The 230,686-nt window shown below is 47.2% G+C and carries 176 protein-coding genes (2 of these 176 cut by a window edge); 73 read left to right on the forward strand and 103 right to left on the reverse strand.

The window, feature by feature from the left end; genetic code table 11:
- The 3 genes in view from DF182_RS29915 to DF182_RS29925 are tightly spaced (at most 10 nt apart) and all read left to right on the forward strand, a layout consistent with a single transcriptional unit that may run on beyond the window.
- A protein-coding gene (locus DF182_RS29915; RefSeq protein WP_161964316.1) for a DUF4280 domain-containing protein crosses the window boundary here: on the forward strand, positions 1 to 873 show its final stretch. The gene continues 1,641 nt to the left of window position 1, outside the view; the window shows 873 of its 2,514 coding nt (coding positions 1,642–2,514); the start codon falls outside the window, past its left edge; the stop codon is at positions 871 to 873.
- Positions 874 to 877: 4 nt separating this feature from the next.
- A complete protein-coding gene (locus DF182_RS29920; RefSeq protein ID WP_113619428.1) occupies positions 878 to 2,317 on the forward strand; it encodes a glycoside hydrolase family 19 protein in 1,440 nt (479 codons plus the stop codon).
- 10 nt (positions 2,318 to 2,327) lie between these two features.
- Positions 2,328 to 2,879, forward strand: coding sequence for a hypothetical protein (locus DF182_RS29925; RefSeq protein WP_147243593.1), 552 nt, complete (start codon positions 2,328 to 2,330; stop codon positions 2,877 to 2,879).
- Between the two features lie 67 nt (positions 2,880 to 2,946).
- On the opposite strand, the gene DF182_RS29930 is transcribed toward DF182_RS29925, so the two are convergent.
- The 3 genes from DF182_RS29930 to bla form a co-directional block, all read right to left on the reverse strand.
- Positions 2,947 to 3,849 (reverse strand): EthD domain-containing protein, encoded by a 903-nt coding sequence (locus DF182_RS29930; RefSeq protein WP_161964317.1) that lies wholly within the window; start codon positions 3,847 to 3,849, stop codon positions 2,947 to 2,949.
- Between the two features lie 68 nt (positions 3,850 to 3,917).
- Positions 3,918 to 4,835 carry a helix-turn-helix domain-containing protein gene (locus tag DF182_RS29935; protein WP_113619431.1) on the reverse strand — a complete coding sequence of 306 codons (918 nt, stop codon included), beginning with the start codon at positions 4,833 to 4,835 and terminating at the stop codon, positions 3,918 to 3,920.
- Entirely contained in the window at positions 4,835 to 5,590 is a 756-nt protein-coding gene (gene bla / locus DF182_RS29940; protein ID WP_211327245.1) for a subclass B1 metallo-beta-lactamase, read from the reverse strand. The genes DF182_RS29935 and bla overlap by 1 nt, the downstream gene beginning before the upstream one ends.
- A gap of 279 nt (positions 5,591 to 5,869) precedes the next feature.
- Between bla and DF182_RS29945 the strand changes: the two genes are divergently transcribed.
- Positions 5,870 to 6,553 carry an ankyrin repeat domain-containing protein gene (locus tag DF182_RS29945; protein WP_211327246.1) on the forward strand — a complete coding sequence of 228 codons (684 nt, stop codon included), beginning with the start codon at positions 5,870 to 5,872 and terminating at the stop codon, positions 6,551 to 6,553.
- 97 nt (positions 6,554 to 6,650) lie between these two features.
- Here DF182_RS29945 and DF182_RS29950 read toward each other — a convergent pair whose 3' ends face one another.
- Positions 6,651 to 7,163: a class I SAM-dependent methyltransferase gene (locus DF182_RS29950; RefSeq protein ID WP_113619432.1), complete on the reverse strand. Its 513-nt coding sequence runs from the start codon at positions 7,161 to 7,163 to the stop codon at positions 6,651 to 6,653.
- Positions 7,164 to 7,173: 10 nt separating this feature from the next.
- A complete protein-coding gene (locus DF182_RS29955; RefSeq protein WP_113619433.1) occupies positions 7,174 to 7,962 on the reverse strand; it encodes a helix-turn-helix transcriptional regulator in 789 nt (262 codons plus the stop codon).
- An 89-nt stretch (positions 7,963 to 8,051) separates the two neighbouring features.
- On the opposite strand from DF182_RS29955, the gene DF182_RS29960 reads away from it, so the two are divergent.
- From DF182_RS29960 to DF182_RS29975, 4 genes are all read left to right on the forward strand, one after another.
- Positions 8,052 to 9,353, forward strand: a complete 1,302-nt coding sequence (locus DF182_RS29960) for a TolC family protein (RefSeq protein ID WP_113619434.1) — start codon at positions 8,052 to 8,054, stop codon at positions 9,351 to 9,353.
- Positions 9,350 to 10,402: an HlyD family secretion protein gene (locus tag DF182_RS29965; RefSeq protein WP_113619435.1), complete on the forward strand. Its 1,053-nt coding sequence runs from the start codon at positions 9,350 to 9,352 to the stop codon at positions 10,400 to 10,402. The genes DF182_RS29960 and DF182_RS29965 overlap by 4 nt, the downstream gene beginning before the upstream one ends.
- A 3-nt stretch (positions 10,403 to 10,405) precedes the next feature.
- Positions 10,406 to 11,995, forward strand: coding sequence for an MFS transporter (locus DF182_RS29970; protein WP_113619436.1), 1,590 nt, complete (start codon positions 10,406 to 10,408; stop codon positions 11,993 to 11,995).
- A gap of 207 nt (positions 11,996 to 12,202) precedes the next feature.
- Positions 12,203 to 13,240 carry an LLM class flavin-dependent oxidoreductase gene (locus tag DF182_RS29975; RefSeq protein ID WP_113619776.1) on the forward strand — a complete coding sequence of 346 codons (1,038 nt, stop codon included), beginning with the start codon at positions 12,203 to 12,205 and terminating at the stop codon, positions 13,238 to 13,240.
- A gap of 30 nt (positions 13,241 to 13,270) precedes the next feature.
- On the opposite strand, the gene DF182_RS29980 is transcribed toward DF182_RS29975, so the two are convergent.
- The 3 genes from DF182_RS29980 to DF182_RS29990 form a co-directional block, all read right to left on the reverse strand.
- A complete protein-coding gene (locus tag DF182_RS29980) occupies positions 13,271 to 13,753 on the reverse strand; it encodes a hypothetical protein (RefSeq protein WP_113619437.1) in 483 nt (160 codons plus the stop codon).
- A gap of 32 nt (positions 13,754 to 13,785) precedes the next feature.
- Positions 13,786 to 14,772, reverse strand: coding sequence for a purple acid phosphatase family protein (locus DF182_RS29985; RefSeq protein ID WP_113619438.1), 987 nt, complete (start codon positions 14,770 to 14,772; stop codon positions 13,786 to 13,788).
- Between the two features lie 130 nt (positions 14,773 to 14,902).
- Positions 14,903 to 16,783, reverse strand: a complete 1,881-nt coding sequence (locus tag DF182_RS29990) for a glycoside hydrolase family 97 protein (RefSeq protein ID WP_113619439.1) — start codon at positions 16,781 to 16,783, stop codon at positions 14,903 to 14,905.
- A gap of 220 nt (positions 16,784 to 17,003) precedes the next feature.
- Between DF182_RS29990 and DF182_RS29995 the strand changes: the two genes are divergently transcribed.
- Positions 17,004 to 18,734: a peptide MFS transporter gene (locus tag DF182_RS29995; protein ID WP_113619440.1), complete on the forward strand. Its 1,731-nt coding sequence runs from the start codon at positions 17,004 to 17,006 to the stop codon at positions 18,732 to 18,734.
- Here DF182_RS29995 and DF182_RS30000 read toward each other — a convergent pair.
- On the reverse strand, positions 18,723 to 19,085 hold the full coding sequence (locus DF182_RS30000) for a DUF4180 domain-containing protein (protein WP_211327247.1): 363 nt from the start codon (positions 19,083 to 19,085) through the stop codon (positions 18,723 to 18,725). The genes DF182_RS29995 and DF182_RS30000 overlap by 12 nt on opposite strands.
- 94 nt (positions 19,086 to 19,179) lie before the next feature.
- On the opposite strand from DF182_RS30000, the gene DF182_RS30005 reads away from it, so the two are divergent.
- Entirely contained in the window at positions 19,180 to 23,535 is a 4,356-nt protein-coding gene (locus DF182_RS30005; protein ID WP_113619441.1) for a T9SS type B sorting domain-containing protein, read from the forward strand.
- Between the two features lie 23 nt (positions 23,536 to 23,558).
- Here DF182_RS30005 and DF182_RS30010 read toward each other — a convergent pair whose 3' ends face one another.
- A complete protein-coding gene (locus tag DF182_RS30010; protein WP_113619442.1) occupies positions 23,559 to 24,035 on the reverse strand; it encodes a DinB family protein in 477 nt (158 codons plus the stop codon).
- 106 nt (positions 24,036 to 24,141) lie between these two features.
- Between DF182_RS30010 and DF182_RS30015 the strand changes: the two genes are divergently transcribed.
- From DF182_RS30015 to DF182_RS30030, 4 genes are all read left to right on the forward strand, one after another.
- Entirely contained in the window at positions 24,142 to 25,158 is a 1,017-nt protein-coding gene (locus tag DF182_RS30015; RefSeq protein WP_113619443.1) for a DUF7638 domain-containing protein, read from the forward strand.
- A gap of 111 nt (positions 25,159 to 25,269) precedes the next feature.
- Entirely contained in the window at positions 25,270 to 25,860 is a 591-nt protein-coding gene (locus DF182_RS30020) for a TetR/AcrR family transcriptional regulator (RefSeq protein WP_113619444.1), read from the forward strand.
- Between the two features lie 69 nt (positions 25,861 to 25,929).
- Complete coding sequence (locus DF182_RS30025) at positions 25,930 to 26,388, forward strand: hypothetical protein (RefSeq protein ID WP_113619445.1); 459 nt, start codon at positions 25,930 to 25,932, stop codon at positions 26,386 to 26,388.
- 1 nt (position 26,389) lies between these two features.
- Positions 26,390 to 26,698: a DUF3817 domain-containing protein gene (locus tag DF182_RS30030; RefSeq protein WP_113619446.1), complete on the forward strand. Its 309-nt coding sequence runs from the start codon at positions 26,390 to 26,392 to the stop codon at positions 26,696 to 26,698.
- A 23-nt stretch (positions 26,699 to 26,721) separates the two neighbouring features.
- On the opposite strand, the gene DF182_RS30035 is transcribed toward DF182_RS30030, so the two are convergent.
- On the reverse strand, positions 26,722 to 27,291 hold the full coding sequence (locus tag DF182_RS30035) for a Crp/Fnr family transcriptional regulator (protein ID WP_113619778.1): 570 nt from the start codon (positions 27,289 to 27,291) through the stop codon (positions 26,722 to 26,724).
- Between the two features lie 16 nt (positions 27,292 to 27,307).
- The gene (locus tag DF182_RS30040; RefSeq protein WP_113619447.1) at positions 27,308 to 28,318 is read right to left on the reverse strand and encodes a D-cysteine desulfhydrase family protein; all 1,011 of its coding nucleotides are present in this window, start codon (positions 28,316 to 28,318) and stop codon (positions 27,308 to 27,310) included.
- 347 nt (positions 28,319 to 28,665) lie between these two features.
- On the opposite strand from DF182_RS30040, the gene DF182_RS30045 reads away from it, so the two are divergent.
- A complete protein-coding gene (locus DF182_RS30045; protein ID WP_113619448.1) occupies positions 28,666 to 29,679 on the forward strand; it encodes an EndoS/ChiA family endoglycosidase in 1,014 nt (337 codons plus the stop codon).
- A gap of 198 nt (positions 29,680 to 29,877) precedes the next feature.
- Here DF182_RS30045 and DF182_RS30050 read toward each other — a convergent pair whose 3' ends face one another.
- Positions 29,878 to 30,273: a hypothetical protein gene (locus DF182_RS30050; RefSeq protein WP_113619449.1), complete on the reverse strand. Its 396-nt coding sequence runs from the start codon at positions 30,271 to 30,273 to the stop codon at positions 29,878 to 29,880.
- A 664-nt stretch (positions 30,274 to 30,937) separates the two neighbouring features.
- Here DF182_RS30050 and DF182_RS30055 point away from each other — a divergent pair.
- Positions 30,938 to 31,756 carry a helix-turn-helix transcriptional regulator gene (locus tag DF182_RS30055; protein ID WP_113619450.1) on the forward strand — a complete coding sequence of 273 codons (819 nt, stop codon included), beginning with the start codon at positions 30,938 to 30,940 and terminating at the stop codon, positions 31,754 to 31,756.
- Between the two features lie 8 nt (positions 31,757 to 31,764).
- Here DF182_RS30055 and DF182_RS30060 read toward each other — a convergent pair whose 3' ends face one another.
- The 9 genes from DF182_RS30060 to DF182_RS30100 form a co-directional block, all read right to left on the reverse strand.
- Positions 31,765 to 32,211, reverse strand: a complete 447-nt coding sequence (locus DF182_RS30060; protein WP_211327248.1) for a Cif family virulence factor — start codon at positions 32,209 to 32,211, stop codon at positions 31,765 to 31,767.
- A 63-nt stretch (positions 32,212 to 32,274) separates the two neighbouring features.
- Complete coding sequence (locus DF182_RS30065) at positions 32,275 to 34,041, reverse strand: ABC transporter ATP-binding protein (protein ID WP_113619451.1); 1,767 nt, start codon at positions 34,039 to 34,041, stop codon at positions 32,275 to 32,277.
- Positions 34,042 to 34,077: 36 nt separating this feature from the next.
- Positions 34,078 to 35,367, reverse strand: coding sequence for a diaminobutyrate--2-oxoglutarate transaminase (gene ectB / locus DF182_RS30070; RefSeq protein WP_113619452.1), 1,290 nt, complete (start codon positions 35,365 to 35,367; stop codon positions 34,078 to 34,080).
- Between the two features lie 30 nt (positions 35,368 to 35,397).
- Positions 35,398 to 42,789 carry a non-ribosomal peptide synthetase gene (locus DF182_RS30075; protein ID WP_113619453.1) on the reverse strand — a complete coding sequence of 2,464 codons (7,392 nt, stop codon included), beginning with the start codon at positions 42,787 to 42,789 and terminating at the stop codon, positions 35,398 to 35,400.
- Positions 42,790 to 42,799: 10 nt separating this feature from the next.
- Complete coding sequence (locus tag DF182_RS30080) at positions 42,800 to 47,575, reverse strand: non-ribosomal peptide synthetase (protein WP_113619454.1); 4,776 nt, start codon at positions 47,573 to 47,575, stop codon at positions 42,800 to 42,802.
- A gap of 27 nt (positions 47,576 to 47,602) precedes the next feature.
- On the reverse strand, positions 47,603 to 67,897 hold the full coding sequence (locus DF182_RS30085) for a non-ribosomal peptide synthetase (protein WP_147243594.1): 20,295 nt from the start codon (positions 67,895 to 67,897) through the stop codon (positions 47,603 to 47,605).
- Between the two features lie 54 nt (positions 67,898 to 67,951).
- The gene (locus tag DF182_RS30090) at positions 67,952 to 68,923 is read right to left on the reverse strand and encodes a 2,3-diaminopropionate biosynthesis protein SbnB (protein WP_113619456.1); all 972 of its coding nucleotides are present in this window, start codon (positions 68,921 to 68,923) and stop codon (positions 67,952 to 67,954) included.
- A 23-nt stretch (positions 68,924 to 68,946) separates the two neighbouring features.
- Positions 68,947 to 69,918 carry a pyridoxal-phosphate dependent enzyme gene (locus DF182_RS30095; RefSeq protein WP_113619457.1) on the reverse strand — a complete coding sequence of 324 codons (972 nt, stop codon included), beginning with the start codon at positions 69,916 to 69,918 and terminating at the stop codon, positions 68,947 to 68,949.
- Positions 69,919 to 70,502: 584 nt separating this feature from the next.
- Positions 70,503 to 71,126, reverse strand: coding sequence for a response regulator transcription factor (locus DF182_RS30100; RefSeq protein WP_113619458.1), 624 nt, complete (start codon positions 71,124 to 71,126; stop codon positions 70,503 to 70,505).
- Positions 71,127 to 72,421: 1,295 nt separating this feature from the next.
- On the opposite strand from DF182_RS30100, the gene katG reads away from it, so the two are divergent.
- Positions 72,422 to 74,701, forward strand: coding sequence for a catalase/peroxidase HPI (gene katG, locus DF182_RS30105; protein WP_113619459.1), 2,280 nt, complete (start codon positions 72,422 to 72,424; stop codon positions 74,699 to 74,701).
- Between the two features lie 121 nt (positions 74,702 to 74,822).
- On the opposite strand, the gene DF182_RS30110 is transcribed toward katG, so the two are convergent.
- Together DF182_RS30110 and DF182_RS30115 are read right to left on the reverse strand one after the other, a co-directional pair.
- Entirely contained in the window at positions 74,823 to 76,037 is a 1,215-nt protein-coding gene (locus DF182_RS30110; RefSeq protein ID WP_113619460.1) for a family 16 glycosylhydrolase, read from the reverse strand.
- 110 nt (positions 76,038 to 76,147) lie between these two features.
- Entirely contained in the window at positions 76,148 to 76,714 is a 567-nt protein-coding gene (locus DF182_RS30115; protein ID WP_113619461.1) for a DUF4256 domain-containing protein, read from the reverse strand.
- Positions 76,715 to 77,023: 309 nt separating this feature from the next.
- Here DF182_RS30115 and DF182_RS30120 point away from each other — a divergent pair, with 309 nt between their 5' ends.
- Genes DF182_RS30120 through qhpG form a run of 4 tightly spaced genes read left to right on the forward strand, consistent with a single transcriptional unit; the run spans position 77,024 to position 83,797 of the window.
- Entirely contained in the window at positions 77,024 to 78,520 is a 1,497-nt protein-coding gene (locus DF182_RS30120) for a ferritin-like domain-containing protein (protein ID WP_113619462.1), read from the forward strand.
- A 24-nt stretch (positions 78,521 to 78,544) separates the two neighbouring features.
- Positions 78,545 to 80,944, forward strand: a complete 2,400-nt coding sequence (locus tag DF182_RS30125; RefSeq protein WP_211327249.1) for a hypothetical protein — start codon at positions 78,545 to 78,547, stop codon at positions 80,942 to 80,944.
- Positions 80,941 to 82,326 carry a radical SAM/SPASM domain-containing protein gene (locus DF182_RS30130; protein WP_245957605.1) on the forward strand — a complete coding sequence of 462 codons (1,386 nt, stop codon included), beginning with the start codon at positions 80,941 to 80,943 and terminating at the stop codon, positions 82,324 to 82,326. Before DF182_RS30125 ends, DF182_RS30130 begins: the two co-directional genes overlap by 4 nt.
- The gene (gene qhpG / locus DF182_RS30135) at positions 82,238 to 83,797 is read left to right on the forward strand and encodes a flavin-dependent monooxygenase QhpG (protein ID WP_161964318.1); all 1,560 of its coding nucleotides are present in this window, start codon (positions 82,238 to 82,240) and stop codon (positions 83,795 to 83,797) included. The genes DF182_RS30130 and qhpG overlap by 89 nt, the downstream gene beginning before the upstream one ends.
- 247 nt (positions 83,798 to 84,044) lie before the next feature.
- Here qhpG and DF182_RS30140 read toward each other — a convergent pair whose 3' ends face one another.
- Positions 84,045 to 85,589 (reverse strand): S8 family serine peptidase, encoded by a 1,545-nt coding sequence (locus DF182_RS30140; RefSeq protein ID WP_113619465.1) that lies wholly within the window; start codon positions 85,587 to 85,589, stop codon positions 84,045 to 84,047.
- Positions 85,590 to 86,119: 530 nt separating this feature from the next.
- On the opposite strand from DF182_RS30140, the gene DF182_RS30145 reads away from it, so the two are divergent.
- A complete protein-coding gene (locus DF182_RS30145; RefSeq protein ID WP_113619466.1) occupies positions 86,120 to 87,874 on the forward strand; it encodes an ABC transporter ATP-binding protein in 1,755 nt (584 codons plus the stop codon).
- 350 nt (positions 87,875 to 88,224) lie between these two features.
- Here DF182_RS30145 and ypfJ read toward each other — a convergent pair whose 3' ends face one another.
- A complete protein-coding gene (gene ypfJ, locus DF182_RS30155; RefSeq protein WP_113619468.1) occupies positions 88,225 to 89,076 on the reverse strand; it encodes a KPN_02809 family neutral zinc metallopeptidase in 852 nt (283 codons plus the stop codon).
- Positions 89,077 to 89,215: 139 nt separating this feature from the next.
- On the opposite strand from ypfJ, the gene DF182_RS30160 reads away from it, so the two are divergent.
- The 4 genes from DF182_RS30160 to DF182_RS30175 are packed head-to-tail and all read left to right on the forward strand — an operon-like array spanning position 89,216 to position 93,940.
- Complete coding sequence (locus DF182_RS30160; RefSeq protein ID WP_113619469.1) at positions 89,216 to 90,226, forward strand: NADP-dependent oxidoreductase; 1,011 nt, start codon at positions 89,216 to 89,218, stop codon at positions 90,224 to 90,226.
- A gap of 8 nt (positions 90,227 to 90,234) precedes the next feature.
- On the forward strand, positions 90,235 to 91,041 hold the full coding sequence (gene fdhD / locus DF182_RS30165) for a formate dehydrogenase accessory sulfurtransferase FdhD (RefSeq protein WP_113619470.1): 807 nt from the start codon (positions 90,235 to 90,237) through the stop codon (positions 91,039 to 91,041).
- Positions 91,042 to 91,100: 59 nt separating this feature from the next.
- Positions 91,101 to 93,395 (forward strand): FdhF/YdeP family oxidoreductase, encoded by a 2,295-nt coding sequence (locus DF182_RS30170; protein ID WP_113619471.1) that lies wholly within the window; start codon positions 91,101 to 91,103, stop codon positions 93,393 to 93,395.
- Positions 93,392 to 93,940 carry a putative glycolipid-binding domain-containing protein gene (locus tag DF182_RS30175; protein WP_113619472.1) on the forward strand — a complete coding sequence of 183 codons (549 nt, stop codon included), beginning with the start codon at positions 93,392 to 93,394 and terminating at the stop codon, positions 93,938 to 93,940. The genes DF182_RS30170 and DF182_RS30175 overlap by 4 nt, the downstream gene beginning before the upstream one ends.
- Before the next feature lie 13 nt (positions 93,941 to 93,953).
- Here DF182_RS30175 and DF182_RS30180 read toward each other — a convergent pair whose 3' ends face one another.
- Positions 93,954 to 95,006, reverse strand: a complete 1,053-nt coding sequence (locus tag DF182_RS30180; RefSeq protein ID WP_113619473.1) for an NAD(P)H-dependent flavin oxidoreductase — start codon at positions 95,004 to 95,006, stop codon at positions 93,954 to 93,956.
- Positions 95,007 to 95,033: 27 nt separating this feature from the next.
- Entirely contained in the window at positions 95,034 to 96,929 is a 1,896-nt protein-coding gene (locus DF182_RS30185) for a BamA/TamA family outer membrane protein (protein ID WP_113619474.1), read from the reverse strand.
- Positions 96,930 to 97,095: 166 nt separating this feature from the next.
- Here DF182_RS30185 and DF182_RS30190 point away from each other — a divergent pair, with 166 nt between their 5' ends.
- Complete coding sequence (locus DF182_RS30190) at positions 97,096 to 97,257, forward strand: DUF1328 domain-containing protein (protein WP_113619780.1); 162 nt, start codon at positions 97,096 to 97,098, stop codon at positions 97,255 to 97,257.
- A gap of 36 nt (positions 97,258 to 97,293) precedes the next feature.
- Here the strand turns inward: DF182_RS30190 and DF182_RS30195 are convergent, their stop codons facing one another.
- A complete protein-coding gene (locus tag DF182_RS30195; RefSeq protein ID WP_113619475.1) occupies positions 97,294 to 98,052 on the reverse strand; it encodes a DUF695 domain-containing protein in 759 nt (252 codons plus the stop codon).
- A 361-nt stretch (positions 98,053 to 98,413) separates the two neighbouring features.
- Between DF182_RS30195 and DF182_RS30200 the strand changes: the two genes are divergently transcribed.
- A complete protein-coding gene (locus DF182_RS30200; RefSeq protein ID WP_113619476.1) occupies positions 98,414 to 100,906 on the forward strand; it encodes a TonB-dependent receptor in 2,493 nt (830 codons plus the stop codon).
- A 122-nt stretch (positions 100,907 to 101,028) separates the two neighbouring features.
- Complete coding sequence (locus DF182_RS30205; RefSeq protein WP_113619477.1) at positions 101,029 to 101,502, forward strand: acyl-CoA thioesterase; 474 nt, start codon at positions 101,029 to 101,031, stop codon at positions 101,500 to 101,502.
- A 2-nt stretch (positions 101,503 to 101,504) separates the two neighbouring features.
- Here the strand turns inward: DF182_RS30205 and DF182_RS30210 are convergent, their stop codons facing one another.
- From DF182_RS30210 to DF182_RS32495, 3 genes are all read right to left on the reverse strand, one after another.
- Positions 101,505 to 103,283 carry an ABC transporter ATP-binding protein gene (locus tag DF182_RS30210; RefSeq protein WP_113619478.1) on the reverse strand — a complete coding sequence of 593 codons (1,779 nt, stop codon included), beginning with the start codon at positions 103,281 to 103,283 and terminating at the stop codon, positions 101,505 to 101,507.
- A gap of 116 nt (positions 103,284 to 103,399) precedes the next feature.
- The gene (locus DF182_RS30215) at positions 103,400 to 103,639 is read right to left on the reverse strand and encodes a hypothetical protein (protein ID WP_113619479.1); all 240 of its coding nucleotides are present in this window, start codon (positions 103,637 to 103,639) and stop codon (positions 103,400 to 103,402) included.
- A gap of 73 nt (positions 103,640 to 103,712) precedes the next feature.
- Entirely contained in the window at positions 103,713 to 103,910 is a 198-nt protein-coding gene (locus tag DF182_RS32495; RefSeq protein WP_161964319.1) for a DUF4348 domain-containing protein, read from the reverse strand.
- Positions 103,911 to 104,012: 102 nt separating this feature from the next.
- On the opposite strand from DF182_RS32495, the gene DF182_RS30220 reads away from it, so the two are divergent.
- From DF182_RS30220 to nfi, 3 genes are read left to right on the forward strand one after another with little or no spacing between them, the layout of a single operon-like run.
- Complete coding sequence (locus tag DF182_RS30220) at positions 104,013 to 104,678, forward strand: MgtC/SapB family protein (RefSeq protein ID WP_161964320.1); 666 nt, start codon at positions 104,013 to 104,015, stop codon at positions 104,676 to 104,678.
- Between the two features lie 7 nt (positions 104,679 to 104,685).
- Positions 104,686 to 105,885 carry a DUF763 domain-containing protein gene (locus DF182_RS30225; protein ID WP_113619481.1) on the forward strand — a complete coding sequence of 400 codons (1,200 nt, stop codon included), beginning with the start codon at positions 104,686 to 104,688 and terminating at the stop codon, positions 105,883 to 105,885.
- A gap of 17 nt (positions 105,886 to 105,902) precedes the next feature.
- Positions 105,903 to 106,592 carry a deoxyribonuclease V gene (gene nfi, locus DF182_RS30230; RefSeq protein WP_211327250.1) on the forward strand — a complete coding sequence of 230 codons (690 nt, stop codon included), beginning with the start codon at positions 105,903 to 105,905 and terminating at the stop codon, positions 106,590 to 106,592.
- Between the two features lie 6 nt (positions 106,593 to 106,598).
- On the opposite strand, the gene DF182_RS30235 is transcribed toward nfi, so the two are convergent.
- The 5 genes from DF182_RS30235 to DF182_RS32210 form a co-directional block, all read right to left on the reverse strand.
- Positions 106,599 to 108,227, reverse strand: a complete 1,629-nt coding sequence (locus DF182_RS30235; protein ID WP_113619482.1) for a hypothetical protein — start codon at positions 108,225 to 108,227, stop codon at positions 106,599 to 106,601.
- 207 nt (positions 108,228 to 108,434) lie between these two features.
- Positions 108,435 to 109,619 carry an efflux RND transporter periplasmic adaptor subunit gene (locus DF182_RS30240; protein WP_113619483.1) on the reverse strand — a complete coding sequence of 395 codons (1,185 nt, stop codon included), beginning with the start codon at positions 109,617 to 109,619 and terminating at the stop codon, positions 108,435 to 108,437.
- A gap of 12 nt (positions 109,620 to 109,631) precedes the next feature.
- The gene (locus DF182_RS32630; protein ID WP_211327251.1) at positions 109,632 to 110,867 is read right to left on the reverse strand and encodes a TolC family protein; all 1,236 of its coding nucleotides are present in this window, start codon (positions 110,865 to 110,867) and stop codon (positions 109,632 to 109,634) included.
- Positions 110,864 to 113,995: an efflux RND transporter permease subunit gene (locus DF182_RS30245; protein ID WP_211327252.1), complete on the reverse strand. Its 3,132-nt coding sequence runs from the start codon at positions 113,993 to 113,995 to the stop codon at positions 110,864 to 110,866. The genes DF182_RS32630 and DF182_RS30245 overlap by 4 nt, the downstream gene beginning before the upstream one ends.
- Before the next feature lie 98 nt (positions 113,996 to 114,093).
- Entirely contained in the window at positions 114,094 to 114,402 is a 309-nt protein-coding gene (locus tag DF182_RS32210) for a DUF6660 family protein (RefSeq protein ID WP_147243595.1), read from the reverse strand.
- Between the two features lie 103 nt (positions 114,403 to 114,505).
- Between DF182_RS32210 and DF182_RS30255 the strand changes: the two genes are divergently transcribed.
- The 3 genes from DF182_RS30255 to DF182_RS30265 all read left to right on the forward strand — a co-directional run bounded on the left by DF182_RS30255 (position 114,506) and on the right by DF182_RS30265 (position 117,891).
- A complete protein-coding gene (locus tag DF182_RS30255; protein ID WP_113619485.1) occupies positions 114,506 to 115,201 on the forward strand; it encodes a LytR/AlgR family response regulator transcription factor in 696 nt (231 codons plus the stop codon).
- A 123-nt stretch (positions 115,202 to 115,324) separates the two neighbouring features.
- Positions 115,325 to 117,520, forward strand: coding sequence for a response regulator (locus DF182_RS30260; RefSeq protein WP_147243596.1), 2,196 nt, complete (start codon positions 115,325 to 115,327; stop codon positions 117,518 to 117,520).
- A gap of 158 nt (positions 117,521 to 117,678) precedes the next feature.
- Entirely contained in the window at positions 117,679 to 117,891 is a 213-nt protein-coding gene (locus DF182_RS30265) for a hypothetical protein (protein WP_113619487.1), read from the forward strand.
- A 424-nt stretch (positions 117,892 to 118,315) separates the two neighbouring features.
- Here the strand turns inward: DF182_RS30265 and DF182_RS30270 are convergent, their stop codons facing one another.
- Both DF182_RS30270 and gyrA read right to left on the reverse strand, forming a co-directional pair.
- Positions 118,316 to 119,569 (reverse strand): tetratricopeptide repeat protein, encoded by a 1,254-nt coding sequence (locus DF182_RS30270; protein ID WP_113619488.1) that lies wholly within the window; start codon positions 119,567 to 119,569, stop codon positions 118,316 to 118,318.
- A 166-nt stretch (positions 119,570 to 119,735) separates the two neighbouring features.
- A complete protein-coding gene (gene gyrA, locus DF182_RS30275) occupies positions 119,736 to 122,318 on the reverse strand; it encodes a DNA gyrase subunit A (protein ID WP_113619489.1) in 2,583 nt (860 codons plus the stop codon).
- 421 nt (positions 122,319 to 122,739) lie between these two features.
- Between gyrA and DF182_RS30280 the strand changes: the two genes are divergently transcribed.
- Positions 122,740 to 124,068 (forward strand): saccharopine dehydrogenase C-terminal domain-containing protein, encoded by a 1,329-nt coding sequence (locus DF182_RS30280; protein WP_113619490.1) that lies wholly within the window; start codon positions 122,740 to 122,742, stop codon positions 124,066 to 124,068.
- A gap of 83 nt (positions 124,069 to 124,151) precedes the next feature.
- On the opposite strand, the gene DF182_RS30285 is transcribed toward DF182_RS30280, so the two are convergent.
- The 7 genes from DF182_RS30285 to pdhA all read right to left on the reverse strand — a co-directional run bounded on the left by DF182_RS30285 (position 124,152) and on the right by pdhA (position 129,455).
- Positions 124,152 to 124,829 (reverse strand): Sir2 family NAD-dependent protein deacetylase, encoded by a 678-nt coding sequence (locus DF182_RS30285; RefSeq protein WP_113619491.1) that lies wholly within the window; start codon positions 124,827 to 124,829, stop codon positions 124,152 to 124,154.
- A gap of 27 nt (positions 124,830 to 124,856) precedes the next feature.
- Positions 124,857 to 125,720, reverse strand: a complete 864-nt coding sequence (locus DF182_RS30290; protein ID WP_113619492.1) for a DUF4349 domain-containing protein — start codon at positions 125,718 to 125,720, stop codon at positions 124,857 to 124,859.
- 97 nt (positions 125,721 to 125,817) lie between these two features.
- Positions 125,818 to 126,228, reverse strand: a complete 411-nt coding sequence (locus DF182_RS30295; RefSeq protein ID WP_113619493.1) for an EVE domain-containing protein — start codon at positions 126,226 to 126,228, stop codon at positions 125,818 to 125,820.
- A gap of 18 nt (positions 126,229 to 126,246) precedes the next feature.
- Positions 126,247 to 126,966 carry a (Fe-S)-binding protein gene (locus DF182_RS30300; protein ID WP_113619494.1) on the reverse strand — a complete coding sequence of 240 codons (720 nt, stop codon included), beginning with the start codon at positions 126,964 to 126,966 and terminating at the stop codon, positions 126,247 to 126,249.
- A 90-nt stretch (positions 126,967 to 127,056) separates the two neighbouring features.
- Positions 127,057 to 127,560 carry a 6,7-dimethyl-8-ribityllumazine synthase gene (gene ribH / locus DF182_RS30305; protein ID WP_113619495.1) on the reverse strand — a complete coding sequence of 168 codons (504 nt, stop codon included), beginning with the start codon at positions 127,558 to 127,560 and terminating at the stop codon, positions 127,057 to 127,059.
- 76 nt (positions 127,561 to 127,636) lie between these two features.
- Positions 127,637 to 128,335, reverse strand: a complete 699-nt coding sequence (locus tag DF182_RS30310) for a tetratricopeptide repeat protein (protein ID WP_113619496.1) — start codon at positions 128,333 to 128,335, stop codon at positions 127,637 to 127,639.
- Positions 128,336 to 128,444: 109 nt separating this feature from the next.
- Positions 128,445 to 129,455 carry a pyruvate dehydrogenase (acetyl-transferring) E1 component subunit alpha gene (gene pdhA, locus DF182_RS30315; RefSeq protein ID WP_245957607.1) on the reverse strand — a complete coding sequence of 337 codons (1,011 nt, stop codon included), beginning with the start codon at positions 129,453 to 129,455 and terminating at the stop codon, positions 128,445 to 128,447.
- A gap of 210 nt (positions 129,456 to 129,665) precedes the next feature.
- Between pdhA and recF the strand changes: the two genes are divergently transcribed.
- Entirely contained in the window at positions 129,666 to 130,745 is a 1,080-nt protein-coding gene (gene recF / locus DF182_RS30320; protein WP_113619497.1) for a DNA replication/repair protein RecF, read from the forward strand.
- 117 nt (positions 130,746 to 130,862) lie between these two features.
- A complete protein-coding gene (locus DF182_RS30325) occupies positions 130,863 to 131,150 on the forward strand; it encodes a DUF721 domain-containing protein (RefSeq protein ID WP_113619498.1) in 288 nt (95 codons plus the stop codon).
- Positions 131,151 to 131,153: 3 nt separating this feature from the next.
- Here DF182_RS30325 and DF182_RS30330 read toward each other — a convergent pair whose 3' ends face one another.
- From DF182_RS30330 to DF182_RS30360, 7 genes are all read right to left on the reverse strand, one after another.
- On the reverse strand, positions 131,154 to 131,666 hold the full coding sequence (locus DF182_RS30330; protein ID WP_113619499.1) for a DUF4252 domain-containing protein: 513 nt from the start codon (positions 131,664 to 131,666) through the stop codon (positions 131,154 to 131,156).
- An 18-nt stretch (positions 131,667 to 131,684) separates the two neighbouring features.
- Positions 131,685 to 132,200 carry a DUF4252 domain-containing protein gene (locus tag DF182_RS30335; RefSeq protein WP_113619500.1) on the reverse strand — a complete coding sequence of 172 codons (516 nt, stop codon included), beginning with the start codon at positions 132,198 to 132,200 and terminating at the stop codon, positions 131,685 to 131,687.
- 40 nt (positions 132,201 to 132,240) lie between these two features.
- The gene (locus DF182_RS30340; RefSeq protein WP_113619501.1) at positions 132,241 to 132,753 is read right to left on the reverse strand and encodes a hypothetical protein; all 513 of its coding nucleotides are present in this window, start codon (positions 132,751 to 132,753) and stop codon (positions 132,241 to 132,243) included.
- Complete coding sequence (locus DF182_RS30345) at positions 132,743 to 133,249, reverse strand: RNA polymerase sigma factor (RefSeq protein ID WP_245957610.1); 507 nt, start codon at positions 133,247 to 133,249, stop codon at positions 132,743 to 132,745. The genes DF182_RS30340 and DF182_RS30345 overlap by 11 nt, the downstream gene beginning before the upstream one ends.
- Positions 133,250 to 133,526: 277 nt before the next feature.
- Positions 133,527 to 134,579, reverse strand: coding sequence for an ABC transporter permease (locus tag DF182_RS30350; protein WP_113619503.1), 1,053 nt, complete (start codon positions 134,577 to 134,579; stop codon positions 133,527 to 133,529).
- 6 nt (positions 134,580 to 134,585) lie between these two features.
- Positions 134,586 to 135,668, reverse strand: coding sequence for a BT_3928 family protein (locus DF182_RS30355; RefSeq protein WP_113619504.1), 1,083 nt, complete (start codon positions 135,666 to 135,668; stop codon positions 134,586 to 134,588).
- 47 nt (positions 135,669 to 135,715) lie between these two features.
- Positions 135,716 to 136,252, reverse strand: a complete 537-nt coding sequence (locus tag DF182_RS30360) for a DUF1599 domain-containing protein (RefSeq protein WP_113619505.1) — start codon at positions 136,250 to 136,252, stop codon at positions 135,716 to 135,718.
- A gap of 165 nt (positions 136,253 to 136,417) precedes the next feature.
- Here DF182_RS30360 and folP point away from each other — a divergent pair, with 165 nt between their 5' ends.
- From folP to DF182_RS30375, 3 genes are read left to right on the forward strand one after another with little or no spacing between them, the layout of a single operon-like run.
- The gene (gene folP / locus DF182_RS30365) at positions 136,418 to 137,281 is read left to right on the forward strand and encodes a dihydropteroate synthase (RefSeq protein WP_113619506.1); all 864 of its coding nucleotides are present in this window, start codon (positions 136,418 to 136,420) and stop codon (positions 137,279 to 137,281) included.
- A gap of 20 nt (positions 137,282 to 137,301) precedes the next feature.
- Positions 137,302 to 138,114, forward strand: a complete 813-nt coding sequence (locus DF182_RS30370) for a diadenylate cyclase (protein ID WP_113619507.1) — start codon at positions 137,302 to 137,304, stop codon at positions 138,112 to 138,114.
- A gap of 31 nt (positions 138,115 to 138,145) precedes the next feature.
- On the forward strand, positions 138,146 to 138,538 hold the full coding sequence (locus tag DF182_RS30375) for a thiol-disulfide oxidoreductase DCC family protein (RefSeq protein ID WP_113619508.1): 393 nt from the start codon (positions 138,146 to 138,148) through the stop codon (positions 138,536 to 138,538).
- A gap of 104 nt (positions 138,539 to 138,642) precedes the next feature.
- On the opposite strand, the gene DF182_RS30380 is transcribed toward DF182_RS30375, so the two are convergent.
- A complete protein-coding gene (locus DF182_RS30380; RefSeq protein ID WP_113619509.1) occupies positions 138,643 to 139,536 on the reverse strand; it encodes an FKBP-type peptidyl-prolyl cis-trans isomerase in 894 nt (297 codons plus the stop codon).
- A gap of 40 nt (positions 139,537 to 139,576) precedes the next feature.
- The gene (locus DF182_RS30385) at positions 139,577 to 140,581 is read right to left on the reverse strand and encodes a DHH family phosphoesterase (RefSeq protein WP_113619510.1); all 1,005 of its coding nucleotides are present in this window, start codon (positions 140,579 to 140,581) and stop codon (positions 139,577 to 139,579) included.
- A gap of 164 nt (positions 140,582 to 140,745) precedes the next feature.
- Here DF182_RS30385 and DF182_RS30390 point away from each other — a divergent pair, with 164 nt between their 5' ends.
- Complete coding sequence (locus DF182_RS30390) at positions 140,746 to 141,162, forward strand: nucleoside-diphosphate kinase (protein ID WP_113619511.1); 417 nt, start codon at positions 140,746 to 140,748, stop codon at positions 141,160 to 141,162.
- A 337-nt stretch (positions 141,163 to 141,499) separates the two neighbouring features.
- Here DF182_RS30390 and DF182_RS30395 read toward each other — a convergent pair whose 3' ends face one another.
- Positions 141,500 to 144,955, reverse strand: a complete 3,456-nt coding sequence (locus tag DF182_RS30395; RefSeq protein WP_113619512.1) for a pyruvate carboxylase — start codon at positions 144,953 to 144,955, stop codon at positions 141,500 to 141,502.
- A gap of 52 nt (positions 144,956 to 145,007) precedes the next feature.
- Here DF182_RS30395 and xerD point away from each other — a divergent pair, with 52 nt between their 5' ends.
- Positions 145,008 to 145,907, forward strand: coding sequence for a site-specific tyrosine recombinase XerD (gene xerD, locus DF182_RS30400; RefSeq protein ID WP_113619513.1), 900 nt, complete (start codon positions 145,008 to 145,010; stop codon positions 145,905 to 145,907).
- A 122-nt stretch (positions 145,908 to 146,029) separates the two neighbouring features.
- Here the strand turns inward: xerD and DF182_RS30405 are convergent, their stop codons facing one another.
- The gene (locus tag DF182_RS30405) at positions 146,030 to 146,923 is read right to left on the reverse strand and encodes a hypothetical protein (RefSeq protein WP_113619514.1); all 894 of its coding nucleotides are present in this window, start codon (positions 146,921 to 146,923) and stop codon (positions 146,030 to 146,032) included.
- Between the two features lie 382 nt (positions 146,924 to 147,305).
- On the opposite strand from DF182_RS30405, the gene DF182_RS32500 reads away from it, so the two are divergent.
- The 5 genes from DF182_RS32500 to DF182_RS30430 all read left to right on the forward strand — a co-directional run bounded on the left by DF182_RS32500 (position 147,306) and on the right by DF182_RS30430 (position 150,906).
- A complete protein-coding gene (locus DF182_RS32500; protein WP_161964321.1) occupies positions 147,306 to 147,737 on the forward strand; it encodes a hypothetical protein in 432 nt (143 codons plus the stop codon).
- A gap of 45 nt (positions 147,738 to 147,782) precedes the next feature.
- Positions 147,783 to 148,433, forward strand: coding sequence for a hypothetical protein (locus DF182_RS30415; protein WP_147243597.1), 651 nt, complete (start codon positions 147,783 to 147,785; stop codon positions 148,431 to 148,433).
- The gene (locus tag DF182_RS30420) at positions 148,420 to 149,229 is read left to right on the forward strand and encodes a sensor histidine kinase (protein ID WP_113619517.1); all 810 of its coding nucleotides are present in this window, start codon (positions 148,420 to 148,422) and stop codon (positions 149,227 to 149,229) included. The genes DF182_RS30415 and DF182_RS30420 overlap by 14 nt, the downstream gene beginning before the upstream one ends.
- A gap of 123 nt (positions 149,230 to 149,352) precedes the next feature.
- Positions 149,353 to 150,009, forward strand: a complete 657-nt coding sequence (locus DF182_RS30425; protein WP_113619518.1) for a response regulator transcription factor — start codon at positions 149,353 to 149,355, stop codon at positions 150,007 to 150,009.
- Between the two features lie 42 nt (positions 150,010 to 150,051).
- Positions 150,052 to 150,906, forward strand: coding sequence for a DUF2911 domain-containing protein (locus DF182_RS30430; RefSeq protein ID WP_113619519.1), 855 nt, complete (start codon positions 150,052 to 150,054; stop codon positions 150,904 to 150,906).
- A gap of 64 nt (positions 150,907 to 150,970) precedes the next feature.
- On the opposite strand, the gene DF182_RS30435 is transcribed toward DF182_RS30430, so the two are convergent.
- From DF182_RS30435 to DF182_RS32740, 13 genes are all read right to left on the reverse strand, one after another.
- Entirely contained in the window at positions 150,971 to 152,665 is a 1,695-nt protein-coding gene (locus DF182_RS30435) for a sodium:solute symporter (RefSeq protein WP_113619520.1), read from the reverse strand.
- On the reverse strand, positions 152,662 to 152,793 hold the full coding sequence (locus DF182_RS32795) for a hypothetical protein (RefSeq protein ID WP_262511114.1): 132 nt from the start codon (positions 152,791 to 152,793) through the stop codon (positions 152,662 to 152,664). Before DF182_RS32795 ends, DF182_RS30435 begins: the two co-directional genes overlap by 4 nt.
- 18 nt (positions 152,794 to 152,811) lie before the next feature.
- Positions 152,812 to 152,985, reverse strand: coding sequence for a hypothetical protein (locus DF182_RS32425; RefSeq protein ID WP_153260024.1), 174 nt, complete (start codon positions 152,983 to 152,985; stop codon positions 152,812 to 152,814).
- A 5-nt stretch (positions 152,986 to 152,990) separates the two neighbouring features.
- Positions 152,991 to 155,477 carry a PIG-L family deacetylase gene (locus DF182_RS30440; RefSeq protein ID WP_113619521.1) on the reverse strand — a complete coding sequence of 829 codons (2,487 nt, stop codon included), beginning with the start codon at positions 155,475 to 155,477 and terminating at the stop codon, positions 152,991 to 152,993.
- 168 nt (positions 155,478 to 155,645) lie between these two features.
- The gene (locus DF182_RS30445; protein WP_113619522.1) at positions 155,646 to 157,091 is read right to left on the reverse strand and encodes a RagB/SusD family nutrient uptake outer membrane protein; all 1,446 of its coding nucleotides are present in this window, start codon (positions 157,089 to 157,091) and stop codon (positions 155,646 to 155,648) included.
- Positions 157,092 to 157,099: 8 nt separating this feature from the next.
- Positions 157,100 to 160,177 carry a SusC/RagA family TonB-linked outer membrane protein gene (locus DF182_RS30450; RefSeq protein WP_161964322.1) on the reverse strand — a complete coding sequence of 1,026 codons (3,078 nt, stop codon included), beginning with the start codon at positions 160,175 to 160,177 and terminating at the stop codon, positions 157,100 to 157,102.
- Positions 160,178 to 160,564: 387 nt separating this feature from the next.
- On the reverse strand, positions 160,565 to 161,623 hold the full coding sequence (locus tag DF182_RS30455) for a FecR family protein (protein WP_113619524.1): 1,059 nt from the start codon (positions 161,621 to 161,623) through the stop codon (positions 160,565 to 160,567).
- Positions 161,624 to 161,706: 83 nt separating this feature from the next.
- Positions 161,707 to 162,273 carry an RNA polymerase sigma-70 factor gene (locus DF182_RS30460; RefSeq protein ID WP_245957612.1) on the reverse strand — a complete coding sequence of 189 codons (567 nt, stop codon included), beginning with the start codon at positions 162,271 to 162,273 and terminating at the stop codon, positions 161,707 to 161,709.
- A 149-nt stretch (positions 162,274 to 162,422) separates the two neighbouring features.
- On the reverse strand, positions 162,423 to 162,752 hold the full coding sequence (locus DF182_RS30465) for a DMT family protein (RefSeq protein WP_113619526.1): 330 nt from the start codon (positions 162,750 to 162,752) through the stop codon (positions 162,423 to 162,425).
- 20 nt (positions 162,753 to 162,772) lie between these two features.
- Positions 162,773 to 163,219: a hypothetical protein gene (locus DF182_RS30470; protein WP_113619527.1), complete on the reverse strand. Its 447-nt coding sequence runs from the start codon at positions 163,217 to 163,219 to the stop codon at positions 162,773 to 162,775.
- Between the two features lie 36 nt (positions 163,220 to 163,255).
- Complete coding sequence (locus DF182_RS30475) at positions 163,256 to 163,645, reverse strand: helix-turn-helix domain-containing protein (RefSeq protein ID WP_211327253.1); 390 nt, start codon at positions 163,643 to 163,645, stop codon at positions 163,256 to 163,258.
- Complete coding sequence (locus DF182_RS30480; protein ID WP_147243598.1) at positions 163,605 to 164,114, reverse strand: hypothetical protein; 510 nt, start codon at positions 164,112 to 164,114, stop codon at positions 163,605 to 163,607. The genes DF182_RS30475 and DF182_RS30480 overlap by 41 nt, the downstream gene beginning before the upstream one ends.
- A 493-nt stretch (positions 164,115 to 164,607) precedes the next feature.
- Positions 164,608 to 165,150 (reverse strand): peptidase associated/transthyretin-like domain-containing protein, encoded by a 543-nt coding sequence (locus tag DF182_RS32740; protein ID WP_245957614.1) that lies wholly within the window; start codon positions 165,148 to 165,150, stop codon positions 164,608 to 164,610.
- Positions 165,151 to 165,382: 232 nt separating this feature from the next.
- On the opposite strand from DF182_RS32740, the gene DF182_RS30490 reads away from it, so the two are divergent.
- The 3 genes from DF182_RS30490 (at position 165,383) to DF182_RS30500 (ending at position 170,404) form a co-directional block, all read left to right on the forward strand.
- On the forward strand, positions 165,383 to 165,925 hold the full coding sequence (locus DF182_RS30490) for an RNA polymerase sigma-70 factor (protein WP_113619529.1): 543 nt from the start codon (positions 165,383 to 165,385) through the stop codon (positions 165,923 to 165,925).
- Between the two features lie 69 nt (positions 165,926 to 165,994).
- A complete protein-coding gene (locus DF182_RS30495) occupies positions 165,995 to 166,987 on the forward strand; it encodes a FecR family protein (RefSeq protein ID WP_113619530.1) in 993 nt (330 codons plus the stop codon).
- A gap of 111 nt (positions 166,988 to 167,098) precedes the next feature.
- Entirely contained in the window at positions 167,099 to 170,404 is a 3,306-nt protein-coding gene (locus tag DF182_RS30500; protein WP_161964323.1) for a TonB-dependent receptor, read from the forward strand.
- Between the two features lie 190 nt (positions 170,405 to 170,594).
- On the opposite strand, the gene DF182_RS30505 is transcribed toward DF182_RS30500, so the two are convergent.
- The gene (locus DF182_RS30505; protein ID WP_113619532.1) at positions 170,595 to 171,527 is read right to left on the reverse strand and encodes an aspartate carbamoyltransferase catalytic subunit; all 933 of its coding nucleotides are present in this window, start codon (positions 171,525 to 171,527) and stop codon (positions 170,595 to 170,597) included.
- Between the two features lie 50 nt (positions 171,528 to 171,577).
- Positions 171,578 to 172,108: a bifunctional pyr operon transcriptional regulator/uracil phosphoribosyltransferase PyrR gene (gene pyrR, locus DF182_RS30510; protein ID WP_113619533.1), complete on the reverse strand. Its 531-nt coding sequence runs from the start codon at positions 172,106 to 172,108 to the stop codon at positions 171,578 to 171,580.
- A gap of 155 nt (positions 172,109 to 172,263) precedes the next feature.
- On the opposite strand from pyrR, the gene DF182_RS30515 reads away from it, so the two are divergent.
- Together DF182_RS30515 and DF182_RS30520 are read left to right on the forward strand one after the other, a co-directional pair.
- Positions 172,264 to 172,896 (forward strand): outer membrane beta-barrel protein, encoded by a 633-nt coding sequence (locus tag DF182_RS30515; protein ID WP_113619534.1) that lies wholly within the window; start codon positions 172,264 to 172,266, stop codon positions 172,894 to 172,896.
- A 67-nt stretch (positions 172,897 to 172,963) separates the two neighbouring features.
- On the forward strand, positions 172,964 to 173,479 hold the full coding sequence (locus DF182_RS30520; RefSeq protein ID WP_245957616.1) for a peroxiredoxin: 516 nt from the start codon (positions 172,964 to 172,966) through the stop codon (positions 173,477 to 173,479).
- A 152-nt stretch (positions 173,480 to 173,631) separates the two neighbouring features.
- On the opposite strand, the gene DF182_RS30525 is transcribed toward DF182_RS30520, so the two are convergent.
- From DF182_RS30525 to prfB, 3 genes are all read right to left on the reverse strand, one after another.
- Positions 173,632 to 174,021: a hypothetical protein gene (locus tag DF182_RS30525; protein WP_113619536.1), complete on the reverse strand. Its 390-nt coding sequence runs from the start codon at positions 174,019 to 174,021 to the stop codon at positions 173,632 to 173,634.
- 87 nt (positions 174,022 to 174,108) lie between these two features.
- Entirely contained in the window at positions 174,109 to 175,740 is a 1,632-nt protein-coding gene (gene pruA / locus DF182_RS30530) for an L-glutamate gamma-semialdehyde dehydrogenase (protein ID WP_113619537.1), read from the reverse strand.
- A gap of 116 nt (positions 175,741 to 175,856) precedes the next feature.
- Positions 175,857 to 176,952, reverse strand: a protein-coding gene (gene prfB, locus DF182_RS30535; protein WP_113619538.1) for a peptide chain release factor 2 whose coding sequence is annotated in 2 segments (ribosomal slippage) — positions 175,857 to 176,891 and positions 176,893 to 176,952 — 1,095 coding nt in all. Because the reading frame shifts where the segments join, the coding sequence is not laid out codon by codon here.
- Positions 176,953 to 177,115: 163 nt separating this feature from the next.
- Here prfB and DF182_RS30540 point away from each other — a divergent pair.
- On the forward strand, positions 177,116 to 177,922 hold the full coding sequence (locus tag DF182_RS30540) for a hypothetical protein (RefSeq protein ID WP_113619539.1): 807 nt from the start codon (positions 177,116 to 177,118) through the stop codon (positions 177,920 to 177,922).
- Positions 177,923 to 177,976: 54 nt separating this feature from the next.
- Positions 177,977 to 179,632, forward strand: a complete 1,656-nt coding sequence (gene pgi, locus DF182_RS30545; RefSeq protein ID WP_113619540.1) for a glucose-6-phosphate isomerase — start codon at positions 177,977 to 177,979, stop codon at positions 179,630 to 179,632.
- 119 nt (positions 179,633 to 179,751) lie between these two features.
- On the opposite strand, the gene DF182_RS30550 is transcribed toward pgi, so the two are convergent.
- The 5 genes from DF182_RS30550 to DF182_RS32910 all read right to left on the reverse strand — a co-directional run bounded on the left by DF182_RS30550 (position 179,752) and on the right by DF182_RS32910 (position 184,962).
- The gene (locus tag DF182_RS30550; protein WP_113619541.1) at positions 179,752 to 180,180 is read right to left on the reverse strand and encodes a DUF3276 family protein; all 429 of its coding nucleotides are present in this window, start codon (positions 180,178 to 180,180) and stop codon (positions 179,752 to 179,754) included.
- 157 nt (positions 180,181 to 180,337) lie between these two features.
- The gene (locus DF182_RS30555; protein WP_113619542.1) at positions 180,338 to 182,134 is read right to left on the reverse strand and encodes an ABC transporter ATP-binding protein; all 1,797 of its coding nucleotides are present in this window, start codon (positions 182,132 to 182,134) and stop codon (positions 180,338 to 180,340) included.
- A gap of 109 nt (positions 182,135 to 182,243) precedes the next feature.
- The gene (locus tag DF182_RS30560; RefSeq protein WP_113619543.1) at positions 182,244 to 183,173 is read right to left on the reverse strand and encodes a phosphoribosylaminoimidazolesuccinocarboxamide synthase; all 930 of its coding nucleotides are present in this window, start codon (positions 183,171 to 183,173) and stop codon (positions 182,244 to 182,246) included.
- A 152-nt stretch (positions 183,174 to 183,325) separates the two neighbouring features.
- On the reverse strand, positions 183,326 to 184,693 hold the full coding sequence (locus DF182_RS30565; RefSeq protein WP_113619544.1) for an exonuclease domain-containing protein: 1,368 nt from the start codon (positions 184,691 to 184,693) through the stop codon (positions 183,326 to 183,328).
- A gap of 89 nt (positions 184,694 to 184,782) precedes the next feature.
- Positions 184,783 to 184,962, reverse strand: coding sequence for an ABC transporter permease (locus DF182_RS32910; protein ID WP_113619545.1), 180 nt, complete (start codon positions 184,960 to 184,962; stop codon positions 184,783 to 184,785).
- Between the two features lie 262 nt (positions 184,963 to 185,224).
- Here DF182_RS32910 and DF182_RS30575 point away from each other — a divergent pair, with 262 nt between their 5' ends.
- From DF182_RS30575 to DF182_RS30600, 6 genes are all read left to right on the forward strand, one after another.
- Positions 185,225 to 185,758 (forward strand): YceI family protein, encoded by a 534-nt coding sequence (locus DF182_RS30575; RefSeq protein ID WP_113619546.1) that lies wholly within the window; start codon positions 185,225 to 185,227, stop codon positions 185,756 to 185,758.
- 97 nt (positions 185,759 to 185,855) lie between these two features.
- Positions 185,856 to 186,791, forward strand: coding sequence for a ring-cleaving dioxygenase (locus DF182_RS30580; RefSeq protein WP_113619785.1), 936 nt, complete (start codon positions 185,856 to 185,858; stop codon positions 186,789 to 186,791).
- A 1-nt stretch (position 186,792) separates the two neighbouring features.
- Positions 186,793 to 187,422, forward strand: coding sequence for an alpha/beta hydrolase (locus tag DF182_RS30585; RefSeq protein WP_113619547.1), 630 nt, complete (start codon positions 186,793 to 186,795; stop codon positions 187,420 to 187,422).
- Positions 187,423 to 187,435: 13 nt separating this feature from the next.
- A complete protein-coding gene (locus DF182_RS30590; RefSeq protein WP_113619548.1) occupies positions 187,436 to 187,837 on the forward strand; it encodes an OsmC family protein in 402 nt (133 codons plus the stop codon).
- A 1-nt stretch (position 187,838) separates the two neighbouring features.
- Positions 187,839 to 188,279 (forward strand): (4Fe-4S)-binding protein, encoded by a 441-nt coding sequence (locus tag DF182_RS30595; RefSeq protein ID WP_113619549.1) that lies wholly within the window; start codon positions 187,839 to 187,841, stop codon positions 188,277 to 188,279.
- Between the two features lie 3 nt (positions 188,280 to 188,282).
- A complete protein-coding gene (locus tag DF182_RS30600) occupies positions 188,283 to 188,555 on the forward strand; it encodes a GNAT family N-acetyltransferase (RefSeq protein WP_113619550.1) in 273 nt (90 codons plus the stop codon).
- A 63-nt stretch (positions 188,556 to 188,618) separates the two neighbouring features.
- Here DF182_RS30600 and DF182_RS30605 read toward each other — a convergent pair whose 3' ends face one another.
- From DF182_RS30605 to DF182_RS30645, 9 genes are all read right to left on the reverse strand, one after another.
- Positions 188,619 to 189,182 (reverse strand): DUF4142 domain-containing protein, encoded by a 564-nt coding sequence (locus DF182_RS30605; protein WP_161964324.1) that lies wholly within the window; start codon positions 189,180 to 189,182, stop codon positions 188,619 to 188,621.
- A 225-nt stretch (positions 189,183 to 189,407) separates the two neighbouring features.
- A complete protein-coding gene (locus DF182_RS30610; protein WP_113619552.1) occupies positions 189,408 to 190,538 on the reverse strand; it encodes a zinc finger domain-containing protein in 1,131 nt (376 codons plus the stop codon).
- Between the two features lie 94 nt (positions 190,539 to 190,632).
- Positions 190,633 to 191,754, reverse strand: a complete 1,122-nt coding sequence (locus DF182_RS30615; RefSeq protein ID WP_113619553.1) for an SPFH domain-containing protein — start codon at positions 191,752 to 191,754, stop codon at positions 190,633 to 190,635.
- Positions 191,755 to 191,825: 71 nt separating this feature from the next.
- Positions 191,826 to 193,943, reverse strand: a complete 2,118-nt coding sequence (locus DF182_RS30620) for a copper-translocating P-type ATPase (RefSeq protein ID WP_245957618.1) — start codon at positions 193,941 to 193,943, stop codon at positions 191,826 to 191,828.
- 109 nt (positions 193,944 to 194,052) lie between these two features.
- Positions 194,053 to 194,901: an alpha/beta hydrolase gene (locus DF182_RS30625; protein ID WP_113619554.1), complete on the reverse strand. Its 849-nt coding sequence runs from the start codon at positions 194,899 to 194,901 to the stop codon at positions 194,053 to 194,055.
- A gap of 167 nt (positions 194,902 to 195,068) precedes the next feature.
- Complete coding sequence (locus DF182_RS30630) at positions 195,069 to 195,824, reverse strand: SGNH/GDSL hydrolase family protein (RefSeq protein WP_113619555.1); 756 nt, start codon at positions 195,822 to 195,824, stop codon at positions 195,069 to 195,071.
- 75 nt (positions 195,825 to 195,899) lie between these two features.
- Positions 195,900 to 197,258, reverse strand: a complete 1,359-nt coding sequence (locus tag DF182_RS30635) for an acyl-CoA dehydrogenase family protein (protein ID WP_113619556.1) — start codon at positions 197,256 to 197,258, stop codon at positions 195,900 to 195,902.
- A gap of 103 nt (positions 197,259 to 197,361) precedes the next feature.
- Positions 197,362 to 198,837 (reverse strand): hypothetical protein, encoded by a 1,476-nt coding sequence (locus tag DF182_RS30640; protein ID WP_147243599.1) that lies wholly within the window; start codon positions 198,835 to 198,837, stop codon positions 197,362 to 197,364.
- A 141-nt stretch (positions 198,838 to 198,978) separates the two neighbouring features.
- Complete coding sequence (locus DF182_RS30645; protein ID WP_113619558.1) at positions 198,979 to 201,399, reverse strand: glycoside hydrolase family 3 C-terminal domain-containing protein; 2,421 nt, start codon at positions 201,397 to 201,399, stop codon at positions 198,979 to 198,981.
- A gap of 305 nt (positions 201,400 to 201,704) precedes the next feature.
- On the opposite strand from DF182_RS30645, the gene DF182_RS30650 reads away from it, so the two are divergent.
- From DF182_RS30650 to DF182_RS30675, 6 genes are all read left to right on the forward strand, one after another.
- Positions 201,705 to 202,265 (forward strand): RNA polymerase sigma-70 factor, encoded by a 561-nt coding sequence (locus DF182_RS30650; RefSeq protein WP_113619559.1) that lies wholly within the window; start codon positions 201,705 to 201,707, stop codon positions 202,263 to 202,265.
- A 54-nt stretch (positions 202,266 to 202,319) separates the two neighbouring features.
- The gene (locus tag DF182_RS30655; protein WP_113619560.1) at positions 202,320 to 203,285 is read left to right on the forward strand and encodes a FecR family protein; all 966 of its coding nucleotides are present in this window, start codon (positions 202,320 to 202,322) and stop codon (positions 203,283 to 203,285) included.
- 64 nt (positions 203,286 to 203,349) lie between these two features.
- On the forward strand, positions 203,350 to 205,923 hold the full coding sequence (locus DF182_RS30660) for a TonB-dependent receptor (RefSeq protein WP_161964325.1): 2,574 nt from the start codon (positions 203,350 to 203,352) through the stop codon (positions 205,921 to 205,923).
- Positions 205,924 to 205,925: 2 nt separating this feature from the next.
- On the forward strand, positions 205,926 to 206,954 hold the full coding sequence (locus DF182_RS30665) for a DUF4249 family protein (protein WP_113619562.1): 1,029 nt from the start codon (positions 205,926 to 205,928) through the stop codon (positions 206,952 to 206,954).
- A 118-nt stretch (positions 206,955 to 207,072) separates the two neighbouring features.
- Positions 207,073 to 208,311: an ornithine--oxo-acid transaminase gene (gene rocD, locus DF182_RS30670; protein WP_113619563.1), complete on the forward strand. Its 1,239-nt coding sequence runs from the start codon at positions 207,073 to 207,075 to the stop codon at positions 208,309 to 208,311.
- Positions 208,312 to 208,320: 9 nt separating this feature from the next.
- Entirely contained in the window at positions 208,321 to 208,962 is a 642-nt protein-coding gene (locus DF182_RS30675; protein ID WP_113619564.1) for a VIT1/CCC1 transporter family protein, read from the forward strand.
- On the opposite strand, the gene DF182_RS30680 is transcribed toward DF182_RS30675, so the two are convergent.
- On the reverse strand, positions 208,963 to 209,343 hold the full coding sequence (locus DF182_RS30680) for a hypothetical protein (protein ID WP_113619565.1): 381 nt from the start codon (positions 209,341 to 209,343) through the stop codon (positions 208,963 to 208,965).
- Positions 209,344 to 209,462: 119 nt separating this feature from the next.
- Entirely contained in the window at positions 209,463 to 211,643 is a 2,181-nt protein-coding gene (locus tag DF182_RS30685; protein ID WP_113619566.1) for a S9 family peptidase, read from the reverse strand.
- Between the two features lie 283 nt (positions 211,644 to 211,926).
- Between DF182_RS30685 and DF182_RS30690 the strand changes: the two genes are divergently transcribed.
- The 3 genes from DF182_RS30690 to DF182_RS30700 all read left to right on the forward strand — a co-directional run bounded on the left by DF182_RS30690 (position 211,927) and on the right by DF182_RS30700 (position 213,574).
- The gene (locus DF182_RS30690; RefSeq protein WP_147243600.1) at positions 211,927 to 212,184 is read left to right on the forward strand and encodes a hypothetical protein; all 258 of its coding nucleotides are present in this window, start codon (positions 211,927 to 211,929) and stop codon (positions 212,182 to 212,184) included.
- A gap of 64 nt (positions 212,185 to 212,248) precedes the next feature.
- On the forward strand, positions 212,249 to 212,863 hold the full coding sequence (locus DF182_RS30695) for a trimeric intracellular cation channel family protein (RefSeq protein ID WP_113619568.1): 615 nt from the start codon (positions 212,249 to 212,251) through the stop codon (positions 212,861 to 212,863).
- 66 nt (positions 212,864 to 212,929) lie between these two features.
- Positions 212,930 to 213,574, forward strand: a complete 645-nt coding sequence (locus DF182_RS30700) for a MarC family protein (RefSeq protein ID WP_211327254.1) — start codon at positions 212,930 to 212,932, stop codon at positions 213,572 to 213,574.
- A 426-nt stretch (positions 213,575 to 214,000) separates the two neighbouring features.
- Here DF182_RS30700 and DF182_RS30705 read toward each other — a convergent pair whose 3' ends face one another.
- From DF182_RS30705 to DF182_RS30720, 5 genes are all read right to left on the reverse strand, one after another.
- Complete coding sequence (locus tag DF182_RS30705; RefSeq protein WP_113619569.1) at positions 214,001 to 215,092, reverse strand: efflux RND transporter periplasmic adaptor subunit; 1,092 nt, start codon at positions 215,090 to 215,092, stop codon at positions 214,001 to 214,003.
- A gap of 21 nt (positions 215,093 to 215,113) precedes the next feature.
- Entirely contained in the window at positions 215,114 to 218,311 is a 3,198-nt protein-coding gene (locus DF182_RS30710) for an efflux RND transporter permease subunit (RefSeq protein ID WP_113619570.1), read from the reverse strand.
- Between the two features lie 31 nt (positions 218,312 to 218,342).
- Positions 218,343 to 219,737: a TolC family protein gene (locus tag DF182_RS30715; RefSeq protein ID WP_113619571.1), complete on the reverse strand. Its 1,395-nt coding sequence runs from the start codon at positions 219,735 to 219,737 to the stop codon at positions 218,343 to 218,345.
- Between the two features lie 48 nt (positions 219,738 to 219,785).
- Positions 219,786 to 220,127 (reverse strand): hypothetical protein, encoded by a 342-nt coding sequence (locus DF182_RS32215; RefSeq protein WP_147243601.1) that lies wholly within the window; start codon positions 220,125 to 220,127, stop codon positions 219,786 to 219,788.
- Positions 220,128 to 220,232: 105 nt separating this feature from the next.
- Complete coding sequence (locus tag DF182_RS30720) at positions 220,233 to 221,042, reverse strand: DUF6630 family protein (protein WP_113619572.1); 810 nt, start codon at positions 221,040 to 221,042, stop codon at positions 220,233 to 220,235.
- Between the two features lie 81 nt (positions 221,043 to 221,123).
- On the opposite strand from DF182_RS30720, the gene DF182_RS30725 reads away from it, so the two are divergent.
- On the forward strand, positions 221,124 to 222,074 hold the full coding sequence (locus tag DF182_RS30725; RefSeq protein WP_113619573.1) for an aldo/keto reductase: 951 nt from the start codon (positions 221,124 to 221,126) through the stop codon (positions 222,072 to 222,074).
- A gap of 136 nt (positions 222,075 to 222,210) precedes the next feature.
- Here the strand turns inward: DF182_RS30725 and DF182_RS30730 are convergent, their stop codons facing one another.
- The 3 genes from DF182_RS30730 to DF182_RS30740 form a co-directional block, all read right to left on the reverse strand.
- Entirely contained in the window at positions 222,211 to 223,227 is a 1,017-nt protein-coding gene (locus DF182_RS30730) for an outer membrane beta-barrel protein (RefSeq protein ID WP_147243602.1), read from the reverse strand.
- Positions 223,228 to 223,310: 83 nt separating this feature from the next.
- Positions 223,311 to 224,486 carry a BamA/TamA family outer membrane protein gene (locus DF182_RS30735; protein ID WP_113619575.1) on the reverse strand — a complete coding sequence of 392 codons (1,176 nt, stop codon included), beginning with the start codon at positions 224,484 to 224,486 and terminating at the stop codon, positions 223,311 to 223,313.
- 104 nt (positions 224,487 to 224,590) lie between these two features.
- Entirely contained in the window at positions 224,591 to 224,875 is a 285-nt protein-coding gene (locus DF182_RS30740) for a SelT/SelW/SelH family protein (protein ID WP_113619576.1), read from the reverse strand.
- 266 nt (positions 224,876 to 225,141) lie between these two features.
- Between DF182_RS30740 and DF182_RS30745 the strand changes: the two genes are divergently transcribed.
- Positions 225,142 to 227,145, forward strand: coding sequence for a tetratricopeptide repeat-containing sensor histidine kinase (locus tag DF182_RS30745; RefSeq protein ID WP_161964326.1), 2,004 nt, complete (start codon positions 225,142 to 225,144; stop codon positions 227,143 to 227,145).
- Here DF182_RS30745 and DF182_RS30750 read toward each other — a convergent pair whose 3' ends face one another.
- Positions 227,146 to 227,610, reverse strand: coding sequence for an Lrp/AsnC family transcriptional regulator (locus tag DF182_RS30750; RefSeq protein ID WP_113619578.1), 465 nt, complete (start codon positions 227,608 to 227,610; stop codon positions 227,146 to 227,148).
- Positions 227,611 to 227,778: 168 nt separating this feature from the next.
- On the opposite strand from DF182_RS30750, the gene DF182_RS30755 reads away from it, so the two are divergent.
- Entirely contained in the window at positions 227,779 to 228,909 is a 1,131-nt protein-coding gene (locus tag DF182_RS30755) for a histidine decarboxylase (protein WP_113619579.1), read from the forward strand.
- On the opposite strand, the gene DF182_RS30760 is transcribed toward DF182_RS30755, so the two are convergent.
- The 3 genes from DF182_RS30760 to DF182_RS32745 form a co-directional block, all read right to left on the reverse strand.
- Positions 228,906 to 229,787, reverse strand: coding sequence for a mechanosensitive ion channel family protein (locus DF182_RS30760; RefSeq protein ID WP_211327255.1), 882 nt, complete (start codon positions 229,785 to 229,787; stop codon positions 228,906 to 228,908). The two genes, DF182_RS30755 and DF182_RS30760, sit on opposite strands and share 4 nt — an antisense overlap.
- 77 nt (positions 229,788 to 229,864) lie before the next feature.
- The gene (locus DF182_RS30765; RefSeq protein WP_113619580.1) at positions 229,865 to 230,113 is read right to left on the reverse strand and encodes a hypothetical protein; all 249 of its coding nucleotides are present in this window, start codon (positions 230,111 to 230,113) and stop codon (positions 229,865 to 229,867) included.
- Positions 230,114 to 230,228: 115 nt separating this feature from the next.
- Positions 230,229 to 230,686, reverse strand: the 3' portion of a protein-coding gene (locus tag DF182_RS32745) for a DUF6496 domain-containing protein (protein ID WP_245957620.1). It continues 40 nt past the right edge of the window; 458 of the gene's 498 nt are visible here — the last part of the coding sequence; its start codon lies off the right edge, out of view; the stop codon is at positions 230,229 to 230,231.

The following is a 230,686-nucleotide window of genomic DNA, read 5'->3' on the forward strand; positions in this document are numbered from 1 at the left end:
CCAGTAACCGGTTACCGCTTGCAGTCTACCGATACCGCCAACGCCTGGATGAAAGCCATTGACAGCGGCGACAGTACGCAGGTGCTAAAACTGCTCTCCAAAGGCTACAATCCCAATACGGTCATCCTACCCGATACCAGCGTCCGCTATAGTGATCTGGGCAATCTGCCCATTCATATCAAACGGTATACTCCTTTTACCTACATCATCGACTACAACAAAAATCCCAACAATCATTTCTTCGATGATAGTAAAGGAGAAAACAGTTATGAAAGGATCAAACAAAAACAGGGACGGTATGCGCTGATGCTGATCCGCCATGGTTATCGCCCTGTTGCAGAAGACCTGGAGCTGCTGCTGCTGATAGCTCCGCCAGCAGACCAGTTCAAAGCTATCGTACAGCAAAGCCGTTTTAATATTGCTGCAGCCAAAGACAATCATTTTGCGGCGGCGGCCCTACGGGGCAACTGTCCGGCTGGTTTACTGAGTTACCTGTTGGAACAGGGAGCCGGTACCAACGGTGTCACAGATATCATCCGGCAGCAGTACGCGAAGAACTACACTATCTCCCTACGGCAACTGGAAATACTGGAAAAATATCATTACAAGCTATATCAACAGGCAGGCTTTAGCCTACTGCATTACAGCGCCTACCTCAACGATCCGGTTGCTGTAAAAAAACAGCTGGCTGCTGGTACTCCCGCCAATCAGCGTACCACCTGGTTTTATCAGGCCGATGATATGACAGATGGCGGCAAACCACAAAAACTAACAGCCCTCGAGATTGTACAGTCGAACCTTGTGGTTCGCCAATACAATAAAGCAGGCGCTGTCAACGCACAGGCTATCATTAAACTACTGCAAAAGAAATAACACCATGGCCCGTATTAACCCGCAACCGGACCCACAGCGCCCCCAGGATGCCCCGGAAGAGATTCCGAGTGCCATACCAGATGCCGATAAAGACGGCTATGATGCCGACTTCAACGGCCTGCACGACAAAGACGAAGATGGCAAAAAAAAGGATACTAAAGATCAGCAGTATGATGGTTCCGCTGTGAATGAAAAAGAAGAACCGGAAGATGATACCAAATGTCCCCATTGCAAAGAGGATATCACGCTGGACCAGATCAAGGCGATTACCACTATCGATGCAAAAAATGAAACATTGGTCAGCAAAATACTGGAATATCTCAACCTCTACAAAGCTGATCATAAGATCGACACCTGTGTGCGGAAAGCCCATTTTATAGCCCAGGCCCTTCATGAATCGGGCAGTTTCACGGTACTGGAGGAAGATCTTAACTACCGGCCTTCCAGCCTGTTGAGCTACTTCAAAAAAGATGAATACATTGCCCTCACAGACAGTAATCTCACCAAATACAAAGATTACTTTTCGGTAGCGCCACCCAAGGCTGCCAAAGGAGCCAAGGATACAAAGGACGCCAAACCAGCGGCCCCCGCTGCCGACCAATACAAAGACTACTCTTTGAATCCGGCCTATATTTACGGCAATACCAACAAAGAAACCCAAACAACCCTGACCAGCAGCGACGGAAAAAGCAAAATAGAGATCGATTTGAAAAAACACAAAGCGGATGAAAGAGTAGTTGGTAACAGGAAATATGGTGGCCGCGATGGTAACGACAAAAACAGTGACGACGGCTACAACTTCCGTGGACATGGTATTATCCAGCTTACGCATAAGCCGGCTTATGAATCGTTTACTGCTTTTGCCAAAAGCACTGGTTTCAACAAAGAAAAAAGCACCATCGATTTTACAGAAAGCAAGGACGAAAAAGGCGTTAAAACGTGTAACTCAGACCTATTGAGCGATAAAAAAGATCCCAAATATGCAGTACAAAGTGCTGTATGGCTCTGGAGTACTTATAAAATCAGCTCAAAACTGGAGGTAAAATCTGACGAGGAAAACTTTGCTGGCATCACCAATGTTATCAACGGAGGTAACACCGGCACCAAAGACCGTTATGATAAGCTTCTGAAAGGAAGGGAGCAACTGAAGGTATATGACCACTACAAGTATCTGCTGGAGAACCAGAAGGATGAAAAGAAAAAAACGAAGTTGAAAGCAGCGTTAAAACAAATGGCCTCGTCACAAACAGTTTACGCTTTTAACAGAAATACAAAGAAATTTGATGTAAATGGCATTACAGTAGACAGTGATCCCAAAGGCCAGGAGATATTGGATGAGTTCGGAGGAGATGCGGCAGGCGATAAAAAAACAGATAAACCAGCAGACAAAAAAACAGATGCCCCGGCCAAACCAGCTCCTGGCAAACCGGCGCCTAAAAAATAAAACCAGCAGCATGAAAAGACTGTTCTTTTTCCTGTCATTACTAAGCGGTGCAGCCGCCTGCGCGCAGCAACCGGCTTCCGGCAACGACATCAAAAAGTTTATTCCAGCCGGCTATGAAGTGCGGGACAGCGTTAGCGGCGACCTGAACGGAGACAATATCCCCGACCTGGTACTCGTTTTACAACAAAAGACGCCAGCCTCCGATACGGCAGACCGCCCGTTGCTGTTACTGCTGGGCGACAGCCATCACCACTGGGCACTGGCTGCACGCAATAAAGACCTGATCTATCCCGCTGATATCGGCGGCACTCAAGGTGATCCGTATGTACAAACGACGATCGATCATGGTTGCGTTACCATTGAACAATACTATGGCAGCCGGGAAAGGACCCGCTCTGTTGTCACTTTCTGTTATCAGCCTAAAATCAAAGACTGGATACTACAACAGGTGGCCATCACCCACGAAGATGCGCTTCATGCAGATGCTGCTAAAACAACCATAAAAAAAGGGAAACAACTAAAACCGATCAGTATCCGTCGTTATGCCGGAGAGTACGAATAAGCTGTCCTCCTTTCATCATAGTAAAAAGGCTGACCATCCGAGGTCAGCCTTTTTCACTTATTCCGTTTTACCCATGTAGTAATAAATTCCTTACATCTTCCCGGGTCTGATTAATCGCTCCTATCGTTTCTATCAATGCATCATTGGTGGCGCCACGCAGTCCCGCATTAGTAATTTGTCCGTCGTAAGCCATCGTATACCTGCCCGCACTTTCAAATACATGTACTGCCTTAAAACAAGCTGCCATCTCCGTTGTGAGCTGTTCAAATGCAGCTGTATGATACAGTTGCTTTACAGCAGCTACATTGCCGGCACAGATTTCCAATACATAACGGTGTTGTTTTTCCGGTGCCAGATAGTGGTTAACATCCGGCGCAGGCGGATTGGGCTTGGTATTGTCGTGGGGGGCCAGGATATGATAGCGCACCCGGCTGATCTGCTCATTGTCTGCAAAGGTTTTTACAAACGTTTCCAGGAAAAAATCATCTGCTTCTTTCAGTGAAACCGTATCAGCAGGACTGATAAAATAATAGAAAAATTTCCTGCCGTCTGAATAATTGGTCACCAGGCTTTGCTGCTGGTCTTTCAGCGTACGGGAGCTGTTGTCACAATAGTAGGCTACCGTGGTGTCAAAAACATTTCTTTCATCATCAAAGAGGATAGTGGTATGCGGCAGCCACTGCTCCAGTGCGGCGTTTGAAAAGAATCCTATTTCAGCAAAACCGTCCCAGTCGTTGGATGTATCTACTACCCTCTCTATGCCAGCGATGGCAGGGAACAGGTCCGGATTGGCTTTTTGCATATGATGCTGGATGTACACCCCCAGGTAGGGTAAGCGGGCACAAACCGGCCCGTGGATGTCTTTCCAGTAATCATTGAACTGTTTACTGGCAAGCCCTTTCCTTCTTATAACGGGTGTGATGGAGAGTGTGGTGATCCTGTTGTCTGTAAAGGATGTTATGCTTTGCATGGTTATTTGTTTTGTTTGCATGCAAAGCTATAGATCGATGTACGGCTGTTGTTGTACGGATTATTGTATTATTTGTACCGGAATTTTTCCCGGTAGGCCGATGGTGACAACTGCATATTTTTTCTGAACCATCTGGAGAAATGGGCCACATCGTAAAAACACAATCTGCCAGCTATTTCACCGATGGTAAGATCCGTGCCCAGGAGCAGGAACCGGGCTTCAGCAGACATTTTCTCCCGGATAATAGCAGATGCACTTTTACCAGTGACATCCCTACAGAGGATACCCAGATAGTTATCATCTATATTTAACAAAGCAGCATATGCTTTCACAGAAAACACATCAAAGTCGGCCACCTGCGTACTTTCCAGCTTCTCCTGCACCAGCAGCTGAAAATCCCTTACTATTTTTTCGCTTCGTGTATGCAGTACCGGTATATCGCCGGAATCTGTTTCCAGCATGGCTGTAATCAGTAAACGCAGGCAATGCCGCGCCATTTCAGGCTGATGCCGGTATTGATAAAGCGATGCAAAGGTTTGTTGAATAAAGGCATCATTGGGGCCGGTACTTTTATAATAAAAGTTACCTTCAAAGTTCAGCTTGTTATCAAGCCGGTACAGGGGCAACAGGCCCACATCGTAAAAATCGGCTGCAAACAACGTATAGAAGCCGGTTTGCGGCCCCTCATCCAACTGCCACTCCATGACCGCCTCCGGTCTGGAAACGATAACCATAGGCGGCTCCGAAGCGAAACGATGCCCATCTATCGTAAACGTGCCAGTACCACCGGAGATGAGGGATATCTTGTAAAAACCTCTGCGATGCAGGCTGGTATGCATCGCACAGCGGGTAGCATCCTCTTCCCTTCTGAAGATGGCAAATTGCCGGATGCTTTCTTCCTCCGTCACAAAATCATTCTCAGGATTCAGCTGCTGAATATAATCGTTCATGGCGAAGCTGAGTGCTCCTTTGTTGCTGCGCTTCATTATTTGTTTTTACCGGCGTTATAGGTCTGGATCAGCTCCAGTGTATGGTCACAGGCTTTATCCTTGTTGCTCATTTCCCCATGGCCAGGTACGGTGAAAGCAGGGTTCGGGAATTTTGCTTTCACGCGAAGCATGGAAGGTGTCCAGGCTTTGGGATCGGCGTCAGAGAGATTGCCCAGGTTGGTAGCGTCGGTGCTTTTAACAAAGCAGCCGCCGTACAGCACCTTGTCTTCCGGCACCCATACCACAATATTGTCGGGTGCATGTCCGGGGCCAGGATAAAACACCTGCAGTTGGCGGTCTCCCAGGCGGAAAGTGGTATCTTCCGGGATGATGTAACGGGCCTGTTCATTGTGATTGTCTTTACACAACTTCAGGGTATGAGCGGTAGAATAGGTTTTGATACCCCGGGCTGCGAGTGCGTCGAGTCCTGCGGTACGGTCGTCATGAAAATGGGTAGCGATGCAGGCGATAACAGCTTTACCATGTTGTTTTTTGATATGATCCAGTAAAGGCGCCAGTTGCGTAGTATCCCAGGGCACATCAATCATCACCACACCTTTTTGTGTAACCACGTACATACTGTTGGACGGATAACGGGAACCATCAGACAACTGCCCCGTCGTCGTATATACGTAACAGTTACCAGCCAGATGGCTGATTTTTAAAGGCGCTTCTTCTGATTTATGTTGAGCGTTGGCGGCCTGCATTCCCAGACACAGGGAAGCTCCGAGTATATATTTAAATATATTCATTTATACAGTAATTTATCGGGTGTAAGAACGATGCGGTTTTTCAGCTAATTATGTCCGCAATGATAGATAAGTTGTACGAATCTGCAAAACCGATTTTATAAGCTGCAGCAATTACATGTAACGAAAAGTACCACCATAGTAATAATCAGTACCTTTTTAAGGGGTATGATCTGTTTAATTTCGAACTGTGATGCTTGTGATGTAAAGTGATAATTGTGAACTATGATTTTTGTGATGTAGGATGATGAGGATGATAACAATAAACCAGGATTGTTGGTGATGAGTAAGATTCAATCTCAGTGGCCTGTGTGGCCGGCGATCCTGTTTATTTTAATGATGATGGTTATGAATGGAAATGCTCAGGACAAAAACAACAGCGCTTTATTGCTCAAGGCAGCGGCCGCCAATGACACTACAGCGGTGAAGCAGCTGCTGGCAGCACGTACCGACGTAAACGTACAGGACCATAAACAACGGACTGCGCTGATGATAGCCACCTATCAGCATCATACGCCGGTAGCCGCACTGCTGGTAGCTGCCGGAGCCGATGTGAACACGCAGGATGACATGCTCAACAGCCCTTTCCTCTATGCAGGAGCTGAGGGTTATCTCGATATTCTGCAGCTATGCCTGAAAGGGGCTAACTATAAAATATACAATCGTTACGGCGGTACCGCCCTGATACCAGCCTGTGAGCGGGGTCATATAGAAATAGTGCGAACGCTGCTGCAGGACAAGTCCTTCCCTATTGATCATGTAAATCGCCTGGGATGGACCGGATTGCTGGAAGCGATTATTCTCAGTAATGGTGGCCCTGCCCATGTACAAATAGTGCAGATGTTGGTAGACGCCGGCTGCAATGTGAATCTTGCAGACAAGGACGGCGTAACGCCACTTGCACATGCCCGCAGCAGAAGGTTCAAGGCCATTACTGCCATACTGGAAAAAGCCGGTGCCCGTTAAATAAATTTCCCTTAAAACAATCTGGTTGATAGATTGCCTGTTACACAACAACAAAGCATGGCCGTAATAGCCATGCTTTTGTTATTTTAAAATATCATCATCTGCCAATTGTTACTGCATACATCTTCCCTGCCCTGAAAACAGAATTTCTTTCTCCCAGTAATGTCACTTGTTGAAAATCTTCGACGGCAAACAAGCGCTTGAGTGCTGCAAGCCTGATAGGATAAGGTACCCAGGCATTAGCTGCATCCGTTTCATACTCTACAATGATAAATTTTCCCTGGGGAGATAAATGCCTGATGAGGCGGGACAACAATGCCGGTTTATCTTTCACATAATGTAGGGAGTTGGCCATCAGTATACCTTCCAGTTGAGTTGCCGGCAAGTCTTCCACCATAAAATCCAGCTGTTGCGGAATGATCCTGTTGTGTGCCGGATTGGGATGAGAAGCCAGGTGTACCGGTGATTTATCTATAGCATAGATAGTACTGCCAACAGGCAGCAGGTTGGCCAGTGCATAGGTGAACAGTCCGCTTCCGCAGCCCAGATCGGCCCAGGTTCCCGGCGAATATGTATGCTGAATCAACTGAATAGCATCCTGTAACTCCATGATGATCACTTTATTTGAGCTGCCGGAAATCGCTCGGCCGCATATTAATCATTTGCTGAAAAGTATTGCTGAAAGCGGTAAGGCCCGAATAGCCCACCTCATAGGCCACTTCGCTCACATTTTTATCTGTTTGTAACAACAGCTCCATCGCCCTTGTCATCTTCATCATTTTTACATACTGCAGGAAAGAAGTGTTCAGCGTTTGTTTGAACAGACGGGTAAGGCTTCTCACGCTGTAGCCGAAGCGGGCGGCTATATCCGGGAGCATTAATGTTTCACTCACATTATCATGGAGGTAGGACAGGATTTCCTGCATACGCATGTCATCAGTAGTAGGCAACAACAGGGTAAACGGCTGTTTGCTAATATGCGGCAAGATATGTTTTAACGTAGTGAGCAGCTCATATTCCCAGCTGCCGGAGTATACATTGCCCTGCCATGCTTCTGAAAGCTGCAATATTTCCTGAATCAGCCCTGTAACAGGATAGATGCTCAGCTGACCATAAAACGGATGATCCACATCTCCTTCATCCATAAAATAAATATTATGGATCACCATTGATGAACTGTTGAACTTGATATTATGCGCTACATGCGGAGGAATCCAGACAAAGTGCCGTGCAGGGATATAGTATTGTTTGTCATGCGTGTTCAGATAGGCAATCCCACCCTCTACCAGCAATATCTGGCTTTTGTGGTGCCAGTGCATGGGAAACCTGTTTTCCAGCGGTTCATTCAACACGTATATGGAAGCAGCATTCCCGTCTATCTCATCTTTAAATTTTTCAAACAGGTCCATACATGGCCAAAATTAGTAAACATTTGGCTAATTATACCAAATGAGACTTTTCAGGACACGTCAATTTTGCATCACAATTATTGACACCGATGAAGTACTATGTTTTAAGTCTGCTACTATTGGCCGCCATGGCTTATCCGCGGCCAAGCTCCGGGCAGCCCCGCTCCGACTCCATGACACTGGCCGACATATGGGAACTGGCAGCCATATTCAACCGGCAGATAAAGATGCAGCAACAACAACTCGATGGCAGTACCGAAAATGTACAAGCCGCCCTCGACAGCCGTCTGCCTGTGATTGAAGTGAACGGCGTGTATTCACGTTTATCGAATATGCCGCTGTATACAGAAGGCGTAATGCATGCCCCCACTCAATTTCCGATTACACATGAACATTACAGCGCCGGTAGTAACCTCTATCTCAATCTTTACAATGGTGGCAAAACCAACCGGGAAATTGCCATGGCGAGAATGGGAAAAATGATTTCCCAGGAACAACTACATCTTACTATCGCTGAGATCCGGTACAAAACAGCCGTGTATTTTCTTGAGCTGTATCGTCACCAACAGTTCAAATCCTTACTGGAACAGGATATCAGAGCCAGTGAGCATCAGCTGAACGAAATCCGCCAGCTGTATAAAAACGGTATCGTGTTAAAAAGTGATGTGCTCCGCGAAGAAGTTAAAATCTCCAACCAGCAGTTATCATTGACCGAGGCAGAAGATAACATCAGCATCTGTACCCGTAAACTGAATATCATGCTGGGAAGGCCGGATGGCCAGCATCTCTGTCCGCTGGTGGAACCTCCGGTTAATTTCTCACCAGCACCAGATACCAGCAGCAGTGAGGCTTATGAGTATAAGCTGGCGCTGAACCACAGCAACCTTGGTGCCATCAGGCTTAACCAGGCCAAGGCGGCCCCTTTGCCAACAATTGGTTTCTTTGCGGAGTACAACTACAGCTACCCGCAAACAGCCTACTATCCTTATTCTATCACACCCTATTCCTGGGGGCAGACAGGCGTTAAAATCGTTGTGCCTGTATCCTCGCTTTACATGAACCGGCATAAGACCCGGGAAGCCTATATAAGGCTCCAACAGCAACAAACTGCGGTAGCAGATATACAGGATAATATGCAACAGGAAATACAAACCGCGTGGCTGCATTACCAGGAGGCGATCCGGCAGACAGCAGTTGCCCGGCAGAATATCCTGCATGCCACTGAAAGTTTGCGTATCCTGAGAAACTCCTATTTCAACCAGCAGTCACTGCTGAGCGATCTGCTCGACGCAGAAAACCAATTGCTGCAGTCCAGGTTCAACCTCACCACGGCACAGGTCAAAGTACAACAACAACATTATCTCATACTCAGATTAACAGGAAAAATATGAACAGAAAAATTACACCAACAGACCGGCTGATCACGCTTAGCACAAAAATTATTGCTATACTGGCAGCAGCGGCGCTGCTATGCTGGGGAGCTATCTTCTGTACGGATCTGCTGCGTTATGAACAAACCAACGATGCCCAGGTAGAAGAATACATTAATCCTGTGAGTGCCAGGGTTTCCGGTTATATTCATCAAATACGTTTCGAAGAAAACCAACCTGTCAAAGCCGGCGACACCCTGGTCGTGATCGACAGCAGGGATTATCTGGCACAGGAAACCGAGGCCGCTGCAGCATTGGAAAATGCCCGTGCGCAGACAACTTTGCTGGAAAGTAAAATTAATACCTTAAAAAACGAAGCAGCCGTCAGCGCTTCCAGGATCGATGCCGCCAGGGCCAGACTGCAGCATCAGCAACAGGAGTATAAACGGTTTGAAAACCTGCTGGCAGCGGAGTCCACCACGCCGCAACAGTTTGACAATGCAAAGGCGGCCCTGGATATTGCCGCTTCTGAATATCAGACCATATTGCGGGCCCATGAATCAGCAGTGGCCAAAGTACAGGACGCGGCAGTACAGGCAGTATCCATCGGCGCAGAAATCAAACGCAGACAGGCCGTGCTGGACCAACATCAACTCAGTGTAGGCTATACCGTTATCCGTGCTCCCTACAACGGCCGCGTAGGCAGGAAACATATCCAGGAAGGACAGCTTATACAGGCAGGCCAGCCACTCACCTTTATCTCCAACGATGAAACACCTAAATGGATTGTTGCCAATTTCAAGGAGACACAGGTCAGACAATTCAGGCCGGGCCAGCCGGTAAGCATCACCATTGATGCTTTTCCCGGAGAAACCTTTCACGGAGAGATCACCTCCCTTTCCCCTGCCACAGGCTCCAGATATTCCCTGTTACCACCGGACAACTCCACTGGCAATTTTGTCAAGATCATTCAGCGGATCCCGGTACGTATCCGGATTACCGAAGGCCGGGCTATACTGGCACAACTGGTTGCCGGCATGAATGCCAATGTATCTGTCAGAAAACAATAACTTATGTCAGCAGTCACTTTACCCCTTTTTAAGCCATGGGTACCGGAATGGCTGATTCGTGCCACTATTTTCCTGGTGCTCCTGCCCGCACTGGGTATATTTGCCTTGTACTTCAGCAATAATGCGGAAACCACCGGCTATTACGGTATAGAGCCGGCAGATGTACAATATTCCGTGGTGCTTATGTACGCCACACTCGTCACCTTTCTTCCGCTGGACGACAGACTGGTGAAATATCTCAGGCCCCGGCAGTACTTCCTGGCAGGTGTGGTCCTGAATACGCTCACCTATTTCATTTGCGCCAACAGCCGTAATCTTGCCGTGTTTATGATCTGCCGTTTTATACAGGGCGCTGTGTGCGCGTTGTTTTGCAGCATCTGTCTCAACCTGGTATTTTCCCGGTTGCGCTCAGACAGAGCCAGAGTCATCGGATACACTGTCTTTTATGGCACCCTGCAGGTATCTATTCCGGTCTGTGCGCTTTTTTGCAGCTGGGTAGTACATTACTATGAATTCAGTTATCTTTTTTATTTTCTTATACTGCTGGAAATACCAGGTGTAATACTGCTGCTGCTGATCACCAACAATGTACGATTCAGGAAAAAATTTCCGCTGTACCAGCTGGATTGGCCCAGCTATATCCTTTACACGATACTGATGTGTGTGATGGGGTACATACTGGTATATGGACAGCAGCTCAACTGGTTGTCCAGTTACCGTATCCGGCTGCTTGCCGGGACTGGTCTTATAAGCGTTACCGTGTTTTGTATCCGGCAGTTCCACCTGAAACGCCCGCTGCTGGAGCTAAGGCTTTTCAGATATGCTCATTTCAGGAACGGTCTTTTGTTATTGATGGCCTATTATATTTTTAAAGGCACTACCGGCTTTACCTATGCCTACCTGCAGAGTGTGCTGAACGTAGACCCGGTGCATTTAACGCCATTGTGGCTGGTGAATATTGCTGGTATTACCATTGGGATGCTGGCAGCTTCGCGTTTTGTACTGAAGGGTACCCCGACGAAGATCATACTGGTTACGGGATTCTCTTTACTGTTGCTGTTTCATATCCAGTTGTATTTTCTTTTTTCCCGGACAGCGAGCACCTCACAGTTTCTGTTGCCACTATTAATACAGGGACTGGGCACAGGGGCGCTGTTTGTGCCTATTGTCATGTTTCTGGTATCGTCTGTACCTCCAACGATGGCGGGCGGTGTTTCGTTTATCGGGATAGCCGGGCGTTTCACCGGTTTTTGTACAGGGATTGCCTTCACCAACTATTTCCAGTTATATGCCAGAAGTGTTCACTACAACCGTTTCAGAGAACAATTTACGGATGTCAATCCTATGCGGGAAGATGTACTTACGCAATTGCAGCGGCATTTTTTGACGCAGGGAAAAGATATGGCCACGGCCAGACAGCTGTCAGCCGGCACTTTGCAGAAAATGCTGCAGGAGCAGGTAGGGCTGCGGGCCTCAATGGACTACTACTCTCTTATGATAATTGGGTTGGTGATACTGATTCTGACTATCCTTATTGCTCCTTCTATCAGGCGTAGCCTGGCCAGAACCGGTAAGAAATTTATACCCTATTAATTTTTCCGGCAAACACTATCATTGGGGCTGGCCTTTGGGGGTCGGCCCTTTTTGATTGGATGTGACCGATATCAACTTTTTGCATTGAAAGTAATGATGCATATTTGAGTTTTATTGTGCGCTACAAAATGAACCAGATAACAAAAACATTGTTCACATTCAGTAGTGTCTCTTTCAGTCAGAAAGAACATGCATAAAACAACAGCTATGGAAATAGGCATTGACAGCTTTATAGCCACCGGCGCATATACGGGGCCCTTAAACCCACAGGAAAACCTGTTAGCGATGGAAACCTTATTGGCAAAAATCGAATTTGCCGAGCAGGCCGGACTGCATGTGTTTGGTCTGGGCGAGCATCACCGGAAGGAGTTTCTGGATGCAGCACCAGCAGTCATACTAGCCGCAGCCGCGGCACGTACCCAGAAAATACGCCTGACAAGTGCTGTTACAGTATTAAGCGCAGCTGATCCGGTGAGAGTATTCCAGGAATATGCTACGCTCGATATTATATCCAAAGGTCGTGCGGAAATTGTGGCCGGCAGAGGTTCGTTTATTGATGCATTCCCTTTATTCGGGTATAATCTTAATGACTATGACGATCTGTTTGCAGAAAAGATAGAGCTGCTGCTTGCTATCCGCGACCATGAAACCTTGTCCTGGAAAGGCAGGTTCAGGCCAGCATTGAAGGAGCAATCCGTATATCCGCGTCCGTTACAGGACCCGCTCCCGCTATGGATAGGAGTAGGCGGCACCCCTCAATCGTTTGTACGTGCGGGTACGCTTGGACTGCCACTAATGGTGGCAGTCATTGGCGGAGAAACACATCATTTCCGGCCATTGATTGATTTGTACTATGAAGCCGGAAAAAAAGCCGGTCATGCCCGCGAGAAGCTTAAAGTAGGATTACATTCCCTGGGTTATGTGGCCGATACTACACAACAGGCAAGAGACGAATATTTTCCAGGATACCAGGAAATGTTTGGCAAAATTGGCAAAGAGCGGGGTTGGTCACCACCCACGCGCGCCTCGTTCGACGCACAGGCCGGGCCTACCGGTGCTTATCTGGTGGGCAGCCCTGAAGAGGTAGCCGAAAAGATCCTGCGTCACAGCGAAGCGCTGGGTGGTATCTCCAGACTTACTTTCCAGATGGATAATCCAGGACTTACCAAAGCGCAGGTTTATAAATCGATAGAGCTGATTGGTACCAAAGTAATCCCCCTGGTAAACGGATCGACAGGCCGATGAGGCACATACTACTTTAAACAAAGCGAGGCCTCACGGCCTCGCCCAATACTTTGCTCCCTGCGCATGCTCCAGCTTTATCAAAAATTCACATAACGAATCCGCAGCCCTGGGCCAATCACTCCGGGCATCCAAAGGCAAACATATATATACAGCGCCACTGGCATCCATCAGCAATAGATCATCATCTCCATAAAAGTGACCAAATACAATATCATTTACTGAAATCTCATCTCTTAGCTGTTGTTGCTTCAGTGTTAAGTTCCGGGTATCTTTCGGCGGAAGTATCACCATTCCCCATTGTCCATATGTTTCATCTATGAATAAATCTGCCCGTGCAGCGATCTGCCAGAAACGATTGAGTTCATCTGGAAAACTATTGATCTGTTCTTCAACAGGGACTGCAAATGTACATTTTAACGGGAAGGGACACACTTTTCCAAAATGAATGGCCCGGGCTGCAACAGACCAGTTCATTTTCATTTTGTCGATGATAGGTTTTAGTTCGTTCATCATACGCTTTAGCAGCCCGCCAAGGTAAACCTTATTTATTTCTTTACCAGTATTGTTTTCAATACCACTCCTCTGCGGTCGATGGCCTGCACCTGCACATTTTCCGGCAGGATAGAGAAAGTCATAAATCCTTGTATTGGTTCAAAAAAGTCGTAGTTGCCTCTTGGTTTCAGATTTTCATTGGCTTCAGAACCGGCGCCTGAAATGAAATGGTGGGTATGTTTACCAGCGGGATGATAATATTGCAGATGATGTTCATGACCACTGATGTACAGGTCAACCTTATATTTTTCCAGAACCGGTTCCAGTGAATAACGGATATAAGGTGTATTCAAAGCCCTGTTGCCAGCGGTATAACAGGGATGGTGTGCCACAACGATCTTCCAACGGATGTTGCTGCTGGTATCTGACAGGGTTTGTTCCAGCCAACGCTTTTGTGCAGCAGAATCCTGGGCCAGCAGCTCTTTGCCATATGCGGAGCGGTAGGCTTCGGGGTCCAGCGGATTGGTGTCCAGAAATACAAACAGCGCTTCAGCATTGCCGGATATCTTTCTTTTAAAAGCATAATAACGTGAAGGCATATGCCAACGCTGGCTCACTTTGGAATAGTCTATCTGTGCCTGTGCATTCCCGTGATAATCATGATTGCCCAATACGGCATACCAGGCGCGGTGCAGCGGATACTGAAAAAATACATTTTCGAATGAAAGGTTCCACAGTGGATCGTGTACACTCGCCACTCCATCAGGATAAATATTATCTCCGGTGGAAATAATGAAAGCAGCGTTGATACCGGTTACCGCTTCCGACAAGGTGTTGGCCACATCTTTCTGGAAGTATTCTCCACCTCTACCAAAATCTCCCAGCACAGCGAATTCCAGCGCATCTTCCCTGCTCACTTGCCCGGTGATAAATCCTCCCCGGTATCCTTTGTCATATTCTGCCAGATACTTCAGGGTCTGTGCTTTCAGACCCGTTGCTGCAAAATAAATACAGCATGCGATTAACAAAATCCTTTTCATGAAAAAAGTTTGAAGTGCGGTGTACAGCTTTATCACTAAAGGTACACCGGCACCATCAAACAGCTGTGTTAAATATTAACCATCATTTTCATGAACAGGGAACATTTTTTCAACTTGATAAAATCAGGTTTTAATTAATCGGTTTCATCCAAATAGCCTGCCCTCCGGACGGCAGCAGGTGACTGTCTAAAACGGAGGATGCATCAACTGTAACTTTTCGTATAGACACCCTTGTCCGTACAGGAGATGCCGGATCATCATAATAAATAGTGGCTTCATATTTCCTGCCCGGATCAAGGAAAGAACAATTAATGTGAAGATCCCTGGCATCATTATTCGTAATGCTTCCCACAAACCATTCATTATTGCTTTTGCGGGCCACCGTAACGTATTGTCCAATCTCTCCGTCCAGCACCTGTGTATCATCCCATACTGTTGGGACATGATCAAAAAAAGCCAGCTCCGGTTCATCTTGTGAGTCTTCCGGCTTATCATACCAGTACATAAACTGTAGCGGGCTGTAATACACAACAGATAAAGCCATCTGGTGCACCGAAGTTGTTTTGAGTATATTTTTATTCTGGGTTTCGGCGAGTCGTTTTTTCAGCTCCGGCCGGTGATAATAACAGATGGTGTAGTCTGCCGCTCCACACAGGAAACGGGTAAAGGGCAGCACCGTATTATGGGTAGCATCCGGCATTTCCTCATTACCCCTGATCCCTTCCTGGGTAAGGAGATTGGGGTATGTTCTGCTGAAACCGGTTGGCCGGTATTCATCATGAATATCTACCATTAGATGATGTTGCGCGCATTTTTTCACGGCATCATGCAGCCATTTGGTCCAGTGGTAGGAACCAACATTCACAAAACCAAACTTGATACCTGCTATGCCCCATTTTTCATACAATGGCAGCATTACATCGAGTTGTCTTTCCAGCGCTTTTTTGTTGACATACAAAAACACGCCGATGTTTTTCTTTCTGGCATAACGGACTATTTCCTGCAGATTCAGGTCATTTACCGGATTGCGAAGGGGATCTACATTGACGTGTGTGGCATCTGAGGCCGTATCTTCTTCGGCCCCATACCAGCCGGCATCAAAATGAATGTATTGCAGATGGCGCTTTTCGGCAAAGTCCACCAGTTTTTTTGCTCCGCTTGTTGACAATGAAATTTCCCGCATCACCTTACCTGGTTTAATCCATTCCGTGTGTTTGATAGCGCAGGGAGGATTAAGGTTCAGCAACAGATCACTATGCTGCAAAAGTTGTGTGGGTTTTGTTGCGAGCATAATCACTCTCCATGGAGTAGCAGATGGTACTGCAGAAAGTACCTTATCAAACATAGAACAGGCAATAGTATTGGGTTTGGCGGGATGCAAAACAAATTTTGTTCTGCAATAATCTACCACCTCCGCTTCTGCCAGTGCCACATAAGCACCGTTTTGTAATTGCAGGGTCAACGGCCGTTCAGCTTCTCCGGGCCATTTATCCAAAGACAATAACTGATAACTGCCCTGCGCGTGGTCCGTGAACCATGCCTTTGTGCCGGCCGGAAAAACAAATTCTGTCAGATCTTTACTGATGACAATGTCCTTTGGACCGGATGATGATTTGGGAAAAGTATAACGGAAAGCAATACCCTCATTATAGGCCCGGACTTCAATCTGCATAGATTGATGCGCTTTGGCATCTTTAACGAATGTGAAAAATGTTGCATGATACTGGTCACGTATACGATTTCGTTCTCCGTAAACCGGTTTCCAAAAATCATCCTTAGCCGCAGCACGTACCGATTCCAGGCTCAAACCATCCTGCCAGCCTTCAACTCCCAGAACGGATGCCTTAATAATTTCCTTTTGCTGATAAGAAACCTCATAGTGAATCGTTCCATCGGTGAGGGCTAAACGAAATTCAACATTACCATCCGGTGATTTTAATGAGGGAAGCGTTTGTCCAACTGTTTCAATCGTTGCTAATAATGAGATTAGAAGAAAAAAGAGTCTATACATTCTGAAATATATCTTCTGAAAGCTGTTATGGATTATCACGGTAAAGCTATATGCTGGCTTTTGGAAATTCCTCCAGCAGATTGACAATTATCACCGCTTTTTTGACCGATGCCAATAAACATGGTTAAAATGAAGGCATATTCTGTTAATTACTGCAAACATATATCTGCCAAAGAAGGTCATATTTGGTACATCACCACGTATTGAAAATAATATTGCTATGCCTGAAACGTCTCAACCTTTATCTCATCCCAAAGGTCTTTATATCCTGTTTGTCACTGAAATGTGGGAGCGGTTCAACTACTATGGAATGCGTGCAGTACTGATTCTTTTTATGACCAAGGCGTTGTTGTTTAGCAAAGTATTTGCAGCCAACCTGTACGGAAGTTATACTGGTCTTATTTATCTTACGCCATTGCTAGGTGGTTACATCGCAGATCGTTACTGGGGCAACAGGCGGTCTATCATTATTGGTGGCATCGTGATGGCTACCGGAGAGATGATCCTCTTCATAAGCGCTTCCTTATTTCATAGTTATTCTTCCACGTCATTACTATTGTTTTTTTGCGGCCTCGGCTGCATGATTGCCGGCAATGGTTTCTTTAAACCGAATATATCATCGCTGGTAGGGCAATTATATGTTGATGGAGATACAAGAAAAGACACTGCCTATACCATTTTTTACATGGGGATCAATACCGGTGGGGCATTAGGACCTATCATCTGCGGACTGATGGGCGATACCGGTAACCCCGCCGATTTTAAGTGGGCATTTTTGGCGGGTGGTGTCAGTATGATCATCAGTGTAATTGTACAACTGGCATTTCATCACCGGTATGTGACCGATCCCGGTGGTCAAGTGCTGGGGCTCACACCGAAACGGGTGCCGGCAAAACTACTGCAGCCATTCTTTATTATCCCCGGATTGGTACTCATCACCTTTCTAATGATTGGTATGTTATACGTGGACACAACAGTAGTTAATTACCTTTCCTATCTGTTGCTGGCGGCCGTAGGGTTGATTGCAATAATTATCCTTCGTGACAAATCGCTCACCCGTACAGAGAAACAACGGATTAAAGTAATTTTCATTATCTCTTTTTTTGTGATATTCTTTTGGGCCGCCTTCGAGCAGGCAGGTGCTTCGCTGACTTTTTTTGCAGATGAACAAACCGACAGAAAGTTGAACTGGAAAATACCCGTATGGAGCATTCTGCTGCTATCCGTTTTTTTAATGTATGGGTTATACAACTTGTTCAGGAAAACCCAAAAACAGCTATCATCCGCCGCAGATCAATTATTACGGCGTACCATATACGGATTATTATTTCTTTTTCTTCTGGGCATTGCAGGAGTGGATATATATCTGCTAATGCGTCGGGAAAATATGCTGTTGCTGGATGAAATACCACCCAGTCTCTTTCTTTCTCTGGGTTCTATCTACATCGTTATCTTCGCGCCTTTCTTTGCCTGGCTGTGGCCCAGGCTGGGAAGACATGAACCTTCAGCCCCTGTGAAGATGGCTATTGGCTTACTTTTGCTGTCATTGGGTTATTTGTGGATTGTGTTTGGAGTAAAGGAAATATCTCCCAGCACCAAAGTAAGCATTATCTGGATTACCGGGATGTACGCCCTGCATTCGTTTGGAGAGCTTTGTCTGTCGCCGATAGGGCTTTCCCTTGTCAATAAATTATCGCCGCTTAAATTCTCTTCTTTACTGATGGCCGTTTGGTTCCTGGCAACAGCTGCTGCCAACAAACTGGCGGGGGTATTAAGTACTTTATATCCGGACAAGGGCAAGACAATTATTTTCGGAGGGTACGCCATTCACAATGCCTACGACTTCTTCCTGCTTTTTGTGATCATGGTAGGCGTAGCCGCGGTGGTGTTATTGATGGTATCAAAACGGCTATCCACCATGATGGTGACCCCTGCAAGCTTATCTCGATAGTTTTTCAAGCGCCAGCTCAGTAGATTCCAGAAAATTGACCTGGCGCCCTTTATTGCTTTCGTAAATAAAATCCCTGATGCTCTTCCCAGGATATTTTGTGAACTCTCCAACAATGACCAATCTAATCCGGTAGTTGGTGAACTTCTGCAATATTTCTCCTGCCATACCATTTTTCAGGTCGAAGAAAGCCGGTGTTATATTCTTTTCATGAAGGATAACCCGCTCAACATCTTGATAATAAAGATCGCCCATTATTTGCAGTGCGTCTTCTGTATTATTGATCAATACTTCTGTTGCTGTTACTTCTGCGATGCTGATATCTCCTGTCTTATGTATTGTAATATCCATCATATTAATAGTTAATACCCACAAATATAGGTTAAATCGGATTGTCAGGTTTGTGCTGTGTTATTGAATAATTACATTTGCCGCAATTTGTCCCTATATGTCTATACCGTTGTCCCGTATTGCTGTAGTACTGTTTTTGTTATTATTTGTTTGTCAACGATCTGCCCATTCCCAACAGTGTTATCCTACTTTTTACAATCTGTTGTCTGTGAATGGCGATGCAGCAGGTAACGCTGTCGTGTATACGTCAACGGGAGCCATTGTTGTTGCCGGCAAAGCCGATCTGAACAGGAACAGTAAGTGGGATGGGCTGCTGCTGAAGACAGACGATCAGGGTAATGTGCTCTGGGCACGATCTGCAGGCGGGCCGGAGAATGATGTGCTGGTAAAGGTAAAAGAGACTGCTGACAAAGGTTTGGTAGCGGTGGGCCATAGTGAAGATGCCGGGATACCCCGGTTGTGGGTTATCAAAACCGATGCTGCCGGACAATTATCCTGGAGTAAAGTAATAGACATAGAAAACAAACCACTGGCCGGTAAGGATATCATTGAGCTTTCTACCGGTGGTTTTGCCCTGATAGGCAATGCCAATGACAGCACCGCACAATCTGATGGAATACTGGCCAGGCTGGATGCTTCAGGCAATCTTCTATGGTCGCAACTTTATGATGGTGGCGGTGCAGATGGTTTTAACAGTTTGCTGGAGGTAAACGGGGAGCTACTGGTGGCAGGTTATATTACCGGTGACCTGAAAGATGCAATCCTCTTGCGGGCTGACATGAGTGATGGCCATCCGCTGTCAACCCTTAAATACAGCCGTTATCAGGACTGTGAAGAACAAGGGCTCTCTCTTACGGCTATTCCCGGCGGTTATAGCTGGAGTATCAAAGTTTCCCAGCCTACTCCCAAATACAGGTATCCGGATGTATACCTGGTGAAAATAAAAGCATCTGCCAACGGCAATAATTATCTTGTACAAAAACATCTAATGTATCCCAGCGGAGGCAATGGTGTGGTAAATCTACAGGTATTGCCTTCTAAGGACAATAACGGATTCGTATATATCATGGATGGACCACCCAGAAACGGCTGGCCCCAGTTTGGCAAAACAGAATCGGAAGGTTCCCAGGAATGGAACAGGAGTTACAACTATCTCCCCGGTAATTTCTGTGGACTTGACTTTACCGGCAACTTCGGCTATGTTATTACTGGTAATGCCAACGATGTTGGTCAGGCTATCTGTCTGATCAAAACAGACCTGGCGGGTATTGGCGGCGGCTGTGGGTTTAATTCCTCTGGTGGCGCTGAGGGCGATTATGACGAAATCACAGGCACACCGTTCACCTGGTCTTCCAACCGGCAACCGGCTGCCACCGAACCGTTATTCTCCCCTGTAGTAACAGACGAGGTTGTCACTGTCAAAACACCCTGCAAGGCCCAGGTGTGTCCGCCATTACCTCCTACCGACAATGGCAATAGCTGCGCCACCTCCTTCATGACAGAAATCAGGGAGCCCTATTCTACCCAACTGATGGATGCCGCCCGCACCAGCGATGGCGATATTGTAACCATCGGCACCAGAAGTTATTACTGGTCCATCCGGCCGCAGATCATCAAACTCAAGCCAGGCGGCAATATCCGATGGAGCAAACAATTCCGGAGCTATCGCAAAGGAGAATCTGTTTTCCCCGATTACCGGAGAGTAATCAATACAAAAGACAACAACATCCTTGTTCTGGGCACCGAGGCCATCACCATCAATCACGGCACATCCGATTCAGGCGTAGTCATGAAACTAGACTACAACGGAAATATCCTCTGGTCGAAACGGATGGCCAAAAACTATGGTGAATACTTTTCCAATGTACAGGAAACGGAAGATGGTTCCTTTATCATCACTTCCACCCAAAACTATGGTTTCCCTCCCCTCGGTAATGCCATCCTGCGGCTTGATAAAAACGGGAACATCTTATGGCAGAAGTCTGTCACAGGCCACTTCATGGATAACCGCACCTTACGGGCCATGTACTATGACAACGGTAGTATCTATCTGGCCTTCGATTACTATATCAGTTATTCAGGCCCCAATGACATGCTTGTTTTTAAGCTGAATGCCAATAACGGAGACTATCTGTGGGGCAAACATATTAAAGGAGGAGCCGAAGAGATCAGTATAACAGGCATCACGAAAATAAAAGACACAGTATATGTAGGAATAGGTTTGGATAAATACATCTCCTGGGGCAACAACGAACTTACGGCTGCTGTCATTAAGTTGAAAGATGCTACCGGAGAACAAATGCAGGGCTTCCGCCTCAATAAGCCATGGATCATCAAACACAAGGATTATGTATGGATGTCTCAGAGGACCAATCTTACGTTTACCAAAAGTATCGATGATCAGCTGGTCGTTGCCCGCGAGAGTGCAGTCAATAAAGACACCACCATCCGTATTCACAAACTGGCCCTTGATGGCAGCATAACCTGGTCCAGAAATTTCACGCTGCTGAAAAAGCAGGTGGTGAGTACCATACGGCCTGACGGCAGTGGTTTTCTGGTTACAGGATTCAAATACGACACTCCGGTACTTTATGATCCGGTCAATGAAGGGTTTCTTATGAGGCTGAACAGCAATGGCGAAATCGAGAACAGTACAGGCGGCTGTGTGAGCCAGCTACAAAGCACAGGTCCTGGTGGCGCTTATACCACCCCTTTATTACTGACAGAAGAAACGGGCGAAGTATTTGGTACCGGGCCTTCCGGCGTAGTGGCCAAAGACTTCCGGCCATTGCCACTGGATAACCCTACCATGTCTTATCCTTCCTGTGCCAGTTTCTCCGCCTGTCAACCAGCTACCTTACAGGGGCCGGCCACCATCTGCGACCTCTCACGTACATGGACATACGACGCTTCGCGGCCGGGAGGATGTAACACGCCACTGCTGTGGCAAACAGATCCCGTTTACACCGATATCCTGTCACAAACAGAAAATCAACTGACAGTGAAGTTTAAAATGGGTGGCACTACCGCCATCAAAGCGGTGGTAGATGCAGGTTGCGGCCTACTGCCCACCACCGTAGATATAGAAATCCCCAAACCTGCCACCGCACTGGACCTTGGCCCCGATATCGAATTATGCAAAGACGCCACGTTGAAGCTGGATGCCGGAACCGGATTTGCCTCTTATAAATGGAATGATGGCAGCACCAACCCAACCCTTGAAATCAGCCAACCAGGCACCTATGCTATAACGGTAACGGATAAATGCAATAACCAGGCAAACGATCAGATTGTGATCGGTGATGGTAATAATTATCCCTTTAGTATCGGTCCTGATGTGCTGAAGTGTGCTGAGACCATTGTCACCAGAACACTGCCGGCAGGGTTTCAGAATTTTAAGTGGGATATCGATTACAACCGGAGAGACCTTCCCAATGAAATCATCTTTTTCCCGGAAAAAGATACTGCCTATATCCTGCAAGCCAACCGGGCTAATGGCTGTGTTTTTAAAGACACTTTGTATTTCAAGATCCGGCAGCCACTTGCCGTAGGCCTACCAGCTGATCAAACCGTATGTGAGGGCGACGCTGTGAAGCTCAATATAGACAACAACTTCAGCAACATCCGATGGAACGACGGGTATACCGGTAATACACTGATGGCCAAAACAGCCGGCAGATATACCGTACAATGTACTGACCTTAATGGCTGCAATACCGCCGACACTTTTAACCTCCGGCTCAACCCCGTGCCCCGCGTGGCATTGCCCAAAGAGCCATTCATCTGTAAAGGTGTCACTAAGACACTGGATGCCGGCAATGAAGGAACCAGCTACTTGTGGAGCACAGGAGACCGTTCCCGCAAAATAGCTGTCAGCAGCGCCGGTAAATGGTGGGTGCAGGTTACCGGAAGCAACGGCTGCAGCACAACAGACACCGCGTGGTACAGGGAAATATATGACGGCCCCAAAGGCTTTCTGGTACAGGATACTACAATGTGCCTCCGGGGAGAAATCACGATACCGGTAAAGGGGCAATTCAGCTCCTACCGATGGAGCAACGGCAGCACTTCCCCACAACTCATCACCAGAATACCCGGTACGTACTGGCTGGAAGTAACAGACCTTTCCGGTTGTCCGGGAAAAGCATCCGTCCAAATCAATACCAGGGACTGCGGATGGGGCGTGTATATGCCTACTGCCTTCTCCCCCAACAATGATGGTATGAATGACTATCTGCGACCGGTAATCCTGGGTCGTGTCAGCAAATATCTGTTTACGGTATACGACAGATGGGGCCGGATCGTATTTCAGTCCAATGAGGTCAACAAAGGCTGGGATGGGAAAGTCAAAAATGTAAATGCCGACATCGGGGCATATGTATGGGTTTGTATCTATCAGCTGGAGGGAGATCCGGAGAAAATAATGAAAGGAGCGGCTACGTTGGTGAGATAAATTTATCTCACCAACTATTACGCCTATACGATATTGGATGCACTCATCATTTTGCGGATCAGAGAAATCTGACCGAGGTGATAATGTGTATGCTCCGTCACGCCCATCAGGTTCCGATAATAGTTGCCATATTTAGCATCCGTAAAATCTTCAAACAGTTTTTTTTCATCCAGCGCTTCTATCAATGCTGCCAGTACTTCCGCTTCGGACAAAGCTTTATTGACCAGCTGTTGCCAATCGGCTTCCGAAGTAATCGGGGGTACATCAAAACTTAACTTATCGTGCCCATCCAGCGGCCCACCCTGCAGCACGCGGGTAATAACACCCACATAATAGTTGATATGAAACGTTAGTACCGCAATGGTATTCAAATCCTGTACTTTGGTGGTAGCCTGCTGCCAGTCTACATTTGCCAGGGTATCCTTCAGATTGACACAGGTCCAGTTACCCCCGAAATGAACGTCCCTGAAATGTTTCGCAATTTGTTTGATTAAAGCCATAGGTTTTATCTTGTAGATTGATGAACAGGAATAAGATACGTTTTTTTTCGAAGGATACGGTGTATAAAGAATTGTTTAACTTTCCGGCTAGATAACCGATCTGCATATGAAAGTAAGCGCTACAAGGGTATACCGGACGAAAATTATTGAAGGGCTGTCTGTTCCAGCTGTTATCCATAACGGCAGTTATTTTTTTACCGACCTGGATATCTATGAAGATGGCAGAGTAGAATACTGGGAGATAGAAGATTTTGAGCATTTTAAACAGAAAATGCGGGAGGGCTGGATTGTAACAGTCATCCCTGATGGCTCTTCCATCTCTATACATGGACTCGGCTCATGGCCGGTTACAGCTGGTTCCTGGCTCTTTAATAAAAAGAGTTTTGTATCTCATGCAGAGTCACTTATCCGAACCCTGAATCCCCGGATGGAAAATATTTACACCTACCGTAAAAAAACGCTGAACGGTATCGGTTTTGTAGAAAGTGGTAAAGGAACTGTTTACAAAGAAAACAAACGGGGACCTTATGATCTTTTCCCTGAAAAAATAAATGGCAACAGCGAAAACCTGTTCTATCAAACTACGGATGGATATTACCTGGTGCGCTTAGTGCTCTACCCCGATCATACCGTCTGTCTGGAAAGGCTGGAAACGCCTATCCAGCTGTCTATGCAGGAATTTGAATCATTGGTCAGTCAGGGTATATTGCTAAGTGAAATACCGTTGCATGCGAAAGTGCATATATATGGATTGGGCAGTTTCGTTGCCGGCGAGGCCGACTATAGTGTCGACATAGATGACAAGCTGGCTGAAATCAGGGACACTTTAAGGCAAATGAGCGGAGCGCCTTCTTCCATAGCCTTGTGCAAACAGGCGTATGAAGCCTATATTGCAGATCCCACTGCTGCTAATAAAACGTTACTCCAGCAGCACTATGAAGCTGTGCCCGAGCATCAGAGAATGTATGTGGGAGATATGGATACGAAAGATACCGCTGTCAGAATGATTATATACGGAGAAGATGAGATCAAGGGCTGGTCGCATTACCAGCTGGCATTACATCAGGGACTGCCCTTGCCTTCGATCGATATACCAACAATGAAGAAAGACGATGAAGTATAGACTTGCTTTCCGTGATAGTACTGACTGATCAGTATACAGCCCTGGGGAAGTGTTTGCCACTATCAAAAAAATCACTTCCTTTACATCAGCAATGCTAAATGGTAAAATTTCATGAAAAAGGCAGCAGCAACCAGGCTCAACATATTACAAAAAGCATTTGAATTAATATACGTTAAAGGCTATCGGACTACGAGCATAGACGATATTATTGCCACTACACAGGTAACGAAAGGAGCCTTCTACTATCATTTCAAAAACAAGGATGAAATGGGGCTGGCCATTATCCATGAAATAATGAAACCCTCGCTCACTGACAGTTTGATAATACCTTTTCAAAAAGAACCTGATCCACTTCAGGCTATCTACCAATCGATGCATCATTTGCTGCTGGAAGACAAACTCCTTAAGCCAGAATATGGCTGTCCTGCTTCCAATTTCACCCAGGAGATGAGTCCCTGGCACACTGATTTTAATAATGCACTGGATGAACTGGTTGATCAATGGAAGAAAACACTGATCAAAGCTATCAATGATGGTAAAAAAAATGGCTATGTCCGTAAGGATGCAAATGCAGTACAGGTAAGCTTATTCGTTATATCCGGTTACTGGGGTATACGAAACTTCGGTAAACTGGAAAACAGCCGGACAGTGTACCTTGCCTATTTAAAAGAACTCAAAAATTACCTGGATACGCTGAAATAATTTTTTCCCAAAAAACATACTAACTAGTATGTTTTTAATATACCTTTGTTTTGTTCAATAAAATGAAGGATGTATTCAACGCTTATTCTCCTACATTCGGCCATCAGATGGCTGGTGGTGGGCAGTCTCTCTTATGCCATATACAGGGCATTTACAGGTTACAGGAACGGCAGGCCATTCACGGAAACAGACAATGCTGTCCGGCATTGGACGGCCACCATTGCGCATATTCAGCTGGTGATCGGGATGATACTATACACACAGAGTCCTGTCATCCAATTCTTCTGGAAGTCTCCCGCAACGGAACCTCATTTATTTGAGCATTTGTTTTTTGCATTGATTCATCTGATATTGATGATCAGCGCCATTGCATTGCTAACAGCTGGCTCGGCCATCACCAAAAGGAAAAAGACAGACCCTGAAAAATTCCGGTCGATGCTCCTTTGGTTCACCGTTGCTTTCTTCATCCTTTTCATTGCCATCCCATGGCCGTTTTCGCCCTTATCTCACAGACCATATTTCAGATAACATGATACACTTACTTAAATCGAAAATCGGACGCCTCCGTATCATCGGCATATTGGAAGGCATTTCATTGCTGGTACTTATTTTTATTGCGGTACCTATGAAGTATTTACTGGGAAACCCGGAATGTTCCAGGATAATGGGCCCTGTTCACGGTGCTTTATTCCTGCTATTTGTATTCAATACCCTGAGTGTGGGAGTAGAATATGAATGGAAGTTCCGCACCACCACCTGGAAAGTATTACTGGGATGCGTGATTCCATTTGGCACCTTTTATATCGACAGAAAAGTATTGCGTAATATGGAAGCGTAAAGCTGATAATCCCGATCAATAAATCAGATCTCAGATTTCATTCTGCTAAGCGCTTCCTGGGTTATGTTCAGATAATTCGCTACCAGTTTATTGGGCAAGCGGAGAACTACTTCCGGGTTCTCCTCCAGCAACAAACGGTACCGCTCGCGGGCACTCAGGGTGATAAAATCCTCCAGGCGACGGGTATTGGTAACATAGGCGTATTCAAGACTGTGCCGGTAAAACAAATCCCAGCCAGGTACGGTATTTACCAGGTCATAAAAATCAAGGCGATCAATATACAACAGCTCTGATGGCTCCACGGCCTGCGTAGACTCTTTTAATAAAGTACCACCGATAAAAGAGGTCAGTGAAGAGGAAAATGAATTTTCGAAAGCAAAGCGTCGTGTAACTTCTCTCCCATCCGGTTTGATAAAATACACCCGCAGACATCCCTTGTTTACAAAAAACATACGCCTGGAAAGCTCTCCAGCCCTTGCCACCAGCGCATTTTTTTTCACCTGTAAAGGTTTAAATGCAGCAAGCACCAGCTGTAGGTCTTCGTCCTTTAATCGGCTACGGTCTGCAATATATTTAGTTAACTGTTCATACATGTTGAGAAAATCATTATCATCCAACCAAATCCTGATAGGCAAAGAGTCCGGCGGTACCGCCTGTCATTATAAACAGTATATTACTACCCTTGGGGAACTTTTGCTGTTCGATATCTCCCAGCATGCCAGCAAACGCTTTTCCGCTATATACCGGGTCCAGAAATATACCTTCCGTTTGGGCCAGTAATCTTAACGCGCTCCACATGGATGAGGTAGGAATACCATACCCTTCCCCCCGATAGGCATCATTAACAAACACTTCAGTATCATGAATCATCTCCGTGTAGCCCAGCAGGTTAGCGGTAGCGATTGTTTTCTCGAGGGTGGTTCTTTTCGTTTGTGCTTCGTCGGCTAATACGGCATAGGAGCGAATTTCAGGGCCCGCCTGCGCTGCAAACTTCTGACCAGCCAGCAGCCCTGCATGGGTACCACTACTGCCATTGGGCACCAGGATATGGGAGAATTCCATATTCATCTGCTGGCTCTGCTCCATGATCTCCAGATAACAATTGGCATATCCCAGACAACCTACGGGATTGGAGCCACCCATGGGCATGACATAGGGTTTCCTGCCCTGAGCAATCAGTTCTGCACATCTCGCATCGAGGAAGGTTTGCACAGTTGCGCCCTTGGGGATAATCTGCACCGTGACGCCCATGATTTGTTCTAATAAAATATTTCCATTGTTGTTGTAGTTCAGGGTATCAATCGGCACCGGTTGAGACAGCACCAGTTCACAATGCATGCCGGCGCGTGCCGCCGCCGCTGCCGTAAGCCGTGCATGGTTGGACTGTACCCCTCCTGTAGTCAGCAGCGTATCTGCTCCCTGGCTGATGGCATCCTGAATAAGGTACTCCAACTTCCGGAGTTTATTGCCTCCCAGGCCTATATCCATCACATCATCCCGTTTCAGATAAACCTGTACATCCTTTAATTGCCGGTTCAGGTTCGATAAAGCATGGATACCTGTTGGATTCCCGATCAGTGGGTAAGCCTGATATTTATGTTCTAAATAATTCTTTTTCAAGATATACTATTGATGAGGTTCCGAATAATACTCAAAAATACAGTTTGTTATTTTTCAGACATAAAAAATCGATGAACAATACACCGGTAAAATTGTAATTATCGATGTCGATATGATGGTCGCATCAACAACTTTTAGTAAATTCGAAAAATCATGAGCAACTGTGTAGCCAAATGCGCAGGTTAACCGGCACCCGGATTCCACGTTCAACCCGACAATCGGATAGTGAATAATGACAGACAACGATGGTTCCCCTTGCAGCCTTCATCTTTCAGATTTCAGAAAATGTATCTATCCTTTAAGGATACATACATCAAACATATTTTTTAAACCAAATCTGAACATCAATGAAAATTTCAAACCCTGTGCAAGCAGTAACTGCTACTGCATTACTGTTGTCATCTTTCTTTCTGATGAACGCCTGCACTAAAAACCTGGCTGACACCACCCTTTCGAAACAAGCTGCAGACGCGGCAAAACAAGTCGCCGTTACTACTGTGACCATTGCCGACAGCAACCTGCTCGCCTACAAAAAGAGCCCGCATGAAATCTATGCCGGCTTCTACCGCTTTCAGGGCCCATGTTATGGCGCCGCTCCCAATGGTTCCAATTTTTCACAGGTACCTGACAGCCTCGATGTGCTGATCCTATTCTGCTTCAGCCCCACTTCACCAATTGCAGACAGTGTTCCCCAATGGATCAACGCCTTACATGCCAAAGGAACCAAAGTGATTGTAACAGGCAACCTCGACCTGGCCCCCGGTGCCCCGGACAACAGTACCGGCTATACGATAACTGCCCAGCGGATCATGGACAGTATCGTTAACAGATATGGATTTGACGGCTATGATATTGACATTGAAAGTAACCCCACCGGCACTACGTTGACCAGAATGGCCGGGGTTTACACTGCCCTGTCAAAATTCCTGGGCCCCAAATCCGGCACCGGTAAACTGCTGACATTCGATACCAATCAGAGCGGCAGCAACAACCTGTTCAGACAAGTATACTCCCTGGTAGACTATGTATGGCTTCAGGCATATGGCCGCGGAGCCTCCACGCTGCAGTCAACCTGGAATACATTTTCTCAGTATATCAAGTCCACACAGTTTGTTCCCGGTTTCTCCTTCTACGAGGAAAGAGGATACCCCGGCAATGTATGGTATGATATAACCTATCCTGTAAACGGTACAGGCAGAGCTTTTGACTATGCAAGATGGGAACCTACCACCGGGAAAAAAGGCGGCGTATTCGGCTACGCGATAGACAGGGATGCACCACTGACCTCATCTACAGATAATACCCTTTATACGCCTACTTATATTGTGAGCAAGAAATTAATAAAAATTATGAATCCCTAGGGCTAAAGCCCTGGGCTATATTAGATGGGACACGATGGGGGATTTTAATAGACTGAAATCCTGAAACAAAATAGATTAGATACAAGACTGGACTAAATGGCTGAATCCATCATAGCCCAGGGCTTCAGCCCTGGAAAAAAATAAGGCTATCCAAATGGATAGCCTTAACTCAATCATTCCTATAAAATTGCAATGGGCTTACTTAACGACGTCTGCCCAATAAGTTCCATCAGCATCTTTGCCGATAGTCAGCTTTTTTCCGGCACTGATTTGCTTATCACACCATTTTGCAAATGCCAGTTTGTCTTTTGATGAATAGTCGTGTTTTACCTCGGCAAACAGTCCCTGGTCTCTTCTGGAAGAAACACCAACGATATAAATGCCTTTACCTGGCTCTAACGCCAATGTATACACATTTCCTTTTGACAACAAAGCATCATATTGATCCAGAAACTCTTCTGTATCCTGGAAATAAACTTGCTGTGGTACAGATACATAGGTTGGGCTAACAATCGGGTTTACTTTTACATTGGAAATAGCAACATTGCTAACTAAAACACCTCCTGCTACTAAGGAGAAAAACAGTTTTTTCATAAAGGGTAACATTTTGATAATCCTAAAAATAACAGGGACTACTGTTACAGAATTTGCATTCACTTTTATTACAGCCCGTAAATTGACTGCTCAATACAACAAACATTGTTAGCACTGTTTACCATATTGAGCAATCATCTTACCAACCGGTAATATCTGCAATGTCAAGCGCCCCCTGAAGTTATTGGGAACACCAGTGATAATGTTCTCTACTTCAAAGTAGGAACTGCAAATGTTTTTGATTCCCGGATATACCCCATCAGATAACCAAAATCTTCCGGGTTGCTGGTTTCAATGATTACAAAAATTAGAACCTTCAAATCCGACGGACCTGAAGGCTTTGCGGACTTTTCTTTTTCATACGGGTCGGTTGAGGGTTTATAAATGATGATATTACTACATGCGGTTTACAACGTATCAGCCCAGGAAATATAGTAATAAAAAAAGTAGACCGGCCCCACTCGTTCCGTGACAGATACTGATCTCATGGATACCTGTCTGGTCATAGGTCAGCCGCTTTGAAGACCGTATCTGCATGCGCATTGTTAAGATAAAAACGGATTGTTGCATTCAACAGCTTTCAAATATTATCTACATGATAAGAATAGAGCACTTCCATTAAAATGTTTACATTTATATCAGGAACATCACAAGCTGTTTTGAAATGCAACTCTTGCCGTCTGCCATCTTAGCGCCATATATCAAAAGCTATACTGTCATCACTATTGATAAAGATCTTGACAACGAGGTGTTTTATCCGAGTGGATTTGTTGATCTGGTGATCAATATATCCAGCGGTGCTGCCGCCACTATCATCAATGGCAGAAAAAAAGATACCCCGGCAATAGAGTTGCTGGGGCATCTTACATTGCCTACGAGACTAACTGTCAATAAAGGTACTGTTGTGCTGATTGCGCGGATCTATCCGCATGCCAGCGCTTTATTCTTTCCCAATCCCCTCTCGGATTTCACCAACTATGCCACTGATCTGTACGATGTTTTTTCGAAAGAGAGCAGTGAGCTGTATGAGAGACTCATGCAGGTTCCGCTCATCGAACAAAAGATCAGGGTGCTGGAACATTACTTTCTGCAACAATTGAGAAAGCATGAAAACAGACTGAAGAAGGTAACGGTTGTTCAACAGCTTTGCAGCCATCTGTTTTCCGGGGAAGGTAACTTTAACCTGCCCGCTCTCGCTCACTATTCGGGCTTGTCTGAAAGATATATCCAAAGGCTCTACCTAACGAATGTTGGGATAAACCCCGCCTCCTTTGTGGCGGTAGTCCGGTTCAACAAAGCTTTACAACTTGTGCTCAACACACAGGACTCCCTTACTGCCATTGCTTATGATTGTGGATACTATGACCAGGCGCATTTCATCAAGGAGTTCAGAAAGTTTACGGGCATTACACCGTCATCAGCAAGGCGTTCACTAACGAAAAACGGGCAGGAGTTTCAACAGGCCGTCAACATAGGATTTTAGCATATACGTTATTTTGAAGGATGATTGCTGCTAAACATGTCGCGGTGCATCTTCCAGCCATCTTTTGTTTTTTTCCAGATGACCACCACTTTACCGTCGTCAATTTTATTGCCTTTCATATCAGTCATTTCATAATAGCTTTCTTCTGTCACGAACGTTTGTCCGTCACCGTAAAGATGCTGTATTATGAATCTGGTATGGACCTTCGGTCCATCTTTGAAGAACCTGGCCATATTCTCTTTTCCGCAAACAGGTGCTGCATTGGGCGGAAACAAGCAGGCATCGTCGGTATATCTGGTGAGGATAGATCCATCGTTTTTATTAGCCAGATCGGCATAAATAGCATTACTGGCTTCAATGGCCTTCCTGGCCTCCTTCAGCCGCTGATCTGCAGATTGCGCGCTGGCCAGATATGTCACTTCCAATAACAGACTTACCATAAGAATTCTTTTCATTTGTATTTTTTATACAAATGACGCACTTCTGTTGATGGTGAAATTGTAAAATTGCGAACAAAATTATGACTGGACCTGCAGGGCATTCAAACTTCTGTATATCCCTCCTTCTTTATCGATCAGCTGATGATGAGTGCCTTCTTCCGCCACTTTCCCCTTGTCTATTACGATGATTCTGTCGGCTTCCCGGATGGTGGAAAGCCGGTGAGCAATGATAATGCTGGTACGACCCTGCATGAGATTATTCAATGCGCCCTGTACCAGTTGTTCAGACTCAGCATCCAGTGCTGAGGTGGCCTCATCCAGGATAAGGATGCGCGGATTCTTCAGCAAAGCCCTTGCAATGGCTATCCGTTGCCGCTGTCCGCCAGAAAGCTGTACACCTCTGTCTCCCACCATTGTCTCAATACCCTCAGGGAAATGCCGGATAAAATCCCATGCATTAGCTTGTTGAGCAGCGGTAAGGATCTCTTCGTCACTGGCGCCGGGATTGCCATAGGCAATGTTATCCCGGATGGAAGCGGCAAACAGGAATACTTCCTGTGGTACCAGCGCGATCTGGCTTCTAAGCTCAGAGTAAGGTACATGGCGGATGTTACGTCCACCGAAATAAATATTGCCGTTTGCCGGATCATAAAGTCTCAGCAACAAGGCTGCAATGGTGCTTTTACCGGCGCCGCTATGGCCTACCAGTGCCACCTTCTGATTGGCGTTCACTGAAAAAGACACATCATCCAGTACCTGCTGATCAGGCCGTGTCGGATAATTAAAAGAGACGTTCCTGAAAAGGATGGTACCATCCAGTATATGCTGAGGCACTATACCCGTAGTATCTGTTAGTGGCTCCGGTTCTTCATCCAGGATTTCAAACAGGTGCCTGGTGGCGCCCATACTCTTCTGCATCTGGGTATATACTTCCGCCAGTTCTGTAATAGATCCGCCGATAAATGCTGCATATACCACAAAAGAGATCAGGGCGCCGGCCGAGTTCATTTCGCCGGTAGCCACCAGCAGCGCGCCTTTCCAGATGACGGCTACGATGGCCCCGAAGCCACAGAGTAACAACATCGAGGTAAACACCCCTTTGAACTTCCCGTTCTTCATACCGATATCGGCTCCTTCCATCACTTTCCGACGGTAACGTTTCATCTCAAAAAACTCGTTGGCAAACGCTTTCACACTCAGTATCCCCTGCAAAGTTTCTTCCAGAATATTATTTGCTTCCGCCAGTTTCCCCTGCGCATCTCCGGCAAACTTCCGGATATACCTGCCAAACAACAGGCCGATGGCCAGGATCACCGGAAATACCAGCAGTACAAATAATGCCAGTTTCAGCGAAGTTGTGAGCAACAATACAAAGGCTCCTGCAAACGTAATCATGTTACGGATAAACTCAGCCAGCGTAGTGGCAAGGGTTTCCTGCAACAAAGATATGTCTGCCGAAATATGGCTGTTCAGTTCCCCGATCTTCCTTCTCATAAAAAAAGACATGGGCAATCTGATCAGATGATTATATACATCCTGTCTTAATGCTGACAACGTCTTTTCTGTGACATTAACGAAAAGGGTTACACGAAAAAAAGACAGTATCGCCTGTCCACACAGGACGGCCAGCAAAAGCAATCCTACCCGGTTAATAGCCTCCGGCAGATGATCTTTTGCACCATAATCCACGAGCTGCCCCAGCAGATAAGGAATGGTCAGCCCTGCCAGGCTTGACAGGACCAGGAATAACATTCCTGCAGCAAAGGATCCCCAATAGGGCTTTATATAACTATATAACCTGAACATCTGCCGGGGCTTTGATTTCAACGAAGTGTCTGTCTGCATCGGTTATGGTTGAAGATAAATACGGTGTGTTTTCGTTTATGCGTGTACTTTTTTAGCGGAAGCGCCGGATGAGATATTTGCAGTAATATGACGCTGCAGGATATTCAGTGCCTGGTCCAGTGTTTCCTGTTCAATAGTCAATGCGGGCAGTAGTTTGACTACTTTATCATGTCGGCCAACACATTCCACAATCAGTTTATCCTGGAAGCTCTGCTGCGCTACTTTCTTTGCCAGTAAAGGATCTTCGAAAGATGAAAGATCGATACCCCACATCAGGCCCCGGCCTCTGATAACGATACGTTCATCTGCGGCGGCCAGTTCTTCTTTCAGGAAACGTTCTATGTAAGAGGCTTTTTGTTTTACAGCGGCTTCCAGACCTGTATCCCGTCTGAATTCCAGGGCAGCTTTAGCACCGATAAAAGCCAGCTGATAACCTCTGAAAGTACCGTTATGCTCACCCGGCTGCCAGATGTCCAGTTCCGGTTTCAGCAACAGCATGGCCATTGGAAGTCCGTACCCACTCAGTGATTTGGAGAGCACCACGATATCCGGTTTAATACCTGCCTCTTCAAAAGAGAAGAAGTCACCAGACCTTCCACAGCCAATCTGTATATCGTCGGCGATAAAAAGGATGCCGTGTTTTTCGCAGATCTGTTTGAGCCCACGCAGCCATTCAGGGGAGGCAACATTCACGCCTCCTTCTGCCTGTACAGTTTCAAGGATAACAGCAGCTGGTTTTTCGATACCGGAATGTGTGTCTTCCAGCATCAATTCAAGATAGGCAAGGCTGTCAAATCCAGCAGGGCCATTGTTTTCGAAGGGCAGGAAGGTAACATTATGCAGACCAACACCGGCCACCTGACGGTGATATTGGTTGCTGGTGAGCGCCAGGCTGCCTTGTGACAGTCCATGATAAGCACCCATGAAAGCGATCACATTGGAGCGTTTGGTATAATTCCTGGCCAGTTTTAATGCGGCCTCAATAGCATTGGTGCCGGTAGGTCCGCAGAACTGGAACTTATACTCCAATCCTTTGGGCTTCAGCAGGAGATCATTGAACGCGGTGATAAATTCACTCTTGGCAACAGTGAACAAATCGAGGCCCTGCATGATGTTATCCTCCGCCATATAGGCCAGCAGCTGCTGTTTGATATATTCATTGTTGTGGCCATAGTTGAGCGCGCCCGCTCCCATCAGGAAGTCAATATATGCGTCTCCGTTAGCTGTGTACAGATGTGATCCTTTTGCTTTGTTAAAGAGGGCCGGAAAACTTCTGGAGTAGCTCCTTACATTTGATTCCAATGTTTCAAAAACCTGTGTTGACATATCCGTAGATTGATTTAAGAGGTTAAGAATTTATATAATAGGATTAGTGGTCAGACTGATATCATTCAGATATTTATTCAGTGTGCCGGCCAGTTTTACTGCATTATCATTTTTGATCATCGAAACGTGGTCCCCTGGAACTTCTGCAGCTCTTACTTCCTCAGCAAAGGGTTTCCAGCCCAGCCATTCGTCGAAGCCCAGCTGCGACCATTGCTGATCTGCAGCACGTACTATCAGCAACGGAGCGTTCACTTTACCTTCGATAGTATAACCGATGGAAGCATTGCTGGTCAACAGGCGGATGGTCCGTTGTGTCAGCTCCGGCAGGCCGCTGTGTGCTACATACTGTTGGTGGATGGCATGGAGCATAAAAGCACGCCTTTCTGTTACCGGCAATGATGCCAGTCTGGCTTTGAGGTCCTGCACCCATTGCGGATAAGGTTTTGCCAGCAGGCGATGTTCTTCGAGATACTGCAGCGCATCCTCTACCAGCATCTCCACATCTTCAAAGGATACGTGACGGGCGGCCGGTGCATCCAGTATGATGGCTTGCTCTACCTGCTCCTCCACAGCTTCCAGCTGTTTGATCATCTCATACAACACATAGGCTCCAAAAGAATGTGCCATCAGTCTGTAAGGACCTTCCGGCTGTAAATCCCTGATACGGCTGATATTCCATGCCGCCAGTTCTTCCACACTGTCCAGTGGTCGTTCTCCTTCCAGGAGACCAGGCATACTGATACCATACACCGGCCCGGTATCTTCCAGACGGGCTGCTACACCATCGTACCAGTCCACCACACCATCGCCGCCGGGTATAATGAACAGTGGCCTATTAGCGGTTTTACCACCCAGCACTACTACATGCTCTCCACCTGGAAGTGTTGTTGCAGCAGCGTTTCCTCCATTTGTGCGTTGATCCAGCAGGCTGGCCTGCGCAGCAATGGTTTTATGTAACATGAGATCATTCAACCGTATATCATAACCGGCTTTTCTGATATGTGAAAGCAAACGTACCGCTGCAAGGGAATGCCCTCCTGTTTCAAAAAAGTTATGGTGAATGCCCGGTTGTTTTACACCCAGCAACTCTTCCCAGATAGTGGCCAGTAGCTGTTCAGTGGTTGTCACCGGTGCTACATAGGGTGTTCCGGCAAGCAGGCTGGATTCGGGTTCCGGCAGGGCTTTGCGGTTTACTTTTCCGTTGGCCGTCAGCGGAATCTCTTTCAATTCCAGTATGGCAGCGGGAATCATATATTCAGGCAGCCGGTTTTTCAGCATCGCCAGTACCTGTTCGCGTGTAAAGTTTTCTCTTATGACGAGGTAGGCGGCCAGGTATTTGTTGCCGGTACTATCTTGACGAGGCATCACGATTCCCTGTATCACCATACCACTTTCCTGTAATACCCGTTCAATTTCACCCGGCTCTGTTCTATAGCCACGGATCTTCACCTGATCGTCGGTGCGACCCATGAAGAGGATGTTGCCGTTGGGTAGCCAGCGGGCCATATCGCCGGTTTTATACACCCTGGCGTCGGGGTCAGCGCTGAATGGGTCCTGTATAAATTTCTCCGCAGTCAGCTCCCACTGATTCCAATAGCCTCTTGCTACTCCGGCACCTCCAATCCATAATTCGCCGCCTACACCCTGTGGTACCAGGTTTCCGGCCCTGTCGATGATATAAGCTACTGCTCCAGCCATGGGTGTACCTATAGGTATGCCTGTACCGGTACTATGCACACCTGTTTTGTACATACACTTACCAATCGTTGTCTCCGTAGGTCCGTAATGGTTATATACCGAGATCTCAGGGCTAAAGCCCCTGGCAATATTATCCTGTATCATGGTAATGACATCCTGCTGAAGGGCTTCACCGCCGAAGATGAGCAGCTTCTCCGGTAGCAGCAGCCGGCCTTCGGTGCTCAATGCTTTCCAGTGGGAAGGCACTATTTTCAGACAGTCGATGCTGTTAGCCTGGAAATACTCCTGCAACAACTCTGCATCTGTAATCCTTTCTGCAGAAATGATATGTAACACCGCACCGGCAGCCAGGGCCCCGAAAAGCACAGTATTACCCAGGTCTGTGGCGATAGTGGGCACCAGTGCAAACGAACGGCATGCTTCTGAGTTGCTCCGCTGATGAAGGCCATACAGATAATCGGACAGCTGAGCATGTTCTATCATAACTCCTTTGGGCCTGCCGGTAGAGCCAGATGTATAGATCACATAAGCCAGATGATCCGCCTGGCTATAATCGGCTATCACGGCTGTTTCAGCGACAGCACTAATTTCCGGCCAGTCCTCACGGAGATCTATACACGTAGTAATATTATTTAGCTGCAGTTTAGGCTGCAGATGACGGTCTGCCAGCACTATCCTGCTGCCGGTATCTTCCAGTATATAAGCAATTCTGTCTTCAGGGAAAGCCGGATCCACCGGCACATAAGCGCCGCCGGCTTTCAGGATGCCGAGTATCGCGACCATCATCTCCAGGCTTCGTTCCATACATATTGGCACCAGCCTGTCGTGTCCTATTCCTTGCTTTTTGAGGAACTGCGCCAGTATGCCTGCACGTTCATTCAGTTCTCTATAGGTCAGCTGCTGGTCTTCATATACTACTGCGGGTGCATCAGGATGTTTGGCTACCTGGTCGATGAACTGCGCTACAATTGTTTTTCTGGTTCCGCCGCCGCTAAGGTGGGCTGACTGTCTGCAAAACTGATGCAGCAGTGTCTGCTCTTCTTCCGGCGCCAGCATATAAAGCGCCCCTACTTCCTGGGAAGGCAATGTAACGGCAGACCATAACAACTGTTCGAAATGTTTGGCCATACGCTCAATGGTGGCCGGTGCAAAAAGATCTTTACAATAAACGATGTTCAGATCAATACCTTCTTCTGTAGTAGACCACATGAAATTGAGGTCGAACTTGGAAGTGGTATATTCCAGTTGCCCTGGTGACACCAGCAGATCGCCCAGCCGGAACTCACCTTCTGCTACGTCTTCAGATACAAACATGGCCTGGAATAAGGGATTTCTGCTCATGTCACGGTCTTTCACCACCAGCTCCACCACTTTTTCGAATGGAAGGTACTGATGCTCATAACTCTCCAGCAGTGTGGCTTTCACCTGTTTCAACAGTGATGTAAAGGAAAGATTCCCTTTCACTTCGCTTCTCAGCGCAAACGTATTTACAAAGAAGCCTATGAGGTTTTCCGTTTCCTGTTGTTGTCTGCCTGCGGCTACTGTGCCTACGCAGATATCTTCCTGCCCGCTGTAGCGGAACAACAGCACTTTATAAGCAGCAAGCAGTGTCATATACAGCGTTACCCCCTCGGTAGTGCTAAGTTGTTGCAACTTGGCCGTCAGCAACGGATCTATACGAAGTGGAAAGATAGCACCGGCATTACTTTGCAGCAGTGGACGTTCGTAGTCTGTCTGCAACTGCAGTGGCTCTGTACCGGAGAGTTTTTCTGTCCAGTATGTTTGTTGTGATTGCAGGAAATCCCCTGTCACATTGGCCCGCTGCCAGATTGCAAAATCTGCATATTGTAATGGCAGGGCCGGTAAAGAGAATGGAATTGCTGCCACAGCCTGTTCATACAGGGCACTTAGCTCCTGTACCAATATCCCGGCAGACCAGCCATCTGATGCAATATGGTGCATCACCAGCACCAGCACAGTTTCTTCCTTCCCTATAACAGCTACGCCTGCACGCAGCATATAATCTGCTGACAGGTCGAATGGCTGATTGATAAAGGTGTTAATATTTTCGTCGAGGTTGTGGGGGGCAATATCCTGCAATGTCCACTGTTCATGCCCTCTGACTACCTGATAAGGAACACCCTCTTCAGCGATGATGGAAGTCCTCAGCACTTCATGGCGTTCTATGATAGCCCGCAGTGATTGTTCCAACGCCTCCCGGTGTAATTGTCCTTTCAAGCGGAGTACGGAAGGCATATGATAATGCAGACTTCCTTCCAGCTGATCGATAAACCACAAACGTTCCTGGCTATACGACAAGGGTATCTGTTGCGGGCGCTGAGAAGCTGTAACCGGCGGGAGTTTTGCATGGTGGCCTTTCTCGCGGAGATGGTCCGCCAGCGTTACGATGGTAGGAAAGTCAAATATAGTTTTGACTGACAACTCTACCCCTATCTCATCACGGATAGCAGCCACCAGTCTGATAGCCAGCAAGGAGTGACCACCCAGATCAAAGAAATTATTGTAAATACCAATGGGCTCCTGCTTCAGCAGCCGTTGCCAGATGAGCACCAGCTTTTCCTCCGTTTGATTACGGGGAGGGGCATACGAAGTATCCGTTTGATCATTGGTACTCGTAACCACCAACTTTTTCTTATCTACCTTACCATTGATTGTCCGTGGCAGCTGGTCTATCTCTACCAGTGTGCCTGGCACCATATAAGCAGGTACCTGTGCCCGCAGAGAGTCCAGTATAGCTTCCCTGTCAAATTCCGTCTCCGGTACAACCCAGGCCACCAGATTTTTCTGTCCGTAATCATCAGCAATGGCCAGCACCACGCATTGTTTTACCAGTGGGCATTTTTGCAGGGCAGCTTCTACTTCTCCCAGCTCTATACGGTATCCGCGAATCTTCACCTGATCATCTGCCCGGTTGAGATATTCTATATTTCCATCCGGAAGCCGGCGCGCAATATCACCGGTACGGTATAATTTTTCCTGAGGGTTGTCACTGAAAGGATGGGCAACAAATTTTTCCGCCGTCAGTTCCGGCTGGTTGAAATAACCTCTGGCAACACCAGCACCACCCACATACAGTTCCCCAAGAACACCGGCCGGAACCGGCTGCAACCGGCTATTTAGCACATAGGCAGTACGGTTATTAAGGGGTACACCTATCGGAACATTATCCTGCAGCGGATTTCCATTGATAAGATAACTGAGTGAGAAAGTTGTGTTCTCAGTTGGCCCGTAGGCATTGCTGATAGCAATATGCGGGTAATGATGATGGAATTTTTTTGCGTGTTGTGAAGACATCTTTTCTCCTCCCACCAATATGTGCTTCAATCCTTCAAACACAGTGATATCAACATCCACCAAATGATTGAACCAGGCGGCCGTCATAAACAGCTTGGTCACCCCGCCGTTTGTCAGTGTTTTTCTAAGCACAGGAATATCCACCAGGTTATTATCCTCACTGAGTACCAGCCTGCCGCCATTGAGCAATGCCCCCCAGTATTCAAAAGTAGTGGCATCAAAGGCAAGCGATCCTGCCGACAGTATTGCATCTTCAGGCTTAAATTCAATAAAACCGGCATCATATACCAGGGTGACTATATTACGATGTGTCACCAGCACCCCTTTGGGTTTTCCGGTAGATCCGGAAGTGTACATGATATATGCCAGCTGATCAGGATGTATAGATACTTCCGGCAATGGTGTTTCATTGGTAGTCAGCGCCGACAGATCTTCTTTACAGATGACTTCCTGAATGATAGCCAGTTCCTCTTTCATATTATCCCTGAAAGCCGCGTCCGTGATGATAATACGATTACCGGCATCTTCCAGCATAAAACGGATACGCTCCCATGGATATGCGGGATCGATGGGCACATAAGCACCTCCTGCTTTCAGAATGGCCAGGATCACCACCATCATCTCAAGGCTACGGTCCATACAAACGGGCACCAGTGTTTCATTCGTGACACCTTTTTTATGCAGATAATGCGCCAGCTTTCCTGACTGCTCATCCATAGATTTATAGGTAAGCTGCCGGGCGCCACAGATGGCGGCAATTGCATCCGGGCGCTGCTGCACCTGGCTGTTAAACAGTGTGCTTATATTTTCATGCTCCGGATAGGGCTTGGATGTTTGATTTACTTCATACACCAGGTGCATATGCTCTTGCTCCGTCAGCGGAGAAAGCTCCCCTATTTTGCTGTAACGGGATGACATCATCTGCAACAACACCTGCCTGAAATGACTTTCCAGCTGCGAAACATAAGCATCATCGAGGATGGCTGCATTGTATTTAAAAAGTACCTGTATCTGTGCGCCTGCGCCCACAATCACACTCAGCGGATAATTGGAGTGTTCCTTGATCTCCACATTATCTACCCGGAATGCTCCCGGTGCGATGGTTTCCTCTTCTGCCTGCGGATAGTTTTCGAATACGAAGATGCTGTCAAACATATCCCCGCTGATACCCGTCCATTGCTGGATGGTATTCAGTGACAGATAGCCGTGTTCGCGGCATTGTATCTGTCCCTGTTGCAGTTGCTGCAGCCATTCTACAATAGTTGTTTCAGCAGTAAGAGTGGTAAACAGCGGCAAGGTATTGATGTACATGCCTGCACGCTTTTCTACCGCCGGCAGTTGCTCCGGCCTGCCAGAAACGATAACGCCATAGGTAATGGCATCCTGGCTGGTATAGCTATGTAACAGGAACGCCCATACGCCTTGTATCAGTGTATTAACCGTAAGCCCGTGTGTTCTTGCAAATACTTCGGCCTGCCGGCTGTTCTCTTCATCGAATGAAAGTAATCGTTCATGATAATGCCCGATTCCTTTTGTACGATCGGCACTTGCCTGGATGAATGGCAACAGTGTTCCTTCTGTAATGCCGCTCATATATTGCCGCCAGTGCTGTTCCGCAGCGTTGGCATCCTGTGATGAGATAAAGCGGATGTAGTCTTCGAAGGCATCGGTGGTAGTATCCTCCACTGTTTTACCTGCGGCCAGCTGTTTGTAGTACTGCATGAATTCTTCCATCAGCACGGAGATAGACCACCCATCCAACAGGATATGATGAAAGGTCCAGACCATTAAATAATTGCGTTCGCCGGTCTGTAGCAGCGCGATACGCATCAGCGGCGGTGTTTTAAAATCAATACCCTTCGCCTTGTCTTCCGCCAGGAACGTGTCTATCGCGGCCTGTTGTACAGCTGCATCCGGATGACGGAGATCCTGTATCGTAAAAGGTAGCGTCACATCATTGTACACACATTGCACGGGTATCTCCAGTAATTTATGTTCAAACGCTGTTCGCAGAATGGTATGCTTCTGCATCAACAGCTGCCAGGTTTGTTTCAGCAGTTCAGGGTCGGCATTAAATACATGACTGGAAACCTGTTCCAGATATGCAGAGGTCTGCCCGTCGTACAACCCGTGGAACAACATGCCTTCCTGTAAGGGACTTAAACGGTACATCGAATCAATATTGCCGGCCCTTTTCTTTGCTACAGGCTGGGAAGCGGTCTTCAGGAAACTGATCAGCTCCTGTTTGTTAGCCTTGATAAATTCTATTACTTCTGTGTCTTTCCTGATAGCCGCTATCTGTTCATCAGTGAGCCGGCTTTTATCTCCTTTCAGGATCAGTTTTTCTCCTTCAACAGTCAGTGAGAAATGTGACTGTTGAAGCCTGTCAACAAACGCTTTAATGGTCATTTTTACAATTTTAAAAGCTTAGTATATCTTCGGACTGGTCTTCTTCGCTATTCAGGAACCGGTCCATTTTTTCAAAGGTCACTTCACCGGAAAGCCCATAATCTGCGGGCGTAAACACCTGTCCCTGTTTTCCCTGCTTCACGCAGTGGTTGATCAGTTCCTGCAGGTGGCTGATATAAACGGCTGCTAACGACTGTACAGTGGCATCTTCATAATGACGGCTGCTATAGTTCCAATGGCATGACAGCACACCGTCCTGTATCATACTATTGATGGAGATGAGGTCTCTTATAGGGAAATTTCCGCCTACTTCTTTTCCTGTATATTCTTCTGCTGTTGACAGCAGCCCTTCTTCACTGCTCATGTTGTCAAACTGCCCCAGGTAGTTAAACAGAATATTCCATGGCAGTACTCCTTGTAACCCAGGCTCCCGGCGGATATAACGCAGTACACCAAAGCCCATTCCTTTGTCGGGCACCTGCCGGAGCTGTTCCTTTATGCTGATGATCAGTGCAGCCTGACCGGTTGTTCCGGTCATATCCAACAACAGCGGGTACATAGAAGTGAACCAACCTGTAGTACGGCTGGTATCTGTTCCGGGAACTACATTTTCCCGTCCATGCCCTTCAAGGCCGATGGCTATCTGCTGATAGCCCGTCCAGTCATGGAGTGTGAGCGCCAGCGCCGACAATAGAATATCGTTGATCTCTGTATTATAAGCCTGTGGCACATCCTGCAGTAAGCGACGGGTGACTGTTTCATCGAGGTACAGGCTGAAGGAAGTGGTTTCCTTTGTAAGCGCAGCTGTTCCTTCATGACGGTCTGCAGGCAATGGGCGGGCCATCTTCATCACCCGCTCCCAGTAAGGCTGCTGAGCCAGCAGTGCAGAACTCTGACCGTATTGTTCCAATGCTGTATACCACTGACGATATGAATTGGTTTTATCTGTCAGGTTATCCTTCATGCCTTTCAGAAGCTGCTCCAGGTCTTCCAGCAGAATGCGCCAGGATACGCCGTCGATAGCAAGATGGTGAACAGCTATGAAGAGGCGGTTGTGTGAGGTGGTTTCTGGTGTGATGATATGTAATATGCTGAGCAGTTTTCCACTGGTGATATCCAAAGATTCCTGTCCCTGTGCACAGGCTTCACTGATGCGGGCTGTCAGCTCTGTCTCCGAAACAGCTGTCAGATCTATTGTTTCAGGCACACAGGGTGTTTCACCATATACCTGTTGCCATCCTGTTTCATTTTTTGAATAGACGAAACGCAGCGCATCATGATGCAGTAACAGCTGTTCCACTGCGTCCGACACCGCTGTTGGGCTGAGTTGTTTGTCGATACGCAGCAACATGCTTTGGTTAAAATGACTGAGGTCAGCCACTTCAGTGGGTCCTTCTTCAAAAAACCATTGTTGTATAGGAAGAAGCCCTGCAGGACCTTTTAGCATGCCCTGCTCTCCGGCCACCAAAAATGTTCCGCCACGATGTGTAGCCAGTGCAGCCAGCTGTGCAATCGTCTGGTGCAGAAATACATCCTTAGGCTGTAATTCGCATCCGGCGCGGCGTGCACGGCTTACCAGCTGAATACTGATAATAGAGTCACCTCCCAGCCGGAAAAAATTATCGTGAATACCAATGTTGTTTTTCCCTAACAGTTCCTGCCAGATGGCCACAAGTGCTATTTCTGTGGCATTACGGGGGGCCACATATTCCTGAGATGAGGTTTGCGCTTCTATCCTGGGTTCAGGCAGGGCACGGCGATCTATCTTACCATTAGCTGTCAGCGGCATCACCGTCATCTCTACATACCATGCCGGTACCATATAGGCCGGTAAATGGTCTTTCAGATATTCATCGAGGGTTGTTTCATCAAAAGTGCCTACGGGCACGATATAGGCGACCAACTGTTTATTGCCACGGGAATCGGGAGTGGCTGTCACCACAGCCTGATCGGCCAGTCCGCTCTGCAGCAATACATTCTCTATCTCTCCCAGCTCTATGCGGTGACCACGGATCTTTACCTGATCATCTTTCCGGCCCAGAAACTCGATGTTACCATCAGGCATCCAGCGCGCCAGGTCGCCGGTGCGGTACAGCCGCTCGCCGGCGAGGAATGGATGTGGTACAAATTTCTTTGCCGTTAGTTCAGGCTGGCCGAGATACCCTCTTGCAAGCTGGCTGCCGCTTACACACAACTCACCAGCCACGCCAACAGGCACCGGCCTTAATGATGGGTCCAGGATATAAATGCGTGTATTGCTCAGCGCCTTACCAATTAAGGGATGAGCGCTACCCTCCGTGGGGAGTGTATAACAGCTGGATACAACAGCGTTCTCTGTTGGACCGTAGTTGTTGACCAGGCGATAATTTACATCTGTCAGCGTTATTGCCGGCAAGCGGTCACCTCCGGTCAGCAGGTATTGCAGCGGCACCTGACGGCCATGCAGGGCCTGCATGATCTCTGGTACCAGCCCGGTAGCCATAAAGCTGTGTGTGATACCAGCTGAAACATAGAGCGACACTACTGTTTCCGGCGACAGCCTTGTATCATCATCCAGCAGCCAGATACAGGCGCCGGCACAGAGATAAGGCCACAGCTCCCATCCAAAGGCATCGAAACCAATACTGGCCATCGCCGTTGCACGGCTTTCAGCGCTCACTTCATAATAAGCCGCATGCCAGCGTACCAGGTTCACTACATTGCCATGTTCTATCATTACGCCTTTGGGCTGTCCTGTAGAACCAGATGTATAGATAACATAAGCCAGCTGTTTTTCGGATATATGATCCTTCAACTCTTCAACAGAACTGTTGTCAAATATATTTTCATCAGCCAGTATGATGTCCCCTTTAGCTTCACTCCATAATGAAGCATACTTTGAGGTGGTTAATACCAGTTCACTGCTGCTGTCCGCCAGCATATAGGTAATACGTTCACGGGGATAACCAGCATCCAGCGGAACATAAGCTGCGCCAGCCTTGAGGATACCCAACATACAGATTACCAGTAACGGGCTGCGGTCCATACACACTGCTACCAGGCTTTCTGCCTTCACACCACGGGACTGCAGGTAATGCGCCACCTGATTGGAACGTTCATCCAGTTCACGGTAAGTAAGTTCCACCGCTCCACCCACCAGTACCCGTTCATCTGCACGCAGCAAGGCTTGTTCCCTGAAAAGGGATACCAGGGTAGCAGGAGGCTGTGCTGCCAGTTGTAAAGGCGATGCCGGAAATGTTTCCAGCAACAGCTGTTCTTCTGCTGCTGTGAGGATGTTCACCGCCCCGATCAACTGCGCCGGTGCTTCAATAACCGATTGCAATAACCGCTCATAATGAGCGGCCATACGGGTGATCGTTTCTTCGTGAAAGAGGTCCGTACAATATTCTATATCCAACGTAAGCCCGGCGGGTGTTTCATCCAGCACAAAAGACATGTCAAATTTGGCGCTGGTATGTATAGCTTCTCCAACAGACAATACCATATCACCCAGTTTCACTTCTTCTTCCTCTGGTGTATTCTGCAGGGAGAACATCACCTGAAACAATGGTGTTCTGTCCAGCTCCCTTTCTGTCACCACGGCATCCACTACTTTTTCGAACGGTGTATCCTGGTGCTGATAAGCCTGCAGCAGGGTTTCTTTCAGTTGTTGAAGTAAGTCCCTGAAGGAAATATTGCTTTCCACGTTGCTGCGGATGGCCAGTGTATTGATAAAGTAGCCAACCACCGGTTCTGTTTCGCGCAGTTTTCTGCCAGCTACGGGAATGCCTACACTAATATCTTCCTGTCTGCTGTAACGATATAATAATACTTTGAATGCCGCCAGCAGCGTCATAAACAGGGTTACCCCTTCGCGTTGGCTGATTTGTTTCAGGGCAGCCGTGAGCATAGCGTTCAGTTTGAACACGGCCATAGCTCCACGGGTACTCTGTATGGCCGGCCTCGCATGATCCAGCGGCAAGTCCAGGGCAGTAACACCGGAAAGTTGTTTTTTCCAGTATTCCAGCTGATCGGCCAGTACCTTTCCGGCGATGTGGCTGCGTTGCCATACTGCAAAGTCGGCATAACGGAAAGGCAGCTCCTGCAGACGGGAAGCACGTTTTTCGATACGGGCAGCATAGAGTTCTGCCAGCTCTGAAATAATGATGGATTCAGACCATCCATCAGAGGAGATATGGTGGGTGACGATGACCAGCGTATGCTCTTCCGGCGCTATTGTGACAAGCGCCGCCCGCAGCATATAATCTGCAGAGAGATCGAAAGGCTTTTGTACAAAGGCATCCGTTTTCGCTGCATGGATATCCGCCAGCTTCCAGCCTGTAGCATCCAGTGTATGCTGCGAAGCTGCATCATCATCTGCCGACCAGACTATCACGGTCCTCAACGCCTCATGGCGATTAACAATATCACGAAGGGCAGCTTCCATGCTGTCACGGTCAAGGTGACCTTTCATGTGTACCACAGATGGAATGTGATAAGGGATACTGCCTTCCAGCTTGTCTACCAGCCACAACCGCTCCTGGCTGAAGGAGAGCGGGATACGCTCTCCATCGGGCACGCGCCGCAGGCCATAGTCTTTTACAGTGCCACCCTGCGGCCCGTTATCCTTCAGGTATTGCAACAGCCCATCCTTATTACTTTTCAGGGTGTCCCAGAAGTCATCGTCCACCTCATCTTCTTCATCCATTTCAATCACCAGCTGATCATCATCCAGTAATATCTCCACCCTCAGTGTTGCTGCTTTTTCCAGCAATGCTGCTATGTCTGTCATTTCAGAAGTTTTCATATACAATTATTTCAAGGGGTTATCTCTTTACAAGGCAATACGTTTACGTTTCCTGGATTCGCCCGACTTTCTCTCCGCATACACTGCCAATGCTTCAACAGTAGGCTGTTCAAAGAAGGTCTTTACCGGTATCTCTACCTGGAGAGCATCCAATACAGCAGCGGTAAACCGCATCACCATCAGGGAGTGCATACCCAGTTCGAAGAGGTTAACGTTGACGCTTATACGGTCTGCATTCAGCAGTTCCTGACAAATACCGGCCAGTATTTCTTCCGTTTTGTTGCGGGGGGCCGTATATGATCCGGACTGCAAGCCTGCATCCGGCTCTGGTAAAGCTTTCCGGTCTATCTTACCATTAGGAGTCAGCGGCATTTCGGCCAGTTCCACCAGCAGCGGTATCATATACTCGGGCAGTCTTTCCTTCAGATAGGCCAGCACATCCTCCTTCTTCAGCGGCTCTTTCGGTACGACATATCCTATCAGCTGGCTGATTCCCTGTGCATCCTTCCGGGCAATGACTACACATTGATGTATCAGTTCGTACTGCTGCAACACACTTTCTATTTCACCCAGCTCTATACGATTACCCCTGATCTTCACCTGGTGGTCTATCCTGCCGAGGTATTCGATATTGCCGTCCGGCAGCCAGCGGCCAAGGTCACCGGTACGGTAAGACCTTAGCCCACTGCCGGGAGTCAGGCACACGAATTTTTCTGCGGTAAGCGCTTCACGGTTCAGGTAACCACGGCCCACACCTATACCGGATACGATGATCTCTCCGGGTACCCCTATCGGACAAGGCTGATCCGTGAGGTCGAGGATCTGTATCTGCAGGTTCTGGATGGGTCTTCCCAGCGGAACGCTGCTCAGCTCCGGCGCTTCATGCATAAAGTAATGGGTGATATCATCAGATGCTTCTGTAGGACCATAAGCATTTACTACCGGAATATGTTGATAGTATGGATGGCTGAACCATTGTTTCAGGAGTGATGGTGTCACTGTTTCTCCGGTCACCAGCAGATAACGAAGCTGCTTCAATTCCACAGCAGCATGGTGTTGTAACAATATCGCCAGGTAAGAGGGCACCAACTCCAGGATATTCACCCTGTCTGCTGCCACCTTGTTGATCAGCGCTGCCGGATTCAGCACCGTATCAGTTGGGTAAATGATGGTACGTCCACCACAAACCAGCGCCGCAAACATCTGCCATACAGAAATATCAAATGTATAGGATGCTGTGAAAGCAATAGTGGTAGTGGCATCTACCGCCAGTTCATTTACTTTGGCATACAGGTGATTCACCATCCCTGCATGTTCTATCATCACCCCTTTAGGGCGTCCGGTAGAACCGGAAGTATAAATAACATAACAAAGATGATCTGTTGCGATGAGGTTGCCAGGTGTAGCCACAGGCTGGCGATCCAGCTGTTTGTCTACATCCAGATTGATGACCGTAATATTACTGTCGGCTGGTAATTGTGTACTGCATCGCTGATTAGTGAGTACCACAGTAGCTTTTACATCTTCCAGGATAAATCCTATACGGTCCTGCGGATAGCCTGGATCAACCGGAACATAAGCACCGCCGGCCTTCACGATACCGAGAATACCCAGGATCATTTCCAGACTTCTGTCTATGCAGATAGGCACCAGCACATTTTCTTTCACGCCCTTGCTTCTCAGGTAATGAGCCAGCTGATTGGCGCGTTCATTTAGTTCGCGGTAAGTGAAGGTAGATCCTTCAAACTCAATAGCTACGGCTTCCGGAAGTATAAGTGCCTGTTTTTCGAAGAGGCTTGCCAGTGTCTGATCTTCGGGCCATGGCACCACAGGTCCGGCAGATAATGCTTGCAGCACCTGTGTTTCTTCGTTGGTCAACAATGAAACTGCTCCCAATTGCTGCTGCCTGTCGTCCAGGAACTGTAACAATACACTTTCGAAATGTCCTGCCAGCTGACGCATGTACTGCTCTTCCAGCAATTCTGTATTATAATTGAAGGTAATCGAGGTCTTTTCTTTTGACAGCGCAATCAGAATATCCAGCGGGAAGTTGGTTTGCTCCAGCAGTTTTATACGTTCCGCTTTCAGGCTCCATTTATCTTCTCCCGCTTTCAATGCTTCGCTAACCGGATAGTTATCAAATACCAGCAGGCTGTCAAACAGATCGCCGGTGATGCCGGTAAGGGCCTGAATCCTGTTCAGCGATGTATATTCATATTCCCTGGACTGTACCTGGTTCTTCTGGATCTGTTGCAGCCAGTTGCTGATCGTTGTATCTTTTTCGAAGCGGGTATGCAGCGGCAGCGTATTGATGTAAAGGCCCGCACGATGTTCCACCCCTTGTAAACTGGCAGGACGGCCGGATACCGATACCCCATATACGATGTTCTGCAGACCGGTATACTTATGTAACAGTAACGCCCACACGCCCTGCATCAGGGTATTGACGGTGATACCGTAACGTTTTGCCGTTTCCGTTATCTGCTGTGTGATGCTTTCACCGAAGAACAGTTGTTGTTCCTGATACTGCCCCACTCCTTTGTTACGATTGCTGGTTGTTTTAATGAAAGGCAGCAGCGTAGCTGTTTCCAGGCCTTCCATGTAACGGTTCCAGTATTCCTGCTCTTTCCATTTGTTGCGGTCGCCGATGTAATGGATATACTCTCCATATTTATCTTCCGGCACCAACTTCTCTGCTCCTCCTTTTACTTCGTATTCATATTGCTGCAACAATTCTCCCAGTACAAGGGATACAGACCAGCCATCCAGCAGCAGGTGATGGAATGACCATAACATATGATAATCCCTTTCTCCTGTTTGTATCAGGATGATACGCATCAGCGGCGCTTCTTCATAGTTAAATCCTCTTTCACGGTCCTGGCGGATATATGCCTCAATAGCCGCTTCCAGCCCGTCTTCCGGAAGATCACGGTAATCTACCGTTTCAAAAGGCATCGTCAGCGTTTTGTATACATATTGTACCGGCACAGGCAGGTCTTCGTAACTAAAGCCGGTACGCAGGATCGTATGCCTGCTGAGCAGCTGATTCCAGCTTCGCTGCAGCGCCTGTACGTCCACACCCGGAAGATCACAGCTGAACTGTTCTATATAGGCAGCGGAATCTTTATCATACAGTCCATGGAAGAGCATCCCTTCCTGTAGTGGTGTCAACGTATATACTTCACTGATAGCCTGAAGGCGGCTGATACTGTTTGTGGCACTAACCGGTGACTCCAGGAATTTATCGAAGGCCTTGTAGCCAACAGTGGCGGGCAAGCCATATCCCCATGGTGTAGGTACAGACCCAAGCCGGCCCAACTGTACACAGTGATCTATCAGTAATTCCAGCTGGCGCAGGTATGAGGAAGACAAGGTAGCAATAGTAGCATCGCTGAAATGTCCGTTATTATAACTCCAGTTGATGTAGAGTTCTCCCTCTTTCACGAAGCAGTGAACGGATATCACCTGATGCCCATGGAATGGACTACCAGTGGTGCCATAATCACCTGTGCCGAATCTATCAGCATGCCCGGTGTAATTAAATACCAGCTGATATGGATTTTCCCGCTGTAATCCAGGGTCCTGTACCATATACTTCAGTATGCCAAAGCCAAGACCGTTATCAGGTACATGCAGTAACTGCTCTTTGACACTTCTGATCAAACGGCTGTCATCTGTACAATCCCTGGTGTTTAACAGTACCGGATATACGCTGGTGAAGCATCCAACGGTGCGGCTAATATCCAGGGCTTCATTCAGCATTTCACGGCCATGGCTTTCCAGTCCGATCACGATCTCCTGAGAGCCGTTCGGGCCGGCCAGTGTGCGGGTAAGCGCTGCCAGCAGGATATCGCTGACGGCTGTACGATAAGTAGCCTGCACCTCCTTCAACAACAACGAGGTCAGTGCTACATCCAGGTGGGTGCTGGTATTTTTCAGCGAACTTACCGGTGAAGCGGATGTGTGGCCAACCACTAGTGGCTCCCGCTGCTGCACGGCCTGTTGCCAGTAACGTTTCTGCGACAACAGCTGTTCGCTTTTTGTATATTTTGTCAACTGCTCATACCATTGACGGTAAGAAGCGGTTTTTTCTTTTGTTTCTTTTGAAGGATGATGGATCAATTGCTGCAGATCCTCTTGCAGTATACCCATGGCAACCCTGTCGGCCACGATAGGATGTACTGCCAGCAACAGCCGGTGATGGCTACTGTATGCAGGCATTTTTATCCATACAGCTTTCACAACATGGTTCAGATCGGGCTGGTACTGGCTACAGAAATCAGTCAGTTGTGTTCCCAGCGACTTTCTATCACCAGCCGACAGATTTTCTGTATGCAGAGTTACAAAGTGATCACTGTATTCCTGCACCCAACGGCCCTCTTCATGGTGGTAAACAAAACGGAGTGCATCATGTTGTTCCTGCAGCCTTCTGATGGCAGCCTCCAGTACTTCAGGGGCAATATCCTTATCGGTTTCCAGCAATATCACCTGATTAAGGCGATTAGTTGCATCCGTTACCTCATGGAGGTACTGTTGTTGTACAGGCAGTAAACCTGCAGTACCATTCAGCATTCCCTGCTCCGGCGTTATTCCGCCATCCTGGCGGCGATCAGCCAGTGCAGCAGACAGCTGCGCAATGGTCTGGTACTGGAAAACATCCTTTACCTGCAGATTGACGCCTGCCTGTCTGGCGCGGCTTGCCAGCTGTATACTGATAATGGAATCACCTCCGAGCCGGAAGAAATTATCATGGATACCAACATTACCGGTTCCCAACAACTCTTCCCATATCACGGCCAGTGCGGCTTCGGCAGCGTTACGCGGTGCGGCGTACAAGTAGCCGGACACCAGTTCTTCCTCTTCCGGTTCTGGTAATGCACGGCGGTCAATTTTTCCATTGGCCGTAAGCGGCAGCTCCGCCAGTGCCACATAACGTGATGGCAGCATGTATGCCGGCAGGCGGCCCTGTAAGAAGTTGTTCAATGCAGCCTCATCGAATACTGCTGAGGAAACGACGTAGGCGATCAAACGTTTGATACCACGGGCGTCTGGCGTGGCGGTCACGATTGTCTGGTTTACCAGTCCACTCTGCAACAACACATTTTCAATTTCTCCCAACTCAATACGGTAACCACGGATCTTCACCTGTTCATCTTTTCTGCCGAAGAACTCTATATTACCATCAGGCAGCCAGCGTGCGAGGTCACCGGTGCGGTAAAGGCGCTCGCCGGCGCGGAATGGATGCGCTACAAATTTCTCTGCTGTCAGCTCAGGCTGGCCGAGATAACCGCGTGAAAGCTGACTACCACTTACACAAAGCTCACCGGCTACACCCACGGGAACAGGACGTAGTGCCGTATCCGTTATATAGATACGTGTATTGCTTACGGCCCTGCCGATGGAAGGCTGTGTGCTACCATCTGCCGGCAGCACGTAACTGCTCGTTACCACCGTATTTTCCGTAGGTCCATAGTTATTCACCAGCTGGTAACGGGCATCAGACAGCGATACCGATGCCAGGCGGTCGCCACCTGTCAACAGGTATTGCAACGGCACCTCGCGGCCCCGTAACGCCTGCATAATCTCCGGCACCAGGCCGGTAGCCACAAAGCTGTGGGTAATGCCTGCTGAAGTATACAGCGACACCACCGTTTCCGGCGACAGGCGCGCATCGTCATCCAGCAGCCAGAGACCGGCTCCGGCACAGAGGTATGGCCACAGCTCCCAACCGAAGGCATCGAAGCCAATGCTGGCCATCGCAGTTGCACGGCTTGCCGCACTCACTTCATAATAAGCCGCATGCCAGCGTACCAGGTTCACCACGTTGTAATGCTCTATCATCACACCTTTGGGACGACCAGTAGAACCGGAGGTATAGATGACATAAGCCAGCTGTTTTTCAGTAATGATATCTTTCAATGGAGACACAGGACTGTCTTCCCATATGTTCTCATCAGTCAGTACAATGGTCGCTTCTGTATCACTGCACAGTGAAGCATATTTAGCGGTCGTCAACACCAGTTCGCTACCACTGTCAGCCAGCATGTAGGCAATACGTTCACGCGGATAGCCTGCATCCAGTGGAACATAGGCACCACCTGCCTTGAGAATACCCAGCATACAAACTACCAGCAACGGACTGCGGTCCATACATACGGCCACCAGGCTCTCTGTCTTTACCCCACGCGACTGCAGATAATGCGCCACCTGGTTGGAACGTTCATCCAGTTCATGGTAACTGAGTTTAAAATCACCACTTACCAACGCTACTTCTTCTCCACGCAGTGACACCTGTTCTCTGAAGAGTGATACCAGTGTGGCAGAAGGCTGTGCGGGCAGCTGTAAAGGAGATGCGGGGAATTTCTCCAGCACCAGCCTGTTCTCTTCCGGCGATAGTATATCCGTTGTCGTTACCGCCTCCTCATAATGTTCGAGATAAGCGTTTATTATTTTCCTGAAATAATAGACCAGGTCTTCCAGCTTCTTTCCAGCACTTAATTTTCTGCGTATAGAAAACTGAACAGTGAAGGTATCACCGGTAGTACTTACTGTACAATCCAGGAAAGTGTTGGTCAGCTCAAAATCACTGATAGCAGGTAGTTCGCTGGCATCTTCCGGTGTCATCGCAGACACGCCCCCCTTCAATCCATCATACACATGGAAGTTGATGAAGTTGAAGATCGTATCGAAGTAAGGGTTGTTGTTGGATGAATGTTCACCGGTGATCTTCGTGATTTCGAAGAGACTGGTACGGTCACGTTCTTTGAGTGACAATAATTTGGCCTCTACACCTTCGAAATAGGATTTCCAGGTATAGCTGCTGCCCATATTATATCTCAGCGGAATCGTATTAAGGAAGCAACCCAGCAGCAGGTCTGCATCTTCAACGAGCGGACGGGTGTTGGTCACCAGCCCCACCGTCAGGTCATCTTCATAGGTCAGCAGGCTGAGTGTATAGAGATAAGCACCCAGTGCCAGGCCTTTAATGGAGATATTATCCCACCTTGTCCGTTCCCTCAGCAACGCGGCATACCGCTCATCAAACTGGTAGTTGACCACCTCCAACACAGGTTCGTCGGTGAAGATGTCCAGTCGTTTATAATCCGCCAGCTCTGCTTCCCAGAAATTCCTGCTGTCATCTAATTTTTTAGTGACCAGTCTTTCGATGATATAGTCCTTATAGGATGCTCTCAGCGGGGCTGGCAGCTCCGTGGTTTTATTGCTCACCAGTGCGGTGCACAGGTTGTAAAGTTCCGTATTGAGTGATGCCACACTCCATCCATCGAGAATAGCATGATGGAACTGGAACACCAGGAGATTACAGTCTTTCAGGGAGAACAAGGAAGCCCGCCACAGTGGTGCATCTTCAATCACAAAAGGCCGGGTCCTTTCTTCTTCCAGATACTGTTCTACCGCTGCTTTTACTTCGGGGCCGCTGAGATGCCGGATATCAAATGTGGGCACCTGCACCGGTACGGATTTGTACACGATCTGTATATCCTGGTCATGGAGCCCCATTCTGAAACCTGTTCTCAATATGCTGTGCCGGGCAATCAGCAGCTCGTATGCCTGCCGGACGATGGTGGCATCAAATGTTCTCGGCAGTTTGCCAACAAACTGGTCATGGTACAGTGCTTCGGTGGGGTTCATCAGAGAGATGAACAACATACCCCGTTCGATATCACTAACTGGATACAGATCTTCGATGTTAGCGGTTTCTTTCAGTAAAGGCAGGAGGCTTTCCTTTTGGCGGTCGAGGGTTTCATTCACTTCCTGATAAACCGCTTCCCTGTATTCAGCGGTAGCGGCCTTGTTATCTACCACCCTGGCCAGTTCTCCGAGTGTGGCGGCCTGGTATACTTCAAATACTTTTACTTCTTTATGGAAGAGATGATATATTCTGCTGGCCACTTTGATCACACGGATCGAGTCGCCTCCCAGTTCGAAGAAGTTATCGTTGACACCTACCCTTTCTGCCCCCAGCAATTCCTGCCAGATGGCTGCCAGGGAAATTTCCGTTGTGGTACGTGGCGCTACGTAGGCAACATTCGCCAGCCTTGCAGCATCCGGTTCCGGCAATGCTTTCCTGTTTACTTTTCCGTTGGATGTAAGTGGTATATTCTCCATCACCACCCAAATGGAAGGTATCATATATTCCGGGAGCAGGTCTTTGAGATGGCTGACCACAGCTTCCTTGCTGTAATTATCTCCGGGCACCACATAGGCTACCAGCTGTTTGTCGCCGGTGCCTACTGTTTTTGCAAGCACCACACTATTGCCTACTACACCGCTACCCTGTATGGCGTTCTCTATTTCTCCCAGCTCTATCCTGAAGCCACGGATCTTTACCTGATCGTCTATACGTCCCTGGTATTCGATGTTACCATCGTGATACCAGCGGGCGAGGTCACCGGTACGGTACAACCGTTCGCCTTCCTGGAAAGGACTGGCCAGGAACCTGGCCGCTGTAAGCTCGGGGCGGTTGAGGTACCCGCGGGCCACGCCGGCCCCACCAATATACAGTTCACCGGTTACACCCACTGGCGATAGCTGCTGCTCACTGTCAAGGATATACGCATTTAAAGTGGGAATAGGTCTTCCGATGGCGCTGGCGCTGCTGTTTAGATGAGCCTCCTTCAGTTCGAGGAAAGTTACGTGTACCGTAGTTTCCGTAATACCGTACATGTTGATCAGGCGGGAAGCAGGGAAACGTTCCTTCCAGGGCCGGAGTTTGGCCGGGTTCAACGCTTCACCACCGAAGATCACATAACGCACAGCGATACTCTCCGGTCGTGTAGTCAGGTAATCCTGCAACACGTAGAATGCAGATGGTGTCTGGTTCAGCACCGTAACCTTTTCGCTGATCAGCAGTTCACCAAAGCGGATGACATCCCTGGCCACATCTTTTGGCACTATCACCAGACGGCCACCGTAGAACAATGCACCGTACATCTCCCATACGGAGAAGTCGAAGCTGAATGAATGGAACATCGTCCATACATCATGGGAATTAAAATCATATAACGGCGTCTCCGTTTCAAACAGGCGTACTACGTTGACATGCTCTATCAGCACGCCTTTCGGACGGCCGGTGGAACCGGAAGTATAAATCACATAAGCTACATTGCCAGGCTTCACCCCTGCATTCACGCGGGTGCGTGGCTGTGTGGCAATGGCAGGATCTGTATCTGTTTCTATCAGGGTGGCGATACCTGCTGCACGAAGCACTGCACTGTCTGCACTGGTGCTGATGGCCAGCTGGGCGCCGGTATCTTCCAGCATAAAATGTACACGATCTTCAGGATAATCAGGATCTACCGGTACATAAGCACCTCCGGCCTTAAGGATGGCCAGCATACTGATAATCATCTCCAGTCCTCTTCCCATACAAACAGGCACCAGTGTCTCTTCCTGCACGCCCTTACTTCTCAGGTAATGGGCCAGCTGGTTAGAACGTTCATCCAGCTCACGGTAGGTAAGCCTTTGGCTGTTATACACTACTGCCGTGAGTTCCGGCGTTCTGTCCACCTGCTCTTCAAAGAGGGTGACAATGGTTTTATCTTCAGGATAACCTACAGCAGGACCGTTGAACAACTTCAGCAACAGCTGTTCATCATTCGGTGTGAGCATATGGAGCAGGCTCAGTCTGGCCGCTGGTGTTGTAGTCACGGATTTCAACAGCTGCTCATAGTGTTTGGCCAGCTGTGTGGCGGTGGCAGCACTGAAGAGATCTGTACAATATTCCACATTCAGCAGCAGTCCGTCTTTCTTTTCTTCCAATACAAATATCAGATCGTATTTGGCTGTGGTGAGTGCTGTTTCTTCTTCAGTGAGTACAGCATCACCCAGTTTCAGTGCGGCTTCTTCAGGGGTGTTCTGCAATACCAGCATCACCTGGAACAGCGGACTTCTGCTGAGGTCCCTGTTTTTCACCACGGCATCGACTATCCTTTCAAAAGGCAGTTCCTGATGTTCGTAGGCTTCCAGCAGCGTGGTTTTCACCTGTTGCAAGTAAGTATCAAAAGGCAAGGCGCCATCAGGCTGACTGCGTAATGCCAGTGTATTGATAAAGAATCCTGCGAGGTTTTCAATTTCCTGTTGACTTCTTCCTGCTACCGGGGTACCTACGCAGATATCCTGTTGGCCTGTATAACGATATAATAATACTTTGAAAGTCGCCAGCAATGTCATGAAGAGCGTAACGCCCTGTTGCCTGCTGAGATCATTTAGTGCACCGGCGAGATTGTTCTCCAGATGGAAGGTGAGCATAGCCCCCTTTGTACTTTGTACCAGTGGTCTGGGGTAGTCTGTCGGCATATTCAGTGCGTCGATGCCGGACAACTGCTGTTTCCAGTATTGCAGCAATGTTTCCAGTACTGGTCCGTTGAGATAGGTGCGCTGCCAGATAGCATAGTCGCTATACTGTAATGCCAGCGGCTCCAGGGCTGCATTGCGTTTTTCAATATAGGCAGCATAGTATTCAGACAGCTCACGGATAACGATACCGGAAGACCATCCATCAAAGGCAATATGGTGCACTACCATCACCAGCACATGATCATTGGCGGAATGGCTGATCAGGGCTGCACGCAGCATATGGTCCCTGCTGAGATCAAAGGGCTTTGCGATGAAGGCCGCAGTGGCAGCTGTTTGGCTGAGGGTTGTGTCGATGTTCTCCATTTTCCAGCTATCTGCTGCGAGAACATGCTGGTAGCCGGTTCCATCTGCTTCACGGACTACAGTCCTCAACACTTCATGGCGGTTGATGACTTGTTGTAATGCCCATGCGATGCCATCGGCGCTGACAACACCTGTTAGTGTAAGGATGGAAGGATTGTGATAATGCGTACTACCTTCCAGTTTGTCAATAAACCAGAGTCTTTCCTGGCTGAAAGACAAGGGTATCAGTTCGGGCGCCGGCACTATTCTGGTTACCGGCGGCAGCAACGATGCTGTCGCTACATCGATGCCTGCCGCGAGAGAAGCGATGTCTGAGTGTATGAAAACATCCTTCACCTGTAGCTCTGCGCCGATCTCCTTACGGATAGCGGCGATGAGACGGATAACCAGCAGTGAGTGACCTCCCAGCTCAAAGAAATTATCGTATATACCTGCCTGTGGTATGCCCAGCAGCCGCTGCCAGATATCTGCCAGCTGACTTTCGAGCGTAGTGCGCGGAGCCACATAGTTGCTGATGGCGCCGGCCGCAGGGTCAGGCAATGCTTTTTTGTCTACTTTACCATTGGCTGTAAGCGGCAGTTTGTCCAGCACAACCAATACGGGTATCATGTATTCCGGCAGACGTTCCTTCAGATATCCTGTCAGCGTATCTTTATCCAGTTCGCCTTCGGGCACAAGATATCCTACCAGTCGTTTGATGCCTTTATCATCGGATTTTGCCACCACTACCGCCTGTGCGATCTGCGGATATTGCTGCAGGGCGTGTTCTATCTCACCCAGCTCTATACGGAAACCACGGATCTTAACCTGATCATCTGCACGACCGATATACTCCATATTGCCATCCGGCAGCCATCTTCCGAGGTCGCCGGTGCGATACATTCTTTCACCCGGACAGAAAGGATCTTCCACAAATTTCGCAGCTGTCAGTTCCGGACGGTTCAGATAACCCTGTGCTACTGCCAGACCGGCCACACATATTTCGCCCGGCACTCCCTGCGGACACAGTTGCAGGTTGTTGTCCAGCACATACATCCGCAGATTACGGATAGGTGTACCTACCGGCACCTGCACTACATCCGGTGCTTCACTCATGAAATAGAAGCTCACGTCATCAGACGCCTCCGTAGGTCCGTAAGCGTTAGCTACGGTAATATTTCCAAAACGTTCATGCGCAAACCACTGCTCCAGCAAGGAAACGGTGACGGCCTCCCCTGTTACCAGCAGGTAGTCCAGCGACTGCAAAGTTACATCCGGCTCTTCCTGCAATACAGAAGTAAGATAGGACGGCACCAGCTGTAACAGTGTCACACCCTGCTCTTCCACCGTTTGAATAAACAGGTCAGGACGATGGATCAGATCTTCTGTATAGATGACCGTTCTGCCTCCGCACACCAGTGCATTCACCATCTGCCATACAGAAATATCGAAGGTATAAGGAGCGGTAAAGGCCAATATAGTAGAAGGGTTCATGTCGAATTCCTCTATCATCGCCAGTAGGTGGTTCAGCAGACCTGCATGTTCTACCAGCACACCTTTAGGCTTTCCGGTAGAACCGGAAGTGTATAATACGTATGCAAGATGTTGCTGTGCGGCAACAGGTTGTAATGCAGTACGTGGCTGATTGCTTAATATATCTTCTTCATCTGCTGAAATAATGGCTGCTGTTATATCTGCAGGCAGTAACACACTACTACGCTGATTGGTGACCACCACCTGTGCGGCTGTCTCTTCCAGTATATATCGTACCCTCTCTTCCGGAAATTTGGGATCAATAGGCACATAAGCACCGCCAGCCTTCCAGATAGACAGCACCGCGATGATCATTTCAGGGCAGCGATCAAAAAACACCGGTACTTTGCTGTCGGCTCCAATCCCTTTACTACGCAGGAGATGCGCCAGTTGATTGGTACGTTCATGAAGTGTATGGTAAGTGATTTCCGTCTCTTCAAACTGAATAGCTACTGCATCGGGATATCGCTGCACCTGTTCTTCAAACAGCGTCACCACTGTCTGATCTGCCGGCAGGTCAATCACGGGGCCGGTAGCAAACGTCTGTAACGTTTGCGTTTCCGTAGCAGTCAGCATATTCAGTGTACTGATCTGCTGTGCAGGAGCAGCTGTTACTGAGCGTAACAACTGTTTATAATGTTCAGCCATACGTTCCACCGTATCCCTGCAAAACAGGTCTGTACAGTATTCCACGCCCAACAGCAATTCATCTTCTTTAGCCTGCAGGGTAAATATCAGGTCAAATTTAGCGGTGGTTTCTTCTACCTCTTCCATCTCTACAGCAAGGTCTCCCAGGCTGAAGGCAGGAATATCAGGTGTGTTATGCAACAAAAACATCACCTGGAACAGTGGATGGCGACTCAGATCCCTGGTCCTTACCACAGCGTCCACCACTTTCTCAAAAGGCATGTCCTGGTGCTCATAACCTTCGAGTAATGTATTTTTTACCTGCTGCAGGAAAGTATCGAATCCGGGATCGTTGCCCAGGTCACTCCTTACAGCCAGCGTATTGATAAAGAACCCTATCAGGGATTCTACTTCCTGTTGTTTTCTTCCTGCCAGCGGTGTACCTACACAGATATCATCCTGACCGCTATAGCGATAAAGCAGCACTTTGAAAGCTGCAAGCAGCGTCATAAACGGCGTTACTCCCTGCTGGCGTGAAAGCACGTTTATTTTATCTGTGAGCTCCCGGTCTATGTTGGTGATGAACAGCGCACCGTTATTGCGTTGCACTGCAGGCCGTGCATAATCAGTGTGCAGGTTCAGTGGCTCCAGGCCTGACATTTTTTTCAGCCAGTAGTCCTGCTGACTTTTCAGTACCTCGCCTGTGACATAGGTTTTCTGCCAGATGGCGTAGTCAGCGTATTGTATGGCCAGCGGCTTCAATACAGGCAGTCTTTCTGTAGTAAATGCAGCATACAATTCAGACAGTTCAGCAGCGAGTATAGATATTGACCAACCATCTGATGCAATATGATGCATGGTGATCATCAATTCATACGTTTCATTGCCGGACTGCACCAGTGCTGCGCGCATCATATAATCCGATGCAAGATTAAATGATTGATGACCGTATGCTATAAAATCTTCCGCCGATGACAGTTCCAGCAGATGCCAGTTATCGGCTGGCAATACCAGCTGATAAGCGACACCCTCGTTTTCCCTGAAAACCGTTCTCAGGGCTCCGTGGCGTTCCACGATATGATGAAGGGCATGCTGAAGGGCCAATATGTTCACCTTTCCTTTAAGTTTTAACAAAGTGGAAGTGTGATAGTGCATACTTCCTTCCAGCTTGTCGATAAACCAGAGCCTTTCCTGGCTAAACGACAATGGCATGTACGGAGGTTTGTTTTGTACGATGATTTCTGGCAATATTGTTTTTTCCTGTTGCTGGTCGATGAATGCAGCCAGTGTTTCGATGGTATTACGAGTAAATACATCCCTTACCGACAGCTCGGCATGCAGCTCCTTGCGGACCGCTGCAATAAGGCGGATCGCCATCAGTGAGTGGCCTCCCAGATGGAAGAAATGATCCTGTATACCGATCTGTTCTTTATCCAGCAGTTCCTGCCAGATTGATACCAGCACCTGTTCGGTAGCAGTACGGGCTGCCACATACAGACTGCGGGGCACTTCCGGCTCCGGCAGGGCCTTACGGTCTATCTTTCCACTGGGTGTTAAAGGAAACTGCTCCATGGTGATGAACAGCGCGGGGACCATGTATTCCGGCAGCCGCTGTTGCAGGTATTCCAATACGGCTGTTTTGTCAAAAGTATCCTGCGGCATCACATAGGCCACCAGCTGTTTCTGCTGGTCGCCGCCCCCGGCTTTCGCCAGTACTGCGGCCTGGCCTACCAACGGGTGTTCCAGCAATACGCTTTCAATCTCTCCCAGCTCTATACGATACCCTCTGATCTTCACCTGATCATCCATCCTGCCGATGTACTCAATATTTCCATCAGCCAGCCAGCGGCCCAGATCACCCGTACGATACAGGCGGCCACCCCATTCCTTACTGTAGGAATTAGCAATGAACTTCTCCTGGGTGAGGTCTGCACGATTCCAATATCCACGGGCCAGGTTAGCGCCTCCTATGCAGATTTCGCCGGTTACACCTACAGGACAGAGTGCCCCGCCGGCACCCAGGATGTAAACCTGTACATTGGCGATGGGCGTGCCTATTACAACTGTATTATCCTTGCGTATAGGCGTCTCAGTGAGTGTAGTGCAAACGGTATTCTCCGTAGGGCCGTAGGCGTTAACCACACGGATGCCTTTTGATTGCAGGTATTTACCGTCTTCCCGGTTCAGCGGCTCTCCGGCAGAAACAATCGTCTTAATAGTGCCGGTATGCTCCTTTATAATATGCTGGTATGAAGGTGGTAATGTTACCAGTTCGACTTCATGGGTATTGATCAGCGTGGTAAATCTCTCCTGAGAGAGCAGGTCTTCTTTCTCCGGTAACACCAATACACCACCACTTAACAGTGTGTTGAATATCTCATAACAGGACGCATCAAAACCGAAAGACGCAAACTGCAATGAACGGGTACCCTGATACAGACGCAAGGCTGTGGCCTGGCTCCGGGCCAGATTCACCACCCCTTTATGCTCCAGCATTACCCCTTTAGGTTTGCCGGTAGAACCGGAGGTATAGATGATATAGGCCAACTGACAAGGAGTGAGCGCTATACCCGGAGGTGTTACAGCAAACCGGTTAATACGTGGCGCTTCTTCATCCAGACAGATGACATTTACTCCCGGAACACCGGCCAGTTTATGGGCACAGGCACTGCTACTGATCACCATCACCGCTCCGGTATCTTCCAGTATATAGTTGATACGCTCTTCCGGATAATCAGGGTCGATGGGCACATATACCCCACCAGCCTTGAGTATACCCAGTATACCGATGATCATCTCAAAGGAACGTTCAATGCAGATAGGAATTCTTGTTTCCTTGTTTACGCCATGCTTGCGGAAATAGCGGGCCAGGCGGTTAGAGCGTTCATCCAGCTCGCGGTATGATAAGGTGTTATTTTTAAAGATCAGCGCAGTAGCTTCGGGGGCCAGGGCTACCTGTTCATCAAACAGGTCTATAATATGTTTATCCTGTGCATAGGGAACTGCCGAATCATTGAAAGCTTTCAGCAACTGCTGCTCTTCCGCCGGTGTGAGCATTTGCAGATGGCCGATAGATTGGGCAGGATTATTCACGATCGCTTGCAGGAGCTGTTCAAAATGCCCGGCCATACGGCTGGCGGTTTCCTCGCTAAACAGGTCTGTGCAGTATTCCAGTTCGAACGTCAGTTCATCCTGTTTCTCTGTGACAGCAACGGTGATATCAAATTTGGAAATAGTATGTTCAACCTCTCCCAATGATAGTGTGAGGCCATTCAGCTCTATGTCAGCAAAATCCGGCGCGTCCTGCAATACAAACATAGCCTGGAAAAGCGGGGTTCTGCTCAGGTCTCTGTTGTCGGTAACTGCCTCCACTATTTTTTCGAACGGAAGGTCCTGGTGTTCGTATCCTTCCAGCAGCACTTCTTTCTCCTGTTGTAATAAGGCATTGAAAGTAGTGTCTGCTTCCAGATGGCTATATAACGGCAAGGTATCTACGAAGAAACCGGCTATGCTCTCCAGCTCCTGTTGTGTTCTGCCTGCCACAGGTGTTCCCACGCAGATATCCTGTTGTCCGGTATACCGGAACAACAATACCTTAAAGGCTGACAAGAGGGTAACAAACAGGGTGGTATCCTGCTGTCTCCCCAACTGGTACAGCTTTTCAGCTATTTCCTTACCGATACTAAAATAGGTAACAGCGCCTTTCCTGCTTTGTATGGCTGGTCTTGGATAATCTGTGGAGAGATTCAGTGGTTCTATACCGGCGAGTTGTTTTTTCCAGTACTGCTGGCTGGTGGATAACACTTCTGATAAAGAAGCCCGTTGCCAGATAGCATAGTCAGTATACTGCAGCGGCAATTCCGGAAGCCCGGCAGCCTGTCCTGCAGCAGCTTCATTGTAGTAAGCCGCAAATTCCTTTATGATGAGCGCCATCGACCAGGCATCAGCAGCGATGTGATGCACGGTGATGACCAGCGTATGTTCGTCTTCAGCTTGTTTCAGGAGCGTTGCACGCAGCATATGATCTTTTGAGAGATCAAAAGGCCGGTAGATAAAATGGCTGATTGCCTGTTGCACATCACCTCCGTCTGCCGGTTCTTCCAGCTGCCAGCTGTCTTTCGCCAGCACCTGCTGATAACCGGTACCATCCTGTTCGTAAACCACCGTCCGCAGTACTTCATGGCGGTTGATCACTGACTGAAATGCAAATTGCAGCGCATGCCTGTCAACATGCCCTTTTAACGTCAGCACCACAGGAATATGATAATGTTCGCTACCCTCCATAGAGTCGATGAACCAGAGACGTTCCTGGCTAAACGACAGTGGCTTGGGCGTAATATGCGGCTGTGCGGTGATCTGCAGTCTGCTGTTGCCGCTTTGCTGCCGGATATAAGCTGCCAGCGTGGCAATCGTTGCATAACGGAACAAGGTCCTTACGGTCAGGGCGGCGTTGAATGTTCTGGAGATCACGGCAATCATCCGGATGCCCAGGAGCGAGTTACCACCCAGTTCAAAGAAATTATCGTGGATACCCACCTTTTCTATGCGCAGCAGGTCCTGCCATATATCGGCGAGTGTTTGTTCTGTTTTATTCCGCGGGGCCACAAATGCCTCTGCGATATGTGCCTCTGCAAGCGGATCTGGTAATGCCCGTTTATCCACTTTCCCGTTGGGCGTGAGCGGCATTTTCTCCAGCTCAACGATCACGGGGATCATATATTCGGGCAGTTTATCTTTCAGATGTAAAAGTGCGGTTTCCCTTTCGAAGCCGGAGGGCGCCACCACATAGGCTACCAGCTGTTTATGGCCTTTATCTTCCCTGGCTACCACCACCGCTTCATTCACAAAGGGCAGCTGATGCAGCACAGCTTCAATCTCACCCAGCTCTATACGGTATCCGCGGATCTTTACCTGATCGTCCATACGGCCCAGGTATTCGATGGTTCCGTCCCATGACCAGCGGCCAAGGTCGCCCGTTCTGTACATGCGCCTTGTTTCGCCTGTTGTAAACGGATCTGTAATAAATTTCTCTGCTGTCAGTTCCGGGCGGCCCAGGTATCCACGGGATACGCCTATGCCCGCCACACATATTTCTCCAGCTACACCGATAGGGCACAGCTCCATATCCTGGCTGACGATATAGATGTCCATATTCCGGACGGGCCGGCCCAGTGGCACATTAGCACTGGCAGGCGTTTCATACATAGTATGATGGGTGATATCATCAGAGGCTTCGGTAGGGCCATAGGCATTCACTACAGGAATACGGCCGTACAACGGATGCGTGAACCACTGCTGCAACAGGTGCTGGCTCACCGCCTCCCCTGTTACCATCAGGTACTCAAGCCTGCTCAGAGATACGGTTGTTTTTTCCTGCAACACAGCGGCCAGGTAGGATGGTACCAGTTCCAGGATAGTCACCTGATCTTCTTCCACAGCACTGATCAGGGCTGCAGGCTGATAAATATGATCATCATCGTATACAACAGTATGCCCGCCGCACATCAGTGCTGCGAACATCTGCCATACAGAAATATCAAAAGTATAGGAAGCAGTAAATGCCAGGATTGTTTCGGCATCTATCTGCAGGTCGCCGGTTTTGGCATAGAGGTGATTGAGCATACCACGATGCTCTACCATCACACCTTTGGGCTTGCCGGTAGAACCGGAGGTGTAGATCACATAGCTGAGGTCCTGCGGGGCAGGATTAAAGGCAGGCGCTACCTCAGGGCCAGCTGTAACTGCATCCGGGAGCTCATCAATGATCAGCGTTTCCACATGCTCACCAAAAAGATGACGGGTAGCGCGGCTGCATATTACCAATGAAGCGGTTGTATCTTCCAGCAAATAGGCAATCCTTTCTGCAGGATAGGTAGTATCTACCGGCACATAAGCACCGCCTGCTTTCCAGATAGCAAGGATGGCCACAAACATCTCCATAGATCGCTCCAGGCAAATGGGCACCAGCTTGTCTGTTTGAACCCCTTTGCTGCGCAGATAGTGGGAAAGCTTGTTGGACAACGCTTCCAGCTCACCGTAAGAAAATGCGGTATCGCGGTAAACCACGGCGGTACGCTGTGATGCGGCCCTGGCCTGTGCAGAGAACAATGCAGGCAATGTATCTTCCGCACCATAAGGATCGTGAGGTGCCGGGCTGCTAAAACCAGCAAGCAATACCTGCTCTTTAGCAGGCAGCAGGTTGACCTGCTCCACCAAAACATCCGGTGTTTCACGGAACTGATGCAGCACATACAGCAAACGATGCACCAGCGCCGAAATTTCTTCTTTATTAAAATAAGCTACCTGGTAGTCTACCCGTAATTGTAACGGCTGTTGTTTACCGTAATCATACCAGAACATTTCTATCGGAAAAGGCAGGTATCCGCTGGGAATATTGACCAGCACAGAAGACAGCCCTTCGCCCAGATCCAGGGTAAAGTCAACAGGCGCAAAGTTGACGGCGATCTCTATCAGTCCATCATCATGTCCTACTTTAAAATGCCTGCTCAGGTCACCGATCAGGTAATTCTGGTAACGGTAATCTTCACGCTGGGAAGAGATAACGGATTTGATAAGCTCTGATACGCGGGTACCGGCTTTATAACTTCCGGTAAACGGAATAACACCGGTAAACATACCGGCGATAGCGCGCAACAGCTTGTTCCTTCTGCGATGCAGCGGTATGCCGAAGATAAAGTCTTCCTGGCCGGAAGTTCTGGCATAATAAATCATCATCGCCGCAATCGTGAGCTGCTGGAGGTTGGCATTTGTATCTGCCTGCAATGCTTCCAGCAAAGCTCTTTCTTCTCCGGCAAACTCAAGAATGAAGGTATTACATTTGTTCTTCATCCCCTCCTCTTCCACAAACCGCTTCTGCAGCAGTTTTGAAGGCAGTGTCCCAATCTTCTGCTTCCAGTATTCCCCTTCCGCCGTGTATGCTTCGGAGGCACAAAATTCAGCTGCACGTTTTGCTTCTTCAATGTAGGATGGATAGTTAAAGGTAACCGGCTCGCCGGTTACCAGTGACTTATATTTTTTCGCGATATAATGCAGCATGCCTGAAACACCGTATCCATCCACTATCAGGTGATGATATCTGAAGTAATACCAATGCTCCTCCTCCGAAATACGGATGAGATAGTGGTCTGCCAGCATGATATCTTTCTCCACCCGGAAAGGTGTGGCCAGCTTTTCCCTTATCCATTGCTCCACTCGTTCCTTCTTATCTTCTCCCTCCGGAAACTCCATTTCCGTGAGCTCAAACACAGAATAGGTTTCATCCACATAAGCAACCGGCTCTTCATCACGGAGATCGAAACGCATTTTAAGGACATCGAATACTTCCGGTGCCGAGCGTACAGCTTCGATGAATTTTTCCTTGTTAAGACGGCCTATCAGTCTTAAATATCCTCCCATATTGTAATAGGGAGTGTCTGTATTAATCGCCTGGTCTAAATACACATCCTGTTGAGCCGGATGAAGAGATAAAGTCTGGAGTGTCATAAAATATATCTTGTGGGTTGTACGGAGGAGAAGAAAGATCAGCTGCAATTATTATCAGTCGGGCATTTCAGAACCTATTTTCCTCGCGGTGGCCTCTCTGAAATAATAGTATCCGGTAGCGATATCGAAGATGGCCATACCCATTGGGTTGAACATCACTACTTCCGGAGTTGTGTGTTGTTTCAGGGCATCGTTACAAACAATATCGGAGATGGAGAGCGTATCGTTTTTCTGCAATCCTTTCACCTTATGCATATTCTCGATGTCTGTGTTCTGGCGGCATACTTCGTCCCAGTCGTCTACCACGATCACATCTACCTGATCTTTCATATCCACTTTGTAGTCACGCAGGGAAACGTTGAGCTGAAGAGAGCCACTACGCGGCGTTTTATCGATATAGGGAGCAGCGGAAACGGTACAGGTCATGAAGATATCCGCATCACTGTAGGCTTCTTCCCAGGTGCCGGCTACTTCCACGAGGTGTTTGATTTCAGGGTCAACCTGTTCTTTATCAACGCCGGCAATATCGTGGAGGTAAATTTTTTCTATGTTATCTCCCAGAATAGCGGTCACCATTTTAAGGTGCATTTTTCCGATGGGGCCAAAGCCGTTGATGCCAACAGTCAGTTTCCTGTTGATGGTATTGGCTTCCAGGTATTTGACGATCATCAGGCCGGATACGGCGGCTGTTCTTACCGCGCTGATCAGCGAAGTGTTGATGATACAAAGTGGAATACCACTATCGTGTTCATTCAGGACGGTAACGGAGTTTGCCCGGAGTTTGTTTTTGTAGATGTTGTCCGGAAAACTGGCTATCCATTTGATTCCGGCCATGGGCTGGTTTCCGCCGAGATAGGCGGGCATAGCAATGATTCTGTTTTTCGGATCGCCATACCGCAGATAGGGTTTGATAGGCTGGGAATAATCGTTCTGGTGGAGGGCGGCCACGGATTCACTGATTACTTCTGTGAGTTTTTTCCAGTCAAATCCGACAGCCCTGATGTCATCAGCATTCAGATAAAGCATATATATTTCTTTAAATCATGAAATCATCCTTGTGCAGAAGTGGCGGGTTGCAGTTTTTCAGCCAGCTGGTCTACCCATTCCTTGTCGTAAATAGTATCCAGGTAGGTATGTCCTTTATCCGGGAAGATGAGCAGGGACTGGGGTCTGTCTGTATGCTCGCTATATTTCGCATAGTTTTTTGCGGCCAGATATACAGCGCCGGAAGAAGCACCTGCAAAGATGGCTTGTTCATTGAGCAGTTCGTGGCAGCCTTTGATGAGGTCGAGTTGTGAAACGATCACCACATCATCGATGAGGGCATTTTCGATGATGGGTGGTATTTTGCTGGCGCCGATGCCGGAGATATAGCGTTTGCTCCCTTCTTTGCGGAAGATCACGGAGCCTTCCACATCCACGCCAATGATTTTGATCTCTGGTCTTTTCTGTTTCACACTTCTGGAGATCCCTGTGATGGCGCCACTGGAGCTCACGGCGATGAAGATATAGTCTAGTTTATTGAAGGAAGTGATGATCTCGTGTCCGAGGCCGTAGTAGCCTTTGTAGTTGTTGGGGTCAGCGTACTGATCTGCGATGAAAGCGTTGTCCATACCGGCATACAATTCATTCACTGTATCTATTCTGGTGAGCAGGTAACCACCGGTATGATCTCTTTTGGTCACCTTCACTACTTTGTAGGAGGTGAGGTTGAGCAAAGCCTCGTATGCTTTATTGATATTGGGGTCGATGACCGGGATAAATTTCAGGTGTAATCTTTTACAGATGGAAGCCACGGCTATAGCGAGATTTCCGGAGCTGGAGGCGATGATGGTAGTACCTTCGTTGATGGCGCCGGATTTGATGCCATTGTAGATGATACTGAATGCTGCGCGGTCTTTTGAGCTGCCGGAGAAATTGTTGTACTCCAGTTTGGCGAAGAGATCGGCATGTTCATTTTCCAGGGAGATAAGGGGTGTCTGGCCAATAAAGGCGGCGAGTTTATTAAGTTCAGTTAACATTTATTCGGGATTTAGCGAATTGGAGATGAGAAAATTGAGGGTTTTAGAAATACGGATGACAGAGGCAATAAGATTCCCGTTTCCTGATACAGGAAGGACAGAATAACCGGATAGAATTTTGTTGTTAATGCAAAAGAATTCCCGTCGGGACAGCCAGTGATGCTGAAACCGTGAGCATGTTTCCAAATACGGCGATGACCTGCAGGAAGGGTTTATGCAATACTCTAAGCGCGTTGATTCATTGACATAAGAAATGTGTTTTGGATAGTTAATTATACGGGTTTTCTCACGCTATCACTATCATGGGCGGAGTAGACAATGATAAGGGTTCCTTAATTGTTCATATAATGGTCAAACCTGATGATAGTAATTGAGGCGTTTTGTTACTACCATGAGGCGTTTTGTTACTATCTTTTAAATACTGGGTTCTCTGTACCCATCCGGGATTATATTTTGTGACCGCTGTACCTTTACAATAAGGCTTAATAATTCAGGATCTAAAAACGATTACAAAAGTATACAAGCTAAGTATAAAGGACAATCCCCAAATCAGGTGTTTTTCACACCCCTGAAATTAGGGGGATCTACATCAGACTATTTTCAGTGGCAATTTTTATGACAGCCGCCATACTGTTGACTTTGAACTTCTCCATGATTTTCTTCCGGTGCCCGTCTACCGTATAAGTGCTGATAAACAGCTGCGAGGCGATTTCCTGTGAGGTATTCCCCTGTCCGATTAATGACAGTACCTCTTTCTCGCGGCGGGTGAGATGAGGCAGCTGCAGGGTCAGTTCAGGGCCTTTATTATTGAGCACCTTCTGGGTGCCGGTGCAGAAATAAATACCGCCACCATGTACTTTTCTGATAGCATCCGGTATCTCTTCCATAGGGGTATTTTTCAGTATATATCCACTGGCTCCATTCCCGACCGCAGACAATATGATATTTCTGTCGTTGCTGTTGCTCAGCACTACAATACTCACCTGGTTATACGTTTTTCTGATATCACCGCAGAGCACTATCCCGTTGATGTCTGGGAGATTAATATCGAGCAGGATTATATCCGGCTGAAATTCACGCAGGGCCTGTAAAGTATCTTTCCCGGATGAGACCTGTTTTTCCAGGACCACATCCGGTTCATTCAAGAGCAGGTTCTTCAAACCTTCCAGTACAATAGGATGATCATCGACAGTAATAATCCGAATCATAAATTTATCATATTAAACTTCCCTGGTTATATCCGTCCTTTTTTTTGCGGCAAAACGGATGGAGGCCATTATTTTAATTTACCAGGCAGTGAAAACTCCGGGTTAACATCAGTACTGCAGCATGGCTGCATTCAACATTATGTAGCGGGATATGTGTATAGCATGAGGTAACGGCAAACATCCATCACCTGAGGGTATTTCTCTTTTTTCTTCCAAATCAAACAATAGCATGTATTTCCACACATTGTCGAAGTTTTCATAGTAATAACAAAAGGGTTCTCTCAATTCCCCTCCGGCATTACCGGAGAGGTGTTTTATTTCAATTTACTATCGTGCCTTTAACCGTGTTAACACAGGAGCGTCCATGCTACTGCATTTCGTCCGCCGGAGGTAGATGATGGATGGGGAAAACGCTACTCCAGACTGGTTTCCACGGTACCAGAGATTATTAAACATCCCTGTCCAGGTCAACAATTTATGCTTCAGCAAAATACTACATTCATATTTTGCGGCCTAAAATTAGTAATTCTATTTCTTTTCAAGCCGCACCAGGACAAAAAATATTCATTTTTTTTTATATTCTGCATTACGTGCACTCATCACCGTTACCTACACAGCAGCCGCATGGGCTGAAATATAATGGACGCCCCTGCTACCATAATTCAGCAGAAATAAGTCACTACTGTTAAGTGAATATTATCACTGCAAAGTTTGCTATACTGCACCCATAAAAAACACCTGTTAGTTATGCAAACAATCATCAGATTAATAAAAAACGAATAGCAATAACACCTGATTATCGGTATCCTCACTGCGAAATACGCCTGCGTTTGATTAACCATCACTTAAAACAAATAGCAGCACATAAACCTGAACTTTTTAGTATATTGTGAACAGGAGACCCAAGGACCTGGAATTAAAACAGTAGTGCATGTGTGCGGAGAAGATTCCATCCTTCAATGATAGCAATGGGAGATCAGACTGGCCGTATTGGCCAGCCTGCTTCGATGCCCACAAATGAATATATCCTTCCAAAGTGGCTTACAAGCGTAATTTATTTCAGATAGAAACGGACAGGCTCAATGCTGTAATACCGGCTATATAAGATAACAACACCGCATCAATAGAACAATTTTCCCAGAATCGCGGCCAGGACGAATTACAACAAAATAGGTTTTGACTATAAAATTATAGAATCAATTGATTATGACTATATCTTCAATATCATAATTTTACGGCCTGCACAATACCAGGTGCAAAAGCATGAGTTCATTCCGTACCCAAAACTTTTAAAAATGGAAAAAGAATTAAAAGACATCAGTAAATGCCCGTTTCATAATGGCAGCATGAAGAACAATGTTGGCGGTGGCGGCACCAGAAACCCTGACTGGTGGCCCAATCAGTTAAAGCTCAGTATCCTGCGCCAAAACTCGTCTTTATCCAACCCGATGGGTGAAGATTTTAACTATGCCGAAGCTTTTAAAAGTCTAGATCTGGAAGCTGTAAAAAAAGATCTTCATGCGCTCATGACCGACTCACAGGACTGGTGGCCGGCCGACTTCGGGCATTATGGCCCCTTGTTTATCCGCATGGCATGGCATAGTGCGGGCACCTATCGAGTAGGTGATGGCCGCGGTGGCGCAGGCGCAGGCCAACAACGTTTTGCTCCGCTTAACAGCTGGCCGGATAACGTAAGCCTCGACAAAGCCCGCAGGCTACTCTGGCCCATCAAACAAAAATATGGACGTAAAATATCCTGGGCGGATCTGCTGATCCTCACCGGTAACGTAGCCCTGGAGTCTATGGGCTTCAAAACATTTGGCTTTGCCGGCGGACGTGAAGATGTATGGGAAGCGGATGAAGCAGTTTACTGGGGTGCAGAAACCACCTGGCTGGGCGGTGACCTGCGTTATGCCAATGGTTCGCCTGGTGTGGAAGAAAACCACGGTGTACTGGTATCAGACGAAAAAAATGATGGCAGCACCCACTCCCGCAACCTCGAAAAACCACTGGCTGCCGTACAGATGGGGCTTATCTATGTAAACCCTGAAGGCCCCGATGGCAACCCCGACCCTATCGCAGCCGCCAAGGACATCCGCGATACTTTTGGCCGCATGGCCATGAACGACGAAGAAACCGTCGCGCTGATAGCAGGCGGGCACAGCTTTGGTAAAACCCATGGCGCCGCACCAGCTACCAACGTCGGCAAAGAACCGGAAGCAGCCGGACTGGAAATGCAGGGCCTGGGCTGGCAAAACAGCTATGGTAGCGGCAAAGGCCCCGACACCATCACCAGCGGCCTGGAAGTAATATGGACCCAAACGCCTACTCAATGGAGCCACGCCTTCTTCGAAAATCTGTTCCGCTATGAATGGCAGCTTACCAAAAGCCCCGCCGGTGCACATCAATGGGTAGCCAAAGACGCAGAAAATATTATCCCTGATGCATATGATGGCGCTAAAAAACATTTGCCTACTATGCTCACCACCGATCTCTCTTTAAGACTGGATCCGGTTTATGAAAAAATATCCAGACGTTTTCTGGAACATCCTGATGAATTTGCAGATGCTTTTGCCCGGGCATGGTTCAAACTGACGCACCGCGATATGGGCCCGCGCGCCCGTTATCTGGGCCCGGATGTACCACAGGAAGAACTGCTCTGGCAGGACCCTATTCCGGCAGTGGACCATCAATTAGCAGATGAAAATGATATTGCTGCACTGAAAGCAAAAGTACTGGCCTCCGGATTGAGTGTATCTGAACTGGTATCTACCGCCTGGGCTTCTGCCTCCACCTTCCGCGGTTCCGATAAACGCGGTGGTGCCAATGGTGCCCGCATCCGCCTTGCGCCTCAGAAATTCTGGCAGGTAAACAATCCACCACAGTTGCAGAAAGTATTGGATAAACTGGAAAATATCCAGAAAGAATTTAATGCTGCGCAATCAAATGGTAAAAAGGTTTCGCTGGCGGATCTCATTGTACTGGCAGGTTCCGCAGGTATTGAAAAAGCAGCGAAAGACGGAGGTCATGCTATCACTGTTCCTTTTACACCTGGCCGTATGGACGCTTCACAGGAAAAAACCGATGTAGAATCTATCGGTTATCTGGAGCCGCTGGGTGATGGTTTCCGTAACTACCGTAAAGCAAAATACCCTGTATCCACCGAAGCGTTGCTGATAGACAAAGCGCAGCTGCTCACACTTACAGCACCTGAATTAACGGTACTGTTAGGTGGTATGCGTGTATTAAACACCAACTTTGACGGTTCTCAGCACGGAGTTTTCACCTCCCGTCCGGGCCAGCTCACCAACGATTTCTTCATCAACCTCCTCGACATGAACACTGCCTGGAAAGCCACTTCCGAAGACAGGGAACTGTATGAAGGCAGCGACCGCAATACCGGTAAAACAAAATGGACCGGTACCCGCGCTGATCTGCTGTTTGGCTCCAATGCAGAACTGAGAGCCCTTGCAGAAGTATATGGCAGTACAGATGCGCAGGACAAATTTGTGAAAGACTTTGTAGCAGCCTGGAATAAAGTGATGAACCTGGACAGGTTTGACCTGGCTAAATAATAATACTCAATTATAATCGCAGAAAGCCTCCGGTAACGGGGGCTTTTTTATGCTACCTGCTCCGTAAACAAAACAGCAGGTACCCGGAGATACCTGCTGCACATCACCCATGTCTTGAAAATCAGTAACGGAAGGCTTCCCAGCCAGATATGGCGGCCCTGTTGCAGGTCATGGGCTGTGTTCCGTTTTCACTGGAAACATAGAGCCCATTATTACCACGCAGGGAGATGGAACCATCCGTATTTACCACCCAGTCGAACTTCTCCCAGTCGCCCACACTGGTACGGTTACACGTAATCGGGTTCAGACCGTTTTCGGAGGACACATATTTACCCATGCTCTTCAGGGCTACTTTGCCACCGCCGGCATCTTCTATCGTAAATTGTTCCCAGGCCTGTGCAGCAGCACGGTTACAAGTCATAGCCTGGGTACCGTTTTCGCTGCTCACATAGGCGTTATTAAATCCTTTCAGAGAAATGGTAGAACCAATGGGAGCACTACCACCGCTACTGGACATGGAATACACCCTTACATAATCCACATACATACTGGCCGGCAGCTGGCTTTCATCGATGGTTTGTCCCGGAAAGTCACCGCCCACAGCGAGGTTGAGGATAATAAAGAAAGGATTGTGAAATGCGCCGGTATTATTGATACCATTGAGGATATTGGCAACATGGTACTGAGTACCATCCACAAACCAACGGATAGAACTGGCATCCCACTCTACCGCATATACGTGGTAATCAGTGATGCTGGTAGTTGTAGTGCCGCCGTAGGATGCATGGCCGTTGGAAAACCAGTGGATGGTTCCATAAATGGTGTTGCTGGTATTTACCTGTTCCATAATATCGATTTCACCACATTGGGGCCAGCCTACAGAGCCGATATTATTGCCCAGCATCCAGAAGGCGGGCCATAGCCCCTGCCCGGAAGCCAGCTTGATACGAGCCTCTATACGTCCGTATTTAGTGGTGAAGCGACCGGCCGTATTGAGCCGGGCCGAAGTGTACGGCCATCCGTTCACAGATTGTTTACGGGCCGTAATTACCAGATTACCATTGCTGACAGTGGCATTGGCAGCCTGGTAATACTCTTTTTCGTTGTTACTGGTGTTAGGTCCTGTTTCGAACTGCCACTTACTCCCATCTACACCGCTGCCGTTAAACTCATCAGACCAAACCAGCTGGTAGGATGCGGCGGCAGCCACCTGTGCAGTAGCAGCCTTGCTATCAAGGGGCTGCAAGGTGTTACTTTCTTTTACTTCTTTTTTGCAGGAGGATAATGCGGCTAACAAAAACGCGCCAACGTGGAATACTAAAAATTTTGCTTTCATGGAATTTGCAATTATTATGATGAATGAGGGGTGATGTCGTAGGGTGCTACATATATCCTCAATATCCGTAATAATTCCTGTAACTACTCCACAGTTGACGCCAGCATATATCAAACTTTCAGCAGACCACGAAAGCCCCTGACAGCATAATAGGAAGAGGCACCGTTGTGATATACAAAGACATGATTATAACGACGGTCGGCAAAGAGGGCACCATCCAGTTTTCTGATCTCCGCCGGTGTTTGTATCCAGCTCGATGTTTTCGTATCAAAACTGCCCAGTTGCTGTAACTCCCGGTACTGCTCTTCCGACAAAATGGTGATGCCCATGGCAGCTGCCATATCCATGGCACTGTTTTCCGGCTTATGGGTTTTCCTGGCATCCAGGGCTTCCCGGTCGAAACAAACATTCCGGCGGTCTTTAGGTGTTTCCACTGAACAATCACAAAAGATATATTCACCGGTCTTTTTATCGTAGCCAATAACATCCGGCTCTCCGCCTGTTCTTTCCATTTCATGGAGTGACCACAGCTTTCCGGCATTGGCTTCCAGCTTTTCCTGCACGGCAGCCCATTCAAGCCCTTTGTGGCGATTCATGTTTTTCTCAAAACGGGTTTTCAGGTTACTCATCAGCTCTTTTCCTTGCGCTGAAGACAACTTCATTTTAGGACTGTTCATGCTATCTGAATTTTATCGCTGTTAAACCTGATAAAGATAAAAATTACAATTCATTAAAGCCAACTTAACACATACACAAAATATACAATTAAACAAAAACTGTAAAGAATCCTAACTATAAAGCACACACAGACAAAATAATTTTTCTATCTAACAAAAAAGAACTTATTTTATCTGCAATGAATGTATCCAACAGGAATACATTTGTTATATTCACCCAGACACGCTCAAAATATCCTCTGAACAAGCACTCCCCCGGTAATTCCAATCATTTACCATAACCATCAATAAAAATTAACTCTCCACAACATGCAACGTAACTACGAACGTTTCCTTGGCCCGATTTTCAAACAGGCCCGCAGACTGGACCAGCGGGCAGTATTACCCAGACTCGAAAACATCATCGGAGGCAAAGAAGGTCTCCAGACATTCCTGCATGAAGAACCACCATCAGAAGACCAAACAATCGTTATTCCACCGGAGTTTAACGGGAAAGACTATGTGACCTTTCTCTTGCATATAGATGCAGAGATTGAACACGGACTCATGATCCAATACCTGTATGCAGCCTATAGTCTTGGTGGTCCGCAGGTTCCGACAGACCAGCGGGACACCGTCAGCAGATGGCAGGAAATCATATTGGGTATTGCAAAAGAAGAAATGGGACATTTTGTGTCTGTACAGAATGTACTGAAACTTATCGGGGCGCCCCTCCACTTCGAAAGGCAGGACTATCCATGGGATACCCCATTTTATCCTTTCCCTTTTAAACTGGAACCACTCACACTTAAATCCCTCGCCAAATACGTGTATGCGGAAGCTCCGGCCTCCTTCTTCGTGAACCCGGACCCCATCGCACAGGAGATCATTCATTCCGTTCAGCAGGATGATCCCCATGCCAATACAGTAGGTGCGTTGTTCCATGTATTGCTACAGCTGATACAGGACCCCACCGTTATCAGTGATGAGGTATTCCAGGCCAACACCTACCCTTTCCAGGCCAAGTTTGATGAATGGGGCCGGGGTTATGAGGGAGGTGCAAGAGGCAATGTCCGCCACGGCAGTCCTACCGGCAGCCCCGACGTACTGGTGATGCCGCTTGCCAGCAGAGACGATGCCTACAATGCACTCAATGCTATTGCCGAACAAGGGGAAGACACCACCAATTCAGGCGATGATCCGTCGCACTTTACCCGGTTTTATAACATCTATGTAGAGATGCGGGAATTACTCAAGGAGCACCCGGAGCTCGAGCCTTCCAGAAATGTAGCCATCAATCCATACATTGGCGATGATGTGCAGGACCCTGGCTCCTCTCCTTCCGAAGGGCAGAGCAGCGATGAAGAAAGGGATGTCATCAGCAATCCCACTGCACAGCAATGGGGACATCTCTTTAACCTCCGCTATCGTATGTTGCTCAATTTCCTCACGCATAGTTTTGTACTGGCAGATGGATTAAACATAGCAGGAGCAGTCACCCCCAGAGGTTTGATCATTAATTCCACCTTCGGTGAGATGTATAACCTGCGCAGCATTGCTTCCGAAATGGTGAAGCTGCCGCTTAAAACCGGTATCGGCAATAAACTGGCAGGACCTCCCTTCCTGATCCCCTACACGCTGGAGCTGCCTGTCGGTGAGCATAACCGCTGGCGCACCCATGCAGATCTGATTCAGGCCTCGGGCAAACTGATCACGGCCATGCTGTCGAACCCTGAAATAAGCCACCAGCGCTATCTTCACTCATTAAAAGAAGCAGATGACAAACTGTTTCAGATTATCCAGGACATGCTCGCTGTAAATGCATAATCTTTTACCTCAAAATTCTACAACATGAAAATCACCGCAATCAGAATACTACCTCCGTTTGCCATCTCCAGGCTGGGATCTGCGGCTGTTCCACAGGCACCGTATGATCTGAAAATACCTGCTGATCAGCCACTGGGATTCCGCGAAATGATCCCCGGGCCGGCTTATATGGTAGATCGTTCCACCGGCAAAATAAGCCTGGATGACACGAAGGAAATTATCTTCAAGGATGTCACAGACATCAATAACAAAAGTGGGAAAATACGCCCGGTAGCGCCCTTCCTGGATGTTTTTGCCATTACTGACCAGGACCCGAACATACTGCAGCCGTTGACCACCACACTGCTGGATCAGGCAGGCGTTTCGATAGATGGTATCTCCTGGCAAATCAGACTGGGCAACCTTAAAATCCAGCGCAGAACAGGTCATAATGATGATGCGATCTATGCAGAAGTAAAGATAAGCGGTCGTGATTTTGCACCTAAGCCGGTAGAAGGACGTTGTAATAATTTCATTTCGGGCAGGACACTACCGCTCGGCACCGTTCAATTCATTCAGCCTACCGCCGAATTCCCACAGATAAGGCTGCGTTACACGCCCGGACCAGGGAAGGTGTATGGCTGCTCCAGATACAGCATCAAAACAGAAGGACAGGCCGCTACCCTTGATCCCAATATTACTGATGACTCCCAGGTGATATACGATCCCACCAAGCCTTGGGCTACCTATAAAGAGGGACCAGCATTCAATCCCAACTACACCATGCCTGCACAGATATTCGCCGGTTATTCTGATAAAGATGGCAATCAGTGTAGCTGGGGATATATAGATGATGAATGTGATGGGCTGGTAAGGCTGGACATCGTGATCCCCGGCGGGTTTGTTGAATCGCAGGCTAAGATATGTGCCGGCCCTCCTGCTTTTGCGCCGGACATATTGCCAGTCCGTACCATCTCCGATGAACTGGAGCAGGTGCTGATGGGCAAAGACAGAGATGACAACGTACCCATTGATGAAGCGGAAGAAATTGTTCGTCGTGCGCTCGAATCCATCGTACTGATGAATACCAGTGTGATGAACGGAAACCCTATCAATGGCAGATGGAATGTGGCCAGCACCATGGTACGCCAGGACACCAATGATCTGGGACGGCTATACGAACCCATCATGGCCGATTCTCTGGTAGACAATCTCGCACTCCGCACCCTGCATGAAAGGGTGTTTAATGGCTTAAGCACCGGCATGGCAGCCTGGTTTGCCGATGCCTTGCGCAGACCGGATAAGATAGGTGACTTGTCTGATAAGGAAAGACGCAAAATGCCCGGACTCATGCGCGGCGCAGATGGACGTGCCCTCACGCTCACCTGGCGTATGATCAACACCGTTATCCAGGCTGCTGCCAATGCCCTGTTTTCAGATAATACCAGCGACCCCAAAGCGCCCTCTGGCAGCTCCATCAACAAGGATGATTTTCACGCGCAAATAAATTATCGTTCACCAGGCAATCCTTACAGCGTCATCCCACGGTCCGCGATATCCAACTGCTTCCCCGGACTGGAATCGGATTTCAGAAATATATGGATCAATATTTTCAGCGGTCTGGTGCTGAGTGAAAATGATAATTATGTTATCAGAGGAGCAACTCACGAAGGTAATATAGATGTCTCCGGGCGCCGGCTGGTAGGTATCAACGGAAAACCCACTATGGTAAAAGGAGAAGGTCCCGTATTTCCTGGTGGCGACAATGTGGCACTTGTTACTACCGACAATCCCAATGGCGCCGTATTCATGGAATGGTCAAACCTGATCGCCTCTCTTAACATAAAACAGGGAGATATTGTCAATCTTCAATTTACCCCGGAACCTGCCTGGTATCCTGTTCTGGTAACGGAAGACGAACTAAAGAAGGATACACAAAAGTACCCGGTATATACAGCCCAGATGGCTAAAGTCTTTACCGACCCCAAAGCGCAAGGTGCTGAAATCGATCCTTACCTCATCCTCAATCCGGGCGAACTTACCCGCGGTCTTTGTTCCCCCTGGCAAAACGACTACCGCGAATGCGCCTGTTACTACTGGGCTGCCACCCGTCCCGACTATGTGAATGTAGAACCAGGAGAGAACGGCCTCAGCAAAGGTGATATGTGGCTGGCTAAACGTCGTACAGGCGAATACGTGCCTGACAACCGGGTAGACACCAGGCTATTGTCGTATAATGATTTATTCCAGAACTGGGAAGGTGAACTCAACTTCATTGTCAAAGGGAAAGATGCGCTTACCAGTAGCGGAGCAACAGTGGTTGCCGGTCCCCCAATCTCAATGGACTTCGGTGTGGATGGAAAAATGGATGTAGGAACGATTGGGAAAGATGCAGTCATCGCCAGTGAAGCGACCACGATTAACAACCCTCAAAAGACCTTATGATGTCTGTCACTACTTCCATGTTAGACCATTCTTCTTTAAACACGATCGCCACTCAACTGGCGTCACAGATAGCCAGGCAGTCAATGCCTGGCTCTTCTCTGATACATATCATTTCCGGTGGTGACAAAACGCAGTTGCTGGTAACCAATGGCAGCCGCTTACATAAAATTACCACGGAAACGGAGCAACGTTTTAAACAGCTCATCGCACAGCAGGATGAAACAGCTATACAGCGGGAGCTGGTATCGATGGGCATTGATACCACACCGCTGATTGATGATGTACCCTTGAAAAGTCCGGATGTACATGCACTTTCACTGGCCATTGCTCAAAAGTGTAATATGGGCTGCACCTATTGTTATGCCGACCAGGGCGACTTTGGCGGGCCGGCCAAAAACATGCAGCTGGAAACAGCCCGACAATCCATCGATCTGTTGCTGAAAGATCGTGTGGCCGGAGATAAAGTTCAGGTCACCTTTCTGGGCGGCGAGCCACTGATCAACCGCAAGTCGCTGCGGGAAGCTACCGTTTATGCAGCGGAAACAGCTGCCAGGAAAAACGTACAAGTCAGCTTCTCCCTCACCACCAACGGCACCCTGCTCAAACCCGATGATGCCCTCTTCTTTGAAGAACATGGCTTTGCGGTAACGGTCAGTCTGGATGGTATTGGTGAGCAGCACGACAAACAACGTCCGATGAAAAACGGTACCGGCACCTACGCGCAGATCATAGAAAAGATACAGCCCTTGCTCACCCTCCAGAAGCGTATGCAGGTATCTGCCCGGGTAACGGTAACGCCTGCACAGCATCAGCTTCCGGACACCCTGATGGCATTCGTTAATATGGGTTTTCACAGCGTAGGGTTTTCTCCGCTGTTGCGCTCCTCCAACGGCCGCGATGAAATGACCGGAAGAGACCTGGAAAAGATGCTGGAAGAGATGATTGCCTGCGGACTGCTTTTTGAACAACACGTCATACAGGACAAACGTTTCCCCTTCCTCAATATGGTGAACGCTTTGAAGGAAATTGCCAAAGGCACTCACCGTCCCTATCCCTGCGGGGCCGGAGCCGGATATATGGGCGTATCCGCCGATGGAGGACTGTTTGCCTGTCACCGTTTTGTGAACGAGGAAGCCGGGAGCATGGGCAATATCCACGACGGTGTAGATGCAACACTGCAAAACAACTGGCTGGCATCAAGGCATGTACACCAGCAGTCACCCTGTAACAGCTGCTGGGCTAAATACCTGTGTGGCGGCGGCTGTCATCATGAGGTGCTGGAAAAAGGCCGGCATGCCTGCAACTATATACGGGGATGGTTACACTACACCATCCAGGCCCACGAAAGAATATCCCGGATGGCCCCGCAGTGGTATCGTTAAAAGCCATTTTACCTGCATGCACACCTACGACATACTCATTCTCGGCGCAGGTCCTGCGGGCACCTGCGCCGCTTTACGTTTGCTTTCCATGGGACATCGTGTAGCGATGATAGAACGTGAAACATTTCCCCGGCCGCAGATAGGGGAATCACTTTCTCCCGGCATCCGGAATATTTTTGATTACCTGGATGCCGCACCACTACTGCAACAGGACCACTGTTTACACCAGCTCCCTGCACAGGTTATCTGGAACAAACCGGAACCAGATATACAAGCCCGTGGCCATGGGTTGATGGTAGACCGTGGCCGCCTGGACAAAGCGCTGCTAGACCTTGCCGTAGCCCGGGGACTCATTTTATTTCAGCCCGCACGGTACGAAGGCAGTACCTACCAGGGAAATACCTGGCAGGTCACCATCCGGCATCTGAAGGGCGTACAAAATATTTCTGCACTATTCCTATTGGATGCCCGTGGTAGAAAAGGAATCCGGCTACAACAACGCCTGCTTACCGCTCCTCCTATGCTGGGCATGTGGGCCTATACCAGCGCTGATAGCATGCCCGCCGCCACCTGCGTGGAAGCAGTCCCCCATGGCTGGTTGTGGGGCTCTCCCCTGCATGACGGCCGTTATAGAATCCTGGCCTTTGCCGATCCGCAGTGGGTTCGGCAACAAACTGCTATACAGGCTTATCATCAGCTACTGGAGAAAGCCCAGCTGTTTCAACCAGCTCTTGATAAAGGCTTGCTATCATCCCTACAAACCTGTAACGTCTTCAGCTACATACACCAGCAGCCATGGCTGCATAACCGCATACAGCTCGGAGAAGCAGCCTTCGCCATCGATCCGCTTTCTTCTACCGGCGTGGAGAAAGCCATGCGCCTTTCTATGCAGGCAGCCATTGCCATCAATACCATTCTGAAAAAAGGAACCACCGAACTGGCACAGGAATTTTATGAAAGCCGGTTAATAACAGCAGCCGTTAATCATACCAGATGGACAACACAGTACTATGCGGAAGCATGGCCCGGCCCAACTTACCCCTTCTGGAAATCAAGAGCAGCCATGCCGGTTTTAAAGCAACCGCCCACCCACTTCGCCGCCCAACTGGAAACATCAATGACACAATACGATCATCGTCCATTATCATCTCCTGAACAAAAAACAGTTGTCCCGCAAGCGCTGGCCTATCTATGGCATAAAAAAATGCATCTCTCTTCAGCCATCTCCTATAAACAAACACCCTGCGTAATCGATAACTGTGTGGAACTAAAAACAGCCATACATCATCCCAATCTGGAGCAAGAAATTGCCTTCCTGGGTAATAATGACATACTACCGCTTATCCAGGTGGCAAAAGAGACCGATAATTTCGGGCAGCTGGTATTAAGATGGAAACAGATGGTCCCTCCCGAATTAGCTGCTCAAATGGTGATATTACTCTGGGAGAAACAGATTCTCTGCGAAGACTGAGGCCCTGGCAACTATCATTATTCTAATACATATATTTGTCATCATCGCCTGCGTTACTACCCCGCTGCGCTTTTCAAAATCAAAGGAACTATTTCACAAGATTGCACAATCATTCAAAACGGACTTACCTGCCCCAGGAAGATCTGCAAACGATAATAGCAGCCCAAACAGGCAAGGACGTACCCTTTACAGGTACGTCCTTTATTTACATGTTTATTTCCATCAACCAATAATCGGGAACCCGTGACTAGTTACCAACAGCCTGAGCAACATTCACATAACCCCATCCCAGTTTGGAATTTCTGTTAGGATAATTGCTGGCAGCACGTTTCATTCTCGCTACAATGCTGTCTTTCGGATAGCTGGGATATTTACTCCATACCAGTGCCGCAATACCTGCTGCGCTGGCAGTTGCCACAGAAGAGCCACCTACAGTGTTAGGATCATTACCGGTAGCAGTAGTCGTGAGTGGATTTCTGCGGGTGCCGTTTTTTTCCATGATAACGGTAAAGGCTACCTGTGAACCGGTGTGGCAGTCTTCACAAGCTGTAGTAATACTTTCCGTAACACCTGTCACCGCCAGTACGGAAGGCAGGTAAGCAGGATATACCACACCCAGCAAAGGACCGAAAAAGGAGTTGCTGGTACCAGCAGCACAGAACAGCAGTTTACCTTTGTTGCTGGCATAGTTCACGGCGTCTGTGATCTGGCCTGCTTCGAAGATGGTGCCCATGCTCATGCTGATGATCTTCACAGCAGCATTGTCACCGCCTAATACATAAGCGTCCGAAATACCCTGCGTTGATTCAGACGACAAAATCACCACATTTTCTGCTGCATGAACCGTCAGCAGGTTACAGTTGTAGGCAATACCTGCACTACTGCCATTCACTCCTCTGGGTGCCGCAATAACGCCTGCCATCTTGGTTCCGTGTCCACATACGTCTGCGGGTGTTCCTCCTGGATAGGTTGCAATTTTTTCTATGGTTCTACCGCTGGAAACACCCTGATTAAAAGCGCTGCCCAGGTTGGCCTGATCGGGGCTAACACCGGTATCTATCAACATCACTTTTACATTACTGCCGGTAGATTGGGTCCATGCCTGCGGAATACCTTGCAGTACATAGTTCCAGGACTGTTTGGCTCCAGGCGTAATATTAACATAGTCTGATCCCTCTACCAGAGAGGGTTTAGGCAGATTAGCATCACAACCAAAAGTAAGCAGATTGGATTCTGTGAACGGACCAGACCGCCCCTTCGCTAACTGGCCATCATTCATATATTTGGCATAGCTGGAAGGTTCGGCATAACGTACCAGTCCGGATGCACGCAATGCCTTTACAGTAGACAAATGGCTGGCTTTCACATAAAATACAGGCAGTTTGGAAGCCTCATAGGTAATGAGGGATTTGACACTCGCCCCCGTAGCTTTTTCATTATCCAGGATCAGGTTTAAAACGTTTTGTCTCGCAGTGGTCCAGGATTCGCTATGGATATCTATTTTGTCAATAGTTGCCTCCAGGTTGCTCACACCGGCTGCCTGGTAACCGACTGCTAAAACACTATCTCCCTGTACCAGGGCACTCCATAGTGCCTTATCGTCTACCATTTTCCAGTTGAAACGGCTATTCTGGCGGAGTTGTTCATTTACCAATGCATTGATGGCAGATTTTGGCATTACTTCTTTGGGGTTTTCCTGGACACGGCCCGGGTTCAAAGGCGCTTCCTGTCTGTTACAGGAAACAACGACAGCGACAAGAATACAGGCTGCAAAAAAGTTGGAGTTTTTCATGAATAAATTTTAAGGTAAACAAAGTTTTAAAATGGAATAATCAGAGGTTTTTCAATCATCGTGTTAATGGAAATATAAGAGATGCCTGGGTTACAACGTTGACATTATATAAGGATATGAAGTTCGTTGAGGGAATAATATCATCTGAATAAATACTCCTATATACCTTATAGTAGTTCTAATTTAGTAAACATATTTAATCCGAAAAAAAAATTAAGATTGACACAACATCAAAAGTAGTAATATCACTTACGGTCAGTGAAACGACAGCTCAGCAAGAACACCTGATACACAATACTGTCGGGTATTCGCACCTACAGCTCCATTCCTGTCAATTAATTTATTTCCGTTATCCATAAATTAATTTCAATGTGGAAATAAGGTAATTTTTATGGCAGAAAATAAAATTATAATTAATTTCCCGTCTGCTGCTAAACCTTATGCTGCAATGCTCTCCCCCATTTGATTCATTCAGCAACTTATTGACCGCAGCATCTCTGAAACCCTTTTACATCATCCAATCTTTATCAATGACCTTGCCCTCTTTAACCCATAACAAAAAAGACATCTCCAGATCACTGCGTTTGTTTAAATATCTGCAGCCTTACTGGGCTACCATCGCAGCAGGCCTGCTATTCCTGGTCACTTCAAGTCTGGCCGGACTGGCGTTCCCTGAGATGCTAGGACGCTTAATCGATGCCAGCAAACAGGACAATATGCGTTCTATCAATGTAACGGGCCTCATATTACTGGGATTGTTAACCATCCAATCTATCAGCTCTTTTTTCAGGACCTTTCTCTTTGTAAAAGCTGCGGAAAAGGCGCTGGCCACATTGCGGCAAACCATATACAATCACCTGATTCAGCTGCCCATGCATTTTTTCCTTACCCGGCGGGTGGGAGAACTGAACAGTAGAATATCTTCAGACATCACGCTGCTACAGGAAACATTCACCACCACCCTGGCCGAATTTATCCGTCAGCTGCTAACCATCGTCGGTGGGCTCATCTTTCTCATGCTCACTTCTATCAACCTTACTATATTCATGCTGGCCATACTGCCTGTGATGGTGATCGTTGCCGTAATCTTCGGACATTCTATCCGGCACTTCTCCAAAAAGGTGCAGGACCAGATAGCCGCTTCCAGTACGGTGGTAGAAGAAACACTGCAGGGTATTTTCAGTGTAAAGGCTTTTGCAAATGAATTCAGAGAGATGAGACGTTACCGGGAAAGGACCGATGAAGCAGCAAACATCGGCATTCAAAACGGGAAATACCGCGCTGCCTTATCCTCCTTTGTCATCATGGGTATTTTCGGCGCACTGGTGGCCGTCATCTGGAGAGGCGCCATCATCGGGCTGGATACCGGCAAACTATTCTCCTTTGTTTTATATTCTGTTTTCATCGGCAGCTCCATCGGCAGCCTGACAGAAATATATGCTTCCCTGCAAAAAAGCATCGGTGCTACCGAAAACCTTTTTGCTATACTTGATGAACCAGCCGAACCGCTGTTACCTGTCAGCAGCATCGCTCCCGAAGATATATTGCAGGGAAACATCAGTTTCAGGAATGTCTCCTTCAGTTATCCCGGCAGAGAGGATATACCCGTTCTAAAGAAGATGTCCCTTCATGTCAATGCCAACCAGAAAGTGGCGCTGGTAGGCCCCAGCGGGGCCGGCAAGAGTACGATCGTATCCTTACTGTTACGCCTGTACGATACTTCCGGAGGACATGTCTACTTTGACAACAAGGATAGTCATCAGTTCCCTTTGTCAGCGCTCCGCTCCCAAATGGCCACCGTACCACAGGATGTGTTTCTGTTTGGCGGCACCATCCTTGAAAATATAGCCTATGGCAAAGAAGACGCCACTGAAGATGAAATCATTGAAGCTGCAAAAAAAGCTAATGCCTGGGAGTTTATAGAACGCCTCCCTATGGGTCTCCATACCATAGTGGGTGAAAGAGGTATGCAGCTCTCCGGCGGGCAACGTCAGCGTATTGCCATCGCGCGTGCTGTATTGAAAGAACCACGTATACTCATTCTTGATGAAGCTACGTCCGCCCTCGACGCAGAGTCCGAAAAGCTCGTTCAGGACGCTCTGAATAAATTAATGGAAGGTCGCACCTCTATTGTAATTGCGCACCGGCTCGCCACTATCCGGCAGGCTGATAAAATCATCGTAATTGACAAAGGTACTATCGTAGAAGAAGGTACACATCACGAACTCGTCAACATCGACTATGGCCTGTATCGGAATTTGTGTGAAATGCAGTTCACGCAATAATCATATACGTTTCAAAACAAAAATTGATTGGCAGCTGCCTTGACAACGATCAGTGGTGTATTAATCTTTTCTTCAATTGTATAGTCTATGGATAACTCTTCCGGCCTACAGTTCGCCGGCAACTCCTTACCTGAGTTCATTCATAGGGTTACATCAGAAAGTTTCAAGTCTGTTTTGAAGTTCCACACCCAACCGCTGGAAGCCACGTTTGAAGGGTTTAAAAGAACTGGTTTGGTGATGCAGGCTTATGTAAGGCAGCAAAAGGAAACATTTTCCCAAAACAGCATTCCCCTTCAACAGCGAAGCCCCCGGTATATACACCAGGGGGCTTCTCTCTTATGACGGGGTCATTATTTCAATCCTATTCCGGTATCACCCTGTGACAGGTCTCCGGTATCGTAGCCTTTTTTAAACCAGAACATTCGTTGTTCAGAAGTACCATGTGTAAAGGCGTCCGGCACTACACGGCCCATACCGGCCTGTTGCAGTTTATCGTCACCCACTGCACTGGCGGCGTTCAGTCCGGATTCAATATCACCGGCCTCCAGGATGTTACGCATTTTCTGTGCGTGATTGGCCCAGAGTCCTGCGAGGAAGTCGGCCTGCAGTTCCAGTTTCACAGACAGCTTGTTGTACTCTTTTTCACTCAGCTGGCTGCGCATAGCCTGTACTTTACGGCTGATGCCCAGCAGATTTTGTACGTGGTGGCCTACTTCATGCGCAATCACATAGGCTTTGGCAAAGTCACCTTTCACGCCAAAACGCTGTTCCAGCTCTTTGAAGAAGGATACGTCCAGATATACCATTTTATCTGCAGGACAATAAAACGGCCCCATCGCCGATTCAGCAGCACCACAGCCTGAAGTGGTAGCATCGGTAAACAATGCCATTTTAGGTGGCACATACCGCATATTCATACTTTTGAATTCTTCCTGCCATACATCTTCTGTGCTGGCCAGTATTTTAGAAGAAAACAATTCAATAGCAGAGGCATTTTCCTTGGTCAGTTTTTCAGCCTGCTCGGTCTGACCGGGGCCTTGTACCTGCTGGAGTACCTGATTTACCTGATTAGGGTCCTGTTTAAACAACAGTGCCAGCACGATTACAATGACGCCGCCGATACCGCCGCCAATCAGTGTACGCGTTCCGCCACCGGAACGCTTCTCGACATTGTCACTTAATCTTTCATCATCCAAACGCATAGACAGTTAGGGTTTAGTGGTTTTAATTGTAACCCGAAAATACATTTTTACGGGATAATTCCTAGCATAGACAACAGGAAGAGCCCACTGTTAAACAAAAGTTGATTTTGCCCGTTTAAAAGAATAAACCACTTTCATCATGAAAATACAACAGATACTACTCAACGACAGACCGAAAGGGATGCCCTCCTCTGATACATTTAAGACAGTAAGCGCTGAGCTCCCTGCGCCCGTCGAAGGGGAAGTACTGGTAAAGCCCGTATACTTTTCCGTAGATCCTTATTTGCGCGGCAGGATGCAGGATGAAAAATCCTATATACCGCCTTTTAAAATACAGGAACCGATAGAAAGCGGCGGAGTAGCCGCAGTAGTCGAAAGTAAAGATACCCGCTTCCGGGAAGGCGACCTGGTAATGCCTTCCAATGGTAAGAACTTCTTCCCTTGGGCAACGGCTTGTATCTTCTCTGGTGATCATCTGCGTAAAATTGATAGTAGCATCCCACCCACCTACTACCTGGGCGTGATGGGTATGCCCGGCCTGACCGCGTATTTTGGACTGATGGACATAGGCAAGCCCAAAGCCGGCGAAACAGTGGTGATATCCGGTGCTGCCGGCGCTGTTGGTCTGGTAACCGGGCAGATAGCCAAAATACAGGGTTGTCGCGTGGTGGGCATCGCCGGCGGTGCGGAGAAGGTACAAATGCTAACCGACGAATTTAATTTCGATGCTGCCATCGACTACAAAAACAATCCGGACATGACAGCCGCTATTGGTGCCGCCTGTCCCAACGGTGTAGACATCTATTACGATAATGTAGGCGGAGAGATCTCCGATGCAGTGATGTATCACCTGAACCCTTTTGCCCGTATACCGGTATGTGGACAAATAGCGCTTTACAACAGCACTGAAATACCCATGGGACCGCGTGTACAGCCTACACTTATCAAGTTCAGCGTTTTAATGCAGGGCTTTACCATCGGCAACTATGCAGCCCGCTATCAGGAAGGCATCAAACAACTGGGTGAATGGGTAAAAACTGGAAAAATAAAATTCACCGAAACGATCGTAGAAGGTTTTGATCAGCTGCCTACTGCCCTGCTGGGATTATTTTCCGGCAAAAACAGTGGTAAGATGATTGTGAAAGTGTAAATTTAGGTATGACAAAAGCTGTTGTTCACACACGTATAAAAAAAGTAACGGCAGCCGGTGTTACAAACACCGAAGATATACTGGCTGCCGAAGAGCCACTGGAGATAAGACTGATACATGGCCCTACCCATAACCGCCGTCAGCAGAACATTGCTGTTACTATGCGCACACCTGGCCAGGATAAGGAACTGGCCACTGGTTTCCTGTTCACAGAAGGTATCATCCCACAGGTCGCCGACATACATCAAATCACCTTGTCGGATACTACCAACGGAAGCGTAGCTACTGTTTTCCTGAAGGAACAGGCCATCCCTTCTCTCGACCATAGTCAGCGTAATTTTCAGGCCACCGCCGCCTGCGGCGTATGTGGTAAATCTTCCATCACGGATATTCATACAGGCGTACCCGTTAACAGCGGTAAAACCCGGCCTCATTTTCCGGCCGAACTCCTTTATCCGCTACCACAGCAACTGAGAGAGCAACAAGCGATATTCAGGCATACCGGCGGACTGCACGCTGCGGCCCTTGTTAACCAGGAAGGACAAATCGTTTTGTTGCATGAAGATATTGGCCGGCACAATGCTGTCGATAAAATCATCGGCGCCGCCCTGGAACAACGGTTACCCCTGCACGAAAGCCTGCTCTTATTGAGTGGCCGGGCCGGTTTTGAACTTATCCAGAAAGCTGCCATGGCCGCCATTCCAGTAATTGCTGCTATCGGCGCCCCCTCCGGCATGGCCGTAAAAATGGCCGCTGCCTGGAACATAACCCTGATAGGTTTTTTAAAGGAAGAGCGGTTTAATATTTATACTTAAAAACCGACCTTCGCACATCAGGAGAGTCAGTAAAATCAAATAAATCAGCGGTTGCGGTTATGGAAGAAAATCCGGTAAAATTCACAGGGCTTAAGTTAACCAAGCCTCCTACAGTAGCGGCAGGTATTCCAGCCGTATGGTCCAGTATGAAACATATCCTGGAGGCGATGAATGCCTTCCGGGGTACAAAAGCTTTACTGCAGTTAAACCAGAAACATGGTTTTGACTGTCCGGGCTGTGCCTGGCCGGATCCTGACGATGAGCGCTCTCCAATTGCTGAATACTGTGAAAACGGTGCCAAGGCCATCGCTGAAGAAGCCACCACACGGAAACTGGGCCCGGCCTTCTTTGCGGCCAACAGCGTGGCTTCCCTGGGAGAGCTGACAGATTATGAAATCGGTAAAAAAGGAAGGATTGCCCAACCCATGTATCTGGCCCCGGGCGCAACACATTATACTGCTGTTTCGTGGAAAGACGCCTATGGTAAAATTGCCGATCATCTCAGGCAGCTGGAATCTCCGGACCAGGCAGTCTTTTACACATCAGGCCGTACCAGCAACGAAGCAGCATTCCTTTATCAGCTGATGGTACGGGAATATGGAACCAACAATCTGCCTGACTGCTCCAATATGTGCCATGAGTCCAGCGGCGTAGCCCTCGGAGAGGCCGTAGGCATAGGCAAAGGCTCTGTGACCCTCGAAGATATCCATCAGGCTGAGGTGATTATCATTCTTGGACAAAATCCAGGGACTAATCATCCGCGGATGCTTACAGCACTGCAGAAAGCCAAAGAAAACGGCGCTACTATTATCGCAGTCAACCCACTAATGGAAACGGGTCTGCTCAACTTCCTCAATCCGCAAACGGTGAAAGGCATGTTGCAGATGAAAGCCCCGCTTACCGATATATTCCTGCAAGTAAAGATCAATGGGGATATGGCCCTGTTGAAAGCCATTACACTGCTATTGCTGGAAGAAGAAGAAAAAAATCCGGGGACAGTATTCGACAACGCTTTCATCGCCGAGCAAACTACCGGATACGATACATATATCTCCCATCTGCGGCAACATCGGCTGGCCGATCTGGCGCAGGCCTGCGGCATTTCACCTGAGCAGATCCGTGAAGCCGCCGCGGCCCTGCTGCACAAAACTAAAATCGTTGCCTGCTGGGCAATGGGACTCACACAACATAAAAACGCCGTAGATACGATCCGCGAGATTGTCAACCTATTGCTGCTCAAAGGCAGTATCGGCAAACCAGGCGCCGGCACCTGCCCGGTGCGCGGTCATAGTAATGTTCAGGGCGACAGAACTATGGGTATCTATGAAAAACCAGCGCCTGCCTTCCTCCAAAAACTGGAAACAGTATATGGCTTTAAACCTCCGCAGCATCATGGTTATGATGTAGTGAATGCCATCCATGCCATGTATAAGGGAGATGCCAAAGTATTTATTGCCATGGGGGGCAATTTCCTGTCAGCGACTCCTGATACCACCTATACGGCAAAAGCGCTGCGCAATTGCGACCTTACCGTACACGTCTCTACGAAGCTCAACCGCAGCCACATTGTCCATGGCCGCGAAGCATTAATCCTTCCCTGCCTCGGCCGAAGCGACAAAGATATCCAGCAGCAGGAAACCCAGTTTGTGACCTGCGAAAACTCCATGGGTGTAGTACAGATGTCAAAAGGTAGTCTTCAGCCAATATCCGACCATCTGAAAAGCGAACCCCTGATCGTTTGCGAACTGGCACAAGCATTGCTAGGATCTCAAAGTAAAGTACCCTGGCAACAGTACGCTTTGCATTACGACTATATCCGGAATGCTATCGAACAGGTGATTCCAGGCTTTGAGAATTATAACAAACGCGTAAGAAATCCGGGAGGCTTTTATCTCCCCAACGGGTCCAGAGTGGGTAAGTTTAATACCAATACCGGCAAAGCTAATTTTAATGTGGCCGATGTGCCGGAAAACCCACTTGGGCCGGACGAATTCATGATGATGACCATACGCAGCCATGATCAGTTCAATACAACTATCTATGGCCTGGACGATCGTTATAGAGGAGTACGCAGCGAACGCAGGGTGATCTTTATGAATCCGGAGGATATACGCAGCAGTGGATTCTCTGCCGGGCAAACGGTAGACCTCTATAACTACCACGGGCAAACGGAAAGAGCAGCTTATGGTTTCATTATCGTGGCCTATAATATACCTGAAAGGTGCACGGCCACCTATTTTCCCGAAACCAATGTACTGGTGCCGGTAAACACAGTAGCCGATAAGAGCAATACGCCGGTATCCAAGGGAGTCATTATCAAAATAAAATCATCTACCATCAACAACAAAATATGAGACCAGTAGTATGGCAAGCCGCCAAATGGCCTGCAACGGAATTTCTGTCAGTAAAACATCATGAGCACAACAGGCAGGCAAACGGCACCATCAATGGCTGCCTCGACGGACAGCCATTCAGCATTCAGTACGAAATCGAAATCACTACTGACTGGAAAGTATCGTCCTTTTTTATCCGGCGCAATGGTATAGAATCCACAGAATTAAAGCTGACATCCGATCTTAACGGCCATTGGTTTGATAAAGACGGAAATCATGTAGATGCTTTTGACAACTGTATAGATATCGATATATCTCTCACTCCTTTTACCAATACATTACCTGTTCGCCGGCTGAATTTTGAAAAAGGTGAGAAAAAGACGCTCCATATGCTTTACATTAAATTGCCGGAGTTTGAGTTGCAGAAATTAACACAGTACTATACCAAACTGGACAACCGTTTGTACCTGTACGAAAACCCGGTCAGTGGCTTCCGCGCAGAGCTTCCGCTCGATGAGCATGGTATTGTAAAGGATTATCCTGGTATTTTTACCCGCATTTACTAATCGTTTCCAGACATTATAACGGAATACCGGCGACCAGCTCTTCTATGATCACGGCTGCCGGTAATTCTCTGGCCATTTGTGCGGCTTGTCCGGCATACATCACAATAAAATCCGAGTTATCCTGTTCTTTGGCCAGCTTGCGCGCTGGTTGTGTCAGTGCATCCTGAACAGGATAGGAATTTATTTCCAGCCCCGATGCTTCTATACTATCCATCAACACATTCGGGATCCCCCTCGCCCATCGGCCGGAGAACGCTCTGGTCAGACGTGTGCCGGTATCAGCAATACCAGACAACATCGCCTTATGATGAGGAGTAGCCGCACTCTCTTGACATTTCAGAAACACACTACCACATTGCACACCTGCTGCCCCCAGACTAAACGCCGCGGCGATACTGCGCGGATCGGATATCCCACCTGCCGCTATAACGGGCAGGCTTATACGATCAGCCATCTGTGGTACCAGTGCCATAGTACCTACCTGGGGCAAAGGGCCTTCCAGGAAACTACCACGATGACCACCCGCTTCGATCCCCTGCGCTACAATCACATCTACTCCTGCTTTCTCCAATATCTGTGCTTCCGCAACAGAGGTGGCAGTACCTATCAGCTTACAATGATGCGCTTTTAACGTAGCGATACCCGCGGCATCAGGTACTCCAAAAGTGAAGCTCACCAGAGAAACCCCTTCCGCCAGCAAGGCTGGCAGTTGCTCCCGGTACGAATAGATCCTGATATCTTCATACACAACAGGGGCTGTTATCAAATGATGGGACTTGTATAAAGTAAGCAGCCACTGCTGCATCTTCTGAAAAGCAGTCGGATTGTCCAATGCAGGTTCCTCGTAGGTAAACAGGTTCACTGCAAATGGTTTGGAGGTCATTGTTTTCACTTCCCGTATAAGTGCCGTCACTCTTTCGGGAGGCAATCCACCCACAGGAAGCGATCCCAGCCCGCCTGCATTACTTACCGCGGCTACCATTGCAGGTGTGGTGATCCCCAGCATAGGAGCCTGTACAAAGGGATAACGGATATTAAGCAGTGTTGTAAGTCTGTTTGATTCCATATGTAATGTTTTTCCGTTTAACAATTATCAGAAGAAACTCAGGAAAGCCGGCGCTCTTAATGCTGATACATCAAACCTGAAATCTACCACCGTCGTGATTTCCAGCAATCCTTTTTTCATGGGGGCCGGCGCATTAGGGAAATAATACCCTGACACCTTGATGGTATTCAACGACAGGTTTTCATTTTTTATACGGAAACCACCACCCACACCAAGATAGATGGGATTCGTCAGCAGATTATCGTTTTTGGCTGTAAGCATCGAAGCCTCCAGCGAAGCAAAGAAGTTGAATTTAAAACCGAGAAACCTGAGCGGACTGTAATATACTGTTTCAGAGCCCATGTTTAAGCGCTGGTATCCATTCAGTTTGGTGTTCCGGTAGCCCCAGATACCATTGTCCATATTAATGTTCAGTCTCTTGTAGAAAAACGGATTGGGACTTTCCAGGAAATCTATGTTCAGGAACTGACGGAAGCGGGCTTTCCTGACAGTAAAAAGACGGCTGTAGTATTCCACACGGCCATGTATAACTGCGTCTTCCAGAGATCCGCCCTGCCAGAAGGTACTCGCACCTACCGTCGTATTAAAAAGGCCTTGCCTTCTGGTGGTCCAGTATTTCTGGGCTTCCAGACCGCTATATAACCGGCGCCGGTCTTTCCAGGTTTCCCAACCCGTGGTGGCATTTAAGGTATACCCCAGCGGAATATCCTCTGTTCTGCCAAAGCCGAAGAACTGGTGCGCTTTAAAGTAATCCACCCGGTACACCTGGAGCTGCAACAGGTAGTAACGATGGTCATTATATACCGGGTCCTCCTTAAAACGTTCCTGTTCCGGCATCCTGGAAAAATTGAGGTTATAGTGCCGGAACAGCACCGCAAAGTTGGGCTTATTGCCAATAGTGCCGTTAAGCGTGTAGTTATTGATAAAGTTGTATCCTATCCAGCCATCGAAGACGGTATAACGGTAATCCCTGTAAAGACTGTCTTCTGCCTGTGGTTCAGCTCCGTGTATATTGATAGACCAGTTGTTGGCCAGGGTAAGACCACCTACCCATTTGGCTGCATTACGGTACAGTGGCCTGTTCAGGCTTAGGAACATCGTTCCCTCATACACATTGGTATCCAGTGGTGTAGTATTATTGAGGGTTGAATATCCTACATTCAGATCGATAAAGGTACCCAGTAGATTGTATTTGGTATAACGTGCTTCCGTGTTCCAGGTTGGAGTATAGTCACTGCGCCACTGGAAGCCTGCCTGCAGTCCCTGTCCGGCTCCCAGCAGGTCGTTATTGGAGACCCTGGCTTTGATATTCGTTGCACTAAACTGAGACAGGTCTACCCCGTATTCGAATACATCCTTGGTAATAACCTCTACATCTACTGAATCTGAAGTAGGATCGGAAACCCTCACATGTATACGGGCATCGGAAATAAAAGGGCGGTTACGCAGATAACGTTCATTGTCGGCCATTTCGAAGGGATCCAGCCGGGTGCCCTCCCGGAAAAAAAGAGACTGGCGGATCACCCATTCCTTAGAGTCGAAATGCAGACGATTCGCCAGATGTATCAGTTTCATGCTGGTGGTAAAAGTGGTATCGTTGATATTACGGGGACCAAATACTTTTACTTTCCGATAGTAGATACTCCGGATCACTTTTCCCACAAAAGGGGTAAAATATGCCTCACTTTTGATGATAGCGCTGTCGGAATCCTCGATCTTCTGCTCAACATCCTGTTTGGTGATGCGCCTGATAAAGGATTGACGATATTCCTTGTTACGGAGGGAATCCCGGTATTCCCCGATCTTTTTCATCAGGCCATTCCCTTTTTTAGGGACGGTATCGGCAACGGGTTTGTCCTGAAAGCTGGCCATACTGGCAAATACGGCCTGGTGCCAGCACAGTAGCCAGCAGGTAACAGCCATAGTAGTTAATATTTTCAAGTCCGTCTTCAATGTTCGCCACTGGTGGCAAGTATATTAAAAAAAAACCGTATTGCCTGTAATGCAATTATTGTACAGACCGGGAATAATAATTGTAATGAAGACGCTGGATAAGGAAGATTGTTACAATCTCTTTAAAACTCTTTTTATGTTGCGTTGGGCATTAATATTCTTTATCGTGGCCATTGTGGCAGCCATCTTCGGGTTTGGTGGTATTGCTGAGGACGCGGCATCCATTGCCAAGATACTTTTCTTTATTTTCCTTGTTCTCTTTATCCTCTCCTTCATCACAGGGATGCTGAGGAAATAAAACAAAAAAGCAGGGATGATACCATCCCTGCTTTTTTTATTTTACAATGCTGGTTTCCCAGCCGTCATATTCTGCATTTACTTGATGGGCCAGTTCCCAGAGGCTCATGACCACACTATCGATAGTGGCCTCACTGGCTTTATCGGAGCGGGATATACATAACCTGAAGGGGAATTCCGGATTGTCCGCTTTAAGGTCATGGGCTATGACAAAACCATTCTCCCTGATATGTTCCCAGTAGGCCGTTTTGTCTTCTTCCGTCCTGAAATGTATCCAGTGTTCGATAGGACGCTCCCGCTCAGACATATCTCCATGCTGACGCAGCATACGCAACACTTTCCTGTTCTGTATCCGCTGGAACTCATATACGTCCGGGAAGAGGAAATCGAAGTAGAGTTCCCAGTTATTGTCCTCTTTTACCCCGTAGTCATAACGATAGTCCGGGTAATTGATCATTGCATCGGCAATGAATTTATCATGCAGCAATGTATTGCCTGTATAAAAATAGAAATCACGTACACCATTTGAAAAGGTACGGCCCACAAAATGCGCATCCAGTTTGGTTGTTAGCTGTTCCACCAGGCTGTCCTCTATTTCTCCCATGATGGCAAATTCATCATTCTGTGGAAATCCGTCTTCTCGCGGATTATTCAGATACACCGTAATATATATAGCATTCGGCTTCTCCTTCAATGGTGCAAATCGTCTCAGATCCAGGTCAAGGCCTATTACTGCTGGACTTTCTTCAATATGGCACGTGTAAATATCCCAGTCCGGTCGGTAATCCTTATGCATATAAAAAAATTAAAATAACGCAACAGCTGGCTGTAAAGATACGACCCTATCCGTTACCATTGAAATGATAAACAAATTATCTGGGCTTTTTTATCCCCAAAAATTAACGTATGATTTTCTCCGTTAGCCCGTTTATCTAATCCTATCCCAGCAGTGGCTTAACACTATTTAACACTCGTGGATTTCCAGGCACACTTTCTCCCAAACCCTTGCCTACAAACAATTCTGCGAAATTCTGAAGTTGAAACATGTTACTGTAAAGGATTTCATCACGCCTTTCATCCTAAAAAAATGATTTTCTATCCTCATAAAAAGTAAATTTACCGCCGCTATAAATAGTTGGACGCTAGTAACAGAAATTATGAGAAAAGTTGTATTACTCCTGACAGGATGGATGGTTTTGTTTAACCTAACATTGATGGCCCAGCAACCCGGCGGAAAAAATCCCGTGGCCAATACCGGATCGATCTATGGCAAACTACAGGACGCACAAACCGGCAAACCCGTTGAATACGCCTCTGTAGCAATTTTACGCCCAGACTCTTCCGTGCTCACCGGTATGCTCTCCAAACCTAACGGGGATTTTAACTTTGATAATCTTACCATCGGAAAATATATACTGAAGATTAACTTCATCGGTTATGAAGTGTTTTTCAAGCCCGTACAGCTCAGTGGTAAAACCACAACCATGGATGCCGGCAATATCAAACTGCATCCCAATGTAAAATCGCTTGCAGCCGTTAATGTAGTAGGCGAGAAACCCGCCTTTACCATGGCAATCGATAAAAGAGTGTTTAACGTAGAGAAGAACCTCGCCAGCATAGGCGGTACTGCTACTGATGTACTCAAACAGGTGCCTTCCGTGAGTGTTGACATCGATGGCAACGTGAGCGTACGAAACGGCGCCCCTACCATCTTTGTAGATGGCCGGCCTACCACGCTTACACTCGACCAGATTCCCGCTGATGCCATCGCTAATATTGAAGTGGTGACTAACCCTTCCGCCAAATATGATGCAGAAGGCATGAGTGGCATCCTCAATATCGTCCTGAAAAAAAATAAAAAAGCAGGTATCAACGGTCAGCTTAGTGCAGGCGTTACCTCCCTCGGTAGCACCAATACCGGTATTGACTTTAACCTCAGACAAGAGAAGTTCAACTTCTTCATCAACTATGGTACGCGCAACCGCAAATCTCCCATGACCAGCCGTACCTTTAGAAAAAATATCGGCAGAGATACCACCAACTACACCGAACAACTGCAGGACGGCGATTTCTACCGTAACTTCCAGACCGGCCGCATCGGCTTCGACTGGTTCGTCGACAACCGTAATACCATTACCATTTCCGAAGGCATCACCGGCGGTAACTTCAACCGCTACAATGATCAGACACAAAACGAACTGGACATCAACCGCGAACTGGTACGGTATGGCACCGGCATTAACAATAGCAAAAACGGCTTCCGCAACTATACCACCCAGCTGGGGTACAAACATACTTTCGCCCGCGAAGGTGAAGAGCTGACCGCCGACTTCACCTACAACTACGCAACCAGTGATAACAGTTCCGAATATTCCCTTCAGTATTTTAACCTGAAAGGTGACAGCATCTTCAGTCCGATTAAGCCGCAGAACCGCTATGGTAGCGGTGATGGTAAAACAACTTATATCACCGGGCAGCTCGACTATATAAGACCACTTACCGAAAAGTCCAAAATAGAGATGGGATTACGTACCAACACCCGCAGATTCGATAACTTCACCAATACTTTCGGACAGAACTATCCCAGTGGCAATTTTACGATAGACTCTGCGCTGTCCAACAACTACCACTACCAGGAACAGATCAACGCCGGTTATGTAAGTTACACAGGGGCCCATTCCAACTTCGGCTACCAGGTAGGCTTAAGGGCCGAACAGTCCAACTACTCCGGCGAAACCCGCTTCGGACAAAAGGATTCCTACAAGATCAATTATCCGATCAGCCTGTTCCCTAGTATATTCCTGTCTCAGAAACTGAAAGGCGATCATGAGTTCCAGCTCAACTACAGCCGTCGCATCCGCCGGCCCTGGTTCAGAGATCTCCTGCCTACTATCGACTACTCCGGACAGAATGCCAGCCGTGGTAATCCCGACCTCCGTCCCGAGTTCACCAACTCCTTTGAATTGTCCTACCTGAAAGACTTTGCCCATAAGCACAATATCCTGGTGTCATTGTATTATCGTAACACCGACAACGCCATCACAGATTTTTATGTAGATACCACCCTTAACCTGAACGGACAAACGCAAAGGGTGCTGCTGTCTTATCCGATCAATGCCAGCACACGCAATTCCTATGGTGCAGAGTTTACGATCCGCAGCCAGATCACCAAAGCCTGGGACCTGACAGCCAACTTCAACCTGGCCCAGACTAAGATCACAGCCAGCAACCAGGGTGATAATCTGACCAATCAGGGCTTTACCTGGTTTGGTAAACTGAACAGTAATACCAAACTACCATGGAATCTTACCCTGCAGATTACAGGTGAGTATGAGTCCCGTCAGATCCTTCCCCAGGGCGAAAGGAAACCTCAATACTCCATTGATGCAGGCATCAAAAAGGATATGCTGAAAAACAAAGCACTGTCTGTATCGCTGACATTGAATGATATCTTTAATTCAGACCGTAACCTCAGTTACACTACCACTGCGTTTTCAGAACAGGAAAACTATCGCAAGCGTCTTACCCGCGAGCTGCGCCTCAACGCCACCTGGCGCTTCGGTAAGATGGACTACAATCTGTTTAAACGGAAAAACAACAAGTCCGGAAAAGAAAGCGGTAATGATATGGGCGGTGGTGAAAGAGAATAATCGTACATCATTCTTTATAATACAAGGGCGCAAGGGTTCAAAAAACCTTTGCGCCTTTGTCGTTTTTATCTTTGCATAAGATCCGCGAACTTTTTCTACATTCGTCTTCACAAACCAACTTCATGGACTCTATTTATCATACTATTACCCTGCGTTTTCTGGCAGAACCGTCAGATGTTAATTTCGGCGGCAAGGTGCATGGCGGCTCCGTTATGAAATGGATTGACCAGGCAGGATATACCTGTGCAGCCAACTGGAGCGGACAATATGCAGTAACCGTGTACGTGGGCGGTATACGTTTCTTCAAACCTATCGCTATCGGCGACCTCGTGGAAATCAACGCATCTATTATCTATACCGGCAATACCAGTATGCACATCTCTATTGATGTTTTCGCCGGCAATCCGCGTCAGCAGCAAAAGCAGAAGACCACTCACTGTGTGATGGTTTTTGCAGCAGTAGATGATCAGGGTAAAACGGTAGCGGTGCCCAAGTGGACACCGCGTACCGAAAATGAGATTAAAATGGAGACCTATGCTAAAAAACTGATGGACCTCCGTAAAGATATTGACGAAGAGATGAAACCTTATATGTAGAACTAGTGAGTGAACTGCATTTCACTCAGCATCCGGTAAAGACCACCATCTACACCGATCAGTTCAGCATGCGTACCTTCCTCCACAATACGGCCTTTATCCAGCACAATGATTTTATCTGCCTGCCGGATAGTGGCCAGGCGGTGGGCGATGACGATGGAAGTACGACCTTCCATTAATTTGTCTAATGCGTCCTGCACGAGCCTTTCAGACTCTGAATCCAATGCAGAAGTAGCTTCATCCAGGATAAGAATACGTGGATTTTTTAATACCGCTCTCGCAATAGCAATACGCTGGCGTTGTCCACCGGAGAGCTGTATACCTCTCTCCCCTACAATAGTATCAAGCCCCAGTGGGAAATGCCGGATAAACTCCCAGGCATTGGCCTTCCGGGCAGCTGCTTCCAGCTCTTCATCCGTAGCCTCGGTTTTACCATAAGCGATATTTTCGCGGATAGTGCCGCCAAACAGGAACACGTCCTGTGGTACTACAGCCATCTGTGAGCGAAGCACCGACAACGGGATCGATGTTCCCGGCTTGCCATCAAAAGTGATACGACCATGTTCCGGATCATACAGCCGCAGCAGTAAAGACACGACTGTGCTTTTACCCGCGCCGCTGGGACCCACCAGTGCCACCTTCTGATCCTGTTTCACACTAAAGGAAATACCATGCAGGATAGTAAGATCAGGGCGGGAAGGATAATGAAACGAAACATCCCGGAAACTGATCTGACCTCCCAACTGGTCGGCCAGTGAAATCTGCTCTACCTGTGTGATAGCCTCTTCGGGCTCATCCAGTATTTCAAGCAGGTTTTCGGTAGCACCGATACTTTTTTGTAAGCTGGTATATACTTCAGCCAGACCGGCAATGGAGCCACCGATAAACACGGAATAAAGGATAAACGACATCAGCTCAGGGCTGGTCATGCCCATGGAAACGCCCCGCCAGATAACCGCTACGAGGGCTCCGAAGATACCCAGGATGATAAAGGAAGAGAAGGCCCCTCTGAATTTACCGCTTTTCATACCAATACGGGCTGCTTCATTGGTACGCTGACGATACCGGGCTATTTCAAAATATTCGTTGGCAAAAGCCTTTACGTTAAGGATACCTTGCAGGGTTTCTTCCACTACGGTATTAGCGGCAGCTACCTGCGCCTGCACCTGCTTGGCAAAACGCCTGATAAATTTGCCGAAAAATACAGATATCACCATCATCAACGGCAGAATGGCCATCATAAAGGCGGTCAACTCCCAGGAGGTAACCAGCAGGATAATAACACCACCAACGATGATGATCATCTGCCGGATAAACTCAGCCAGGGTAGTGGTCAGGGTATCCTGTAAAAGGGATATGTCAGACGAAATACGGCTGGTCAGTTCCCCTACCCTCCTCTCCAGAAAAAACTTCATGGGCAGTTTGATCATATGGGCGTAAACATGCTGCCGCAGGGCTGCCAGCGTTTTCTCTGTAACATTAACAAACAAAACAGTACGGAAAAACGAAAACGCCGCCTGTGCAACCAGTACCACTACCAGCAACAGACCGGCCTTGTTAAAACCATGCAACAGGTCCGTAACGCTTTTAGGGTTTACCAAATCACCCAGCAAACGGGGAAAAGCCAACCCAGCCAGGCTGGAGATCAGCAGAAAAAACATACCCAGGGAAAACTCAACCCAGTAGGGCTTTACATAACGAAACAGGCGAAAGGTCTTTTTAAGGGACTTCCATTTCAGACTTGGTTTGGGTGCTGGTGTTGCACTGGTTTCATTTTGCATTAGGATATAATCTTTGTTATTGGGGACGGATATGGGTACAAAGATATTGTATAAAAAATTGCCTTACTGCGGAAGAAATAATTTATTCCGTAGTAAGGCAAAACCAGTGACAATAGCTACTGATGTTTGTGTGTCGGATTTTTCGAAGAATCACCGGCATGGGCAGGATCTTCACCCGGATTGATTCCTCCCGGAGGCGTTTCTTCCGCAGCGGTATCCGGAAGGATGGCTGCTGTGTCAGCAGCGGCATTGTTGTCCATTTTCATTGAATCCTGGTTGGGTTGTGCACCATTTCCACAGGAGGTCAGCATAATGGCCGATATGCCGGCAGCGAGCAAAAGACAGGTTACTTTCATGATATGGTCTTTTTTTTAAAGGTGAAGAAAAACAGTTTTAGGTATAATCGTCTTCACCTGCTGAAAGCCCCCTTTAACGATGGGAAGTGTCTGGTTTGGTGATCATGGTGTCTACCGGCACTACACGGGTGCTATCCACGCTTGGTACAGCCACTGCCAGAGAATCTACCGTTGTGGTAGTTTCTTTGCTGCTGTTGCAGGCAAAGAGCAGAATACACAACATTCCGGTGATACAGGCCACGATAAAAAATTTGTATATAAAAGGCTGCATATGGTTGGTATTAGAAACAAATATGTTATCAGATCATTTTTTTATATTAAACGAAAGAATTGTGCCAACCCTTACATTTGTAAGAAGATATTTCCCCTTAACATGAAACACGTCTTACAGATTATACAGGAAGACCAGGTATTAAAAGTTTGTATAGCCTTGCTGGTTGGCACCATCCTGGGGCTGGAACGGGAATACAAACGCAAGGCTGCAGGTATGCGTACTATGACGCTCATCTGTGTAAGCAGTGCTATCTTTACCATCCTATCTGCCGAACTGGGTTTCCCCGGCAGCCCGGATCGTGTGGCCTCCAATATCCTGACAGGCGTGGGTTTCATTGGTGCGGGTGTTATCTTCAAAAACGAATATACCATCGATGGCATCACCACGGCCGCTTCTATCTGGATAGCCGCCGCTCTGGGGATGGCAATTGGTATGAGCCAGTACGTACTGGCAGCCACCGGGCTCATTGGCGCATTGATTGTACTTATACTGATGGAGTTCACAGAAAAAAGTATCTCAGAAGTCAACGACAAACGTTACTACATTATCTTCTTCCATGAAGATAAACTTCCGCAGTTGAACATAGAACATATCCTCAACACTTTCGGACTGAAATATAAAAGGATGCTCATCATGCGTAAGGGAGACCAGATAGAAGTAAATTACACAGTCCGTGGAAATCGTAGCAAAATGGAACGATTAGATGATTTTTTGCTACAGAACGAACATATATCTCAATTTCAGGTACAACTAAATCCATTATAAACAACAGATGCCTTCATATGCAGATATGCCTTTACATTACGGCCACGTGCCTGTCTGGCTGGCCAGGCGGATGTCGCTCCTGGGCGGCGCTATTGTAGAGGCGATAGTGACAGATTACGGTAAAAGTGAAGTAATAAGGCGACTCAGCGACCCATGCTGGTTTCAGGCCCTCGGCTGCGTACTGGGCATGGACTGGCACTCTTCCGGTATCACCACCAGTGTGATGGGCGCGCTGAAAAAAGCAGTCAATCCGCGCTCACAGGAACTCGGGATTTATATCTGTGGCGGTAAAGGACGTTTCAGCCGGGAAACACCCGCAGAACTGATGCGCATCGCTGAGAAAACAGGGCTGCCCGGTGAACAGCTGGTACATAGCAGCAAACTAACAGCTAAAGTAGATAATACAGCCATACAGGATGGCTTTCAGCTATACCTGCATTCTTTTATTCTTTCTGAAGATGGGGAATGGGCCGTAGTGCAACAAGGCATGAACGATGCCAGCAGCATGGCACGCCGCTACCACTGGCACTCTTCGGCGTTCAGCTCCTATACCGAAGCACCACATACCTTTATCTACGGCCGCAACCAGGGCATGATACTCAATCTTACCGATACGGCAGCAGCATCTACTAAAACAGGTATCCTCCAGCTGCTGAAGGAAAAGCCCGCCCAGCTGCTACCGGAAATACGCAACCTGGTAATGCCCACCCATCATGATGTACGAGCCGAAAACGTGAACCTTAAACGGTTAGGTAGTGTACTCGCCCTGGCTCATGAGGTACATCCTTCCGATTTCGAATCCCTGCTCATGCTGGAAGGCGTAGGCCCGCGGACCTTACAGTCGCTGACCCTGGTCAGTGAAGTCATCCACGGTACACCTTCCCGCTTTGAAGATCCGGCCCGCTTTTCTTTTGCCCATGGCGGCAAAGACGGCCACCCTTTCCCGGTACCCACACGCATATACGACGAAACCATCGATACACTCCGGGATGCACTCAACAAAGCCAAAATAGGACATACCGATAAACAGGACGCCATCCGGAAACTCTCTGTCCTCTCTCAACAACTGGAAAAGGACTTTGAACCCAATGCCAACTTCGATAAAGTGGTGGCACAGGAAAGACGGGATTCCTGGAAATATGGCGGCAGGACTGTGTTTGGGAAAACAAGCAAACCCAAAGACGGAGATCAGTTATCTTTATTCTGACAGCAACAGCGGAAACTATGATAAACTACAATGAACTCAGCATACCGGAAGCTACCCGGCTACAGCAGGAACTACGTAAAGAAGTCATTACAACACCCTTCAAGGGTAAAGTGCAGTATGTGGCAGGAGCAGATATTTCTTTCAATAAATTTAGTACAACGGTATACGCCGGCATTGTACTGCTGCATTTCCCCAGCCTTCAGCCGGTAGGATACAGTCTTGTAAAGAAGGAGGTGACTTTTCCCTATGTGCCGGGTTTCCTGGCCTTCCGTGAAGTGCCCGCCCTCCTGGATGCATGGCAGCAGCTGCCACAAAAACCTGATGTACTCGTTGTGGATGGACACGGTATCGCGCATCCCCGCAGAATGGGCATTGCCTCCCACTTCGGCGTGCTGGCCAACCAGGTAACCATCGGCAGCGCCAAGAAAAAACTGTTTGGCCTATACGAAGAACCAGGGCCCGCAAAAGGTAATCATTCACCCCTTACCGACAAACAGGGAGAAGTGATCGGTACAGTATATCGCAGCAAACAAAATGTAAAACCTATCTTCATCTCTCCCGGCCATCTCATTGATGTTGCCGGAAGCCTGGACCTTGTCAGCCAGTGCGTACAGCGCTACCGGTTACCAGAACCTACACGGCTCGCCCACAATGCAGTAAACCAATTCAGGCTGGGCACACTCCCACAGGGTTATACACCCGCATAGCCATGGTTAAAACTGAACCCAGGCCACACAGGCTTTTTTTTCAGTACCCTTACGGCTGATCATCACGGTAGCGTATACACGCTTTGCATTGTCGTAGTCCGCCGCGCCCATCATACAATAATACCCTTTGGTGACTTCAGGATTGCCGAACAGAAAAAGCCGTTCCATCTTTCCATTATAAAACCGGTAACAAACGAAGTTAGCGTCATTGATATATTTCAGCGGCTTCTTCACTTTATCCTGACCGCCGGTATCAAGGTATTGCAGGTAATCATTAAACAATACAAAAGAAGCATTGGGGATGCGCACAAAATCATAAGACAGATAAGTGTTGGTATTCAAGGCTGCGATCTTATTACGGAATACCCATTCGCTCTTGGCCCTGCGATGCTGATAAAAAGGTTCGCAGATACCGGTGATAGACTGATATTTGGTTACTGCCAGTGTTTCATCTTCGCGGCCGGCAGTATCCAGCAGAGCAATGCCGACGTCTCCCATATTGGTATGCAGCTTATTGATCTGATTGTTGCCTTGCTTAAAACGGGTCAGCGTTTCCATCAGCAATGTACATTTACCATCCGGTTCCATCAGCACGCGCTGTGGCGCCCCTTTGTACGGCTCGTCTTTATAACCCAGGTTGATCTGTGCGTTTCTGGACAACTCAGGAAACGATAACTGCACGTGTTTGCGCAACTTACCCGAAGCCAGCAGGGTATTCATGAAAATACCGCTGCTACCGTCAGAGCGCTGGCCTGGCACATTCAGCAGCATCCGTATTTCATCCCTTAATGGTACATATTGCAGGTAGCCACTCACATCTCCATAGTTAGCGGTATAGTCCAATTCACGATGCGCAAAGGTGGCCGAATCGGGGGACAAGGCGGAAAAAATCACTTTAGACCAAGGCTCACTCCCTTTACGTTTGGTATTAAATCCCACCGTACCCATATATACCTTTTCTTTTCCCTGCACCGACATATGGATATAACTGAAATAGCTATACGATGAATCAGGCAGATAATAAAAGCCGGTATGAATCAACTCATGCGACGGAGAGAAATGTAGCACCCGGATACGCTCACGGACACTGTCATTGCGCTGTATTTCCGTACCGTTGAAAAAAGCCACTGCGTAATAATCGCTGTTGGGATCTTTCTCTACATAACAATCGTGTGTAGCCAGGTTTTCCTGGACATATACACTACGATGCTGCACCGATGGTAATTCCCCCAATCTGTCTTCTCTGATCAGCTTGCCGCTTTGCGGGTCCAGCACCAGCCTGAAAAACACCGGGATATATTTCACCAGCTGCTGCAGGAAAACCACCGGCTGCCCGTTTATCTCATAGATACCGTCTATCTCCGTTGATTCAATATCAGTAGCGTTCCATAAACTGCTAACTACCGAGTCTGTAGCTATCAACTCCCGCTTATGATCATATACAGATACACGCAGTCCTTCTTTTTTGGAAAAGTGTAGCCAGCAGGTATTACCGTTTTTTAACTGCATCAGTTTGTCCCATCCGTCCAGCGGCTCTTCAACGGCAGGTCCCAACGTCACGATAGGCACCTGCGCAAGGCAGGCTGCCGGACAGATAAAAAAGAAAAACAAAACAACTGATTTGATATAATTCATTTCCACTAATTATTAATATCAAATATATATAATTATTTATAATTATTATGCATCCCAGGACTAAAGTCCTGGGCTAAATTGTAGGCAGTGACGACGGAGGTATTGAATCAGACTTCGGAGACAAGATATTGGAGATGGGGGGATGGCAAAAAAAAAGGTGTATCAATACCTGATACACCTTTTTTCAATTGGTAATTCGTAATTGTTTTAATGTCCGTGTTCTTCGCCGCTGTTCTTCATTTTGGCAAGCAGGTCGTATGCTCCTTTGATTACAATTTCCTGAGGGATGTTTCCCTGAGGGAAGTTTACTTCCGTATAGCCTTGTTCGTTACTGCCTGGCTGAACTTCCAGCATTTTAAAATGATGGGTACTATCTTTACCGGGAGTGTCTTTTACGAACACGTAGGCCTTATTTTCGAAATTCACAACGGCGGCTTCCGGTAATGCCTGTACGTTGCCCGCGCCGGCTTCGATCATTGCCTGCAAATAAGTACCAGGCAATAATTGAGTATCTTCTTCATCCAGATGGCAATGTACCCTGACAGTACGTTCCGGACTGATTTCCCGTCCAATCAGATGCACGGTGGCTTTACGCTGCTTTGTTTCATTAGCCAGGGTAAAACGTACCGGTTGGCCAATCTTCAGCCGGGGAATATCCTTTTCAAACACCGTCAGCTCTGCATGCAGGTGCTCGGTATTCACTATCCGGAAAAGGATATCTGCCGGATTCACAAACTGTCCCAGGTTAATATTCACCTGGGTTACATAACCACTGATAGGTGCGTATACGTTTACACTCCGCTGTATATTACCTTTTTCCAGCCCTGCAATATTGATATTGATGAGAGATAGCTTTTCCCGTAGACCTTTCACCTTTGCCTGCAGCGATTCGAAGGTAGCCTTTGCCTGTTGTACGGTTTTCAAGGCATTCACATTTTCGCGGGAAAGCTCCTGTTGACGGTTATATTCCGTAACAGCGTATTCCAGCTGGCTGCGGGCATCCAGGTAATCCTGTTGCAACTGGATGTAATCAATGTTTTCCAGCGTAGCCAGTACCTGACCTTTTTTGACAGGCATTCCCTGCAGCATAGTGGTTTGCCGGATAAAACCACCCATTGGTACAGACACGCTTACTGTCTGCTGCGGAGGTACATCCAGTAAACCATTCACCTTTACAGCACTGCTGATTTCCCGTTGTTCCGGAGCACCCAAAACAATACCTACAGTTTGGAACTGTTCATTCGTCAGCGTTACAGTATTGGGAGCTTCTTCGTGTTCATGTTCCTCCGTTGGTTTTTCTGCAGTTGTTTTTTTGTTCCCGCAGGAAGCCAGCACCAGACCGGACAACAGCATGATAACGGTAGCGTATATACGATATTTATTGCGTTTCATATGAGGGTAGTTTTAACGTTGATGCCCACTGAGGTAGGTAATATATAATTCAGACTGTTTGATGTCATGTCGTGTTTGCAGATATCCCTGCCGTACCGACATAACCTTTTCCAGGTTCAGAAAATATTCAGCATAGCCGATATCCCCCAGGGTAAAGGATTTGACGGTCTGCTGCTGTAACTGGTCGGCATTGGGCAAAGCCGTGGCCGAATAATAATCCAGGCTGTTCTTCAATTTTACGAACTCCTGCACAGCTTGCCGGTATTGACTTTTCAGCTGTATAACACTATTGTCATAAAACAAACCTGCTGCCTGTTGCTGTTTTTCCTCCGCCTTCACCCTGGCCTTCATAGGTCCCAGCCACAGCGGCAATGCCAGCCCTATCTGGACGCCCTGAAAGCGGTTGCTGCCAGTGGCCACTGGCGCTCCGGATGCATTCAGTGGAGTCCCAATCAACGACTGATTAAAATAACCGACTGTCAGGTCCGGCAATATACCAGCACTGATTACCTTTTTCTGTTTGCCGGCAATATCAATATCCTGCTTCGCAAAATGCAGTTGCGGATTGTCGGCCACGGCCGTGGAATCCTCCAATACATTCACGGCAGCAGCCGGAATACTCGCATCAGCAATGCTCACCGGTGTTGTACTCCCCAACAGCGCCTGTAAGCGCGCCAGAAAGATCTGTTCGTCTGCTTCATTCTGCCGCAACAGATTACGCACTTCCTGCAACCTTACTTCCGCCGCTGTTTTTTCAATCAAACGGCTCTCTCCTGTTTTATATCGCAGCGCCGCACTGCGGGAGAAACTTGTAAACAGGCTGTCCTGGCTTGTCAGCAGTACCCGCTGCTCCCGGAGATATAATAACTGAACATACACCTGTTTTACCTGAAAGATCAGATCATTTTGTGTGGCCGTTTTCTGCCAAACGGCCTTTTCCGTCTGTGCTTCATTCAACTGCTTTTTGGCTGTAAACAGCGTGGGGAAAGGAATAGTTTGTGATACACTAAAATTATTGTCATTTGCAACATAGCTGTTGTTCTGCCCATATTGCATAGACAACTGTGTTTTCGGTATCTCTGCATTGGTACGGGCCATATCTTTATAAAAAGCAACAGTAGCTGAGGTAGACTGTAGCCCTTTATTCTGTGCCAGCGCCAGTTGTACCGCCTGTTCCATCGTCAGTGGCTGCGATTGGGAAAATACCGTTATCGGAAATAACAGGTATATAATTATCCGGAAATTCATGAATTACGTTTTTTGAATAATTTTTCAGAATAGATGTACAGACAGGGCAATACCAGCAGTGTAAGCAGTGTAGATGTTACCAATCCTCCTATCACCACAGTAGCCAGCGGACGCTGTACTTCCGCTCCTGCGCTGGTGGCCAGTGCCATCGGCAAAAAGCCCAACGAAGCCACCATGGCCGTCATCAATACAGGCCGTAAACGGGTGGCCGTTCCTTTCAATACAATATTATTGAGGTCTGTAAGACCATCGTTTTTCAACCGGTTAAACTCTCCTATCAAAACAATACCATTGAGCACAGCCACCCCGAATAAGGCGATGAAACCCACACCAGCAGAGATACTGAAAGGCATACCTCTCAACATCAGCGCAAATACGCCACCAATGGCCGCCATAGGGATAGCAGTGAAAATAAGCAGGGATTGTTTGACTGAACTGAAAGTAAAATACAGCAAGGCAAAGATGAGCAACAAGGCTGCCGGGACTGCAAGTGATAAACGATCATTGGCTTCTTTAAGATTCTCAAACTGCCCGCCATAGCGGATAAAGTACCCCGTAGGTAGTTTCACTTCTTTTTCGATAGCAGCTTCTATATCCTTAACTACGCTGGCGATATCACGACCTCTCACGTTGAAGCCAACAATGATACGACGTTTGGCATCTTCACGCTGTACCTGGTTGGGACCGGTAGCCATCTGTACGGTAGCGAGTTGCTGCAAAGGCACCTGATTTCCGGAGGGAGTAGTGATATAAAGCTCCTGCACGTCCCGGATATCTTTACGGCTTTGCCGATCCAGTCTTACTACGAGGTCAAAACGTTTTTCGCCTTCATATACCAGACCAGCACTTTGTCCGGCGAAAGCAGTATTGATAGCCTGATTCACAGTCGCCACATCCAGCCCGTATTGTGCAATACGGTTACGGTCAATAGACACTACAATCTGCTGCAGCCCGCCGATCTGCTCTACATAAAGGTCCCGGGCTCCTTCGGTATGGTTAACAATACCACCTACCTTCTGCGCCAGAGAAGCCAGTATAGACAAGTCTTCTCCGAAAATCTTAATGCCTACATCCTGGCGTACCCCAGAGATCAGTTCATTGAAACGAAGCTGTATCGGTTGAGAGAAGCCAAAAGCTACACCAGGTATTGCTTCCAGGGCTTCCTGCATTTTATTGGCCAACTCTTCACGATTAGAAGCGCTGGTCCATTCTTTCTTGGGTTTTAGTAAGATGGTAAGGTCACAGGCTTCCATAGGCATTGGGTCTGTAGGAATTTCAGCAGCGCCTATTTTACCAATTACTTCTTTTACCTCCGGGAATTTTTTCAGCAGGATATCAGAAGCTTTGCTCACTTTGTCTATAGTCTCCGACAGGGAACTACCGGTGAGAAGCCTTGTTTCCACGGCAAAGTCACCTTCTTCCAATGTAGGAATAAACTCTCCGCCCATACGGCCAAACAGTATCAGCGCCGTTACAAAAAGCAGCAATGCAGCTCCCGCTACCATGCCTTTCACCTTCAGCGCACCTTTAATAACGGGATCGTATATACGATGAAAGAATGACATAATACGGTCCGCAATGGTAGGCTTTCCGGATATCTTACGGCTCAGGAAAAGCGCAGACATCATCGGCACATAGGTCAGTGACAGGATAAAGGCGCCCAGAATAGCGAAGGAAACAGTTTGTGCCATTGGCCGGAACATCTTGCCTTCTATGCCCACCAACGCCAGAATAGGCAGATAAACAATCAGGATGATGATCTCTCCGAATGCGGCTGAGCTACGGATACGGATAGCGGAGGTGTATACCTCCTCATCCATTTCCTCACGACTGAGCCTTACAGTATTATTGCCCGTCACTCTTGTGCCCAGATGGTGCAAGGTGGCTTCCACAATGATCACCGCCCCGTCCACGATCAGGCCGAAGTCTATTGCCCCCAGACTCATCAGGTTGCCGGATACACCAAACAGATGCATCATGGCAATAGCAAACAACATGGCCAGTGGTATCACAGAAGCCACAATAAGGCCGGCTCTTATGTTGCCCAGGAAAAGCACCAGCACAAAGATCACGATCAACGCCCCCTCTATAAGATTTTTTTCCACCGTGCCGATCGCTCTGCCTACAAACTCGCTCCGATCCAGAAATGGCTCTATCACCACTCCTTCCGGTAAGGTCTTACGGATCTGATCTATCCTGACTTTCACTGCCTTTACAACTTCGTTGGAGTTTTTGCCCTTCAGCATCATCACAATGCCACCAACTGCTTCGCCATCGGCGTTGCGGGTAAGGGCTCCATATCTGTTGGCGCTGCCGATCTGCACGGTGGCAATATCGCGCATCAATACCGGCATTCCGTTCGGAATGTTCCTGACCACAATACGCTCTATATCCGCGATGGTACCAATCAACCCTTCACTTCTGATAAAATAAGCGTTCGGTTTTTTGTCGATGTAAGCACCACCGGTATTTTCATTATTCTTCTGCAGTGCATTAAACACATCTGCAATACTGAGGTTGTAGCTGCGCAACTTATCAGGATTGAGCGCCACTTCGTATTGTTTAAGCTGACCGCCGAAACTGTTTACCTCTGCTATTCCCGGGGTGCCAAGCAGCTGCCGCCGCACGTACCAGTCCTGTATTGTACGTAGTTCCCTGGCATCATATTTTTGTTCATATCCTTTGGCTGGGTGTACTACGTATTGATAAATTTCACCCAGGCCACTGGAGATAGGCGACATCTCCGGTGTGCCTATTCCCGGTGGTATATTGGTTTTAGCCTCGCCCAGCTTCTCGTTAACCTGCTGGCGGGCCCAGTAAATATCTACATCATCATGAAAAACAATAGTGACCACAGACAATCCAAAGCGGGAAATAGAGCGTACTTCCTTCAACTCCGGAATAACAGCCATGGTCTGTTCTATGGGGAAGGTAATCAGCCTTTCCACCTCCTGTGCAGCCAGAGAAGGCGACAGCGTTATCACCTGCACCTGGTTATTTGTAATATCGGGCACCGCATCTACGGGTAGCCGTGTCAGTGAGAAGATACCCCAAACGGTCAGTGCGAGCGTGAGTATCCCGATAATAAGCTTGTTTCTGATAGAGAAACGAATGATCTTATCAAGCATAATGGGTTGGTATGAAATAAAAAGAGGTCCTTAAGCTGTAGTTATACCTGGAAAGGGCATAACCTCAACTCATAGCAAAAACACCTGTAAAAAGAGGATTACAACCGGGGTGGCTGCCAGATGGTGTTGGACGATAAAGGAAGGGGTGTCACCGGTAAAACAGGGAAAATTACCTGTACCTGATGCATATGGTAGGGAAGGATGACCGAAGTAGCTGGCGTGACCTGTACGTTGCAACAACTGCATACGCATAAAGGGGAACAAAAATCCACCTGCGTTTCGTGGTTATGTTCGTGGGTCGCTGTAACTTCGGTATGGTTGTACATGGCCACAGCCTGAGTGTCGTTGCAGGGGATGCAGGACAACACCAGGATATAGAGGCTCATTATGTAAATCAACCATTTCATGTCTGCAAATGTAAAAATTAAAAAATAAAATGGTACAGGAAAAACTGCATCTCCGTTGCGAGTGTGATGTTTGTATATTATGATTTGTTATTAAATTAGCTGCATGAATTGCCTGATCGTAGATGATAATAAACTGGCACGCAGTGCCATGAAACAGCTGGCCAGCCATGTAGAGCAGCTGCAAGTGACCGGTGAATGCGCCAGCGCCATGGAAGCCTATAACCTTCTCCAGAAAGAAAAAATCGATATCCTGCTGCTGGATATCGAGATGCCGGGTATGAGCGGCCTCGAGCTGACACGCAACCTGGGCAAAAAAAGACCGGTCATCATTTTTACGACGGTCAACAAAGACTATGCTGTAGAAGCTTTTGAACTGAATGTGGCCGATTATCTGATCAAGCCGGTTACCCCTGCCCGCTTTATCCAGGCTATCGAAAAAGCCCGTGAAATCATTGACAGCAATAGCCGGGAGCTCCAGGTGTCTGATACTGAATTTGTCTTTATCCGCGATAATGGTGTTCTCAAAAGAATCAGAACTGAAGATATCCTCTTTATGGAAGCAATGGGTGATTATGTAAAACTCTATACCTCCCAGAAGTTCCATGCCATACACACCACACTGAAAGCCCTGGAAGAAAAACTACCATCCAGCAGGTTCATGCGGGTACATCGCTCCTACATCGTGGCTCTCGACAAAATAGAAGCCATAGAAGACGGCAATATCATCATACAAAAAAATGCTATACCAGTGGCCGATACGTATAAAGCCGCTCTTAACAATAAATTAAATCTTCTTTAACAGACTTAACGACCATTTCTCCGTTTTGACCGATACCTATCGCCCGTTTAACAATAATTTATACCCACTGACCTTTATTATCGTATTTTGAACCGCCTTTCCTTCATCAGCGTTAATAATGTCATGCAGCCGAAAAGAATAAAATATTATCTGCTTGGCCTGTTCATTACAGGTATGATCCTGTTCGTCGTGCTGCAGTTTAACTCCGCTAAAAATATCCGCAAACTTATTTCCGGTAACGAGCAACTGTTACAGGAGCTCAACGTAAAGAATGAAATACAGAAGCTGCAAACTTCGCTGGCAAAGACAGACAGCAAAGTACGGGGTGCTGTGATTTCTCAGGACACCAACCATGTCACTGGCATTGAAGTGGAGATTGCCATCATCAAATCTGATCTGAAGGAGATCAATAAAATTGTCAAAAACGACAGTACTGAAAAACTGCTTACCCAACTCAATTACCTGGTAGATGAGAAAAACAGCTACAATCTGCTGGTATTGGACACCTTCTACAGCAGTGGTAAAAGTGCCGCGGAGAAGATGATCAACAATCAGCGGGGAAAACGGCTGGGAGAAGCTATCACCAACATATTACATCAGCTGGACACCACACGGCAGACAGAAGTAAACAGGACCACCCGCCTCATTGATACCAGCGGACAAAAGGCTCAGAGCTGGGGCACCGTGCTGGTATTGTTTGCATGCCTTACCAGCCTGCTGGCATTTCTGTATATCACCAGCCGTATCCATCGCCAGGAACAGCTCATAGAAGCCCTGGACGAATCCCAGCGGCAGGAAAAAAATCTCGCTGCCGTAAAAGACCAGTTTCTCGCTAACATGAGCCACGAAATACGGACACCCATGAATGCCGTACTCGGTTTTACGCACCTGCTGCAAGCCCAGCCTCTCAACGAAAAATCCAAAGAATATGTTAACGCCATTGCCGGCGCTGGCCGTAATCTGCTGGAAATTATCAACGACATACTTGATCTTTCGAAAATAGAATCCGGTATGATGCGCATTGAAGCAACCTCCTTCAGTTTGCGCGGCGTACTGCATTCCATTGATACCCTATTCAGAGCCAAAGCAGAAGAAAAACACCTGCACTTCAGCATACAAGCCGATGAAGAAGTATCCGACCTTCTCTACGGCGATGTAATGCGGTTGACACAAATACTCGTCAATCTTACCAGCAATGCCATCAAATTCACGCCGGAAGGGGAAGTCAATATACAAGTGGCCAGGATATGGGCTGAAGAAAAAAATGTTCGTTTATTGTTCACCGTTAGAGATACCGGTATCGGTATAGAAGCAGAACAACTGGACAGTATCTTCGATCGCTTTAACCAGGCAGAAGTCTCCACCACCCGCAAATACGGAGGTACAGGCCTGGGGCTTACCATTGTAAAACAACTCATAGAACTGCAAAACGGCTTCATCTCTGTAGAAAGCAAAACCGGCCAGGGGTCTACTTTTAAGGTCGAACTTCCTTACACGCTGGGAGAAATGATGCCGGAAGATACGGATAACTTATATGCTGAAAACGACCTTCCTATTCATCCCAATATCAGGTTGCTGGTGGCAGAAGACAACCGCATGAACCAGAACCTGCTGCGTCATTTGCTCAGCAGCTGGCAACTGCAATACCGGGTTGTCAATAATGGTCGGGAAGCCCTGCAGGCACTCGAAAAACAAGTATTTGACCTGGTGCTGATGGATATCCAGATGCCGGAGATGGACGGATATACTACCGTTACCAAAATCAGGAAGGAATTACATTCCAATATCCCGGTGATTGCAATGACGGCTTACGCGATGGAAGGAGAAAGGGAGAAATGCCTGCAGATGGGCATGAATGATTATATTTCCAAACCCATCGATGAGAATATGCTCTATCGCATGGTACAGGTATATACCGGCAAATCTGCCGCCAGGGAAGTAACGCCACCGCCAGTATATAATGGCGAAAATGGTCATACTCACCTGCTCAATATGCAATACATCCGCGAGCTGTCCAAAGGTGATAAAGCCTTCGAAAAAAGTATGCTGGAGCAGTTTGTTACGCAGCTGCCCGAAGACCTTTCCATGCTTAAAAATGCCATCATGATCAACGATCCTGTAAGCATTCGGGCCACGGCCCATAATCTCAAAACAACCGTGTCATTTACCGGGCTGGAAACCCATCTCTACCCTATCCTCGAACAGCTGGAACAGATAGATGAAAACACCTACAACGCCACCACTGTGCAGGAGTTGTTCTATACACTGAAACAGCTGTGTTTACAGGCTATCCAGGAAGCTATCGATATCACGATCTGACAGTGCGGTCTGATTGCATGACCGTCTATTTTTCCTTTTTCAACGACACTAATAACCAGTTCACCGAAACCTCCCCGGATCACTGCACAACCCGTCTTATTTTTACATCACAATACTGAACAACATCTTTAATTAATCATTTTTAAAAGACAATCATCATGAAAAAAATCATCGCTGCTGCCCTGGTACTGAGCATTTCTGCTGCTTCTTTCGCTCAAGCTCCTGCTGCTAAACCAGCTAAGAAAGAAAAAGCTAAAACTGAAACTAAAGCAGAAGCTAAACCAGCCGCTAAACCAGCTGCTGACACAACTAAAAAAGCTCCTGCTCACAAAAAAGCTGAAGCTAAACCAGCTGCTAAAAAAGCCGCATAATTCGCAATTATACAGCGTTTGAGTTAAAATAGCTCCGGGATTCCCGGAGCTATTTTTTTTCCCATAATCCCAGGGCTAAAGCCCTGGGCTATGTTTGTGGCCTCTGATTTGATCGTAGCCTTGCGGAATTGGATACGGTTATCAAATACTCTTGTACAAGCAAAAATTACTTACCCAACAAGCCCAGTACACTAGTTCCAGGTTATATTTTTCCTGCAGCCTTACAGAACTTAAGCACTCCAATACAAGCAAGCCACCTCATGTCTAAGCCTATCTTATTCCTTACACTCTTTACGAAATTTTAAGCACTCTAATATACGCAAGCCCCCTCAAACAAGCATAGCCCAGGGCTTCAGCCCTGGGAGCAAAAAAAAATCCGCTACTAACGAGCGGATTTTTTTCAATTATAATATTTAGCTATTAACTATTTCAGTGCGTCCAGTTTCTTTTTCACTTCTTCTACTTTCGCAGTCTGGTTTTTGATAGCATAGATTTTCTGCAGTGCGTACAGGCAGCTTTCATAAGTCTGTTTGTCGCTGGCATCGAGGCTGCTGGCTTTAGCGGTGAAGCTGGCATCAGCTTTCTCGAAGAAAGGCAACGCCTGGTTCATCAGACCTTCTACTTTACCCTGCAGTTCTTTTGCTTTGGAAGAAGTCTGTTGTTTGCTGTCCAGATCGTTCAGTTGTTTGTTGAACACAACGGCCTTGTTGAAGTACAGGGCACCGAGCTGGAAGTTAGCAGTAGCATCGCTAGCGTTTAAAGTCAGTACTTTTTTGTAAGCACCTTCTGCTTTGCCGATCAGTTCTTCGTAGTTAGCTGGTTTAGGAGCGTCGTTACCTTTTTCGTCGCGGGGATTAGCCAGGTTATCTACGCGGATAGCGTAATCCAGGATGGCTGCTTCGTCATTTGGATTATCAGCCATTTTCTTTTCCAGCATAGACAGTAACTCGTTGGTTTTACCGGTTTTGCTGTAGAAGGCCATTTCCATATCGTTGAAGCGTTTATCCTTAGGGAATAAAGCTTTACCTTGTTCGATGGTTTTGAGCCAGTTGGCCTGGTCACCTTTTTCTTCATACAGCTGACCCAGTACAACGTACAGTGCAGGTTCGCCTTTGAACTGCAGGTCGGCAGCTTTTTTCAGGAAGGTTAATGCATCATCTTTTTTATTGGCCATGTTTGCAGCATAACCGGTGTAAAAAGTGAGTGCTGTATCTGTAGGGATGGTAGTACCCAGGTTTTTGCTGTTATAGTAGTCAGCAATTTCGAAGGCATGTTTGAAATCTACTACTGAAGAATCCCATTTCTGTTCATTCAGGAAACCGTAACCAGCGTTGGCTATAGTAGCGTATACGTTGAACATAGGTCCGCTCATTTCAAGAATGGCTTCTTTCATTTTAGGATCTATCTCCAATGCTTTTTTGAAGGAGGTATAAGCTTCGAGGGCGAGTGCTGCACTCTTTTGTTTGGTGCCCATCGCTTCGAGGATTTTACCATTTACCAGCCAGGTCTTTGCATCGTTCTTTGTTTTTTCGTTCTGTAACGCTGCATCGATATCCGCTTTGGCTTTCTCCAGATCTTGTTTTTTCAGGTTCTCATCTGCGCTGCTAACTTTTGCCCTTTGGGCCATCACCGACGCGCTGGCCGTACAAAAGAGAAGAGATACCAATAATTTTTTCATGTCTCTAGTTTTTAGTTGCTGATTACAATAAGAGTATGGTGCTCCCAATAGTCAAATACAATCAGGCTCATCGTTACCACTAAAGCCGGCTGTAATTTTTTTATTGGCACAGGAGACCCTTTGGAGGCCTCCTGTTAAAAGCAGTTATTTTTCAGGTTTGTTGTGACTATTCCTGCGGAGCATCAGGACCTTCTGCTACAGTTTCCTGGTCTGCTGCACTTTCTGTGCTTTCATTTGCTTCAGTACCGGTTTCGCCTTCCATTCCTTCTACAATTTCTTCTTCTTCCTGTTCATCGAGGCGGGCTACAGCTGCAATTTCATCTGCATCGTCGAGGCGGATCAGGCGTACCCCCTGGGTAGCACGACCAGCTTCACGAATATCGGATACCGCCATACGAATGGTGATACCAGACTTACAGGTGATCATCAGGTCATGTTTCTCTGTTACGTCCAGGATGGCGATGAGGCTACCGGTTTTTTCTGTGATATTGATGGTTTTCACCCCTTTACCACCTCTGTTGGTGATACGGTATTCTTCAATATTTGTTCTTTTACCGAAACCTTTTTCAGATACCACCAGCACTGTCCGTGATTCGTCGTCTTTGTTAACACAAATCATACCAACCACTTCATCTTTCTCGCTGTCAACTTCGATACCTCTTACACCGATAGCACCACGACCGGTGTCACGCACGGTAGCTTCCGGGAAACGGATAGCACGGCCGCTCTGGATAGCCATCATGATCTGGCTGTCGCCGGTGGTGAGTTTTGCTTCCAGCAGCTGATCACCTTCGTTGATGGTAATAGCGTTTACACCGTTCTGACGAGGACGGGAGAACTCTTCCAACAGTGTTTTTTTGATGATACCTTTTTTGGTGCAGAGTATGATATAGTGATTGTTGATAAAATCCTTGTCGCCCAGATCCTTGATATCGATGATCGCACGGATCTTATCATCGGCCGGCAGCTGGATCATATTCTGTATAGCACGTCCTTTACCGCTTTTCTCACCTTCAGGGATCTCATATACTTTGAGCCAGTAGCAACGTCCTTTTTCGGTGAAGAACAGCATGGTGTGGTGGGTAGAGGCAACGAACAGATGTTCAATATAGTCCTCATCACGGGTCTTGCCGCCGATGGCGCCGCGGCCGCCGCGTTTCTGCTGACGATAGTCGTAGGCAGAAGTACGTTTGATATATCCCAGGTGGGAGATGGTGATTACCACGTCTTCTTCTGCGATGATATCTTCGATCCTCATTTCGCTGGCCAGGTACTGGATTTCGGTTTTACGTTCGTCACCGAATTTCTTTTTCACTTCCAGCAGTTCTTCCTTGATGATATTCATTCGCAGTGCCTCATCATTCAGTACATCTTTCAGGTAAGCGATCAGTTTCATGATCTCGTCGTACTCAGCGCGGATCTTATCGCGTTCCATGCCGGTAAGACGTTGCAGACGAAGTTCCAGGATGGCTTTAGCCTGGATCTCGGAAAGACCAAACTGGGTCATGAGTCCGTCTCTGGCCACATCTGGTGTATTAGAGGCACGGATCAGGGCAATCACTTGATCGAGGTGGTCCAGTGCGATGAGGTAACCTGCGAGGATATGTGCTTTTTCTTCTGCTTTACGGAGATCGAAGCGGGTCCTTCTCACCACTACTTCATGACGGAAGTCGATGAACTCGGCCAGCATATCCTTCAGATTGAGGATACGTGGACGACCTTTTACCAGCGCAACGTTGTTGATACCGTAGGAAGTCTGGAGTTCAGAATATTTAAACAACTGGTTGATGATCACGTTGGAAATAGCTTCCTTTTTGAGATCGATTACCAGGCGCATTCCTTCGCGGTCACTTTCGTCGCGCACATCGGTGATGCCTTCGATGATTTTATCATTGACCAGCTGAGCGATCTTCTGGTGCAGTACAGCTTTATTGATCTGGTAAGGCAGTTCATAGATCACCAGTCTTTCGCGGCCGTTTTTAGCCGTTTCAGCGTTGATCTTACCTCTTACCACTACTCTTCCTCTTCCGGTTTCAAAGCCTTGTTTAACGCCTTCAAAACCATATATCACCCCTCCTGTAGGGAAGTCGGGGGCTTTGATGTATTTGATGAGTTCTTCAATGGTAATGTCTCTGTTGTCGATATAGGCTACGGCACCATCTACCACCTCGCTGAGGTTATGAGGCATGATGTTGGTGGCCATCCCTACCGCGATACCGGAGGCACCGTTTACAAGAAGGTTGGGAATACGGGTAGGTAATACGGTAGGTTCTTCGAGGGTGTCATCGAAGTTGTTGGTGAAATCTACCGTTTCTTTTTCGATGTCCTCCAGCATAGCTTCTGCAATACGCTGAAGACGGATCTCGGTGTAACGCATCGCAGCGGGCATATCGCCGTCTACCGATCCGAAGTTACCCTGACCGTCCACCATGGGGTAACGCATGCTCCAGGGCTGGGCCAGCCTAACAATGGTGTCGTAGATAGAGGCGTCACCATGCGGGTGGTACTTACCCATTACCTCACCCACAATACGCGCTGACTTCTTGTATGGCTTGCTGCTGGTGTTGCCCAGCTCATTCATACCGAATAAAACGCGGCGGTGTACAGGCTTTAAACCATCTCTCACATCGGGCAAGGCACGACCTACGATTACTGACATGGAGTAATCGATATAAGCCGTCTTCATTTGTTCCTCGATGTTTATCTGAACAATCCTCCCTTCCTGCTGATTTTCCGTGTGCTCTGTCATTTTGTGTGTTGATTTACAGTTTTTTCTGCTGAAAACAGATAGAGGCAAATATAGCCATTTCAGCCCTTATTACGGCCGAAAATTGCAGAAATGTGAATAAAAACATCATTGTTTAAATCAATTATATAGCGCTATCGATATATGACTGATTTTTTTTATAACCAACAACCATTTTTTGCTTTTCTGCGTTAATACGTGTAATGGTTTAATTTTACTTTATCTAAAATATGTATAAATAGGGAAATATATCAGAATTTAAATATTGGCAAAGAATTTGTTTTTAATTGACTGATAATCAATCCATCGAATCACCTGAAGTTACAGATTGGGCGGGATATGCACCGAATTTTACTATCAGTTCGAACATAAGTATCTAAAATGCTGTTATTCCCCTGATTCTTAACCTTTTCTAAAGAAGACTATGAAGAATATACTGTTGTTTGGGGCCGGAAAATCGGCGACCAGCCTGATCGATTATCTGCTGGCCAATGCCCCTAGACAAAAATGGCATCTCACTGTCGCAGACCACGACCTGATGCTAATCAAATCAAAAACCGGCAAGTCGTATTACGCCACCCCGGCAGCTATCGATATCAAAGACCAGGCTGCAAGGCAGCAACTGATACAGGAAACAGACCTCGTTATCTCCCTGCTCCCTCCCCATCTGCACATCATCGTAGCAAAAGATTGTCTCCATTTCAAAAAAAACCTCCTCACCGCTTCCTATATAGACCCTGAAGTACGCAAACTCGAAAAAGACATCGAAAAAGCAGGCCTCCTGTTCATGTATGAAATGGGCCTCGACCCCGGCATCGATCATATGTCTGCCATGAAACTCATTCATTCCATTGAGAAAAAAGGCGGACAGATATTTTCCTTTAAATCCTACTGCGGCGGCCTTATCTCCCCCGACAGTATCGATAATCCATGGCAGTACAAAATCTCCTGGAACGCCCGCAACGTAGTGCTGGCCGGCAGCTCCGGCGCCGTCTACCGTGAAAAAGGCAAAACAAGGGAAGTTTCCTACGAACAACTCTTTGACCATAATAAAACCATCCCGGTACCGGGACTAGGCAAACTAGCCTATTATCCCAACCGCGACTCCCTGGGATATATGGAATCCTACAAACTGGAAAATATTGCGACCTTTATGCGGGCAACACTCCGCTTTCCGGATTTCTGTGAAGGCTGGAATGCACTCATCAAATTAGGCCTTACCAACGATACCAATAAACTACAAACCGACCATCTCACCTACTTTGACTGGGCCGCCCAACATATCGAAGGTGCCGACAAACAGGCCGGACACGAGGAAGTGATGGCCAGATTCCTGGGCGTCAGCAGCAAAGCAAAGGTGATCCGCCAGCTGCGTTTCCTCGGATTGCTCAACGGTGATACCATCAACCTGGGCGAACAAACCAATGCAGGCATTCTGCAACATCTGGTAGAAGATAAACTGAAGATGGAGCCGTCTGATAAAGACATGATTGTGATGATGCACGAAATTGAATTCGAACGCCGTAATATGGCCACACGCATACACAGCTATATGATCGCGCAGGGAGAAGACAACATACGTACTGCCATGGCCAAAACTGTCGGCCTGCCACTTGGCATCATGGCCAAACTACTGCTACAGGAGAAAATTACGCTCACTGGCCTGCAGATACCAGTGATGCCTGAAGTATATAATCCGGTATTAAAGGAACTCGAAGAACACGATATCCGCTTTGAGGAAAGTTTTGAGTAGAAGTTATTGTTTCCTATGATGAACTCTCACGGAGAAGAAGGACTTGTGACAAGCTCCCCGTCAACGGGGAGCTTTTTTTATAATTATAATAATGATAAGAGTTCTGCCACACCTGAGGTAGCGGGCTTTTCGATACGCACCACCCGGCCTCTGGTTTCTACTTCCGGGATCTTTTTATCGATCACATAAATGGGCACATATGGCTTCACATAGTCCAGCAGACTTGCTGCCGGATATACCTGCAGCGAAGTCCCGATTACCACAAAGATGTCTGCCCACAACACTTCCATCACCGCCTGTTTCATCATCGTTACATCCTCGCCAAACCACACGATGTGCGGGCGCAACTGCCCTCCATCCGCTGCCACATCTCCCAGCCGGATGTCTTCGTGGATGTCGTACACCAGCTGTTCATTGGTAACACTACGCATCTTGAAAATCTCGCCATGCAAATGCAGTACCCGGGAAGAACCACCTCTTTCATGCAGATCATCTATGTTTTGTGTGATAATACGCACGTCATACTTTTCTTCCAGTTTTGCCAGCCCGATATGGGCTTCATTGGGCATAGCCGCCTTCACGTCCTGGCGGCGGACATTGTAAAAATCCAGTACCAGGCCGGGATTCTTTACCCAGCCTTTGGGGGAAGCTACTTCATATACGTCATACCCTTCCCATAAGCCATCTGAGTCACGAAATGTCCGGAGGCCACTTTCTGCACTGATGCCGGCTCCGGTCAGCACCACTAATCTTGGTTTCATATGTATAGTTTTAATAACCAGGCGCTGTCAGGACGTTATCGCTTGTTTCCTGTTTCTTTTCAGCCGCCTTTTTATAAATATAAAAATAAAAATGATAATCAGCACAAACGGCCACAGGCCCAATGCTTCTATAGCGAGGCCCAGAAGGCTATTCCAGCCCTCACGGACCGAGAGCCAGGACCGCTGCAGGAAACCGGGACCTTCCGGCGCAGACAGCGCCAAAGTCTGGTAATAATCAAGATAGATAATACTATAGCTCACCTGATGATCGATATACTGCAGACGCCCCTTAGCCGCTTCAATCTCCTCCCGGATTGTTTTCAGCTGCACTTCCACTTCCAGTATTTCCTTTACGTTGCGGGCTTGTTTCAAGATATCAAGATAACGTTGTTCGGTAGCTATCCTTGTTTTCATGCGGGCATCGAGGTCAACATATTCTGCTGTTACATCCTGGGAAGTGATGTTTTTCTGGTCCAGCCGGGAAACGCCGCTGGTAAGACTTCCCACACAACTATCAAATGCTGCGGCAGGTACTTTTATCTCCAGATGATTACGCCACTCTGTACTGCCGCGGCTCTCTACTTCTGATGACAGATAGCCGCCGGTCTTACTAACGATATCGGCTATACGTTTTTTTGCAGCTGCAAAATCGTCTACGGCAAAACTGATCCTTGCTGTTTTAATAATTTTCTGGGATGCCGGCTCGGCGGGTGTAGGCGGGGTATTGTCTTTCTTGACTTCCTTTTCTGCAAAAGCGTGACGTTCTGCTGCCACTGCAGCTACCGTTTCGTTTTGAGCAATTGCTGAGGCCTGATTGGCGATACTTGGGGAAGATGTTTTACCACAGGAAAACAGGAAGCATACGACGATGAGATGGACTATGTACTTCATGGGAATCGGAATTTTCCGGTAGGATGCAGCCAGGCGAAAAATTCCATAATAGATTACCGGGCTGTTCCAAAAAAATCAACAGCCCGGTAAACAAGTATTATTCCATGCCTCCCATTTCCATAATTACGTCAAACTGTTCTTTCGTGACGTCGCATACAGACAGGCGGCCTTGTCTGATCAGGGAGAGCTCTGCAAGCCTTTTCTCTGTCTTCATTTGTGCCAGGGTTACTGGTACTTTAAACGCTTTGACAGGCTTCAGATCTACCACAACCCAGTTCGGGTCTGGCGTGGTAGGATCCTGGTAATGTTCTTTCGCTACGGTAGCCAGACCTACAACGGCGAGGCCTTCGTTGCTGTGGTAAAACAATACCTTGTCTCCTTTTTTCATCGCCTTGAGGTTGTTGCGTGCCTGGTAATTACGCACACCATCCCAGAAGGTCACTTTATCTTTCACAAACTGGTCCCAGGAATACTTGAAGGGTTCCGATTTGACAAGCCAATAGTTCATTTGTAACGTTTTTGGATTTTACCAGCCACTCGCCAGTACATCGGCGATATGCATCACTTTAATATTGGTACCATGCTTACGGATGTAGCCATCCAGGTGCATCAGGCAGGAAAGGTCTGTGGAGATGAGATAGTCGGCTCCGCTGTTGACAGCGTTGTGGACTTTTTGTTCGCCCATACCCATAGAGATGGGTTCAAACTTCACGGAGAAGGTACCGCCAAAACCGCAACACACTTCACAGTCATTCATCTCTTTTAATTCCAGGCCTTTTACTTTCTCCAGCAGTTTCCGGGGGCCTTCCTTGATGCCACATTCACGCAGAGCTCCGCAGGCATCGTGGTAAGTACCTACCCCGTTGAGGGTGGCGCCCAGATCTGTCACATGTAATACTTCCGTCAGAAATTCCGTGAATTCGTAGAGGTTTTTGCGCAACAGTTTCACATCGTTATGTGCTGCTGAATTATCAAACAGTTTATTATAGTAATTACGAACGAAACCGGTGCAGGAGCCACTGGGGGCAACAATGTAGTCGAAAGTTTTGAAGTCCTTCACAAATTTGGTAGCAACGGTCCTGCATTCGTCCTGATAGCCGGCATTGTAAGCTGGCTGGCCGCAGCAGGTTTGCTCCGGATTATACATCACGTTACACCCTAGTTTCTCCAGCACTTTCACCATATTAAAGGCCGTTTCAGGAAACAGCTGGTCTACGAAACACGGTATAAATAACTGTACATTCATCTGAATAATATTTAGCGGTTGACCTTTAGTTGTTCAGCGGCAAACTCTTTGACAACGGGACCGGCAGGGCTGACAACCATTGGTCTGGTGCTAAAGTCCTCTCGCCAGGTCTCTTTGTAATGAAATCATCTTCAATGCGGTGATAGCAGCTTCTTCGCCTTTATGGCCATGAGCGCCACCCAGTCTGTCAAGGGCCTGCTGTTCATTATCTACCGTCAATATGCCGAATATAACGGGAACGGGTAATTGAAGGTTCAGTTGCAGGATACCTTCTGTGACAGCCTTACACACGTAATCAAAGTGAGGTGTTTCTCCGCGGATCACACAACCGAACGCAATAATAGCGCCAGGCTGGTTGCCGGTACCTTTGGTGTTCTCCCAGTATTGCTTGCAGGCGTAAGGGATTTCAAAAGCGCCGGGTACAATGATCTTATTGGATTTGGCCACCTTATATTGTTCCAGGGACCTTTCACATCCGGCTACCAGTTCATTCACAATGGTATCATTCCATTCGGTATATACCATAACAACACTGGCATCCTCCAGGTTGAGAATGCCAGTATCATTTAACAAGCTTTTATTGTGCTCAGACATACATTCAATTTATAATTACGAAGAACGGATTACGGCGGATGTTAATCTCACACGTAATCCGTTATTCATAAATAGATTAGTTATTCGCGTCTCCCAGTCTCGCCAAATATTTGTCCATTTCACGACCTTCGTTTGTGAGAGGGAATTTCTTTTTAATTTCTTTATAGATAGTGATGGCTTCTGCTGGTTTACCTGCTTTTTCCAGGGCCATGCCTGCGCGGAACAGATAAACAGGGGAAGTCAGCTCATTATCATTGTAGTGACCTGCTTTTTTGTAAGCCTCGATACCTTCAGAAGTTTTGTTGAGTTCCATATAAGCGTCGCCGATCAGACCCAGTGCAGTAGGCTGCAGGAGCAGATCGTCAGAGCTGAAGGAATTCAGCATGTCAATACCTTTCTGGTATTCACCCAGACGGATGTAACATACGCCAGCACTGTATTTTGCGAGGTTACCAGCTTTAGTGCCGCCGTATTTGTTTACCACCTGTAAGAAACCATAGTTATTGCCATCACCGTTCAAAGCCAGTTTAAAGGAGTCCACAGCAAAGTAGTTCTGTGCGTGGAAAATCATTTCCTGTGCTTTGTTCTCGTTGGGCTGTTTAACAAAATGGTTATAGGCGAAGAAACCGCCTACGCCCACTACTACTGCGAGCAATGCAATAGTAATGACGTTTTTGTTTTTAATGAAAAAGTCTTCCGCTTTGTGCATGGACTTCTCCAGGTCAAAATTTGTTGCAGGTTGCGGTGTGGTGGCTTTATCTTTAGTTTCTGCCATTTTAAAAGGTAATTGTGATTGCTTGGTTATTTAATAGGTATCAATGAACAACAGTTAGCTTCCGCCTTTTGGTCAAAGGTAAAAGCTAACTGTTGCGGTCTATTAAGCTTTAGTCAACGATGAACGGATAATCTTCCTGAACATAAACGTCTTTCAGGAGCTCATCATCAGAAGGCCATGGAGACTCTTCAGCAAACTGCACAGATTCTTCCACCTCCAGTTTAACGCGTTCATGGATCGCTTCAATTTCTGCTTCAGTAGCCCATTTGTTCTTCTGAATGGTTCTCAGTACCTCGCTGATCGGATCTTTTTCTTTATACTCTTCCAGTTCTTCCTTCGTACGGTATTTAGCCGGATCACTCATAGAGTGGCCACGGTAGCGGTATGTTTTGATTTCCAGCAGGGTTGGACCACCATTTTCGCGTGCGCGTTTTACGGCTCTTTCCACACCTTCATGTACCGCTTCGCAGCTCATACCGTCGATAGAATCGGCCGGCATTTCGTAAGCGTCAGCGAGCTTATAGATATCCAATACGTTGGAAGTACGTTCTACAGAAGTACCCATTGCATACATATTGTTTTCGCAAATGAAAACAACAGGCAGCTTCCAGGTCATTGCCATGTTAAAGGTTTCATGGAGCATACCCTGACGGGCAGCACCATCACCAAAGAAGCACAGCACAGCGTTGTCAGTGCCCTGGTATTGTTCTGCCAGTGCCAGGCCCGCGCCAGTGCCGATCTGTGCACCTACGATACCATGACCACCAAAGAAGTTGTGTTCTTTGGAGAAGAAGTGCATACTACCTCCCTTACCTTTTGAACATCCCGTTGCTTTACCAAACATCTCAGCCATACAAGCCTTAGCAGAAATACCCTTAGCTATAGCCAAAGCGTGGTCGCGGTACGCGGTGATGAATTTATCTTCCGGCTTCGTCGCAGTGATCGCACCAGCAGCAATTGCCTCCTGTCCGATGTACAGGTGACAAAAACCACGAATTTTCTGCATTCCGTACAATTGGCCTGTCTTTTCTTCAAAGCGGCGCAACAAAAGCATCAATTCATACCAGTACAGATATGTCTCTTTGGTGAATTTCGTCTTCACGTCTGTTTTAGTTTGCACTCTTTCTAAATTTGTTGGCAAATATAACAGGAAAATCCTAAAATGTAAATATCAAATCCAATTACTATTAAATTATGCAAATTCATCAATTTCAAACAGTTTTGCATTTAATTGCAGTTTCCCGAGTGAGAAGGCCCACCGGACAGGGATCTTTATCACTTATAGATATTGCAGAATTTGCATATTATTAATTACACATAACTTTTTTCTTTGCTGCATATACAGACAATATCACTCGTACAGTTCAAAAACTACACCCGGCAGGACTTCCGCTTTCAACAACGGATCGTTGGTATCACCGGCAGAAATGGTTCCGGTAAAACCAACCTGCTCGACGCCATCTATTATCTCTGCTTTACCCGTAGCTATTTTACCAGCAGCGAAAGCCAGAACACCCAGTACCATACCAATGGCTTCCGCATAGAAGGCCTCCTCGAAAAACAGGGCCAGGAAGAAAAAATCGTTTGCACCGTTAAAGACGGGAAAAAGGAAGTATCCCTCAACGATGAAAAATACGACCGCTTTTCCCGGCACATAGGCCAGTTCCCAGCCGTCATGATAGCCCCCGACGACGCCGAAATCATCCTTGGCGGCAGCGAAGAACGCCGCAAATGGCTGGACACTCTCCTGTCTCAGCTCTACCCTGACTATCTCGAGCATCTCATCGTATACCAGAAAATACTGCTGCAGCGTAACAGCCTGCTTAAAAATATCGCTGCGACCGGACAACACCAGGATAGCCTCCTGGACGTCTTCGACCAGCAACTGGTACAACATGGCATTCCCGTATTTGAACAAAGGAAGGCCTTCCTCACCGCTTTCATTCCGCAGGTACAACAACTATACGATTTTATCTCCGGCACCCATGAAATCGTCAATATCCGCTATCAGTGCACCCTGCAGGAAGAAGACTACGCCACTCAGCTGAATACTGCCCGGTACAAGGACCTGCAACTGCAACGCACTACTGCCGGCATTCATCGTGATGACCTCCTCTTCCTCCTCAATGAACACCCCATGAAAAACAGTGCCTCCCAGGGACAACGTAAGAGCTTCCTCTTCGCCCTGAAGCTGGCCCAGTTTGAAGTCATCAGACAGCATAAACAATTTGCTCCCCTCCTTCTTCTCGACGATGTGTTCGAAAAACTTGACCAGGAAAGGGTGATGCGGCTCATCTCCCTCGTGGCAAGTGATTCCTATGGCCAGGTGTTTATTACAGATACACATGCCGAAAGACTTCAACATAGTTTTGAGGCTACCGGACAAACCATTCAACTCCTCAAAATTTAGGGATTTTTTGATTGGGGAATTTTGGGATGGCGGGATTTGAAAAACACAATCCCTCAGTGATAAAATCCCTAAATAACCAAATCAAAATATCCCTAAATATTTCATAGCTTCGCCCCCATGCGCCACGGAACTACCAGTATAGGAGATGCCCTTCGGGAATTTATGAACAAAAGCAGGCTCAAACCCCGTCTTACTGAAGTCAGAATTCAGGAAAACTGGGAAAAAATAATGGGTAAAACCATTGCGCGCTACACACAAAGCATCCAGCTGATAGACCATAAGCTTATCATAACCACTACTGTAGCACCCTTAAAACAGGAATTAACTTACTCTAAAGACAAGATCATCAAACTGGTGAATGAAACGCTGGGGGAGAATATTGTCAAGGAAGTGATGATCAGATAATAATCAGTTGGAAGCGAACTGACGGATAAGACGGTTGATATCTTCTATTTTGAGATTAGTTTGCAGGTTTACCATCAGGAATTCATTTTCTTCCTGAACCAGCATTACCACATGGCCCAGCTCATCATCCTTTCCTTTATTGAGCACATGTACCATATTTCCTTTTTCCCTTACTTCCATCAGGGTCTCAAAATGATCTTTGGTCTGCAACTTTTGTTTTAATGCTTCTACATCACTGTTGGTAATGTTGAGGCCCTCGGGGTTTTCGATAGTATGCAGTTTTACTTTACGGACGCCTCTGAGCAGCTGACGTACCTGCTTTACATCTTCATCGCCGGCTTCACCAAATTTCAGCACCCAGGCTGAGAAACGCAACGGAATGGAGCCTACACTGATGCTATGTACTTCTGCCTTACCCCGGTAGTTTTTACGAAACTCACGTAGTGATTTGTCTTGCGCCATGGTCACTGAAGTGCCGGCAATCATCAGACAACAACCAAACAATAATGATTTCATGGGTTCTGGATTTAAGGATTATTTCTTTTTCAGATTTTTCAGTTTGTCCATACCCTGAATATTGACAGAGCTGGCAATCTGTGATATTTCGTTGAGATCAATGTCCCCAACAAGACTCATGGCCAGAAACTCATTGTTGCCGCCTACGAGCATAATCAGCTCGTTGATGCTGCCACGACTGTTTTCTTTCACCATAAATTTCAGGTCGCTGTCTTTATCCCTCACCGTCATCAGTTCTTCAAAATCTGAAGTCAGGAAAACGGCGGCTTCCTTATACAGACGCTGCCCATCTCTGGTGTTCTCCTTAGCCAGGATACGCAGCCCTTTGAGTTTCTGTATCACCCTCATCAGGTTTTTGGAATCCGGATCGTTAAGATCCAGTTTGGAAAACATGGAGAACATTTTAGGAGTGATACTGACCAGTGTAAAGTTCCGGTCGTTTTCATACTTCTGGAAAAAGCGGTCTATACTACTCTGCGCTGAGAGGTGCAGACTGGCAAAAACCGCTACCAGCAATAAAAGTGAACGTTTCATTGTTTTAAAATTTATATCAGGTTTTAAAATAGGCCTTTGATTAATTAGAACTTTCTATAAAACCGGCGGCTTCATTGAAATAGGCCAGCTTCTGCATTTTGTCTGTTCCCTTATTCAGGTTTTTGGCCAGCAGCTGCAAGGCTTTTTTGGTTTCCATATAGGCTAACCGGGCTTCTTCCTCCATCTTCAGCTGTTGTGCAGCCACAATACGGGCTTTCATTTCCTGCCGCTGATGCTGCTTCATCGCATATCCCATGCCCACCGCCATCAACAGCACGGCTGCATATTTCATCCAGTGCCGGAAAGGCGACAACTGCACCACTTTAGCGGTAGTCGCAACAGGTATCGGCACCTGTTCCGGCTTTTCAGGCATTACATACTCCCGTTCTATTTCTTCCTGGAAATAACTAAATAAAGGGGCTGCTTCCTGTAAAGCCTCCGGCATGTCAGGATGTGGCTCGCTGAAAAACCGGCGTAGCAGCGCTTCCTCCTCCAGAGAGGTTTCTCCTTCCCAATACCTTTCCAGTAGTACGATGATTTCGTTATAATCCATATACCTGTATGTTTTGCAGTTTCTCCCGCACCGCTTTGCGTGCCCTGTGCAGGTTAACCTTTACCTCATTCATATCCAGCTCCAGGATATCCGCAATTTCCTGGTAGGAATAACCGTCCATATCCCTTAATTGGATGATGGTCCTGTATTTCTCCGGTAATTCACTGATTACCTGTCTTACTTTGATCATTACATCGTTTTTTTCCGCTATGGCATGCGGACTATGCTGTGTAGCCGGCACTTCACCAGCCCTGTCCAGTTCGTCGGCCAGGCGATACTTCTTCGATTTGATCTTGTCCAGCGCCAGGTTACGCGTAATCCGCATACACCAGGCTTCCATGTTCTGCAGTTCAGTCATTTTCTCCTGCTGGCTCCAGACCTTCATCAGCACATCCTGGGTCACATCCTGTGCATCCTCCTCATTACCCAGCAGGCGGTAGGCAAAGCGATAAAGCTTTTGCCTGACGGGAACTACCTGCGTAAGAAATAAGTCCATTGACATGCGGAATATTGCGTTTTGTAATAAGAAGACGACTCAGCAAATACGATGTTACAACAATCTTAAAAAAAAATTCCCAGGGCTGAAGCCCTGGGCTAAAATTGGTTTTACAGCTGTTGGAGGAAATAAATTTTTTCTATTAATTATATTTTTATATTATATATAATCAACTTACAATAAGTATAATATTTAATAGTGGCTTCGCAATTCTTCTAAAAGCACCGTCATTTCCCTCAAAAAATAGCCCAGGGCTTCAGCCCTGGGATCTAAATAATTATAATTTAATACGAGGATCAATCACGGAGTAAAGCATATCAGCCAGGATATTGACTAATACAAAAATTCCGGCGGTAAACAGGATCGCGCCCATCACTACCGGGAAGTCGAATTTGTCCAGCGCATCCACGGTAACTTTTCCGATTCCTTTCCAGCCAAAGATGTACTCTACGAAGAAAGCACCTGCCAGCAGTTCGGCAAACCAGCCGGTGATCGCGGTAACAACCGGATTGAGTGCATTGCGGAGTGCATGATGCCAGATCACCCGGGAACGGGAAAGTCCTTTGGCGTAAGCCGTACGGATATAATCCTGGTGCAGTACGTCCAGCATGGCACTGCGCGTCAGCTGCACGATGATGGCCAACGGTCGTATACCCAATGTGATCGCAGGCAGTATCAGATTGCGCAGGTTGAGCACCCTCCCCTTAAATGGATCTACATCGAAGAGACTGCCCGTCATATGCAGACCGGTATAATCGCTCCACACAAAACCCAGCAAATAAGCAAGCACAATGCCGGCAAAGAAAGACGGTGCTGATATACCGATCACACTGGCAAAAACAGCACTGGTGTCCATCCAGGTATTTTGTTTCACCGCAGACAGTACCCCTAAGCCTATTCCTACCACCGTAGCAAAGAGCATCGCTGCAGTGGCCAGCAATAAAGTACCAGGCAATGCTTCGGTAAGGATCTCCCATACCGGCTTTTTTCCCTGATAGGAACGACGCAGATAGGGAGTTTTTAATACCAGTATTTTTCCGGCTGACAGATGAGCCAGCGTCACATAGTGCAGATTTTCTGCAGCATCGGCCTGTTCATGCACCCCTACAGGTGAAAGATCGTTGAGATAGAGCAGGAACTGCACCCCCACCGGCTGGTCGAGGTGCAATTCTTTACGGACATTTTCCAGCGAAGATACGTCGGCACGCTGTCCGAGAGTAAGCCGGGCCGGATCACCAGGCAATACATTAAACAGGAAGAACACCAACACCACCACACCCAGCAATACCAACAGGCCATATCCTGTTTTCCGGAGAAGAAAACGTAACATAGAAGCTTACGGAATATCGTTATAATGCCATTTACCTTTGATTGTGCCTTTGTCCAGCAGCATCAGACATGGATTGCTGCGACCGGCAGTTTTAATGGCCACACCGTCCATCTGCACAAAGGGGAATTCCAGTCCGTGCTGTTTTTCGAAGGCAGCGATCTGGTCTTTGGTAGAGGCAGACACACCATATATCAGGACTTCACCGTTTTTCCATTTTTGCTGCAGGACTTTCATTTTATCATCCCATCCTTTTCCTGCTTTTTCAACATTCTGTACCAGGAAGAGATATACTGGTTTGGTTTCACTCAGGATGGCCTCTGTTTGGTTAACGCCGTCGAGGTCAGTCAGAATAAAGTCCTTCACAGCTGGTTCGGCATTACCTTTTTTGATCAGTTTGTCTTTACGGTCCACAAACTTCCAGGTGCTGTCTGACCAGGGATAGTTATCGGCAGTAAATTCCTTTTTCTCGCCATTCTTCTCATAGATAAATATCATCTCATATACGTCAGGAGTAGCGCCCGGGGGCAGTTTCATTTTTTCCGGGATATTGTTGCCTACTTTATAAGGGAGACAATCGATAAACGGCAAGTGTTTGAGGGTATACCATTGTACGCCAAATGAAAACACCGCAGCGATGAATAATACGATGCCTGCTCCTTTGAATAATGGTTGTATACGGCCACGGAAAAAGTAGATTACCAGTATCATCACCAGCAGGGCCACATCTTTCCAGAATGTTTCCACTGCAGTCAGTTTGATACAGTCTCCGAAACAACCACATTCCCGGATGGTGCCACTGAACAGGGCATAACCTGTAAGGAAAGTGAAGAAGATGATCAGCAACAGCAGCAGTACGGAGAATATACGCATACGATAGCCCACCAGTACTGCTACACCGGCAATAATTTCGAAGGCATTCATGATGATAGAAAATGCCAGGGAATAGGGTGACAGAAAAGTGAGATGCAGCACCTCAAAAAACTCATCCATCTTATAGCTGAGGCCCAGCGGATCATTGGCTTTGATCAGGCCCGAAAAAATAAACAATACTCCAACAATAATCCGCAATAGGTTCAGGATAACTTTCATAAAATAGTTTAATGGTTAAGTGATGAATTAGCCCATAACTTCATTTGTTATGCTTCGCTGATCTTGATCAGCGCAAACAGTGCATAGTTTACAATATCCACATAGTTGGCATCTATTCCTTCTGATATCAGTGTTTGTCCCTGGTTACGCAGGATCTGTTTTATGCGCAGCAATTTGGTCAGGATGAGGTCTACAAAAGACTCCTGGCTCATATCACGCCAGGCTTCTCCATAGTCGTGGTTTTTGGCCTCCATGACCGTTTTGATCTCATAAATATAATGATTATAGAGATTCTCTACTTCTTCTACAGGCAAATCCGTATAGGGGTTACCGTGCTGCTCCATCTGGATTAATCCGATAACGCCATAGTTTACGATGCCTTTGAATTCTCCTTCAATATTGTCTTCTACTTTTTGTGCGCCGATCTCCTGTATATTACGAATACGCTGGGCTTTGATAAAAATCTGGTCTACCACTGAAATGGGACGTAACACCCGCCAGGAAGTGCCGTAATCTTTTGTTTTTTTCAGGAAGATGTCTTTGCAGCCAGCGATAGCGGCTTCGTATTGTGCTAATGTACTCATGATCCTATTGACAGGGAATCGTGCATATCAGGGAGAGGAAGGCATATAAAGTCCTTGTCAAACTTTGTCTTCTTTGTTCCTTTGCATGCGTAATTCCTTTATTTTGCATTACTTAAATTTGTGAACAGCGATTCAGGTGGCAAAATAAAGAATAAAAACCATTAAATGAGATCACACCATATCAATACCCTAACGGAACCTGCTATTAACTGCCGGGGGCAACTACTTTCACTTGCCAGGCCGGTAGTAATGGGCATCATCAATGTAACAGAAGATTCCTTTTATGAAGGCAGCAGAATGCATGAGTTGCATCAGGTGGTAGAGAAAGCCGGACAACATCTGCAGGAAGGAGCTGCGATCCTTGACCTTGGCGCACAGAGCACCAGACCCGGCGCTACCCTGATAGGACCGGAAGAAGAGCTGGAACGGTTGTTACCAGCTATTCATGCTATTTTAAACCGTTACCCGCAGGCTATCATCTCTATAGATACCTGGTATGCCGCAGTAGCGGAAAAAACCATACACGCCGGCGCCGCCATCATCAACGATATCAGCGCAGGTGACCTGGATAAAGACATGATACCCGTAGCCGGCCGACTGAAGGTCCCTTACATTGCCATGCACATGCAGGGTAAACCCGCTACCATGCAACAGAAGCCTCATTATGAAAATGTGGTGCAGGATGTACTCGACTATATGGCAAAAAAACTGGCCGAATGCCGGGCAGCCGGGATCCGCGATTTTATTGCCGACCCCGGATTCGGATTCGGGAAAACACTGGAACATAACTATGCACTGATGAAAGATCTTTCGCTCTTTCATCAGATACTGGGGACGCCAGTACTTACTGGCATTTCCCGCAAATCAATGATTCACAAGTTTTTAAATATTAGTCCTTCTGAAGCATTAAATGGGACAACAGTACTCAACACCATTGCGTTGCTACATGGTACCCACATACTGAGGGTGCATGATGTAAAAGCAGCGGTGGAAGCAGTCAGGATTACAGAGAAAATGAAAGGCAATTAAATCTTACTATTTTTACAATTATGAAGGAAGTAATACAATTATATGGATATGAGTTTCGCTGGCTGAACGTACTGGACCTGCTGATAGTCGTTTTTTTAATCATTCAACTGTATCGTTTATTAAAAGGTAGCCTGGCCTTCAATATTTTTGTCGGGCTTCTGATGGTATATGCTGTTTTTTTTCTGGTCAGGGCTCTGCAGATGCCTATTCTCACCAGCATCCTCCAGAACTTTATTAATGTGGGCATCATCGCCATCATTATTATCTTTCAGCCGGAGATCCGCAAATTCCTGCTGGTACTTGGCAAGAAGACCCCTTTAAGCAAAGACAGTTTTCTGACCAAACTGTTCCTGCCCGACAAATTTAAAAGCTATAAGGACGAAGAAAATATTATTAATGAGGTGATAGTAGCTGTGAGCCACATGCAGGCCACCTATACCGGTGCCCTGATCGTAATTGCCACCACCTACCGTCTGAAGTTTGACACCGCTTCCAGCATTCCCATTGATGGTAACGTTAGTTCCAAACTGATCGAGAGTATATTCGAAAAACACAGTCCCCTGCACGACGGTGCCCTGATCATTGTAGGCAATAAAATACTGGCAGCTAAAGTAATCCTGCCCGTTTCGGAAAATCCCAATCTGCCTACAAGAGTAGGTCTGCGCCACCGCTCTGCAGTAGGTATCACTGAGCACAGTGACAACCTGGCCATCATCGTTTCGGAAGAAAGAGGTACCATTTCCTACGCGCAGGACGGTAATCTGGTGACCGAGGTTTCACTCGAAGACCTTAAAGTAAAACTGTATGAAGTGTTGATTGATGGTTATGCATGAGCATATAACGTGAACGCCACAATGACAACCGATGGACATTATCTTATTTGACGGGGTTTGTAATTTCTGTAATGCCAGCATCAATTTCGTGATCCGTCATGACCGGCAAGGGCGCTTTCGTTTTGCCCCTTTACAATCAGAAACTGCTGTGGCATTAGGTACATCTCTCCATTTCGACACCAGCCGGCTGGAGACGTTTGTACTGGTACAAAACGGAAAAGTGTATACGAAAAGTACGGCAGCCCTCCGGGTAGCCAGGCAACTCCCCTTTCCCTGGAGAGGAATGTATGCCTTCATTATAATACCCCGCTTTATCCGCGATGCTGTTTATTCTCTTGTTGCGCGTAACCGTTACCGTTGGTTCGGAAAAAAAGACAGTTGTATGATACCTACCCCTGAAATCAGGGGTAGGTTTCTGCAATAATTTCCAGGCAGGCCTTTCGGAAAACGCCAAACTAAAAGCCTCATTATTAAACATCAACAGTTTAATAATGAGGCTTTATAATTTATCTGCCGGAGGCAGGGTAATTACTTCTTCTTAGCAGGAGCTGGAGCAGGAGTAGCTGCTACCGGAGCTGCTGGTTCTGGTGCACCAGGTTTGATATCAACCAGCTGAACGTCGAACACCAGGATAGAGTTACCAGGAATTGCCGGAGGGCTACCTTGTAAACCGTAAGCCAGTGTAGAAGGAATCAGCAGGGTAGCTTTGGAACCTTTTTTCAGTCCGCTCAGACCAGAATCCCAGCCTTTGATTACGAAACCACGGCCAATTGGGAATTTGATAGGTTCTAAAGGCATACCAGGACGCAGAGTAGAATCCAGGCTGGAGTCAAATACTTTACCGGAAGTCAGTTTACCAGTATAGTGTACTACTACGGTGTCACCTGCGTTAGGTGTGCTGCCGGTACCTTCCTGGGTAACAGCGATGTATACACCATCAGGGTTTTTAGTAGCGTTGATTTTGTTTTTCTCCATGTATTCCTTGATCGCTTTCTCATCTTTCTCTTTCTGGCTTGCAGCAGAGAATTTATTTTCAACTGCGAAAGTGATTTTCAGCTTGTCGCCTTTTTTACCGAACGGAGGACGCTCGTTAGCTGGTAATGAATCCCAGGGAATTACAAAAGTAGCACTGTCACCTTCGTGCAGGAGGGCCAGACCTTCCATCAGGTCGTACTTGTTCTGAGGTTTGGAAATCAGTACGGGAATAGCAGCTCCCACGATTTTACGGGATTCACCCAGGATAGAGTCGTTAATGCGCTGAGTCACATTCATCAGGGCGGTATCTCCCAGCTTCAGTTGTGCTCCGCTGCCGGATTTGTGAACGATATATTCAATACCGCCTGGTGTTTTTTTAACACCTGTTCCGCAGCTGGCTATCAATAAGCCTAACGCTGCAACTAATAACTGATTGTTTCTTTTCATTTGATTGTATTAGTAGTTGATATACTTAGTAACAGTTATACTATTGCAAAAGTGTTTCGTTTTCTTCTACTGCCTTAATAAATCGGTTCACTGTTTTCTCCAAAGAATCGGTACTTCTGCCGCCAGAGGCGTTGAAATGTCCTCCTCCGTCGAAGTATTTCCGGGCAAAAGTGTTTACATCAAAGTTGCCTTTGGAGCGGAAAGACAATTTCACTTCTGAGTTACGGTCAATGATCAACGCAGCCATCTTAATGCCCTGGATAGAAAGCAGGAAATTTACCAGTCCTTCTGTATCACCGGTTTGAAGGTCAAACCGTTTCAGGTCGGAATAAGGGATGGCGAGCATAGCCGTATTAAACTCATAGAATACTTCCATCCGGTTCAGGAGGCTGTGGCCCAGGAAGCGGAGGCGGTTTTCCAGGAAGTTATCATATATTTCCTGATGGATCAGTTCATGCTTCAATCCTCTGTCCATCAGGTCTGCTACCATCCGGTGAACGCGGGCAGTAGTAGAGGCAAAACGGAAGGATCCGGTATCGGTTACCGTTCCGGCGTAGATGCACTCGGCAATGTTCAGATTGATAAACCGCTCGTCTCCCAGCTTGTAGATGGTTTCATAAACCAACTGTGCTGTGGAACTGGCGGAAGTATCGCTGACACCGTAATCAAAACTGGGATGAGGCTCCAGGTGATGATCAATCAGTATTTTGATACAGTTGAGATTTTCCAGGTGGGGCGCCAGATTTTTGGTGCGGTACAATGCATTGAAGTCCAGACAGAATAGCAGTTCAATACCTTTCAGTGCTTCCAGTGCTTTGTCGGTAGAAGACTCAAAATCAATCACACTGTCCGCTCCGGGCATCCATTTTAAAAAATCCGGAAAATTGGTAGGAGATATTACCGTCACCTGGTGGCCTTTTTGTACCAGATAGTGGTATAATGCCAGTGAAGATCCCATTGCGTCCGCATCAGGTTTCTGATGCATCGTTATTACCACTTTCTTAGGATTTTCCAGTAAAGGTTTAATTTCCTCGATCGACTTCATTCAAAAACTGTAATGTTAAGAGTAATTTCTGGTCACAACCAATAAATTGCAACAGAAAACGAAGTGCGAAGATCTTTATTTGATGCAGAATTTCAAAATTTTTTACCACTAAAGAAAATGTAATTACTTTTGCGGCCTAATCTGTAATTCGGAATAAAACATATATGAGCAACAGAACATTTACAATGATTAAGCCTGATGCGGTAGCAAACGGGCATATTGGTGGCATCCTGAACATGATCAATGCCGCAGGTTTCCGTATCGTAGCCATGAAAATGACCCATCTGTCATCAGCGAAAGCAGGCGAATTCTACGCAGTACACAAAGAAAGACCTTTCTACGGTGAACTGGTTGAATTCATGAGCAGCGGGCACATTGTAGCAGCTATCCTGGAGAAAGAAAATGCAGTAGAAGATTTTCGTACCCTGATCGGAGCTACCAACCCTGCCAATGCAGAAGAAGGTACTATCCGTAAAAAATACGCTGAGTCTATCGGTCGTAACGCTGTTCACGGTTCCGACTCTAACGAGAATGCACTGATCGAAGGTGATTTCTTCTTCAGCGCCCTGGAAAAATTCTAATCTGCCGGTGACTTTTATAGTCACTTGAAAGCATAAATAACCTGATTTCAAACCATGACGGACATTTGGTTCCGCTTGTAAGAAATCAGGTTATTTTTTTGTTCTAAAAAACTGATTCCAAGCAACTTATACAAGTATACTTAAAGCACCATAGCAGATAGCCAGACATTTGGCACATTTTAATCGGCAAAACAGATTCAGAGCTTGATTTTCAAGCTATAAATTCCAGCTTTTGTTACAAAATAGCAGGTTTAAAAGCTACAAAATGTAATATTACAAACAATTGATTTTCAATAAAAATACGCAATCCACCTAATCTACTACTTCAAAAAAATTACTATTTTTCAATTTCAATCACCAAATCATCCTGTTGCACCATACTGCCCTCCCCTAACAGCACCTCTTTCACCTTTCCTTCACGAGTAGCCGTTACCGTTGTTTCCATCTTCATTGCTTCAATTATAAACAATGGCATATTCGGTGTAATCACATCACCTGACCGCACCAATACCTTCGACAATTTCCCCGGCAAAGGTGCCCCTATCTCCACCGCAGAATTGGTTACCTTTTTATTCTCCGCCACCACACTTTTCACTGAATGGTCTCTTACCTGCACCTTACGTGCATAGCCATTCAGCTCGAACACCACCGTACGCATACCATGCTCATCTGCCGGTAATATATACAACAGCTTGACAATAATCGTCTTACCCTTACTAAGCGTAATCAGGATTTCCTCCCCCTGTTTCAGTCCGTAGAAAAAAGCAGGCGTAGGGATCGCCTCTACATTACCAAACACCATCGCATGCTGATAGTACTCATCAAACACCTTGGGGAACATATGGTAACTCAGGTAGTCCAGAAACTCTGTGTGCGGATACTTTTCCCGGAAAGCACCAAAATCCGCCTCAAAATCCACCGGCGCCAGGTGCTCATTAGGCTTGCCCGCCAAAGGTCGCTCCCCTCTCAACACTATCTGTTGCAGCTTCGGAGGGAACCCGCCATATGGCACACCCAACTCTCCCCGGAAAAAACCTTTTACCGAGGCAGGAAATGCCAGGTTACGGGTTTCATCCAATACATCTTCCGCAGTCAGCTGGTTACTGGTCATAAACAAGGCCATATCACCTACTACCTTGGAACTGGGGGTTACCTTGACGATGTCACCAAAAAGTTGGTTTACAGCAGCATAGTTTTGTTTGATTTCTTCCAGCTTGTCACCCAGTCCCAACGACTCCGCCTGCTGACGCAGGTTGGAATACTGCCCGCCGGGGATTTCATTTTCATAGATCTGTGCCGTACCCGCTTTCATATCTGACTCAAAAGGATAGTAATATTCCCGCACATCCTCCCAGTAGTTGCTATGCTCATTCAGGGAAGCCAGGTTCATCCGGCTGCCGCGGGCATGCGTATCCATCACAGCTGCCATGGAATTAAGATTGGGCTGGGAAGTGAGGCCACTAAGAGAGGCTATGGCTGTATCCACCACACTCACACCCGCTTCTATAGCTTTGAGATAGGTGGCCGCCTGTACTCCGGCCGTATCATGTGTATGTAACACTACCGGCAACTTCACAGCGTCGCGGAGTGTTCCGATCAACACAGTGGCCGCCTCAGGTTTCAGCAGGCCGGCCATATCCTTGACAGCCAGCATATGTGCACCGGCATCTTCCAGTTTCCGGGCCAGGTCTGTATAGTACTGCAACGTATATTTATTATTGGCCGGCCTCAATACATCGCCGGTATAACTAATGGCTGCCTGGGCAAGAGCGTTGGTGCGTTCCCGTACAAACCGGATGCTGGGCGCCATCGCTTCCACCCAGTTCAGAGAGTCGAAGATGCGGAATATATCGATCCCGTTCTCTGCCGCCTTTTCTATGAAAGTCGCTATCAGGTTTTCAGGATATGCCGAGTAGCCGACAGCGTTAGATCCCCGGAACAACATCTGTAACAGGATGTTAGGCATCGCTTTGCGTAACAGCTGCAGTCGCCGCCAGGGGCATTCATGCAGAAAACGCATGGCCACATCGAAGGTAGCCCCACCCCATACCTCCATGGAAAATATCTCCGGATTGTTTTTGGCATAACTCTCTGCTACCGCCAGCATATCCCTGGTACGCACCCGTGTGGCCAGTAAACTCTGATGCGCATCCCGGAAGGTGGTATCTGTATAATAGACCGGCGTCTCCTGTCGCAGCCATTGTACAAAAGCCTCCCGTCCCATTTCTTCCAGACGGTTTTTCATACCGGCCGGATAAGGCTTCAGTGGTTCATAGGAAGGAATGACGGGCGTACGGAAGGTCCTGCTCTCCGGCCTCCCTTTTATATCGGGATGACCATTGACCGTCACATCGGCCAGGTACATCAGTGTTTTGGTACCCCGGTCCCGTATCTGCGATAGTTTAAACAGCTCCGGATGCTGGTCTATAAAAGCCACGGTACAATTCCCCTTCCGGAAAACATCATTGGTGATCACATTTTCCAGGAAGCGGATATTAGTCTTTACCCCTCTGATACGGAATTCCCGTAAAGTCCGGTGCAGCCTGCCTGCAGCACCAGATAATGTGCGGCCCCAGGCTGTCACCTTTACCAGCATGGAATCAAAAAACGGCGAGATTTTCACACCTGAATAGGTGCTACCCTCATCCAGCCGTATCCCGAAGCCGCCGGCATTGCGATAAGCGATGACGGTGCCATAGTCGGGTTTAAAATTATTCTCAGGGTCTTCAGTGGTGATACGGCACTGAATGGCAAATCCATTGAGTTGTACATCATCCTGCCCCCGGAGGAATATTTCCGGGTCAGACAGCCGGTGCCCCTGCGCTATCAGTATCTGGGAACGAACAATATCGATCCCGGTCACTTCTTCGGTTACTGTATGTTCTACCTGTATACGTGGGTTCACCTCTATAAAATAGATGTGGTGAGCCTTGTCTACCAGAAACTCCACCGTGCCCACATTATTAAAATCCACCCGGTGTGCCAGGCGGAGGGCGTATTCATATAGTTTATCACGGGTGTGCTGGGGTAGATTAGGTGAGGGAGCGATTTCCACGACTTTCTGGAAACGGCGCTGAACGGAGCAATCCCGCTCATAGAGATGTATAATATTACCGTAATGGTCTCCCATCAGCTGCACCTCTATATGTTTGGGTTCTTCTATAAATTTTTCTATGAAGATGGTATCATCACCGAAAGCCTTGGCCGCCTCGCTGCGGGCTTCCAGGAAAGCCCTTTCCAGGGCTGCTTCGCCAGGCACCATCCGCATCCCCCGCCCGCCTCCGCCGGCCGCCGCTTTCAACATCACCGGAAAGCCTATACGACGAGCCTCCTGCAAAGCAGTGGCCACATCATCCAGTGGAAGTCTGCTGTCCTCTATCAGTGGCACTTCCGCTTCACGGGCCAACGCTTTGGCAGCTACCTTATCTCCCAGCCGGGCCATGATCTCCGGTGACGGACCTACGAAAATAATACCTTCTTCCTGGCAGCGACGGGCAAAGTGTACATTCTCACTCAGAAAACCATAACCGGGATGGATAGCATCCACCTGTTGGCTTTTAGCCAGGTTGATAAGTCCTTCAATATCGAGGTAGGGCTTCAGTGGCTCGTCATCACGCCCTATCTGGTATGCCTCGTCGGCCTTATAACGATGGAGGGAATATCTGTCTTCATAAGTAAAAACAGCGATCGTCCTGATGCGCAGCTCGGCGGCGGCCCTGAGTACACGTACCGCGATTTCGCCACGGTTGGCCACCAGCAATTTGGATATTTTTTTGAAGGAAGGGGTAGACATATCATGGAGTTATGATTTAAAAATAGGGGAAAACTTTTAACTTGCCCACAATATGTGGCCATCATTCCGTAAACTGTTTAAAGGATATATGAAATTGGAGCGGTCTCTGTCAGACAATTCGATAGAGGCTTATTTGCGGGACGTTGAGAAGCTGGAGCAGTACCTCCAGGCCCATGGCGGTGAAAAACTCCGTCCGCAGGATGTTACGCTGGCAGACCTGCAAGGCTGCGTACAGTGGGTCAGTAAACTGGGGATGACACCGGCATCACAGGCCCGTACCATTTCGGGCATTAAGGCTTTTTATAAATTCCTGCTGTTGGAAGACATGACTCAGGAAGACCCTACCCAGTTGCTGGAAGCTCCCAAGCTGCAACGTAAGCTGCCGGATGTACTCAGTTTTGAAGAAATCGAAAAAATCATCGCCCAGATAAAGCTGGATACACCGGAAGGGCATCGCAACAAGGCTATCCTGGAAACGATGTACAGCTGTGGCCTGCGTGTAAGTGAGGTCATTAACCTGCAGATCACGCAGTTGCATATGGATGTAGGATTTATCCGGGTGGTAGGCAAGGGCAACAAACAACGGCTGGTACCTATCGGCCGGGACGCCATGCGGCACATCGATACTTACCGTCGCCATGTTCGTGTAAACCTGCCCGTTAAATACGGAGAAGAAGATACCCTGTTCCTCAACCGCCGTGGCGGACCACTGAGCCGGGTTATGATTTTCCTGGTCATTAAAGAGCTAACGGAGCTGGCCGGCATCCAGAAAAATGTGTCCCCCCATACCTTCCGGCATTCTTTCGCCACACATCTGGTGGAGGGCGGGGCTGATCTCAGAGCGGTACAGCAGATGCTGGGACATGAAAGCATTGCCACTACAGAAATTTATACACATCTCGACAGGGAATACCTGCGGGATACCCTCTCCCGTTATCATCCACGGTTTTAAAAAAAAGACAGCCGCCATTACGGGGCAGCTGTCAGACCATGGAAGGGTTTCAAACAAGGGGACTTGTTGAAATTACTTCAGAGGCATTCTAAACAATGACTTCTTACAACAAACGTATCCGGTTAAAGAAGGGCATTGGTGAGCCGCAACTGTTCCCGTTTCTTTTTACTTCTGCCACCGGAGAGGGTGATCACATCGTTGATCCATCCCTGTATATGTCCGGAGGCCCATTTGACTACTGAAGGCCGGTAGCGGAGATTCACGCAACTACAGGGCGCAAGGTCCTGGCGTTCCGGTGCAGCGGCCTGCTCTTCATTTTCAGACAACACCAACCGGTCCTGCTGGTAAATCCGGAAATACACATCGGGCCCCATATGGCAACGCCCCTGCTTTACAGGCTGTAGTGTACCATTATACAGGTCTTTCCTGGAAAAACGCAAGGTATATCGGCCATATTCGTTCGTATAGGCATGGCCGATCATTTTACCGGAGATGGCATTATAAGCTTCCACTCTGAGGATGGGCTGTTGGGTGACGGGCCGGTGCCGCTTTATGGTACCGGTGATTACCCATGCCCCTGCATCACCACATATTTTGCTCCACATGGCGGAAGGCACCACATAAGCGTAGGCTCCGATATAACCATCTGCTCCGCGCTTCCAGTGTAAGACGGCGCTGCAGAGATGAAAGTTGCGGGGCTGTATAGAACCGGTACCTCCGGGAAGGGTATCCAGACAAAGGTCCAGTTCAAGTGGTTCGGTGAAAAGGTGTACTTCCTGCCAGGCCAGGGTAAAGTTTCCCTGATCATCCAGTGTAGTTTCTGCCAGCAAACGATCAGCCTTCATCAATACATCTTTGGCAGATAATGGCTGCAGGTCATTAAAAATACCTTTCGGCTGGCATGTAGCTGGATACCGTGTATCCGGCAGGTATACGCGTATCCGTGCGTTTGCCAGGGGCTCTATGCAATCGTCACAAATAAGCGCAGAGATGTTTCCAATTAACAGGTAACTCATGGTTTTAAATTTATGAAAGGGGGTAATGAGTAAAACCCTCTGCATACTAAATAAAAAACAAACATGGTAGAAAGGCCTGGTAGTATCTACAGATCCAATGTATCTTTAAAAAATAACACGGTTGTTCCCACAAAGATTAATAACAATCTGTAAGGTGTCAAGCGTTGGAAACCTGAAATGTAAGAATGCGTATTTCTACGTATTTTACAGTGAGTGTTACGTTATTTCAGTAACTCTCCATAACCTCTATGTATATACAATTCCCTGTCAGTAAGACTTTGCCTGAAAGGGACTTTTCCAGGACTGTATCAGCCATAATATATTCAATATTGTAATAGTGTAATATTGTGATAATTTTACCCCAAACCTTAAACTACCCACTATGAGTGATTCTACACAAAGACCTATTCCTGCAGATGCAGGTGGCTTTATTTCCAGGGAGGAAATGGAAATACTGACCAAAAACCATGATGACGAGCATGCACAGCAAAAAGCGCTGGGTGGACATGTTAAAGCTATGTGCTTTGGTAAAGACAAAGTAATGGAACTGCTGGACCATCCCGATTGCACAGCGCTGAGAATTTACTACGGCCTGAAAATCGATACAGATGGTGATGGCATTAAAGAAAAGAAAATGGTACTGGTAGCTGTAGACAGCGATGGCAACGACATTCTGCCTCCGGCAGGTGATCCGGCCACCGGTTCTGTAGCCAAAAGTATGGTATCTGCCAAAATACTCGACCAGGGACTTCCTTGTCCGCAATACTGCTCTGGAGGAGGAGGAGGCACAACTAAACCACCTACACAACCCTAAAATCACATCGTGAATCTGAATATATTTCTTGGTATATTTTACACTATGACGGGGATCGAAGTTTTAATTTTGATCCCCTTCCTATTAAGATATAAAACATTGGATGTTCCCGGTAAATGGGCCTGCTTTTATATCGTCAGCAGTGTGTTTTTTGCAGCAGGATCTGCTGCCCTTTCCCAGGCGGGCCTAAACAATATGTGGTTTTTCAGCCTGATGAATTTTGTTCAGTTTATTATCCTGTCTTTTTTCTATCTCAGAATTATCAAGCATCCTACTATCAAACAGGCAATCACCCTGCTTCCCATACTGGTGTTCGGCCTATGTGTGGCAGATGCCGGGATGATTGAAGGCCTCCAATCTTATAACTCCATTAGTGCAGGCCTCAAATCAGGTATTATCATTGCTTATGGTATCATCTTTTTCCTTCAGTTAATGACTGATAAAGAACTTATTGAAAAAGCCATCTACATCAATACCCTTCCTGTATTCTGGTACAATGCTGCCATCTTTATATATTTCTGCAGCTCCTTTCTGTTTTCCATCAGTTATAACCTCATCCAGAACACTAATCAGAACAATGCCCAGGCAATGATTCTTACTTTATTAAGTATTAACTATGTAGTTGCTATGATTACCATGTTTCTGCTGTATATTGGGCTCTCAAAAAACAAAAGGTTCGGGTATGCAGACAATTGATATTATTGTAATTGGTACTACAGTAATGTTAATCCTTGGAGTCATCGTGATTCTGCTGGTGATGTTTCAGCAAAAACAGGTTATTCAACACAAATTGCTTATCAGAGATAAAGATCTTCAACTGCAAAGGGAAAGATTGATAGCAGTATTGCAAGGACAGGAACAGGAAAGAAAAAGAATTGCTGAAGACCTTCATGATGAAGTAGGTGCCCAACTATCTGTACTCAAGCTAAGCCTGGGCGGCCTCTTACCATTACTCAAAACCGGCAATGGTGAAGCTGAACGGCTGAAGGAAACCAAAGACTTCACCGACATTATAATACAACAACTCCGGTTCATCTCTCAGAGCCTGCATCCACAGGCCCTGGAAAATCTTGGACTGGCCCATGCACTAGACTCTTTCTGTAGCCTGATGAACAAAAACAAACAGGTTAAAATCAACTTTGAAGTAGCTGGTAATGGCCAGTCGGTAGACAAAGAGAAAGCACTAAACGTTTACCGCGTTGTGCAGGAACTAATCAACAATATTCTTAAACATGCCCAGGCCTCGGAGGTAACCATCACCTACCAGACCACCCCTTCCCTGCTTACCATCTCCGTTGCGGATGATGGAAACGGCCAGCTGCTGCCCTCTCTGGAAAGCAGTAAAAAGAAAAACGGTAGCCTGGGCCTCAAAAACATCGAAAGCCGGCTTAATATCATTGGCGGAGATATCCAATTCACTTCTGGTGCTCCGAAAGGTACTGTTGCTACCATCCATGTAGAAAATTATCAAGTGCCGGCACAGAATAGTTGATGTATATGTTGTTTTATTACTAAATTGCCATCCGGTTTTGTTGTACACCTATGTAACAACATGACTTACAGCTATTTATTAACAATAAAATAATTATAATTACCTCTCTATAAACTGTTCACTATGGCGCACATCAAAGTGGCCATTGCGGATGATCACAAGATTTTCCGCAGTGGAGTGATCAACACGCTGATTCCGTACGAAAATATCCGCTTTATCTTTGAGGCAGATGATGGCCTTCACCTGCTGCAAATCATGGAACAACAGCAACCGGACGTTATCCTGATGGACCTGAAAATGCCTAATATGGATGGCATAGAAGCCACCATCAAAGTAAAGGAGAAATACCCGGACGTAAAGATTATCATCCTTACCATGTATGAAGACGACAACTTTATCGTTCATCTGGTAGAAAACGGCGCCAACGCCTACCTCCTGAAAAACGCTGATCCGGAAGAAATATATGAAGCCATCTGCACTACCTATGAGAAAGGCTTTTATTTTAATGAAAACGTAAATCTGGCACTATTAAAGAAAGTTCTACACAAGAATAAACAACAATTCAAGCCTACGCTTAAGAATGAAATACAACTCAACGACCGGGAGCAGGAAGTATTAAAGCTTATCTGCAACGAATACACGACACAGGAAATTTCTGAGAAGATATACCTGAGCCCCCGTACCGTGGAAGGTATCCGGCAAAAACTGCTGGAAAAGCTGAACGTGAAAAACAGCGTAGGACTGGTGTTATACGCATTCCGTAATGGATTAATCGAATAACATCCCTCTTCCCTTCATTGCCACCAATTAATACAACCTAATATGAAAACTGTTAAAAATTTCACAGCATCTGCCGCAGCCATGCTGCTGTTATACGCTGGAGCTTCCGTAGCGCAGGGAATCAAAATGCCAGCTCCCAGCCCGGGCCAGACTGTAAAACAGGACTTTGCTCTTTCCAATGTAGAGCTCAGCTACTCCCGTCCGGTAACAAAAGGCAGGGTGATCATGGGTGACGTAGTTCCCTACAACAAAGTATGGAGAACCGGCGCCAATTCCCCTACCGTTATTACCTTCGGTGAAGATGTGAAATTCGGCGGTGTACCTGTGAAAGCCGGCAAATACGGACTGCTCACGATCCCCGGTGCCAAAGAATGGACCGTGATCCTCTCCAGCAGCCTCGATGTTAGCAGCCCTTCCATGTACAAAAAGGAAAATGACGTTGCCCGTGTTAACGTAAAGCCAGTAGCACTTCCTGCATCTCAGGAAAGCTTCACCATCGGTTTTGAAGATGTGCTGGAATCCTCTATGACATTAGCTATCAGCTGGGAAAAAGTTAAAGTACCGGTAAAAATCACTGCCGACATCAACGACAAGATAGTAGGACAGATAGAAGAAGCCATGGCTGCTCCCGGCGACAAAAAACCATACTTCCAGGCTGCATTTTATTACCTGGAACACAACCTGGACATCAACAAAGCAAAAACATGGATAGACCAGGCCGCTGCTCAGAGCCCGGACGCATTCTGGGTTTTCTATCAGAAAGCCAGAATCTATGCGAAAGCAAAAGATGTGAAAGGCGCCAAAGAAGCTGCTCTGAAATCCATCGAGCTGGCGAAAGCTGCTAAAAATGATGACTATGTAGCTCTCAACAACAAGCTGCTGGCCACATTGAAATAATTCTCCTGAATTAAATACAAACAGCGGGATTTAAAATATCATTATTTTAAATCCCGCTGTCATTTTATGAAAGTGCCGGTTTCTTTATGAAAGGCTGCAGGATCATTGCAAAAACAATTACCAGTATACACCCGATAGCATTGAGCCATAGGAAAGACACCTGCTCCAACCCGTACATCGCCAGCACCACTGCTTCAGCGGCAATGGCGGCCCAGAAGGTAGCCGTACCTCCTACCCGCTTCAGGTAAAATGCTACCATAAAAATTCCCAGTGTAACGCCATAAAACCAGGAACCCAATATATTCACCACTTCAATCAAACTGCCCAGCCCACTGGCAAACTGCGCTACCACAATACAAAATACGCCCCATATCAAAGTCCATAATTTGGAGATCCGCATATAATGCTCCGGAGTGCCGTGACCGTTATACAAACGCTGATATACATCTATCACCGTTGTGGATGCCAGCGAATTGAGCGCAGCAGCAATACTACCCCATGCTGCCAGGAAAATGATAGCGACCAGCAAGCCCACCAATCCCTTAGGGAGACTGTTGACTACAAAATGCAGAAAGATGTAATTCGTATCATTGGTATCGGCAGTAGGATCAGCCTTCTTCATCAGCGTAAGTGCCTCTTTCCTGATAGCCAGTGCCTGTTCATCCGTTTGCAGCAATGCTTTTTTGGCGACAGCAGTACTGGCGGCATCTTTTGTTTCCAGGGCTGCGGCCAGGTCTTTCACCTGTTGTTGTTTACGTGTACTCAGCGAATTATACTTGTTTTCCAGCTGTTGTAAGGCAGGCCCCTGGGAGGTGTTACGCACACGGGCCAACTGAGATTCGTTGAAAAAAATAGGTGCGCGGAAATAGAGGTAAAACACAAACACCATAGCACCGATCAACAGAATCAGGAACTGCATCGGAACTTTTACCAGGCCATTCATCAGCAAGCCCATACGGCTTTCTTTTATGGAACGGGCTGTCAGATAACGTCCTACCTGCGACTGGTCAGTCCCGAAATAGGACAGTGCCAGGAAAAAACCACCTATCAAGCCGCTCCAGATATTGTACTTATCGTTCCAGTCAAATTTGGTTACAATCACATTCAGTTTGTCCATTTTGCCCGACACCTGCAATGCCTGTTTAAAGCCAATATCCGCCGGCAGCAAATGCACTACCATCCAGCCTGCCAGGAACATACCTCCAAAAATGATGGCCAGTTGTAAAGTCTGTGTATAGGCAACGGCCCGTGTACCGCCAGCCACCGTATAGATGATCAGCATACCGCCCATGATCATATTGGTCCAGTAAAGATTCCAGCCCAACAGTGATGATAAAATAATGGAGGGCGCACAGATACTGATACCAGTAGAAAGGCCCCGCTGTACCAGAAACAGGAAAGACGCCAGCGTACGGGTTTTCAGGTCGAATCTCTTCTCTAAAAACTCATAAGCTGTATATACTTTCAGTTTATGAAAGATGGGAACAAAAGTGATACAAAGCACTACCATGGCCAGTGGCAGTCCGAAATAGTATTGTACAAACCGCATCCCGTCCGTATAGGCCTGACCGGGAGCTGATATAAAAGTAATAGCGCTGGCCTGGGTGCCTATAATAGACAACAGGACAATATACCATGGCATAGCCTGGTTGCCAAGGAAATAACTTTCCATGTTCTGTTTTCCCCGGCTTTTCCAGATGCCATATAGTATGATAATCGTAAGGGTAGAAATGAGTACTACCCAGTCTAAAGAACTCATGAATATGTTTTGGTGAATAAATAGAAGAACATGATCAACATCCCCAGCCAGCCAATCACCAGTACGTACCAGTAACTCCAAGCCGGGAACAGTGGTGGTTTCTCTTCCTGCAGGTCTTTTTCTGTCATGCTTCAGTATTTATACATTCAATCATCTGTGCTTTTGGACCACATGCTGCCAGTCAGTAGTCCCAGTGCAATTCCAATTAGTAGTCCGATATGGACCCTTTTGATTTCAAATCCGATAAACAGCCCCAGGAGGATGCAGAGTATTGCTGCAATCCTCAGCCTGGGGCGGTTCTGTACATGTTTTTTTGCCATCTCGCCTAGTGCTGTTTAGCAGAAATCAGGTTCACAAATAAACGATAGGCACCGGGCACACCGGCTGGCAGTTCACGGAAAAACGCCAGGCCTGTATACACATACCTGCCTTTGCCATACTGCGCCACAATGGTAGAACCATCCAGTGGTGATTCTCCCTTATCGTTCATTGAAAACAGTTTCTGATATGCTTTGTCAATATTAACAGGGAAATACAATCCTCTCTCCTGTACCCAGTCATTAAAATCAGCAGCGCTGATTTCATTGGGATAATGCAGTACAGGACTATCCGGCTGCAGGAAGGTCACCGCGGCCTTTTCATCTGTTACCCGGTCACGGGAAAGGCTAAACGGATATGGTCCCAGATCCTGCGTTACCAGCGGATTGTTTACATTGTATTGTACCAGCAGGGTTCCACCTTTGCTGACATAGTCCATCAGGTGGTTTTGCCAGTACTTCATGCGGGGATTGGTATTATATGCCCGTACGCCAACAATGATGGCATCGTATTGGGCCAGCTGGTCACCCATGATTTCTTTTTCACCCAGTTCAGTTACATCATAGCCTACCTGTCTGAGGGAAGCAGCCACGAGATCACCGGCACCGGGAATATATCCCAGTTTGTTGCCGTTGTGTTTCAGGTCAACGGTTACCAGTCTCGCGGAGGCTTCAGGGAAAAGGGTGATCAGCGGGATATGATCGTAGCGGATATGCTGTATACTTTGCGTATAGGCTTTACCGTTACAGTCCATCACTACAGTAAACGTGTCTACCTGATTGGTAGTAGCTGCAGCTTTCGGTTGAATGCTGAAGCGCAGTTCCAGTTCATCGCCTTTTTTCTCCAGTTTGAAGGGCAGGCTGCTTTCCTTTACAGCAAAGCCCGCGGGCAGTTTAAGGTGCACGTTGCCTGCAACCCCATCAGCCATAGCGGAGATCTTTACAGGCACTGTTTGTGGTTGATTGCTGGTAAAGATGTATACCTGGTTATTCAGGTTGGCCACTACAGGAGGTGCTATTACGAGTGGTTCGTATAATTCTCCTTTTACCGGGTCGGTGTATTTGTACTGGAGCGGACGTTGTAACAGGAACTCCTGCCCTCCTATTTCCAGGTGTATTCCGGCAACGAGTGGCGGAACATTTTCCGGATTGCCTACCTGTAAGGGATCAGGGATTTCGTAGGTACCCAGCGGATGTGGCTCAGACAACCAGTAAGGCTGTGAGATTTTGGTATCTGCCGGTACTGTGAGCGTATGGGAGATGCTGTTGAATTTATTGTACGCCAGTTCGCGAGCGCCGATGGCGTCCGGCTTACCGGGCAGGTCTACTTTGCGAAGATTAACAGGGACATGTCCGCGGTTGATCAACTGTACAGTCGCTTCCATGCTGTATCCTGGCACTACGCTCGGGGAGGTGCTGTAAGCCTCGGCCCAGAGGCCGGCGCAGGCATAGATGAGCTGTTCAGTTTCTTTCAGCTTCTGATTGCGCCAATAGCCGTCAGGCAGAGCCTGGATGGCTTTGCGTATTTCCAGCAGCACAGGTACTGAAGCACCTGGATCTTCCATACTGTAAGACTGGATAACCTTGTCTACCATTTTGCCAATGGCAGTGCCACCGGCAACACGGGACCAACTGGTATTTATATCGTCCAGTAGTTCATGACGGGGTGCATCTCCCTTGATAGTCTGAAAATATTCCATACTGGAACCTCTGCCTGCAGGAACGCCAAAACCCTGGCTTTTATGCTGGGAGCGGCTTTCAGCAGCAATTTCTCCATAACCTTTTCCCAGGAGGCTATTGTAAATACCTACGTCTACTTTGAACTGGTCTTCCGAAATGGTATTGGCACCACCGAAATTGAAGGTATTCCATAACAGCCTCTTTGTTTTCCAGGGCTGTACGTATTTGAGTTGTTCGGGATATTGTTTGGGATCAGCGGCAGCGGTGAAGGCTTCTGCCGCCAGCATAGCGGAGGCGGTATGATGGCCGTGGCCAGCGCGACTGTCGGCCGGGAAACGGCATATGATTACATCCGGCTGGAATTTGCGGATCATCCATACTACATCACCCAGGATTTTTTTCTTATCCCAGATGGTAAATGTCTCTGCGGGATTTTTGGAGAACCCGAAGTCCTGTGCCCGGGTGAAGAACTGCTCTGCTCCATCAACACGACGGGCTGCCAGCAGTTCCTGGGTACGGATCAATCCCAGTAGTTCGGATTGTTCGTTGCCAACCAGATTTTGACCACCATCACCACGGGTGAGTGATAGGTAGCCGGTACGATAGAGTTTTTCTTTGGCCAGGAAAGCCAGCAAACGGGTGTTTTCATCATCAGGATGGGCAGCCAGATACAATACGCTTCCCAGCGTATCCAGCTTTTTCAGCTGCAGTTTTATGTCAGCGGCGTTCCATACGGGTGATGGTTGTGCCAGTGCAGGTATACTGGCAATCAGGAGGATCAGGAAAGCCAGTGCAGTGCGGATTCTTAAAAACATGAATAGAACGTGATTTTACAGAGTCGCCAAAAATAGGAATAAATTCATGTGAAGGAAGAGAATTGGGTTGAACGGCGATAAAATAAAAGGTCCCGGTGTGTTACCGGGACCCTACAAGCAAAAACCAACCAGCTCGCAAAAACCAATTATTAACAAAGGCGGTTCAGATTAGTTGTATCCTTCGTTTTGCTGGTGGCGTATATTAGGATTGGCATCCAGCTCTTTTTGGGGAATGGGTAAGATTATCTTAGGTCCGGGCAAAGCCACGGAAATAGTTTTGTTGTTGGCGAGATACTTTACAAATGGTGCTCCGGTGCGGCCCAGATCAAAAAGACGATGTCCTTCAAAGGCCAGCTCCTTGCGCCTCTCCAGTGCAATAGCATCCAACAGGGCCTGGCCTGTGGCCACCACTGGCGCTGCACCAGGATTAGCCCTTTTTACAATATCATTCAGTGCTTGTTGCGCATCTGTATCTCTTCCCAGGTGAGCCAGCGCTTCTGCCCGGATAAGATACAGCTCTGCCAGCCGCATCACCTTAATACTTTCTGCAAATGTGGCCACATCTCTGTATTTGGTGATGATATTGGCCGGATTTTCACCTCCGGTCCCCGCACGTTTGTCTCTCTTTATAAATCCCAGTCGTGCATCTTTTTCATTATATATTTTCCATATATCATCAGTAGCTAATACATCTCCGTAGCCCATCTGGCTAAACATATAACTCAGCGCATCGGTGCTACGATTATCTGTTGCTGTATTGATGATTTCAAAAATTGTTTCACTGTTGCCTGTCTGGCTAAAATCGCTCACCAGCTTGTCCCCTGGCAATAATGTATACTTGCCGGAGCTGATTACCAAGCTGGCAGCAGCTTCTGCCCCTACCCAGTCTCCTTTATACAGTAATACTCTTGCCAGCAGGGCCTTTACACTCAGGATATTGAGCCTGCCGGAAGAGAAGGCCGGACTTTTGCTTTCCTGGAAAAGACTGATTGCCTTATTCAGATCACTGATGATCTGTATATAAGTGTCTTTTACAGAACTGCGGGAAGGCGACTGTACCTCTTCTATATTGGTAGTAGTGGCGAGGGGAATTCCCATGTGCGAGGCATCCGGTGTATAGTTGTAAGCCTGTGCATACAATCGTACCAGGTCAAAAAACACCAGTCCTCTCACGGCATAGGCTTCCGCCACAATCTGTCTGGCTTCGATGCTGTCTGCAGTAAAAGGCAGCAGTGATACGGAAGGGCCTTTCTGTATCACCATATTAGCATTGGCCACCACGCTGTAAAGCAGGTTCCATGCATCGGTGATATAGACATCGTTCGCTGTTACGATGTACTGATCCAGATTACGGTACCTGTTACTGTTGACGACACTGATATACTCATTGTCTGCCCGAAGGTCCGGCAACAGTAACATGGTACGACCGTAATAGTTTTCATTTTGCATTAGTGAATACACCCCGTTAATGGCTGCTTGCAGCCCTGCCAGATCTTTAATGGTATGTCGTGTTTCTGTAGCCGACTGAGGGTCCTGGTTAAGAAAATCCTTACTACAACTGGCAATCAGTGTAGCTATTAATATCCAGGCAATATATTTATATCGTTGCAACATGAACTGTATTAAAAATTGACGTCTACCCCGACGAGGAATGTTTTGAATATGGGTGGTCGCTGATCATAGTCACCAGTCACCGGCACTTCCGGGTCCATGGTTAGTTGAGCATCTTTTACATATGTCCAGAGGTTGTTCCCTCTCAGATAGATCCGGGCTTCACTCAATCCTGTTCGGGTCAGCCATGATCTGGGCATGTTATAGGCCAGCATCAGATCTCTCAGGCGAATAAAGCTGCCATCATAGAGGAATCTGGAAGAAGCCTGATTGCTAAGTCCTGTCTGTGTGCCGCCAAACACCACTTTCGGGATATCGGTGATATCACCGGGTTTCTGCCAGCGGTTTTCGTAAATACGCCTGGACATTTTGTAGGTAGCACCGAATCCGCCGCTGCCGTCGGATTCCGTGAAAGAACCCCAGTTGTCATATACTTTGCTGCCCCAGTTGTAATAAACCTGAAAGCTGAGCTCAAAGCCTTTATAACTAAAATAATTCGTCAGACTTCCATAAAACTTCGGGAGAGCGCTGCCCTGATTGAAGCGCTGCGCTTCCCCGAAGACACGAGTGGTAGTGGTCTTGTCGGCATTGGTATACCAGCGTGCTTCTCCCGTTTGCGGATCAGCGCCAGCATACCCCACGAGGTAAAACTGATAGAAATCGCCGCCTACTTCCCTCTTATAAATAGTACTGGTCATTGGATTGTCCAGCCTGGTAATGGTATTCTTTAAGGTAGATATATTAAAGTCCGAGCGCCATGACAATGCCTGCGGATTATGCGCCACGATGTTACGCGTGCTGAGTGATAACTCCCAGCCGGTATTACGCATCTCACCGTTATTGCGGAATACCGTGGTAATTCCGTTGGTGGATGATACCGGCACATTCAGTAACAACCGGGAGGTGACCCTGTTATAATATTCTACGGTACCGGATATACGATTTTTAAGTATGGCAAAATCGATACCGGCATTGAAGGGTTTATTTTGTTCCCAGGTAAGATAGGGATTGGGGTATTGACTCAAAACATACCCCGGTTTCCCATCATAATCATTTGCCGGATTGTACAATGACAACGAGGCGTAATTGTCAATAGCCTGGTTCCCGTTGCTGCCGTAGCTAGCACGTAATTTTAATTCGTTAATACCGGGAATATCCTGCATAAAAGCTTCTTTGTAGATATTCCAGGCAACTCCGAGTGACCAGAAGTTGGCACCTCTTTTTTCCTTGCCAAACCTGGAGGAAGCGTCCCTTCTGATGGAGCCGGAGACATAATATTTTTGCTGATAGTCATATCCTGTATTGAGGAATACACCTGTCAGGGAGTTGGCAACATTAACAGAACTAATGGTTTCCGGTTTGGATGCATCGGCAAGTTCGTTTTTGCCGGGCAGGAAGTTGGTGGCAGAAGCAGAGTTGCCGGTATTACCGGTACGTTGCGCCTCAAATCCTGCGAATGTACTCAGTCCATGATAACCCCAACGGTGATTATATCGCAGGATACTGGTGGATACCCAGTTGTTCCACAGGTTGTTATTGACATAAGCCCGTCCGTTGGTATTTCTGCCGTCTCCGAATCCCGGAGGGTAGAATGAATTGCTACGGGCATAGTTCAGGTCTAGACTAATCCTCGTTTCCAGCGATAGGTCCTCTTTCAATTTGTATTTGGCGCCGACCCCACCCAGCAGGCCATAAATGGAACCAATGCGGGTTACCTCGTCGAGCACGGCTACCGGATTAAATGTGGTGTTATAACTGAAGTCGTAGGAACCGTCTGCATTATAGACTTTCAGCCATGGCTGCATACGGGCCAGCGACCTTACCGGATTGGCCAGCAATCCTACATCTCCTACAGCGTTGGCTTTCTGATAGACCAGCGAAAGATTGACATTAAAAGAAAGTTTATCAGTAGCATTATTGCTAAGATTCAGCTTCCCTGTCATTCGCTGGTAGTCCACACCTCTCAGCGCAGATTTGCAATCATAATACCCGCCGGACACATAGAATTTTGTTTTCTCATTACCACCGGCTGCAGAAAGATTAGCCTGTGTGTAGCTGCCAGAGCGGGTAAGCAAATCCATCCAGTTGGTATTAATGGTGGTATCGATGCCACGGGCCTGTAATTCTTTCTGGAATCCGGCTTCTCCGCTGCCATCTCCTTTGTTGTACCATCCCTCTCTGAGCAGTTCTATCATTTCGCTGGTATTGAGCGGGTAGTTGCTTTTGGGGATGGTGAGTTTATTGACGCCCTGTTGTACGTTGACACCAATACGGGTACTGCCTGGTCTGCCTGTTTTAGTTGTGATCAGGATCACGCCATTGGCGGCGCGGGAACCATAGATGGAAGCGGAAGCGGCGTCTTTTAATACAGAGATGGAAGCAATGTCGGCACTGTTGATACCGGCCAATGAATTCACATTAAAATCTGTCAGGTCATCTGTCACTACCGGTACGCCGTCCACTACATAGAGCGGGGTACTGCCGGCAGTAATAGAGCCTATACCACGGATACGGATACTGGGTACCGATCCGGGTTGACCGGAACCATTCATAGATTGAAGTCCCGGGACATTTCCTTGTAAGCTTTCCTGGAAGCTGCTACGGGGAGCTTTATCAAATAAAGCCGTGTTAACCATAACAGCTGAACCTGTCAAAGAGCCTTTTGTTTGAACGCCATAAGCTACCACTACTATTTCATTCAATCCTCTGGCGTCGTCTTTCAGCACAATATCTAATGCGGATCTGTTGTTGATCCCGATTTTCTGTTCTTCGTATCCGATGAAAGAGCATATCAGTGTTGCCGTTGAAGGTGCCTTTACCCGGAAAACTCCTTCCATGTTGGTGGTGGCGCCTTTATTGATGCCGGCAATGCGGATGCTTACCCCTGGTAGCGGATGACCTGTGATATCAGTTACACGGCCATTGACCAGGATATCGGTAGTTACAATCGTTGTATCCGGAATAATGGCGATCAGGCCATCAGACAATGTTTTAAAGGTGAGACCGGTATTATGTAAAACCCGTTTCATCACTTCTTCCATCGGTTCCTGATGCAGGTCTACCGTTACCCGTGTATACGCGGGTATCATGTCGCTCCGATATACGAAACGATTGTGACTTTTTTTCTCAATCAATTTTAACAGGCGTGTGAGGGGCATTTGATCCGCTTTCACCGATATCTGTTCACTTTGTCCGAACACATGACCCGTTATATGTAAAGAGGTAATCAGAATTATAAAGGACACCAGTTTCATTAGCTGTACAACTTTTCCTTCAGTTTTGTGTGCAAAAGGATGACAAAATGTATGATTTTTTTACATACATTTAGGTTGTTAAAGGTCAATAAAACGACGACAGTACTACATTGCAAGTGAAGCATTCTGCCGTTGGATCTGAACAAAAGGGTAAATGTTTCCAGCATTTGCCCTTTTTTTATGCCAATGGTATCTTTTCTTTTTTGTCAGACATATAAACTTCTACTGGTTGATAAATACCTCGTTGCCCTTTATCTGGCAACGGAATGATGATGTAACCTTCAGCGCTTCCAATATCTGTGGAAGTGATTCATTTTTAAAGGTGCCCGTAAACCGGTATGCCTTCAGCTTTTTATCCGTAAGATGTATTTTTACGCCAAACCAGCGTTCCATTTTCAACGCCACGGCAGCAAAACTTTCATTGTCAAACACCAGGAAGTTGTCGCACCAGGCCGTTTCATGGATCATATCATCCTGATCGTCTATTTTCACTTGTTCCATACTATAACCCAGTCCAGGTTTGGGATTGCCATCCTGTGTATGGGAGATGACCATCTTCTGGTGAGGTATCAGCTTCACTTTGCGGGCCGGATCATCTGCCAGCATCACTTCCACGGCCCCTGTGATCAGGGATGTCTCTGACTGATCTTCGTTGGGGTATGCTTTAACGTTAAAAGAAGTCCCCAGTACATTGACCACCATATGATTGGTACGGACAATAAACGGATTGTCTGCGTCCTTTGCTACTTTAAAGAATGCCTCACCGGAAAGCAATACTTCCCTTTTCTGCTGGTTATTCATATCCCGCTGGTAGGTGATGCGGCTTCCGCCGTTCAGCCAGACCTCTGTTCCGTCCGGCAGTGTAGCGCGGGACCGGGAACCGTTGCGGGTCTGTATTTCAGCCATTTCAGCTGCAGCCTCTCTTTTGGTTTTACTATTGAGCAAAAAGGCACAAAAACCAGCCAGCAATATGACCAACACTGATAAGGCTGCCAGCAATCCAGCCCTTTTTCCTTTTCTGATCGTAGCGGGTTGTTCCTGCTCCTGGCCATCTGCAACAAAATCACGCTCCATTCTGGCCATATGCCTTTGCCAGGCGTTTTCCGTTTTTGATTCCCATGCTTCCTGCATCAGAGACACGGGCCAGTTGCTCAGCACCGAAAATTTATACCTTAGCTCCGGATATTGCACCAATAGCTCTTCCAGCTCGCGCAGTTCAGCCATCGTGGCTTCGCCCGATACCTTTCTTCCAAGCAATAACCAAATTCTTTCCTGTTCCATGTCAATATTGCAAAAGCATGATTGTAATAGTAGGACAAGCAGATTGGAGTAATCTACTACTCTATCACAAAAAAAATTTTAAACTATTTTGATTGGGTAAAATTGAGGTTGATCACCTCACTGATTTTTTTTAGCGCCTGGGCCATGTGTACATCGATGGTGTTCACGGAAATGTCCAGTATCTGCGCTACTTCTTTGTATTTCAACCCGTCTTCCCGGATAAGTTTGAAGATCATTTTTCTTTTAGGAGGAAGCTGGTTGACTGCGGCCTCAATGCGTTTTACCATTTCCCCGGAGATAAAGATCTGTTCCGGTGTGGCATAACCGGTACTGAAATCCACTTCCAGCTCATCCAAACTGAAATGCTGTGTTCTCGATGCACGGGTCAAATAGTTGAGCGCAATATTTTTGGTGGACACATACAGGTATACCTTCAGATTCTGTACCTGGAGCAGTCTTTCACGATGTTTCCAGATGTTCACAAACACATCGGACGCCACCTCTTCTGCTGACTCCCAGGATTTCACGATAGAATAGGCAAACTGGCTAAGTGGTTTGTAGAAAAGCCGGAACAGCGCTTTATAAGCCTGTTCATCGCCCAGCGATGCAATGCGTTCCGCCAGCAGTTGTATATTCACGTCCTCCCTCAATGAATAGCCGGTTATTTGGTTGGGTTGAAATAAAGTGGCTAAAGATAATCAGGAATAACCGTATTTTAACAAATCAGTCAGAAAACATTTGCATAAAAAGAGGAAAAAAAATTCCAGGAATTTACAGACAGCCATTTTCCAGCCACACTTTATTTCTTAAACATAAAGTATACTGCCCCGATCAGAAACATGAATGATACAAGATAATTCCAACGTAAGGGCTCCTTCAGAAAAAATACGGCAAACACACTGAATACGGTAAGGGTAATCACTTCCTGGATTGTTTTGAGTTGAAACCCGGTGAATCCTTCCATCGCTCCAAAACGGTTGGCCGGTACCATAAAGCAGTATTCAAAAAAAGCGATACCCCAGCTGATCAGGATTACTTTCCACAGTGCAACATCCTGGTGTTTGAGGTGTCCGTACCAGGCAAAGGTCATAAAGGTATTGGAGATGGTCAGCAGAATGACTGTGCGCATACATTGAATAGTTAAGATGGCTATTTTTTGTCTTCTGTAACAGCACCGGGTGCGATCAGTGGCAGTACAGCATGATGAAGGAAGGTCCCTCTGAAAGTGGCAAACATGACACCTCTGGCGGTAGACAGGGCAGTGCTGTGCAGATGCTCCACCAGGTCATCCGGCATGTCCGGCTGGCCCGCTGCATTAAGTCTTACCACTTCTGCAAAGTTACTCATGGTAAAAACACAGTTAACAGCAAGGCTTCCCAGTTGCTGATGGATATTTTCATTATGTACGGCAATTTTTACGGTAACCAGCACCAGGTTCTTTTCATCATCAGCTTTGCTGGTAATATGTATATTATAATGAAAGCTGCTGAAAGGAGGATGTTCCCCGGGATAATGAAGGGAACTCTCAAGCAGGTCTATGCTCTGGAGCGCAAGCTGCTGTGGCGTTGGTTTGGTCTGTGGTGATCGTTTAGTCATGAGCGTGAATAAGCAATGATTTCAGTTAAGTAGTCATTAAATATGATAGACCGGATAGAATGATGAACTATTGGAAGAAATATTTTCGGAGCTGACTGTCAATTGTACGTCCTGGATAACTTTGGGTTGAGAAGGTATAAAAAACTCCATAACAGGCACTTCCAGCGCGATAGCTATTTCCGATAGCGTATCGATGGTGAAGTTGTGGGTACCGCTCAGCCATCGGGAAATCTCCGACGGGTTTTTCCCCATTCTGGCGGCCAGTTCCTTATTGCTCAGTCTCTGGGAGTCCATAATACCGGCGATACGGCCTGCCAGTACAAACCTCGTTTCTACCTGCAGGCTTTCCAGCGGTGTAATACTGGCCATAACATCAGCAATAAATTCACTGCTGTATTTCCGGGCCCCCTGATGATTGTTTTCCATCTACTGTAAATATTAAATTTCCTGATAATCGGGCTTCCTTTTCCGACCAGTAGATATCCCCTGTCCGGATCTTGCTGCTAATATCCCGGGAGATACTCGCCAGCAACTTTTCAGGCAGCCCTGCCGCTCCCTTTTTCCCGGGCCTGGTAGTTCCTCCTCCGATGATCAGCGCCACCGTCCCTACCCGGTAACAATATAACCGGAGTTTTTGCTCCGGGTGGTCGAACAAGGCGCACACACTGTCGGCCTTTCTCCCCCGCTTCACATTAAAAAATCTGTTCTGCATTCCATAACGGTTGCCAATATAAGAAAGATACTGGGTAATGCTTCTTATTTCCATGGCGTGCTCTCCGATATGGTCCTTCACAAAATGCTCAAACAAGCTCAGATTGTCGTTAGCGATCATGACAGAATAAATTCCAGCTTTCCTTCCGGATAGCTGCTGCATCTCAATAATTTCGTAATTCACGTAAACTGCTTGGGTTTAACTGTACAGAAAATAAAACTCTTGACAGAACTGTATCTGGATACAAATAATGACAGTAATGAATACTGGTTAACTTACCAGAGATGATGGTTGAAAGACAAACGTCAACAAATAGCTTAAAAGTAAATTATAAACATCCCAAAAATTGAAGAACAATTAAAGAAAGAGCCGTTTCCGGCTCTTTCGGGTTTTTACAAACTGACATGGATGAAATAAAAATTTACTTAAACATCAATACGATCACTAAAGTAAGAAAGTTTTTCAAACTGAAAAAATATTTATTGCATTATAAATCAATTTTTCAATAAAATATTTTCTTTTAAATTCAATTTATGCGCTTATAAGTAAAAAAATTATGCCTGTAACGTTGAGTTACAGGCATAAAAAAAGGGGGGCCGAGAAAGCTCCCCTGAGATCAAACCAAAATGGGATCCCCATTTCAGGATGCTATTGAATTGTTGGATGCTATACGATCTTATTGTTCCAGCTTGATTTCGCCGAGGTCGGTAGCCTTACCATCTTCTACTTTTACATCCTTGATAACGGCGTTTTTAAAAGGCGCCTTACCATGGATAGTGATGGTGTAGGTACCAGCTTTGGCAGCCGGAATTGCGAAAGAACCGCTGGAAACGGCACCTTTCAGTTTTTCACTACCGTTATCGGCTTCTACTGCAATAGCGCCTTCGGCAGGTGTAACTTTACCAGTGATAGAACCACCTTCCACTGCGCGGAGGGAGTCCATACCCTTAACAGAATCCAGGCCTGTAAAGCCACGGGAAAGAGAGTCCATACGGGAAATGGAATCTACACTGGTGAACGAATCAATACGCGCCGCTGAATCCAGTCCTGCCAGGGAAAGAGATCCAAAGCGGGCTAATGAATCTGCTGCAGACAGAGAATCAATTTTGATTGAAGCACTATCCAAAGACCTGACAGTCGTTGCATCCGCGCTTCTGAACGAAGACATTCCTACTACCATTGCAGCTAAAGCGAACATTCCTGTGATTGTTTTTTTCATGGCATTCAATTTTTTGTATGGTTAAAATTTATGATTACTATCTTGTAACCAGTTGATTGTGCATGGTTTTTGTTATAAGGCAAGCATTATTCAACCGCCGTATAATAACAATACATCTGACAATGCACTTACCATTAGTGAAAGAAATGTTAAAGACAAAAAAATCAAGAATTACTAAGTGCAAAGGGGATTAAAATCTATCTTCGCACTGGCGGAAACAAAAGATCAAAGCATGTTGCAACTAAGTAACGACGAAATAGTTAAAGGCATCAGAAGCAGGGACAAGGAGGTCTTTGAAGCTGTTTTTAAACAGTTCGCCCCTTCTATGTATAATATTGCCTATCGTTATGTAAAAGATGAAGATGACGCAAACGATATGGTGCAAGACGTATTCCTCAATTTGTGGAAAGGTGCGGAAAATCTGGATGAGCGCGCTCCTATTAATCACTATCTGGCCCGCGCCACTGTGAATACCTGTTTGAACCGTATTAAAAAAGAACAACGGAAAGAAGTATATACAAAAGAACAAATGCTGACAGCCTCTCCTGCTGATAACTCCCATTCCCTGCTGGAACATAAGGAACTGGAAGCACAGTACCGATCTGCCCTCGATAAATTACCGGAACAATGCCGCCGTGTGTTTGAAATGAGCCGTCTTAAAGGCCTGTCCCCGGCTGAAATAGCAGAACAACTGAATATCTCTATTAATACTGTATACGCGCATCTTACCACCGCCCTGAAAAAACTGCGAGTTGTTTTAATTAACAAAGAGTAAGTTGCCGGATTTTTTTTCGAGCCCGCTTAATGGTAAACCCTTTTCCGATTGTATAGTTAATAAGTAGCCATGAATAAGAATACAGACATAGATATAGTGATCCGTTATCTGGAAGATCCGGACAATGAGCAGCTCAAAAGGCAGCTCAACGACTGGATTCAGGAGGATACCGCAAATCTGGATATCTTTCTGGACATGAAGGCTATGTGGCAGGGTGATCCCCTTCCAGCCGCATCAGCTTTTGATACACAGGGCCAGTGGCTACAACTGAATACCGCCCTCGAAACCCTGCCAGCTGAAACTACGGCCACGGCTACACGAACCACTTCCCGTAAATCCCGCGTGATCCAAATGAAATCACGCTACTGGTGGGCAGCAGCCGCAGTACTCGCTGCAGGCCTCACCTGGACATGGTTCGGACCCGGCAGCTATAAAACCATCACTACCGCACAAAACCTTGACAGCCTTCACCTCCCGGACGGCTCCATGGTATATATAAATGCACACAGTACGATCCGCTATTCCCGCTCTTTTGGCAAGAATAACCGGCAGGTAAAAATCGATAAAGGAGAAGCTTTCTTTGACGTAGTACAAAATGATGCTCTTCCCTTTAAAGTAGATGCGCCGGATGTGGAAGTACAGGTACTGGGTACCGCCTTTAATGTAAAAGCCGCCAAAGCCGGTGTCAAAGTATTTGTTCAATCCGGCAAAGTAAGCGCCGCCTATAAAGGAACAGAAAAGAAAGTAATCCTGACACCTGGTCAGGAAGCTTCCCTTCTGCACAACGGCAACAGCATCGATACCCGGTTGCATAAAGAAAAGAACAACATCCTGGCCTGGAAAACAAGATGCCTCACCTTCGATGATGCTCCGCTCACCGAAGTAGCTGCTGCATTATCTGATTTCTACAATGTACAGGTTATCATCAGCAACCAGCAACTGGCTGATAAAAAACTGCTGGCCACCTTCCCCAATATGCCGCTGGAGGAAGTGCTGGACATCATGCGGAAAACACTTCAAATCAACATCACCTATAAAAACAACCTGGTAGAAATCCACTAACCGGCGCCCGACCTCCCGCTTATGCTGCAGCATACGATGCAACAGGCGCCGCGTCCTCACACCAGGTCCAGGTGCGTGCCTGTATATTTTTTTTTCATTGTTATCCTGGTTTTGGCCGGCACATTAGTAGCCGCCCAGACGCCTGATGCCCTCTCCAAAAAGGTGTCCCTCCAATATGTCAGTGTCAGCCTCAAAACCGTGATCCGGGACATCGAAAAACAAACCAAATACACTTTTGCTATTTCGAGTGATGAACTGGAGACCCGCAGGGGCGTTAGTATCCATGTACATCATGCCCCCCTGACTGACGTATTACGGCAGCTGTTCCCTCCTGCACGCTACCGCGTAGAGATCAGAGACGGCCAGATCATCGTCATACCACAAAACTCAGCTCCCACTGACCTCTCCCGTAATCCGGCTGATAGAGTCGTCAGTCCCAACCGCTGGCTGCTTACAGGCACCATCACCGACGGACTGGTCCCCCTCAGCGGCGTATCCCTCCGGGAACAAGGGACATCCAACGGCACCGCGACCAATGAAAACGGCAACTTCAAACTGGAACTAGCCTCCGGACAGGCTGTCCTTACCGTATCCCTGATAGGCTTTGAAACCAGGGAAATATCCGTAAGAGACCGACACAATATCAGCATCACCTTGCAACCAGACCTGAAAAAACTTAATGAACTGGTAGTGCTGGGTTATGGCCTGCAGAAACGCGCCAACATCACCGGCGCCATCGCACAGATAGACGGCGCCAGACTCAAAAGCAGGCCCGTACCCAACGTCATCGCTGCCCTGCAAGGAACCGCTACCGGACTGGTGGTCACCCGAAGCAATGGCCAACCTGGCAAGGAAGGCTTTAATATACAGGTACGTGGCGTAAACTCCGGCAACAACAATACTCCTGTTATCGTAGACGGAGTGCCCGGTTCACTCGCCGTACTCAATCCAGACGACATCGAATCCGTATCTATTCTTAAAGACGCTTCTGCAGCCTCCATTTATGGCGCCCGGGGAGCTAGCGGCGTGGTGCTTGTCACCACCCGCAGTGGCAAACCCGGTAAGTTGTCTATCGACTTCAATACGCTCGCCGGTTTTGAAAGCCCTATCCGTGTGCCCAAACGGCTGCCCTCCTATGTGCAGGCTTCCATGGAAAATGAAGCAGCGGAAAACGCAGGTAGTCCTGCTCCCTGGCAGCCCTATGAAATTGAGCTGATGAAAACGGGCAACCACTATGCACTGGACTATGCTCATCCCGGATACTATAAATACTATTATAATTTTAATCAGCTGCCGCTGCTCACCAAAACAAAAACCGGCGTAGAGAACTACAATCTCTCTGTAAAAGGAGGAGACTCCCTCACCCAGTTTTCTGCTTCTCTCGGATACTTCGGCAGGCAAGGCATTTTCGCAGTAGGGCCCGACCGGACCCATCGCGTCAATGCACGTGTCAATCTCAACAACCGCTTCAGTAAACACTTCAGCCTGGAAACCCGCCTTTCTTATGCTCAAACCAATACCCTGTCTCCTTCACAGCCGGTAGAAGGTCCGCAAGGGCTGCTGGCAGGGCTTTACCGCGGTCCGGGCAACGTACCCATTTTTGTACCGGGTACAGAACATTATGCATTCGGTGGTGCCCCCACTTATGCTATCCTCCATGATGGCGGCACCCGTGAAGAAAAAAACAATTACATAGATGCCGTGTTTACCCTGCGGGTAGACAGCCTTGCCAAAGACCTTACACTACGGCTGATCTATAGTCCGCAGAAACATACCCTGCACGATAACCTCGGACGCAATACGATTGAGCTCTGGAATCAGATCGCACCAGTAGACGCGGTACAAAACAACAATCTGCTGCAGAAAAGCAGACTACAAGCCAAAGGCGGTAATCTGCAACTGCTGGCCGACTACGATACCAAAATCAATAAACATAATATACATCTCCTTGGTGGCTATACGCAAGAGACCTATAACACAGACCAGTATACTGCTGCCTCCTACAATATCACCAAAGTAGAAGTGGACGCATACCGGTTTGGCAACCCTCCGCAATACAATATGACACAACTGGCCAGTGGTACGCTGATGTCTATGTTCGGAAAATTCAATTACAACTATGACAACCGTTACCTGCTGGAAGCAAACCTGATCGGCGCCCGTTTATCACAATACAGCAGTGCATTTGCACCTGTGGAGCAATGGCAGGTATTCCCTTCTTTCTCCGCCGGATGGCGGCTCAACAACGAAGAATGGTTTAACCACGCACTGCACTTTTTCAACGAGTTCAAGCTGCGTTGGTCCTGGGGCAGACTTGGCAATGTCAACAGCTGGAACACGATTGATAATGATGAAAGACTCAGTACTTTTACTTTCGGCTTCAATAACCCGTTCTCTCCTTTTGTTTATAAGAACCCTATTCCACAGGCTTCCGGCTGGGAAAACATTTCTACCAACAACTACGGCTGGGATGCCACGCTGTTCCGGGGCAGACTGACCCTTTCAGCAGACTACTTCGTGAAACACAACCGCGATATGCGTATACCGGTACAGCTACCTTCTACAGCAGGTGCATGGCCTCTCCGCTTTAATACCGGTGAGATGAGATCATGGGGCTGGGAACTGAATGCCGGCTGGAGAAGCAGTCATGGACCTTTTACCTGGTACCTCAACGCCAACCTGTTTAACAACCAGACAAAAGTATTGCGCAATGATGGCGTAAATCCTCAACCAGGCTGGAATCTGGGCATACCGGGTTACCCATATTCCTCTCTGTTTGGATACGTAGCCGACGGCTATTTCCAAACAACAGCCGAAGTACAGCAACACGCCTTCCAGAGCAATAATACAGGACCTGGCGACCTCCGCTACCGCGACATCAATGGTGATAAACGAATTGATAACAAGGATCTCGTTTACCTCGGCAGCACGGATCCTCAGCTGGCTTACGGCATAGACGCGGGTTTCTCCTGGAAAGGTATAGAAGTCTCTGTCTTCTTCCAGGGTGTCAGCAACCGGAAAGTAATGCCGGATCCCCGTTATAATATTCCATTCACCAGCGGCTGGCAACAACCCTGGGATATCAACCTGGACCACTGGACACCGGATCATCCCGATGCATTATTTCCCCGTCTTTACCTACGGGATGTACAGAACACAGTTCCATCCAGCCATTGGGCCATGAACGGTGCTTACATTCGTCTTAAAAATCTACAGATAGGCTATAGCCTTCCAGCCGCCTGGCTCAAAAGAATCAGTGTCAGAAATTTACGCCTCTATTTCTCTGGTCAGGATCTCTGGGAAACTACTAAAATGAAGATCAGATATTACGACCCCGAACAAGCAGGAGGATATATCGGTAACGCCTATCCGTTTTTCAGGTCGTATACAATTGGACTTAACATAACAGTGATGTAACTGTGATGTAGTTTGATGCTGCTGATGTTCCTGATGAGCGGAGATTTATGTGAATATTAATGGGAAGAATAATAGCTTAAAATAAAACAGGGTGTATCGATGATACACCCTGTTTTATTTTATAAAATGTTTTAATTGAAAATCTGTGCAAATCTACGCTCATCAGGAACATCAGCAGCATCAAACTACATCACAGTTCCCCTTTCTTACCTGCCAGCAGATACAATGCAGCCATTCTTACCGCTACACCGTTTTCTACCTGGTCGAGAATGATGGACTGACCGGAGTCCGCTACATCTGAGTCTACTTCCACACCGCGGTTGATAGGGCCTGGGTGCATGATCACGACTTCCTTGTTCAGGCTGTCGAGCAGCTGGCGGTTGACGCCGTAGGCCAGGGAATATTCACGCAGGGAAGAGAACAGTGGTGTGTTCTGCCTTTCGAGCTGTATACGTAGTATATTGGCCACATCGCACCATTGCAGGGCTTCGCGGATATTATAACTAACATTAACGCCCAGCGCTGCTGCCATGTATTTTGGAATCAGTGTGGGAGGACCTACGACTGTTACTTCAGCACCCAGTTTTTTCAGGCAGTAGATATTGGAAAGGGCCACACGGGAGTGCATGATATCACCACAGATGGCTACTTTTTTACCTTCCACGCTGCCCAGTTTTTCCCGGATAGAGAAAGCGTCCAGCAGGGCCTGGGTAGGATGCTCGTTTATACCGTCGCCGGCATTGAGAATGGGCACGTTGATATGTTTGGCCAGGAAGTGTGGCGCACCGCTGGCAGAATGGCGCATCACCACCACGTCCACCTTCATGGACAGGATGTTGTTGACCGTATCGATCAGCGTTTCTCCTTTGGAAACGGACGAGCCGGAAGCAGAAAAGTTAATGGTATCTGCACCCAGTCGTTTTTCCGCCAGCTCAAAAGAGATACGGGTACGTGTTGAGTTCTCAAAAAATAAATTTACAATAGTAGTATCGCGCAGCGTGGGAACTTTTTTAATCGGCCTTTGTAAAACCTCCTTAAACTGGTCGGCTGTTTGAAAAATAAGTTCTATATCCTGGCGCTGCAGATCGCGAATTCCGAGTAAGTGTTTTACAGAAAGTGACATTAATGTGCAAATATAAAGGGTGAAATCTGAATTGTGAAATCCGGTTTATGTTAATCAACCAGAATTACTTCATCTTTACCGTCTCTTTGCTCCCACAATACCCTTACTTTCTGGGAAATAAAGGCATCGATGGTGCGCCCGGTATAATCGGGCTGAATGGGCAGCTGACGGCTGAAACGCCGGTCTATCAAGGCCAGCAGTTCCACCGACGCAGGCCGGCCGAAGTCGAGCATTGCATCCAGCGCCGAACGAATGGTTCGCCCCGTATACAATACATCATCTATCAACACCACCTTCTTGTTTTCAATGGAAAAATTTATGTTGGTTTCACTGGGTACATGCAGGGTTTTACCCTTGTTGTAATCATCCCTGTAAAAAGTAATATCTAGCTTTCCGTAATGGATAGTAGCATCCGGCAGCAATTTTTTTAATGTTTCATAGATTCTGTCGCTCAGGTAGATGCCCCGCGGCTGCAGTCCTATCAGCACCGTGTTTTCAAACTGCAAATGATTCTCTATCAGCTGATGGCAAAGCCTGTCTATTGTGATAGCCAGCTGCTTACCGTTTAGTATGGTTTTCAAAACACAACGTTTTTAGACGCCAAAAATAATGATTAATGCCACACATAAAAAGATGAATATCATAAAACTACTGGATAAGCTTCCCCTTCTTTTATTTTTTACTGCCATGGAATTGATATAAATAGCGAAGAAATTATATAAAATATCGCCATTTTATGAAACGAATCCTTTTATCTGTACTGGCTTTAAGTGCCTTCCTGTACTCGCATACCCTGCAGGCCCAACAAAAAAAGAACTTCATCAGTGTTGGATTTAATTATTACGACTCCAATACCAAAACACCGGAATGGGTGAGCCATCCCGGAAATGTACACTCATCCGGTTTTAGTGTAGCCCCTGCCTATGGCTATTATCTAAATGAGCATTGGGCACTGGGTATTCAACTCTCCTATTCCAGCAGCAAACAAGGAATGTCGCAGTACAGAACAAATTTCTGGACTATCAGCCCTTTTGTACGGTACGAACAATCCATCTGGAATAAATTATCAGTATATGCGGACGGTTCACTAGGCACTACTTTTGGTTCCATAGAAGGGCATTCCGATTGGCCGAATAGCACTAGCTACTATCCCAAAACCCAAGAGACAAATTTTGGTCTGAACATCACACCCGGACTGCTTTTTCATATAACGCCGGCCTTTTCTGCGACCATGAATCTGGGACCTGTTTTCAGCGCCAACCGGACTACGATCGATAAAGAGGGCAATAAAGACAATTTCACGAATGTAGGACTCTTCAAAAGCTTCGGTATTAACAATATACAGTTTGGGGTCAATTTTCACTTCTGATATCGGGGAAATTAGTTGTCCTGATTTACCCGCATCTGTCGTACTTTAGTCGTAGCAAATAGAAGCTATGAAAACGTTAAAGCTAATCATTACTATGGCCGCTTTCTTACAGTTCTGGGGTACCTCCTCCCAGGGACAAATAAAAACCGGAGACAAAGTGCCTGTGTTCAGTTTGCAGGACCAGAATGGTAAAACCTTCGATCTCAGCACTGTGCTGGGCAAACAGCCTTTGGTGATTTATTTTTACCCGAAAGATGAAACCAGTGTTTGTACGAAAGAAGCCTGTTCTTTCCGGGACTCATACCAGGATTTTCAGAAATACGGTGCGATGGTGATCGGTATCAGTGCAGACAACGTGGCTTCCCACCGAAGTTTTGCAACGCATCACAATTTGCCTTTTACGCTGCTGAGTGATCCGAAAAACGAAGTCCGGAAATTATTTGGGGTGCCCAAAACCTTTGTGATCCCGGGCCGCGTGACTTATGTGGTGGACAAAAATGGTATTGTAGTGCATGAATTCAACAGTCTCCGTGATGGAGAAAAACACGTCACGGAAGCACTGGATGCATTAAAGAAAATGTAATGTTTTTTATTGGGTAATCCAGCCGTCCCGTTGCAGGTGGTAAACTTCCATAGTACTGTCCGGCAGCGGGACGTCGTTACCTTGTCCATAGTGCAGGGTGATTGTATTCAGTGTAGTGTCATCCTGCCGGCGATCATACACGCAATAGCAGCCTACAGTTTGCGCAGATCTCTGAAAGAAACAATCTCTTCTCTCAGCTGAAACAGTTTCAGCAATCCGATCAGCCCCATCACCAGCGCAAACGCAGTAAGAGCCAGAAATCCGGACACCGCCGCTATGTTACCAATCTTGTTGCTCATCACTAATATTCTAATCAGAAATACGGCGGCCAATCCCAGGTAAACCAATACCCTGACACCATCTTTCCTTTTCTTCGCTTTGAAAAAATTTTCAAAAGCCATAAATGCGTGGCGGCTGGCTTCCTGTGGCTGGTAACCCTTAGCTATCAGGCGCTGCTCAAGATCCCCTACCCGCCATATTTTGTGGCGTTCTTCAAAATATCCCTTCACGATGGTTACTATATCTTCCTTTGGAGCCTCCATATCGTCATATTGTTTTCGCTTACAAAATAAGTAAAAGGCGGTGAATATGCATTCACCGCCTTTATATCAAGTCATGAATATTATATATTAAGCTTCTTTCAGGAACGGATAACGGTAATCAGTAGCCGGAACGAAAGTTTCCTTGATGCTTCTTGCACTCAGCCAACGGTAGAGGTTCAGCATAGAACCTGCTTTATCGTTGGTACCGGAAGCACGGGCACCGCCAAAAGGCTGCTGGCCTACAACTGCACCGGTTGGCTTGTCGTTGATGTAGAAGTTACCTGCACTGTTCACCAGTCTTCTGGTAGCCAGTTCTACGGCATAACGGTCCTGAGCAATTATAGCACCGGTGAGCGCGTATTCAGAAGTAGTATCAACGGTAGTCAGTAAATCTTCAAATTTATCTGCTTCGTAAACATAGATCGTTAATACGGGTCCGAAGATTTCTTCGCACATGGTCACGTATCTAGGATCAGCAGCCTCGATCACAGTTGGCTCGATGAAGTAACCTTCTGTTTTGTTGTAATTACCGCCGGCAATGATTTTAGCCTTAGGATCGTTTTTAGCGTTGTCGATGTATTGAGCGATCTTATCAAAAGATCTTTCATCGATCACGGCATTGATGAAGTTGCTGAAATCTTCGGTGGTACCCATTTTCATGGTATTAATTTCAGCGACCAGTTTTGATTTTATTTCGTCTGCAAGATTGCTTGGTATATAAGCGCGGGAAGCGGCAGAGCATTTCTGGCCCTGGTATTCGAAAGCGCCACGGGCGAGTGCGGTCACAGCGATGTCCACGTCAGCGGATTTGTGTATAACCACAAAGTCCTTACCACCGGTTTCACCTACGATGCGGGGATAGGATTTGTATTTGTGGATGTTTTCGCCGATGGTTTTCCACATGGTCTGAAACACACCAGTAGAGCCGGTGAAGTGGATACCTGCGAAATGCGGATCAGCGAAGCAGATATCACCGATCAGCGGGCCGCCGGCGTATACGAGGTTGATAACACCTTCAGGCAGACCGGCTTCGATCAGGATCTTCATGATCATATTCGCCGCAAATACCTGTGTGTTGGCAGGTTTCCATACTACTACGTTACCACACATGGCAGCGGAAGTAGGCAGGTTGCCGGCAATAGCGCTGAAGTTGAATGGTGTTACAGCCAGTACAAAACCTTCCAGCGGACGGTATTCCATTCTGTTGTGGATGCCGGGAGCGCTTACAGGCTGTTGACGGTAGATTTCGCTCAGGAAGTGAACATTATAACGGAGGAAGTCGATCAGTTCGCAGGCGCTGTCGATCTCTGCCTGGAAGGCATTTTTACTTTGACCGAGCATAGTGGCCCCGTTCATGTGGAAACGGTATTTGGTAGCGATCAGATCTGCTGCACGCAGGAAGATGCCGGCACGTTGTTCCCAGTCCATGTTCGCCCATTTTTCGCGGGCTTCCAGTGCAGCAGCGATAGCGGCTTTTACATGGGAAGCATCGCCCTGGTGGAAATGGCCCAACTTATGTTTGATTTCATGCGGCGGACGGAGATCCACAGTATTACCGGTACGAACTTCCTTACCACCGATATACATCGGAATATCTGCCACTTCAGCTTTAAAGGCTGCCAATTGCTTCTTCAGCGCAGCCCTTTCCGGAGAGCCCGGTGCATAACTCAGTACTGGCTCATTCGCAGGTGCTGCATATTCAAAATATCCTGTATTCATTTCCTCAGATTTTGTTGGTATATCAATTAAGAATCAACTAATAACAAAAAAAGTTTCCGCTGCAAATTTACAAAGCAATTTGCAGCAGAAACCTATTCATTATTTACCTATTGTTATCAATTATTGTCCTCTTCCTTCTGCATCATCAGGTAAGCCTTGATAAAACCATTCAGCTCACCGTCCATCACGGGACCCACGTTACCTACTTCATAGTCGGTGCGGTGGTCTTTGATCATTTTATAGGGGTGGAATACGTAAGATCTGATCTGCGAGCCCCATTCGATTTTACGTTTGTTGGCGTTGGCAGCGTTTTTCAGTTCTTCGCGTTTGCGCAGTTCTTCTTCATACAAACGGGATTTCAGCATGGTGAGCGCTTTTTCACGGTTCTCACCCTGTGTACGTGCCTGCTGGCATTCGATAATGATGCCGGAAGGAACGTGCTTCAATCGCACAGCTGTCTCCACCTTGTTTACGTTTTGTCCGCCTTTACCACCGGAACGGTAAAACTCCCATTCCAGGTCGGCAGGATTGACAGCGATCTCAATCGTGTCGTTCACTAACGGATACACATATACGGAAGCGAAGGAAGTGTGTCTACGTGCATTGGAATCAAACGGAGAAATACGTACCAGGCGATGTACACCGCTTTCTGCTTTCAGATGTCCATAGGCGAAGTCTCCATCGAACTCGAGGGTTGCTGATTTAATACCGGCGCCATCCCCGTATTGGGTATCGATTTCAGAAACTTTCCAGCCTTGTTTTTCACCATACATCCGATACATACGCAGCAGCATCTCAGCCCAATCCTGGCTTTCGGTACCACCCGCGCCAGAGTTGATCGTCAGTACTGCCGGCATTTCATCTTCCGGCTGGTTCAAGGTGGATTTGAATTCCAGGTCTTCCAAAGCAGACAATGCGTTGCCATAAGCCTGCGCTACTTCTTCTTCCGTTGCTTCTCCTTCTTTGAAGAAATCATTGAGTACGCTGCTGTCTTCGATAGCAGTTTGTACCTGATCATAAAGGTCAACCCAATATTTGTTTACCTTGATTTCCTTCAGGATAGCGGTAGCTCTGGCATTATCATCCCAAAAACCGGGGGCCAGGCTTAGTTGTTTGTCGTTTTCTATTTTAGCTAATCGGTCAGGGACGTTAAAGAAAACCTCCCAGGACATAAAGACGGTCCCTCATAGCTTTAAGTTGCTCTATTGTCATAGCGGGCAAATGTAAGGAAAAATGTACAATTCTGCTAATGTCAACACAATTCTACTGGTTGATACTGCTATCATTTAACACAGCTTTAGCATAATTTTTGCTGAATCAGCTGTAACCATATCCATAATATCAAAAAACTTAATATAAAAAAAGTTTCTGCTACATGATGGTATCCCATGAAACCCTCCACTATAAAAACAAATCCGTTTTTAATACCTTGGCTTTTATCATCATGCTTGCCGCTAATGCACTGGCGTGGCTGCTTCCTATCAACGGCAAAAAAATAAAGGAGGTTTCCGATGAATACCCCACCCTCTTTACACCCCCCTCTTTCACCTTCTACATCTGGGGACTGATCTATTTGTCGTTGTTATGTTTTATAGTATATCAGTTATGGCTGGCCTTCTCCGGCAAACAACCCCGGCTGCTCGCACATGTGATGAGCTGTCTGAAAGAATGGTTTCTGATCAGTTGTGTGACCAACACTACCTGGATCTTCGCCTGGCATTATGAACTGATACCTGTAACTGTTGGGCTTATACTGATTCTGCTGGCAACTCTTTTTATCATTCACATCAATTTCGGAATTGCCCGTGAACCGGCTCCCCTGCCTGAAAAATTATTCGTCTATTTTCCTCTCAGTCTCTACCTCGGCTGGGTAAATATTGCTACGCTTGCAAACATCAGCACTATGCTGACATACACCGGATGGGCCGGCGGCAGTGGGTTTCAGGTTGGATGGACTGTCAGCATGATATCACTCGGCACGCTGATCAGCATCTTCATGGTACTGCGCAGAAACAATATCATTCATGCACTGGTAGCAGTATGGGCTTTTTACGGCATACTCATCAAAAGAGGAGCTACAGGCATGATGGAACAACAACCCATCATCCATGCCTGCATCATTGCCATCGGTATTATTGCGATCGCTATTTCCTGGCAATTGTACAGGAAACCGCGATCATAACGCAATCATAAAAAGTAAAAGATTATTTTTGAGGCGCAATTAATAACAGAAATTATGTTTCCTACTATCAGTCCTGTAGCCACGAAATCGTGGCAGGCATTGCAAAAGCATGCCGATGAAATGAAAAAGGTACAGATGCGTACCTTGTTTATGGAAGACAGAGAACGTTTTGCTACGTTTTCCCTTCAGCTGGAGGACACCCTGTTTGACTATTCCAAGAACCTGATAACCGAAGAAACCCGCAGCATGCTGCTGGCACTGGCAGAAGAGAGCGGCGTGAGCAACGCCATCAAAGCCATGTTCCAGGCAGAAAAAATCAACGTCACAGAAAACCGTGCCGTACTGCATACCGCACTGCGCAACTTCTCCGGCAAACCCGTACTGCTCGATGGTCGTGATGTTATGCCAGACGTACTGGGCGTACTGAATAAAATGGATCATATCTGCCGGCAGATACATTCCGGTGAATGGAAAGGATATACGGGCAAGCCTATACGTTATATCGTCAACATTGGTATCGGTGGCTCCGACCTCGGCCCGGTAATGGTAACCGAAGCCCTGAAACCTTACTGGAAACCAGGCATCCAGCCTTTCTTCGTTTCCAACGTTGACGGCACACACATTGCGGAAACACTGAAGCATGTCACTCCTGATGAAACGCTCTTCCTCATTGCTTCCAAAACGTTTACCACGCAGGAAACCATGACCAACGCACATACTGCGCGCAACTGGTTCCTCGAACACGCCAAAGACGAAAAATTCGTTGCCAAACATTTTGCAGCTTTATCTACCAACGAAAAAGCAGTGACAGCCTTCGGCATCGATCCTAATAACATGTTTGAATTCTGGGACTGGGTTGGCGGCCGTTATTCCCTGTGGTCCGCCATTGGTCTGTCTATCGCACTGACGATCGGTTACGAAAACTTCATCGAACTGCTCAATGGTGCGCATGCAGCCGACAACCACTTCACACAAACACCCCTGGCCGAAAACATACCTGCTATCATGGCACTGGCAGGCATCTGGAACTGCAACTTCCTGGGCGCAGCCACCGAAGCCATCCTTCCTTATGATCAATACATGCACCGTTTTCCTGCCTACTTCCAGCAAGGTAATATGGAGAGCAACGGTAAACATGTAGACCGCAATGGCCAGCCTGTACATTATGAAACAGGTCCTATCGTTTGGGGCGAACCAGGCACCAATGGTCAACATGCATTTTACCAATTGATACATCAGGGCACCCGCCTGGTTCCCTGTGACTTCATTGCACCGGCCATCAGCCACAATCCTATCGGCGACCACCATGTGAAACTGCTCTCTAACTTCTTCGCACAAACGGAAGCCCTTATGAACGGTAAAACCGAAGAAGAAGTACTGGCAGAACTGAAGCAGGCTAACACTTCAGAAGAAGAAATCAAACGGGTACTGCCTTACAAGGTATTTACCGGCAACCGCCCGTCCAACTCCTTCCTGCTGAAAAAAATCACACCCCGCTCCCTCGGTATGCTGATTGCCTTCTACGAACATAAAATATTTGTACAGGGTGTTATCTGGAATATCTACAGCTTCGACCAATGGGGCGTAGAACTGGGTAAACAACTCGCTGGTAAAATCCTGCCTGAACTGCAGAACGAAGAGGTTGTTACCAACCATGACGCCAGTACGAACGGATTAATCAATGCATTCAAGAAGTTAAGAAAACAATAGCACTCAATAAAAAAGCGAATCGCCCATTGATATGTATCAATGGGCGATTCGCTTTATAAGCTTAAAGAAAACCTATGATTTTTCTTGTTGGTTTCAGAAGGGCATCATAGGCATCACCGTTACCATTTATCTACCTCGTCAGCGCTATGTGAAGCGGGGGCGGATGCCGTAATCGGCGCGGAAACAGCTACATCTGCGGTACGGGATACCTCATTGTCGCCGTCTGTTTCGTCCTGGTCTTCCTGCACATAATCGTGATTGTAGGCATCAAAATCGAAATCGGGCATCAACTCTGTTTTTACATAGTTGATAGTTTCGGTTAATGCATTCAGGAACTTGTTGAAGTCCTCCTTGTACAGGAATACCTTGTGCCTGTCATAACCGTTGTCATTAAAACGTTTCTTACTCTCCGTAATAGTAAGAAAGTAATCATTTCCCCGAGTGGTCTTTACATCAAAGAAGTACGTCCTTCTTTTGCCCGCTTTCAATCGTTTAGAAAAGATGCTATCATTGTTTCTTTCCTGTTGATTGTTGTTTTCGTACGCCACAGTTGATAGATTTAAGTGTTAACGAATCAAATCCTGTTACAATAAGGAACAAATATACTATTGTTTTACAAATATCAAAATATTTTTAAATGATTTTGAAAAAACATAAAACTTCCCTGTAACGGGCTATGGCCGGGCTTATACAAGAATATGATTGTTACTCAGTTACACTTTCGTCTTCACCGGATTGCTGTCTTGCGTACAGCTCTGCGTAGTAACCATTCAATGATAATAATTCCTCATGTGTTCCTTCTTCCACTATCTTTCCTTCATCCAATACAATGATCTTATCAAACTCAAAAAGTGAAAAGATACGATGGGTAATGATCAGCGCGGTTTTATCCTTCAGATAGGCATAGAGGTTACCGATGATTTCTTTTTCCGTACGGGCATCTACGGCAGAGAGGCAGTCGTCAAAGATCATGATACCTGGGTCCTTGATGAGGGCACGGGCGATGGATATACGTTGTTTCTGGCCACCACTGAGGGTTACACCCCGCTCTCCTATCTCTGTATCGAAACCTTCATTAAAGCCAAGGATATCTTTCTCCACAGAAGCCTGCCGGGCAGCTTGCTGGACTGCCTGCAGATTAGCTGCAGGATCACCGAAGCGGATGTTGTTGGCAATAGAATCAGAGAACAGAAACACGTCCTGTGGCACATAACTGATCCGGGAACGTAGCTGTTCCAGATGCAGATAACGTACATCGTGGTTATCCAGCATCACCTTACCTTCCTGTGGATCAAACATACGGATCAACAGCTGCGCCAACGTACTCTTCCCTGAACCAGTGCGGCCTATGATCGCCACTTTCTGACCTGGTTCTATGCGCAGATTGACATCTTTCAACGCTGTGATACCAGTATGACTGTACGTAAATGTTACATGATCAAACCGGATGGCTCCATTGAGATCCACCAACCGGGCGCCGGACTCATCTTTAATACTCGGCTCAATCCGCAGAAATTCGTTTATTCGTTGCTGTGAGGCGGCAGCACGCTGTATCATCGTTGCCACCAGCCCGATAGATAAAAACGGGAACATCAGCATATTCACATAAATCACAAACTCCGCCAGGTTCCCCACGGTGATATTACCGGCGATCACCTGTATACCGCCAATAAAAATAGTGATGATAACGCTTAGCCCTATCATCAGCGCCATGGCCGGTTGAAACAGGGCATCCGTTTTAGCCAGACTAATGGAGCTGATCTTATAGGCTTCACTCGCACTTTCAAAATGGCTGCCGCTGGCTTCTTCCTGCACATAGGATTTGATCACGCGTATGCCGGAGTAGGATTCCTGCGCAATAGAAGTGATATTGGACAGTTCTGCCTGTATCTTTTCACTTTTGCGATGGATGATCCGGTTCACATAATAAATCATGAGGGCCAGAAAAGGCAGCGGCGACAGGGTATACAGTGTCAGTAACGGGTTTACCTTCAGCATCAGGTACACAACAATCACAATCAGCAAAAGGGTACGGGAAGCATACATAATAGCAGGCCCTGCATACATCCGCACCCGGGAAACATCCTCCGTGATACGGCTCATGAGGTCGCCGGTACGGTGCATTTTAAAGAAGTTGAGGTCAAGCCGCTGGTAATGCTGATAAATTTCGTTCTTCAGGTCATATTCAATATGACGGCTCATCACAATGAGTGTTTGCCTTTGCAGAAACAGAAAGAAACCGCTCAGCAGCGCAAAGATCAGAATGCTGACGCCGTAAAATGCCAGGATATGGGAGAAGTCGGACCGGAAGGCGCCTTTAAGTCCGGTATCACTGAGCATACGGTACTCATCCAGGTTATGCGACAGCAGGTCAAAGATCTGCCGGACCATGATGGGCTGAAAAACGCTGAATACGATAGATATGGCGGTAAATAACAGTCCCAGGATGAGGCGCCATTTTTGGGCTATGAAGTATTTATTGAGTGCGGTTAAATGTTTCAATCGGATATCTTTCTTGCAAAAATAAGTCAATCGAATTATGCATCAAAGAAAAGACCCGGCGCATGGAGATCATGCCCGGGTCTTTAATTTATTTTGCGTCAATGACAGCTTAGAATTGTTTCAGCGTTGCGATGATTTTCGCTTCTGCTTCTTCCCCTGTCACATCTTCTTTCACAAATTTCTGACCGGTGATATTCTCAAACAGCTCGATATAACGCTCGCTCACGCTGTTAACGAAAGCGTCGGTCATTTCAGGTATCTGCTGACCGTCTTTACCCTGGAAGCCGTTTTCCATCAGCCATTCACGAACAAATTCCTTGCTCAGCTGACGTTGTTGTTTACCAGCTTGCTGATTTTCTTCGTAACCTTCAGCGTAGAAGTAACGGGAAGAATCCGGTGTGTGGATTTCATCGATCACGTAGATGGTGTCACCGATTTTACCGAATTCATATTTGGTATCTACCAGGATCAGACCACGTTTTGCAGCCATCTCCTTACCTCTTGCAAACAGCGCGAGGGTGTATTTTTCCAGCTGTTCGTAATCTTCTTTGCTCACCAGACCCTGGGCAATGATTTCTTCACGGGAGATGTCTTCATCGTGACCTTCATGTGCTTTGGTAGTTGGCGTGATGATTGGCGTTGGGAAAAAGTCATTTTCCTTCAGGCCTTCCGGCATAGTAACGCCACAGAGTACACGCTGTCCGGTTTTATAAGTTCTCCACGCATGACCGGTGAGGTTTCCGCGAACTACCATTTCTACCGGGAAGGTTTCGCATTTCAAACCTATGGTTACGTTAGGCAGCGGGGTACTTTTTACCCAGTTAGGTACGATGTCCTTGGTCGCTTCCAGCATGATGGCCGCCACCTGGTTCAGTACCTGTCCTTTGTAAGGAATAGGGCGGGGCAATACCACATCAAACGCGGAGATACGGTCACTAACGGCCATTACCATGAGTCTGTCCTCAATGGTGTATACATCACGTACTTTCCCTTTGTAGAAGGCGGTCTGACCCGGGAATTTGAAATTTGATTCTAACATGAACTATTAATTAAGGATTGAATATCATAATTAGGAGGTACAACAATAACCATTTCAATTCCACAATGATACGATTGTAACCGGGTGCAAAAGTAACCATGATTTGCATGATTCAAACGAATTCTTCTGTTTTTTTTACCCTTTGCTGATTTTTATTGAGGAGATGATAATTGTTTGCTGTTTGTGGCGTAAGGCCGCAGCAAACTAATGATCACTTCATTTTCCGGGTATTGAGTGAGATGTGGTCTGAGCGTTTCAGCGTCGGTGGTCCGGATATGTGCCGGCACATATCCCATACCGTAGAACCGGCCTTTCTCCAGCAGGATACAACTTTGTTCATCGCTGTTGCGGCCTTTGTCCATGATCACTACAGATGGTTGTTGCTCCTGAAGAAAAGCAATAGCCGCTTTTACCCGTTGATTATAGGTTTCAGGGGCTTCCTGTTTGTCACATGCCCCATGGCAGGTGGCAGCCGTTACACCGGCACAGGTGCCATCACCCTTTTGCAGGAAACATAATTTAGGGCAGAGCTCAAATTGTTTGATCAGGGCACGCAGCAGCCGGTGTCCGTCTACCAGCATGTTAAAAGCATGTACCGGTGCGCTGAACTTCCGTCTTTTCTCGATTGCCAGCCGGAGGTACCCTTCCTGGTCTTCAAAGAGGTAGAAGCCGTAGCGGAACTCTACCCTTTTCTGTGCACGGTTGAAGGCCGGCCAGAGCCGCTTTATCTCCACAGACTCCAGGATACAGGCCATCAGTTCTGTACCGGTTTCCTGATAAGTAATATTAACGATTGTCCGGAGGAAATTCTGTCGCTGCCTGCTGGCGCTATGACCGGAGAAATGGCTGTTAACTCGTTTACGTATATCCTTGGCTTTTCCTACATATACCACTTTGCCTTTCACATCATGAAAATAATAGACACCTGGTACTTCCGGAAGCTGCTTCACCACCGCCGGCTCCAGGTTGGGAGGCAGGAACTGCTCTTTGGACCCTACTTTGAGCGCGGCTGCTATGGCCTTTTCCGTGTCATGCTGCAGCATCAGAGCAAACAGTTTGGCGGTAGCTTCCGCATCGCCGCCGGCACGGTGGCGGCCGTTGACCGGAATATTCATATGCCGGCAGAAGTTACCCAGACTATACGAAGGCAGGCCCGGAAAGATCTTGCGGCCCAGCCTTACGGTACAAAGTTTTTTGCATTGCAGCTCAAAGCCTGCTGCCGCCAGATGATGCTTTACAAAGGAATAATCAAAGTTGACATTATGCGCCACAAAAATCCGGTCCTGTAACAGCTCATGTATCATCGGGGCCACCGCTTCAAAGGGCGGAGCTTCAGCCACCATACTGTTGGTGATGCCCGTCAGTGACTCTATGTAATAAGGAATGGGCACACCCGGATTAATCAGCGTCTGATAATGCTGGGTGACTTCCCGGCCATCAGACAGGTAGATGGCGATCTCGGTAATTCCGTTGGCGCTGGCATGGCCGCCTGTGGTTTCTATATCTACTATTGCGTACACCTTACAAAGATAAAGGTTGTTGCTTTTTGTTCAACCTTCTTAATCCCCTTAATGCCAGCAAAAGATAAAAAATCCACAACAGCAGCAGGTTATACTTTTACAAAAGGTGTCAGTGGCAGCAGCGAAGACAGCCACTGTAAAGGTTTCGGCATCGATTCAAATGGCCACGCGTACCCACACATGAGAAAAAAGGGGAGCTGCTTTCCACTCTCCTGCCCCGCAGCAAACATCGCTGGCAGTAAGCGTGTTAATAACAGGAAATGTCTCATAAAATATCATTTCATCCCGATAATCCTGAGTATCAACACAATTGAACAATTTTTCATGCATAATGTTTATATTATTTAAAAAAAATCAAACATTAGCTAATACTGAATACTTCCTTACTAAAAGCGTTATATTTAATGAGCTCAGGAAAAATTTGTACATCATTAAGTTTATTTTATCCATTTCTATACCCTGTACTTTAACTGAAATTTGCAGTGTCAATAAGACAAACTATTTAATCATCAATAAAACATCTCATCAATTATGGCAAAACTAAAATGGGTTTCCGACGCCGATCACAGCGAACTCTCTTTCAAGATCAGACACCTGATGATTACAAATGTCACCGGCAGGTTTACCAACTTCCGGGTAGAAGCTGAAACAGAAGGAGAAGACTTTCTGAACGCCAAAGCTACTGCTACGGTTGATGTAGATTCAATCACCACAGCCAATACACAGCGTGATGAGCACCTCCGTTCTCCGGACTTCTTTGATGTCAACAAATTCCGGAACATCAATTTTACAGCCACCAAAATTGAAAGCGTGGACAATGACGGCTCATATGTACTACATGGTGATCTGACCATCCGTGATGTCACTAAAAACGTGAAGCTGGATGTTGAATTCGGCGGCGTTGTAAAAGATCCCTGGGGCAATACCAAAGCCGGTTTTACGATCAATGGCAAAATCAACCGCAAGGATTTCGGGTTGACATGGAATGCCGCCACAGAAGCCGGTGGCGTAATGGTCAGCGATGAAGTAAAGATACAATGTGAAGTACAACTGCTGAAACAGTAATAATACCGACGACTGATTCTTTGATTTTCGGTTTTTTGAGATGCTTATACATTCGTCAGAAAATCGAAAATCAAAGAATCCTCAAATGAAAAGGCATATGGATCAAGCTATAACAGGACTGCATCATATTACCGCGATTTCCGGTAATGCAAAAAAAAATTATGATTTTTATACGAGGATAATGGGACTGCGTTTTGTTAAGAAAACGGTGAACTTTGACGATCCGCATACCTATCACTTTTATTATGGAGACAAAACAGGTAGCCCCGGCACGATTCTGACATTCTTTCCCTGGGAAGATATAATGACCGGACGCAGAGGCACCCATATGGCCACCGAGATCGGCTACTCCATACCGGAGGGCAGCATTAATTTCTGGCTCAAACGGCTGGATGCCGCCAATATCATCTACAATAAGCCTTCTTCCAAATTCGGGGAGATATACCTTACTTTCCTGGACCCGGACGGACTTAAGATAGAGCTGACCGTACCTGAAAAAACAGACGACCGCGTACCCTGGGAAACAGCCGAGGTGAGCGCTGAAAACGCCACCCGTGGCTTTCATCATGTAACGCTAACGCTGGACGACATACAGGCCACCGCCGATCTACTGGTATCCGTTTTCGGATTTGAGTTGATTAAACATCATGCGAATCGGTACCGTTTTGCCAGCCCTGCCGGCGATACCGCCAATTATATAGATCTGGTGGAAGCCAAGGGCGAACTCCGTGGCCATGTGGCTGGTGGCAGTATTCATCATATTGCCTTCCGCATGAAAGATGATGCCATGGAACTGCACTACCGCGAAAAACTGGAAGCACTTGGATTAAATGCCACTCCTCAGCTGGACCGGAAATATTTCCGCTCTGTATATTTCAGAGAACCAGGCGGCGTGCTTTTTGAACTGGCTACAGACACGCCCGGATTCACCGTAGATGAGTCTGTTGAGGAACTGGGCACGCATCTGATGTTGCCCGCTCAATTCGAACCACAACGGGCAGAGATAGAGCAGAAACTGATTAAACTGGTTTAAGATGGACTTTCAACCCTTGCACTATATTTACCAGCCGGCAGCTAACCATAACGCCCATACGTTATTATTACTGCATGGTACCGGTGGTGATGAGCGGGATATGTTGCCGCTGGCACCGGCTATGGCTCCACATTTCCATGTATTAAGCCTTCGTGGCAATGTGCAGGAACAGGGAATGCCCCGCTTCTTCCGCCGGCTGTCTATGGGTGTTTTTGATGAGCAGGATGTACATTTCAGAACACATGAAATGGTCCACTTTCTCAAGGAACTGTCGGCTAAAGAAGGGTTTGATCTGCAGCAGCTCGTAGCTGCCGGGTATTCCAACGGCGCCAATATTGCCGGGGCTGTGCTGATGCTCTACCCCGAACTGTTGGCTGGTGCCGTACTTTTCCGGCCGATGCAGCCGTTGCATGGTATTGAAGATCCGTTTGAAACCACCCGGCAACAACCCGTATTCATGAGCTCAGGGAAAACAGACCACACCGTAAAACCAGCTGCCACCGAAGCCTATGCCACCCTGCTGACTGCCAACGGCTTCCAGGTAAGCAACTACGATATTAATGCAGGACATCATTTAACACAACAGGATATTGACCTGGCAGCAGGCTGGGTAAAAGAAAATTTCCGGTAACACCGTAATAAAAATGAACGAAGAAGTAAAAGTAAGTATCGAAGGAATTCCGTATCAGGTATCAATTGCAGCTAGAGACCACAGATGGCTGGCTGATGAACCGGCAGAGGTGTCCGGTGGCGATACCGGCCCCACTCCCGGTGAGTTATTACTCAGCAGCCTGGGCTCCTGTACCGCCATCACACTCACCATGTATGCAGCAAGGAAAAAATGGCCGGTAGAAAAGATAGATGTTGAACTCCGGTTTGACAGTGATGCCAAACCAGATCCGAAAACAACCGTCATCGAATGTCTTGTACATATTACAGGCGACCTTGACGAAACGCAAAGAAAAAGGCTGATGGAAATTGCCCATGCATGCCCTGTTCATAAAGTACTGACGAACCCTATTATTATCAATACTAAAGCAGATTGATATGAAAGACATTACCAAAACATACTCCAATGGTGAAGTAACCATTGTATGGAAACCCGAAGTGTGCAAACACTCGGAAGTATGTTTCCGAGGGCTTCCTGAAGTATTTGATCCACATGCCAAACCATGGATCAATGCTACAGGCAGCAATACAGAACGGATCATACAACAGGTAAATAAATGTCCTTCCGGCGCCCTCACTTATTTTATGAACAACGAAGTGCTGGCAAACGGATCATCACCCGAGATAACCGCAAGCAGCCTCGCAGAAATAGTACCCAACGGTCCGAGGCTGATATATGGCAGCATCCATACAAAGGATACATCCGGACACGAAACACAGGAGTATAAAGTTACCGCTTTCTGTCGCTGTGGAAGCTCTTCCAATATGCCCTACTGCGATGGTACACATATTAAAACAGGATTTACAGACAACGAATAATATATGGAACTTACTATTCAGCAAAACACCACTAAACACCAGTTTGAAACAGTGGTAGACGGACACACCGCCTTTATTGTTTATAAACTGTTTCCCGGCGGCATCATCTATATACATACGGAAGTACCGCCGGAACTGGAAGGGAAAGGCATCGCCTCTCAACTGGCCAAATATGTATTGGAGTATGCACGAGCCAACCACCTCAAGGTAAAACCGCTGTGTCCTTACGTACACGCCTATATGAAAAAACACCCGGAATACAACGATCTTTTATGAAATACGAATTATCAATTACGAATTACGAATGGAAAATTGCAGGAATTCGTAATTCGTATTTGACTACAGGGATTCACTAATAGCCCTGGCGGAGTCCTGGTGTACTATCAGAACAGGCAACATCTTTCTGGCCCATTCCTTCAGTGTTTCATCCTGCAGGTTATTGGCGGCGTTGTCAAAGTCCTTCACATCCTGATCATGGTGGTCCACCATCTCACGTATATATTCCTTATCAAAACGTTCCACCTTTTTCTGACTCCATTTATCGATAAAATTCTTTGATGCAGTAGACAATTCTGTCGGTAGTACAATTCCTTTTCTGCTGGCAATTGTCTTTAACTGATCATTGGCTTTGGTATGTTCTTCTACCATCATGGTGGCAAATGCTTTCACCCTTGGGTTTGCAGCCTTTTCCTGCGCCAGTTTCCCCAACTGTATCTCCATCATGTTTCTGTCGGCTGCGTCCACAGCAAACGCAGAAGAGGTGTCATCCACCTTTCTCATTGTTTCATTGAGAGCGTTGGCAGAATCTTCCGGTTTCTCATGTTGTGGATTTTGTCTATTGCCACAGGAATGCAACATCCATGCACCCAACAGCGCCGTTGCAAAAAAGATTGACTTTTTCATGGCCATTGAAATTATTGGGTAAATACAAGGTTTCTCCTCTCCCAGCATGCGACAAAAAAGGTACCATGTGCGGAGGAAGCTGCATTAATTTATTAAGGAAGAAGATGTAGTGAAGACAGGCTAACGGCCGGGAATGCTTTATTGTAGAAGCATTTCCTCAGTATGTAAAATAACCGGAAGATAAAAAACGGGGTTGATCATATAGTTGATCAACCCCTTATAAAATTATTGCTGGGTGGCAAAAAACTGGTAGATAACAATAGCTGCAATGATGATAGTGATAATAAGACCGGCTATTTTTATCCAGCTGTAGGGGCGGTCACCCGTCACTTCGCCAGTGCTGGCGTTGACTACAAAATGATACAGCTTGTTATCATAACGGTAAGCACTCAACCATACCGGCAGCAACAGGTACTTCAGTCCAAGGTCGTTATACCGTACGTTGTAACTGTCAATAGACTGCTCATCACCGCCGATATCTGAACGGATTTCATCCTGGATAACAGGGTCCATTCTTTTTTTGGCGATGGTCAGTCCCTGCTCTGCATTGGTCTGATAGAGCTCAGCCCTGAAACCGCTCAGATAGCGCCCATCGTAGGCTTTAAGCTGGTCCAGATGCCAGGGTTCCAGTATCTCTGCCATTTTACGGGGCAGCGAAGGGCTGGCAGTAACCAATACATCGCGGAATGAATTATCTACTACACCGGAAGTGTTGTACCAGGCCGTATGACGCACCTGACGGGTACGTGTCTCCGTTCTGCCATTCACTTCCTCTGTATAAGTTTCGGTAGTGTAATAATATTCTCCCCGCTGACCGCGATAGGAAGTCACGGTATTAGTATCATAACTCCAGTGAGGTATATACACCCCTTTCAGTTGCTGTCTGGAAGCATCTTTTACTTTTCTTACCATATCCGACGGCGCAAACCACAGCTTACTCATCCACTGCTGGAAATATTGCTGGGCTTCCTTATCACTCACCACGAAGGGCAATACATAATGTGGCTGCAGGATGGCAGTTGAAGTTCCCTGCTGCACTACCAGTGGCGAGGCACAGAAAGGACAGGCATCGGCCGTGACATTGGGGAGCATGGTAGTGGAGGCTCCACAGCTATTACATTTCACCACTACGGCCTGCTCTGTATTTTCTGTATGACCTTGCAGATCTGCAATAAAAGTATCATAGTCGAATGCATGAATACTTGCGGGGGCTGCATTTTCTTCTTCAATAGTATTCACTGTGCCGCAATACTCACATTTCAGGCTGTTGGTACCGGGGGCATAATGCAGTATGGCGCCGCAATTCTGACATTTCAGCGAGGATACTGTTTCACTTGTTTTTTCCTCAAAAGACATAGATGATAGCGGAAAATTTGTACATCAGAATAATGAATGGCGTATATCGTTCACGGATATACGCCATTCACTTACATTATTATCGGGAATCGGTTTAAGGCAGTGGTGGCGGTACGGTAGCCAGCACAGGGGCCAGTTCCGGTACTGTAGCGGCAGCGGCCCATGCGGCCATGCCTGTTTTCCATACCAGTGTTTGTGACTGTAAACCGCCGGATGCAGCCAGTTGTTTCAGCTGGTCCATATTGTAAGGACCGGCCTGTTTGCCTTCAACAGCTACATAAAACGGTTCTGTACCAGGCAACGGTGGTGGCATGCCAGGCCCGGCGGCAGGCTGCTGTTGCTGCTGATTAACCTGGTTGTTCTGGAACATATTTCCTACCTGTCCCATCATGGCAGCACCCATACCGGCACCCAGACCGGCAGCAGCCAGACCACCTGAAGGATTGGCAGCGGCTTTTTCCATGGCATTGGCAGCCTGGAACTGCGCATAAGCGCCCAGGTTACCCACGATACCCATGCTGCTACGTTTGTCCAGCGCCTCTTCCACTTCTGGTGGCAGGGAAATATTTTCGATGAGAAACTTAGTCAGGTCCAGACCCAGTTCATTAAACTCAGGTCGGATCTTATCGGTGATCAGTTGAGATACTTCATCATACTTTGCAGCCAGATCGAGCACTGGGATCTTCGCTTCCGCGATAGCATCCATACCGCGGGAAACAGCCAGATTACGCAGCTGCTCATTGATACCATCAACAGTATACTCTGGGTTGGTGGCAGCAACTTCCTTCAGGAATGTGGTTGCATCCTTCACACGGAAAGCATAGCTACCAAAGGCACGCAGGCGTATTGGTCCGAACTCAGCATCCCGGAGCATAACAGGGTTTTTGGTGCCCCATTTCTGGTTGGTGAACTGCCGCATGCTTACAAAAAACACATCTGCTTTAAAGGGGCTATTGAAACCATATTTCCATCCCTGTAAAGTAGTGAGGATAGGCATGTTCTGGGTAGTCAGTGTATACATGCCCGGTTGAAAAACATCGGCAATTTTACCTTCATTCATAAAAACAGCCACCTGCGATTCTCTAACCGTCAGCTTGGCGTTCATTTTTATTTCATTCTGGTAACGGGGAAACTTCCACACAATGGTGTCTGTGGACGGGTCTGTCCACTCAATAATGTCAATAAATTCATTCCGGAGTTTATCAAATATTCCCATATAACAGGTTTTTTAGAACATCACTGGTCAAATTTATAGAATTATTTATTGGAAATACTAATAATAAAGTGTTATAATTTCAGCAATCTGGCATTGATAGCCACAATTACCGTACTCACTGTCATCAGCACCGCACCAGCAGCTGGACTTAACAACACGCCCCAATGGTAAAGTACTCCGGCGGCCAGCGGCATGGTGATAACATTGTAGCCGGTAGCCCAGGCCAGATTCTGAATCATCTTACGATAGGTGGCTTTACCAAAACGTATCAGGCTTACAATATCCTGTGGGTTACTATTGACCAGCACAATACCTGCTGTTTCTGCAGCTATATCAGACCCCGAGCCAATGGCAATGCCCACATCCGCCTGAGCCAGTGCCGGTGCATCATTGATACCGTCTCCAGTCATGGCTACAAACTGCCCTGCAGCCTGTAATTTGCGGATTTCTTCCAGCTTCTGGTGAGGCAGCACTTCTGCGATATAACTATCAAGCTGCAACTGCTGCGCTACTACCGCTGCCACTTTTTTATTATCGCCCGTGAGCAGCACGGTAGCGATATGTTCTTTCTTCAGTGTCTGCACTGCAGGGAAAGACTCAGGCCTCAGCTCATCTGCCAGCACTACATAACCTGCAGGTTTATTATTAATGATCACATAGGATAAGGTACCGGTGCCATTCTGCGTCACTTCCGGCTGTTGCGGGAATTGTTCCTTTACATAAGCGGGGCTTACCACCATCACCTGTTTGCCTGCTACACTTGCCTGGATGCCCTTTCCCGCCATCGCCTGCATCTCTGAGGCAACGGGAATCTGCAGTCCCAGTGAACGGGCTTTGTCTACAATACCGGTGGCAATAGGATGTTCAGACTGCTGTTCCACTGCCGCTGCGAGAGCCAGTATATCTTCAGGAGAGTAACTGTTATCGAGTGTTTCCATCTGCACCACCTGAAACTTACCAATGGTGAGGGTGCCGGTTTTATCAAATACCAGCGTAGTGATTTTACGGGCATTTTCAAAAGCCGTTCTGTTTTTTATAAGCAGGCCGTGTTTGGCAGCCATGGTAGTGGAACGTGCTACTACCAGCGGCACTGCCAGCCCAAGAGCATGTGGGCAGCAGATCACGATCACCGTTACCATCCTTTCCATAGCAAAGGAAATAGACTGTCCATCTATACGCCAGTATGCAAAAGTGCTGATACCTGCTACAATGGCGATGAGCGTCAGCCAGCGGGCTGCCTTGTCGGCGAGTAACTGCGTATTGGATTTAGCCTGCTGTGCGTCATTCACCAGTTTGATGACCTGGGAGAGATAGGAAGATGCTGCGTTATGTGATACTTTTACGTGCAATGCGTGGTTGCCGTTGATGGAGCCGGCAATAACCCTGTCGCCTATACTTTTTTTCACGGGTTTTGATTCGCCCGTCAACATGGATTCATTGAGATAACTGCTACCATCAGTTACAGTACCGTCAGCAGCTACTTTTTCTCCGGGTTTTATCAGCACCACATCGCCGGGTTGGAGGCTATCTGTTTTCACTTCTCTGATACTGCCGTTTTCCACCAGATGCGCCTCCGCAGGCATCAGCTGCACCAGCAGTTCCAGCTCACGGGATGCTCCGGCCACTGACTTCATTTCAATCCAGTGTCCCAGCAACATGATCAGAATCAGTGTAGCCAGTTCCCAGAAGAAGTCCATGCCCCGTAAACCAAACAGGGTGGCCACGCTATAAATAAAAGCCACTGTAATGGCAAAACCTATCAAGGTCATCATTCCCGGGTTACGCTGGCGCATCTCAGACAACCAGCCTGAAAGGAAAGGCCACCCTCCGTAAAAAAAGATAATGGAAGAAAGAACCGTCAGCACATACTGATCACCAGGGAAGCTGATCTGTAATCCCAGCCAGTGCTGTATCATCTTAGACAGCAGCATTACCGGAACAGTTAATAACAATACCACATAAAACCTTTTACGGAAATCATTGATCATAGCATGGTGGTCGTGGCCCGCATGCCCTCCGTGTACTCCATGTCCTCCATGTTCCGTGTGGGCGTTGTGGTTAGTATGGTCCTTATGATGAGTATGATCATGATGTTCTTCCTTTTTCGTATGGTCGTGTACGTGGTCCATGGCCTCTTTATCGTGATGATCATGGTCCATGTGCATATGCATGTGCTGGTGTTTTTCCATAACTGTAACCGGTTTTAGGTATTACAACTGTATAGTTTAATTGTTGTAAAATTGCCGATTATATAGCCGGGAAATTTATATAATCCCTGGAAAGATTTACATGATTATATCATGGGATTATCTGTTGCATCCATTTAGCAGCCAGTACAGGCCATACCTCTGCAGCTGTATTTCCCGGGCGGAGTCCGTAGCCGTGTCCGCCTTTGGCATAAAAATGCAGTTCAGCCGGCGCACCTGCATCCCGCATAGCGCCAGCCATTACCAGTGCACTGTTACCATAGGTATCATCGGCGGTAGCGAAGATAAACATGGGAGGCGTTTGTTTGTTGACGGCCAGCTCCGGAGTGAGTTTACGTCCTTCACCCTTGTCGAGATAAGCCGGATAGATGAGCATACCAAATGCAGGGCGGGCAGATAACGAATCTGCTTTGTCTACCGGCGTATAGGTTTGTACGTTATATAGGGTAGCAGCTCTGGCGGTAAGGCTGCCACCGGCAGAAAAGCCCATCATACCAATTTTTTCCGGGTCCAGTCCCCATGCAGCTGCACGGCTGCGTACCACGCGCATTGCCCGTTGTGCATCCTGCAATGCACCGGTTTCTTTCTTAGGTACCCGGTATTGTAATACAAAGGCAGTATACCCCAGCTTATTGAGCCAGGCAGCTATTTCATAGCCTTCCAGGTTAATGGCCAGGATATTGTATCCCCCACCGGGGCATACGACTACGCCAACGCCTGTACGATGTGCTCCGGTAGCGGGATATACTTCAAGAACAGGATCGGTCACATCTGTCAGCCGGACTACATTCCTGCTGCCATCCGGCGTAACAACGGCCGGATGCCTGGCATCTGTTTCCCCAGGCACGGCGCCGGGCCACAGATGTATCTTTTCTTTCTGCTGAGCATAAACCATAGCGTACTGCGTAAATATCAGGATGAAGGTAAACAGCTGTTTCATAACGGGAAATTTGGGTATCAACAAATGTAACAAATGTTTCCTGCACATAAAAGGACTGCCTCCCTCTGCAAAATATTCGGTATAATCATCTTTCCGCAACACAATAGAAACAGCAAAGGCGCAAAGCTAAAGACACTTTGCACCTTTGTGGTTTGAAAACGATGAAATTATTTTATGCATTGCAGCCAGGCATCCGCCATCAGCTGTGCGCCCGCTACGCTTGGATGCACACCATCGGGTGTCCAGTAAACAGCAGGAGCTGATTGTTGGGCTTTATCATAAATAGCCTGGTAGGGAATAAAAGTTGCTTTGTATTTATCTGCCAATTCACGGGCAGCTGCGCGGTATTCATTAAACACAGGATACCATTTTTCATCTACAGCCTTTACGCCTTTTACAGCAAAAGGTTCACCGATGATCAGCTGCAGGTCAGGCAATGCCTGTTTCGTACGATCCAGCAGTTTATCGTAGTCATCACGGTACACTTTGGAAGTACCTTTATAGTTTCCGTTGAGCGTATGCCAGAAATCGTTGACCCCAATCAGGATACTGAGTACATCGGGCTTTAGTTGAAGGCAATCAGTATCCCAGCGTTCTGCCAGCTGATACACTTTATTGCCGCTAATACCTTTGTTGTAAAACTTCAGGTTATCGCCAGCCCGCTTCAGCAACAGGGAAGCCGCTGCCAGATGCGGATATCCGCCTCCCAGCGCCTGACCGTTGTTAGGATCGGCTGCTTCCCGCTTGCGGCCCACATCTGTAATGGAATCCCCCTGAAAAAGGACCACACCTTCTTTTTTGATAGTTATTTTTTTGATTTTATCCGCCACCACAGCAGCAGACACTATCTGAGGGATGCTAATAGCAGCAAGGCTCCCCAGGGAAACGTTTTTAAGGAAGTTTCGACGGTTCGAGTGATTCATAACGGATTTTTAAAATGATGAAGGCTTTACAGGCACGCCCGTAAAGCCTTAAATCTATAAAAAGATTCTGATTTTTTATACAAACGAGCTGATACCGGTAATAGCGCGGCCTACAATCAGCGAGTTGATTTCCTTGGTGCCTTCGTAAGAATATATGGCTTCTGCATCTGCTACAAAACGAGCCACATTATATTCCAGCAGGATACCGTTGCCGCCCATTACTTCCCTTGCCCCTCTTACCACATCCCTTGTACGCAATGTACAGAACACTTTTGCCAGGGAGGCATGTTCATCTTTCAGCCCTCCTTCATCCTGTATCTCAGACAACCGGTATACCATTGTCTGCATAGCGGTGAGATTGGACAACATTTCCACCAGATGACCCTGTATCAGCTGAAAGGAAGCAATCGGTTTTCCGAATTGTTCACGGGTACGGGTATACGCCAATGCATTTTCATAGGCGCCGCGGGCACAGCCTACTGCCTCCCAGGCCACGCTGGCACGCGTCATGCGGAGCACCTTGCTGGTATCCCTGAAGCTATTGGCCCGCTGTAAGCGGTCGGATTCCGCTACGCGACAATCCTTCATCGTGATGAGGCCATTCTGCACAATACGCAAGGCCATCTTATCATGCATCTTCTCTACCGACAGGCCTGGCGTACCTTTTCGCACCAGAAAACCTTTCACCTGGTTATCATCCACATCCCTGGCCCAGATCACGATCACATCCGCAAAGGTGGCGTTGCCAATCCATTTTTTCCGGCCATTCAGTATCCAGGTGTCTCCTTCCCGTTTAGCCGTGGTCGTTAGACCACCGGCAGCACCGGAACCGACTTCCGGCTCTGTAAGCCCAAATGCCCCGATTGTTTTCAGCTGCTGCATACCAGGCAACCATTCATCTTTCTGCGCTTCAGAACCCAACATATAAATGGACCCCATCGACAACCCGCTCTGCACCCCAAAAAACGTAGCGATGGATGCATCCACCCTGGCCATTTCCATCGCAATAATCCCTTCCATCAGATAAGAACGGTTGGGACATCCATAACCATCATAGGTAACACCACAGATATTCAGCTCCCTGAACTTCGGGATAATTTCAAACGGAAATTCTGCTTTCATCCAGTACTCATTAACAATAGGCTGAATCTCCTTCTCCATAAAAGCACGCACCTTCAGCTGCAATGCCCGGTCTTCTGCATTCAGCCTGCTGCTCAGGTCATAAAAATCCCCGTCAATCGGCGGTAATTTTTTCTTTCCTCCTCTGCTGGTAAGCATCTTCATCAAACCATTCAACTGCTGGTCATCCATTTTAGCAACAGTAGCCATCACCTGCGACAGGTCTACCTTCTCAGACAGTTTCGCCAGCATTTTGAAATCGATGCTCTTCAGCAGATGATAGGCATTCTTCAATTTTGAAAATGTTCCGGACATACTACATGGTTTTATGTGAAAATACGAATTGCGGGCCAAAGATGGAAAGAGGTTGTCATCCTTTCCGCCCCTGGCCCGCATCAGTTTAAAAGAAAAGTATTTATTATTCCCGGAACTTGCCTTCCGGTGTTATCTGCAGTATTTTATCCTTGAGGCGAATAGTAGCAGGGCCTTTTAACAACGTCTTTTTATCCGGGTCAGGATCCGACTCACCTTCGACAGTGGTTTTATCTTTTGCCGATGCTTTTTCATAAGACACCTTTTTCAGCGTATTGTATATTACGTGATGATCCAGCACATGCAATTCAGCATCTACGGTATATAACTCTACCAGTTGTTCCTGACCATTATCATAAACGTGTACCCGTACATAGATATTTTTTTCCTGAGGAATCGTAAACAGAGGCTGGTCAAGCTCTGTATCAGGCTTGTCTGCATCTTTTCTCCTGGAGACCAGCATCTCCTTCAGATTTGCCGTTGAGAAATCACTGCTATTGTATTCCCTGGCTTTTAATTCCCGTACCAGTTTTCCTTCGGCATCGGGCCTGTAAATAACCTTATCTGATACCATTGATGTAAAATAAAAAACATCTCCCATCTGATCCTCATTGGACTCCTCCGTTACACTGATGGTGCCATCAGCAGCAATGGCAGCGTTTTTACTGGCATCATAAAGGCCTTCTGAAGCGTAAATTCCATTGAGCCGTACCCGTCCGGTTTCCTTTCCATCAGATGTATAGGCAATCAATTGTACAGTAGAATCCCTCTCTGCTTCATCTCCATACATCTGCGCAGCAGCATAAAGGAGGTAAATCCTTTTGCCAGGCAAAGGAATTTTACCATAATGGTAAAATCTGATATCATTAAAATAAAGCACATCGCTGAAATCAAAGTAAGGTGTAAGCAGCGACAGTGGCTTTAGTTGGGCCAGGTCCGGCATGGTGATGTTTAACGGGGTTGTCAGCACATTAAAACGTCCGGTGAATGCATCAAAAGATTCCGTTTCCTGCGGAATAACAGTGACCTCGCCCCGCTGGTTTATCTTATACTGTTTCATCCTCGCTTTATTTTCGCCGGTATCGTCTCCTCCTTTACGGACAGTATACCAGATCTCTTTCACGAGTACAATGGAGTCATTATTCATCTCCGGCCATTTGTGCAGGTAATTGGATTCATCTTCACGGGTCTCCTGTTTTTCGCGGCCTATTTCCTGCCTGGCAATTTCTTTACCATCAGGTGTATAGGTGAGCAACAGAGTAACAGAACCGGATTCCTTCTCATTTGTTTCGCACCAGGCGATTATAGCCATATAACTTTTACTTCGGGAGAGTATGCCGGCAGAGATTTTTTTAAAGCCCCCAGCGGCAAAGGGACCGGGGTTATTCGTAACATCTTCCAGGGAATAAATATCGATTGGCTTCTCGATCACCTTCAGGGCCTTCGACCAGGCATGAAAATTAAAGGGTACTGTTTTGACCGTATCTGCATGCTCTTCCGTAGTGGCATGACCGTTATTGGTATTACATGACAAACATGCCATCAAAGGCAAAAGGATTAACATACTTGCTAATCTTTTCATAGGGAAGGTGTTTTGGGGTGGCAATATAATAAATTACGGGCACGAATACACGGGAAGATAAGATCAGCAGGATTATTTTACAGGATTATCAGGGGGGAAGATGATAAACGCCTGATAATCCTGCTGATCACTTAGTATTGCTTAGTCCTGCACAATTAAGAAGTCCTTACGCAGCCTGATGTCTTCTGAGGAACTACCGATCAATACCTCAAACTCGCCCGGCTCCACAGTGTAGTTCATATTTTTGTCCAACAGGGCCAGGTGTTCCGGATGGAGTGTAAAGTTGACAGTTTTCTTTTCACCCGGCTCCAGAGAAATCCGCTCGAAGCCACGCAGCTGCATCACATAGGTTGTCACGCTACTTACTTTATCTTTGACATAGAGCTGTACCACTTCATCCCCTTTTCGTTTGCCCGTATTGGTTACCTCCACACTTACCTGAATGTCCCCCTGTGAATGTTGTTTTTCAGGAGACACTACCAGGTTGCCGTATGCGAAGGAGGTATAACTGAGGCCATAACCGAAAGGATACAGGGCACCATTCACGCTGGTGCGGCCAAAACCATTGTTCCCGGATGATGGCTGGTCTGCATGTGAACCAGGTTTGACGGGGAAATTGAGTTCTATCTGTCCCAGCGATTTAGGGAAAGTAACAGACAAACGGCCACCGGGATTGTAATCACCGAAAAGTGTTTCTGCAATAGCGGTACCGCCCTGAGGGCCGGGGAACCAGGCTTCCAGGATAGCAGGCAGGTTTTGCTGTTCCCAGTTAATCGTCAGTGGTTGTCCGTTGATCAGCACCGCGATTACCGATTTACCGGTAGCGTGGAGGGCCTGCAGCAACTGCAGTTGTCTGCCAGGCAGTGAGAGATCAGTGCGGGAAAGACTCTCTCCCACTCTTTTTTCATCCTCGCCCACCACAGCGATCACCACATCTGACTTACGGGCCAATTCCACCACTTCAGTGATAGCCGCCTGTTCGCTGGCATCCAATGGTGTAGGAATGATTTCCGTGCCTGGCCATCCCGGATTCACGATATCGCATCCTTTAGCATACATCACGTTCACCCCCTTGCCTGCCTGCTGACGGATACCATCCAGCACCGTAGTAACAGGATTATTAGAAGGGCCGTAGCGGCTGATTGCATGGGTAGACGCTGCCGCCAGCGGACCCGTAACAAGGATATTTTTGAGCTGCTTTTTATCCAGGGGTAATGTTTCTTTTTCATTTTTAAGCAGCACCAGGGATTCGCGGTTCAGTTGCAGGGCAAAGGCTTCGTCATCAGGTGTGTGTACACCTTTGTCGGCCAGCCTGGGATCTGCATAAGGCTTGTCAAACAGCCCCAGTCTGAATTTCACCCGCAACACATCCGCTACACGACTGTCGAGCGTTTTCATAGACAGCCGGCCTTCTTTCACCAGTTCCCGCAGAGGCATGATAAAGTCTTCCGGCGGGGTGAAGTTAGTACGTACATTCAGTCCGGCTTCCACCGCCTGCCGAACAGCATCCTTATAATCAGTTGCCACGTGGTGTTTGCTGAAGAGATACTCTACCGCTTCACTGTCGGAAACAACATATCCATCGAAACCAAATTCCTTCCGCAGCAGCTGTGTCAGGAAATAATAGCTGCCGGTCACGGGTTCTCCGTCCCAATCATTGTAGCTGCTCATGACGCCCATTGGATGGGCTTCCTGTATTACCCGGCGGAAGGGATACAGATAAATCTGATGCATTTCACGCGGAGCCACATGCGGATCGGTACGGGCATTGCCATCCCGGCCGCCTTTGGGCACGCTATATACAGCGTAGTGTTTGAGAGTGGCGGCCACTCCTTCGCTTTGCACACCCAGGGTCATCTGTTTGCCCAATTCCGCGATGAGGAAAGGATCTTCGCCATAACACTCCACTACCCTGCCCCAGCGGGGATCGCGGGCAGGGTCCAGGATAGGGACATATATATTGGTATATCCCAGCAGCCTGGCTTCGCGGCCGGCGATATGTCCGGCCCGGGACACCAGGGCTTTATTCCAGGTGCTGCCGATGCCGATGGGGGCGCAGAAAGGTGTGGCCCTGTCGTGGCAGAGGCCGTGGATGGCTTCATTACTGAAGTCAACCGGAATGCCCAACCTGGTTTCTTCTATAAACCAGCGCTGAACGGTATTGATGGCGTCTGTGTGTTTGCTATAGGGGAAGGACCACTGGGTTTGGGCCTTTTTATTAAATGGGAGGCTGTTAAGTTCCTCATCGATGTTGGCGATCCCGTCTTTCCACACTTTATTTTTCCATTCGGGAGTTGGCATTTCATCTTTCAGCACCCTGCCATAGCCATAAAGCGTGGCTGTCTGGCAGGTCTTTTCGTCCAGTGTCATCTGCGAAAGCAGATCGGCCACCCGGTTTTCCACCGGCTGTGCTGGATCTTCAAAAATGTCTTTTTTACCGTTTTTGTTAAAGTCTATCCAGCCCTGCCGGTAAATGGGTGACTGTTTCTGTGCCATAGCGGAACTGCCTGTCAGGGCCAATGCCAAGGCTATCGCGGAAAAAGATTTAATCTGTTCGTGCATGCTTTTTGTGCCATTATCAGCAGGTGCCTAAGTTACAGGCCCGGGCACCGGATTGCAAATAATGCCGAAAATTGCACCAGTATCGGGTAAGATTATAGAAATGATAAAAAAAACGGTTGCATAATAACTATGCAACCGGTGGTAACTAAAAAAACACAAACTAAAAACTGAAAAAACATTACAGCATATAGGCTTAGGCGTTATACTGATAACGCAGAAATTAGGGTATCCCCCTATTGAGGAAAAATAAAAAATACCTACATTAGCGGGGTTCAATTCATCATTAAAAACTCTTTGAAGGTTAAATGATAACATCACCTTCTTATCAAGCATATAATGAGCTTTTCCATTCCCTGTATAGTGAATTGTGTAATTACGCTAATAGTTTTCTGGACGATGATGCTGCAGCAGAAGATGTAGTACAGGAAACATTTATCAAACTATGGCAGAAACACCGGGAATTAATCGGTATTCCGAATATAAAAGCCTATTTATACAGAGCTGTTCGTAATAATTCCATCTCAGTTTTGCGAAAGCGGAGTGCTGAGGAGGCCGGCAACAAAGGCTTTGAATGGGTGGCGGATGTCAGTGATGATCCCGATGCCCTGGAGATAAAGGAAGCCAAGCCTTTTTATGAACAGCTGATTTATGAAGCGATTGCCAATCTCCCTCCGCAATGCAGGGAGGTGTTCACTTGTTGCCGCCTTCAGGGTATGACCCACCAACAAGCTGCCACCAAACTGGGATTATCAGCCAAAACGGTTGAGAACTATATGGGGAGGGCGCTTAAACTGCTTCGTAAATACCTGGGGCAGTATGGGTTACCAGGGATTTTATTTTTTTTGTTAAATATATTTAACAAATAATAGAGGGTATGACCACCTTTGCCCGTTTTAACATTAGAGCACACTGTAATTAACATGGATACCTACATATATGAAATAGTCGCCAAGCAACTGTCGTCGCAGTCCTCGCCTGAAGAAGAGGTTATCCTTCAGCAATGGAGGGATGCATCTGCGGAAAATGAGGCGGAATACCAGAAAACCCGGCAGATATGGCAGGACGCTCCTGGCCATCTTCCTCAGCAAAAACAATTTGATACTGCAGCCGCGTGGAACAAGGTAGACCGAGCCCTGCATCAGGCAGCGCCTGTCAGGACCATCCGCATGGCCACTATTAAATACGCAGCTGCTGCTGTATTATTAATAGCACTGACAGCCGGCGCCTGGTGGCTAGCCAGCCGTCCGTCCCTGAAAGTACAGGAACTGGCTGCCAATGATGGTAAAATCAAAAGCCTGGAACTGTCAGACAAATCCATGATCACCCTGCGCCCAGGCGCCAGGATCAAATATTCCGAAGGAGCTGAAAGAGTGGTAGAGCTCGAAGGCGAAGCCTTCTTCGAGGTTGCTGTTGACCCACACCATCCTTTCGTGGTAAAAACACCTAACCAGTCAATTGTAGAAGTATTAGGCACCTCCTTTACGGTAAAAACGGTCGATGCCCATACCACCGTTATCGTTACTTCCGGTAAGGTAAAACTAGGCATGGAAAACGACACATCCTCTGTAATCCTTACCAGTGGCCAGAAAGGCGTCTGGGGAGATGGTCAGCTCAGTTCTGCTGACAACGATGAGCCCAACTTTATGGCATGGAAAACCGGAATTTTGCAATTTAATGATCAATCACTTGTTGAAATATTGCCACAATTAGCCGACTTTTACGGGAAAGTCATCAGGATTGAGGATAGTTATCAGGCTACTGCTACCCAGCAGAAAGCTACGATCAGCTTCCAGGACCAGTCTTGTGACGAGGTTTTGCATGAATTACAACTTTTGCTTGGTTTCAACTACAGACAGGAAGGCGATACGATCGTCATCAGCAAGTAGCTTATTAAACCATTTTATCAGATATGCCTTTCATTACCTTCTGCTGATACTGCCGGCGGCTCATTTGCGCGCGCAAACCAAGCAGGACGCTATCCTGCAACGGTCTTATTCTCCACCGGCCAAAGAAGGTTCCATTCTCTTCTACATACAGGACATCCAACGCCAGACCGGCATCAATATCTCCTATAGCTCCAGTTTTCTGCATCTCAACAAAAAAGTACAGCTAACCGGCAATGAACACAGTACCGGACAGGTGCTTACCAGCATACTGCAAGGTACCGGCATTCAGGCAGCCGCTATCAATGGTAAAATCTTCCTGCTGCGGGAAACCTCCCAAACCCAGTATTATACCATCAGCGGGTTTGTAAAGGAAGAAAACAGTAAGGAGGTCATCATCGGTGCCTCCATTTATGACCCGGTCACCCGCAAAGGCACTATCAGCAACTCTTATGGCTTCTATAGCATCCAGGTGCCAGACAGTTGTACCAGTATCGTCTTCTCCCATGTAGGCTACGAAACAGTGACACAGCGCCTACCTCCTCCCGACGATGGCCAGCTCGACATCCATATGGAGCCACGCAACCCACTGCAACCGGTAGTCGTAACAGGCGACCAGGATTCCGTAACACTACAGGCCGGCTACATCAAAATGCCGGTAGGGTACGTTTCCAACTTCCCGGCCCTGCTTGGTGAAAAGGACGTACTGAAATCCCTTCAGCTTTATCCCGGCACCGGCAGTTCCCTGGAAAGCAGCAGCAACCTGTTGATACGCGGTGGTGGCGCCGACCAGAACCTTTACCTGCTCGATGGTGTTCCTCTCTATCATACCGGCCACCTCTTCGGACTGTTCTCCATATTCAATGGTGACGCACTGAAAGATGTGTCCCTGTATAAAGATGCCTTTCCTGCCCGCTACGGCGGCCGCCTCTCTTCTGTTGTGGATATCCGTACCAAAGACGGTAACATGAAAGGCTGGCATGGCAAAGCCACCATCAGCCCCGTATCCGCCAGCACAGAACTGGAAGGCCCTTTCGTTAAAGATAAAAGTGCCATGTTCCTGTCTTTCCGCCGATCCCTGATCGACGGCCTGTATGGAAGACAAATCACCAAACAGTACGGGAAATATGCGCTCTATGATGTTAACTTCAAGCTGAACCAGATCATCAACAACAAAAACAGGATCTACCTCAGCTTCTACAAAGGGCAGGATAACATGACTATCCCCAAAGACAATATTCCTTTCCCGCTTGCAGAAGATTATAAATTTGCCTGGAGCAACATCACCGCAGCACTGAAATGGACCAAGGTGATCACGCCCAAGATATTTACCAATACCACTGCCAGCTACAGCCGCTTTTACAACCTGTTTTCGCAAAGCGCCTACATTAAAATTTCTGGTGATGAATTGCTGATAAATGGGAAAGGCGTATCCAGAAACAGGGATATTGCCCTGCACAATGAAACAGAGTTTACCATCAGCAATACACAAAAGCTGTCTTTCGGCGGTGGCTATACCTATCATAATTTTGCGCCTACTGCCTATACGACGAATGTAAATCCGGGTGATGCCATCAAACGTGAGGCTCCCAAATATTACATGTCTGAATTTACTTTGTACGGGGAAGATGAGTTACGTTTCAACAATGATAAATTCATTGTGAGGCCCGGGCTCCACTTAGGAGCACTGGCACAAAGTCATTCTTTTTATTCCAGTCTCCAGCCACGCCTGATGATACGGTGGAACCTGCCGAATGCCCAGTATATTCAGGCTTCCTACGCCCAGATGACACAGTTCATCCACCAGCTGACTACCCCTGTGATCAATCTGCCCACTGACCTGTGGGTGCCCAGCACTGAAAATATCAAACCTGAACAAGCCTATTCCTACAGCCTCTCTTATCAGAAACAGTGGGACAACAAATGGCGGTTCAATGTAAATATCTACTACAAACAACTGAATGATCTCGTTGCCACTAATACGGCGCTCAACATCTTCGATAACTCCGATCTGTGGGAGAAAAAAGTAATCAGTGGCAAAGGCTATAATTACGGCAGCGAGTTATTACTGGAAAAAAACACCGGCAGGCTGACCGGTATTTTCTCCTATACCCTGGCCTGGGCCTGGAGGGAGTTTTCCCGTATGAATAGCGGTAGAATGTTCCCTTACAAGGAAGACCGCCGTCACAATCTGTCACTGGCACTCAAATACCGGTTGAAGCCAGGATGGAGTCTGTCTGCGTCCTGGAAATTCTCCAGTGGCGCCCCATTCACCCTCCCGGCACAGATATTCCCGGACTACGACTGGGGACGCAACATCAATGGGAAGCTGGATGAACGTTATTCGCCATTTTCCAATAACCAAATCAATTATCTGCCTTATATCACACGGCTCAACAATTTCCGGTTAAGAGCCGTACATCATCTTGACCTGGGTACCAACATTTACCTTGGGCGTACTAATGCGATCTACCATACACTTACGGCCGGCATCTACAACATCTATTCCCGTAGCAATCCGTTTATCGTGAGCTACGACCAGTTTGTTACTACAACCTATGATGAAATTTATCCGTTGCAGCTGTATCAGTACAGTTTATTCCGGACATTACCCTATATCAGTTACACACTCAAATTTTAGTGATGAAGTACCTGTTTCAATATTTGTGCGTTTTTAGTGTTGCTGTTTTAACTGGGTGTATACACGAACTACCGGTTCCTCCTTCCGGGAGTAAACCCAAGGCTGTTGTATACAGCGAACTGGTAGCGGGTAAAAAAGTGGAAATGCGTATTGGCAAAAGCAAGCCGGTAGGGCCCGATATTGATAATAATTTTGAAACCGTTACAGATGCTTCCGTTCAGCTCCAGGATGCCAATGGCACCCAGCTGGAACAGCTGCATTATGTAAAGGATACCAGCAGCAATATGGCCTTTTACAGGGGCAACACCCGTATAGAAAGCAACAGGTCTTACAGGGTGAAGGTGGATATGCCAGGTGTAGGTACCGCTTATGCCCTGCCTGTAACCCCCGCCCCCATCAGGGTAGAACTACAGGATACGCTCCGTACCACGCTCAACGGCCGACCAGTGTTAAGGTTCCATTTTAATATACAGGGGTCTGCTACCAAACAGTTTATTGTGATGGAAGCCCTCAAACAAATGGTACAGCTGGACACTGTTTTTTTCTATAACCAGCAACGATACAGAGTCAGAGATCGCCGTGAACTTTTTAATCAGGTGAAAGATCTGCCTGGTGTCACTTTCTATAAAGACACCCTTTACCTCAACAGTTATCTCCGCATCCCCGTTTATACCCAGGATGAAAATGCAGACAACAATCAGGTGGGCGGGCTCAATGAAAACTACAACAGTATTCTGTTTACACAAGGCAACAACAAACCACTCAATACTCTGCTGTACATCAATGCCACTGCGCTTACTGCCGGTAGCACTGAAGGTGGGGATCCTCCCATTGGCCGTGTAATGGTCAATGTAAAATCCGTCAGTCCGGACTACTACAACTTTCTGCTGACCTACGAAAAAGTAAGGCGTAACCCGGGTCTTAACAGCCTGATACAGGCCATCCAGCTACGTAACAACGTTGCTAACGGCCTCGGCATAGTCGGCGGCTGCAGCCAGATGTCCTATTCCTTGTATTACGATAAGTTATAGTACTGCTGTCAGTACAGGAAAAATTGGGCACGGTATAAAATTTCCGTCTTCACTGCATTCCTGGCTCACTTTGCGTTCTTTACGATTTTAATTCATCCCGATTCCGTATTTTTGGGATATGATACCAGCATTTACGATAAGCGAAAGGACACAGCATTTTCTTGGACTGGAAGAGCAATACGGCGCCCACAACTACCACCCTTTACCGGTAGTACTGGAGCGTGGAGAAGGTGTTTTTTTATGGGATGTGGACGGTAAACGTTATTACGATTTTCTTTCCGGCTATTCAGCTGTTAACCAGGGGCACTGCCATCCCCGGATCATTGCGTCACTGATAGAACAGGCGCAGAAACTGACATTGACTTCCCGCGCATTTCATAGTGACCTGCTGGGAGAATATACCAGATTTATTACCGATTATTTCGGCTATGATAAAGTATTGCCCATGAATACGGGTGTGGAAGCGGTGGAAACAGCGCTGAAACTCTGCCGGCACTGGGCTTATATAGTAAAGGGTATACCGGAAAACAAGGCAAAGATCATTGTCTGCGCCAACAATTTCCACGGCCGCACCCTGAATGTGATATCTTTCAGCACCGACCCGGTAGCCCGCAATAACTTCGGGCCTTTTATGACTGGTTACGAGGTGATTCCTTACAACAACCTGACAGCACTGGAGCAGGCCTTACAAGACAAAACCGTAGCAGGTTTTCTGGTAGAGCCTATCCAGGGAGAAGCAGGCGTGGTAGTACCAGACGATGGCTATCTGTCTAAAGCGCGCGCCTATTGCCAGGATGCCAATGTGTTGTTCATCGCTGATGAAATACAGACAGGCCTTGCCCGTACCGGCCGTATGCTGGCCTGCGACCATGAAAATGTACGCCCTGATATTCTGATACTGGGTAAAGCCTTATCCGGCGGAACCCTGCCTGTAAGTGCAGTCCTTGCAGATGATGAAATCATGCTGACCATCAAACCGGGTGAACATGGTTCTACCTACGGAGGTAACCCACTTGCCTGTAAGGTTGCTATTACAGCACTGCAGGTATTGAAAGATGAAAAGATGGCCGAGAATGCTGTGGCGATGGGTCAGTTGCTGCGCAACGGCCTGCAGGAGCTGCAATCACCTTTTATCACTACCATCCGTGGTAAAGGGTTGTTAAACGCTATCGTCATCAAACATCCGGATCCGGAAGCAGCCTGGGACCTGTGTCTTACATTGAAAGAAAATGGCCTGCTCGCCAAACCCACACACGGTGATAAAATCCGTTTTGCACCACCGCTGGTCATGAATGCCACCCAGGTAACGGATTGCGTTCAGATCATTCAAAAAAGCATGGAAAAGGCATTCCGCTAACTGGAAAGTATGACAGCATCACATAAAGCCATCCGCAGTTCCGGGTGGAAAACCGACTTCATGATCGGCTTTCCTGATGGATTGTTCCTGCTATTTTTTGCGACTCAGGTCATGCAGACCTTTCCCATGGAGGTACAAACCTTCTACAATATCCACCTGTGCATCTGTATCGCCGGAAGCCTGCTGGTAATATACAGCACCTACCAGGCCAATAAAGGCGATACCCAGCATGATAGCCTGCTCCTGTCTGACGAAGAACGACAGAAGCTGCAAAAGCTGGACATTCATGACAACACCATCGCCCATATTGAGGATGAAATGAAAAAGGATGCCGCATTATGGGAAACCACTCTTCAGCAGGAACAGGTAGTGGAAACTACGTTTAACCTTAGCCGTGCTATACGCAGTGCTTTATTTGCCGCCTTCTTTTTTTTACTGGGAGCATCTTTGTCGTTTGGACCTTATCTGTCCAACGAGAATTTCGGGGCTGCCTCACAAACCAGTATGATGCTGGTTTTCCTTGGACTAACAGTATTCAGTTTTATAAAAGCTAAAATAACGCACCAGCGCCCATTACCAGTTGTATTACGTTACTGGATAATGGGCGCCGGTGTATTTTGCGGAGCGTGGGTATTACATAAAATATTCTGATCAGGGCCGTGTACGGGTAAACAGTACACATACAAACGCCACTGCCGCTGCTGCTACTGAAACATAAAGCGCAATGCCCGTTTGCGGGCAGATGCCAGCTTCACAACGTGAAAAAAGCAACATATTACGGAACGTCCAGGCCAACAGGAAACCAGCTACAAACAGGTTCATTCTTGCTACCCATTTGTTTTTAGACAGGAAGATAAGGGCTGCCGCCACTCCCAGAAAAATATTCAATTTCCCAGGTTCTCCATAGCTCGACCCTGTAGTGTTTAATCCTGTAAAAAGCAGGTGCCGGCTTTCTATAGCAGCCCACGGGAGAAATGCGCAAATAATCACTACCACTACAGCAAGAATCCCGATAACAGAAGTTTTAGACATGTAATTCAATTTGTTAAAGACCGCAAGTTAGAGATTTTTGATTTTTGATTTTTCGATTCAGTGATTTAAAATATTTTCAACATCACTGAATCGAAAATCAAAATATCTTTCTATCCTCCTTATTTCCCTCCTGGTTCGCAGTGCGCTTTCAGATAGTTAGTGTACAACGTAGAAAGATGTATGAAAGTTCCACTACCTTCAGAGATGCTGTGAGTGCGGTTTGGATAGGCCATGAACTGTATCTGCTTATTGTTTTTGATCAGTTCATTCAGCAACATTTCTGCATTCTGGTAATGTACGTTATCATCACCGGTACCATGAATATAGAGCAGATTGCCCTTCAGATTGTGGGCATAGGTGATGGGAGACCCTTTAACAAAATCCTCCCGGTTTTCTTCCGGCAGGCCCATATAACGTTCCTGATAGATGTTGTCATAAGTAAGCTGGTTACCTACTGCAGCGATAGCAATACCGGTTTTATAGATTTCAGGATACTGGAACATGAGGTTAAGCGTCATGGAACCGCCACCGCTCCAGCCCCACACCGCTGTACGCGCAGGATCAATGAAAGCATATTTTTTCATCAGTGCCTGGGCAGCCTGGGCCTGATCGCGGGCATTGAGCACGCCCACTTTACGATAGATGCTTTTACGCCAGTAACGTCCTTTGGGAAGCGGTGTTCCTCTGTTATCCATCGACACATAGATATAACCATCAGCGGCCATGTCTCCGTCGTACAGAAAGTTGCGGCCTGCGCCGATAGCATCTAATGTGGTGGCGCCTGCAGGCTCACCATATACATAAAATACAACCGGATATTTTTTTGCCGGATTAAAATTCGCCGGTTTATGCATCCATCCATCGATAGTAACACCATCGGCAGTCTGAACCTGGAAGTACTCCACACATTTACCAGCGGAGGCTGATTCCCGGATCGCTTTGGCGACAACCTGGGTACCGCTGGTATGACCAGGCAGTTCCAGGTTTTCACTCACCGGATAGGTACATGCATTGCTGAACTGATGTATGGCCCAGGAGCTGGAGGGAGAAATCTGGTATTCGTGTGTACCGGGTTGGTCGGCAGGTGTTATGCGTTCTGCTTTGCCGCCGTTGAGCGATATTTTATACAGATACTGTTGTGTTGCATTATCAGGAGAGGCCATAAACCAGATCTGATTATTGGCTTCATCTATTTTAGCAATGCTGATCACATCATAGTTACCAGATGTCAGCAGCGTGGCTTTCCCGTTCTCTGCGTTTACATTATAAAGATGACGCCATCCATCCTGTTCGCTCACCCAGATAAATTCCTTTCCGTTACGGATAAAGTCCCATCCGGCAATATTATCATCATCCCAGCGGGATTTCACATCGATCCAGGCGCTGTCTTTTTCTTCATACAGCGTACGTACTTTACCGTTAGTAGCATCGCAGAGCATAATTTTACTGTCGTTTTGCTTACGGTTAAGTTGCTGTATGATCAGTTGTTTTTTTCCGGGCACCCATTCCATCCGTGGAATATAGTGCTGTTGCGCGTCTCCGGGTACTTCCATCCATCGGGTACCGGCAGTCTGAATATCAACCACGCCTACACGACAGGCTGAAGGGCTCTCTCCTGCTACAGGGTATTCTACCGGCACGGTAAAGGAATAGATGGAATCAGTATTGTTGATCATGAGGAAGTCGCGGATTTTGGTAGCATCAATCTGCCAGTAGGCAATACTTTTGCTATCGGGGCTCCAGCGGAAACCGTCGCGGCAGCCGAATTCTTCTTCATAGGCCCAGTCGAAAGTACCGTTGATAAATCGGCGGGTACCGTTGGTGGTGAGTGCTTTAGTTTCACCTGTTTTCAGATCTTCCACGTAGAGGTTGTGGTCACTGACATAGGCGGCCTTTGTACCGTCGGGTGAGAGTTTGGCAAACATGAGGGAAGAAGCAGGTTTATCTTTACCCAGCTGTTGCATTTTACCGGATGTCAGGTCTAACAGCCAGTAATCGCCGCGTGTTTCATAACGCCATACTTTCTTTGCGTTGGTGTAGATCAGCAGTTTTTTTTCATCAGCGGAGAAATGAAAATCCCGGATAGGTAGCGCTTTGGCGGTGCCTGCCGGCGTGTATTGTGAGGAGGGTACTACCACGGTGGGAGCTGCTCCGGATAACGGGCTGGCGACAATGCCCTGTGGTTCGGCTTTTAGTATAGCCCGCCCATCGCGGGACCATCTGATTCCTTTTCCTGGTTGGGCAAACAGACTGGTGCTGCTCACTGCCAACACGATGACCAATAGTGTTATTTTCTTCATTGTGGATATATAAAACACAATGGTAGCCAAAATTTTAGAAGTAGACTGCAACAATATTGACCAATTAGAGCAACTGGTTGGAGATGGTTAACTTCGGAAGATAAAAACTTTTTTAACTTTTTTTGAGATATGTGGATAAAAAAGTGATCATATTGAAAAAAAATAATTTCTTTTTTTATATTTTTATGCAATTAATAACAATTAATTAATGATTATCAGCTGGTTATCAGACCTGCCAGCAGCCTTTATTTTTAAATTATTATCCTGGAAAAACCATCTGGTTATGATACACGTTACCTTATCTTATAAAAACCGCGAATTCTTCCAATTTGAAGACACTTTTCTGGCCCAGATTGCCGAGAACACCAAAAAACTACTGTATGCCCTGCTCGAAGATATATATGACCTTCTTGCCCTTGAAAACGGCCATTTCCGTATCAACCTGGACAATCATCCTAAAATAGAAGTGGAAGGCTTTAGTACCGACCTCCGTAATCAGATCGAACGTACCCTGCGTGGTGAATACGATTACGAATATTGATCTATTCCGACGGTGAAGTAATTCCTTCAGACTGTTTATCTTGCGGTAAAATCAGACGAGAGAAATGCAACTCACCTATATACAGGGGCTGGAACTATGCGGCACCTTTGCATTCGCTGTTTCCGGTGCAACAGCAGCTATTAATAAATCCTATGATGTTATCGGGCTCCTGGCCCTTGCTTTCATTACCGCTATTGGAGGCGGGACTATACGTGATCTGCTGATCGGCGCCACTCCTGTAGCCTGGATGACCGATGAACTCAGTAATACTGCGATCATCGCGGCCGCTGTCATCGCTGCTGTATTTTTCTCCTATGTAAAAAGACTGCAACGCTGGCTTAATATTTTTGATGCCATTGGTTTGGGGTTATTCACTATCACCGGCATCAACAAAGGCATGGCTGCAGGGCTGCCAGTGCCGGTATGCGTAGCATTGGGTGTTATCACCGGAGCATTCGGAGGACTGCTCCGCGATGTTATTACCGGTGAACAACCAATTCTGTTTACCCGTGAGATCTATGCAGTAGCCTCCATAGCGGGCGGTTGTCTTTATATACTGGCAGGACGTTTTACCAGCTGCTCCGGCGATATCATACAGAGTATATCCGTTACCGTTATAGTAAGTATACGACTCTTAAGTCTGCGTTATAACTGGCAACTACCACGTATACGACAATAAAAAATAATATTTAGAGATTTTGAATTTTTGAAATATATGGATTAATAAATTTCCTATATTGCTATTATGATGTCTCTGTTCGATAATTACTTCGCGTTTGCCACTACAGTATTCATGGGATTGCTGGCTATTGTCAATCCTATCTCCGCTATTCCCGTTTTTATGGAGCTTACTTCCTATATGGATAAAAAAGCGAAGCGGAACATTGCCACCAAATCCGTGCTGATAGCCTTCTGTATCATACTGGTATTTAGTGTGGCCGGGAAGCTGATCTTTCACGTATTTGGGATTACTCTGGCCGCGCTGCGTGTAACAGGTGGTATCCTGGTATTTGTGATCGGTTATGAAATGGTGCGCGGTAAAAACGAGAACGTCCAGTCCGAGAAACTGGGTGACCAGCCTGTAAAGGCAGATCAGGGCATCAGTGTGGCTATCACTCCGCTGGCTATGCCATTACTGGCAGGCCCCGGTGCTATTACTACTTCCATGAGCTATTCCGCCGCCAAAGACCTGACTCATCTCGCCATTGTTATGGCTGTATACGCCATTATATGTTACATCACCTATTTATTGTTTATCGCCGGTGAACGTATTGTCAGCATTATTGGTACTAACGTTATGATGGTAATAACCAAGATGATGGGGCTTATCCTCGCAGTGATAGGGGTTCAGATGTTTGCCCTTGGCCTTAAAGAGCTGTTCAACTTCTAATTTTTCCCTCCCTTTACAACAATTTCAAATCGTTTCGTGTTATTTAAGCAATGACGCGGACGAAATAGTTATCCAGTTATTTGATAAACAGCTATTGGCGTGGACCACTTTGAGTTTGTTCAGTACACACACATCATCCAGGGAAAGTTAACCCGATATGACAAATTAATTTATTATAGGGCAGTCTGATTAATCAAATCCTCCATTTTTTTAGTTCTACAACATTCATGTCGAAGGACATGTCAATATACTTTTGTGATCATTAATTTTTTTAGTTGAACAACAGGTAAATATCCGTTATTGATTACTAGGTGGATGTTACCGTTCCCTTTTTTCAATAGGAACAAAAGAAATCAATATAGACGGAACAGTTAGCAAAAAGCCGTCCCGAGTCCTCGGGACGGCATGTTTTTTTTACAGTTGAAGTTAATGAATGATAGTACCCTCCTTGATTTCGTCAGTAGCATTCACAATCACCTCATCTCCTGCTCTCAGGTCTCCAAACACTTCTGTGGAATCGTTATGATGATTTCCTTCCTGTACATCCACCCACCTGGTACGATGTTCTTTCAGCAGCACTACATACTTTTTTTCTGTAGACATCACCACGGCTGAAGAAGGCACTACCAAGGCGGCCGCCGAACCATTTACCGGCATGGTGATTTCTGCATACATACCTGGTTTGAGGGTGCGTGAACTGTTTTCTACATCTATCTCCACAGCTTCGGAACGATACCGGTCATTCAGTGTACCTGCCTCACGGGAAATTGTTCCCTGAAAGGTTTTCCCGGGCATGGCATTTACGCCAAAGTTCACACCCGATTGGTTCATCAGCTGCCCACTATAAATTTCAGGCACCTGTAAAACCAACCTCAGCTTATCCTCCTCTTCCAGCATCAGCATAGGTTTATCTCCTACTTTAGTATCGGGGCCTACCAGCGCACCAGGGTGAATATTTCTTTCTGTGATCACACCATCAAATGGTGCTGTTACAGTCAGATAATCACGCATAACACCTCTTGCCCGCAGATTGGCCTGTTCGCTGTTCATCAATGCACTATCCGCCAGCATACGGGCTTTGGAAAGTTCCAGATCGTGTGCGGAAATAGTGCCTGGTGTTTCATCGCTGGTAGCTATCGTGCGCTCATAATTATCCTTGCTCGCTGCATACATAGCAGCCGCCTGCAGATACTTCGACTGCGCTGCATAATATTGTTGTGTGATCTCCGGAGCATCCAGCACCAGCAGTACCTGTCCCTTTTTTACACGAGAGCCGCGATCTACCAGAACACGATTTACAAAACCATTTACTCTCGGATAAATGCTCACTTTCTGAAATGCCTCCAGTGTGCCAGGCAGACGAATACTCCCCGACAACGGCTCCTGTACCACCTTTGCCAGCTGGTATTGCCGTCCTTTGGCGACAGGCTCCCTGTATTCCGGTGTAGCTTCCGAATGACAGGCTGCCAGCGCAACTGCCAGCCCCAGCATCATCCAAACAATATGTATATTTTTCATAAATAATATTTTTTATAGTATTTAAAGATCTGTAGGCATTAAGGAAGGTGATTCCATGGTTGTTTTTCGTTGTACCCTCGCATATACCAGCGGAAGTACCAGTAGTGCAGCGAATGTAGAGGCAATCAGCCCTCCTATCACCGCACGACCCAGCGGAGCTGTCTGATCACCTGCTTCTCCCAAACCGGATGCCATTGGAATCATACCAGCAATCATAGCCAGACTCGTCATCAGGATCGGCCTTAAACGAATACCCGCGCTCACCACTGCCGCCTTACCTGCATCACCATAAGACAAACGTAATTTCTCTGCATTGGTAACAATCAGGATGGCATTGGCCACCGATACACCGGTAGACATGATCATCCCCATGTAAGATTGCAGGTTGAGCGTAGCACCGGTCAGTAGCAAGGCCAGTAAAGCACCCACGATTACTGCCGGCACAGTAGACAACACTACCAAAGACAGTTTAAATGACTGATAGTTGGCTGCCAGTAAAAGGAAGATCACCACTACTGCTATGGCCAACCCATGCTGCAAACTGTCCAGCGTCTCCATCAGCAGACTGGAAGCGCCTTTCAGCTCTACTACCAGACCTTTTGGCGGCACGCCTGCTGCGGCCACTACTTTCTGCACTGCTGCAGTAGCTGCTCCCAGATCTTTACCCGAAACGTTCGCACTAACGGTAACGAACCTACGTGGCCCGGAACGATCATATTCTCCCGGCATCTCACCGGTTCTGAAAGTAGCTACGTCTGCCAGCACAGGTCTGGGTTGTCCGGGCACCAGCGGAATTTCCTTCAGGTCGTTGACAGCCGTCATACTGTATTCCGGCACCTGTACCTGCACCTGGTAAGTATAGGCCACCTTCTCATCCAGCCACTGGTTTTTTTCTGTAAAACGACTGGAAGATGTGGAAGCTGTTACCGAACGCGCCACCTGATAAATATTTAATCCCATCTGCGCCAGCTTTAACCGGTCGACCTGAATATTGATAACCGGGAAATGCAGGGGCTGCGCTATCTGTACATCACGCAGATAAGATATTTTTTTCAGACGCTCCACCAATCCTTCTGCAAACCCGGCTATCTGCTTCATATCTTTTCCTGCTACACGCAGTTCTATCGGAGTAGCAGCACCCTGCGCCATGATCTTTTCTGTCAGATCAATCGGTTCAAAAGACAAACGCATCTCCGGTATCTTAGCTCTGATATTGGCGCGCAGCCTGTCTTTCAGTTTTTCAATGTCTACCTTGTAATCCTCATCCAGGTTTACCTGCAATACCGCTTCATGGGTACCGCTGTTGAAGATATACAGGTTACTGGTACCATAACTGCTGGGTATCAGTCCTACATAGGCGGAGCTGATAGCTACATGTCCGTTTACTGTACTGTCGATGATGTCCAGTACTTCGTGCAGACTAGCTTCTGTACGCTCCAGCCGGGTACCATCCGGCATCCGCAGCCGTAGCTGAAACTGGCCTGCATTCACATGCGGCATCAAGTCTTTCCCTATCCACCAGTAAAAGCCCCCTGCCAGGAGTAAGGCTCCAATCACATATACGCCTACGATGAGCCGGGAACGTTTCATACCGTTCTCCAGCACCTGTATAAACCGGCCTTTGAAACGTTCAAAAAAATCCTTTTTGTCTGATGCTGTTGTTTCCTGATGCTCAAGATGTTCTTTTACTTCCGCTATTTCAGCATTATCGAGTGCCAAACCAGCGTGGGCATGATTAAATTTCTCCGCTTTCAGCCACCAGTTGGATACCACAGGAACCAGCGTTTGTGCGGCAAAGTAAGAGGCAATCATCGCAAAGCCAATAGACAAAGACAATGGCAGGAACATCGCTTTGGGAACACCGGTCATAATAAAGGACGGTGCAAACACTGCCAGGATACACAATAATATCAGCAACAGCGGAAACGCTATTTCCTCGCAGGCATCAAATATGGCGCGCCGAATGGGCTTACCCATTTCCAGATGCTGATGTATGTTTTCGATGGTCACCGTAGCCTGGTCTACCAGGATACCGATGGCCAGTGCCAATCCGCTTAGTGTCATCAGATTGATGGTTTGCCCTGCCAGCTGTAATCCCATCACGGCACACAATACGGCAATGGGAATGGTGACCACTACCACAAGGCAGCTGCGCAGGTCACGCAGGAAAAGCAACACCATCAGCCCAGTGAGCAAAGCTCCCAGCAAACCTTCTGTTACCAGGCTTTTCACGGCATTAATCACAAATACGGACTGGTCAAACTCATAGGATATTTTCACATCATCAGGAAGGAGATTCTGCATCTCCGGTAGTTTGGCCTTCAGTTTTTTTACCACTTCCCACGTCGAAGCATCGGCTGTTTTTACAATCGGGATGTAAACCGAACGTTTTCCGTTTACCAGCGCATAATCCACGGTTACATCCGCCGCATCAGCCACCCTGGCCACGTCTTTCACAAAAACAGTGGCATTACCGTTTGTCACCACCGGAATTTCACCGAAATCCTCTACCTCTTTCTCCAGGGAATTGATAGTGGTCACAAACATGGTATTATTGATACGGATATTACCGGAAGGCGTCATCACATTGTTTTTAGCAATGGCTTCCACTACTTCATCGGCTGCCAGATTAAAACTACGCAGACGTTGCGGGTCCACATTGATTACCACGGAACGGGAATTGGCGCCAAAAGGAGGCGGAGCCGACAATCCCGGCACCGATGCAAACATAGGCCGGATACGGGTAGCGGCCAGGTCGGAAATCTCTTTCAGCGGCCTGTTAGGACTACTGAGTACCAGCTCTCCCACCGGCAGTGAAGACGCATCAAAACGTACCACCTGCGGCGGCAGGGCTCCCGGAGGAAAAAGCTTCATCGCTCTGTTTACCTGTAAAGCCACCTGGGCGGACGCCTCCGCCATATCGGTATTTTCATAAAAGGTCAACTTCAATAACGTTAACCCCTGTATGTTTTTGGTGGAGATATTTTTCACACCATTTACATATAAAAACTGATCCTGCAGGCCGGTAGCAAAAAAGCCTTCCATCTGTTTTGGAGACATACCACCATAAGGCTCTATCACATATATAGTGGGCAGGTTCAGTTTGGGAAAGATATCTATGGGAATATTAAATATAGCCAGTATAGAAAAGAGCAGCATGCCAGCGGTGATTACCACCACTGTAATCGGCTTTTTCAAGGCGGAAGAAACTAAAGACATAAGAATAACTTTAAGATGAAAACCTCCTTCTTTAAAGGCTATTGACCAGCTGTTGCAGACTGTTATCTGCATAAGCCGCGCGGAAAAGCGCTTTCCATGCTTCGTCATGGGCCTGCACCAAATCTGTTTCTGCCCGGTTGAGCACAAACAGTGCGTTGGTTACCTCAATAATGCTGGTAAGCCCGTGCCTGTAAAGGGACATTTGCTGTTTGGCAGCGGCTTGTGCTGCCTGTAGCTGCAAGGGCAGTTCTTTTAGTTTAGCCTGCGCCGTTAGTATATCAGCCTGTGCCTGCTGATACATGCTATGCAACACAGTGCGGGATGTTTCCAGCTCCTGCTCTGCAGCGGCAGACTTCTGTTGTTGTACCGCCAACTTTTCCCGGGTATGTTTCAGATCCGTAATATTCCAGGTAATGCCTAACCCCAGCAGGTAGTTGTAGCGGCTGTACCCCAGTCCGCTGAAGAGGTTTTTATCATACATGTCGTTGAAGGAGCCACTGGAGCCGCGCATCCAGCCGGCTGCCATCAGGTTGACCTTGGGCAACTGTTGTTTGCGGACTACCTGTTCCTGTGCCTGCTGCCGCTGGTACAGGGCATGATAGTATTCAAGCAAAGGATGCTGATCAGTAACACCCAGTGTATCCGGCCTCAGCAGCACGGGAAGATCAGCGCTGCTATCGATACGGGGCTTTACCCGGGCCGTATCCAGTCCGGTAAAAGCTGCCAGTTCAATACGTACCTGATTGAAGCGGTTAGACACTTCCAGCAGGTTAAGCCTTGCTTTGGAAAGTTCCGCGGTGGCAATGGCGCTGTCTACACCTGGTTTCAGGCCGTGTAGTACAATAGCGGTCACGGCGCGCGCCATTTCTGCATTACGACGGATATTATCTGCCTGTATTTGTTTTAGTTCGTTTAGCCGTAACAGTTCGAGATAGTCCCGGATCACTGTTAAGGTAAGCTGGTTGGTTGTATTGCCCAGATCAGCTTTGTTTACATGCAGGTCCTGACGGGCAGCAGCCTGTTGGGAGCCATATGCTCCGAAGTTATAGATCTCCCATTGCATGGAGGCCATGGCGATATTGCCACTCATGAGGGCCGGATTGTTTTCGTTCCGGATACCACCTGAAGTGGATGGAATCAAACCCATGGAAAAATAAGACCCATATATACTGTTATCGGTACCTGCATCTATTTGCTCATGTAGTTTCAGAGCCGGGTACCAGTTATGTTTGACATCTGTAACATTGGCCTGGCCTGCTTTTACGAGAGCCTGCTTTGCCTTTACGGCAGGATAATTGGATAGGGCCAGTTCAACAGCCTGCCTGAGTGAAAGGCTGTCTGCAACTGGTCCGGCGAACAAAGAAGTAAAGGGCAACAGACATAACAATAGCCCATACCTCTTCTTCGCGGCTATATGTATACGCATAAATTCGCTGGAAAGATTGGTCAGTAAAAAATAATTAAAAACGGGGAATCAGGCTATGGGCGGGCCTCGCCAGCTTCTGAGCGGAACAGGGACACTGAGATAGGGATTACAATGATACCCACCGGTGGCATCATCTACATAAATAAAACGGGGAGGAATATTAAAGCTGATGATAGCGCATACCTGACTATGACTATCATTGAGCCCTACCGGACGACGCTTTAATTTTTGGATGGTAGTGTGAAAGTGAGGTGTATGCTTCAGCACATATTGTGTAACACTGAAGCTATGCTGTCCTGCCGTTGCATGCGCATAACTGTCTGTCTGCTCCACCTGTGGTAGCACACATACTGCAATGAGTACAAGGAATAACAGCCTTAGTAGTTTCACACCCAACTAACTTTATATGCATTAAAGTTATTCAATGCTACTGGCTTTAGCCAGTCACTATTTACATTTTAAGGATTTTTTAATCCCAGGGAGCATGTTCATGCATCAGAAGAAACAGATCAGGCATAGCTCTTCCATTTTGAGCACTGCATTGGCCAGTCTGAAGTCCTGCATAGGGAAGCAGGCAAAAGACTGGTATTCATCCAGAGATGGACCGATAGCGACGATCTTCAGCTCATAGTCTTCCAGTTGACGATTGAAATGGTCCAGCAATGCTTTGGCAAAATCTTCAGCAGCCAGGATCTCTTCATATTCTTCCTGTGTAGGGGCCTCCAGGGAAACACCCGCTTTTACCACCGGAGACAACTCATTCAATGCATAGGTACCTTCATCTGACAGCTCTTTCCATTCAAAATCAGCCAGGTTGCCGGTTTGCTGGAGTGCTACCTGCAACTCTTCCCAGATAACCGTCACATTTGGGGTTACCACTTCAGGAAGGTTATCAATCTGTTCTTCCGCCTCTTCTTCATCAAAAATATCCAGGTACAGCTGAGCCATGAGTTCCCGGGCATTGGAGAGACTTTTCAGTTTTTCCTTCATCTTCAGCTCGCGCAGCAAATTCTCCCAGAGATGCACCAGTTCTTCCACATCTTCTTCCTGCATCTCATCCGGAATCATCTTCGCTTTCTCCTGCAACTTGTAATTGTCGAGCCTGTTCTTTTTGATGTGGAGTTGATTTTCTGCAAAAGAAAGTTCATAGGAAGCACAGTTCAGAAAACGAGTGCCGATCACAACCTTGTCCGGAAATATTTCATGGATCACATCTTCTTTCATATCCATATATGAATTGCCACTTTGTTTGCCAAAATTGCCCGTCAGCCAACTGAAGTCTTCCTGTGATATTCCTATTTGCATTTGCATAAAATAAAAAGATGAAACACAAAAGTAGTTTAAATTAGCTATGGATAAGCTGACATCAGCATCAAATAAATAACCATGGAAAAACGGAAACTTGGAAAATCAGGGCTGGAAGCAGCGCCCTTCGCCTTTGGTGGCAATGTGTTTGGCTGGTCTGTGGATGAAGCCACTTCCTTTAAACTGCTGGATGAGTTTACCAATAACGGGTTTAGTCTGATCGATACTGCCGATGTTTATTCCCGCTGGGTGCCTGGCAATCACGGCGGCGAATCGGAAACGATCATCGGCAAGTGGATGCAGCAACGTGGCAACCGTGACGAAGTACTGATAGCCACCAAAGTAGGCGCCGATATGGGACAAGGAGCCAATACTACCAAAGCTTATATCCTCAGGGCTGTCGAAGACTCTCTGCGACGTCTGCAAACAGACTATATCGATCTTTATCAAACACATTATGATACCAGTACACCGGTGGAAGAAACCCTGGAAGCTTATGCCATCCTTGAAAAAGCAGGTAAAGTAAGGACCATCGGGGCTTCCAATATGAGCGCTGCCAGACTGGAAGAAAGTCTGCGTGCCAGCGAGCAGCACGGCTATCCTCTCTACGACACTTTCCAGCCGGAATATAATCTCTATGACCGCGCCGGCTACGAAAAAGAACTGGCCGCTGTTTGCGAAAAACATCAGATCGGCGTGATCTGCTACTATTCCCTGGCCAGCGGTTTCCTCAGCGGTAAATACCGAAGCCAGGATGATATCGCCAAAAGTAAGGCCCGTGGCAAGAAAGCACTCAACTACCTCAACGATCGGGGCATGCGTATACTCGCGGCCCTGGACCAGGTAGCAGCCCGTTATAACAGCACGCCTGCCGGTGTTGCGCTTGCCTGGCTCCTCACCCGCCCTGCTATCACCGCCCCCATCGCCAGCGCTACTGATATAGCGCAGCTCCGGGAAATCATGCATGGCGTTCAGCTCCAGCTGGACCATGAGGCTGTGGTGCTGTTAAACACCGCCAGCCACTATGATTAATACTGATTTTATTGATGCTCCTGATGAGCGGAGATAAAAAAAGAATCCCCCATTGATTGATTCAATGGGGGATTTCTATAAGAGATTATCAAATGTCATCTTTGATCATCAGGAGCATCAGTAAAATCAGCATTCATCACAGTCTGAATTTGATTCCTGCATTTGCTCCCAATCCACCGATATTAATGTATGACTTGAGATCGTTGGAGGGGGCGTTATCATTTTTGTAGAACACCCTTGCACCAATCTGATTAACCTTGGTATTGGAGCTTTGATCAAGGATAGTCACATAATCGACTTTCTTTTCCGCCTGACTGAGGTCATTTAGACCACGGCCTGGCAACTGCTGCACAGTAGCACCAGAGGCAGCGCTAACAAGGGTATTGGTTTCCGTATAAGTGGTGACTTCCTTGTTTTTACTTTTTACCGGAACGTTTTTATACTCTGCTTCCACGAAGATGTCGAAGCGGGGACTCAGGTAAAAGGATACACCCAAGGCTCCCTGAAAACCCAGGGTGATATTGGGCCTTACTTCTTCCTTACGGTGAATAACCGTATGTACTTGTGTACCAGGAGGAATATTGGGCACTGAACTCAGCTGGTCCACATCCGTGTCGATATAAAGGCGGCCCCACAGCGGCAGCACCGCCCCAAAACGGATGTAGGGGTTGACCTTTTCAAAACCCGGGCTCAGTACCAAACTGGGTGTAAAGATCACGGCATTTACATGACCGTTAGATTCAACACTTACCAGTTGTTTACCATTGCCAACCAGTGTGGTCAGATTTTTGGTCATCAGGTTTTTCTTACTGTGATAATAATCGAAAGATGCTTCCACGGCCATGTACTTGTTGATGTTGTAACCGAAGGCCAGCCCCCCTCTGACACCTTCGCCATAAGAGCCGGTGAGCACTTTTCTGCTGATGGTGTCCAGCGGGTTGGGGTTAGCCGGATTAAATTCGGTATGCAGGTCTTGTGGTGGAAATGGGCCAACATTCGGGAATTGTCCCGAGAAAACACTAAACGAATAACCGCCAAATGCTCTGAGATAAAATTTTGAATGAGGGGCAACTCCGGAACGCTCCTGGGCCTGAACGTTTCCTGCGAGTGCTAATGCCAGCATAGCGGCTGAAAACAGGTGCACTTTTTTCATAAACAGTGGTATTTGTGAGATGGGTTTCAACTTCTTGGAAGTTAAAGAATTGTTCTCACATAACAAGCAGCCCAGCAACTTGTTTAAAATGCTTCTGCCAGCGACAAGTATAATCCCTTTTGTCTTGACTCACCAGCCAGCTTCTCACCCACGGCATAGTCTATACGAATAGTCAGTTTGGCATTTTCATCGTAGAAGTAGCGGATACCACCTCCCATGCTGGGTTTGAAGCCAGACAGGGCAAAGTTGTGGTTATTAAACACCGACCCTGCGCCAGCGAAAGCCGCCAGTGCGAATTTAGGCTTCACATCTACAAACCAGATATGTATATGAATTTTCGGATCGATCAGGTAACGGTATTCTGCCTGTGCGGCCAGGTAATTCTGATCGCGGTAACGGCCGGCATAATATCCGCGCATCATCTGGTCGTTGCCTAATTCCGGCAGCAGGTAAAATGGTAAGTTGGACCCCTGCAGGCTGTTGAAGATACCATTCAGGCCCAGCGTGCTTTTGCGGGACAGGGAAATAAAATGGATTCCCTGCGCTTCCAGTTTGAACAGGGGCTCAGAGCTGACAAATGCCGGCGCATAGGCCGCATTCAGTTTCAGCCACCAACCTTTACGGGTATAGTTCTGATTATCGCGGTTATCGAAGATGCCTGTCAGTCCGATGAAAGTAACATGCCCGCCCTCTTTTCCTATCAGCGGCATAGTGTTGTATATACCCTTATCGTCTTTGCTGTTGTAAGAATCGTTCTGATACAGCAGGGAAGCCCCGGCATAGAAATGTCCGGTGATGCGGCGTTCTGCTTCCAGATGGGCCTTATAGCGGATATTATTGAGCAGGGAACGGTTGTTATAGCGGGTATCGTTGCCGATACCGAAGAAATACAGCGGGAAATTATGATAACGGAGGTTTCCTTTATAGTGCCAGGTGTTGCCCCTGGTCCAGATATTGGCCTTCAGATCAATTTTATACTGATTTTCTGTGGTCACAGCCGGGATCAGGTTGAGCGTAGAGTTACGTGTTGTAATATCCGGATGGTGGTTGTCAGTATAAAAAGAATACAACATCGCTGCTCCTATTTCCAGACCTTTCTCCTGAGAATAGCCTAAAACCGGCAATGGGAAAAAGCTCTTTTTCCGGAATGCAAGGCTGTCTGCCGGAACTGTTTTATCTGTTGTAACTGTATCCTGTTGCGCCTGGGTACCTATTGCCAATGAAATAAGCAAGACCGTGATCTTAAGTGCTTTATACATAGGCGCAAATGTAAACAATTAGGCATTACGAACTACTGATTTCCGGGAAGAAACCATCCTAACCCTAACGCATAATCGATTGCATTGTGACGACTATCTTCCGGTTAATCAGTATTCCTGTCTGAGTGGCCCAGACTTTTGCCGGGTGCTACATGATCGCGTACCAGCTGTTTCAGGAATTTTATCTCCGGGAAATGCCCGGCTTCTTTCCGGTCAAATATCTTTTCTTCATTGAGGAAGATGGTATAGGTACCTGCAGTTTCGCTGGGGCGTAAGGTAACACCGCCCAGCTCTTCTGTAAAAGATGTCAGGAGTTCCTGCGCCATATACGCAGCCCTTAGCAGCCATCCACACTTGGGACAATAGGCTATGGTAATAACCGGTTTCATATTAATCGACTGAGATTTAAAATTTTATGTTTAAACGGCAATAACTAGACAAATTCATTTATTGTCGGTACACCGTGAAGATACAACCAGATTGTCATTCCCGGTCTATAACACAAAAATCACACGTTCTAACACACATTTTATCCTTCGTTCTTTTGAATCGTGCTCCTTTATCTTTATTTTTATGCAATAATTAAGTGGACCGTCCCCGAATCGCTCTACTATGTCACAGCCAACAATATTACACTATGCTGCCGGCCATACCTTTGAAAAAGTGCATTTTTATTCCCCTTTGCTTATTACTATTGTCACCCTCTACCAGGGCTCAGCAAAGCGGAATAGATAGCCTGCAGCAGACCCTTAACGCTCACACACAGAAAGACACCATCAGGGTAGACCTGCTGAACCAACTGTCACGCCTATACTTTACCAAGGATGCTGTCATAGCAGCCCGCTTCGGAGAGGAAGCCCGCAATCTCAGTGGCGAACTGGGATATACCAAAGGGAAAATCTGGGCCAACCGCAACCTCGCACTGGTAGAGAATACCAAAGGGAACCTCGACAAACAGCTGGAATACACCCTGGCCGCGCTGAAACTGGCAGAAACACAGGGAGATATCCGCACCCTGGGCATCCTCAACAATGACATCGGTAATATTTTCACCGAACAAAACAGTCCCCGCGATGCATTGGTCTATCTCCGGAAATCCTTACAGTTAAAAGAACAACTCAACGAAACCCCGGAGATCAGTAAAACCCTGAATAACATTGGCTCCGCTTATATTGCCCTGAAAAAAACAGATTCTGCCCTCATCTATCTATATCAATCCGAAAAGCTCAAAAAAGCACTGCACGATGAGCGCGGGCTGGCCTATACCTACGAAAATATGGGTATTGTAGCGATGCTGGAAGAACATTATGATGTGGCTTTGCAGTACCACCTGCTGTCTGCCCAATACTACAAGGCTACCGACAACCAGCCCGGGCTTACCAAAGCCAGTCTTAATCTCGCTGAAGTACAAACGCAGCTAGGCGATCTGAAGAGTGCAGAGAAAAATCTGGACGCTGCCAGGGCTCTCAACGAGAAACTGGGCAATGTCAAAAATGAAATGATCTATTATAAGATCCGCTTCAAGCTCGACTCCGCCCGCAATGACTATGCCTCTGCCCTGCGGCATTACAAAGCCTTCAGCGAACGTAACATCGATTACTTCAACCTGGAGAAAAGCCGGCAGATTACCCGTTCGCAGATGAAATATGAAACGGAGAAAAAACAACGGGAGAACAGTATGCTGAAAAAGGAACAGCAGCTGCATCTCGCTACCATACAGCAACAGCGGGTACTCGTACTCTCCGGAGCCGCCCTCTTCCTCGCATTGCTGCTGATCACCGTAATGGTATACCGCCTGTACAAACATCAGCAGGAACTATACCGGCAGCTGAACAGCAAAAACCAGGAAGTGTCCCTGCAAAATCATATTATCCTCGAACAAAATGCCACACTGGAAAACCTCAACCAGGTAAAGGACAAAATATTTTCCGTGATCTCTCACGACCTTCGCTCTCCACTGGCTATTCTGGAAGGATTACTTTTTCTGTTGAAAGATGAAAAGATGGATGCCCAGCAGTTCCGTTTTTATACCGATGAGCTGTGGAGAGATGTAAAAAATACGGCCTACATGATGGATAATATGTTGCAATGGGCCAGCAATCAGATGAAAGGCATCAGTGTAAAATCAGATGACTTCGACCTCACCCTTCTGCTCAACCAGGAGTTTGAATTACTGCAGACATTAGCGCGGCAGAAAGATGTGAAACTGTCGCATGAACTGAAGAGTGCCATCCTCGTTTATGCAGATCCTGATATGATACGCCTCGTGTTGCGCAACCTGATCAATAATGCCATCAAATTCACTCCCGGCGGCGGGGAGATCATTATCTCCTCAAAGTTCGAAAACGGCGAGGCGGAAGTGACCATCAGAGACAATGGCACCGGTATTCCGGCAGATGACCAGCACCGTATTTTCTCCAATATATATTATTCCACTACCGGTACCCGCAATGAGAAAGGTTGCGGACTGGGGTTACACCTCTCCAAGGATTTTGTGGAGCGCAACCATGGCCGCATCTGGTTTACCAGTGTACATGGAGAAGGCAGCTGCTTTTATTTTACCGTTCCCCTGTCAGACGAGCAGGATATTAACGCCCGCGGCTATACGGTAGTATTACAAGACAATCCTGTAAGCGGCATGAGTGTGCTGAGAAGATAGTTACGCCAGTTTGAATGCCGTACCGTGTTTGATCTCCGTCATTACAAAGGAGCTGTGCACTTGTGCAATGTTTTCGATGGCCGCCAGTTTGTTGGTCAGGAAATGCTGATAGCTGCGCATATCATCCACCACCACTTTGAGCAGGTAGTCGAAAGTACCGGCCACGTGGTAACATTCCATCACTTCTTCCATCTGGCTGATGGCCGCTTCAAACTTTTTCAGTAGTAGCTGTGAATGCAGCTGCAGCGATACGTTGCAGAAAGCGACGAGGGTTTTACCTATTTTATCAGCATGCAGCAGGGTGACATAATCTTTGATGACCCCCATTTTTTCTATCTTCTTCAACCTTTCATAGGTAGGTGTAACGCTAAGGCCTATACGATGTGCGATCTCTTTCGTATTGAGGCGGGCGTTTTGTTGCAATACTTCCAGTATGCGGCGGTCTGTTTTATCGAGTGTTTCCATGGCAGACGATTTTATCTGAAAAAGAGGCTACATGGCTCCCTTTACAGTCAAATTAAACTATATCTACACCAAAACTAGTATATATTTTCTAATATTGACATAATGCCGGTTCAATTCAATTGCATTTACATAGCTTCGCAGCATCATACACCTGTAATTGACCGATTTATGAAAGATTACCCGTTATCTGTTGCCGACGCAGCTACGCTGGATAGTCTGTTGACCGAAGTGAGGACGCACACACACCATTTCCTGGGATATCCTGTATCCAAAGACTTTGATTATAGTCCGCTATACCCTTTTTTGCAGTATCCGCTCAATAACCTGGGGGATCCATTCGTAGACTCCACGTATACTGTAGGCTCCAGGGAGATGGAGCGCCATGTCGTGGAATTTTTTGCGCGGCTGTTCCGTGCGCCCGCAAATGACTGGTGGGGATATGTGACCAATGGTGGTTCTGAAGGTAATCTGTATGGGCTGTACCTGGCCCGTGAGCTGTATCCCAAAGCCATGGTTTATTATTCTGAGGCTACGCATTACAGTGTACAGAAGAACCTGCATCTGCTGAATATGCCCAGCATTATGATCCGTACGCTGCCGAACGGAGAAATTGATTATGATGACCTGCAGCAGACAATGAGCATGAACCGCCACATGCCTGTGATCATGCTGGCGAATATTGGTACTACGATGACAGAAGCGCGGGATGATATCGGGCGGATTAAGGGCATTTTAAAAGATCTTGCCATCAGGCATCACTATATTCATGCTGACGGTGCTCTTTCGGGCAGTTATTGTGCCTTTTTAGACCCAAGGCCGGCCTTTGACTTTGCCGACGGAGCAGACAGCATCGCCATCAGCGGGCACAAATTTATAGGCTCCCCTATCCCTTGTGGCGTAGTAGTAGCCAAAAAATCTTACCGTGACAGGATAGCCCGCTCCGTTGCCTATATCGGCAGTGTGGACACTACCATCACAGGTTCAAGGAACGGCCACAGTCCGTTGTTTCTATGGTATGCCCTCAAAAGCCTCGGTATTGCCGGCCTGCAGGAAAGGGCCCGGCATAGCTTGTCCGTAGCAGCCTATGCAGTTGAACGTTTCAGAGAAAACGGCATTGACGCATGGCGTAACCCTCACTCCATTACGGTGGTATTTCCGGACCCTCCCGGGAATATCCGCCGGAAGTGGCAGCTGGCTTCAGAAAACGGCTGGTCACATATTATCTGCATGCCTAATGTGGAGACTACACAGATCGACCAGCTGCTGGCAGAAATGACTGCCGCCGCTGTCATGGTCTAGCTTCTGCCACCTTCCGCAATAGCAATGATTTCTGTATTGAGCGCCCGTTTTATCAGGCGCTCTTTTTCTTTGTCGGACGGTACCAGCAGTTGTATTTTGAACTGTACAAAGTCTTTTCTGATCTCCAGGGTTTTGAGAGAGAAACTATCTTCCCGGTAATAGCGTTGATAGGCCGAGATCGACTTACGCAGCCTGGATTCGAGCTCTTCGGGCGTAAATTTGTGCTTATGATCCAGCTCAAATTCAAGTGAGAGTTTTTTAATGTTCTGTTTGGATTGATTAATAACGATGGTGGTAAACACGACCGAATTGGGGATGATTACAATCTCGTCATCATCGTTCTGCAGCACCACGTTGATCAGGGTGATATCCATGATTCTGCCGCGGTACTCCCCGATTCTAACCTGATCTCCCAGTGATAGCTGATCAGAAAACATCACGATCAGCCCGTTGATCATATTGGAGATGTAATCTTTTGTTAATAATGCAATGGCCGCTGCCACGATGCTGATACCGGTGATCAGTTGTACCAGATCTTTCCCAAAAAAGATGGGGACAGCCAACAGAAAAAAAGCGGTGTTCATCACCGAAGTGATGCGATTGATACCGAGGATAAAATTGTCTTTTTCCAGAGGTTTGATACGATGGCGGCGGGTATACCAGTAAAGGATCACCAGCCATGCCATGGAGATCACGAGGTTAGCGCCCAGAAAGAACGTCAGGGCTTCGGCAATTTTATATAACCATGGCAACCCTTCGAAGAAAGCCGGATGTTCGACGTTGAAATAAATGAGGCCGGAGTAGATCAATAATTTTATAAAGAAGATGACCCGCTCACGGCGGTTGATATATTTATAGGTTTTATCGGTTACCATCATAGTTTCCCACGCGCTTTCCGGCAAAAGTACAAAAGGACACCGGTTTAAAAAAAGTGTAAACAGCAGCCATGGCTGTATTACTTCATTTTATCCAGTATTTCTGTCCAGATAATGCGTGCAATTTGTTCGCTTTCTACGATACGCAGGTTGCCTTCCGGCGTATCCGTGTGGTCAATCATGAAGGTCTGGGTATGGGGTTGATAATCGTCCAACATGTGTACATCAGGGATCACTTCATAAATGGTCTCGAAAGCCACCCTGTTGATACTGATGGTCAGCCCGTATGGTTTTCCATTAATCATCACCGTTATACTATGACGTTCCATACAAACTGGTTTTGATCCATAATAAAAGCAACAAGGCTTATGCCATATAAAAAGACCGGTGCCGTACGGTTACCGGTCTTTTTTGTATATAATGGAAGGATAAAATGACCACCTATCAGGCAGTAGCCATTGCACGGCGTCTGGTTGTTTTCTTATGCATGGCTGCCCTTTTTTTCGGGGTTGTTTTTCTTGCGGTTGCTTTTTTCTTCATCATTGTTTTTGCAGTGGTTGCTCTTTTGGCAGTTGCCTTTTTGGCAGTTACCCGTTTAGTGGTTGTTTTTTTAGCTGCGGCCTTTTTAGGGGCAGCTTTTTTAGTTGCCATTTTTGGGGTAGACATTTTGGAAGAAGTTATCTTCCGTGTAGTTGTTTTTTTTGCGGCTGTTTTTTTTGCGGTTGATTTTTTAGCGGCAACCATTTTAGTAGTTCCTGTTTTGCTGCTTGTTTTTTTAGGGACTTTTGCGCCTTCTTTTCTGGCTTCAGACAAACCAATTGCAATTGCCTGTTTAGGGTTAGTTACTTTTTTAGCACTACGGCCACTTTTAAGTTTGCCTTTGTGCATCTCACGCATGGATT

Source organism: Chitinophaga flava, assembly GCF_003308995.1.
Lineage (GTDB): Bacteria > Bacteroidota > Bacteroidia > Chitinophagales > Chitinophagaceae > Chitinophaga > Chitinophaga flava.

Coding starts and splice junctions, on each gene's coding strand:
- DF182_RS30675 (WP_113619564.1), top strand. CDS start 208,321: ATGACAGCATCACATAAAGCCATCCGCAGTTCCGGGTGGAAAACCGAC.
- DF182_RS30490 (WP_113619529.1), top strand. CDS start 165,383: ATGTTGCAACTAAGTAACGACGAAATAGTTAAAGGCATCAGAAGCAGG.
- DF182_RS29970 (WP_113619436.1), top strand. CDS start 10,406: ATGTCAGCAGTCACTTTACCCCTTTTTAAGCCATGGGTACCGGAATGG.
- DF182_RS30030 (WP_113619446.1), top strand. CDS start 26,390: ATGATACACTTACTTAAATCGAAAATCGGACGCCTCCGTATCATCGGC.
- DF182_RS30220 (WP_161964320.1), top strand. CDS start 104,013: ATGAAACACGTCTTACAGATTATACAGGAAGACCAGGTATTAAAAGTT.
- DF182_RS30005 (WP_113619441.1), top strand. CDS start 19,180: ATGTCTATACCGTTGTCCCGTATTGCTGTAGTACTGTTTTTGTTATTA.
- DF182_RS30590 (WP_113619548.1), top strand. CDS start 187,436: ATGAACGAAGAAGTAAAAGTAAGTATCGAAGGAATTCCGTATCAGGTA.
- DF182_RS30515 (WP_113619534.1), top strand. CDS start 172,264: ATGAAACGAATCCTTTTATCTGTACTGGCTTTAAGTGCCTTCCTGTAC.
- DF182_RS30180 (WP_113619473.1), bottom strand. CDS start 95,006: ATGGAATCAAACAGACTTACAACACTGCTTAATATCCGTTATCCCTTT.
- DF182_RS30475 (WP_211327253.1), bottom strand. CDS start 163,645: ATGGAAAACAATCATCAGGGGGCCCGGAAATACAGCAGTGAATTTATT.
- DF182_RS30640 (WP_147243599.1), bottom strand. CDS start 198,837: ATGAAAAGATTAGCAAGTATGTTAATCCTTTTGCCTTTGATGGCATGT.
- DF182_RS30185 (WP_113619474.1), bottom strand. CDS start 96,929: ATGGCTGTTACCTGCTGGCTACTGTGCTGGCACCAGGCCGTATTTGCC.
- DF182_RS29925 (WP_147243593.1), top strand. CDS start 2,328: ATGAAAAGACTGTTCTTTTTCCTGTCATTACTAAGCGGTGCAGCCGCC.
- DF182_RS30140 (WP_113619465.1), bottom strand. CDS start 85,589: ATGAAAAACTCCAACTTTTTTGCAGCCTGTATTCTTGTCGCTGTCGTT.
- DF182_RS30420 (WP_113619517.1), top strand. CDS start 148,420: ATGCAGACAATTGATATTATTGTAATTGGTACTACAGTAATGTTAATC.
- DF182_RS30635 (WP_113619556.1), bottom strand. CDS start 197,258: ATGTCCGGAACATTTTCAAAATTGAAGAATGCCTATCATCTGCTGAAG.
- DF182_RS30650 (WP_113619559.1), top strand. CDS start 201,705: ATGATAACATCACCTTCTTATCAAGCATATAATGAGCTTTTCCATTCC.
- DF182_RS30235 (WP_113619482.1), bottom strand. CDS start 108,227: ATGAATTATATCAAATCAGTTGTTTTGTTTTTCTTTTTTATCTGTCCG.
- DF182_RS30600 (WP_113619550.1), top strand. CDS start 188,283: ATGGAACTTACTATTCAGCAAAACACCACTAAACACCAGTTTGAAACA.
- DF182_RS30120 (WP_113619462.1), top strand. CDS start 77,024: ATGCAACGTAACTACGAACGTTTCCTTGGCCCGATTTTCAAACAGGCC.
- DF182_RS30440 (WP_113619521.1), bottom strand. CDS start 155,477: ATGTTTTTAAGAATCCGCACTGCACTGGCTTTCCTGATCCTCCTGATT.
- DF182_RS30280 (WP_113619490.1), top strand. CDS start 122,740: ATGAAGAATATACTGTTGTTTGGGGCCGGAAAATCGGCGACCAGCCTG.
- gyrA (WP_113619489.1), bottom strand. CDS start 122,318: ATGACAGAGCACACGGAAAATCAGCAGGAAGGGAGGATTGTTCAGATA.
- DF182_RS30110 (WP_113619460.1), bottom strand. CDS start 76,037: ATGAAAGCAAAATTTTTAGTATTCCACGTTGGCGCGTTTTTGTTAGCC.
- DF182_RS30425 (WP_113619518.1), top strand. CDS start 149,353: ATGGCGCACATCAAAGTGGCCATTGCGGATGATCACAAGATTTTCCGC.
- DF182_RS30765 (WP_113619580.1), bottom strand. CDS start 230,113: ATGGAACGTCATAGTATAACGGTGATGATTAATGGAAAACCATACGGG.
- DF182_RS30170 (WP_113619471.1), top strand. CDS start 91,101: ATGGAAGAAAATCCGGTAAAATTCACAGGGCTTAAGTTAACCAAGCCT.
- DF182_RS32495 (WP_161964319.1), bottom strand. CDS start 103,910: ATGCAGCCTTTTATATACAAATTTTTTATCGTGGCCTGTATCACCGGA.
- DF182_RS30345 (WP_245957610.1), bottom strand. CDS start 133,249: ATGGACTTATTTCTTACGCAGGTAGTTCCCGTCAGGCAAAAGCTTTAT.
- DF182_RS30215 (WP_113619479.1), bottom strand. CDS start 103,639: ATGAAAGTAACCTGTCTTTTGCTCGCTGCCGGCATATCGGCCATTATG.
- DF182_RS30645 (WP_113619558.1), bottom strand. CDS start 201,399: ATGCACGAACAGATTAAATCTTTTTCCGCGATAGCCTTGGCATTGGCC.
- pgi (WP_113619540.1), top strand. CDS start 177,977: ATGTTTCCTACTATCAGTCCTGTAGCCACGAAATCGTGGCAGGCATTG.
- DF182_RS30300 (WP_113619494.1), bottom strand. CDS start 126,966: ATGAATGTACAGTTATTTATACCGTGTTTCGTAGACCAGCTGTTTCCT.
- DF182_RS30200 (WP_113619476.1), top strand. CDS start 98,414: ATGAGAAAAGTTGTATTACTCCTGACAGGATGGATGGTTTTGTTTAAC.
- DF182_RS30245 (WP_211327252.1), bottom strand. CDS start 113,995: ATGCTTGATAAGATCATTCGTTTCTCTATCAGAAACAAGCTTATTATC.
- DF182_RS30715 (WP_113619571.1), bottom strand. CDS start 219,737: ATGCGTATACATATAGCCGCGAAGAAGAGGTATGGGCTATTGTTATGT.
- DF182_RS30125 (WP_211327249.1), top strand. CDS start 78,545: ATGAAAATCACCGCAATCAGAATACTACCTCCGTTTGCCATCTCCAGG.
- DF182_RS30435 (WP_113619520.1), bottom strand. CDS start 152,665: ATGAGTTCTTTAGACTGGGTAGTACTCATTTCTACCCTTACGATTATC.
- DF182_RS30525 (WP_113619536.1), bottom strand. CDS start 174,021: ATGGAGGCTCCAAAGGAAGATATAGTAACCATCGTGAAGGGATATTTT.
- DF182_RS30605 (WP_161964324.1), bottom strand. CDS start 189,182: ATGAAAAAGTCAATCTTTTTTGCAACGGCGCTGTTGGGTGCATGGATG.
- DF182_RS30710 (WP_113619570.1), bottom strand. CDS start 218,311: ATGTCTTTAGTTTCTTCCGCCTTGAAAAAGCCGATTACAGTGGTGGTA.
- DF182_RS30375 (WP_113619508.1), top strand. CDS start 138,146: ATGGACATTATCTTATTTGACGGGGTTTGTAATTTCTGTAATGCCAGC.
- DF182_RS30695 (WP_113619568.1), top strand. CDS start 212,249: ATGCAACTCACCTATATACAGGGGCTGGAACTATGCGGCACCTTTGCA.
- bla (WP_211327245.1), bottom strand. CDS start 5,590: ATGAATATATTTAAATATATACTCGGAGCTTCCCTGTGTCTGGGAATG.
- DF182_RS30580 (WP_113619785.1), top strand. CDS start 185,856: ATGGATCAAGCTATAACAGGACTGCATCATATTACCGCGATTTCCGGT.
- ypfJ (WP_113619468.1), bottom strand. CDS start 89,076: ATGCGTTTGGATGATGAAAGATTAAGTGACAATGTCGAGAAGCGTTCC.
- DF182_RS30205 (WP_113619477.1), top strand. CDS start 101,029: ATGGACTCTATTTATCATACTATTACCCTGCGTTTTCTGGCAGAACCG.
- DF182_RS32910 (WP_113619545.1), bottom strand. CDS start 184,962: ATGAGACATTTCCTGTTATTAACACGCTTACTGCCAGCGATGTTTGCT.
- DF182_RS30750 (WP_113619578.1), bottom strand. CDS start 227,610: ATGGAAACACTCGATAAAACAGACCGCCGCATACTGGAAGTATTGCAA.
- DF182_RS30740 (WP_113619576.1), bottom strand. CDS start 224,875: ATGAAACCGGTTATTACCATAGCCTATTGTCCCAAGTGTGGATGGCTG.
- DF182_RS29985 (WP_113619438.1), bottom strand. CDS start 14,772: ATGAAAAGGATTTTGTTAATCGCATGCTGTATTTATTTTGCAGCAACG.
- DF182_RS30355 (WP_113619504.1), bottom strand. CDS start 135,668: ATGAAAGTTATCCTGAACCTATTGCGGATTATTGTTGGAGTATTGTTT.
- DF182_RS30405 (WP_113619514.1), bottom strand. CDS start 146,923: ATGAGTTACCTGTTAATTGGAAACATCTCTGCGCTTATTTGTGACGAT.
- DF182_RS30285 (WP_113619491.1), bottom strand. CDS start 124,829: ATGAAACCAAGATTAGTGGTGCTGACCGGAGCCGGCATCAGTGCAGAA.
- DF182_RS30270 (WP_113619488.1), bottom strand. CDS start 119,569: ATGAAAAAATTATTGGTATCTCTTCTCTTTTGTACGGCCAGCGCGTCG.
- DF182_RS30680 (WP_113619565.1), bottom strand. CDS start 209,343: ATGTCTAAAACTTCTGTTATCGGGATTCTTGCTGTAGTGGTAGTGATT.
- DF182_RS30020 (WP_113619444.1), top strand. CDS start 25,270: ATGAAAAAGGCAGCAGCAACCAGGCTCAACATATTACAAAAAGCATTT.
- DF182_RS29920 (WP_113619428.1), top strand. CDS start 878: ATGGCCCGTATTAACCCGCAACCGGACCCACAGCGCCCCCAGGATGCC.
- DF182_RS32425 (WP_153260024.1), bottom strand. CDS start 152,985: ATGGCAAAAAAACATGTACAGAACCGCCCCAGGCTGAGGATTGCAGCA.
- DF182_RS30145 (WP_113619466.1), top strand. CDS start 86,120: ATGACCTTGCCCTCTTTAACCCATAACAAAAAAGACATCTCCAGATCA.
- DF182_RS30080 (WP_113619454.1), bottom strand. CDS start 47,575: ATGAAAACTTCTGAAATGACAGACATAGCAGCATTGCTGGAAAAAGCA.
- DF182_RS30630 (WP_113619555.1), bottom strand. CDS start 195,824: ATGAATCACTCGAACCGTCGAAACTTCCTTAAAAACGTTTCCCTGGGG.
- DF182_RS30100 (WP_113619458.1), bottom strand. CDS start 71,126: ATGATTCGGATTATTACTGTCGATGATCATCCTATTGTACTGGAAGGT.
- DF182_RS30295 (WP_113619493.1), bottom strand. CDS start 126,228: ATGAACTATTGGCTTGTCAAATCGGAACCCTTCAAGTATTCCTGGGAC.
- DF182_RS30665 (WP_113619562.1), top strand. CDS start 205,926: ATGAAGTACCTGTTTCAATATTTGTGCGTTTTTAGTGTTGCTGTTTTA.
- DF182_RS29995 (WP_113619440.1), top strand. CDS start 17,004: ATGCCTGAAACGTCTCAACCTTTATCTCATCCCAAAGGTCTTTATATC.
- DF182_RS30350 (WP_113619503.1), bottom strand. CDS start 134,579: ATGTTACGTTTTCTTCTCCGGAAAACAGGATATGGCCTGTTGGTATTG.
- nfi (WP_211327250.1), top strand. CDS start 105,903: ATGATAAACTACAATGAACTCAGCATACCGGAAGCTACCCGGCTACAG.
- DF182_RS30705 (WP_113619569.1), bottom strand. CDS start 215,092: ATGAAAAATATACATATTGTTTGGATGATGCTGGGGCTGGCAGTTGCG.
- DF182_RS30195 (WP_113619475.1), bottom strand. CDS start 98,052: ATGCATAAGGATTACCGACCGGACTGGGATATTTACACGTGCCATATT.
- DF182_RS30255 (WP_113619485.1), top strand. CDS start 114,506: ATGAATTGCCTGATCGTAGATGATAATAAACTGGCACGCAGTGCCATG.
- DF182_RS30595 (WP_113619549.1), top strand. CDS start 187,839: ATGAAAGACATTACCAAAACATACTCCAATGGTGAAGTAACCATTGTA.
- DF182_RS30465 (WP_113619526.1), bottom strand. CDS start 162,752: ATGCGCACAGTCATTCTGCTGACCATCTCCAATACCTTTATGACCTTT.
- ribH (WP_113619495.1), bottom strand. CDS start 127,560: ATGTCTGAGCACAATAAAAGCTTGTTAAATGATACTGGCATTCTCAAC.
- DF182_RS30160 (WP_113619469.1), top strand. CDS start 89,216: ATGAAAATACAACAGATACTACTCAACGACAGACCGAAAGGGATGCCC.
- DF182_RS30385 (WP_113619510.1), bottom strand. CDS start 140,581: ATGAAGTCGATCGAGGAAATTAAACCTTTACTGGAAAATCCTAAGAAA.
- DF182_RS30260 (WP_147243596.1), top strand. CDS start 115,325: ATGCAGCCGAAAAGAATAAAATATTATCTGCTTGGCCTGTTCATTACA.
- DF182_RS29960 (WP_113619434.1), top strand. CDS start 8,052: ATGAAGTACTATGTTTTAAGTCTGCTACTATTGGCCGCCATGGCTTAT.
- DF182_RS30625 (WP_113619554.1), bottom strand. CDS start 194,901: ATGAAACAGCTGTTTACCTTCATCCTGATATTTACGCAGTACGCTATG.
- DF182_RS30310 (WP_113619496.1), bottom strand. CDS start 128,335: ATGGCAGAAACTAAAGATAAAGCCACCACACCGCAACCTGCAACAAAT.
- DF182_RS29980 (WP_113619437.1), bottom strand. CDS start 13,753: ATGATGAACGAACTAAAACCTATCATCGACAAAATGAAAATGAACTGG.
- DF182_RS30055 (WP_113619450.1), top strand. CDS start 30,938: ATGCAACTCTTGCCGTCTGCCATCTTAGCGCCATATATCAAAAGCTAT.
- DF182_RS30175 (WP_113619472.1), top strand. CDS start 93,392: ATGAGACCAGTAGTATGGCAAGCCGCCAAATGGCCTGCAACGGAATTT.
- DF182_RS30505 (WP_113619532.1), bottom strand. CDS start 171,527: ATGTCACTTTCTGTAAAACACTTACTCGGAATTCGCGATCTGCAGCGC.
- fdhD (WP_113619470.1), top strand. CDS start 90,235: ATGACAAAAGCTGTTGTTCACACACGTATAAAAAAAGTAACGGCAGCC.
- DF182_RS30455 (WP_113619524.1), bottom strand. CDS start 161,623: ATGGAACAGGAAAGAATTTGGTTATTGCTTGGAAGAAAGGTATCGGGC.
- DF182_RS30760 (WP_211327255.1), bottom strand. CDS start 229,787: ATGATGGTAACCGATAAAACCTATAAATATATCAACCGCCGTGAGCGG.
- DF182_RS30690 (WP_147243600.1), top strand. CDS start 211,927: ATGATACACGTTACCTTATCTTATAAAAACCGCGAATTCTTCCAATTT.
- folP (WP_113619506.1), top strand. CDS start 136,418: ATGAGATCACACCATATCAATACCCTAACGGAACCTGCTATTAACTGC.
- DF182_RS30495 (WP_113619530.1), top strand. CDS start 165,995: ATGAATAAGAATACAGACATAGATATAGTGATCCGTTATCTGGAAGAT.
- DF182_RS29945 (WP_211327246.1), top strand. CDS start 5,870: ATGAGTAAGATTCAATCTCAGTGGCCTGTGTGGCCGGCGATCCTGTTT.
- qhpG (WP_161964318.1), top strand. CDS start 82,238: ATGCCTGCAACTATATACGGGGATGGTTACACTACACCATCCAGGCCC.
- DF182_RS32740 (WP_245957614.1), bottom strand. CDS start 165,150: ATGAAAAAAACAATCACAGGAATGTTCGCTTTAGCTGCAATGGTAGTA.
- DF182_RS30735 (WP_113619575.1), bottom strand. CDS start 224,486: ATGTATAAAGCACTTAAGATCACGGTCTTGCTTATTTCATTGGCAATA.
- DF182_RS30700 (WP_211327254.1), top strand. CDS start 212,930: ATGATGTCTCTGTTCGATAATTACTTCGCGTTTGCCACTACAGTATTC.
- DF182_RS30610 (WP_113619552.1), bottom strand. CDS start 190,538: ATGTCTTTTGAGGAAAAAACAAGTGAAACAGTATCCTCGCTGAAATGT.
- DF182_RS32500 (WP_161964321.1), top strand. CDS start 147,306: ATGAGTGATTCTACACAAAGACCTATTCCTGCAGATGCAGGTGGCTTT.
- DF182_RS30560 (WP_113619543.1), bottom strand. CDS start 183,173: ATGTTAGAATCAAATTTCAAATTCCCGGGTCAGACCGCCTTCTACAAA.
- DF182_RS30190 (WP_113619780.1), top strand. CDS start 97,096: ATGTTGCGTTGGGCATTAATATTCTTTATCGTGGCCATTGTGGCAGCC.
- DF182_RS30755 (WP_113619579.1), top strand. CDS start 227,779: ATGAAAGATTACCCGTTATCTGTTGCCGACGCAGCTACGCTGGATAGT.
- DF182_RS30115 (WP_113619461.1), bottom strand. CDS start 76,714: ATGAACAGTCCTAAAATGAAGTTGTCTTCAGCGCAAGGAAAAGAGCTG.
- DF182_RS30225 (WP_113619481.1), top strand. CDS start 104,686: ATGCCTTCATATGCAGATATGCCTTTACATTACGGCCACGTGCCTGTC.
- DF182_RS30415 (WP_147243597.1), top strand. CDS start 147,783: ATGACGGGGATCGAAGTTTTAATTTTGATCCCCTTCCTATTAAGATAT.
- DF182_RS29930 (WP_161964317.1), bottom strand. CDS start 3,849: ATGCAAAGCATAACATCCTTTACAGACAACAGGATCACCACACTCTCC.
- DF182_RS30025 (WP_113619445.1), top strand. CDS start 25,930: ATGTATTCAACGCTTATTCTCCTACATTCGGCCATCAGATGGCTGGTG.
- DF182_RS30045 (WP_113619448.1), top strand. CDS start 28,666: ATGAAAATTTCAAACCCTGTGCAAGCAGTAACTGCTACTGCATTACTG.
- ectB (WP_113619452.1), bottom strand. CDS start 35,367: ATGTCAACACAGGTTTTTGAAACATTGGAATCAAATGTAAGGAGCTAC.
- DF182_RS30730 (WP_147243602.1), bottom strand. CDS start 223,227: ATGAAAAAAGTGCACCTGTTTTCAGCCGCTATGCTGGCATTAGCACTC.
- DF182_RS30000 (WP_211327247.1), bottom strand. CDS start 19,085: ATGATGGATATTACAATACATAAGACAGGAGATATCAGCATCGCAGAA.
- xerD (WP_113619513.1), top strand. CDS start 145,008: ATGTGGCCATCATTCCGTAAACTGTTTAAAGGATATATGAAATTGGAG.
- DF182_RS29975 (WP_113619776.1), top strand. CDS start 12,203: ATGGAAATAGGCATTGACAGCTTTATAGCCACCGGCGCATATACGGGG.
- DF182_RS30655 (WP_113619560.1), top strand. CDS start 202,320: ATGGATACCTACATATATGAAATAGTCGCCAAGCAACTGTCGTCGCAG.
- DF182_RS30050 (WP_113619449.1), bottom strand. CDS start 30,273: ATGAAAAAACTGTTTTTCTCCTTAGTAGCAGGAGGTGTTTTAGTTAGC.
- DF182_RS30035 (WP_113619778.1), bottom strand. CDS start 27,291: ATGTATGAACAGTTAACTAAATATATTGCAGACCGTAGCCGATTAAAG.
- DF182_RS30380 (WP_113619509.1), bottom strand. CDS start 139,536: ATGAAAAGAAACAATCAGTTATTAGTTGCAGCGTTAGGCTTATTGATA.
- DF182_RS30575 (WP_113619546.1), top strand. CDS start 185,225: ATGGCAAAACTAAAATGGGTTTCCGACGCCGATCACAGCGAACTCTCT.
- DF182_RS30620 (WP_245957618.1), bottom strand. CDS start 193,943: ATGGAAAAACACCAGCACATGCATATGCACATGGACCATGATCATCAC.
- DF182_RS30450 (WP_161964322.1), bottom strand. CDS start 160,177: ATGATACCCGCGTATACACGGGTAACGGTAGACCTGCATCAGGAACCG.
- DF182_RS30060 (WP_211327248.1), bottom strand. CDS start 32,211: ATGAAAAGAATTCTTATGGTAAGTCTGTTATTGGAAGTGACATATCTG.
- DF182_RS29990 (WP_113619439.1), bottom strand. CDS start 16,783: ATGTATAGACTCTTTTTTCTTCTAATCTCATTATTAGCAACGATTGAA.
- DF182_RS30065 (WP_113619451.1), bottom strand. CDS start 34,041: ATGCAGACAGACACTTCGTTGAAATCAAAGCCCCGGCAGATGTTCAGG.
- DF182_RS30445 (WP_113619522.1), bottom strand. CDS start 157,091: ATGTTGCAACGATATAAATATATTGCCTGGATATTAATAGCTACACTG.
- DF182_RS30010 (WP_113619442.1), bottom strand. CDS start 24,035: ATGGCTTTAATCAAACAAATTGCGAAACATTTCAGGGACGTTCATTTC.
- DF182_RS30290 (WP_113619492.1), bottom strand. CDS start 125,720: ATGAAGTACATAGTCCATCTCATCGTCGTATGCTTCCTGTTTTCCTGT.
- DF182_RS30265 (WP_113619487.1), top strand. CDS start 117,679: ATGAAAAAAATCATCGCTGCTGCCCTGGTACTGAGCATTTCTGCTGCT.
- DF182_RS30370 (WP_113619507.1), top strand. CDS start 137,302: ATGAAGGAAGTAATACAATTATATGGATATGAGTTTCGCTGGCTGAAC.
- DF182_RS29950 (WP_113619432.1), bottom strand. CDS start 7,163: ATGGAGTTACAGGATGCTATTCAGTTGATTCAGCATACATATTCGCCG.
- DF182_RS30395 (WP_113619512.1), bottom strand. CDS start 144,955: ATGTCTACCCCTTCCTTCAAAAAAATATCCAAATTGCTGGTGGCCAAC.
- DF182_RS30520 (WP_245957616.1), top strand. CDS start 172,964: ATGAAAACGTTAAAGCTAATCATTACTATGGCCGCTTTCTTACAGTTC.
- DF182_RS29935 (WP_113619431.1), bottom strand. CDS start 4,835: ATGAAGCGCAGCAACAAAGGAGCACTCAGCTTCGCCATGAACGATTAT.
- DF182_RS30130 (WP_245957605.1), top strand. CDS start 80,941: ATGATGTCTGTCACTACTTCCATGTTAGACCATTCTTCTTTAAACACG.
- DF182_RS32795 (WP_262511114.1), bottom strand. CDS start 152,793: ATGACAGAAAAAGACCTGCAGGAAGAGAAACCACCACTGTTCCCGGCT.
- DF182_RS30390 (WP_113619511.1), top strand. CDS start 140,746: ATGAGCAACAGAACATTTACAATGATTAAGCCTGATGCGGTAGCAAAC.
- DF182_RS30085 (WP_147243594.1), bottom strand. CDS start 67,897: ATGACACTCCAGACTTTATCTCTTCATCCGGCTCAACAGGATGTGTAT.
- rocD (WP_113619563.1), top strand. CDS start 207,073: ATGATACCAGCATTTACGATAAGCGAAAGGACACAGCATTTTCTTGGA.
- DF182_RS30585 (WP_113619547.1), top strand. CDS start 186,793: ATGGACTTTCAACCCTTGCACTATATTTACCAGCCGGCAGCTAACCAT.
- katG (WP_113619459.1), top strand. CDS start 72,422: ATGGAAAAAGAATTAAAAGACATCAGTAAATGCCCGTTTCATAATGGC.
- DF182_RS30725 (WP_113619573.1), top strand. CDS start 221,124: ATGGAAAAACGGAAACTTGGAAAATCAGGGCTGGAAGCAGCGCCCTTC.
- DF182_RS30685 (WP_113619566.1), bottom strand. CDS start 211,643: ATGAAGAAAATAACACTATTGGTCATCGTGTTGGCAGTGAGCAGCACC.
- DF182_RS32630 (WP_211327251.1), bottom strand. CDS start 110,867: ATGAATTTCCGGATAATTATATACCTGTTATTTCCGATAACGGTATTT.
- DF182_RS30720 (WP_113619572.1), bottom strand. CDS start 221,042: ATGCAAATAGGAATATCACAGGAAGACTTCAGTTGGCTGACGGGCAAT.
- DF182_RS30430 (WP_113619519.1), top strand. CDS start 150,052: ATGAAAACTGTTAAAAATTTCACAGCATCTGCCGCAGCCATGCTGCTG.
- DF182_RS30340 (WP_113619501.1), bottom strand. CDS start 132,753: ATGGATTATAACGAAATCATCGTACTACTGGAAAGGTATTGGGAAGGA.
- DF182_RS30095 (WP_113619457.1), bottom strand. CDS start 69,918: ATGTTAACTGAACTTAATAAACTCGCCGCCTTTATTGGCCAGACACCC.
- DF182_RS29965 (WP_113619435.1), top strand. CDS start 9,350: ATGAACAGAAAAATTACACCAACAGACCGGCTGATCACGCTTAGCACA.
- DF182_RS30540 (WP_113619539.1), top strand. CDS start 177,116: ATGATGGTATCCCATGAAACCCTCCACTATAAAAACAAATCCGTTTTT.
- DF182_RS30090 (WP_113619456.1), bottom strand. CDS start 68,923: ATGCTTTATCTGAATGCTGATGACATCAGGGCTGTCGGATTTGACTGG.
- DF182_RS30075 (WP_113619453.1), bottom strand. CDS start 42,789: ATGACCATTAAAGCGTTTGTTGACAGGCTTCAACAGTCACATTTCTCA.
- pruA (WP_113619537.1), bottom strand. CDS start 175,740: ATGAATACAGGATATTTTGAATATGCAGCACCTGCGAATGAGCCAGTA.
- DF182_RS30210 (WP_113619478.1), bottom strand. CDS start 103,283: ATGCAAAATGAAACCAGTGCAACACCAGCACCCAAACCAAGTCTGAAA.
- DF182_RS32210 (WP_147243595.1), bottom strand. CDS start 114,402: ATGAAATGGTTGATTTACATAATGAGCCTCTATATCCTGGTGTTGTCC.
- DF182_RS29955 (WP_113619433.1), bottom strand. CDS start 7,962: ATGGACCTGTTTGAAAAATTTAAAGATGAGATAGACGGGAATGCTGCT.
- DF182_RS30615 (WP_113619553.1), bottom strand. CDS start 191,754: ATGGGAATATTTGATAAACTCCGGAATGAATTTATTGACATTATTGAG.
- DF182_RS30470 (WP_113619527.1), bottom strand. CDS start 163,219: ATGACTAAACGATCACCACAGACCAAACCAACGCCACAGCAGCTTGCG.
- DF182_RS30240 (WP_113619483.1), bottom strand. CDS start 109,619: ATGAAACGCAATAAATATCGTATATACGCTACCGTTATCATGCTGTTG.
- DF182_RS30360 (WP_113619505.1), bottom strand. CDS start 136,252: ATGAGTACATTAGCACAATACGAAGCCGCTATCGCTGGCTGCAAAGAC.
- DF182_RS30325 (WP_113619498.1), top strand. CDS start 130,863: ATGCGCCACGGAACTACCAGTATAGGAGATGCCCTTCGGGAATTTATG.
- DF182_RS30015 (WP_113619443.1), top strand. CDS start 24,142: ATGAAAGTAAGCGCTACAAGGGTATACCGGACGAAAATTATTGAAGGG.
- DF182_RS30335 (WP_113619500.1), bottom strand. CDS start 132,200: ATGAAACGTTCACTTTTATTGCTGGTAGCGGTTTTTGCCAGTCTGCAC.
- DF182_RS30330 (WP_113619499.1), bottom strand. CDS start 131,666: ATGAAATCATTATTGTTTGGTTGTTGTCTGATGATTGCCGGCACTTCA.